Origin of the sequence: Cryobacterium sp. TmT2-59 (genome assembly GCF_004403545.1) — a bacterium.
In the GTDB taxonomy this organism is placed as follows: Bacteria; Actinomycetota; Actinomycetes; order Actinomycetales; family Microbacteriaceae; genus Cryobacterium; species Cryobacterium shii.
Map to the genome: position 1 here is coordinate 1 of NZ_SOGM01000058.1, position 165,428 is coordinate 165,428.

Consider the following 165,428-nt stretch of genomic DNA (forward strand, 5'->3'; position numbering starts at 1 on the left):
GGCCGTGGGCGTGCGCGGCGAGCAGCAGCCCCGCGCCCGCCGAGGCCGGGGACGGCTGCCGGCCGGGGGTGTGGGCGGCCACGCCGGCGAAGAGCGCCGCCGCCGCCTCTGTCCGGAACACGAGGCGCCGGGCCGCCGTGCCGAGCAGGAGCACCCGTGCGCCGAAGGCGGCCGCGGCCACGGGGTCGTCGGGCCAGCGGAGCAGCTGATTGCCGGTGAAGCCCACCACGCCGTCGAGGCGGTTCAGCAGGGGCTGGAACACCCGCGCCCAAGCACGCGAGTCCCGGCCCAGGGCGTCGGCCGTGCGGTCGAGGTTCAGCCAGGCGACCGCGGCCTGCCCGCCGTCCAGCGGATGCGCGTAGGAGATCTCGGGGACGATGAACGGCACCCGCCCGGTCAAGCCGAATTCCCGGAAGAACGGGGAGGCCAGGGCGGCGGGGTGCACGGCGGAGCCGACGTCGTGCCGGAATCCCGGCAGGGTCAGCTCCTGCGTGCGCAGGGCCCCGCCCGCCGCCCCGGACTGCTCGATCACCTGCACCGACAGGCCGGCCCGGGCCAGCACGACCGCGGCTGCGAGGCCGTTGGGTCCGGCACCGACCACGTTGACGTCAGGCACGGGTCCCTCCGGGAAGGGAGACGGGGGGCACGAGCATTCCGACCTCGGAGCGCACCCACCAGTCGCCGGTCGCGCGACGCTCGGCTGGGGTGGAGAACCGGTACAGGAAGACCCGGGCACGCACGTACCGGGGCGGGCCGGACGGGAAGGGGTTCGCGCGCAGCATCCGCAGTGTCGCCCGGTCCCCCTCGAGCAGCCGGGCCAGGAGCATCTCGAACCACCGGGTGTCGCGGGTTCCGAGCGCCAGGAACCACATCAGCCAGTCGAGCCGGAGGTGGTACGGCGCGAACTGGCGGGGCATCCGCGCCGGATCGCCCGGTTTGCCTCGGAACTCGTAGGCCAGCCACCCGGACTCGTCGCCGGGGTCGGCGGCGTCGCTGCCCTCCACGACCACCTCGAAGCGCTCCTTCGTGACCGTGCCGAAAGCGCCGTAGGCGTTCACCAGGTGGTAGCGGTTGAAACTCGCGTTCATCAGCTGGCGGCGGGCGAACAGGTTGCGCAGCGGCCACCAGCTCAGCACCAGCAGGAACCCGGTCGCGGCGAGCACCACGACGACGAACCAGAGCGGCGTCTCCCCCGCCGGCGCCGGCGGGGCCAGGCCGAGCACGAACCGGATGCTGGTGTCGTCGATCGCGGAGAAGGCGAGCACGATGGTGATCCAGTTGAGCCAGGCGAAGTTGCCGGTGAGCACGAGCCAGCCCTGGGTCAGGATCACGATCAGGCCGGCAACGGATGCGAGGGGCTGGGGCGCGAACAGGAAGAACGGCACGACGAGCTGGGCGAAGTGGTTGCCCAGGACCTCGCCGCGGTGGAACCACTTCGGCAGGTGGTGCACGAACCAGCTGACCGGGTTCGGCATCGGCTGGGTCTCGTGGTGGTAGTACAAAGCGGTCAGGTCGCGCCACTCCTGGCCGCCGCGGATCTTGATCAGGCCGGCGCCGAACTCCAGGCGGAACAGGAGCCAGCGGCAGAACAGGATCACGACCAGCGGAGGAGCCACGTCGTTGGAGCCGAGGAACGCCACCACGAAGCCGGCCTCCAGCAGCAGGCTCTCCCAGCCGAACGAGTAGAACGTCTGGCCCACGTTGACGATCGACAGGTAGGCGGCGAAGAGCAGGAGGAAGCACGCCATCGGCAGCCAGGGCGGTGCGAGTTGGGGCAGGCCGGCCACCAGGGCCGCCGCCAGACCGGCCCCCGACCACGCAAGCACGCGCAGCATCCGGTCGGAGTAGCGCCAGTGGAACAGGCTCGGGGACTGGCGGAATCGCACCTGCCGGGTGAACCGGGCCACCGGGAGCAGACCTCGGTCGCCCAGCAGCACGGGGAACTGGTTGATTGCCGAGACGAAGCCGATCAGATAGCACGCCGCAACGCCGCGCTGCAGTACCTGCCGCGCGACCTCATAGTCTCCCGCATCGAACCATTCCATGGTGCCCTCACGATAGGCCGCGGGAGACGGGCCTTCAATGGGGCGGGGACCCGGGACACGGAAACCGCCGCCCGGGGTGCGGGGCGGATCCGGGCCGGACCTTGACGAGGCGGACTAAACCGGTATAGCCTTCCTCTAAACCGGTTCAGTTGGATCGGCTGTCAATGAGGAGGCCACCCGTGAACCGCGAGAAAGTCACGATCGCCGTCGTCGCCAAGCAGGCCGGCGTCAGCAAGGGGCTCGTGTCCTTCGCCCTGAACGACCGCCCCGGCGTCGCCGCCGAGACCCGCGCCCGCATCCTGCAGGTTGCCACCGAACTCGGCTGGAAGCCCTCCCTCCGCGCCCGGTCGCTCTCCACCCAGCGCTCCTTCGCCCTGGGCTTCGTCATCGCCCGGAACCCCGATGTGCTCGCCTCCGACCCGTTCTTCACCTCCTTCATCGCGGGCGTCGAGAGCATCCTCACCGACCAGGGCCGCACCCTCGTGCTCAGCGTCGTGCCCGACGAGGCGAGGGAAGTGAAGACCTACCGCTCACTCGTCGCCGACGGCCGGGTCGACGGCGTCTTCCTCAGCGACCTGCGACACAACGACCCCCGCATTCCGCTCCTGTCCGAACTGGGCCTCCCGGCCGTCACGCTCGGCCGCCCAGACGGCGACAGCCCGTTTCCCGCCGTATCCGTGGACGACAGCCCGGGGATCACCGCCTCGGTGGCGCACCTGGTCACCCTCGGCCACCGCCGCATCGCGCACGTCGCGGGCAACTCGGCCCTGCTGCACGGCAGCAGGCGCCGGGAGGCTTTCGCCGCGGCGCTCCGGGACGCGGGACTGCCCGAGGGCCAGACCGTCGAAACGGACTTCTCCATGGCGGACGGCTCGGACGCCACCCGCCGGCTCCTCACCCAGGACCGGCCGCCGACCGCGATCGTCTTCGCCAACGACCCGATGGCCATCGCGGGCCTCGGAGTCGCCCACGAGCTCGGCATCCGGGTTCCCGAGGACCTGTCGATCACGGGCTACGATGACATCGATTTCTCCCGCTACGTGTACCCGCCGCTGACGACCGTCAGTGCCGCGCCCATGGTCTGGGGCCGGGCCGCGGCGACCACGCTGCTCGCCCTGATGGAGAACGGAACGGCCGACGACGTCGACCTCCCCGCCGCCCGGCTCGTGATCCGCGGCTCCACCGCACCACCACTCAATCCCTGGTAGCCCACATAGACCTCCCGCAGCAAGGCTGCTGCGGAGCAGAAATGGAGAACGAAATGCACAACAATCGAATGGCGAGGCGTCTGCTTACCGTCACGGCGGCTTCGGCCACCGCGATCCTGGCGCTCAGCGCCTGCGCGTCCGGTGGGGCATCCGGGGATGCCGCCACGAGTCGTGGACCGATCACCATCTGGTACTCGAACAACGAGTCCGAAATCGCCTGGGGCAAACAGATGGTGGAGGCCTGGAACACCAAGAACCCGGATGAAAAGGTGAAGGCACAGGAGATTCCGGCCGGCAAGAGCAGCGAGGAAGTCATCGGAGCCGCCATCACGGCCGGCAACGCCCCGTGCCTGGTCTTCAACACGGCGCCCGTCGCCGTGCCGCAATTCGAGAAGCAGGGTGGTCTCGTCAACCTGTCCAGCTTCAAGGACGGTACCGCGTACATCGAGAAGCGCACCGGCGACGCTGCCGCGCAGTACAAGAGCGCCGACGGCAAGTTCTACCAGATGCCGTGGAAATCCAACCCCGTCATGATCTTCTACAACAAGGACATGTTCGCCAAAGCCGGCCTCGACCCGGAGAACCCGAAGCTCGCCACCTACGACGAGTTCCTCGCCACCTCGCGCACCCTGGTCGAGAGCGGCGCAGCACCCAACGCCATCTACCCGGCGCCCACCAGCCAGTTCTTCCAGAGCTGGTTCGACTTCTACCCGCTGTACGCCGCCGAGACGGGTGGCACGCAGCTGATCGAAGACGGCAAGTCCACCTTCAACACCCCCGACGGCGCCAAGGTGGCGGAGTTCTGGAAGACCCTGTACGCCGAGGGTCTCGCCGGCAAGGAGCAGTACCAGGGCGACTCCTTCGCCGATGGCCAGGCGGCCATGTCCATCGTCGGCCCGTGGGCCGTGTCGGTGTACAAGGATGCCGTCAACTGGGGCGCGGTTCCCGTTCCCACCAGTGAGGGCACACCCGCTCAGGAGACCTTCACGTTCAGCGATGCGAAGAACGTGGGCATGTTCACGGCCTGCAAGAACCAGGCGACCGCCTGGGACGTGCTGAAATTCGCGACCAGCGAGGAACAGGACGGCCAGCTGCTCGACCTGACCGGCCAGATGCCGCTGCGCCAGGACCTGACCACGGTGTTCCCCGAGTACTTCGCGGCCAACCCGGCCTACGAGCAGTTCGGTGACCAGGCGTCCCGCACGGTCGAGGTGCCCAACGTCCCCAACTCCGTGGCCGCATGGCAGGCATTCCGTGACATGTACACCAAGACGGTCATCAGCGGCGAGGGTGAGATCCCCGCAGCCCTGGACGGCGCGGCAGCCAAGATCGACAAACTGATCGCCCAGCCGTAACCCGACAATGTCCACTTCGACAGCACAACGGCCCGCCGCCGGGAGGTCACAAACACCTCCCGGCGGGGGCGCCCGTCGGCGCCGCAGGCGCCCCTTACTGGGAAAGAACCCCTTCGGGCTCCTGCTCAGCACGCCCTACCTCATTTTCGTCCTGGCGGTCTTCGCGTACCCACTCGTGTTCGCCTTCTGGATGTCCTTCCACGACTACTTCTTCGCCGCTCCAGGCGCCCAGGTCGACCGGCCCTTCGTCGGCCTCGACAATTTCCGGGAAGTGCTCAGCGACCCGGCCATCATCCGTTCGTTCGGCAACGTGGGGATCTTCCTGCTGATCAACGTCCCACTGACGGTCGTCCTCTCCCTCGTGCTCGCCAACGCCCTGAACAAGGCCGTGCGATTCCGCACGTTCCTGCGGGTGTCGTACTACGTGCCGTATGTGACCGCGAGCGTCGCGGTCGTGGGCGTCTGGATCTTCCTGTTCAGCGGCAACGGCCTGGTCAACCAGATTCTCGGGCCGCTCGCACCCGACCCGCCCTGGCTGATCAACGAGACCTGGGCGATGCCCACCATCGCGATCTTCGTGACCTGGAAGGGCCTCGGATTCTTCATCCTGCTCTACCTGGCCGCCCTGCAGAACGTGTCGGAGGAACTCTACGAGGCCGCCGCGACCGATGGTGCCGGCAAGATCCGCAGCTTCTTCTCGGTCACCGTGCCGGGCGTGCGTCCCGCCACCGTGCTCGTGCTGCTGCTCTCCACCGTCACGGGGGCGAATCTCTTCACGGAGCCGTACCTCCTCACCGGCGGCGGCGGCCCCAACGGGGCATCCTCCTCACCCGTACTGATGATGTACCAGCGCGGAATCGAACAGGGGTCGCCCGACACGGCGGCCGCGATCGGAGTCATCCTCGTGATCGGAGTCCTCATCCTCGCGTTCATCCAGCGCAAGCTCGCGGGAGGTGACGAATCATGACCCGCAAGCAGAACATCCTGCGCGGCGTGGTCCTGGCCGTGGGGGCACTCGTGTTCCTGTTCCCATTCTACTACATGGTCATCGGCTCGCTGCAGGAGACGCCCGACCCGTCGGTCGCCGGCGCCTTCCCGAATCCGGCGAACCTCACCCTGGCCAACTACGGCGACATCAACAGCCGGATCAACCTGATGCAGGGGCTGCTCAACTCGGGCATCTTCACCGGCGGTGTGATCCTCTGCACCGTGGTGTTCGGGGTGCTCGTGGGCTACGCCCTCGCCCAGCTCCAGTGGCGCGGCCGCGGGGTCACCTTCGCGCTCGCCCTGCTGGTGCAGGTGGTCCCGTTCCAGCTCCTGATGATCCCGCTGTACGTGATGATCGCCAGGGACTACGGTCTCGCGGACAACTACGTGGGCATGATCCTGCCGTTCGCCATCAACTCCACGGCCGTGATCATCTTCAGACAGTACTTCTTGCAGATCCCGAAGGAACTCTTCGATGCCGCGCGGATCGACGGGGCCGGCGAGCTGCGCATTCTCCGCCGGATCGCGCTGCCTCTCGTTCGGCCCGCCCTGCTGACCGTCGTGCTCCTGACCTTCATCGGCCCGTGGAACGAATTCCTCTGGCCATTCCTGATCACCAAGGAGGCGTCCCTCCAGCCGCTCGCGGTTTCACTCGCCAACTACCTCAGCAACGTCGCGGCCACCGCGGCGAACCCGTTCGGGGCGGTCCTTGCCGGGGCCTGCGTCCTCGCCGGTCCTGCTGTGCTTCTGTTCATCCTCTTCCAACGGCACTTCGTGTCGAACAATATCGGCTCCGGCGTGAAAGGTTAGACATGCCCACCCCCACAGAATTCCCCTACCGACTGACCCGCATGGGCATCATCATGACGCCGGAAAAGGGCAACGCCCTCGAGGCCGAAGGAGTCCTGAACCCCGGGACCGGCCACACCGCGGATGGGACCCTGTACCTGCTCCCCCGCCTCGTCGCGACGGGCAACGTCTCCCGGGTCGGCCTGGCCCGGGTCATCATCACGGACGGCGTCCCCACGGGCGTCGAACGCGAGGGCATCGTCCTCGAGCCCGACCGGGGCTGGGAGCGCGGCGCGAACAACGCCGGCGTCGAAGACCCCCGGGTCACGTTCATCCCCCGCCTCGGTTTGCACGTCATGACCTACGTCGCCTACGGCCCCCTCGGCCCGCGCACGGCCGTCGCCGTGTCATCGGACCTGCGCGAATGGCGCCGGCTTGGCCCGGCTCTCTTCGCCTACGACGACGCGCTGGACATGGACCTGAACCTGTTCCACAACAAGGACACCGTGTTCTTCCCGGAGCCCGTCTCCGGCCCGAACGGCGTGGAAAGCTTCGCCGTACTGCACCGCCCGATGTGGGACCTCAGCGAGGTCAAGCCCGGCGAGGGCGTGCGGGTCCCGGCCGGCGTCACCGACACCAGGCAGAGCATCTGGATCAGCTACGTGCCCGTCGCCGACGTGCTCGCCGACCTGACGAGGCTCACCTTCTGGGGCGGCCACAAGTTCCTGGCCGGCCCGGAATTCCCGTTCGAAGCGCTCAAGATCGGCGGCGGACCGGCCCCCCTGCGCGTACCGGAGGGCTGGCTGCTGATGCACCACGGTGTCACCGGCACGATCGACGGAGCGTTCTCGCAGCAGCAGAAGGTCAACTACGCCGCCGGCGCGATGATCCTCGACGCCGACGACCCCACGATCATTCTGCAGCGCACCAGCGAGCCGCTTCTCAAGGCGGAGACGCCCGACGAGATCAGCGGCATCGTGCCGAACGTCGTCTTCCCGACCGCGATCGAGGAGATCGACGGGCAGCTGTTCGTGTTCTACGGCATGGCTGACTCGAAGATCGGCGTTGCACGCCTGGACCACGTCCCGGCGTAACGACAGGGACAGCCTCGCGAACGGCCTCAGTACGGCGACGGAAACGTCGCCGTACTGAGGCCGTTCGCGTCTCGTCCGTCTCATCCGTCGCCCCCGGCACGGCGTGGAACCAATTCGACGGAGATTTTGTCGCCGAAGTGCGATTCCGGTCCGTTTCGGCCCCGTTCGCGCCGGTCCGGGCAAAATCTCCGTCGAATTCGTTGGGGGAACGCGCGCTGGTGCAGGCGAGCGCACGCGCACTGGCGCAGGCTGCGAGGAGACGTGGGTCAGCTAGACGTGCGCTAGCCGGCCGTGGGTGCTAGCCGGCCGGTGTGGGCGGCGGGGTGAGGAGGCCGAGGGTGGCCTTCAGTCGGGCCTCGGCATCCGGGTCGGCCTGACCGGCCTGGCTCGCCGCGATGTTCGCCTCGGTGACGGCACGCAGTACCTCGTCGCGCTGGATCTTGACCCCGCGCGGGGCATCGACTCCGATGCGGATGCTGTCACCGCGCACATCAAGGACGGTGATGACGATGTCATCACCGATGAGGATCTTCTCCCCCTGTTTGCGTGTTAGAACCAGCACCTGTTCAGCCTAGCTTGACCGGTTGGCCCGGTCGGTGAGGCTCGGCCTCAAACCCGCCATCGTCGCCGAGGTCGCCTCGGAACCGTCGATCCACCCCACCGGCAGTCCCAACTCGTCGATCGTCTCCGGCGACGCTGTGGACCCGGCCTCGATCACGGCGACCGCGTCGAGGGAGAGGTGCGCGGACAGGCGCGATACCCAGGCGGCGGTGTCCTCGGCCTTGCGGCCGGCATCCACGACCACCCAGACCTGGTCTGCGCCCACCGCAGCCAGGATCGCGGCCTCGTCCGCAGCCGCCTCCCCGGCTTCGTCATCGGACTCCAGGCCGAAGGCCACGAAGACCGTCTCGCCCTGATCCACCGCGCGGGCTCGGGCCGCCAGGGCCGTGCGCCGGTCCGTGACCCGTCCGCTCCTCGCCGTAGACAGCACACCGGCGACCAGAGGGGATGATCCGGCGCCGCTCCGGGACGCCATCGCCCGCGCGACCGGGAACGCCGCGTCGGCCCGACCGATGATCAGCACGAGATCACCGTGCCCGGCCAACGGACGCGGCGGCGTGGCGGGGGCGGCTGCTGCCGGCACCCGTGTGGCCGGTACGGGTACGATCTGAGGCCCCGGGCCGCGCTCATCCGTCACCGGACCGGCCGTCGTGAAAGTGAGTTCGTCCATCAGGTGGGCGAAGTCGTCGGAGGCGGTCGACAGGCGCGGTTCCGCCACCGCCTGCAGGCGGGCTTCGGCCTCGTCCGCCTCGTCCAGCAGTGCCGCGAGCCCGAGTCGCGTCTGCCGATCCGGCTGCACATGGGCTGCACGTCGCCGGCGCGTGGGCACGGGCACCTCGACCGTCACCTCGAGATGACGGCGGGCGAAGAATCCATGGATGCCGCCCACGGTGACCCGCTCGGCCGCGACGATGCGGGCATCCGCTCCGTGCTCCAAGAACACGCGAGCCTTCAGCTCCGGCAGGCTGGCACCCTCAAGCTGAAATCGTTTCCGTTCCACGGACCACCCCCACGGTCTCGATGCCGACGTTCGCGCTCGTCACCTCGAGGTAGGACAGCACGGGCAGCCCGCCGGCCTGGGCCGACACCATGCGCCGGATCGCCGGTCGCAGGGCGGGAGCGCAGACCAGTACGGCGGTCAGGCCGCTCTCCTCGACCGCGGCCAGGGAGGACTTGAGCGAACCGAGGATGGCGTCGATCCGGTGCGGCTCCAGCATGATCTGGGAGCCCTGCTCGGAGGGGCGCATGCCTTCGAGCATGGACTGCTCGAGAGCGGGTTCGATCATGATCACGCGGAGCAGTCCCTCGTCGAGGTACTGGGCGGTGAGCGCCGGGCCGAGCGCCTGCCTGGCAGCCTCGATCAGCCCCTCCGGGTCGGCCGAGACCTTGGCCCGGAGGGAGAGCGCCTCGTAAATGCGGGGAAGGTCGTTGATCGGGATGAGCTCGACGAGCAGACCCTGCAGCACACGCTGCACCTCGGCGAGGGAGAGCATCCCGGGGATGAGGTCGTCGACGGCGGCGGGATTGACCTGCCGCACGCCGTCGGTGAGCACGCGCACGTCTTCCCGGGTGAGGAGCCGCGCCGCGTTGCCGGTGATGATCGAGGACAGGTGGGTGATCAGCACCGAGACCCGGTCGATGACCGTCGCGCCGACCATCTCGGCGCTGTGCCGCATCTCGCTCGGCACCCACTTGCCGGCCAGCCCGAAGACGGGCTCGACCGTTGCGGTGCCGGGCAGCCCGTCGAGGAAGTCGCCGAGGGCGAGGACCTTGCCGGCCGGGGCGAGTCCGCGCCCGGCCTCGACCCCCGCGATCCGGATCACATACGTCGACGAGGGCAGTTCAACACTGTCCCGGGTGCGCACGGGGGGTACGACCACGCCCAGGTCCATCGCGATTTTGCGGCGCAGCGCGCGCACCCGCGCGAGCAGGTCATCCTGCGCGCCGGAGACCAGGTCCACGAGGTCGGGGGCGAGCAGGATCTCGAGGGCGTGCACCCGCATCGTCTCGATCAGGTCTTCAGGGGTGTCCGACCGGGGTGCCTGGCTCTCCAGGCTCACAGCGGCCTCACGCCCCGCCTGCTCGCGGGCCTCGCCCGCCTTGATCCGCTGGGAGAACACGATCAGGCCCACCCCGATCACGACGAAGGGGATGATCGGCATGCCCGGGATGAGGGACATCAGCAGCGCGGCGGCGCCGGCGATCATCAGGGCGTTGCGGGATTGGGTGAGCTGCGCGGATGCGGTGGCGCCGATGTCGGATTCCACGTTGGAACGCGTCACGATCATGCCGGTGGAGACCGCCATCAGCAAGGCCGGGATCTGGGTGACGAGGCCGTCGCCGATGGTGAGGAGCGAGTAGGTGCTCATGGCATCGGTGATCGACAGGCCGCGCTGCACCATGCCGATCGCGATACCGCCGACCAGGTTGATGATGATGATGATGATCCCGGCGATCGCGTCGCCCTTCACGAACTTGGACGCGCCGTCCATGGCGCCGTAGAAGTCGGCTTCGGCGGACACCTCGGCTCGGCGTTCCCGGGCCTGGATGTCGGTGATCAGGCCGGCGTTCAGGTCCGCGTCGATCGCCATCTGCTTGCCCGGCATGGCGTCCAGGGTGAAGCGCGCCCCGACCTCCGCCACCCGCTCAGCTCCCTTGGTGACGACGACGAACTGGATCACGACCAGGATCAGGAAGATCACGGCACCGATGATGATCGAGCCGCCGACCGCGACCTGGCCGAAGGAGGCGATGACCTGCCCGGCGTAGCCGTCGCCCAGGACGAGCCGGGTCGAGGCCACGTTCAGGCCCAGGCGGAACAGGGTGGCCACCAGCAGCAGAGAGGGGAACACGGAGAAATCGAGGGGTTTCTTGACGAACATGGTCGTCAGCAGCACCACCAGCCCGAGCAGGATGTTGATGATGATCAGCACGTCCAGGAGCACGGCCGGCACCGGAACGACCAGCAGAAGGATGATGCCGACGACGCCGATCGGGACGGCGAGCTTGGCGAACGTGCTTTTCATCGGAGGCCTCCTGAAGCCGGGGCAAGGTCGTTCATGGTGTGCACGCCGGTCGAGGCGCCGGAGCCGCGCGCCTTCAGGGCGAGCACGAAGGCGAGCACCCGGGCGACCGCGTTGTAAAGCTCGATCGGGATCTCCTGGCCGAGGTCGCAGGCGCTGTGCAGGGCGCGGGCGAGCGGGATGTCCCGCACGATCGGCACCCCGTCGGTTTCCGCCTGCTCGCGGATGCGGGCGGCGATCACGCCGGCCCCCTTGGCGACCACGCGGGGCGCGGACTTGCCCGGCTCGTATCTGAGCGCGACGGCGAAGTGGGTGGGATTGACGAGCACGACGTCGGCGGTCGCGACCGAGGCGATCATCCGATTGCGGCTCATCGCCAGCTGGCGCGATCGACGCTGGGACTTGACCTGCGGGTCACCCTCGGAACTCTTGTTCTCGTCGGTGACCTCCTTCTTGGTCATCCGGGTGCGTTTGCGGTTGCGCTTCATGACGACGAAGACGTCGGCCGCGGCGAGCACGAGGCCGGCGATGACGGCCGACTGCACCAGCGAGACCGCCCCGCCCGTCGCCGCGTCGATCAGGGCTGTCACCGGCAGACCGCCGGCGGTCATCAGAACGGGGGTGAGCCCCTGGATCACCAGGGTGAGCACCACGCCGACGGCGATGGTCTTGAGCAGGGCTTTGACCCCCTGCCACACGGCCTGACCGCCGAACGTGCGCCCGAGGCCGGTGACCAGGTTGAACTGCTCATACTTGCCGGCCACCCTTTTGAAGTGCACCCCGCCCTGTGCGACGGCCCCGCCCAACACGACGACGAAGACGGTCGCCAGCATCGGCGTGAGGATGCCCGCCATCGAGCCGAGCGATTCCCCGAGCATCTGCACGGCGAGGTCCGGGTCCGGGCGGGCGATGAGCATCCGGATGTTCAGCATCTGACCGGTTCCCGCCTGCGCGGCCAGTCCGACGGTCACCGGGGTCATCACCGCCGCCGCACCGATCCCGAGCCATGCAGTCAGGTCCTGGGACTTGGAGAGTTGACCCTTGGACCGGACCTCGCGCATCCGTTTCTCGGTCGCCTGTTCGGTCTTCTCACCGGAGTCGGACATCTATTTCACCCCCAGCATCGTGCTCACGGCGTCGCCGGTGAGCGAGGAGACGATCCGCGGAAGCGCGACGAAACCGGCCGCGCCGAGGGTGAGGGTGATCAGGATCTTGAGCGGGAAGCCGAGGGCGAAGGCGTTCAGGGCCGGGGCGACCCGGGTGAGCAGGCCGAGGCCGGCGTCGGCGAGGAACAGGACGACGATGAGCGGGCCGGCGATCTGAACGGCCGCGAGGACCATCTGGCCCACGGCGGCGGTGACGGCCTGCATCGGCACGGCGAGGTCGAGCCCTCCCCCGAGCGGGAGCGCGTCGAAGGTGCGGCTGAGGCCGCCGATGATGAGCTGGTACCCGCCCGACGCGAACAGGAGTGCGAGGGCCGTCATCTGGTAGAGCCGGGTGAACATGGCGCCGTTGACCATGGCCTGCGGGTCGAAGCCCTGGGCCAGCTGGAAGCCCCCGAACATGTCGATCAGGTTGCCCGCGGACTGCAGCGCCGAGAAAATCACGAGCACGAGGAAACCCAGCACTCCGCCGACCAGGAGCTCCAGCAGGAGCGCGACGATGAAACCGGCGGTGTCAGGCGAGACGTACCCGGGGGTGACCCGCGGGGAGACGGCCAGGGCGAGGCCGAGCGCCAGCATTCCCTTCACGCGCAGCGGGAACGCGTTATAGGAGAACGGCGGCGCTACGACTATGAAGGCCACCATTCGCACGCCCGCGAGGGTGACCGCTTCGATCCAGGCGAAGTCGAGGGTGAGATCCACGTCAGCCGCCGCCGATGAGTGAGGGGATCTTCTCGAAGAGAGCGTTGGTGAAGGCGACGATCTCGGAGATCATCCAGTGCCCGGAGATGAGCAGGGCCAGGCAGACCGCGATCGCCTTGGGCACGAAGGACAGCGTCACCTCCTGGATCTGGGTGATCGACTGGAGAAGGGAAATGGCGAACCCGACGACGAGGGCGGTGATCAGGATCGGGGCGGACAGCTTGCCGGCGATGATGATGGCCTGCATCCCGATGTCCAGGACGGCGTTGGTGTCCACTCAGCCACCCCGGTAACTGGTGATCAGGGTCGTGATGATGAGCCCCCAGCCGTCGACGAGCACGAAGAGCAGGATCTTGAACGGCAGCGAGATCATCACCGGCGGCAGCATCATCATGCCCATCGACATCAGCGCCGCGGACACGACCAGGTCGATCACGAGGAACGGGATGAAGATGACGAAACCGATGATGAACGCGGCGCGCAGCTCGGAGATCATGAAGGCGGGGATCAGGGTGAGCAACGACACCGCGTCCCGGCTCACAGGGTTGGCCTGGTCGGCGGCCCGAGTCATCAGGGCCAGGTCTTCCTCGCGGGTGTGCGCGAGCATGAACGTGCGCAGCGGCCCGGACCCGAGCGTGACGGCGTCGTCGAAGGACATCGCGCCGTTCAGGTAGGGCTGCAAGGCGTGGTCGTTGATGTCGGTGAGGATGGGCGCCATGATGAACAGCGACAGGAAGAGCGCCAGTCCGGCGAGAACCTGGTTGGGCGGGATCGACGGCAGAGCGAGCGCGTTGCGGGTCATGGCGAGCACGACGAAGATCTTTGTGAAGCTCGTCATCATCAGCAGCAGGGCCGGCGCGACCGACAACAGCGTGATGCCGATCAGGGTGACGATCGCCGAGGAGGGGGCGCCGTCCGGGCCGTTGATCTGCACGTTGAGTCCGCCGCCGCTCGGCGGGGCGGGCGTGGCCGGAGCGGTCGGGGTGACGGGGTCGATCGGTGCGGCGTGGCCCGCGGTCGTGACCAGCATGACGATGGCCGCGACGATCACGAGAACGAGGGCCGCCATCACCAGGTACCGGGCGATGTCCCGGCGCCGGCCTGTGCTGGTCACGGTTACCCAGGTCACCGGTTCTGCCGCAGCGCGGCGGCGGTATGCTGCCAGGTCGCCGGGGACAGGATCGAGCCGGCCAGGCGGCCGGGTGCCGGCCGGTCGCGGCGGGGACGAAGGATGAAGGGCGGGGCCAGCTCGGCGTCGCCTCGCCCGGCATCGGCGAGTTCGCGGGCGAAGTCGGCCGGGGCATCCGTCTGCTCGCCCGTATGGAGCACGCTCACGGACTGTTCGGTCACGCCGAGCACGAACCTGCGCCCCTCGATGTCGACGACCACCACGGATGCCTTCTGGCCGAGGCCCTGGCGTCCGACCACGGTCACGAGGTTGGCGCTGCGGCCGCCGCGCGCGGATTTGGTCAGCCGTCGCTGCAGCACCCAGAGCAGCCCGAGCACAGCGGCCAGGGACAGGGCGACCCGAAGGGCAACGACGACGGTGTCCATTTAGGTGAGGCTCTCGGCCACGTCGAGGATCTGGGTGATGCGCACGGCGTAGTCCTGGTCGACGACGACGATCTCCCCATGGGCGATCAGGCGGCCGTTGAGGAGGATGTCGGCGGGTGCCCCGGCGGAACGGTCGAGCTCGATGACGGCGCCCGGCTCGAGGGCGAGCACGTCCCGCACCGACATCCGGGTGCGGCCGATCTCGACCGTGAGCGCCATTTCGACGCTGTTGATGCGGCCGAGCTTGCCGACGACGGACTGGGATGCACGGCCGTTCTGCCCGGCCGGCCCGTTGTCGCGCAGGCGCATCGCGAACCAGCCGGTGACGGCCCCGTCGCCGGTGAGCTCGTAGACGACCGTGTTGGCGTCGGAGACGAGCGCGGTCGCGTCTTCGACCCTCGTGTCGCCGAGCACGCCGACGCCGAGCACGGCTGCCGCGTTTTCGAGGGCGGGACGGAGCACATCCTGGCGGGAGACGAGCGAGGACTCCTGGCCGCCGGCCGCGTCGAGTGAGGCCGGATCGGCCAGGACCACCGCGAGGTCGGCCGATGTCGCCCCGACGAAGGAGGCGACGACCGCGGCACCGAGCCGGCCCGCGAGGGCGGCGCCGGAGCAGGGCTCGGCTCGCAGCCGGCTCGGGGTCGGCAGGACACCGAGGAGGGCGTCAACGGCCGCCATGTGCAGGGTGGTGGAGGTAGGGCTCATGTTCATTCCTCGGTATCGATGACGATGCAGGCCAGGCGGGAACCGTTGGAACCGAGGGCCGCGCGGGCCAGCGGCAGACCGTCGACGACGACGTCGAGGGGACGGTGAGTGGAGTGCGGCACGGCCAGAAGATCGCCGACCGCGAGGCCGAGGATGACGCTCGGCAGCACCCGGATCGGGGCCAGCTGCAGCGAAACGTCCACCGGCACCCAGGCCAGTTGGGCCTGCAGAAGCTGCTCCGGGTCCTCTGAGGCACCGGCGGGGTTCGACTCGACGAGCTGCGGCAGTAGTGCGTCGGCGGGGATGGCCAGCGTCGCAACGGCGCTGCCCTCCCCGATCCGCATCGAGAACGTGGCCACGATCATCAGGTCGGCGGTGGCGGCCGCCTGGGCGAACTGGGAGTTGTACTGGATGGTGCCCACGGAGATCTGGTGCACGAGCAGGGACCCGAGCGAGTAGCGCAGATCCTCGAGCGCATCGTCCACGAGCCGGCGCACGATGGCCTGCTCGATCTGGGTGAACGCCCGCTCCGGGAGGGGCGCATTGCTGGTGCCGCCGAGCATGTGGCTGACCCAGGACAGGGCCGCCGAGGTAGGGAATTGGATGACGACCTTGGCCATAATGCCCTCGACCGAGCACAGCACCATGGCGGTCGTCGATGGGAGCGATGCCGCGTAATCGTCGTAGGTGCGCATGATGACGCCGTCGCACTTGACCTGGGACATGACGCGAACCTTCGCGGTCAGCTGGGTGCCCCACTGGCGGGCGAACGTCTCGAAGGCAAGCTCGAGCACGCGGGAGTGCTCGCGTGCGAGGGTCGTCGGCCGACGGAAGTCGTACACCTCGACCGGGCGCGTCGCAGAAGCGGGCACGCCAATTTTCACCTGTTCCTGGACCGTCACGTCGGTGACTATCGACCGGCGACGGCAATCAGTTAGCAGTGACCGCCACGGATGTTTCGGCCCCGGTCGTTGTCGTTCCGTTTGCCGGAACCCCGGTTTCGGTGGCCGTGCCGTCCAGGACCGAGGGGATGAGTGCACGGATGTCGTCGGGCTGGTTCGAGAGCAGCACGACGTCCACCCGCCGATTCTGGGCCATCGCTGCCAGGTCCCCCCCGTCGGCGACAGGCCGTGCCGACCCGAAGCCGACCGCGGAGATCCGTTCCTGGGCGACGCCGCCCGACTCGACCAGACGTCTGAGCACCGCAGTTGCGCGGGCGGAGGACAGCTCCCAGTCGGTCGGGTAGTTGAGGGTGACGCCGTGCCGATCGGCGTGCCCCTCGATCTTCACCTCGCGGGTGTTCGAGGCCAGGACCGGTGCGATCGCGTCGAGCACCTGTTCGGCTTGCGGGCTGAAGTTGGCAAGGTTGGGGGCGAAGAACGCCTCCGAGCCGACCAGGCCGATCGTGAGTCCCCGTGAGTCGATCGTGAACTGCACCAGCTGGCCGAGGCCCTTGGCGTCGACGGCATCCTGCAGTGCCTTCTGCGCCGCCGTGAGATCCGCGACCTCCGCCACGGCGAGATCCAGCTTCGTGAACCCGGTCACCTCGCCCTGGTTCGCCTTGTCCTTGGTGACGACGACCCCCTTGGCGGTGTCCACCTTGCCCACGTCGACGACACCGAATCCGGTCGCGAGGGAGTTCTTCAGCTGGAGGAATTTCGCCTGGTCGACGGTGGACATCGCGAAAAGCACGATGAACATGCACATCAGCACGGTGACCATGTCCATGTAGGACGCCATCCAGCGCTCGTCGACGTGTTCGACGTGCTCTTCTTCGAGGCCGCGGCTGCGACCGCGACCGCTACCGCGGCCATGCCCGCTCATGCGGCCTTGGGCAGAGGTTTGTCAGCCTTGCCGGCTTTGTCGGGCTTCCCGGATTTCGCGGACCTGGCCGTCTTGGCGGGGGTCGCCGGGACCATGGCCCGCAACCGCTCTCCGAGCAGCCGTGGCTGGCTCCCGGCCTGCACGGCGAGGGCGCCCTCCAGCAGCAGGGTCATCCGTTCGACCTCGATGTCGCTCAATCGCTTGAGCCGGTTACCGATCGGCAGCCAGAGGAAGTTGGCCGAGAGCAGCCCCCACAGGGTCGCCACGAACGCGGCCGCGATCATCGGGCCCAGGGTCGAGGGAGTGTCGAGGTTCTCGAGCACGTGGGTGAGTGAGATGACGGTGCCGATGATGCCGACGGTCGGGGCGTATCCGCCGAGGCTGGTGAAGAACTTGGACGCATTGCGGCTGGCCTTGGTGGCGGTCGCGAGTTCGTCTTCGAGCAGGATGCGCAGTTCATCGCCGTCAGTGCCGTCGGCGATGTTCTGCAGGGCGCCGCGCAGAAAGGGGTCATTGACGTTGTCGGCCTCCTGCTCAAGGGCCAGAAGTCCGGCACTGCGGGCCTTTTCCGCCAGGCCGACGACCTGGTCGATGACCTGTTGCGGCGGGGTGGTCTTGCCGATGAAGGCGCCGGGGATGGCCTTGAACGCGGAAATCGCGTCCCTGATCGTGCCGCCGGCGATGCCGACCGCAATCGTCGCCCCGAAGACGAGCACCATCGGCGCGGGCAGGAGAATCGAGGAGAGATGGCCGCCCTCGATCGTGATCATGGCGAACAGGGAGCCGAAGGCGAGGGCGATCCCGACCAGGGTTGCCGGATCCATCAGATTCTCCGGGGCCGGGAGGGAACGGTGCTGCCCGGTTCGATGACGTGCGCGATGGCATGCGGCCCGCCGACGATTTCCAGGGTCCTGGCCCCACTGCTGTACTGGGAGTCCTCGGTGAGGTACGCGAGAGAGATCACGTGCGCCCGGAAGCGGGCGATCTTCTCGATCACGTCCTCGAGGCTCTCCGTGACGATGAACTTGGCGCCGTCGACCATCACGAGCGTGGTGTCGGGGCTGGCATGGATGCGTTCGATCAGGTCGGGATTGATCGCGAACTGACTGTCATTCAGCCGAGTCACTACGATCATGGGAACCGTCCCTGCCAGTTGACGACCCGTGTGACCGTCACGCTGCACTGTCGGCCGCCCCGACCGCAGGGTTAGCTGTTTCGGCCGGGACGACGTTCACGGGGCCCCAGGACCCCGTCCCGGCCGCCGCGGGCTCCGACGTCGGGCAGCTGGCGAGCGAATTCGACGGAGATTTTGCCGGAATCGGGCCCGCACACCCCGAAAAGGGTACTTTTCAGGCAGAATCTCCGTCGAATTGGTTAGACGCCTAGCGCTTCAGGTTCGTCAGTTCCTGGAGTACCTCGTCGGACGTGGTGATGATGCGCGCGTTGGCTTGGAAGCCGCGCTGCGCGACGATGAGGTTGGTGAACTCCTGGGAGAGGTCCACGTTGGACATCTCGAGCGCTCCCCCGGTCAGCGAGCCGAGTCCGCCGGTGCCGGGGGCGCCCAGGGCCGCATTGCCGGAGTTGAAGGTGGACCGGTACTCCGAGGAGCCGGCCTTCTCGAGCCCGCCGGGGTTGGAGAAGGTCGCGAGGGCGATCCGGCCGATGGCTTCCTGGCCGCCGTTGCTGAACAAACCGACCAGGGTGCCGTCCTTGCCCAGGGTGAAGGACTTCAGCGTGCCGGCGGCTTTGCCGTTCTGGTCGTTGACGGCAACGGTGGAGAGGCCGGCGAATCCCTCGACGGCGGACAGGTCCACCGTGATGGCGCCGCTGCCGAACGTGATGTTGGTGGTCGCGGAGGTCTGCTTGCCATCGGCGAAGGTCAGAGCGGCGGATGTCGATGCGGTCGCGCCATCGAGTCCCGTGACCGTCCAGGCGCCCGGGCCGGTGGACGTGAATGTCAGGTCGAGGGAGCGGGCCGTGCCGGATCCGTCATAGACCTTCACGTCTCGGCTGAACACGGTGCCGGCAGCGGCGTCGGACGGGAGGTTGCCGCCGACGGATGCAGTCGTGGTTGCCGTGGCTGCCGAGACGGTCTGCAGCGGCAACGTGATGTTCCCCGTCGTTCCACCCTGGTTGATGACGCCGCCGACGGCGTTCCAACCCTGCACGATGGCGCCTGCCGGGGTGACGAGCCGCCCCTGGGCGTCGAAGTCGAAGGCTCCGGCGCGGCTGTACAGGGTTTCGCCGCCAAGCTGGGTGACGAAGAATCCGTCGCCGGAGATCATGATGTCGGTGGCCTTGCCGGTGGCCTGGGACGAGCCCTGCGCGAAGTTGGTGGAGATGCCGGCGACCTTGACTCCGAGTCCGACCTGCGCCGGGTTGGTGCCGCCGACCTCGGCCTGCGGGCCGCCGGCGCCCTGGCTGAGCTGCGACAGGGTGTCCTGGAACTGGGTCGCGGATGCCTTGAACGCCGTTGTGTTGACGTTGGCGATGTTGTTGCCGGTGACGTCGAGCATGGTCTGGTGCGATCGGAGGCCGGAGATACCGGAGTACAGGGAACGAAGCATGGGTGCTGCCTTTCAGGAGGAAAACGTCAGGAGAAGAGCGGGAGTCGGACGAAAACGGTGGAGTCGGTGAGGTGGGAACGAGCCGGTCAGATGGCGGGCGCCGCGACGGGTCCGGCGGTGACGCCGGAGATCGCGTCGAGGGCGACGCTCGTGCCGTTGATCGTGACCTGGGGCACGGTGCCGGTGTAGGACACGGCCGACGCGGTGCCGGTGGCGCTGGTGCCGTCGGCCTTCGTGTAGGTGACGTCCTGGCCGACGAGGGCAGCCGCCGCGACCCGCATCTGCAGGGAGAAGTTCTCGTCCGCGGTGGTGGACAGGGCAGAGAGCTTCTCCATCATGGCGAGCTGCGTGGTCTGGGAGATCATCTGGTTGGTGTCCATCGGCGAGCTGGGGTCCTGGTTGCGCAGTTGCGTCACGAGGAGCGCCATGAACGCCTCGGAGTCCAGGGCCTGCTTCGGCGTGCGGGTGGGGGTCGTGGTGTACATGCCGGTGGTGGCGGTGGTGGCGGCGACTGCGTCGATGGTCACGGGATCTCGTTTCTTCTTCTCTAGGCCAGTACGTCGATGGTGTGGGAGTTGCTGAACCGAACCGCGTGGAACACGGCCGGTTCGGCCGGTTCGCGGGCCTGAGCCGGACGGACGGGCGTCGCAGCGAACTGGCGGGCGGCCCCGTCGCCGGATGCCTGGTCGCGGTTCGAGAGGTCGAGCTGGACATTCAGCCCGCCGCTCGCGAGGTCTCGGCGCAGGTCAGGCAGAATGGCGCGCAGCGCGTCGCGGGCGAGGTCGGTGGGAACGAAGAGTTCGACCCGGATGCCGTCGGCGCCCAGGTGGGCCCGCACGGTCACCGGGCCGAGGTTGTCGGGGCTGACCTGGATCGTCATCACGTGGTCGCCGGCCGCGGCGCCGGCGAGGGTGAACAGGGTGCGGGCGACCTGGGTCGTCAGTGGCACGACCGGCACGGATGCCGCGGGCACGTTGGACGGGACGGCCGACGCTGCCGCGGGCGTGCTCGGTGTCGTGGCGCTGCCCACGACGACGGGGAGTAGGGTCGCGGCGGAGTTCAGGTCCGGATCGAGGTTGCGGCGTGGCTCCGCCGCTGCGGGGGCGTCCGTCGCCGCGACCGCAGCGGCGACCGCAGCGAACGCGGACGCGTCGACCGCAGCAGATGTAGGCCCGGACGCGGGGGTGTTGGCTGTCGGGCCGGACGGTGCGGCGACCGAGGCAAGATCAGCCGCCGCGGGGGTGGAGGCGGGTGCGGGAGGAGCCGGTGCGGGAGGAGCCGGTGCGGGAGGAGCCGGTGCGGGAGGAGCGGGTGCGGGAGGAGCCGGTGCGGGAGGAGCGGCCGCGGCCGCCGGTGCGGCCGGGACCGGAAAGCCCGGTGCTGAGCCGCTGCCGTGAGCCGGGCCGGCGGCCGGCGTGGACTCCGCGGTCGGCGAATCGGCATCGGACGCCGCCGGAGGGAGTGGCGACGGCTCGGTCGGAGCGGTGCCGGTCGTTCCCCCCTCGGTCTCCCCCGCCGGCTGGACGGCCGACTGGACGGCCGTCGAAGGCGCGAGCGGCACAGGCACCGGCACAGGCACCGGCACAGGCACCGGCGCGGGCAGAGGTGTGGGCACCGGTACGGCCATGCCGATGGGTATGGCCGGCTGAGCAGCAGTCGGATCCGAGTCCGCTGACGTGGAGTCCGCGGCATCCGTTGCCTGATGGGGCGTGGAGGGCAATTGATCCCCGGACGTTGCCAGCGCGCTGGCCGGTGCGGACGCAGCGGCCAGGGTGCCCTCAAAAACGGATGCGAAGGCGCCCGCACCCTGCCCCACGCGCACATCCGGGACGCCACGAGGCGTGGTGGCCGGTGTGAGTGCTGACAGAAGACGCCCGACGGCGCCACTCATCAGGACCTGCCGTTCATCAGGGAGGCCAGGGCCGCGCCGACGAGGTCGGTGGTGCCGGCAGCCGAGGCTGGGGCCGCCGGCGCATCCGGGATGACCCGCCGGATGGTGTCGATGTCCGAGTCGTCCATGTAGGCCTCGACGAGGCAGACGGTGCGCCCCTCGTAAGGCGCGTGAATGACCTTGTGGTTTCCGGCGTAGATCAGGATGTGCTCACCGCCGCCGGTGACGATGAGGTCGCCCGGCTTGGCCTGGGCGAGGGAACCGACCTCGGTGCCGATCTTCATCTGCCCGGACACGAGGCGCGGGACGGTTATGCCCATGTCGGCATATACCGTCTGCACGAGTCCGGAGCAGTCCATCCCGCTCCCGTCCTCCCCACCGAAGACGTAGGGCACCCCGAGGTACTTCTCTGCGGCGGCGACGATGTCGGTGCCGGTGGCGCTTCCCGTTGCCGGTGTCGCTCTGGCGGAGCCCGTCGCGGACGTGCCGGTCGCGGAGGCGAGCGCGCTGGCGAACGTCGACGCGCCGGCCGAAGCGGCGGTCGCCGCCGCAGCCTTGGTGCCTTGCACGGTGTTGAACTGTTCGAGGGCGGCCTGGATCTGGCCGATCCGGCTGAGGGCGTCGACCATGCTCATGAGCGGCCCCCACGCCGGGCCCGGTGCCAGCCGCTGGACGCGATCTCGTCGAGGACCGTTTGCTCGGCGTGGAGTTCCTCGGCCCGGGCGATGACCGCATGCCGGTCGGAGAGCTTCTCGAGGCCGACGGATTCGGCGCGCCTGGCGTCGAAGACGTGCTGCGCCTCGCCGACCGCGAACTGGTAGTTGCGGCCGTGGGTCTCCATCTCAGCCAGCATGCTGCGGGCCGAGGCCCGTGCAGCGGCGATCGCGGACAGCGTTTCGGCCCCGCTGGCCAGGCTGGGGAGGCCGGCCAGGGCGGTCCGGGCCTGGTCCCGCCGGGCCAGGTTCGCCTGGGACAGGGCATTGGCCGCGGCGAGGTCGGCGGCGGCCTGGTCCTGTTGCAGGTGCCGCAGGCGCAACAATCCGGCCAGAGCGAAGGCGCGTGCCATCAGTGGACCCCCAGGATTCGGTTGATTGTGTCGAGCTGGGCCCAGGCTTCGGATGCCGGGGTCTGGTCGTCCATCCGCTGCTGCAGGAAGGCGTTGATCGCGCCCTCGTTGGCGACGGCAGCGTCGACGAGCGGATTCGTGCCCTGCCGGTAGGCACCCACGTCCAGCAGGTCCTGCGCGTTGCGCCGGGCGGCGAGCACCGTGCGCAGCGTGCCCGCGATCTGGTTCTGGTGCGGGTCGTTGACCCGGGAGGCGACCCGGGAGATCGAGGCGAGGGCGTCGATGGAGGGGAAGTGGCCGAGAACGGCGAGTTTGCGGTCGAGCACGACGTGGCCGTCCAGAATGGACCGTGCGGCATCCGCGATCGGTTCGTTGTGGTCGTCCCCGTCGACGAGGACGGTGTAGACGCCCGTGATTGAACCGGCTTCGTCGGTGCCGGCCCGTTCGAGCAGCCGCGCCAGCAGGGAGAAGGTCGACGGCGGGTACCCGCGGGTGGCCGGCGGTTCGCCGACGGAGAGGCCGATTTCGCGCTGGGCCATGGCCACGCGGGTGAGCGAGTCCATCATCAGCATCACGTCGGCACCCGTGTCGCGGAAGGATTCCGCGATGCGGGTGGCGACGAAGGCGGCGCGCAGCCGCATCATGGCCGGCTCGTCCGACGTGGAGACCACCACGATGGACCGTGCGAGGCCCTCCGGACCGAGGTCGTCCTCGAGGAACTCGCGCACTTCCCGGCCGCGCTCCCCCACCAGGGCGATCACGGAGACTTCGGCGTCGGTGCCACGGGCGATCATGGAGAGGAGCGAGGACTTGCCCACTCCCGACCCGGCGAACAGGCCCATCCGCTGGCCTTTGCCGACGGTCGTCAGCGTGTCGAGCACGCGCACACCGAGCTGCAGCGGGGTCGTGATGCGCGAGCGCTGCATCGCGGAGGGGCTGTCGTGGTCGATCGAGACGAAGGAATCAACGGCGAGCGGACCCTTGCCGTCGATCGGGCGGCCGAGCCCGTCGATGACGCGGCCGAAGAGCCCGGTGCCGGTGGGCACGAGGTGCGGCGTTCCGTCGGAACGGACCGGGGCCCCGATGCGGATCCCGGTCATCCGGCCCAGGGGCATGCACCGGATGCCGTCCCGAGTCGTGGCCACCACTTCGGCGTCCACCTCGCGGAGTTCGCCGATCGTGACGAGGTCGCCGATCGCCGAGTTCAAGCCGCGAACTTCGAGCCCGAGGCCGACGATCGAGGAGACGACGCCGACCCGTTGAGGGCGAGCCAGACGGATGGCGGTGGCCAGGCTCATGCTGTCTCACCCTGCAGCGCGGCCTTCGCCCGCTCGAGGGCGGTGCTGATGCGGGCGTCGAGGAAACCGTCCGCGAATTCGGTGATCGCGTCGCCGCGAACCAGGCTCGGGTCCGCCGTGAAACGGACGCCGGCCCGCTCCCGGGTGGCCCGGTCGATCACGTCGAGGTCCTCGGGGTTCATCCGCACCGTGTGGGGGGTGTCGTCGGCCGCGTGGTCGAGGGCCCGGCCGAGAGCGAACCGGGAGGAATTGCCGGCGTCGCTGAGCTCGTGCCCGAGAATCGCCTCGGCCAGTTCGAGTGCTGTCGCGACCAGGGTGGCTTCGGCCTCCCGCAACACGGGTACCGTGCGCTCGTCGAGCGCCGCGGCGGCGGCTCCGAGCAGGACGATGGCGCGGTCGATCTCGGCCTGCCCTCTCAACACGACGGCGGCGTGTTCGGCGTCGAGCCGGGCCATCCGGGCGTCGACCGCCTGGGCGGCGGCGCGCAGTCCCTCGGCGTAGCCGGCGGCGTGGCCGCGGGCGCGGGACTGTTCGTCGACCCGGTCACGGTTCACGTCGCGCAGATTCGGGAACGACACCGTCGAGAATCGCGCCTCAGACGACCGCGCCTCAGACGACATAGTCGTCCTCGTCCGCCCGTTTGACGGTGATGGTCCCCTGGGCCTCGAGGTCGCGGATCGCGCGCACGATCGTGGCGCGGGCCTCCTCGACCTGGGACACCCGCACGGGCGCCATGGCCTTGACCTCGTCGTCGAGGATCTCCCGGTTGCGCTCGGAGAGGTTGGTGCGGATGATCTCGACCACCCCGTCGGTAGAGCCCTTCATCGCAATGGCGAGGATCGCGGCATCGATCCCGCGCAGGACCTGCTGCACGTCGCGGTTCTCCAGTTTGATGATGTCGCCGAAGGTGAGCATCCGTGAGCGCACCTCTTCGGCGAGCACCGGGTCGCTGGCGTCGAGCGCCTCGAGCAGCGCCCGCTCGGTCGCCACGTCAGAACGGTTGATGATCTCGACGAGAGGCTCAATACCACCGACGACCTGCACCGCGTCGCGGGTCGTCGAGACGGTCCCGACCCGGGCCTTGAGGGTTTCCGTGACGACTCGGATCCCTTCGGGCGTAGCCGTGCCCATTCCGGCGATGCACTGCGCGACCTGGGTGCGGATCGGGCTGTCCAGCCCGCCGAGCACCGCAGAGGCGTGCTCGGGTCGCAGGTGCGCGAGCACCAGTGCGATCGTCTGCGGCAGTTCCCCGTCGAGCAGGGTGAGTACCTGGATCGGTTCGGCCGTGTCGAGAAATTCGAACGCCTTGCCGGCCATCGAGGACGCCACCTTGCTCATGACGCCGGCGGCCTTATCGGCGCCGAAGGAGGCCTCGAGCAGGCCGACCGCGTAGGCGTGACCGCCGCGTGAGTTGCGCGTGCCCTTCTGGGTCAGGTCGTGGAATTCCAGGACGGCCGTTTCGGTGACGTCGGGGTCGACCCGGCGCATCTGCACGATCTCGGCGGTGATATCCGCGGCTTCACTCTCGGTGAATTGCTTCATCACCTCCGTCGCGTGCTGGCGCTCCATGCTAATCAGCAGCACGGCGACCTTCTGGGTTCCGGTCAGCACCGTGGACGCGTCGATCATACGGGCTGCCGATCATCCATCAGGCTGCGCAGGTATTCGGCCGTCTTTCCCGGGTCGCGCTGGGCAAGGGCGTCGATCTCCACGCGCATGCGATCGGCGTCGGGAAGGCCGGCGAACGCGACCGTGGGAGTCGGGTCGATGTAGAGCGGAGTGGCTGCCGCCGGCATCGGAAACGGGACCACCGGGGCGGTCAGGACAGGCCGTGCCTCGATCATCTCGTCAAGCTCGATGGCTTCCCGGCTCTGGCGGCGTGAGCGGCGCGCATACAGCAAGAGGCCGAGCATGAACGTGAGCACGGTGCCCACGGTGATGATGGCGACCCGCAGGATGCCAGCAAACCGGTCGGCCGCGGCAGAGGCGTCCGCGGCGGCGAGGGCTGTCGCTGCGTCGGCGGCCCCGGCACCGTTGAAGCTGACAACCTGCACCGTGACCGCGTCCCCGCGTTTCGTGTCGATGCCGGCGGCGGAGGAGACCAGGGAGGTGACGTCGGAAATGTTGAGCTTGGCGGCGGCATCCTTATTGAGGGCCACGGACACGGTCTGCCGGTTCATGGACCCGGCCGGGATCGTCCGGGTCTCGGTGACCTTGTTCACGGCATTGTTCTTGGTGGTGTCGGAGGAGGTGAACGTGCCGTCCTTGCCGGCGCCGGCGGGCACCGCGATGTTGTCGGGGCCGAGGACGCCCGCGGCCGAACCGGCGGCGCCGCCCGTTCCGCTGTACGTCTCGGTTTTTACGGCTTCGTTGAGCGAGGGGGCGTTCGTGGGCGTGGTGAACGATTCCTCGACCCGCTGGGCGGACTGGGCGCTCATGTCGGCGGCGACAACGACGGTGGCGTTGCCGGGGCCGACGACACGGTCGAGCATCGCCTGTACGGCACCGCGGACGCGCTGTTCGTAATCGCTCGCCTGCTGGTCGGCGCCGCCGGTGGTGCCGGTGCCGACCGCGGAGAGCACGATGCCCTTCGCGTCGATCACGGCGACATCGGCGGGCTTCATTCCCTCAATCGATGCGCTGGTGAGATGGACGATGGCCTGAACCTGGTCGGAGCTGAGGTTCACGCCATTCTCGGTTGCCACGAAGACGGATGCCGTCGGGTCGCTTTTCTCCGAGACGAAGACGCTGTCCTTGGGGATGGCCAGCCGCACGGACGCGGTCTTGACGCCCTTCATGGCGCCGATCGTGTTGGCCAGTTCTCCTTCGATCGCCCTCTTGTACGTGACCGACTGCTGAAACTCGGAGGACGTGACGCCCATCTTGTCGAGGAGGGCGTAGCCGCCCGTGCTCGAGGTGGGCAGACCTGCCGCGGCGGCCTTGAGGCGTTCGTCGTAGACGCTCGCCTCCGGAACAAGGATCGTGGCCCCGCCGTCGCTCAGTTGGTAGTCGATGCTGTCGGTGCGCAATTGGTCGACGATCGAACTCGCGTCGGCGCCGCTCAGCCCCGAGAAAAGGGGTGTGTAGGCCGGCTTCGACGCCCACATCGTGAGCGCCGAGATGCCGAGCACGAGAACCGCGAGGCCGATGATGGCAACCGTGCGCTGGGCCACGCTGAAACTCTGGATGCCGCGGCCCAGGCCCTGAAGGGCGTTGCTGATCGGACGGGGCATCAGGCCTGCATCCTCATGATCTCGTTGAACGCGTCAATACCCTTGTTGCGCACGGCGGCCACAAGCTCGAGCGTGACCTGGGCGCGGGTGGCCGCGATGGTGGCGGAGTGGATGTCGTTCAGGTTGCCGGTGACCGCCTGCACCGCGAGGGTGTTAGAGGTGGACTGCAGGGCCTGGAGGTTGTCGACCGCCCCGGCGAGTGCGGTGCCGAAGCCGGAGCCGTCCGTCGCCTGCGTGTTCCCTGTGTTCTGAATGCCGGACAGGTAGCCGGTGCCGGCCACGGCCTGCACGGAGGGGATCGATCCGATGGTCATCAGCCGCGTCCGATCTGCAGTGCTGCTTCGTAGGTGGTCTTGGCGCGGTCGACGACGGCCGCGTTGGCCTGGTAGCCGCGCTGGGCCATGATCAGCTCGCCCATCTGCTCGCCGAGGTCGATGTCGGGGTGGCGCACGTAACCGGTCGCATCCGCGAGCGGGTTGCTGGGCTCGTAGGTGAGGATGCCGGTCTCGGAACCGAGAGCCGTGCTGGAGACGTAGGCGCCGGTCGTGCCCTGCCCCTCCTGGGCGACGATGTAGCGGGCCTGGAAGGCCTTGCCGCTGGTGGGGGTGACGGTGTTGATGTTGGCGATGTTGTCGGCGACCGCGTCGAGCCATTTGCGGTGCAGGGTGAGGCCGGTGCCGGCGATGCCGATAGCGTCGATGCTCATTACTGGCCGCCCCTCAGTTGGTGCGCATCGCGGAGCGGATGGCCGTGAACGGTCCGTTGACGGCCTGAGCCGCGAACTGGTAGCGCAGCACGGTCTCGGTGTTGGAGAGGGTCTCGGTGTCGAGGTTCACGTTGTTGCCGTCGAGCCGGGTGGGCTCGAGGGAGCTGGCCGTGGTGGCGGCGGTGTGGCCGTCGCCGGCCGCGACCGACTTCGCCAGGGCGCTCTCGAAGGCGACGCGCTTGGCGTGGTAGCCCGGGGTGTTGACGTTGGCGATGTTATTCGCGATGGTGCGCTGGCGGAGGGCCAGCCCGTCCAGTGCGCTGGTCAGCGCGGTGGCGGTCACGGATTCAAGCACGGTTACCCAATTCGTCGTCAGTGAAGACATGACGGCCGATCCGTGGCCTGTGGGTGAGCTATCCCTGCTCGTCCCTAGCTATCGGCCGCCGGTGAGACCTCGTAAGCAGGAATCTGAACTCGACTCGTAAGGGGGGGGGTCTCGCCGTCGCCTTCGCCAACGCGCGCGCTCGAATCGGCGTGACTATTTCGCTTTGGCCGTGGCCCGGTGTTGCTGGGCGGGGACCCAGACTCGTGCTGAGTCGTAGCAGACCGGTGCCATGACCTCGGGTTTGCCACGGACCATGCGGATGAGCCACCCGGAGGTCTCGATGCTGTGGTGGTGCAGCCAGCACAAGAGAACTCCGTTGTCGATATTCGTCGGGCCGTGCTGTAGCCACGGGATCACATGGTGTACCTCGGCCCAGGCCGCGCTGACCGGGCAGCCCGGGATGATGCAGCCGCCGTCACGGGCGGCGATCGCCCGGCGTTGGGCCCGGTTGAAGAATCGTTGCCTGACGCCCAGGTGGAGGACCTCGCCATGCTCACCGAACGCGATCTTGCGGTACCCGCCCGCGCAGATCAGCCGGTTCACGGTGCGCATCGAGATCGGGGCCTCGACCCCGTCGATCCAACCGACGCCGTGCCCGTCGGCGAGGTCGACGGCGTTCACGTGCACCATCACGGTCGGGGCCGCGCCGCCCATGGACGGGGTGCCCGGGTCGCGGGACGCTGCCTCGAAGATGCCGCGGAGGATGTCTGCGCGCTTCTCGCCGCCGTTGCGGTCGTCGCCGAGAGCGGCGGCCTCTGCCCCGGGGATGAACGCCCCCGAGTCCATCCGTGCCTGCTCCTCCTCCGTGGGGAACGCCGGAGCGGCGTGCGCGGACAGGTACGTGTCGAAAATACCGTTCATGATGCCGCGCAGCTCCGCTGTGACCGCGCCCCGCAAGGGGTAAAGGCCGTCCCGGAGGACGCCGAAACCGACGGTGCTGCGCGGTTCGGCGACGTCTTCGTTCGGGGCTGTGCCGTCGGGGTCCAGCCGCGCCTGCCACTGCACGGCCATGCCCCGGATCAGGTCTGCGGAGAACGCGAACCCCTCCCCGGGCAACCCCTGGGTCTCTTCGGTGATCGCGCCGGTCGCCGCTGCAACCAGAGCCCGTTCGGCGGTGAGGACGTCGTCGGGCGCGACGCTCGGGCTGACCTTGTCGAGGGTCGTGACGATGGCCTCCGCCGCGTCGACGCCGAGGTCGCCGCTGGTCAGCCCCGCGGCGACGGTCGGGTAGTAGGGCGGGAGCATGCTCGTGCCGGCCCGGCGCTGGCTGACGTTGCCGCCGAGCCGCACCCGCCGGTTCGCTTCCCGCGCCGACACCCGGGTCAAGCGGGTGATCAGGTCGACGTCGTTGCGCGCGCCCTGCTTCCAGGCGAGGGAGTCGTGGCCGAGGATGCTGCGGGAACGGTCCGCGACATCCGTCGCCGTGGACACCCGGGCCGCATCAACCCGGCGGCCGAGCTGCTCGACCGCGCCGAGCACAGTCAGGGCGTCGGCGTCGCTCAGCAACGGGAACATGATGTCGTCGAGGACGGCGACAATGGCCCGAGCGGCCAACTCGATTCGCTGCGCGGGCGAATCTGCCACCTCGGCCGAGGCAGCTGGTGACTGCGGTGCGGATGCTCCTGCCATGCCCCGAGTGTAGACCAAATCGAACGCCATGTCGAGACTTACTCACATATTTCTGAGCTTATTTAGGAGATAGATACGAATTAGGCCGATGTTACTGATGGGACTGATTCCACCGGAGTCACCACCCCCATAGCCATGACGTGACATCCGTCGTCCACCATGCTCGCGCATGGCACTGACATTCCCCCATCGGCGCCGAATCCGCCCCCGGACCTCGCCGAGCCGAGAGTTTCGCTCCTCTTTTCGACGTTTTGAGGAGCTTTACTCACGGCTCGGCGAGGGTCGCGAGGGTGGCTAGTCAGGGTGCGGGGCGACGGATGCCTAGCCGGCGACGTCGAGGTAGACGGACTGGTCGGTACGCTGGGCCGAGAGGATCGTGCGGACGGCGGCGAGGTGCATGCCGGCCGAACGGCGGGCATCCTCGATCTCGCGGATGAGTTCGAGCTGGCCGGCGATGAGACGCCTCGCGCGTTTCTCGAGGTCGGCCGGCAGCTGGCCGAGGTGTTCGGGGGCGCGCCACTGCACCCCGGTGGAGAGGCGCTCCCCCTCCACGGCGAGCACGGCGTCACGTGCCCCGGAGCCCAGGCTCGTTTCGAGCTGGTCGAGCACGTGCAGCCATTCCTCGCGGGCTCCCGCCGGCCTAGGCAATGCCGTACTCCCCGCCGAATTGTGCCGACGTGGTCTGCGCGGGAAGCTGGTCGGCGGCTTCATGCCAGGTCTGGCGCAGCGGATCGAGCAGGGCGATGCTCTCCCTTGTACGGTCGACATCCCGATGGATGTTGGCGCTCATCAGCGCGTTCGACACGTAGGTGTAGATCGCGAAGAGTCCTTCGCCGCCCTCCCACGCGTCCACCTTGAGCGACGACATCAGCTCGGAGACGATCGCCTGGGCGTGCTGCAGGTTGTCGGATGCGATCTGCCAGTTCTCGACCACCTGCGCGGCCTCAGCGCGGTTCAGGTCGAGCAGCAGGCGGTCGTACAGCATCGTCAGCAGGCGCACCGGGGTGGCCGAGAGGATCGCGTCGCGGTTGAATTGTGCGCGTCGGGCTGCCGCCCCGCCCATCATGCTCATAACAGCCATCATCATCCTGTGGTCGAGGTCGTGGTCGGGAGTTGCGCGGTCAGCCAGGTCGATTGCGCCTTCAGCTTGCTGAGCTGGGTCTCCAGCGCGGTGTAGGTGCTCTGCAGGGTCGCCCGGCGGGTGGCCAGGCTGATGTCCCAGGCATCGATCCGGTTGCCGAGGTCTTTGACCGTGGACTGCTGGCCGGTGATCTGGGACGTGATCTGCCCGGTGTACTTGTCGGATGCCGCGGTGGCCACGGCGGCGACCCGGGCGGCGATCTCCTGCACGGCAGCTTTGACGGTGGTCGGGTCCTTGGCCAGTACGGTGGCGAACTTGGCCGCGTCGAACTCCATCGTGCCGGACTTCGTAATGCTGATGCCGTACTCGGACGGGGAGTGCCCGTTGACCGGAGCCGACGCGGCCGTGAGGATCTTCTGGTTGACGTCCCGCACACTGCTCTTACCGGTGAAGACGCCGGGCGACATCACGGCGGCACCCGCGGCGTTGGTGCTGTTGACGACCACGGACTTCGTCGAGATCAGCGCGAAGATGCCGTTGACGGAACTGACCAGGCCCGAAGCCAGGGAGCCGATTTGGGCGTCGTCGCGGGCGACCTTGATCGTCACCGGGTCGACCGAGATGGCGGATACGGTCACCGCAACGCCGGGGAGCAGGTTGGAGAACGTGTTGGTCGCTGAGGTGATGGTCTGCGCGGCGCCGGTGCCGGCCCAGAGGGTGACGCTCGCATCCTTGGCTGTGCGAATGACCGCGGAACCGGGGGCGGCGAGAAGATCGTTGGCCGGGGCCACATCGGCTTTGGCTCCCTGGTGCACCTCGAAGGATTTTGCGGCACCGGTGGCCGTCCCGGTGAACTGCAGGCGGTACTGCGGGGCCCCGAGAGCATCAACACCGGATGCGACCCTGGTCGCTGTCACCCCGGTGTTGGCAGCGTTGATGGCGGTGACGACGTCGTCAAGCGAGGTCGACGCTGCGGTGATTTCGGTGCTCACCCCGCCCGACACGATTGTGAGCACGGGCGGCGTGGCAGGCCAGACGGTCAGGGCGGCGGAGACTTCGACCTGGCTGGAGGCGAGGGCGCCGACGACGACGTCGAGTTGGCCGGCGCTGGCTCCGGCCGAGACGGATGTCGTGATGGTCGGCGAGCTACTGGTCGAGGAGTAGAGGTCGAGGGCGGCGGGCTTCGCGGCGTTCGCGGCGAGGGTCCCGAGGGCCGCTACCTGGCTGTTGAGTCCCTGGAGCGCTGAGATGAAGGTCTGGGAGGTGGCGACCTTTGCCTTCAGCAGCGCCTGCGGTGCGGCTTCGACCTTCATCAGGGAGTTGATGAGAGAGGTAGTGTCGAGCCCACTGACGAGGCCGTCAATTGCGTTCGTCATCGCATCTCCGTTCCGGCTGTGATCGTGACGATTATTGAGCGAGTGAAACAGTGAATGGCTGGTGGCGGCCGAGGGATGAGGTCCAGTTCATCTCTCGGTCACCACCAGCCATAGTTCACCGTGCGGTTTCCCGAAAGGTTCTGCTACTCCGGGTTAGCGGAGAAGCGAGAGCACGCCCTGGTTGGACTGGTTCGCCTGCGCGAGCATGGCGGTACCGGCCTGGGTCAGGATGCTGGAACGGGTGTACTTGACCATTTCGGCGGCCATGTCGGTGTCGCGGATTCGCGAACCGGCAGCGGTCAGGTTCTCCGTCGAGACGGCGAGCGTCTTGACGACGGACTCGAACCGGTTCTGGACGGCGCCGAGGTTGGCGCGAGCGGTGGATACGTAGTTGAGCTGTGTGTCAATGGTCGCGATTGCGGCCTTGGCACCCGCGGCGGTCGAGAAGTCAAGTCCTGCTGCAGCCGGTGCGTTCGTCGCGCCGCCGTTGGCCAGACCTACAGCCGCCGAATCTGCTACAGCGGTGGACACTGTTCCACCATTCAGAGCGGTGACCACAAGTCCAGTTCCCGCGCCGTTTGTGTCTTTCGTGACGCTGACGCTGAAGTTGGCCGAGAACGCCGCATCCCGACCGAGGGCTGATGCGTAATCGTCGACACTCGCGAAGGATGTCTGAGCGGCACCTGTTGCGTCCGTCAGCGCCAGCGTGGTGACGGACGTCACAACTCCACCCGCAGTAGTGCTCTTGAACTTGGCTGCAGAACCGTCCAGAGCGCTGAAGCTCGAGATCGCGAAAGCCGAGCCCGACGATCCGGACGAAGTCGTGAGCGCGGACGCAACCTTTGAGACGTCGACCTTGGACAGGTCAACGACGATCTGGCTGCTGTTGCCTGCATTCGCTCCGATCTGAAAGCTCAAGGAGCCCTTTTTGCCATCCAGGAGCTGAGTACCGTTGAAGTTGGTCGAACCCGCGATCCTCGTCAGTTCCGAAGTAAGCGCAGTCACCTCGGTCTTGATCGCGGTGCGTGAGTCGGTGTTGTTCGAGTCGTTACCGGCCTGAACGGCGAGGTCACGAACGCGCTGCAGAATGGACTGCACCTCGCTCAAGGAACCTTCAGCGGTCTGGACAACCGAGATGCCGTCCTGGGCGTTGCGGCTGGCGACCGTGAGGCCACCGACCTGCGACTTGAGGCCCTCCGAGATGGTGAGGCCTGCCGCGTCATCCGAAGCACGGTTGATGCGGAGGCCGCTGGACAGCTTCTCCAGCGACTTGGACATGTCGTTCTGTGTTGCGGCGAGGTTGCGGTACGTGTTGTTTGCCGCGAGGTTGGTGTTGACCTGCATACCCATGATGAAATCCTCCGTGATTGGGTGGTGTTAGCCAGGCCATCCATGGCCTGACACCTTGAGCTATCGGCCCCGCTAAGTAGCGCGTTAGCCGTTGACCGAAAAAACTTCGCGCGGCGCTAAATCCGGAGAATCGCCGGTATCCGCCGCATAGGCCGTGCCCGACGCCGTCGCCAGGCCGAGCATCGCCTGGTCCGCGAGGCGGGCCAGGTAAGCGCTGCGACGGGCCGGCGCGATGCGGGACTCCGGCACGTACTCGACCTCGGCGTCGTCCGAGTAGTGCGTGCCCAGGCCGTCGCGGAGCAGACGGATGGCTTCGGCCCGCTGCTGCGAGACGGCGGAGTGCGTGATGCCGAGATCGGCCGCGATCTCCTTCACGGAGCGGTCGTCGAAGTAGACCTGCTGGATGATGTCGCGCATCTTGTCCGGCAGTACGTCGATGGCCGCGCGCAAATAGGAGAGGCGCTCGGCCGACAGTAGGGAATCCTCCGGCAGCTCGGTGCCCGACACCAGGAACTCGGCGGTGGCGTCGTCGAGCGTGGACACGGTGCGCTCGGAGTCGGACAGGCCGGCCAGGGCGGTCTCCCGGTCGACGCCGAGCGCCGCGGCCACCTCGTCGACGGATGCCGCGCGGCCGAGAGCCGCAGCCAGCGTCTCCTGAACGGCGCGGGTCTCCTTAATGCGGCGGCGCGCCATCCGGGTGGCCCAGTCGTTGGAGCGCATCTCGTCAGCGAAGGAGCCGATGATGCGGCGACGGGCGAAAGCTCCGAACGGCACCCCGAGGTCGGGATCGAAGGCGTCGGCGGAGGTGATCAGGGCGAGGGCTCCGGCCGAGGCCAGGTCGTCGCGCGAGAGGTGGCGGGCCTTGGCCCAGACCTCGGAGACGAGGTAGCCGACCAGGGGGAGATTGTCGATCACCAGCTTGTTGCGTTCTGCCCGATTCACAGTGAATCTCCCTGAGTGCTTGCTTCGGATGAGGAGCTAATCGACTGGCTGGGCCAGCTGATTCGCTTTTGCCGGGTGAGCACGAGGACTAGTGAAGGAATCAGGGTTTCGGGGCCCCCAGAAAAAACATTTCCTTTGTTTTAAAACGTAGGCGAGCGCTTTCCCGGCCAACCACCGGCAGCACCCCCCACAACGGGGGAAAATACCCCCACAACGGGGCAGATCACCCCTCAACGGGGTGGGGTCGCAGAGAACGGATGCTCACTGTGTCCTCTCTTTAGTGGACACCGCACCGGCTGACTGGCAGTCTGAATCGAAGGTCTCGGCTTACCGTGCGAGCGGCCCTGCCGATAGTGACCAATAGAGGCACTGGACATGCGACCCAGCGTGAGCCGAGCCTGAATCGACATCGAAAGGCAGTTGGAGGAGACGTGGGGGCCAATGAACTTTCAGCGTTGCTGTGGCGCGAGCGGGAACTTCTCGAGCTGCTCGTCTTCAAGCTCGACGAGGAGCAACTCCTCCTGACCAACGGCCGGACCCGCTGGCTGCAACAGGGCACCCGTGAGGTCGAGCAGGTGCTGGGACACGTGCGCGATGCCGGCCTGGCCCGATCGGTCGAGGTGGCCGCAGTCGCCCTCGAGTGGGGCACCGCCGAAGATGCCACTCTGCGCGAACTCGTCGTTCACGCACCCGCCGGCCCCTGGAGCGAGATCATGGCCGCGCACCTCAAGGCCATGGGCGACCTCACGACCCAGATCAAGGAACTGCGCGACGCGAACGAAGTGTTGCTGCGCGCCGCCGCCCGCTCGAGCCAGGAAACGCTCGCCGACGTGCGCACCGCGACCCGCACCTACGACGCCCGCGGCACGGCTGACGCCAGCGCCGCCGGCTCCCGACTGTTCGACCAGATTTTGTGAGGATGCCGCGATGAGCACGTTCGGAGGACTCAACACCGCGTACACCGGCCTGATCGCCGCCCGACAAGGGCTCGAGGTCGTGGGGCAGAACATCGCCAACGCCAACACAGAGGGCTACACCCGCCAGCGCATCTCGACCTCTGCCGTTGACGCGGCCACCCGGGTCGGCCTGATGAGCGCCGGCCTGCAGGCCGGCCAGGGCGTCAGCGTCGACGGCATCGCCCGCCTTGGCAGCGCCCAGCTGGATGCCCAGGTGCGGTCATCCGCCGCGGCTGCCGGTTACTCAGCGGTGCGCTCCAACGCTCTGAGCGCCGTCGAAGCTTCGATGCACGAACCGGGTGAGAACGGGCTGTCCGCCCAGTTGCAGGAGTTCTGGGCCGGCTGGCAGGACGTGTCGAACGCCGGCGGAAGCACCGCCCCCGCCGGCGTCCTACTCAGCCAGGCCGCAGCGCTCACCACGCAGATCGCACAGGGCTACCAGGCCGTAGCCACCGAGTGGTCGAGCGTGCGCGGCAGTGTCGACGGCATGGTCGCCGAGATCAACGGGGCGGCAAGCCAGGTGGCCGCGCTCAACGGCCAGATCCGTTCGGAGCTGGCCGGCGGCGGAAGCGCCAATGAGCTCCTCGACCGGCGCAGCCAGCTCACCACGACCCTCGCCGCCCTCACCGGGGGCACGGTCGTCGACCGCGGCGACGGCACCGTCGACGTGCTCGTCGGCGGCAACGGGCTCGTCACCGGGGACTCTGCCCAGAAACTCGTGACGGTCGGCGCCACGAGCATGGCGGGCACCGGAACCGTGCACGTCGAGTGGGCCGGGAAGCCCGCCGCCGGCGCCGTGGCCGTCGACGGTGGCGAACTCGCCGGCGCACTCTCCCTGCTTGCCCCGGCCGTGACCTCGGGTACCGGCGCGGGTACCGGCGGCGCCCTCGCCGAGGCTGGCGAGTCGTACAACACGTTCGCCCGGAACCTGACCGACAAGGTCAACACGATCTACAAGACAGGCACGAACTCGAGCCTGCCGACCCCCGGGGACTTCTTCAAGGTCACGGCCGGTGTCCCGGCAGCGACGGGCCTGAGCGTGATTCCGAAAACGGCGGCAGAGCTGGCGACGGGTGACCTCTCGAAGGGCAAGCTCGACGGCTCGGTCGCCGATCAGATCGCCCAACTCGGCGCCGGCAAGGCCGTCACGACGGCCGGAACCTCGATCCAGTCCCCCACGACCGACTGGTCGAACTTCGTCACCGGGTTCGCGGTCAAGACCAAAACCGAGCTGCAGCACGCCTCGCTGGCCGACCTCACCTCGACCGCCGCGGTCAGCGCGCAACTCTCGAACGCCTCCGTCGACCTCGACGAAGAGAACGTGAACCTGCTCATGTTCCAGCACGCCTACCAGGGCGCCGCCCGGGTGATGACGGCCGTGGACGAGATGCTCGACACCCTGATCAACCGCACCGGACTGGTGGGAAGGTAAGCCATGATCGCCCGCGTCACCACGTCGACCCAGATGCGCTCCGCGCAGAGCAACCTGCAGACCAACCTTGCCCGGATGGCCCAGCTCCAGGAGCGGGCATCCTCGCTCAAGGCCATCGAGCGGCCCTCCGACGACCCGGCCAGGGCAGCCGACGCCCTGGCCGTGCGGGCCGAGCAGCGCGCCGTCACCCAGTACAGCCGCAACGCCGACAACGGGAACGGCTGGCTGACCAGCGCAGACACCGCCCTCGGTGCGACCACCGACCTGCTGAACCGGGTGCGCGACCTTACCCTCCAGGGCGTCAACGACATCCTCTCGCCCACCGCGAAGGAAGCGATCGCGGCGGAACTGGACAGTCTCAAACAGGATCTGCTCGCGCAGGCCAACACGGCCTACCTCGGCCGCACCGTCTTCGCCGGCAGCTCGGATGCCGGCGTCGCGTTCAAGTCCGACTTCAGCTTCACGGGTGTTGCCGGGGCGACCGTCGAACGTCGCATCGGAGCCGACACGACCGTCGCGGTGAACGCAGACGGCGCCGCGATCTTCGGGGCGACGGCGGAGAACCCCGTCTCCGTGTTCGACCTGCTCACGAACATCAGCGCAGCACTGCGTGGCACGGCCACGACGCCACCGGCCAACGTGGGTCCGTTCCTCACCGCCGTGGATTCGCGAATGAAGACCGTGCTCTCCGCGCAGGCGGATGTCGGTGTGCGCCAGGCCCAGATTCAGAAGGCAGGAGACACCCTCGTGCAGCGCACCGGCGCCCTCGAAGCCCAACGTTCCTCGATCGAAGACGTCGACCTCGGTCAGGCCATCCTCGATCTCAAATTGCAGGAAGTCACCTACCAGTCGGCTCTCGCCGTCACCGCCAAGGTGCTCCAGCCGACCCTGATGGATTTCCTCCGATGAAAACTGCACTGAAAACAGCCGCCCCGCAGTCCGCAGACCCGACGGATGCGCCCACACTGAGCGCCAGGCTGACTTTCGTCTCCCCTCCGCCCGGCCTCGCACCGCTGACCGAGTTCGCGCTGACCGAGATCCCCGGGGCGGCCGGTCTGTTCACCCTGCAGGCGGCAGCGGATGCCCACACCCGCCTGTTCGTGCTCGACGCCTCCGTCTACCTGCCCGACTACTCCCCCGTGATCAGCGACGACAACGCGTCGGCGCTCGAACTCGCCGGACCCGACGACGCCTTGATTCTCGTGGTGACCAACCCGGGCGAGGGTGGCACGACCGTCAACCTGATGGCCCCGATCGTGGTTAACGCCCGCACCGGTTGCTGCGCCCAGATCATCCTGGAGGGCCAGAACTGGCCGCTCCGCGCGGAGCTCGGCGACCGCTCCGCCTAGCCGCTCCGCCGGGCCCCGCTCCGTCCGGCCCGGCCAGTCGGCTGCCTGGGACCCACCAGCCGACTCCATTTCTGTACGTATTCTCATAATTCTTCCGTGTCAACCATGGCGACCAATCCGCCCCCGGGGAATACGTTTGCGGGTACAGCACCGCCCGTCGATGGACATCTCCCCGACGAAGGTCGTCCAAGTTACGGAGCTGCTCATGCATGTGCTCGTCAGCATATTCGCCAGCCTGGACAGTCCGAGCATCTACCTCGGCTGGGGGGCCTTCCAAATCCAGCTCGGCAATCTGATCGTGATCCTCGTCATGATCCTTCTGTTCGTCCTGGCCCTGGCCCTGGTCCTGCCGTTCCCGAGCGGGAAGAAACGCCGACGAGCCTCCGCGAGGAGCCGACCCGCACGTCAGCGGAGAACACGGATCCGGACGAGGCCGAGTACCACACCTGGACCGGCAAGGCCCGCGGCTGGCTGCTGCGCCACCTGCCCGCCGACAAGCTGCTGCCGGAAGACCAGCCCAGCTACATCGCATCCTGGATCTACGTCTTCGGCATGGCCGCGCTCGTCTCCCTCGTCTACATCTTCGTCTCGGGGATCGTCCTGTCACTGAACGGACCGTCCTGGTACCACGTGTCGGACCTGGGCCGGTTTGTGAACAGCACCCACCTGTGGAACGTCGAGCTCTTCTTCATGACCATGGTCGTTCACCTCTGGGGCAAGTACTGGATGGCGGCCTGGCGTGGCGGGCGCGCGCTCACCTGGATCACGGGCGTGGTGTCATTCCTGATCTCGATCGTCGCCGCCTTCACGGGCTACCTGCTGCAGACCAACTTCGACTCGCAGTGGATCGCCTTCGAAGGCAAGGATGCGTTGAACGCCGCCGGTATCGGGGCCTGGTTCAACGTGGCCGACCTCGGTCAGATCTTGGGCTTCCACATCATGCTGCTGCCGCTTCTGGTCGGCGCGATCGTGGCTCTGCACGTGCTGCAGGTGCGCATGCACGGCGTCGTCCCGCCGATCGATGCGGCCGAGACGGATGCCCAGCTGACACCCGGTGCCACGACCGCGACCCCCGGGGAGGCCGGCCGATGAGCGCCGCGCCGGCACGCCCACCCCGTCGCGGCACGGACAGCGACGACCTCGCCCGCCGTCCGTGGCGTGGCGCGGTGCGCGAATACGACCTGTTCAAGGAACTGACCGTCGCCCTCGTCGTGGTGGGCCTGGTCACCCTCACCCTGTCGGCCGTGTTCGGGTCGCCGGACGAGAAGAGCATCACCATGAAATCCTGGGCGGCGGCGCCGGACGACTTCGTCACCACCGCGACCGCCGAGCTCGCCGGCACCAGCGAGACCGCCGGCTACGGACCACCGTACAATTCGACCCCCGACGCCACCCAGACCATCGGCCCACTTGACCTCCAGAGCCTGTCCGGCGTGCAGATCCCGATCGACACGGCCACAGATCTCGTGACCGGCCCGCTGTCGACGCTGAACGATCCCCCGGCCGGTTTGGCGATCTGGGACAGCGCGTCCGACACCCAACGCGGCGACTGGGCCACGGCCTACACGGATGCGCTGGCGAAAGCGCCCGACAACGACCCGGCCAGGGTGGCCGGGGGCTCCTACGGCCCCGTGCCGGAGCTGACCGGCGCCCTGCTCACCATGGCGCAGCAGGGCGCGCTGGACGGGGTGCTGCAGGCGAAGGACGCGTTCTACAACTTCGACTACACCCGCGGCACGCTCTTCCTCGGGGACGGCACCTACTTCCCCGATCTGGCTGCCGCGGCGCATCTGACCGGGGATCAGTGGGGAATGATGAACGAGACCGGAAACACCCCCGGCCAGTCCTGGCTGTGGCTGTTCTCCTTCTGGTACCAGGTGGAACCCTTCGCCTCCGCCGAGAATGCGGACCTCCTCATCGTGCTCCTGATGCTGGTCCTCAGCCTGCTGCTCATGCTGGTGTCCTTCATCCCGGTACTCCGCGACATCCCGCGGTGGATACCGGTGCATCGCCTGGTCTGGCGGGATTACTACGCCAGGCGGAGCGGGTGAGGCGCCGCCGACCCGTCCCCCGAACGGATGCTTTCTTAATCCACCTAAGATAAGCTCAGGTTCATGGACGCGCAGCCGAGTCGTCCGTCGTCGTGCCACCTTGGGAGCATGTTCATGTCCTCTGTCCAACCGCTCGCCTCCCACCTCGCGATCGATGCCGGCCAGACCGGCATCCGGGCCCGGCTGCGACGCGAGGACAGGCGCGGCGACCTCTATGACTTCGACGGCATCCGTACCGACTCTGCCCTGATCCCCCAGCTCGTCGCCGTGGTGGCCCAGGTCGCCCAGGCCTGCGGGGCGCCGATCCACACGGTGAGCGCCGGCATCTCCGGTTACACCAACTCCACCGACCAGGCCGTGCAGATGCAGGCCGCGACGGGCGCATTCGGGGTGCGGGAGGTGCAACTCGCCCACGATTCGGTGACCTCCTACCTCGGCGCCCTCGGCGACACCCTCGGGGCCGTGATCGCGGTCGGCACCGGCGTCGTCACCCTCGCCGTCGGCTCACACCGGGTGACCCGCATCGACGGCTGGGGCTACCTGCTCGGTGACGCGGGCAGCGGGTACTGGATCGGCCGCGCCGCCCTGGACGCGGTCATGCGCGACTACGACGGCCGCGGCGCCCGCACCGCCCTGACCGAACTCGTGCGCGGCGACTTCCCGAACCTCGAGACCGCCTACACCCAGCTGCAGGCCGACCCCGCCCGGGTGAGCCGCATCGCCGCCTACTCCCGCCACGTCACGGCCCTCGCCCCGACGGATGCCGTCGCCGCCGCAATCTGCGCCGCCGCCGCCGCCGAACTCGTGCTCTCCGTCTCGACCGGGCTGCGAATCGTGGGCGAAGGGCCCCTCGGGGCACCGGTCGTCTGCGGTCTCGGCGCCGTGTTGCAGGCGCCCGAGATCGCCGCCCCCTTCGAAGCGGGCCTGCGCGCGCTCTACCCGCACCTGGACCTGCGTGAGCCGGCCGGGAACGGCCTCGACGGTGCGGCACTCCTCGCCCGCCTGGGCACGGAGAGCGCGCTGCGCGACCGGGTGGCCTCCGCGCAGGGCTAGCCTTCCTCTATGAGTACTGCCATCCACTCGAACACCGCGCAGGCCTTCGAGACGTCCCTGGCCACCTGGCTGCCCGTCGACCCCGCCCAGGCGAGCCTCCGAGCCGAGTACCTGTCGTTCGTGCGCGCGGGAGGCGACGCCGCCCTGGACCGGGATGGCGGCGCCGAGCATGTCACTGCCAGTTGCTTCGTCTTCAACCCGCACCTCAGCCACCTGCTGCTCTGCTTCCACAAGAAGGGCCGGTTCTGGGTGCAACTGGGCGGCCATGTCGAGCCGGCCGACGCATCCGTGGCCGCCGCGGCCCTCCGCGAGGCCCGGGAGGAGGGCGGCATCACCGGCCTCCGCCCGGCGGGCCCGGCGGGCCCGCCGCCGGTCGACGTGCACCGGCACGCGCTGAGTTCACGATTCGGCCGCTGCATCACGCACTGGGACGTCGGCTATGTGGCCATTGCGCCCACGGATGCCACGCCCGTGGTCAGCCCGGAAAGCGAAGACGTGCGGTGGTGGCCGACGGATGCGCTGCCCGAGCAGGTCCCCGAGGGTTTCGCCGAGCGCGTGGCCGTGGTGCTTCGCGAGCTGGCGCACCAGCGAGACGGGCTGTAGGCCGCATCGGCTGGTAGCGGAACAGACCGGTGAGGGGCCCGGACGCTGCCGGGCCCTTCACCTCGTGCAGGGCGTCCTGCCTGCGGCGGTCTCTGCAAGCACTGAGCGATCCCGGCTAGAGCATCTGGAAGATGCAGATGAAATTGCCTTCGGTGTCCCTGAACCAGGCCGACTTCATCTCGTCCGTCGCGGCGACACCGTTGACGGTCTTCAGTCCCGGGACGTCGTAGTCCTCGAACACGACGCCGCGTTCGCGGAGCCGGCTCATTTCGGCATCGAGATCGTCGGTGGTCCAGCACATCTGGGTGTTCCGGGCGGTGCCGGCGTTGCTCGTCTCATAGATCTCGAACGTGCCTCCGGCCCCCGTGCGGTACACGAGGGTTCGGCTTTCCTCGTGGGCCTCGGCGGGGTCAAGTTCGAGAGCATCGTGATAGAACGCTTGAGCGCGTCTGAGATCGGCGGCCGGCAATACGGTGTGGAGTTCCTTCAGCATGTTCAACGCCTCCTTGGCGCATCTGGAGGTATTCGGCGGAAGCGCTCCTCAATCGAACTGGTCACGGATCCCGCGCCGGATCGGATGCCGACGGCGGCGTGCTTCCCTGGGTGAGAGTGCCGGCTGCAGTACAGCCGCTGGCGCGAATCGTGGCCGGTACTCTTCGTTCGCCGGGCTGTGATCCCGGCCAGGCGAGCGTTGGCTATCGCATTTCGACTACTCATAATACGCCGCCCGTCGGCGTCGATAAAGGGGTCCCGCACGAAATTGCGGGGCCGCCCACGTCAGCTGGTTGTTCACTCACCGCGCGGGCGGTGCGCCCGCCCCGACGCAGGTCCGGCGGCCCACCAATTCGACGGAGATTCTGCTCTAAAAACAGACATTCCGACCGTTGGAGCCTGATTTGGGCAGAATCTCCGTCGAATTCGTTCGGTCCACGCGCGTCAAGCCGCTGACGCACGGGTCCTACGGACCGAGCAGGGCCGCCTCGAACGCGACCCAGGCCAGCATGGCGCACTTGACCCTGGCCGGGTAGCGGGAGACTCCCCCGAAGGCGGCGGCGTCGCCGAGCACCTCTTCGTCGGGTTCGATGGTGCCGCGGGAACGCAGCATCTCCCGGAAGGTGTCGAGCAGGGCACGCGACTCCGCCACGGTGGTCCCGCGCACGCTGTCGCTGAGCACGGAGGCGGATGCCATCGAGATCGAGCATCCGTCGCCGCGCCAGACGAGCTCGTCGATCACCGCATCGCCATCCGCATCACCGTCGGCCCGATCCGGATCGGCGCGCACGCCCATGCGCACCGTCACCTCGTCGCCGCAGGTCGTGTTGACCTGGTGCGACTCGGTCAGGTGCAGCCCCCGGGCATCCGCTGCGGCCGCAGCCTCCGCCAGGGGAGGCAGCTCGTCCGGCGAGGCGCCGTGCCGGGACTTGGCGTGGTCGAGGATGATCTGCTGGTACAGCTGCTGCATGGCGCTGTTGGTCATGAGTGCACTCCGAAGAAAGGCGCAACCTCGCGCAGGGTCGCCAGGAACTGGTCCACCTCGTCGGTGGTGGTGTACAGGTAGGTGCTCGCGCGGGTCGACGCGGTCACGCCGAGACGGCGGTGCAGCGGCTGGGCGCAATGGTGCCCGATCCGCACGGCGATGCCCGCCTCGTCGAGGTACTGTCCCACGTCGTGGGCGTGCACGCCGGCCAGGTCGAAGCTGGCCAGCCCGATGCGCTCCACCCCGAGGGGAGGCCCCAGCAGGCGCACGCCGGGGATGTCGGTGAGCCCGGCGACGAGACGCTGGCCCAACTCGGCCTCCCTGGCCGCGATGCGCTCCATGCCCGTCTCGGTCAGGTAGTCCACGGCGGCGGCGAGGGCGATCGCCTGCGAGATGCGCTGGGTGCCGGCCTCGAACCGCTGCGGCGGTGCCAGGAACTCGGCGGTGTGCATGTCGACGGTGGTGATCATGGACCCGCCGGTGAGGAACGGCGGCATGTCGGCGAGCAGCTCGTACTTGCCGAAGAGCACGCCGATCCCGGTCGGGCCGAGCATTTTGTGGCCGGAGAAGACGGCGAAGTCCACGTCGAGCGCGGCCACGTCCACGGGCATGTGCGGCACCGATTGGCAGGCGTCGAGCAGCACGAGCGCGCCGACCGAGCGGGCCAGGGCGACGAGCTCGTCGACCGGGTTGACCGTGCCGACCACGTTCGAGGCGTGAGTGAACGCCAGCACCCGGGTGCGAGGCCCGACGACTCCGGCCGCGGCGGCCAGGTCCAGGGTGCCGTCGTCCAGAACCGGGATGAACCGCAGGGTCGCGCCGGTGCGAAGGGCAAGCTGCTGCCACGGGATGAGGTTGGCGTGGTGCTCCATCTCGGTGACGACGATCTCGTCGCCCGCCCCGAGCCGGAAGCGCCGGGCCGCCGGGCCGCCGAGGCCGAGCGACGCGTTCGAGAACGAGTAGGCCACGAGGTTCACGGCCTCGGTCGCGTTGGAGGTCCAGACGACCTCGTCGTCCCGGGCCCCGATGAAGGCGGCGACGGTCGTCCGGGCGGCCTCGAACGTCTCGGTCGCGCCGAACGCGAGAGTGTGCGCCCCGCGGTGCACGGCGGCGTTGCGCTGCTCGTAGAACTCCTGCTCGGCCTCCATCACGCTGACCGGGTTCTGCGAGGTGGCACCTGAGTCGAGGTAGTTGAGCGGATGCCCGTTCACCTGCTGGGCGAGGATCGGGAAATCGTTGCGAATGCGATCGACTTCCTCGTCCGTCAGCGGGCGAGCGTTCGCACGGGGGGACGGTGGAACGGAAGACGTCATCCTTCCAGCGTATTCCCTCCTCCCGGCAATGCCCACCGGCCCGACCGAGGAGCGAGGCAGCGGTCGTGGACGGGAGCGAGGCAGCGGTCGGTCGGGAGCGAGGCAGAGCGCGTAGACGGGGGTGAGGCTGCGGTCGGACGGGAGTGGGGCAGGATGGAGCACGTGAACGCAGCAGCGAGCAAGTCGACGGGCGAGGCGACGGGCGAGGCGACGGGCAATGCGATGACGCCGGCCCCGTTGCCGCCTCCTGCCCGGCAGCGGTCCGAGCATCCGTCGCAGGCCCCGCCGCAGCATCAGTCGCAGCCCCCGACTCAAGGCCCCACGAAGCCTCGGACCGCGCGCTTCGCGCAGGTGATCGTGGCGTCGACCCGGGCGGCGGGCGGCGTCTACCCCGACCGCACCGGCCCCGTGATCGACGCCTGGCTCGGCGAGCGCGGCTGGACGCTGCGGGAGCGCCGCGTGGTTCCCGACGGCGACGCGGTCGGCGCAGCCCTGGCCGCGGCCGTGGATTCCGGCTGCGACCTGGTCGTCACCACCGGCGGAACGGGCGTCAGCCCCCACGACCACACGCCCGAGCAGACGCTGCCCTTCCTCGACCGGCAACTCCCCGGCCTGATGGAAGAGCTGCGTCGCCGCGGCTCGTCCTCGACTCCCCTGGCCGTGCTCTCCCGCGGCTACGCCGGGATCTGCCGGGGCCGCACCCTGATCATCAACCTGCCGGGATCCCCCGGCGGCGTGAAAGACGGCCTGGGCCTGCTCGAGGACGTGCTCGACCACATCCTGGACCAGCTGCACGGTCTGGACCACTAGCCCCCGAACGAATTCGACGGAGATTTTGCCCGAATCGGCGCCAAAACGTTGAAAACGGGCGTTTTAGATCAAAATCTCCGTCGAATTGGTTCACAGCGGGGAAGCAGGTTCACGGCGGCACGGGGTGGAGGCCCCGGGTGCAGACCCCCGGCCCTGGCCGTGAGGATGCCGCGAGCGAGCGCGTCGACTCGCGGGCGGGGGCCTCCGCGCGGATAATTTCAGGTATCCAGCGCGTGAGCCCGGCACCCGGCGCCGGGGAAGCACCGCCCGACACACTGCCCTGCAGGGGGAACGATGGACCTGAACACCGTACTGACGATCACCCCGGCGCGCAGCCGCGAAGATCTGCGCGCCCTGAGCCCCCGCGTGGCTCCCCTGGCCGGCGGATCCGATCTGTTCGCCGACCCGCAGGTGCACCTCACCGGGCTCGTCGACCTGCAGACGCTGCGCTGGCCGGCGCTCACGGTGACCGGCTCCGTGGCCGACGCGGCGGCCGACGCCGTGGCCGACGGGGTGGCCGACGGGGTGGCCGACGCGGTGACCGACGCGGTGACCGGCACCGACCCGGGTGACCCCGGCGGCGTGAGCGGCCTCGAGATCGCGGCAACGTGCACCCTCGCGGAGCTGTCCCGGCTGCCGGCCGTGCCCGGCTGGGCGGCGCATCCGTTGTTGTTCCAGTGCTGCACCGCCCTCTACGGCTCCTTCAAGATCTGGAATGTCGCCACCGTCGGCGGCAACCTCTGCGCCTCCCTGCCCGCCGGCCCGATGACCACCCTCGCGGCCGCCCTCGAGGCCGAGGTGCTGATCTGGCGCGCCGACGGCAGCGACGAACGGATGCCGGCCGCCGCCTTCGTGACCGGCAACACCACCAACGTGCTCGGCACCGGCGACGTGCTGCGGTCCATTCACGTTCCGGCCTCCTCGCTGGCGTCCCGCACCGTGTACCGCAAGATCGCCCTCTCCCCGCTCGGCCGCTCCGGCGCCGTGCTCGTGGGTCGCCTCGACCCGGCCGGCGGTTTCGTGCTCACCGTCACCGCCGGCACGGTGCGCCCGGTGCAGCTGCGCTACCCGTCACTGCCCGCGGCGAGCGCGCTCGCCCGCGATATCGCCGCCATCGACTACTGGTTCACGGATGCCCACGGCGCCGCCGACTGGCGACGCGCGGTGAGCGGGGTGCTGGGCGAGGAGATCCGCGCGGAACTCGAAGGCGCCGCACTCGAAAACGGAGAGCACCCATGAGGTTCCAGATCAACGGTGAACCGGTCGACGCCACTCCGGCGCCCGGCCAGTGCCTGCGCTCCTTCATCCGCGACCAGGAGCACTTCGAGGTCAAGAAGGGCTGCGATACCGGGGACTGCGGCGCCTGCTCCGTGCTGGTCGACGGCACCCCCGTGCACTCCTGCATCTACCCCGCGTTCCGCGCCGAGGGCGCCGACGTCACCACGGTCGCCGGGCTCGGCCGGCCCGGCGACCTCGCCCCGCTCCAGCAGCGCTTCGTGGACGCCGCCGGCTTCCAGTGCGGGTTCTGCACCGCGGGCATGATCGTGACCGCCTCCACCCTGACCGAACCAGACCTGGACGACCTCCCTCGCCTGCTCAAGGGCAACCTCTGCCGCTGCACCGGCTACCGCGCCATCGAGGACGCGATCCGTGGCACGCACACCCCCGCCGACGGCTCCGGCCGCACCGGTCTGGGCCCGGTGGTCCAGACCGGCCGTCGCCCCGGCACCGTCGGCACCTCCCTGGGCGCCCCGGCCGGCGAGCGCGTGGTGAGCGGGCGGGAACCGTACACGCTGGACGTCACGGTGCCCGGGCTGCTGCACCTCAGTGTGCTGCCGAGCACGCAGGCGCATGCGCGCATCCGTTCGATCCGGACCGACGCGGCGGCCGCCCTGCCCGGGGTGCACGCCGTGCTCACCCACGCCGACTCCCCCGCAACGCTCTACTCCACCGCCCGGCACGAGGACCGCCTCGACGACCCGGACGACACCCTCGTGCTCGACCCGATCGTGCGGTTCCGCGGCCAGCGGGTCGCGGCCGTCGTGGCGGACACGGTCGCCATCGCCGAAGCCGCCTGCCGGCTGATCGAGGTCGACTACGAGCCGCTCCCGGCCGTCTTCGACCCGGCCGAGGCGCTCCGGCCCGGCGCTGCCCTGGTGCACGGCGACAAGGATGCCGCGGCCAGCCGCCTCGCCGACCCGCAGCATAACCTGGTGGCCGAGCTGCACGGCGAGTACGGCGACATCGCGGCCGGCCTGGCCGGCGCCGCCCACACCGTGAGCGGCAGCTGGCAGACCCAGCGGGTGGCGCACACGCACCTGGAGACGCACGCCACCATCGGCTGGCTCGAGCCCGGACCCGACGGCGAGAACGAGGGCACCGGCGAGCGCCTGATCCTGCGCACCAGCTCCCAGGTGCCGTTCCTGGTGCACCGCGAGATCTGCCGCCTGTTCGACCTCGAACCCTCCCGCCTGCGCGTGTTCACCGCCCGGGTCGGCGGCGGCTTCGGCGGCAAGCAGGAGATCCTGACCGAGGACATCGTCACCCTCGCCGTGCTGAAGACCCGGCGCCCGGTGCAGTACGAGTTCAGCCGCTCCGACGAGTTCACCCTGTCCCCGGCCCGGCACCCCATGCGCATCGACGTCACCCTCGGCGCCGACGACACCGGCCGCCTCACCGCTCTCAAGCTGGGCGTGCTCGCCGACACCGGCGCCTACGGCAATCACGGCCCCGGCGTGATGTACCACGGCAGCTCCGAATCGGTCAGCCTCTACCGGGTGCCCAACAAGCGGGTGGATGCGCAGAGCGTCTACACGAACAACCTCCCGTCCGGCGCCTTCCGCGGTTACGGCCTCGGCCAGGTCATCTTCGGCGTCGAGTCCGCCCTGGACGAGCTCGCCCGCACCGTGGGGCTGAACCCGTTCGACCTGCGTCGGCTGAACTCGGTCGGCCCGGCCGACCCCCTCGTGGTGACGCATGTGGAGGGCGAGGACCTGATCTTCGGCAGCTACGGCCTCGACCAATGCCTCGACCTGGCCCAGGCGGCGCTGGCCCGCGGCAACGGCCAGGCCGTCCCCGCCGGCGCGGAGTGGAAGGTCGGCGAGGGCATGGCCACCGCCATGATCGCGACCACCCCGCCGCGTGGTCACTACGCGCAGGCATCCGTCACGCTCGGCGACACGTTCGGCGACACGTTCGGCGACGTGACGGCCGCCAACCCGGGCCGCTACACCGTGCGGGTGGGCACGGCCGAGTTCGGCAACGGCACGACCACCGTGCACGCGCAGCTCGCAGCCACCGCCCTGGGCACGACGCCTGACCGGATCGAGATCCTGCAGTCGGACACGGATGCCATCGGTTACGACACCGGCGCGTTCGGGTCGGCCGGGATCGTCATCGCAGGCAAGGCCGTGCTGGCCGCGGCGAACGACCTGGCCGCCCGGCTGCGGTCGGCCGCCAGCGAGCGACGCCCGCCGATCGCCTCCGCCGAGTGGACCCTGGAACCCGACGGGCTGCGCAGCGGGACGGCGTTCGTGCCGCTGGCCGAGCTGGCCGAGCACGCCGGAGCATCCGTTCTGCGCGGTACCGGCGCGGAAGATGGCGCCCGCCGCTCGGTGGCGTTCAACGTGCACGCCTTCCGGGTGGCCGTGAGCACCCTGACCGGCGAGGTTCGCATCCTGCAGTCCATCCAGGCCGCGGATGCCGGGGTCGTGATGAACCCGGAGCAGTGCCGCGGCCAGATCGAGGGTGGGGTCGCGCAGGCGATCGGCACCGCACTCTACGAGGAGGTCGTCCTCGACGGCGCGGGCACCGTCACCACCAGCGTGCTGCGCAACTACCACATCCCCCTGCTGGCCGACCTGCCGCTGACCGAGGTGTACTTCGCGGACACGTCGGACGTCCTCGGCCCGTTCGGCGCCAAGTCGATGAGCGAGTCGCCGTACAACCCGGTGGCGCCGGCACTGGCGAATGCGGTGCGCGACGCGATCGGCATCCGTCCCACCGAGCTGCCCATGTCCCGCGACCGGATCTGGCGGCTGCTGCACCCCGAGCGGGCTGCAGGCTGAGCCGGAGCCGTTTCTCCCGGCCGTCGCCCAATACACTGGGGGCGTCCCGCCCGCGGTCACCCGCGGCACCGCCACCGGCCATACCCGCAGCACCAGCCAGAACGGACCCCTCCGTGACACCCTCCAGCCGGGTCTACCGCGGCCACATCTTCCACGTCGCCGGCTCCCCCACGGTCGCCACCGCCCGCGAGAACCTGGTGTCCCTGCCGGACGGCGCCCTGGTCACGACCAAGACGGGCCGGATCGCCTGGGTGGGCAGCTTCGCCGACCTGCCCGCGGCCTTCGCGGGCCTGCCGGTGACCGACAATCGCGGCGGCTTCATCCTGCCCGGCTTCGTGGACACGCACCTGCACTTTCCGCAGACCTACTCCACGGATGCCTACGGCGGCGGCCAACTGCTGGAGTGGCTCGACAACTGCGTCTTCCCGGCGGAGGCCCGGCTCGGCGACCCCGCGTTCGGTGAGCGCATCGCCCGGGACTTCACCCGGCGCCGCATCGCCGCGGGCACGACCAGCGCCCTCGTCTTCGGCTCGGCCTTCCCCCACGCCCAGGACGCCCTGTTCGCCGAGTCGCAGCGGGCCGGCCTGCGCCTGGTCAGCGGCCGCGGCATCCAGACCGTGGGCTCGGAGCCCTCCCGGGCCCTGCTCACGGGCGAGACCGAGGCGCTCGACCTGGTCTCGGCCGAGATCGACCGCTGGCACGCCGTGGACACCGGCGACCCGGCGACCGCACTGCTGCAGGTGGCCGTGGTGCCCCGGTTCAGCCTGTCGGTTACGCCGACGACCCTGGCCGGCCTCGGCGATCTCTACGACGGGGTGCGCGGCCGCGGCGTCTACTTCCACAGCCACCTGAACGAGAACAACCGGCCCGGCACCGGCGAGATCGACGCCGTGAAGTCGGTCTACCAGGTCGACACGTACCTGGACACGTACGACGGCCGGTTCCTGCCGGGGTCCGCCCGGGGCGGGTCGAGCCTGCTGGGGCGGCGCAGCATCCTCGCCCACGCCGTGCACTGCGAGGACGAAGAGCTCGCCCGGCTGGCCGAGACCGGCACCTCGGTGGCGCACTGCCCGACCTCGCAGCAGTTCCTCGGCTCGGGCACCATGCCGTGGCTGCGCACCACGTCGTTCGGCGTGAACGTGGCCATCGGTTCGGACATCGGCGCCGGCGACGAGTGGCTGGTGTCGCGGGTGCTCAACGACTGCTTCAAGGTGCACCTGTCCGAGCCCGGTGACGCGGGCCTGTCGATCGACCCCGCCGCTCTGCTCTTCACGGGCACACTGGCCGGTGCGCGCGCGCTGGACATGGAGACCCGGTTCGGCAACTTCGACGTGGGCAAGGACGCCGACTTCCTGCTGATCGAGCCGGACCGCTGGGAGCCGCTCGCCAGCGTGCTGGAACGCGGCATCCGTGCCGATAACGAGGCGATGGCCACCGAACAGACCCTGTTCGCGCTGCTGCTGGCTCTCCGCCAGCCGGCGATCACCGGCGTCTACGTGCGCGGCCGCCGGGTGCTCGCCCCGGAATAGGCCCCGCCCCGGGCACCCTCACCGTCCCCGTCCCGTCCCCGTCCCGTCCCCGTCCCGTCCCCGTCCCGTCCCGGCGGCGACCCAACGAATTCGACGGAGATTCTGCTTTAAAAAGACCCGTAGCATCCGTTTCGGCCCGAAATCGTCAAAATCTCCGTCGAATTCGTTAGGGGCTCGGGTACCTGAGGTGCGGAAGCCTGAGGCTCGGGTGTTCGAGGGGCCGGACGTGCCGACCGGGCTCCCCACCGGCCCGCGCCCTACGATGGCAGGCATGCCCCTCTCCTCCCCCACATCGATCGCCGGCCTCGTGCTGGCGGCCGGCGCCGGCTCGCGGTACGGCCTGCCGAAAGCCCTTGCGGGCGGCGGCGACGGCGTCCCCTGGCTGGTTCGCACGATCCGCACGCTCGCCGACGCCTGCTGCTCGCCCGTGATCGTCGTGCTCGGCGCCCGAGCCGACGACGCCAGGGCGCTCCTGGTCGAATTCGCCCTGACCGGGGCAACGGATGTCCCCGGCACCGCCACGAGGACCGGCGCCCCGACCCCGCCGGTCCTCGTGGTGCAGGCCGAAGACTGGGCGGAAGGACTCTCCGCGTCGCTCCGCGCGGGCCTCCGGGCCGCGACGTCGCTTGCGCCGGAGCCCGAAGCCGTGGCGATCGTGCCGGTCGACGTCCCGGGGCTCCGCTCGAGCACGGTGGCACGCCTCATCGCGCCGCTGCCCGGCACCAGGGCCGGCAAGACGGGATCGGAGGCATCCGTCGGTCCGGACACGCTCCGGCAGGCCGGTTTCCTCGGACGACCGGGGCATCCCGTGGTGATCGGGCGCGCGCATTGGCCCGAGCTGATCCGATCAAGTGGCGCCGACACCGGAGCCCGACCCTATCTGCAGGCCCACCACGCCCACCTGGTCGAGTGCTCCGACCTCGAGACCGGTCTCGACATTGACCGGAGAGACTGACCGGAAAGACCACCGGAGAGACTGACCGGAGAGAACACCGGCCGGACCGACCGCTCGTCAGCAGGCTGCTCGCCGCGCCGACCTCGCCCAGCCACGCGCCGCAGCTGCGCCGACCTGCGCCGACCTGCGCCGACCTGCGCCGACCTGCGCCGATGCGCCCGGCATCCGTGGAATCATGAGACCTAGATTCGGCCCCGGTCCCACCCCCGCAGCCAGCCCGCCGCCAGCCCGCAGTCGCGCTCTCCGATAGGACCCCCGTGCTTGAGAAACTCCGCCGCCACCCCGCGAATCTGCACCTGGGGCTGATGCTGGCCCTGACATTTTCCACGGGCGTGGCGGACGCGGTCGGATACCTCGGCCTGGACAAGGTCTTCACCGGCAACATGACCGGCAACGTCGTCATCCTCGGGATGGCCATCGCGGGCGCCCCGGGACTTCCCGTGGCCGGGCCCCTGCTGGCCCTGTTCACCTTCATGCTCGGCGCCGCCGTCGGCGGACGGGTGCTGCGCCCGGTCGCCATCGGCTGGACCACCCACGCCACCGTCCTGTTCGGCGCGCAGGGCCTGATCATGCTGGTCCTGGCAATGGTGCTCTTCGCCGGCGGCGGCGTGCCGCCGCACCCGTTCGGCCTCCTGATCACTGGTTCTCTGGCCGCCGTGATGGGGCTGCAGGCATCCGTCGCCCGGCATATCGGGGTCAAGGATGTCACGACCGTGGTGGTCACGTCCACGATCACCGGGTTCGCGGCGGACTCGCGGCTCGGCGGCGGCAAAGGCCAGCCGTGGTTTCGGCGCCTGGCCGCGATCGTGCTGATCCTGCTCGGGGCGGGCGTCGGGGCGCTGCTGCTGACGTTCAACATCGCCTGGGGCGTCGCCCTGTCGGCGCTGATCACCCTCACCGTGACCGCCATCGGCCACGCCGCCGGACGGCCGCACCACGCGCCGTGACCTCAGCCCCGGAATCCGGTCGCCGAATCCGGTCGCCGCACCGGTCGCCGCACCGGGTGGAATTGCGCCCCACTCCGTGTGAGGCTTAAGGGGTGCCGAAAACAGATGAACGCGTCGATCTGCGAGAAGCCGTCGTCCTCGACCGCCCCTGGATCACCATCGTCTGGGACGACCCAGTGAACCTGATGAGCTATGTCTCCTACGTGTTCCGCAGCTACTTCGGCGTCTCCGCCGAGGAAGCCGAACGTCTGATGCTGCAGGTACACAACAACGGCCGGGCCGTGGTCGCGACCGGCAACCGGGAAGCGATGGAACGCCACGTGGAAGCGATGCACGGCTACGGGCTCTGGGCCACCCTCGCCAAGGACGAGACCTGATGGAATTCCTGCCCGCAGGAGGGGAAACCGGTCGGGACCGCTCGAACGGCCGGGCCGGCAAGGACAGCCAGGCCGGCAAGGGCGGCCATGCCGGTCAGGACGGCCAGGCCGGTCAGGCCGGTCAGGCCGGTCAGGCCGGCCCCACCGGCGAGAGCGCCGGCAGCGTGACCGCGCAGTTCGAACCGGCCGAGGTCGGGCTGCTCCGCATGGCCGCACGCCAGCTGATCGAGCTGCTGGAGGCCGCGGAGTCCCACGCGCTCGGGACATCGGTCGACCCTGCCCTGCGACGGCTGCTGCCGGATGCCTACACCGACGACCCGGAGGCCGCCGCGGAATTCCGCCGGTTCACGGCCGGCGACCTGCTCGAACGCAAGGTGCGGAATGCTCGCGTCGTGATCGCCACACTCGGAGAGGAGTTGGCGGACGAGATCGCCGACGACGCGCCCGAGACGCTCAACGACGACGACTTCGACGAGCCGGCGACGACGATCACCCTCGACCGGGACGACGTGCAGTCCTGGCTCCGCACGCTGACCGATCTGCGCCTGACCCTGGCCGAACGCCTGGAGATCTCGCCCGACGGGGTCGTTCACCTCGCCGAGGACGAGGCGCCCTTCCTGCACGGCATCTACGAGTGGCTCGGCATGGTGCAGGAGTCCCTGGTCTACGCCATCGACGTCTAGCTCCCGTGTGACTCCCGTCTGACTCCCGTGCCGAACCAATTCGACGGAGATACTGCTCTAAAAACCCGGATCCGGACTGTTTCAGCCCGATTCCGGCAAAAACTCCGTCGAATTCGTTAGGGGCGCGGGCGGGAGCACAGCCCGGCCAGCCCGGCCAGCCCGGCCAGCGCGTTGGCGGCTCAGAGCGCGGGCACCGCCCGCAGCGCGGCATACGCGCGCCGCGGCCCGGCCCCGCACGCAAGGGACTCGCCGAGCCGGTCCAGCCGCAGCCGGGCGTCGCCGTGGAGGGCGAGCAGCGCCGCCGCCGCAACCCGGATCTCCTCGGCCGTCGCCGTGTTGGGCGCCAGGGCGAGCCCGAAACCGGCCCGCTCGATCGCCGCCCCCCCGGCGAACTGATCCGTTGAGAAGGGCAGCACCAGCAGCGGCACGGCCGAGGTCATGGCCTCGGTGACGCTGTTGTTGCCGCCGTGCGTCACCGCCAGGGCGGAGTGCCGCAGCACCGTCACCTGCGGGAGGAAGCCCCGCACCAGCCACGAGTCCGGCACGGGGCCGAGCTCGGCCGGGTCGGAGGCCCCGGTCGCGAGGGCGACCCGCACGTCGAGGGCGGCCAGCGCCTCGGCCACGCGGGCCAGCACGTCGGCCCGCACCGACAGGAAGCTGCCGAAGCTGACGTACACGATCGGCCGGTCGCTCTCCACCGCCAGCCACCGTTCCACCTCGTCGTCCACGGCCTCCGCGCGCACGGCGGAGCCGAGGAACGCGTGCGGAGGCAACAGGTCCGCCCGCTTCGGGTCGTGCAACTCGGCCGGATAGTTCAGCAGCAGGATGTCGCCGGCCTCCTGGAACGCATCCGTGCTCGGGATCATCGACGGGTCGAGGGCGAGGAGGGCGTCGTTCCACTGGCGGGTGAACGAGTCGCGCACGTCCTCGCAGGTGTGGTGCAGCGCGTCGAGCTCGGCGGGCTCGGGCGAGAAGGCGTCCGGCCACTCGGGCGGGTAGCCGTAGACCTCGTCGCCGACGGGCAGGGCAGACGGATGCCCGATCACGACGTCCGCATGCCGCACCCCCGCACTGAGCAGGGCCAGCCGGGCGCTGAACGCCAGGTGGTCGACGATCACGTGGTCCGGGCGCACCTCGGCGACGATCCGCTGCACCTCCCTCGCCACCTCCACCGGGTTCCAGAGCAGGTCGCTGCTGCGGGCCTCGGCCTGGAAGCGGAGGGTGTCGACCATGCCGCGGCGGGTGGCGTCGAAGAACCCGCGCAGGGCGTCGTCCTCGCCCTTGGGCTGTTCTTCGGCGCGGATCGTGCCGGGGTTGGAGCCGCGGCCCAGCTGCAAGTTCACCCGTTCGAAGCCGAAGGCCGTCACGATGTCGGCCGTGGCGGGGCCGCTGGCCACCACCACGCGTTCGCCCGCCTCCAACCAGGCTGTGCCGAGCGTGGCGAGCGGAAACAAGTGGGACGCGTAGTCCGGGCTGATGATGAGCAGCGTCATGAGGCGCTCAGCGCCCAGTCAGTCGGCTCGTCCGCGTCGGACGCATCGGAGACGTCCCGGTAGACGCGGGACAGGGTCGCGGCCATGGCCTGGATGGTGAACGAGCCGGCCACCATCGCCCCGGCGCGATCCGCGTACTCCGGCCCGAACGGCCCGGAGGCCAGCACCAGCGCCGCGGTGATCCCGGCGGAGAGGGCCGCCCGGTTGCCGGTGTCGACGAGGTACCCCGTCACTCCCTCCTCGACGTAGGTGGCCGGTCCGCCGGAGTTCGGGGCCACGACAGTGAGCCCGGACGCCATCGCCTCGAGCAGGGCGATGCCGAACTCCTCCTTCATGCTCGCGCAGACGTACACGCCGCCGGGCGCAGCCAGGCCCGGACGGCCGTAGCGCGCGGCGGCCAGCCAGCGGGCGACCGTGTCGTTGGTGCGGTGCCCGGCCAGCAGCAGCCCGTGCCCGGCCGCGTCCGCCAGCGGCACGACGGCGGCCATCGAGTCCAGCTGCCCCTGCTCGTCGAACGAGGGCGCGTTCAGGTCGCCGCCGAGCACGAGCAGGTTGCAGCTCGCTCGGAGGCCCGCGTCGGCAGCCCAGGCCTCCACCAGCGTCGCCATGCCCTTCACCCGGTGCAGCCGGCCGACGGTGACGGCGAGGGGCAGGCCCTGTCGGCTGGTCGGCAGGGTGGCCAGCAGGGCGTCGAGCTCGGCCACCGCCGGGGCGCCGTCCGATACGGATGCCGCGCCCGCCACATCCGCGGCCGCCACATCCGCGGCCGCCACAGCAGCGCCCGCAGCACCCGCAGCATCCGCCAGGGACCGCTCGATCACCGCGAGGTCGATGCCCTCCGCGATCACGGAGTGACGCTCGGGATGCTGCGAGATGTCGATGCCCACGAGGTCGCGCATGTCGCGCTGCAGGTCGGGCCGGGGGAAGAGCACGGTGTGCGCGGCATCCGCGGCCAGCCTCTGCACGAGCCGCGCCCGGAACCAGAAGTGCTCCGTCTCGTCGACCGTGCCAAAGTTGGCCCGGGTCAGCACCCCGGACGTGTCCAGGGAATGGATGACGCTGTGCGGGTCCGGCGCGACCGTGAACACGATCGGGATGTCGAGTTCCCGGGCGACGGTGGACGCCGCCAGGGTGCCGATGTCCGCCATCCGCAGGTGGATCGCGTCGACGGAACCCGCCGCACGCAGAATGCGACGGATGCCCCGCTGCGTCTCGATCCGCCGGGGCCAGGCGTCCACGGATGCCACCGGGTCACCCAGGAACGGAACGGTCGCGAACGCGTGGCCGGCGAGGGTCGAGCCGACCTCGGACAGGCAGGAGAGCCCGGCGGCGTGGTCACCCCGCGAGAGGGTGAGCACGCGTTCGACGGGCGACCCGGCCGGCCCGGCGACCAGGGCGTCGCCGAGGCGCACCAGCAGGGTCGCGATGCCGCCGTTATCACCGGACCCGACCTGGCTGAGCTCCCGGTCGATGTCGGCGTGCAGGAAGAGCTGTGCCACCGTGAGGCCCTGACTCCAGGGCGGGCGGGGATAGGTGGGCACGGTCAGGTCGACCAGGGCGAGCCTGGCGACATCCGCGAGCTCGTCGGACCCCTGGGACAGCTCGCTGACGATCCGGATGCTGGCCTCGTTCGGCCCGAGGTCGCCGAGGGCGGCGATCGCGGTCGCACGCACGGGCACCGATTCGGCGCGGTCCACGGCGACGCGGCGCAGCAGGCGCTCGGCGATGCGGCCGGCCGTGAGTCCCATCGTCTCGACCAGCCGGGCCCGGGCGGCGGGCTCGTGCACTCCGATCAGGGCGCCCTCCAGGGCGAGAGCCACATGCTCGGGAACCGACGAGCTCCACTGTTCCAGGGTGCGCTGCGCGATCATGCCGGAGAATCCGCCGGAAACGACCATGGTCAGGAGCCCGGCGAGCGCGTCGAAGCGGGGCAGGCGGGCACCGAACGCCCAGGCCGCGTGTTCCCGGATGAAGGGCGAGTCGTGCAGGAGCAGAGACACCAGGACTTCGTCGGCGGATTCGTCGAACACCTGGCCGAGCGAGTGGATGGCGGCGATGGCGGTGAGCTGGTCTCCGGCATCGAGGGCGGCCTGGGCGAGCAGGCGCACCGCGCGCACGCCGCCGTCCCGGCTCGCGGCGATGGTCAGGTTGTCCGCGCAGCGGATGCCGTCGAGGATCGACCTGCTCTGCCGCATCGTGTCCAACGTCGTATGAGTCCCCACGGTTGCCTCTCTGTTGGGCTGTCGAGTCTGTTGGGCTGTCGAGCTGTCGGCTGTCGAGCTCCCCTGGGCTGTCTTCCCAGGCCTGGCCGGGCACCTACGTGTCTAACCGGATGCAGACCAGCATCATTCCACGAACCCATCAAACGCCATATCCCTGACCAGTTGCTGCTGATCCGGCTGGGAATCACCCGGGACCCTTGCCGGCAGCGCGAGCCGGAGGGAGCAGGATGGAGGAATGACACGACGCGCTCCGATCGACGACATCAACGAAGACAACCTGGTCGTCAAGAAGCCGAAGAAGTCCGCGGCCGGCGTCGAGGCCGTCGCCGTCGCCCTCGAACGCGGCATCGCGCAGGCCGGCGTCGGCCGCACGGCCAAGGCGCTGCTCCGGCTGAACCAGCGCGACGGCACCGACTGCCCCGGCTGCGCCTGGCCGGAGTCGCAGGGCCACCGCAAGACGGCGGAGTTCTGCGAGAACGGCGCGAAGGCCGTCGCCGAGGAGAGCACCCTGCGTACCGTGACCCCGGCGTTCTGGGCCGAGCACTCGATCGAGGAACTCGCCACCAAGACCGAGTACTGGCTGGGCAACCAGGGCCGCATCACGCATCCGATGGTCATCCGTCCCGGCGACACGCACTACTCGCAGATCTCCTGGAACGCCGCGTTCGAACTCATCGGCGAGCAGATCCGCGCCACCGTGCCCGACCGCACCGTCTTCTACACCTCGGGCCGCACCGCGAACGAGTCGGCGTTCCTGTACCAGCTGTTCGCCCGCTCGATCGGCACGAACAACCTGCCCGACTGCTCCAACATGTGCCACGAATCCTCCGGAAGCGCACTGAACCCGACCATCGGCATCGGCAAGGGAACCGTGTCCCTCGAGGACCTCCACCAGGCCCAGCTGATCCTGGTCGTCGGCCAGAACCCCGGCACCAACCATCCACGGATGCTGTCGGCCCTGAAAGAGTGCAAGGACAACGGCGGCAAGATCGTCGCCGTCAACCCGCTGCCGGAGGCCGGGCTGTTCAACTTCAAGGACCCGCAGTCGGTGTCCGGACTGATCGGCGACGGCACCGCCCTCTCCGACGAGTACCTGCAGATCAAGGTCGGCGGCGACCTGGCCCTGTTCCAGGCCCTCGGCCACCTGCTGCTCGAAGAGGAAGAGCGCGTGCCCGGATCCGTCGTGGACGCTGAGTTCGTGGCGGCGAACACGCAGGGCCTCGAGGACTACCGCGCGGCCCGCAAGAGCATCGACTGGGCCGAGACCGAAAAGGCCACCGGCCTGAACGTGCTGCAGATCACCACCGTGGCGCGCATGATGGCGGACTCCAAGGCCACGATCATCTGCTGGGCGCTGGGCCTGACCCAGCAGCCGCACTCGGTGAACACGCTCAAGGAGATCATCAACCTGCTGCTGCTGCAGGGCAACTTCGGCAAGCCCGGCGCCGGCGCCTGCCCGGTGCGCGGCCACTCCAATGTGCAGGGCGACCGCACCATGGGCGTCTGGGAGAAGCCGAAGGAGGCGATGCTCGCCGCTTTGGACACGGAATTCGGCATCAACGCCCCGCGCGAGCACGGCCTCGACTCGGTGGACACGATTGCGGCGTTCGAGAACGACGACGTCGACGTGTTCGTCGCCATGGGCGGCAACTTCGTCCTCGCCGGCTCCGACACCGTGGCCCTGGAGACCGCGATGCAGCGGGTCGGGCTCACCGTGCACGTGTCGACCAAGCCGAACCGGTCGCACATCATGCACGGCCGGACCTCGCTGATCCTGCCGACGCTCGGGCGCACCGACACCGACGACAAGCATCCGGGCGGACGCCAGGTGCTCTCGGTCGAGGACTCGATGTCGGTCGTGCGCACCACGCAGGGGCGCCTCGACCCGGTCTCCGAACACCTGCTCGCCGAGCCGGTCATCGTCGCCCGGATGGCCAGCGCCACCCTCGGAGAGGACCACGTGATCGACTGGAAGGCCATGGCCGACGACTACGACGTCATCCGTGACCGCATCTCCCGGGTGATCCCCGGCTTCCAGGACTTCAACACGCGCCTCAAGACCAAGAACGGGTTCGTGCTGCCCAACCCGCCGCGGGACACCCGCAGCTTCGCCACGGACATCGGCCGGGCCCGGTTCACGGTCAGCCCGCTCGAGTACCTGACCCCGCCGCCCGGGCACCTGATCCTGCAGACGATGCGCAGCCACGACCAGTACAACACCACCTTCTACGGCCTGGACGATCGGTACCGCGGCATCTCCGGCGGCCGCCGCGTCATCCTGATCCACGAGGACGACGTGACCGAGCTGGGGTTCACGGACCGCGACATGGTCGACGTGATCAGCACCTTCCGGGGCGAGGAACGCCGCGCCAACGAGTTCCGCCTGGTGGTCTACCCCACTCCGCGGGGCTGCGCGGCGGCGTACTTCCCCGAGGCGAACGCCCTGGTGCACCGCGAGCTCGTCGCGCGCGAGTCGAACACCCCCGGCTACAAGGCCATGTCGGTGCGGTTCATCCCGCACGAAACCGTGCCCGCCTAGCCGAGCGCGCCCTTCACCGTCACAGCGCGGTGCTGCTGCTGAACCAATTCGACGGAGATTCTCGGCTAAAACCGCTGTTCTGGGGTTGCCAGGGCCGATTTGGCCAAAATCTCCGTCGAATTCGTTCGGGACGCGGGGCGGCAACACCTTACGGGTGGGGGCCCGGCCGAACACAGGGCGCCCCGACCGAGGCCAGGTTGGCCCGACCGAGGCTAGGTTGGCTGGACTGACCGCACACGGAGGTGCCCATGGAGCAACGCAGCTGGTCCGGCCACGTCTTCATCGCGACGAGCGTGGACGGTTTCATCGCCCGCAGCAACGGCGACATCAACTGGCTCACCGACACGCCCGGCGAGACGCCCGGCGACGACGAGTTCTTCGCCTCCGTCGACCATCTCCTGATGGGGAGGGCGACCTACGAGAAGGTACTCAGCTTCAACCGGTGGCCCTACGGCAGCACACCGGTGCTGGTGCTCAGCAGCACGCTGATGCCGGCCACCCAGGCAGCGACCGACGGCCAGAGCATCCGCGTCGTGCGCACGCTCGCGGAGGCGGTGTCCGTGCTCAACGAGGCGGGAGCCGCCCGTGTCTACCTCGACGGCGGCAAGGTCGTGCGGGCCTGTTTGGCCGCCGACCTCGTCGACGACCTGGTCATCACCCGGATCCCGGTGCTGCTGGGCGACGGCATCCCGCTTTTCGGCGCTCTTCCCGGGGCGCTCCCGGCGGACATCCGGCTGCAGACCCTCTCGGCTGGGCAGATCAGCGGGGGCATGATCCAGGAGCGCTATTCGGTCGTGCGCTGAGCTTCGAGCCGACTCAGCCCGCGATGACCGCCCGGCTGCGCGCGGCGCTTTCGCTGTCGATCCGCTCGGCCCCGGCGTAGATCACCATCGAGTCGCCACGCAGGAACCCGACCAGGGTCATCCCGACCTCGGCCGCGAACTCCGCGGCCAGCGACGATGGCGCGGAGACGGCGGCGAGCACCGGGATTCCGGCCATCATCGCCTTCTGCGCAAGCTCGAAACTGGCCCGGCTCGACACCATCAGCACCGTGCCGGAGAGCGGCAGCAGGTTCTCCTTGAGCGCCCAGCCGATGACCTTGTCGACCGCATTGTGACGGCCGACGTCCTCGCGCAGCACCAGCATCCGCCCGGTGGCGCCGTCGAAGAGGGCCGCCGCGTGGATGCCGCCGGTCTTCTCGAACACGGCCTGCGCTTCCCGCAGCGCGTCGGGGAAGGTGATGAGCAGTTCCGCGCTGACCCGCAGGGGGTCCTCCGCCACCGGGAACGACGATTTCGTGCGCACGGCGTCGATGCTGGCCTTGCCGCACAGCCCGCAGGAGCTGGTCGTGAGGAACGAGCGTTCCAGGCTCGGGTCCGGCGGCCGCACACCCGGTGCGAGCGACACATCGAGCACGTTGTAGGTGTTCTCGCCCTCGTCGTCGGTGGCGCCGGCGCAGTACCGCGCGGTGAAGAAGTGCTCGCCCCGAGTGATCACGCCCTCCGACACCAGGAACCCGGCGGCCAGGTCGTAGTCGTTGCCGGGGGTGCGCATCGTGACGGCGAGCGAACGGCCGTTCACGCGGATCTCCAACGGTTCTTCGGCCGCCAGCACGTCTTCCCTGGTGGTGGGGTTCTGGCCCACCGTCAGCCGCACGACCTTGCGCCGCACCGTGATTCTGCTCAAATCAGTCACCCGCCAATGTAGGACATTTCGATTCTTTTCTTGCCGGATGCCCGCAGGCCCCCGGTCTGCGAGCTGCGCAGCTCCGAGTAGCGGTCGGTGCGCTCACGCCAGATCTGCGCCATCACGGTGGACAGCTGCTCGTCGGTGCAGCCGCCGCGCATCAGGGCCCGCAGGTCGTGCCCTTCGGTCGCGAACAGACAGGTGAAGAGCTTACCGTCGGTGGAGACCCGCGCCCGCGAGCAGGAGTGGCAGAACGACTGGGTGACGCTGGAGATGACCCCGATCTCGCCACCGCCGTCGCGGTACCGCCAGCGCCGGCTGGTCTCGCCGCTGTAGTTGGGCGAGACCTCCTCCAGGGGCAGCTCGGCGTTGATGCGTGCCACGACCTCGGAGGAGGGCACCACCGCGCCCATCTCCCAGCCGTTGCTGGAGCCGACATCCATGAACTCGATGAAACGCAGGATGTAGGGCGTGTCCTTGAAATGGCGGGCCATGGCCACGATGTCCTGGTCGTTCTGGCCGCGTTTCAGCACCATGTTGATCTTGATCGGCCCGAGGCCCACCGAGTGGGCCACGTCGAGGCCGTGCAGCACCTTGGCGACCGGGAACTTCACGTCGTTCATGGCCTTGAAGGTGGCGTCGTCGAGCGAGTCCAGGGACACCGTCACCCGCCGCAGCCCGGCATCCTTCAGCGCCTGGGCCTTCAGCGCCAGCACGGAACCGTTGGTGGTCAGGGCGATGTCGACTTCGCGGCCGTCCGGGGTGCGCAGCGCGGCCAGCATCGCGACGAGTTCTTCGAGCCCCTTGCGCAGCAGCGGTTCGCCGCCGGTCAGGCGGATCTTCTCGACCCCGTGAGCGACGCTGATCCGGGCCAGCCGGGTGATCTCCTCGAAGGAGAGCAGCTCATCGCGGTCCATGAACGCGAAGTCCTTGCCGAAGACCTCTTTGGGCATGCAGTAGACGCAGCGGAAGTTGCACCGGTCGGTGACCGAGATGCGCAGGTCGTGCAGCGGGCGGGCGTACCGGTCGGTGACCAGACCGGTCGGCTGTTCCACGGCGACCGGGATGTCGGTGAGGGCACTGAAGTAGCGGGGAACGGGTGCGGTGATGTCGACTCCGGTCATGTCTCCACACTAACTGCCGCCCCGAGCGGCAAAAGGTCGCCGGGACGGTGAGAAATCCCCGGGACGCGAAACCCGGCCGGGGCGAACCGCCGGTCGGGTTTCCCGTTTGGTGGGGCGCGGTTACTTGATGTACTGGTTCGGGTTCAGCACGTACTTGACAGACTTGCCGGCGTCGAACTCGGCGTACCCGCGCGGGGCATCGTCCAGGCTGATCGCCTGGGCGTTCACGGCCTTGGCGATCTGCACCTTGTCATGCAGGATCGCCATCATCAGCCCCCGGTTGTACTTCATCACCGGGCACTGACCGGTGGTGAAGGAGAGGGACTTGGCCCAGCCCAGGCCCAGCCGGATGGACAGCGAGCCGACCTTCGCCGCCTCGTCCACCCCGCCCGGGTCACCGGTGACGTAGAGCCCCGGGATGCCCAGGCCGCCACCGGCGGCGGTGACCGTCATCAGCGAGTTGAGCACCGTGGCCGGGCGCTCCGTGCCCGCGTCCTTGCCGTGGCCACGGGCCTCGAACCCGACGGCATCCACACCGCAGTCGACCGTGGGTTCACCCAAAATCTGCTCGATCTGGTCCTGTGGTTCGCCCTTCCGCAGGTCGATGGTCTCACAGCCGAAGCTGCGGGCCTGGGCCAGCCGCTCTTCGTTGAGATCGGCGACGATCACGACGGCGGCCCCGAGCAGCTGAGCGGATGCCGCCGCAGCCAGGCCCACCGGTCCGGCGCCGGCGACGTAGACGGTCGACCCGACCCCGACTCCGGCGCTGTACGCGCCGTGGAATCCGGTCGGGAAGATGTCGGAGAGCATGGTGAGGTCCATGATCTTCTCCAGCGCCTGGTCCCGGTCCGGGAACTTCAGCAGGTTCCAGTCCGCATACGGCACCAGCACGTACTCGGCCTGGCCGCCGACCCAGCCGCCCATGTCGACGTAGCCGTAGGCGCTGCCCGGGCGGTCCGGGTTGACGTTGAGGCAGATCCCGGTCTTGCGCTCCTTACAGTTGCGACAACGGCCGCAGGAGATGTTGAACGGCACCGAGACGATGTCGCCGACCTTGATGAACTCGACGTCGGGCCCGCACTCGACCACCTCGCCGGTGATCTCGTGGCCGAGCACCAGGTCCATCGGTGCGGTCGTGCGCCCGCGGACCATGTGCTGGTCCGAGCCGCAGATGTTCGTCGTGACGGTCTTGAGGATGACCCCGTGCGGCACCTTCCGGCCGACGTTGGCCGGGTTCACGCCCGGCCCGTCCTTCAGCTCGAAGGTGGGGTAGTCGATGTCGATGACCTCGACGACGCCTGGGCTCTTGTAGGCAACTGCTCTGTTTCCAGTCATGAAGTACCTTCCTAGTTCCTGATTGCTTTCCTCGTGGCGCGGCCACTGCGGTCGCGCGAGAGTGCATGGGTGTCTCTAGTTGGATCCCTTTTCGTGGTGCGATCCCTAGGTGACTACAGATGGCCTGAGAATTCAAGGTGTTTGCCGGAGTTCGCCCGGATGGGTATTCACCGCACGCCCCCAGCGCCTACCGTGGTAGTCATGGCCATACCTCCCCTCGTCGAGCCGGTCGCCCGGCTCAGCGCCGCCGAATCCGTCCGCACCGCACGCCAGCGTCGCCTGCCCCAGCTGAACGAGCTCGGCCAGCGCCGGCTCGCCAACGCCCGGGTGCTGGTGCTCGGCGCCGGCGGTCTCGGTTCCCCCGCGCTGGTCTACCTGGCCGCGGCCGGGGTCGGCACCATCGGCATCGTCGACAGCGACGACGTCGAACCCAGCAACCTGCAGCGCCAGATCGTGCACGGCCAGGCGGATGTCGGCCGGCCCAAGGTGGTCAGCGCGGCCGAGTCGATCGCGGCCATCGCGCCGGAGACCGTGGTCGTGCAGCACGGCGAGCGGCTCGACGCCGGCAACGCCGCCACCATCCTCGGCGGCTACGACGTCATCATCGACGGCACCGACAACTTCCCGACCCGGTTCCTGGTCAACGACACCTGCGCGGCCCTGGGCCTGCCGCTGGTGTGGGCATCCGTGCTGCGCTTCGACGCGCAGCTGTCGGTGTTCTGGGCCACCCCGCCGGCAGGGAGCGGCCTCACCGGGGTTCACCTGCGCGACCTCTTCCCGACCCCGCCCGCCGAGGGCGAGGTGCCCAACTGCGCGGAGGCCGGCGTTCTCGGCGCGCTCTGCGGCCAGGTCGGTTCGCTGATGGCCACCGAGGCCATCAAGCTCATCGCCGGGATCGGCACCCCGCTGATCGGGCGCATCCTCGTCATCGACGCCCTGTCGGGGCGGTTCACCGAGGTTCCCCTGCTCGGCACCGGCATCGCCGCGGCCGACCCGAACCCGCCCGCGACAGCCGCCGCCGCGCCCAACGCCTGGCCGACGATCACCCCGGTCGAGCTCGTCGCCCGTCTGGGCGCCCGGGCGAAGAGCACCGACGCGTTCCTGGTCGTCGACGTGCGCGAACCGGACGAACACACCGAGAGCGCCATCCCGGATGCCGTACTGCTCCCCCTCGCCGAACTGCTCACCGCCGAGGGAATGGCCACCCTTCCCCGCGACGTGCCGCTGGTGCTGCACTGCCACACCGGCACGCGTGCGGCCCGCGCCGCGACCGCGCTCCAAGCGGCCGGCTTCACCGACCTCACCCTGCTCGACGGCGGAATCGTCGCCTGGGACGCCGCCGTCGCCGCCCGCACCGCCCCCGGCCTCGGCAGCAAGTGGTCCAGGGAGTGGTCGGCCACCTGGTCGCCGGAATGGTCCACCGAGGCCAGGAGCTGACCGTGGCCGAGGGAACGCACCGGCACGATCACGGCGGCAGGCACACCCACGAGCACGTCGCCGACGGCTGCTCCGTCCCCGCCTCGGCCCGCACCGTGGCCGAGCAGCTGGCCGCCGTGCTCGCCGCGGTCGCCCCGCTGCCGCCGGCGCTGGTGTCCCTGGACGAGGCCCTCGGGCTCGTGCTCGCCGAGGACATCCGGAGCGCCACGGACACCCCGCCGTTCGACAACTCGGCCATGGACGGCTATGCCGTGCGACGCGCGGACCTGCTCGGGGCCACGGAACAGACCCCGGTCTCCCTGCCGGTGGTCGCCGACCTCGCCGCCGGCACGGCGCAGAATCCGCGCCTGGAAACCGGCCAGGTCGCGCGCATCATGACCGGGGCGCCGATCCCTGACGGGGCGGATGCCGTGGTGCCGATCGAGGACACCGACCAGGGCACACAGACGGTCCAGGTTATGCGCCCGCCCGGCCCGGCCGCGCACATCCGTCGCGCCGGCGAGGACGCGCACGCGGGCGACACCGTGCTGACCCGCGGGTCCGAGCTCTGGCCCACCCGGATCGCCGCCGCCGCGAGTGCCGGCACGTCCGGCCTGCGGGCCCACCCCGCCCCGCGCGTGGCCGTGATCTCCACCGGCAGCGAACTCGTCACGCCGGGCGAACCGACCCGGCGCGGCCAGATCCCCGATTCCAATTCGTACCTGCTCGCCGCTGCCGTCGCCGAGGCCGGCGGGGTGCCGATCCGGCTGGGCGCGGTGCCCGACGACGAGAACACCCTCCGCAGCCTGCTCACCAGCCTCGCCGGCACCGTCGACGCGATCGTGCTGTCGGGCGGCGTGAGCGTGGGCGCGTACGACGTGGTGAAGGCCGTGCTGGCCCCGCTCGGCACGGTGCGGTTCGGCCCGGTGAAGATGCAGCCCGGCAAGCCGCAGGGCTTCGGCCGGTGGCCCGCCGACGCGGACGGAACCGACGGCCCGGTCATCTTCGCCCTCCCCGGCAACCCGGTGAGCGCCTTCGTCTCGTTCGAGGCGTTCGTGCGACCGGCCCTGCGCCGGATGGGCGGGCACAGCGAGCTGTTCCGGCCCACCGTGGACGCCGTCGCCGCCGAAAGCTGGGCTTCCCCGGCCGGCCGCGCCCAGTACATGCCCGTCATGCTCCGCCGGGACGGCACGCGCACACTCGCCCGCCGCGCCGCGGCCGGCGGGTCCGGCTCGCACCTCGTGGCCGGTCTCGGCCAGGCCCAGGGACTTGCCATCGTGCCGGAGGACGTCACCCGGATTGACGAGGGTGGGCCCGTCACTGTCATGCTGGTGACATGACCGCACGCGACACGCCCGCACACCCCTTCACCCACCTCGATTCCGCCGGCCAGGCCCGAATGGTCGACGTCACCGACAAGGTGCCCACCGTGCGCAGCGCGACCGCGGCCGGTTTCGTGGCCTGCGGCCCGAAGGTCGTCGCCGCCCTCCGCGACGGCAGCACCCCGAAAGGCGACGTGCTGGCCGTGGCCCGCATCGCCGGCATCCAGGGCGCCAAGAAATGCGCCGACCTGCTCCCCCTCGCGCACGTGATCGGGGTGCACGGCGCCGCCGTCGACCTCGTGGTCGAGGATGCGGGCGTGCGGATCATCGCCACGGTGCGCACGGCCGACCGCACCGGCGTCGAGATGGAAGCGCTGACCGCGGTGTCGGTGGCGGCGCTGGCCGTCGTCGACATGGTCAAGGGACTCGACAAGTCGGTCATGATCGAGAACGTGCGGCTGATCACCAAGACCGGCGGCAAGTCCGGCGACTGGCACCGCCCGGCGGGGTCGTCGGGCGACTAGCCATGAGCGTCGACCTGATCGTGCTCGCCGGCGGCCGCGGCAGCCGGCTCGACGGCGCGCTCAAGCCCGCAGTGGAGGTGGCCGGCCGGTCCCTGCTGTCCCGGGTGCTGGACGCCCGCGGGCTGGCGCGACGGGTCGTCGTGGTGGGGCCGGACTCGGCCCGCCCCGCCGCGGGCGAGGCCGTGCCCGCGGCGGCCTGGACCCTGGAGGACCCACCGTTCGGCGGGCCCGTCGCCGGGATCGTCGCCGGGCTGGCTGCGCTGGACCGGCCCGCGGCATCCGTTGTCGCGGCCGAGTGGGTGCTGGTGCTGGCCTGTGACCTGCCCTGGGCCGCGGATGCCGCGCGCCTGCTGGTGCCGGCGGCGACCGACCCGGGGCTGCCGGCATCCGTTCACGGCCTGCACCTCACCGACGAGGGCGGCCGGGCGCAGTGGCTCGCCGCGATCTACCGTCTGGCTCCCCTGCGGGCGGCCGCGGGCCGGCTCGGCGCCGACGCGCACGGTTCGAGCATGCGTGACCTGCTGGCCCCGCTCACCCTGCGCGGCATCCGGGACGCCGCCGGCGCGGGCAGCGACGTGGACACGTGGCAGGATGTGGAGAGGAGCTCCGCACTCCTGCTCACCGAGGCCGACCCCGTCGCGGAGCAATCCGATGAGGAGTGAAACCGAATGAGCACCTCCGCCCCGCTTCCCCCCGAGGCCCTCGACGACTGGCTGGCGGCCCTCGCCGCGCGGCTGGGCCTCGACCCGGCCGACGTCCCGGTGGGCACCCTGCTCGACGTGGCCCGCGACGTGGCCCACAATGTGGCCCGGCCCGCCGCGCCGCTGAGCACGTTCCTGGTCGGGCTGGCCGCCGCCCGCGCCGGGGGTACCGCCGCCGACATTGAACGCGCCTCCGCCCTGGCCACCGAGCTCGCCCTGGCATGGCCGGCCGACTACCCGGACACGACCCGCTGATGGCCACGGTGCGCTTCTTCGCGGCCGCCGCCGAGGCCGCCGCCACCGACGGCACCGCCCTCGACGCGGCCACGATCGGCGACCTGCGCGCCCGGCTCGTGGCCCGCTACGGGGCCGAGTTCGAACGCATCCTGAACCGGTGCTCGCTGCTGGTGAACGGCACCCGGGCCACGGATGACGCGGTGCCGCTCGCCGGCAGCGACGCCGTCGACGTGCTGCCGCCCTTCGCCGGCGGCTGACCCGGCCCGCCACCGTTCGGCTACCGCCGGGACGAGGTTCGAGCCGGACCGGATCGGAATCATTTTTCACGGTGTTCGCGCGTTGTCGCATCCCGGCCGGCCGGTCAAGGTGGTAGCTATGCGGGCCTTTGGCGCCCGGCAGCGCACCCGGACGAAGGAAGAACATGTCTGTCGCACCGCCCACGCAGTACGCCGCGAACCTCCAACCGGACCTGTCGAACTGGGACCCGGAACACGACGAGACCTGGGATCCGAAGCTCGCCTGGCGCACCCTCTGGATCACCACCTTCAGCCTGACGCTCAGTTTCGCCACCTGGTACCTCGTCAGCGCGATCGCGCCGCGCCTGAACGACATCGGCTACTCGCTGACTCCCGGCCAGCTGTACTGGCTGGTGGCCCTGCCCGGACTCGCCGGCGGCCTGCTGCGCCTGGTCTTCATGTTCCTGCCGCCGATGATGGGCACCCGGGCCCTCGTGGCCATGTCCTCGGCCCTGCTCGTACTGCCCATGATCGGCTGGACCCTCGCCGCCCGCGACACCTCCACCCCGTACTGGGTGCTGCTCGCGCTGTCCTTCTCGGCCGGAATCGGCGGCGGCACGTTCTCCGGCTTCATGGCATCCACCAGCTATTTCTTTCCCAAACGCCTCGCCGGCACCGCGCTCGGCCTGCAGGCCGGCCTCGGCAACTTCGGCATCGGCCTGATGCAGCTGCTGCTGCCCTGGGTCGTGGGCTTCGGCCTCCTCGGCACGGCGGCCCTCACCCCGCAGAGCAGCGCCGCGGGCGACCTGGTCTGGCTGCACAACGGCGGCCTGGTGCTCATCCCCTGGGCGCTGCTCGCCGTCGTGCTCTCGGTCGTGTACCTGCGGCGGGTGCCGGTCACGGCCAACTTCCGCCAGCAGATGGACATCTTCGGGGTCAAGCACACCTGGATCATGACGGCCATCTACCTGATGAGCTTCGGCGCCTACAGCGGCCTGGCCGCCCAGATGGGCCTGATCATCCTCAACGTCTACGGCGACTTCCCGGATGCCCCGAACCCGCTCGCGTTCGCGTTCATCGGTCCCGTCGTGGGCGCCCTGGTGCGCGCGGCCAGCGGGCCGTTCTGCGACCGGTGGGGCGGCGCGATCTTCACCTTCGTCGGCGGCCTCGGCATGGTGGCGGGAACCGCGTTCACGTCCTTCTTCCTCACCCCGACCAGCGTGGACGAGTTCTGGGGCTTCCTCGCCGGCATGATCGTGATCTTCTTCTTCGCGGGACTGGCCAACGCCGGCACGTTCAAGCAGATGCCGATGATCTTCCCTAAGCGACAGGCCGGCGGCGCCATCGCCTGGACCTCCGCGATCGCGGCCTTCGGCCCGTTCATCGTCGGCATCTCGCTCACGGCCATCAGCCCGACCGCGTTCTTCATCGGCTGCACCGTGTTCTGCGTCTTCTGCACCTGGCTCGTTTGGTTCTACTACGCCCGCAAGGGCGCTCCCTTCCCCAGCTGACCGCGCCGCGCCGCGCCCTAACGAATTCGACGGAGATTCTGCCCGAATCGGCCCCAGATACCCCGAAGACGCGCTTTTACAGCAAAATCTCCGTCGAATTGGTTCCGCGCCGGGGGCGGCGGCCGGGGGCGGCCGGCTGCCGCGGTTCCCTCGGCGGCACCATCGACGTATTCTGGGCAAAAAACGGAGGACGTCATGCGAGCACTCGTGGTCTACGAATCCCAATGGGGCAACACCGAGCAGGTCGCGCGTGCGATCGCCGCCGAACTCGGCACCGCCATGGAGGTGGAGGTCGTCGACACCGACAGCGCTCCAGCGTCGGCCGACGGCTACGACCTCCTGCTGGTCGGCGGCCCGACGCACGCCTTCTCGATGAGCCGGCCGAACACCCGGCAGGATGCCGTGAACCAGCATGAGGCGCCCCGGTTGCCGACTCGAGGCATCCGGGAATGGCTGGACGGCCTCGCCCCGGTGACGGGTGTCAAGGCCGCGACCTTCGACACCCGCGCGAACGCGCCGCGCCTGCCGGGCTCAGCGGCCCGGGCGGCGAAGCAGGAGTTGAAGAGCCTCGGCTTCGAGATCGTGGTCAAGCAGATGAGCTTCCACGTGCACGGCTACGCCGGCCCGCTCGTGGACGGCGAGCTCGAGCGGGCCGTCGAGTGGGCGCACGAAGTCTCCAGCGGCCTCACCTCCGCGGACACCCAGTAAGTCTCAGAGCACATGGGTGTCTGAGTACCTGGAAAGAAGCCTCCAGCGGCGAACGGATGACCCGGTCGCCGCTGGAGGCTGGGGAACGTCTGACGGCCGCGGAACGGCCAGTGCCGGCTCAGTCCTTGTTGCCGGCGGGCGCCGGTGTGCCCATGTCATCGGACCAGACGGCGGTCGCGCCGCTGTGGCCGATGCGGATGGCCTGCACAGTGGTGCCGGTGGAGGCGAGCAGGGCGGCCGCGGCCAGGACGATGGCGACCCACCTCGGGGCGCGGCGCGTGGAGCCCCGGCCGAAGATCTCCCGGTAGTTCCACCAGAGCAGCACGCCGGCGACCACGGCCAGACCGATCCCACGGCAGCAGGCCCTCGGCCAGGTCGGCGTGCGTCTCGATCAGGGCGCTCTCGGAGACCCGCTCCTCGAGTGCTTCGCCGGACTGGGTCGACAACGGCACGAGAACGACGGCGGCCAGGGCCAGCAGCAGCGGAAGGAATCTGGCCCACTTGCGGAAGCGGGGCCACAGGGCGGCAACGACGATGACAAGGGCTGCAGTGGGAACGACGACCTCGGTGGCGTGCACGATGAGGGGGTGAACGGGCAGACCGGCGATGGTGTCGAGCAGCGCTTCGAACATGGTTCTCCTTGTGGGCGTCACCGGGCAGGCACGTGTGTGAGCCCGTACTCTCGCAATGCTAAGCACGGGGAGCCGTACCTCGCCACGACGTGCAGCCTTCCCTCAGTAGCCCGCGCGGCGGGTCGCTGCACAACGGGTCGAAACGAAGGGACAGCATCTTGGCCAGACTCGTCTACACCGGGATCACGTCGCTCGACGGCTACGTGGTGGGCCCGACCTGGCCGCACGGATGATCCGGGCCGGCCTGGTGGACGAGTTCCGGCTGCTCGTCTCGCCGATCATGCTCGGCGGCGGCCACTCCCACTTCCCGAACGGAGTGCGCGTGCCGCTGCAGCTGCTCGCCGACCGCCGTTTCGGCAACGGCGTCGTCTTCGTCCGCTATCGCGCCGAACCGTGAGTCTCGCCCCTATTTTTTCGATTTACCGGGTCTTTTCTCACGGTTCGGCGAAGAACTAGACGCCTTCGATTGCCTGCAGGCGGCCGGAACCGACCGCCCCGGCGAACAGGGCGTAGTCCCGGTCGTTCTGGTCGGCGTAGCGCTCGGAGAAATCGGTGACCGATTTATCGAACTTGTCGCTCTTGCCGAGGTAGGCCGCGATCGCGATCGGGTCGCCCGAGCGGGCGTACGCCCGAGCGGGCGTACGCCCGAGCGGGCGTACGCCCGCTCGAGCGTCCAGCCGCAGGCGTGGGCGTACAGCGACAGGCCGGCCGGTTTCAGCGATTCGACCTCGGCAGACCCCTTCATGTCGCGCAGCTGCCGGCAGTACATGAAGCGGTTCTCCTGCACGCCCTTCGTCCAGCCCAGGTAGATGTCACTGGCGGCCTGCATCAGCCGTTGGCCCTGCACGACCCGCTCCCCCGGTTGCTTGTAACGACTCTTCGGCAGGTGGTCTTCCAGAACGGATGCCGTGGCCTCCTTGATCTGCAGGAAGAGCGGGTCCTGTTCATCTCGCCCCTGGAGCAGGGCGATGAAGGAGCGGGTGCCGACACTGCCGACACCCACCACCTTGCGGGCCACGTCGACCAGCTGGAACTGCTCGAGCAGATGACGGCGGTCGTCCGGAAGGGTGACCCGGTAGGCGCGCAACTGGTCGAGGATAGCGCGCCGGGTCTCCTCGGCTGACATCCCGAACGCGTCGAGGAGCCCTCGGGCGGGGATGACGATCGGCGGCTGACTCACGATCCGGTACTGCCCGTTGTCGAACTCGGCGAGTTTGGAGAGAGCCTGCAGGCTATCCCTGGTGCGGGCCTTCGCCGAGTTGCGCTGCATTGTCTTCTCGATGGTCCGGTTCAGTTTCCGCTGCTTGCCTGTCCCGGCGCCCACGGACTGTTGGAGGACCTTCGTCAGGTCCTCCTGTGACAACCGGGCGTACCAGATGTCCATGGTGCGCATCTGGGCGAACGAGGCCATGGCCTCTCGATACGCACGGACCGCCGCGAGGGTCACATCCCGGGCGCCGGACGCGCTGAAGCCGTTGTTTCGGGCTGCGATCGTGAAACTGGCGGTCATCCGCAGCACGTCGTACTCGAACGGACCGGGGAGCGTCTCATCGAAGTCGTTGAGGTCGAAGAGGAGCAGCCGCTCGGGTGACACGAACACGCCGAAATTGGAGAGGTGGGCGTCACCGCATTGCTGGGCGATCAGGCCCGCCCGGGGCGTGTCCGTGAGGTCGGTCGCCATGATCTTGGCCGCACCGCGGTAGAAGGTGAAGGGGGAAACCAGCATCCGGTCGTGCCGAACCGGCACCAGGTCCTGCTCCCTGGTGGTGTTCTGAGCCTCGAGCAGCGACGGCGGGTCCGGCCGGTCGGCGGCGGGAACCCAGCCCCGATGACTGGTGAGGGGCGTGCGCTCCCGCGCGCTCCTGCCGCGGGCTTTCCGCTCCTCAACGCTGAGGTGCTGCGCTTTGGGCGCGGTCATGATCGGAGACCTTTCGGCTGCACTGCAATCGGCGGGTGAGAACATCTCCACGATTGCCCGGCCGCGCGCCGGCGTCAATGTCTCCGGGCCGGGCGGCTAACGGCGACTGCCCTCCCGATGGCGGGTGCCGCGTGGCAGCTCGCTCTTCTCCCAGCCGCGGCGGGCCTTCACTGCACCCGCGCCGCGGTGGCCGTTCCGCGAACGGTAGACGATGTAGGGCCGCACGAAGTAGCCGAGCGGCGCCGAGAAGACGTGCACCAGGCGACTGAACGGCCACAGCAGGAACAGGGCCGTCGCCGAGAGCACGTGCAGCTGGAAGAAGAACGGCACGCCGCTCATCAGCGACGGGTCCGGCTGGAAACCGTAGAGGCTGCGGAGCCAGGGCGAGATCGACCCGCGGTAGTCGTAGCCGGCGCCGAGCACCTGGTAGAGCACCGTGGCCGTGGTGCCGAAGGCGATGGTGCCGGCGAGGAAGAGGTACATCACCTTGTCCATCGCGGTCGTGACCAGTTTGACCCGGGCGACCAGGCGCCGACGAACCAGCAGGATGACCAGGCCCGCGATGGTCAGCACCGCCGCGATGCTGCCCAGCCAGGTGGCCCCCAGGTGGTACAAATGCTCGGTGACGCCGAATAACTCGAGCCAGGGCTTGGGGATGAACAGGCCCACGAGGTGGCCGCCGAAGACCATCAGGATGCCGTAGTGGAACATCGGCGAGCCCCAGCGCAGCCACTTGTTCTCGTAGGTCTGGCTCGACCGGGACGTCCAGCCGAACTGGTCGAACCGGTAGCGCAGCAGGTGGCCGACGATGAAGACGACGGCCGCGGCGTAGGGGAACGCCACCCAGAGCAGAATGTCGAGCGGGGTCATACCCGTACGTCCTCACTGTTCGCGGCGGACGGCGAGAACGGTTTGAGATTGCCGAGAAAGGTCATGCCGACCGTCTCGGTGGGCGGTCCCTCGTTGACGAGGTCCAGGTAGCGCTGACGGGTTTCCTCGTCGATCTTCGGCAGCGACAGGGACACCACCTCCACGACGTGCGCGTAGGGGCTCGGCACCGCCTCGAGGGCCGTGCGGAGCACCTCGATGCCGTCGCGGTGGGCGGCGAGCAACTCCTGGGCGATCGGCGACTCGCTGAGGGCCGAGAATTCCAGCACCATCGGCAGGTAGTCGGGCAGTTCGTCCGCCGCCACCTCCCAGCCGGCCGCGCGGTAGGCCTCGACGAAGCGCACCAGCGCCATTCCGCGCCGGCGAGTGTCCCCCGCCGCGTAGTAGCTCAGGTACGGACAGCACTTGCGCTTGAGGTCGAACGTGGCCGTGAAGTGGATCTCCAGCTCCTGCTGGCTCATCGCATCCGCCGCCGTCAGGAACGCCTCGAAGGCGTGGCGGAGCGGATCCGGCAGCAGCGTCACCGACGCGGCCACGGCCGAAAAGCGCGCCCGGCGCTCCTCGCTGGGGTAGTCCAGCAGGATCGACGCCGCCATGTGCGCCATCCGGCCGTCCTCCGCGGACAACGGCAGGGCTGTCACCTTGCGGACCGGCAGCTTCGGCAGCCTCATGCGGGGCTCCCGGGGGCGCCGTCGGCGGTTCTGGGCGGGAACATGCCCTTCGGCACGCCTCCGCCGGTCCAGTTGAGCAGGTTGACCCGGCCCGGCGTGGTGGGCCGGGTGCGTTCCCCGCCCTTGCCGACCATCTCGTTGTAGTTGTCGACGGTCGCGTTCAAAGGCATGCCCGGGGTCTTCCCGTAGGGGCCCGCCGCCGTGGCCGCGGTGGGCCCGCCCATGCCGGGGCCGCCGTCGGTGTCGAGCGAGCAGGCGAGTTCCTCCAGCTCGCGCGCCGTCTCGACGTGCGCCTTCGGGATGACGTAGCGGTCCTCGTACTTGGCGATCGCCAGCAGGCGGTACATCGCCTCGATCTCGGTGCCGGTCATGCCGACCGCGGCCGGGATCGACTCGTCGCGGGGGCGCCCCAGGTTGATGTCGCGCATGTAGGACCGCATCGCGGCGAGCTTGCGCAGGGAGGACTCGACCGGAACGACGTCCCCGGCCGAGAACAGGCCGGCCAGGTACTCCACCGGGATGCGGAGCTTGTCGATGGCGGCGAACAGGGTGCGGGCATCCTCGCCGTCGTTGTTGGTGGTCGAGATGACGTCGACCACCGGGGACAGCGGCGGGATGTACCAGACCATGGGCATGGTGCGGTACTCCGGGTGCAGCGGCAGGGCCACCTTGTACTCGGAGATGAGCTTGTAGATGGGGCTGTTCTGGGCGGCGAGGATCCAGTCGTCCTCCATGCCCTCCGCCTTCGCCGCGGCGATCACCTCCGGGTCAAACGGGTCGAGGAAGCAGGCGCGCTGGGCATCCAGCAGGTCGTGCTCGTTCTCGACCGAGGCCTGCGCGAGGACCGCGTCGGCGTCGTAGAGCATCAGGCCCAGGTAGCGCAGCCGGCCGACGCAGGTCTCGGAGCAGATGGTGGGCTTGCCCTGCTCGATCAACGGGTAGCAGAGAGTGCACTTCTCCGCTTTGCCGGTCTTGTGGTTGAAGTAGACCTTCTTGTAGGGGCAGGCGGAGACGCACATGCGCCAGCCGCGGCATCCGTCTTCATCGACGAGCACGATGCCGTCTTCTTCGCGCTTGTACATCGCGCCCGAGGGGCAGGCGGCGACGCAGGCGGGGTTCAGACAGTGCTCGCAGATGCGCGGCAGGTAGAACATGAAGGTGTTCTCGAACTCCATCTTCACGTGCTCGCTCATGGTGGCGAGGATGGGGTCGTCGGCCGCGGTCTCCTGCGAGCCGCCGAGGTTGTCGTCCCAGTTGCCGGACCACTTGATGTCCATGTTCTGGCCGGTCAGCAGGGATTTGGGCCGGGCCACCGGGCTCTGGGTGCTCAGCGGGGCCTTGGTGAGCATGTCGTAGTCGTAGGTCCACGGCTCGTAGTAGTCGTCGATGACGGGCAGGTCCGGGTTGTTGAAGATGGTGGCCAGGCGCTTGATCCGGCCGCCGGAGCGCAGCTTCAGGCGTCCGCGCTTGTTGCGCGTCCAGCCGCCCTTCCACTTCTCCTGGTCCTCGTAGCGGCGCGGGTAGCCCACGCCGGGCTTGGTCTCCACGTTGTTGAACCAGACGTACTCGACGCCGGTGCGGTTGGTCCAGACCTGCTTGCAGGTGACCGAGCAGGTGTGGCAGCCGATGCACTTGTCGAGATTCATGATCATCGACATTTGAGCCATTACGCGCATTTAGTACTCAACCTCCTGGCTGCGTCGACGGATCACGGTGACCTCGTCGCGTTGGTTCCCGGTCGGGCCGAGGTAGTTGAAAGCGAAGGACAGCTGGGCGTAGCCGCCAATCAGGTGGCTGGGTTTGAGCAGGATGCGGGTGAGGGAGTTGTTGGTGCCACCGCGCATGCCGCTGGTCTCGGCGATCGGCACGTTGATGGTGCGGTCCTTCGCGTGGTACATGTACACGGTGCCCTCCGGCATCCGGTGCGACACGATGGCGCGGGCCACGACGACGCCGTTGCGGTTGTAGGACTCGATCCACTCGTTGTCGCGCACGCCGATCTTGTCGGCGTCGAGCGGAGACATCCAGATGGTCGGGCCGCCGCGGGACAGCGAGAGCATCATCAGGTTGTCCTGGTACTCGGAGTGGATCGACCACTTCGAGTGCGGCGTCAGGTAGCGCACCGCCACCTCGGCCCGGCCCTTCGAGCCGGTCGCCCCGGTCGCGGCGGTCGAGCCCACGATCGAGTCGTCGAACAGGCGGTGCATGTCCAGCGGCGGCCGGAAGATCGGCAGCTGCTCCCCCAGTTCGATCATCCAGTCATGGTCGAGGTAGAAGTGCTGCCGCCCGGTCAGGGTGTGCCACGGCTTGAGGTGCTCCACGTTGATCGTGAACGCGCTGTAGCGTCGGCCGCCGTGCTCGCTGCCGGACCATTCCGGGGAGGTGAGCACCGGGACCGGCGCGCCCTGGACATCCGGGTAGGAGAAGCGGCGGCCCTCGTTGTCGCTGGCCAGGTGCGCCAGCTTCATTCCGGTGCGCTCCTCCATCTGGCGGAAGCCCTGCGTGCCGAGGCGGCCGTTAGTGGTGCCGGAGAGGGCCAGCACCATTTCACAGGCCTGGATGGCGGTCTTCAGCTGCGGCCGTCCCGCGGTGGGGCCGCTCTGGACCAGGCCGTTCTTCTGGCCGAGGTAGGCGACCTCGACGTCCGGGTTGAACTTGACGCCCTTGGTGACCATCCCGAGCTTCTCGGTCAGCGGCCCGAGGGCCCCGAGCCGGGCCGCGAAGGCCGGGTAGTCGCGTTCGACCACGACCAGCTTGGGCATGGTCACGCCGGGCACCAGCACCTGGTCGTACTCGACGATGCCGTGGGGGGCGCTCATCGCATCCGGGGTGTCGTGCAGCAGCGGCACGGCGACGAGGTCCTTCCGAACTCCGAGGTGCTCGACCGACATTTCGGAGATCTTCTCCGCCAGGAGGTGGAAGATGTCGAAGTCGGTCTTGGCCTGCCAGGGCGGGGCGATCGCGGGGTTGAAGGAGTGGATGAACGGGTGCATGTCCGTCGTGGACAGGTCGTTCTTCTCATACCAGGTGGCCGGGGGCAGCACCACGTCGCTGAAGATGGTGGTGCTCGTCATGCGGAAGTCGCTGGTCACCATCAGGTCGAGCTTGCCCTCGGGCGCGGTCTCGTGCCATTTCATGGTCTTCGGCCGCTTCTCCGGCGGCGACTCGGGCGCCCGCACCGCGGACTTCGTGCCGAGCAGATGCTTGAGGAAGTACTCGTTGCCCTTGCCGGAGGAGCCGATCACGTTGGCCCGCCAGATGTCCAGGATGCGCGGGAAGTTCTCCGGCGCATCCGGGTCTTCGACCGCGTATTCGAGCGTGCCGTCGCCGAGGGACTCGACCACGTACTGGGCCGGGTCCACACCCGCGGCGACCGCGTCGTCGACCAGGTCGAGCGAATTGCGGTTGAAGGTGGGGTAGCCGGGCATCCAGCCGCGCTTGGTCGACTCGACCAGGCAGTCGGCCGTGGTGCGGTCCTTGAACGTGCCGGCCCCGAGCGGGCTGGACAGGGTGTCGGCGGACAGTCCGTCGTAGCGCCACTGGTCGGTGGCGAGGTAGAAGAAGCCGGTGCCGATCATCTGGCGGGGCGGCCGCACCCAGTCCAGGCCAAACGCGTACTGGCCGTAGCCGGTGAGCGGGCGTACCTTCTCCTGGCCAACGTAGTGCGCCCAGCCGCCGCCGTTCACGCCCTGGCAGCCGGTCATGGTGGTCAGGGCGAGGAAGGCCCGGTAGATGGTGTCGGAGTGGAACCAGTGGTTGGTGCCGGCGCCCATCAGGATCATCGAGCGCCCACCGGAGTCCTCGGCGTTCTGCGCGAACTCCCGCCCGATCCGCTCGGCGGCCTGCATCGGCACCGACGTGATGCCCTCCTGCCAGGCCGGGGTGCCCGGCGAGGACGCGTCGTCGTAGCCGGTGGGCCAGACGCCCGGCAGGCCGGGCCGGCCGACGCCGTACTGGGCGAGCAGCAGGTCGAACACGGTGGTGACCAGCTGGCCGGCCACCATCCGCACGGGCACGCCGCGACGGATGACGCCCGCGCCTCCCGCGTGCTGCTCGCCGACCTCGTCGGTCTCCGGTGCCACGTCGAACCGCGGCATGTCGATGGCCACGGATGCCTGGTCGTAGTCGGGTGCGTCCGCGATCGACAGCAGCGGGTCGACGCCCTCCAGGTCGAGGTTCCACTTGCCCACGTCGGTCTCGGAGAACCGGTGCCCGATCGAACCGTTGGGCACGACAACCTGGCCGTCCTGGCCCAGAAGCACCGGCTTGAACGCGGCGCTGGCGACGGTCGGTGCCAGGCCGGGCAGGGCATCCGCGGTCATGAACTTGCCGGGAACGTACGCGTCGCCGCGCTTGGTGAGACCGATCAGGTAGGCGGAGTCGCTGTAGCGCTTCATGTAGTCGACGAAGCGGGGCGTGCGGCGGTCGACCAGGAATTCCCTGAGCACGACGTGGCCCATGGCCAGCGCGAGGGCGCCGTCGGTGCCGGGGTGCACCGCCAGCCACTCGTCGGCGAACTTGGAGTTGTCGGCGTAGTCGGGCGAGACGGTGATGACCTTCTGGCCCTTGTAGCGGGCTTCGACCATGAAGTGCGCGTCGGGGGTGCGGGTGACCGGCACGTTGGAGCCCCACATGATCAGGTAGGACGAGTTCCACCAGTCGGCCGACTCCGGCACGTCGGTCTGGTCGCCGAACACCTGCGGGGAGGCGACGGGCAGGTCGGCGTACCAGTCGTAGAAGGAGAGCATGGTGCCGCCGAGCATGGAGATGAACCGGTTGCCCACCCCCTGCGAGACGATCGACATGGCGGGGATCGGCGAGAAGCCGGCGATGCGATCCGGGCCGTACTTCTTGATGGTGTGCACGTGGGCGGCGGCGACGATCTCGGATGCCTCGTCCCAGCTGGTGCGCACCAGGCCGCCCTGGCCGCGGGCGCTCTTATAGGCGCGGGCGGACTCGGGGTTGCCGGTGACGTCGGCCCAGGAGAGCACCGGGTCGCCGGTGCGGGCCTTCGCCTGGCGGTAGAGGTCGAGCAGCACGCCGCGCACGTAGGGGTATTTCACCCGGGTCGGCGAGTAGGTGTACCAGCTGAAGGCGGCGCCGCGGGGGCAGCCGCGGGGCTCGTATTCGGGCGAGTCGGGGCCGACGGAGGGGTAGTCGGTCTGCTGGGTCTCCCAGGTGATGATGCCGTCCTTGACGTACACCTTCCAGGAGCAGGAGCCGGTGCAGTTCACGCCGTGGGTGGACCGCACCTCCTTNTGGGTCCAGCGGTCGCGGTAGAACGAGTCGGCGTCGCGGCCGCCCTCGAGGAACACCGAGCGGAGGTCGGGCGAGGCCTTGCCGCGGCGCAGGAAGCGCCCGAGTTTCAGGATCGTGTCGTCGATCGGGCCGTCGATGCCGGGCTTCGCGGGTGTGGCGGCCGGCTTCGAAAAGGCGGAATTCTTGAGCGATTTCACACTGTACCCCTTGCACTGCCCGGGGTCACTGCGGTCAGCGACCACCCTCGCAGCCCAGTCTCACCGGCGGGAAAAGGCGCTACAAGTCAGAAACGCCGTGATAAATGATTGCGGGCCGGTGCTGCTCCTGGGGCTGTGCGTCTTCGGCGGGTTCAGTGTCGGACCGGTGTAGGTCGAGAATGCAGGTGTTCGGTTCGACCAGCGGGTGCAGCGCGTCGGCGCTTAGCGGGCCCTCGGTCATCTCCAGCAGTGTCTTCAGCAGCCCGAAGTGCACCCGACAGACCTCGGGGTGTGCCTTGACCATGTCCCTGTACGGGCACTCGTGCAGGTGAACGTGGTCACCGTCGGCGTCGTCGATCGCGAGCCGCGCGTCGAAGCCGGTGCCGTCGAGGTGGTCGTCGAGGGCGTCCAGTTGCCGTTGCAGCGGCGAGTGGATGACGGCCTCGACCCGCAGCATCCGTCGCACCTGATCGCCGTGGCGCTCGGCTACCTGGGCCTTGGCCGCCCGGATCGAACCCTCGGCGCGGTCCGGGCCGGCGGCGGCGCTGTACAGCATCCGCGGACGGCCCTTTGAGTCCTTGCTTTCCGGCTGGCAGGTGACGAAACCATCGCCGATCAGGCGCTGCAGGTGCTCGCGGGCCGTGTTGTGGTGCAGTCCGGTGGCTTCGGCCAGGTCGCCCACCGTCATGGTTCCGCGTTGCTGCAGAAAGTGCAGCAGTTTGATCCTGCTGAACGAAGCGAGCGTGCGGTAGCTCGACGTGCGTTTCGACGACGGCGTCATCGGCCCAGTCTCCTGTCCACCCGGCAAAACCGATACCCCTGGGCGCAAACTCGGTGCCCGCGGGTCGCCCCTGAACCAATTCGACGGAGATTTTGCCGATTTGGGCCCGAAACCGCCCGCTTTGCGCTTGTGGGACCAAAATCTCCGTCGAATTCGTTCACGGCGTGACCTGGAAGACGCCACGAGCGCCCTTTTCGGCGTCGGACATGACGTGGCTGACGAAGGGATAGCTGCCGGCCTCGGGGAAGGTCAGCTCGACGAAGCCACCCTGGGCGGCGGCCAGGTCGAGCACCTGCGAACCGCCGGTTCCGGTGCTGCCGCCGTCGCGCAGCAGGTAGTCCCCCTCCTTGAACACGGTGTCGAACTGGCCGCCGACGACGTGGAAGGAGCTGCCCACGTTCGGGCCGGCGTCGAGCACCCAGACGCGCACCCGCTCCCCGACTTTCGCGGTCAGCGGCCGGGCACCGTACTGGTTGGCGATGCCGTTGAAGACCACCAGATCGGGGAACTGGGCCGCCACCTTGTCGGCGTCGGCCTCGCCGCCCTGCGCGCCGAGGTAGAGCTCGGACTGCACCAGGACGTATTCCCGGTCGACCGGGGTCAGTCCGGCCGGGTCGATGACGACGGCACCGAACATGCCGTTCGCGATGTGCACCGACATGGGCATGGTGGAGCAGTGGTAGAGCCAGATTCCCGAGCTGGTGGCGGTGAACCGGTAGCTCAGGCTCTGCCCCGGTGCGATGCTGCGCATTGCCTTGTCGGGCGCCAGAGCGCCGGCGTGGAAGTCGATCGAGTGCTCGATCGAGCCGTCGTTGACGAACGTGATGTCGAAGACGTCGCCGACCCGGCCGTGCAGGGTCGGTCCGGGGGCCGTGCCGTTGAACGTCCAGAGTGATTGGGTGACGCCGGGCGACACCTCGGTGGTGACGTTCTTCACCCGCATGGTCAGTGTGTGCACGGTCGGCGTGGACCCGTTCGGCGTGGACCCGGTCTGCACGGATACCGGCGGCAGCACGGCGTCGCGTGCCGTGAAGTCGGCCGCGGGCTTCTTCATCAGGTCGAGGTCGTCCGCCGCCGACGATTCCCCGCCGGCGGAGGCGTGGCCCGCCGGCATGGCCGCGTCCCCGGCAGGGTCCGCGCCGACGGCCACGACGGTGAGGGTCATGCCGAGCAGCTTGTGCCCGGCGATCGAGCACCAGCCGTCGATATCCGTTCCGACGACGCCGATGGTGACATCCTTGCTCGTTCCCGGAGCGACGGAACCGGAGACCACGCCGGTGGCGAGCACGAGGTTGTGCACCATGTCGTCGGCGTTGGTCAGGGTGATCACCAGGGTGTCGCCGGCCGGAATCTCGATCCGGTCCGGGCTGAAACGGGTGTCTTTCATCCTGACGTCCACTCGGGTCGTGTGCCCGGTCGCGTGGCCGCTGGCCGAGACCCCGGCGGATGCCGCCCCGCTCGCCATCCCCGCGGCGGCCGGGTCATCAAGACCAGGAAGGATGCGAGGGTGCCGACGACGAGCAGGGAGAGGGTGACCCTGACCAGGCTGGGCACCGGCAGCAGGTAGAGCACCAGGCCGCCGTTGACGACGATCACCCGGAACAGCGCGCCACGGTCGAGCTCCCGGGCCGTGGGGCGGGATACCCGGGGGCCGCCGCCGAGCACCACCGGCAGCAGGTAGCTCAGCGCGCCGAGCAGGATCTGCGCGGCGAAACCGACCGCGAACACGGGGACGAGCTGCTCGAGCCGGTCCGCCGCGGCGACCCAGCTGGGAGCGAACGCCACGAGCAGTCCGAACCCGGCCACGCAGAGGAAGAACCAGGCCAGGGCGGCACCGATGCTCCAGCTTGCGAAGGTGGTCGGCGGGGACGTGCGGCCCAGGCGCACGGCCTCGACCAGGACCAGCCCGAGGCCGACCAGGTAGAGCAGGGCGCCGAGGGCGGTGACCAGACGTTGATCGGCCAGCGCGCCGAGGCCGAGCACCGCGAGCCCGGCGAGGAGCAGCGGCAGTGTGCCGCGGGCCGATGCCCGCGTGGTCTGCACCCGGGCGTGCAGCACGGTCGGCCAGAGCAGGGCGACCGTGCCGATGACGGTCAGGCCGACCCAGCCGAGCAGGTTGAGACCGATGTGGGCGACGAAGAGGCGCTCGAAGGGCTCCCCCTCGTCGGTGCGCGCCATCAGCACGCCCAGGGTCACCCCGATCGACAGGGCGACGCCGGCCGCCAGGTAGTAGCGCACGAGCGGCGCGAAGCGGGCCGGCAACGACCCGCGCGACTGGGCGAACAGGATGCCCGCATGCAGCAGGGCGTTGGCCCCGACCAGGCTGCCGCCGACCAGTACGAGCGGCCACCAGCCGCCGACCATGCCGGCCACGACGAGCGCCGCGCCCACGGTGTGGGTCAGGAGCCGGACGCCCATCGAGGCCCGGCCGCCCGGGGCGCTCCGCCGCAGCAGGGTGTCGGCGAAGTGCTGGCTCCAGGTGAGGATGGCGGTGCTGACCGCGCCCAGCAGCAACAGGTGCACCATCAGCCAGGGCGCGACCGGCAGGAAGCGGTGGAACAGCACCGCCACGACGGTGAGGACCAGCCAGGCCGGCACCAGCAGCCCGGTGAGAAGGTGCCACAATCGACGGCTCATCTGATCACTTTCGTTGTTGTCTTTCGGGCGGGCACGCCGAGCAGCACCGACACCACGGCCAGCACCACGAACAGCAGCACCGCCGCGATGTTGGCCACGCCGCCCCACTGCACCAGTTCAGGCAGGCCGCGCGCGTCGCCGAGCAGGATGCGCACCACCAGCGAGGCGTGCAGCAACAGTGCCGGCGCGTACAGCACCGGCCGGTACGGCAGCGGCCGGCGCAGCACCGCGGGCAGGATCGTGGGCGCGTGCGCCATGATCATCGACATCACGAAGCCCAGGAAGACGGCATGCAGCACGGCGTCGTAGGCCGGGCCGGAATAGGCCGGCCCGGCGAGAACCCAGACGGCGCCGACCACGAACAGCCAGGCGTAGCCGGCCAGGAGGCACACGGCAATGTAGCGCGGCAGGCCCACGCCGCGCACGAGCCGGGTCGCCACATCGTGCCGGAACAGCCAGGCCACGACCGCCAGCATCCCGAGCCCGAGGATCGGATAGCCGATCCCGGGCCAGACCAGCGCCACGAGAACGCCCCCGGTCAGGACGAGTGCGGAGGCCAGCAGCCAGGATTCGGCCCGCTCGTCGACGGAGGGCGAGATGCGAGCGAGTTCGAGGCGTTCGCCCGCGATTGTGAGCACCAGGAACAGCGTCATGGCCGGCACCAGGTGCGGGACCGGGGCACCCCCCAGCCAGAGCACGGTGGCGCTCACGCCCAGCAGCGCCCCGAGCGACTGCACCGCCGTGGCGGTCGATGCCTGACGCCGCCAGATCTCCCGGTAGATCGGCAGCAGCATGGCCGACCCGGCCAGGAAGGCGAGCTGCCCGATCACGACGGGCAGCGGCGACAGGAGGGCCAGCCCGCCGAGGCCCAGGAAGGCCGGGGACAGGAAGGCCCAGGCGCGCCGGATCGCGACGGCCCGCTCGAGCACGACCACGCTTCCCACGAAGCCGAAGACCATCAGGGGTCCGTGCACATCGGCCAGCCGCGCGGTGACGACCGGAGCCGGCAGGCCCAGCAGCAGCAGCGCCCCGTCAAGCCCCGCCAAAAGGGCGATGCCGCCCAGCAGGAGAAGGGCCATCCGCCAGCCGGCGCGGCGCGGGTGTCGATTCACGACGGGTATCGGGTGCTCGGTCTGACGTAGGGTACGCGGCGGTCAGGCGACGCGGGTGAAACGGATGCGCCAGGCCTCCGGACCGCGTTCCAGGTACGACACCGAGAACGCGCCGGGACGGGTATTCTCCAACTGAGCCAGCAGGGGCAGCGGGTCGTGCGGGGCGATCAGGTCGAGTGCGAAACCGATCTGGATCGCGTCCAGCGCACCGAAGATCGCCGCGTGGCGCACCGCATGCGGGATGGTGCGGCCGTCGAGCACGATGGCCTCGGCGGCGTCATCGTGGTTGCAGGTGCAGGTGTGCGCGGAGCTCAGGGCAATGGGTTCGGCAGTCATGGGAAGCATCCTCCTCGGTGGCACGACCACGCCGCGCTCTAATAAAGAGGATACACGTCCGTTTTAATAAATCGAACGCGGAATCAGGCCAGGCCGACCCAGCCGGTCGACCCGTCGGCCTCGTACTGCTTCTTCCAGATCGGCACCTCGGCCTTGACGCACTCGACCAGCCGCTCGCACGCCGTGAAGGCGTCGCCGCGATGGGCGCTCGCCGCGGCCGCGACCAGGGCCAGGTCGCCCACATCGAGGTGACCGATCCGGTGGCTGAGCGCCAGGTTCACCTGCGGGTATTCGGCGCGGAACCGGGCGACGATCTCGGACAGGATGCGGCCGGCATCCGGATGCGCGCTGTAATCGAGCCCGGTCACCTGCCCGGCCGCGTCGGGGTCGTGGTCGCGCACCTGGCCGATGAAAGTGACGACGGCCCCGCACGAGCCGGTCGAGACGACCCGCACGTGTTCAGCCACGTCGAGGGGGGCCTCGGTGACCCGGGCGAACCCGTTCTCGGCGGGGGTCGCGGCGGCGGGCGGAGTTGCGGGGGCGTCGTTCGTGCGTCCTGAATTCACAGGTCCAGAGTAGCCCGGGGCCGGGACCCGGTCGGCGGCCGCCGTGCCCTGGCATCCGTTCACGAAGCATCGAGGATGTTCGTGAGGCCGTCGGCTGCACGGCGAACCGACCGAGGAGCTCGCGCACGTGATCGCACAATCAGGCCCCCAGGATGCCGATCCGATCCCTTCAGGCCAGACCCGGGGGCTGCCCGTCGGCCGCGCCCCGCTGTCGAGCCTCGGCATCCCCTTCGGCCTGTCCGGCCTCGCCGGCACCTGGACGATGGCCGGGGACACCCTGGGCACTCCGGCCCTGATCGGCGACGTGCTCTGGTTCGTGGCGCTGGCCGCCTGGACCGGTGTGATCGGCAACTACCTGCTGCGGAGCCGGAACCGGGGCGGCGGCATCCGGGCCGACCTCGACCACCCGGTTCAGGGCGCGTTCGCGACCCTCGCGCCGTCAGTGGGATGCTGATCGGGACACATTTCGCGGCATCCACGCCTCTCGCCGGTCATATTCTCGTTGTGGCATGCATGGGGCTCGCGGTGGTTCTGGGCGCGCGCTTCGTGGCCGGGCTGGCCGCGGGGAACCGCAACATCGACGCGGTGCACGCCGGGTACCTGCTGCCCACCGTCGCCGTCTTCCTGATCCTCGGCCAGTCCGCCGCAGGCGCGGGCTGGACCGGGCTCTCCGTGGCCGGCATCGGCGTCGGGGTGCTCTTCTGGCTTCTCCTCGGCACGATCGTGCCGGCCCGGATGGTGTTCCGGCCGGCGTTGCCCGCGGCCCTGGTGCCGACGTTCGCGATCTTCTCCGCTCCCCCGGCGGTGGCCGGCAACGCGTGGTTCGCGTTCACCGGTGGCCGGCTCGACACGATTCAGTACCTGCTGCTGGGCACCTTCGTGCTGCTGATCGCGGTGCAGGCGGCCCTGATCGGCACCTACTGGCGGCTGCCGTTCACACTCGGTTTCTGGGCCTTCACGTTCACGGTCGCGTCCAGCGGCACCTACGCGCTGCACTGGCTGAAGCTGGCCGGGGGCCCCGCCCAACCGTTCTGGGGATACCTGTCGCTGACCCTGGTGACCGTGATCATCGGCAGCATCGCCGGGCGCTCGGTGAACCTGCTGGTGCGGTCCCGCAGCTCGGTCTCCGCTCTTGCCCGGGCATAACTCCTGCAAATCGTGATGCCGCTCGGGGACATCCGCGCAATGACTGGCCGGACTGGGCCCTGGGCGACCAGATTGCAGGAGTTATGCAGAGGGTGCGCGTTGCTCTGTGTGGCTAACTCAGGAGAAACGGATGCCGCGAGCCGCCTCCGCCAGGCACGCAGCGGGTGCAGCGGGTGGTCCCGCCGGATCTTCCTGAGTTACCCCCCGGGGTAGGGCGCGGCTCCCAGCCGGAGCCCCGGGCCGGAGGAGCCCCGGGGCATAACTTCTGCAGATTCCGCGAAACGGCCCGAAATCAGGGTGCGGTGCGGCCGACTGGGTTCTGCAGGAGTCATGTGCGACGCCCACCCCGACCACCGGGGAGTCGGGTCTAAGAGCATTCTCACCCGGGTCCGGGGCCCGGCCTCGTAGGATCAAGACACAGCCGATGGCACAGCCTCAGCACAACCGTCGCACAGCCGTGGAGGCACGATGACAACGCATGCCCGGACACCGCGGCGCTCACGGTTCCTGCTCTTCGGCGGCGTCGGACTGGCCGTTCTCGTCGCCGCCGCTGCCTCGGCGTCGATGGTCAGCGCCCTGGTCCTGCCCGACCTGCCGGGTACCCCGCTCGGGGTTCCGCCCGTCACGGTCGAGGTGAGCACGGTCGAGGTGAGCACGGTCGAGGTGAGCACGGTCGAGGTGAGCACGGTCGAGGTCGGCGCGGTCCCGGGCAATGCTGACCTGGGCACCGACCCCGCCGCGCCACCGGTTGCCGCCCCCGGAACGACGCCGGGCCCGAGCGACGTCCCCGAGTCGACCGACCTCGGCGCCGGCGCCGGCGCCGGCAGCGCCAGCGCCAGCGCCAGCGACACCGGCAGCGGCACTGACACCGACTCCGACACGGATGCCGCGGAGCCTGAACTCGTGCCTGCCCCCGCCCCGGTGGTCGTGTCCGAGGACGGCGACGATGACGGTTCCTCCCCCGAGGACTGACGACCCCCGAATCTAAGAGAGCTCTCACAGCCCTCTCGTGCCCGCCTCATCCCGGCACCCCACAGTGAAGGGGTGGAGACGCACCCCGCCACGCACCGAACGTCGGTTTACCGACGCAAACGAAAGGTCAGCGCATGCCGCAGATGACGAAGAAGAAGTCCATCATTCTGGCAACCCTCGGACTCGCCGGGCTCATGTCCATCGGCATCGTTGCCGCCCAGGCCGACCCGGGAGCCGGCAGCGACCCCGTACCGACCTCGAGCGTCTCGGACGACACCTCGGTCGTCGAGACCACTGATCTCCTCGACGACAACTCCATCGGCGAACTCGGCGCTGACGCGAGCGACGCCGTAATCGGCGACTCGGGCGACGATACGAACGAGGAAACGACCGAGGTCGGAGAGACCGAGAACGAGTCCGCGACGGATGACGACGGCGACGCCGCGGTCGGCACCGACGACGAGTCCGAAAACGAGTCCGATGACAGCGACACCACCGAAGACACGACCGACGACGCGACCGACGAAGCCGGTCACAGCGACGACTCCGACGACTCCGCACACGACAGTGCAGACGACAGTGCAGACCACGGTTCAGACGAGGGCGACGACTCGGGCCACAGCAGCGACACCGACGACTAGCCAGGCACCCCGGTTGGGCTATCGGCCCGCGCTTCTCTCAGCGCAGCCGGTAGCCCATTCCTCTGACCGTTTCGATCCTCCCGGCGCCGAACTTGGCCCGGAGGTACCCGACGTACACGTCCACGATGTTCGACCCGGGGTCGAAGTCGTAGCCCCACACCCGGCTGAGCAGCTGTTCCCGGCTGAGCACCTGGTCGTGATTGCGCAGGAATTCCTCGGCCAGAGCGAACTCCCTCGCCGACAGGTCGACCTGCCGATCGCCGACGGCCGCGCGTCGCGTGCGCAGATCGAGCCGGAGTCCCGTGACCTCCAGTGCCGCCTCGACCACCGGCACGGCACCGGTCGCCCGCACGGCATCCGTCATGCGCAGCCGCACCCGGGCGAGCAACTCGTCGAACCGGAACGGCTTGGCCATGTAGTCGTTCGCTCCACCACCCAGGCTCGCGAGTACGTCCTCCCCCGAGTCCCGGGCCGTGAGCACGATCACCGGCAGGGTGCACTCCTCGGCCCGCAGGCGCCGCAGCACCTCGTAGCCGTCGATTCCTGGCAGCCCGATATCCAGCAGCAGCAGGTCGAAGTCGCCGGTCAGGGCGAAATCGAGGGCGTCGGTGCCGCACCTGACCGTCACGGTGGCCAGGCCGGCCGCGGCGAGGCCCTTCTCGATGAAGGATGAGATCCGGAGTTCGTCTTCGGCGATCAGGATGCGGCTCACGGGCTGGTCTCCGTCGGTGCGTGGCCGGCTTCGGCCGGCGGGATGGGCAGGTCGATCGTGAAAGTGGCTCCGTGCCCGGGCCGGGAGGCCACGGTGGCGGTCCCGCCGTGGGCCTCGGCGATGGCCAGCACGATGGCGAGACCCAGTCCCGAGCCGGCCTCACCGCGCCCGGCGCTGCCGCGGCGGAAGCGCTCGAAGATCTGCTCCTGCGCCTCGGCCTCGATCCCCGGCCCGCCGCCCCGCACCCACAGACGGAGGCGGGACTCGCCCCCGGTGCCCCGGCCGACGGCGCTGCCGATCTCGATGGTGCCGTCGACGGCGCCGTGGCTGACGGCGTTGGCCGCCAGCTGCAGGAGCGCCTGGGTGAGCTTGCCGGCGTCGACCGACGCGACGACGTGCGCCGCCTCAGGGGTCGCCCAGCGATGGCCGGAGAGCGCGGAGGCCTTGGTGCGCACCTGCTCGGTGAGGGCGGCGATGTCGACGGGCGCGCGGGTCAGGCCGGCCGGCCGCTGCACCTCAGCCAGGACCGAGATGTCCCGCACCAGGACGTTCATCCGGTCGAGCTCGTCGATGGCCAGCACCCGGGTGCCGATCACGTCGGCCGTGTCTGCCGGGTCCATCAGCTCCAGGTGGCCGCGCACGATCGTGATCGGGGTCTTGAGTTCGTGGCCCACGTCCTCGAGCAAACGGCGCTGCGCGACCAGGGCCCCCTCCAGGCGGTCGAGCATGCCGTTGACGGTGCGGGTCAGGTCGGACACGTCGTCGTGGCCGTTCACGGGGATCCGTTCGCTCACGTCGGAGGCCGTGATCCTCGCCGCGGCCTCGCGCAGGGAACGGATCGGCCGGAGCAGCCTCCCCGACACCAGCCAGCCGACGAGGCCCAGCACGACGAAGGCGGCAAGACCCACGCGGACGTAAGTGCCCAGGGCATCCGTCACCGGCTCGAGTTCTGCATCGACGTCGAAGGCGGCCACGAAGATCCCCCGGGCGGCGTCCCCCGCCACGGTCACGGGGGCGGCCACGTAGCGCACGGTCTGGCCCGGCAGAACCAGCGTGCCACGAACGACCTGTCCGGACGAGGTCTCGGCCGTCACCCGGTCGACGAAGGCCCGGTCGTCCTCCAGCCGGAAGTCGACGTCTCCGCCCGGGGCGAGCGCCGCGGCGCCGTCGATGATCGCGAGGGTGGTTTCGTTCGTGCCGGGGCGCACCTGCTGCACGACGGCCGCCAGCACCGCGTCCAGGGAGGTGGAGCCGGACTCGGTGGCGATGAACCGGGCCTCGCCGACTTCGGCGGTCAGCGCGCTGTCGACGGAGTCGAGGGTGCGTTCGCGCTGCACGAGCGACGCGGCCGCACCCGAGGCGAACAGGCCGGCCGCCGCGACGAGCAGGATCGCAGCGAGGATGCGCACCCGCACGGACAGCATCGGCCGCCGCGGCCCGGGGCGGCGGCCGGCGCGGTGCGGTCGCCGGCCGGGGGCGCCGGGGGCACCCTCGGTCGTTCCGGCCCGCGCTGGCTTCCCGCTCACCCGACCAACGCTACTGGATACAGGGATCTCCCATCCGGCCTCCCCCTACGATGGTTCGGTGACTGAAACCTCCAGCCAGCTCCCTTTCCGCCAGCAATCCCAGTGGGTGAAGAGCGTCGGCCTGATGATCTTCTTCAGCCGCTGGCTCCAGGCCCCGCTCTACATCGGCCTGATCGTTGCTCAGATCATCTACGTGATCGTCTTCATGGTCGAACTCATCCACCTCGGTGAGGGCGTCATCCACGCATTCACACACCCGGGACCGGACGGGATCGTGATCGAAGAGGCAACGATCATGCTCGGCGTGCTGGGCCTGATCGACGTGGTCATGATCGCCAACCTCCTGATCATGGTCATCATCGGCGGCTACGAGACGTTCGTCTCGCGCATCGCCATCGACGGCCACCCCGACCAGCCCGAGTGGCTTTCCCACGTCAACGCGAACGTGCTCAAGGTCAAGCTCGCGATGGCCATCGTGGGCATCTCGTCCATCCACCTGCTGAAGACCTTCATTGAGGTCGGCGACCTCGCCGCCCGCGGTTCGACGTCCACCGACGGCCAGGAGAGCATCACCGGCGACGTCTACACCTGGGACGGCGTGCTCTGGCAGGTCGTCATCCACATGGTCTTCATCGTCTCGGCCATCGCCCTGGCCTGGATCGACCGGATGTCCCAGGGCACCCCGCACGGCCCTGCCCCGGTACCGGCCGGCGCAGCGCTCACCCCCGCCCCGCTGGTACCCGGTCCCGCGCCGCTCGCGCTCGACGCCGCCCCGCGGTCGGTGACGGATGCCCGCGTCCTCGCCTCCGGCGCGGCCGCCGGCCACCTCCTCCAGCTGGGGCAGCTCCGGGACGCCGGGGTCGTCACCGACGCCGAGTTCGAAACCAAGAAAATGGAGCTGCTCGCCAGATTCTAGGTCACCCTGCGGCGGCCCGGTGGGCCACGACGGCCTCGATCAGCTGCGGCACGACGGTGAAGACGTCCCCGACGACCCCGAAATCCGCTACCGCGAAGATCGGCGCGTCCGCGTCCTTGTTGACGGCGATGATCGTGCCCGCCCCCTGCATGCCGGCACGGTGCTGGATGGCCCCGGAGATGCCCAGGGCGATGTAGAGCTCCGGGGTCACGGTCGCGCCGGTCTGGCCGACCTGCAGGCCGGGCTCGCAGAGCCCGGCCTCCACGGCGGCCCGCGATGCCCCGACGGCGCCGCCGAAGAGGTCAGCCAGGTCGCCGGCCAGGCCGAAGCCCTCGTCCGAGCCCAGGCCGCGCCCGCCGGAGACCACGACACTCGCCTCGGTCAGGCCGGGCCGGATGCCGGAGGCCGGACGCGGATGCACGGCGACGATTTCCGCTCCGCGCCCGCGTTCCAGTTCGGCGTCGATCTCAAGCCGGATCGGGGCTGTCACTGTGCCACCCGGAACATCACGGTCGGGAACGCTGCCGGGAATGCCGTCGGCGACAATGCTGTGGGGACGGACCGTCACGACCGCCAGCCCCTTGGCCACGGCCTCCACGGTGTACGCGCCGCCGAGCACCGGCACGGTGGCCACGATCACACCGTCCCGCAGCCGGGCGTCGACCGCGTCGCTGATCAGACCGGCGGTCAGCCGCACGCACAGCCGTGCCGCGACCTCCCGCCCGTCGATGGTCCCGGCGATCAGCACCCCGGAGACCTCGGCGCCGGCGGCCCGGGCCAGGCGCACCGCCGCCTCGAGCGCCGCGACGGCGGGAGTGGTCAGCCGGGTGCCGGCGTACGTGCTCTCGGCGAGGTAGACATCCGTGACACCCCACCCTGCCAGCTGGCCGGCCAGCGCCGGGCCGGCTCCCGGCCCGGTCAGCAGCACGACGGCCGGTTCACCGAGCCGGGCCGCGGCGGCGAGCAGTTCGCGGGTCACCGTGTCCAGCGTGCCCGTGTTGTGCTCGGCGAGCACCAGAATTCGTCCCATCGGCGTGTCTTCCGTCCGTGTCAGATCAGTCAGATCAGGTTGGCCGCGGCCAGGAAGGCGGCGATGCGGCTGCCGCCGGTGCCGTCATCGCTGATGACGGTGCCGCCCGCGCGGGCCGGCCGGGCGGTCACCGTGCAGACGAGCGACCAGGAGTTCGCACCGCCGGCCTCGGCCTCGACCAGGCCGTGGTCGGCGAGGTCGGCGAGGGTGAGGGTCGTCAGCGGCTTGGACCTGGCGCTCATGATGCCCTTGAAATTGGGGAAGCGCGGCTGGGCGCTGCCCTCCGTCACCGAGATCACCGCGGGCAGAGCCGCGCACAGTTCCGTCGTGCCCTCCGGCGTGATGCGGAGGCCGGTGACGATTCCCGCGTCGACGGCCACCGAGCCGAGGAAGGTCAGCTGCGGCAGGCCCAACCGTTCGGCGAGCATGGCGGGCACCGCGGCGGTGCGCCCGTCGGTCGATTCATTGCCGGCGACGACCAGGTCGAACGTGGCGGCGCCAGGGGCGGCTGTGGCCCGCACGGCCGCGGCCAGCACGGCGGCGGCCAGCACGGCGGCGGTCTGCAGCGCATCCGAGCCGGCCAGGGCCTCGTCGCAGACGTGCACGGCCCGGTCGGCACCCATCGCGAGGGCTTTCCGCAGCGCCACGACGGCTTCCGGCGGTCCCATCGTGAGCACGGTCACCTCACCCCCGGCGGTTTCCCGCAGTCGCAGGGCAACCTCGAGGGCGCGCTCATCGATCTCATCCAGGGCCGGGGTGCCCCTCTCGCGGTCGATCCGGCCGTCCTCCCGCAGCGTCCGCTCCCCGTAGGTGTCCGGGACCTGCTTGACCAGCACGACGATATTCATGACGTTCTCCGCTCTTCCGGGCCGAAACTGAACATCGACCCGGGGTTGAAGGTGCCGCCGGGGTCGAGGGCGGCCTTGATCGCCCGGTGCACCTCGAGGCCCACCTCGCCGAGGGCATCCGCCAGGTACTCGGTCTTCATCCGGCCGATGCCGTGTTCGCCGGTGACCGGGCCGCCGAGGTCGAGGGCGGCCTGGAGGATGAGCCGGTACGCCTGCCCGGCCCGCTCGCTCGCGCCCTCGGCGTCGGGCCGGTAGACGATCATCGGGTGCACGGTGCCGTCCTGGGCATGGCCGTGCACGCCCACGAAGACGCCGGTCTCCGCGGCGATGTCCGCGGCGGAGAGGATCAGCGCCGCCAGCCGGTCCCGGGGCACGGTCACCTCGTGCAGGATCCAGGTCCCCAGGGGTTCCAGCGCCGCCTCGAGCCCGCGCCAGTAGCCCATGATCATCTCACCCTCCGCGGGGTCGTCGGTCTGGAACGAGAGGATGGCGCCGTTGGCGCAGGCCGCGTCTTCGAAGGCGGCGAGTTCGGCCCTGGTGCCGCTGTCGCTCTGGGCGAAGAGCACGGCGGCCGGGGTGCCGCCCTCGTCCAGGAGCCGGCTGCCCAGGTGCGTCTCGACGGCGGCGAAGCAGGACTGGTCCATGATTTCCAGCAGGGCCAGGGATTGGCCGGTGGCGATGAAGTCGGTGACTGCCCGGCCGGCCTCCTCGACGCTCGCGAACGCCGCCACGGCGGTGGTCAGCGCGGGGCGGCGGCGGGTCAGCCGCAGGGTGGCCTGCGTGATGAAGCCCAGGGTCCCCTCGGAGCCCACGAAGATCCGGTTGAGGTCGTAGCCGGTGACGCCCTTGAGGGTGTGGCGGCCGGTGGCGAGCACCCGCCCGGAGGCGAGCACGACCTCGAGGCCGAGCACGGCATCCGCCGTCACCCCGTATTTGGAGCCGTGTGGACCGCCGGACCCGTTGGCGAGATTGCCGCCGATGGTGCACCAGTCGCTGGAGGTGGGGTCGGGCGCGTAGAACATGCCCGCCGCCTCGGCCGCCCGGATCAGGTCGAGGGTGATCACGCCGGGCTGCACCACGGCGTACCCGGCCGCGGCGTCGATGGTCAGGATCGCGGTCATCCGCGAGGTCAGGATGGTGACGGCGCCGTCCTGCGCGTTCGCGGCACCGGTCATCCCGGAACCGGCGCCGCGCGGCACGACGGGCACCCCGTGGCGGGTGCAGGCGACGATCACCGCGGCCACCTCGCTGGTGCAGGCCGGCCGCACCACGGCCAGGGGACGCCCGGCTCCCACCAGCGGCTGCATGTCCCGGCGGTACTGCTCGGTCACGTCCGGGTCGGTCAGCACATGGGCGGCTCCGACGGCCTGCACCAGGAGGGCGAGGAGCTCTCGCCGCCCCGTGTCCTGCGCCGTGTTCCGGATCGAATCGGTGGTCATCGCCCCAACATACTAGGAAGCCCTAGTAAATGCTAGGACTTCCTAGTACCTTGGTGACGGCAGCACGATCCGTCGCAGGGAGAGCAGGTTTTTCATGGTTCGCGAATTGACGCATTTCATCGGTGGCCGGCATGTTCGCGGCACCTCGGGGCTCTTCTCCGACGTGTTCGACCCGAACACCGGGCAGGTGCAGGCGCGGGTTCCGCTCGCGAACCGGGCCGAGACCGAGGCCGCGATCGCCGTCGCGGAGGAGGCGCAGCTCGAGTGGAGTTCCTGGACTCCGCAGCGCCGGGCCCGGGTGCTGCTGCGCTTCCTCGAACTGATCGACAAGGAGATGGACTCGCTGGCGCGAGTGCTCTCCTCCGAACACGGCAAGACGGTGGCGGATGCCCTCGGCGACATCCAGCGCGGACTGGAGGTGATCGAGTTCGCGGCCGGCGGCCCGCACCTGCTCAAGGGCGAGTACAGCGTCGGCGCCGGAACCGGCATCGACGTGTACTCGATGCGCCAGCCCCTCGGCGTGGTCGCCGGCATCACCCCGTTCAACTTCCCGGCGATGATCCCGCTCTGGAAGGCGGGACCCGCCCTGGCCAGCGGCAACGCGTTCATCCTGAAGCCGTCGGAGCGCGACCCCTCCGTGCCGCTCCGGCTCGCCGAGCTGTTCCTGGCGGCGGGGCTGCCGGCGGGCGTCTTCAATGTCGTCAACGGCGGCAAGGAGAGCGTCGACACGCTCCTGGAAGACCCCCGAGTCAAGGCCCTGGGCTTCATCGGCTCGACCCCGATCGCCCAGCACATCTACACCCAGGCCGCGGCCAACGGCAAGCGCGCCCAGTGCTTCGGCGGCGCCAAGAACCACATGATCATCATGCCGGACGCCGATCTGGACCTGGTCGCAGACGCCCTGATCGGGGCGGGCTACGGCGCGGCCGGCGAACGCTGCATGGCCATCTCCGTGGCCGTGCCGGTCGGCCGGGACACCGCCGACGCCCTGGTGGCGAAGCTCACGGAGCGGATCGGGGCGCTGAAGGTCGGGCATAGCCTCGACGCTACGAGCGACTACGGCCCCCTCGTCAACGGCCCGGCGCTCGACCGGGTCGAGGAGTACGTGCGGATCGGGGTCGAGGAGGGCGCCGAACTGCTCGTGGACGGCCGCGGCTTCCGCCCGGACGGCTTCCCGAACGGCTTCTTCATGGGCCCGACCCTCTTCGACCGGGTGACCCCGAAGATGCGCATCTACCGGGAGGAGATCTTCGGGCCGGTGCTGATCGTGACCCGGGCGGACACGTACGAGGAGGCCCTGCGGCTGCCGAGCGAGCACGAGTACGGCAACGGCGTGTCCATCTACACCGCCGACGGCGACGTCGCCCGGAATTTCACCACCCGGGTGAACACCGGCATGGTGGGCGTGAACGTGCCCATCCCCGTGCCCATCGCGTACCACACGTTCGGCGGCTGGAAGAGGTCGGTGTTCGGCGACCTGAACCAGCACGGCCCGGATTCGTTCCGCTTCTACACGAAGACCAAGACCGTCACCTCCCGCTGGCCCGCGGGGGCCCTGCGCTCCGGCGCAGCGGGCCCCGGCACAGCAACCCCCGGGGACCCCGGGAGCCGGACCGCCGAGACGGGGGCCGGCGCCAGCTTCGTCATCCCCCAGATGGGTTGAACATGTTCGAGCTGACGGATGAACAGCATGCCATCGTGGACATGGTGCGGTCCTTCGCCGCGGAGTCGCTGGCGCCGCAGGCCGTGACCCGGGACGAGACCAAGCACTTCCCGCTCGACGTGTTCGCGGCGGCCGGCGCCCTGGGCATGGGCGGCATCTACGTGCGGGAGGATGTCGGCGGCTCCGGGCTCTCCCGCCGGGACGCCGTCCTGATCTTCGAGGAGCTCGCCCACGGCGACCCCTCGATCGCCGCCTATATGTCCATCCACAACATGGTCGCCTGGATGATCGACACCTTCGGCACCGACGACCAGCGCCGCCGGTGGGTGCCCGGCCTGGCGTCGATGGAGTCGCTGGGCAGCTACTGCCTGACCGAGCCGGACGCCGGATCCGACGCCGCCGCCCTGCGCACCCGCGCCGACCGGGACGGCGACGAGTACGTGCTGAACGGGGTGAAGCAATTCGTGTCGGGCGCGGGCGCATCCAGCGTCTACATCGTGATGGCGCGCACCGGCGACCCCGGCAGCGGCGGGATCTCGGCGATCGTGGTGCCGGCCGGCACCCCGGGGCTGTCTTTCGGCGCCAACGAGAAGAAGATGGGCTGGAACGCGCAGCCCACCCGGCAGGTCATCCTCGACAACGTGCGGGTGCCGGTGGGCAATCGGCTCGGCGCCGAGGGCGATGGCTTCGGAATCGCCATGAAGGGCCTCAACGGCGGCCGCATCAATATGGGCGCCTGCTCACTCGGCGGCGCCCAGTGGGCCCTGAACCAGGCCGTGCGCTATCTCACCGAGCGCTCGGCCTTCGGCGCGCCGCTGATCGAGCGGCAGGCCCTCCTGTTCGAGCTCGCGGACATGGACACCGAGCTGGAGACCGCCCGCACCCTGCTCTGGCGGGCCGCCGACGCCCTCGACCGGGGCGCGCCCGACCGGGTGCGGCTCTGCGCCATGGCCAAGCGCGTCGCCACGGATGCCGGTTTCTCGGTGGCGAACCGCGCCCTCCAGCTGCACGGCGGCTACGGTTATCTCGCCGACTACGGCATTGAAAAGGTTGTCCGCGACCTGCGCGTGCACCAGATCCTCGAAGGCAGCAATGAAATCATGCGTCTGATCATCGGCCGGGCCCTCACAGAACAGCCGGCCGCGCCGAAGCCCGCGCCACAGCAGGCGGGCCGGTCGTGAGCGGGCCGGTCCTGAGCGAGCCGGAGGTGAGTGAGCCGGAGATCCTGCTGCGCCGCTCCGGGCGGGTCGGGCAGATCATCCTGAACCGCCCGGCCGCGATGAACGCCCTCACGCACGCGATGATCACCCGGATCTCGGCCGTGCTCACCGGCTGGACCGACGACGACGAGGTTCAGACGGTGCTGCTGACCGGCAGCGGCGAGCGGGGTCTCTGCGCCGGGGGTGACATCGTGTCGATCTACCGCGGCGCCCAGGGCAGCGGCGCCGACGCCGCCCGGTTCTTCGCCGACGAGTACCGGATGAACGCGCAGATCCACCGCTATCCGAAGCCGTACCTGGCGGTGATGGACGGAATCGTGCTGGGCGGCGGGGTCGGCGTCTCCGGCCACGGCGGCATCCGTGTCGTCACCGAGCGCACCAGGCTCGGGATGCCGGAGACCGGCATCGGTTTCGTGCCCGACGTCGGCGGAACGTACCTGCTCTCCCGCGCGCCCGGTGAGCTCGGCACCCACCTGGCCCTGACCGCCGCCTTCGCCACCGGCGCCGATGCCATCATGCTGGGGCTGGCGGACCATTTCGTGCCGAGCGACCGGCTGCCGGAGCTGATCCGCTCGCTGTCCGGCCGGGGAGCCGCCGAGGCGGTTGCCGCGGTCGCCGACACTCCCCCGCCCGCGCCGCTGCTCGCCGAGCGGGACTGGATCGACGAGTGCTACGCCTTCGACGACGTCCGGCAGATCCTGGCCGCGCTGCAGCGCTCCCCCGTGGAAGCGGCGCAGGCGGCCGCCGCGCTCATCCGCACCAAGTCGCCGACCGCGCTCGCCGTCACCCTGGCGTCGCTGCGCCGGGCGCGCGCTCTCCCCAGCCTCGAGGCGGTGCTGGAGCAGGAATACCGGGTCTCCCTGCGCTTCCTCGAGGGCACCGAGATGCAGGAGGGCATCCGGGCCCAGGTGATCGACAAGGACCGCCGCCCCCGATGGTCGCCGGCCACGCTGGACGAGGTCAGCACGGATGCCGTCGCCGCCTGCTTCGCCCCCCTCACCGCCCACGAAGATCACCTGGCCGGGCTGCACCTGTCCGCCCGGGGCCGGCCGCACCCGCACGACACACCCCGCACCCGAACCAGCACCAGCACCCGCACCACCGACAGCACCAGGAGAAGCGCCTCATGAGCACACGCATCGCCTTCATCGGGCTCGGCCACATGGGCGGTCCCATGGCCGCCAACCTCGTCGGGGCCGGCTACACCGTCACCGGGTTCGACCTGGTGCCCGAGGCCCTCGCCCAGGCCAGGGCGAAGGGAATCCGGGTCGCCGACTCGGCCGCCGACGCGGCCCGGGGCGCCCGCATCGTGATCACCATGCTGCCCGACGGGCGGCACCTGCTCGGCGCCTACGAGGATGAGAACGAGGGTCAGGGCGACGGTGCCGGTTCGGCTGCGGGCGGCGGCCTGCTCGCCGCGTCGGACGCCGGCACGCTCTTCATCGACTGTTCCACGGTCGACGTCGCGGATGCCCGCGCGGCCCACGACCTCGTCGTCAGCGCCGGCCGACGGGGCCTCGACGCCCCGGTCTCCGGCGGAGTCGCCGGGGCCGAGGCGGGAACCCTGACCTTCATGGTGGGCGCCGAGGACGCGGACTTCGCCGCGGCGACATCCGTGCTGGAGGTGATGGGCGCCCGGATCGTTCACTGCGGCGGACCGGGCAGGGGGCAGGCGGCCAAGATCTGCAACAACCTGATCCTCGGCATCTCGATGATCGCCGTGAGCGAGGCCTTCGTGCTCGGCGAGAAGCTCGGGCTGACCCACCAGGCGCTCTTCAACGTGGCCTCCGCCGCGTCCGGCCAGTGCTGGGCCCTCACCACGAACTGCCCGGTTCCCGGGCCCGTACCGACCAGCCCCGCCAACCGCGACTACCAGCCGGGCTTCGCCGGCGCCCTGATGGCCAAGGACCTCGGCCTGGCCCTGAACGCCCTCGACGCCACCGGCGTGGCGGCCGAGCTCGGCCCGGTCGCGGCGGGCGTGTACCGCCGCTTCGCCGACGAGGGCGGCGCCGGCCTGGACTTCTCGGCGATCATCAACGACATCAGGGCGAAATCCGACCGGACGGCCGGCGCATGAGCGGCACCGACGGCATCCGCGAGACCGGGTACGAGCACATCATCCTGGAGCGCCGGGGCCGGGTGGGCCTGATCACCCTCAACCGGCCGAAGGCCCTCAACGCCCTGAACGACGCCCTGATGCACGAGGTCGTCGACGCGGCAACGGGGCTCGACCGGGACCCGGAGATCGGCGCGATCGTGCTCACCGGGTCCGAGCGCGCGTTCGCCGCCGGGGCCGACATCCGTGAAATGGCCCCGCAGACCTACCAGGACATGTACGCGGCCGACTGGTTCGCCGGCTGGAATGCGCTCACCCGCCTCCGCACCCCCCTGATCGCCGCCGTTGCCGGCCACGCGCTCGGCGGCGGCTGCGAGCTCGCGATGATGTGCGACTTCATCCTCGCCGCCGACACGGCCGTCTTCGGCCAGCCGGAAATCAGGCTCGGCGTCATCCCCGGCATCGGCGGTTCGCAACGCCTGACCCGGGCCATCGGCAAGGCCAAGGCGATGGAGATGGTGCTGACCGGGCGAACGATGGATGCCGCGGAGGCCGAGCGCTGCGGCCTCGTCGCCCGGGTCGTCCCCGCCACGCGGCTGCTCGACGAGGCCCTCGCCACGGCGGCGACGATCGCGGGCATGTCCGCCCCGGTGGCGATGCTGGCCAAGGAGGCGGTCAACGCCGCCTTCGAGACCACCCTCGCCGAGGGCGTGCACGTCGAGCGCCGGCTTTTCCACTCCACCTTCGCCCTGGCCGACCAGAAGGAGGGAATGGCGGCCTTCCTGGAGAAGCGCGCCCCCCGCTTCGAGAACCGCTGACCGCCCGCGCGCCCCTAACCTGTGTCGGCGGCGAACCAATTCGACGGAGATTCTGCCGTAAATGTGCTTTTCAGGCCGTTTCCGGCCCGTTTCGGCCAAAATCTCCGTCGAATTCGTTCAGCGTGGGGCGGCTGAACGGCGGCGCGACCGAACGGCGAAACGGCGCAGGGACAGAACGACTCAGGCGGGCCCGTCGTGCCTAGCGGGAGCCGGGGTCGGCGAAGTCGCCGGCATCGTGGCGGAACCCGCTGAGCACGCGGATCAGGCTGTGGATGTCGTCCTGGCTCAGGCCGGGGCGGGCGAACACCTCATCGTTCAGTCGGGCAGTCGCATCCCGCACGATCGTCTGTCCGGTCGCCGTGATCTCGACCAGGGTGGTGCGCCGGTCGGTCGGATGGGCGAGGCGGCGCACGTAGCCGGCCGCCTCGAGGCGGTCCACGGCATTCGTCACGCTGGTCGGATGCACCTGGAGCCGGACGCTCGCGTTCTTCATCGGCAGGGCCCCGCTGCGGGTGAAGCTGAGCAGGGTCAGCAGTTCGTAGCGGGCGAAGGTCACGCCGAACGGTTTCAGCACGGCCTCGATCCGCGCGAGCATGATCTGCTGCGCGCGCATGATCGAGGTCACCGCAGCCATGCCGTCGGCCGCTTCCGGCCAGCCGTGCTCGACCCACTGGCGGTGCGCCTCCGCGATCGGGTCCCCCGGCAGGGGTAAGGGTGTTGACACCGTTCTTCTCCTCTGCCGCCGGCTATTGCGCCCGGATGCCGTTGACGATGAGCGCGGCGAGTTCGTCGTACGCCTGCGCGTCGGACAGGCCCGTGCCCGCGGACATCCGTCGTTTCTGAATGCTCACCATCACCGAAGATACCGCCTCGGCGATGAAGGCGGCGGGAACCTCGCGGAACGCACCGCTCTTCACCCCCTCCGAGATGAGCTCGCGCACCCGGGCGGCGGCGATCTCGGTGTTGCGTTCGTAGATCTCGTTGGCCGGCGGGAACGCTGCGACGTCGTCGATGAACGCGACGGATGCCGGCCGCAGTTCGTCCCCGACCGCGCGCAGGTAGGCGGCGATCCGGTCGGTCGGGTCGTCGATCTCGGCGAGCTTGTGCTCCACCCGTTCCGCCGCCTCACGGAAGAAGTGGACGACGGCCGTGCGCACGAGTTGTTCACGGCTGCTGGCCAGGGAATAGATGGTGGACTTCGAGCAGCGCAGTCGGGATGCGGCGTCGTCGAGGGTGACGAAGGCGAACCCCTCCCGGAGGAAGAGCGCCACCAGTTGGCCGAAGAGCTCGTCCTGGCGTGCCGTCCACCGCCGTCGCGGGACCGTCGGGGGCAGGGAAGCCGACATGAAATGCCCTTTCTACTGTACGCTCGTACTCAAAATCGTACTCTCTTAACTTCGGAACGCACCAATGACGGGCGGCGGAATGACACACCTCGATTGCACGCCCTACCCCGATGCCGACCTGATCTTCGTCACGGACTTGCTGACCCCGGACGAGCAGGGCCGCCTCGCATCCGCTCGCGCGTTCTTCCAGGCCGAGGTGCGCCCCCTCGCGGTGGAGTACTGGAACCGGGCGGAGTTCCCCTTCGAGCTGCTGCCCCGCCTGGCGGCACAGAACCTCGGCGGGGTCGGCCCGGCGGCCACCGGACACCTGCTGACCGGACTGCTGCAGATGGAACTGACCCGGGCCGACACCTCCATCTCCACGTTCTACGGCGTGCACCACGAACTGTTCGCCACGGCCGTCGACACGCTCGGCTCCCCCGAACAGCGGGAACGCCTGCTGCCGGGACTCCTGTCACTGCAGAAGATCGGCGCCTTCGCCCTGACCGAGCCGGGCCACGGCTCCGACATCTCCCGGGAGATGGAGACGACCGCCACCCGCAGCGGGGACGAGTGGGTGCTGAACGGCCGGAAGCGCTGGATCGGCAACGGCGCCATGGCGGACTACGTGCTGGTCTGGGCCCGGGACACCGCCGACCGGGAGATCAAGGGCTTCATCGTGGAGAAGGAGCGTGCCGGCTTCAGCGCCACCACGATCGAGAACAAGATTGCCGTGCGGATCGTGCAGAACGCCGATATCACCCTCCGGGACGTGCGGATCCCGGCCGGGAACTGGCTGCCCGGCAGCCGGAGCTTCGAGGACACGAACGTGCTCCTGCGCAACTCGCGGGTCTGGGTAGCCTGGCAGGCGGTCGGCCAGCAGTTCGCCGCTTTCGACGTGGCCCGCGCCTACGCCCTGGAGCGTCGCCAGTTCGGCCAGCCGATCGCATCCTTCCAGCTGGTGCAGGAGCAGCTCTCCCGGATGATCGGCAACGCGACCCTGTCGCTGTCGCTGATGGTCCAGCTGGCGCGGCTGCAGGAGAGCGGGCGCCTCACGATGGACCAGGCGGCCCTCGCCAAGGCGACCTGCACCACCCGGATGCGCGAAACCGTGGCCCTGGGTCGGGGCCTGCTCGGCGGCAACGGCATCGACACCCGGTTCGAGATGGCGAAGATTTTCGCGGACGCGGAGGCGATCTACTCCTACGAGGGCAGCTACGAGATCAATTCGCTACTGGTCGGGCGGGCCGTGACCGGCGTATCCGCCTTCACCTAGACGCGCGGGACCCTAACCAATTCGACGGAGATTTTGCTCTAAAAACCCGATTCCGGACTGTTTTGGCCCGTTTCGGGCAAAATCTCCGTCGAATTCGTTCAGAGCGAGGCGCGGGTGAGGTGCGGGCTGCGCCTAGACCGCCGCCGGCAGGGCCGCACCGGTCGGCTGGGCCAGGCCGGTCGGCTCGGCCAGGCCGGTCGGCTCGGCCAGGCCGTCCGCGGCCGCGGGAAGCGGCGGGGTCGGCTCCAGCGGCGCGTTCCAGGCTTTGATCACGGCCCAGCCGACCGCGGCGATGGGCACGGAGATGATCGCTCCGACGATTCCGCCGAGGATCGTTCCCGCCGTGAGGGCGAGGAGGATCACCAGGCCGTGCAGCTGCAGCGATTTGCCGAGCACCACCGGCGAGAGGAAGTTGCCCTCAAGCTGGTTGACCGCGATCACGATGGCGACGACGATCACGGCGGTGGTCAGGTCGTTGGTGACCAGGGCCACCAGCGCCGCGAGGATGCCGGCGGCCGTCGCGCCCACGATCGGGATGAAGGCGCCGAGGAAGACGATGACTGCCAGCGGCAGCGCCAGCGGCACCTGCAGCACCCAGAGGCCGATCCCGATGAACAGCGCGTCCACGAACGCAACGATCGCCGTGCCGCGGACATAGCTGCCGAAGACGCCGACGCTACTCGCTCCGATGCGAACGGCCCGCTCGTGCCGTCTGCCGGAGAGCGGCTGGATCAGGAAGGTCCAGATCCGGGGGCCGTCCTTCAGGAAGTAGAACAGCACGACCAGCCCGAGCACCAGTCCGGCCACGATCTCGGCGGCCACGGATACCCCCGCGAGGGCGCCGGTGCCGAACTGGCTGCTCGTGGCGAAGGAAATGACCGACTCGCGCACGGAGTCGAACTGGGCGGGATCGATCGGCAGTGCCCCGCTGCTGAGCAGTTCCTGCAGGTGGTCCAGTCCCTCGCTCGCCGAGCTGAAGAGGCTGGCCCACTCCCCCCGGATGCCGAAGACGACGAGGGTGACGATGCCGCCGAAGACGCCCACGCCGCAGATCAGGGCGATCGTCGCGGCCACCGTGTCGTTCGCGCCCCGGGCCAGGAGCAGCCGAACGAACGGCCGCAGGGCCGACGCGATGATGAGGGCGAGCAGCATCGGGATGAAGACCAGCTTGAGCTGCGTCATGCCGAAGATGGCCACCACGGTCAGTGCGAGCACCAGCAGGGCCTGGCCCGAACGGATGGCGGACCGGCCGAGGTAGTCCGTCCAGGACGAAGTTGAGGGTTTCATCGACCTAGCTAACCAGACGACGGCGAGTTCGACGGTCAGTACGGGCACCCGTTGCCGAGTGTCGGCCCCGTGACGTACACTCCTGATATCGAACATCTGTTCTAAGTATCGCACTTGATCCAACGATCGAAGGAGAACACATGCCCCAGATCATCGACACCCCCGTCGACGTCGAGCTCTCGGCCGACGGCGACCCGCGCGCGTTCATCTGGAACCGCTTCGAGCACACGATCATCGGGCAGCCGCAGGCGGTCTTCACCCGCACCAGCTGGTGGGAAAACGCCCGAACCCCCGCGCGCATCGACACCGAGCTGTGGCGGGTGGACGCGTCCCGCGGGGACGAGGAACAGCACCGCTACGACCTGCGACGCGACGTCGACGGGTCGTGGGTACTCGCCCTCGACTGGGGGTGACGGATGAGTTTCCCCCACCTTCACGTCGCCAGCGCCTACTCGACCCACTACGGCGTCACCCTGCCCGAGGCGCTGGCCGAGCAGACGGCCGCCCAGCAGAGCGCGGCCCAGGCCGCGGCGCCGAGCAGCTCCTTCCTCGCCGTCACCGACCGGGACGGCCTCTACGGCGCGGTCAAGCACGTGCGCGCCTGCGCCCAGGCCGGAATCCGGCCGGGGCTCGGCGCCGACCTCGCCGTGCACGATGACGATCTCTACCCGCTCGGGCGGGTGGTGGTGCTCGCGCACGGCCACACGGATGGACGAGGCTACGCCGCACTCTGCCGCGCCGTCAGTTCCGCTCACGCCGGTTCCGTTCACGCCGGTTCCGCTCACGGCAGCGCCGCCTTCCCCAGCATCGCCCGCTCCCGGCTGGCCGAGCTGGCGGGGCTCGACTCCCTCACCGTGCTGATCGGGCCGGCCAGCGATGTGGGGCTGGCGATCGGCCTCCGCGACAATGACGGCGCCAGAACGCGACTGGCGGCCTGGCAGCGCGCCATGCCGCCCCAGTCCGTGGCCTGCGAGGTCGTCTGCCACCTGTCGGAACCGGGCACGCCGGGCAGTGTGACGCCCGCCACCCGCATGCTCGCCCTCGCCGAGTACGCCGCGCTGCCGGCCGTGCTCACGAACGCCGTGCGCTACGGCACCCCCGAGGAGGCCGTCACCGCCGACCTGGCCGACGCCGCCCGCACCCTGACCCCGCTGGCCCGGCTGGACCAGCCGCAGACCAACGGGCAGGCCTGGCTGAAACCCGAAAGCGGCATGCGGCAGGTGGCCCGCATGGTCGTCGACGCCGGGCTCCACGACGATGACGCCCTCGAGCGACTCTTCCGCGACACCTGGCGCCTGGCCGACCAGTGCAGCCTCGACCCGGATTCCGACATCGGTCTCGGCCGTCCGCGCATGCCGGAAGCGCGCATCATCGGCATCAGCGGCGACCCCTTCGCCGAACTCTGGAAGCGGGCCCGTGCCGGCGTCGACGACCGCTACGCCGGCACCGCTCTGGGAGAGGCGGCGCACGCCCGGCTCGCCCACGAGATGAAGACGGTGGAGCACCTCGGCTTCGCCGGCTACTTCCTCACGGTGGCGCGGGTGGCCGACATCGTGCGCGAGATGGGGGTACGCATCCAGGCGCGCGGGTCGGGCGTGGGCTCGGTGCTCAACTACGCGCTGCACACCTCCTCCGTCGAACCCATCGCCAACGGTCTGCTCTGGGAGCGGTTCCTCTCCCCCGAACGGCAGACCCTGCCCGACATCGACCTCGACGTGGAGTCCGCCCGCCGACACGACATCTACCGCACCCTGTTCGACACCTTCGGCAGCGACCGGGTCTCCCTGATGTCGATGACGAATGCCTACCGCGGCCGCGGCGCCGTGCGCGACGCCGGCCTGGCCCTCGGCATGGACCGAGACCAGGTGGCCGCAGTAGCCAAGCAGATCTGGCGGTTCAACGCCCGCGACCTGCGCCGGGCGCTGGAGGAGAAGCCCGAGCTGGGGCCGCTCGCGGCCGAGGTGCGCGGGTCGGCCCAGCTCGATCTGCTGGTCGACCTGACCGCCAAACTCGACCGGCTCCCCCGCCACATCTCCGTGCACCCCTGCGGAGTGATCCTCTCCGATCTGTCCCTGCTGGACCGCACCCCGGTGCAGACGTCCGGCATGGGCCTGCCCATGTCGCAGTTCGACAAGCACGACATGGACCCGATGGGCCTGATCAAGCTCGATATCCTCGGCGTTCGGATGCAGTCGGCGATGGCCCACGCGGTCGAGGAGCACCGCCGCCTCTCGGGCGAGAGCATCGACCTGGACCGCATCCCCCTCGACGACCCGGCCACGTTCGAGCTGATCCGCTCCACCCGCACCCTCGGCATCTTCCAGATCGAGTCCCCCGGCCAGATGGAACTGGTCGGCAAGCTGCAACCCGAGGTCTTCAACGACCTGACCGTCGAAATCTCACTGTTCCGGCCCGGGCCGATGCAGAACAACATGCCCCTGAAGTACCTCCAGGCCCGGCACGGGGAGGTGATGCCCGACTACATCCATCCGCGCTTCGAACCGATCCTGCGCGAAACGCGGGGCGTCGTCATCTTCCACGAGCAGGTGATGCGTCTCTTCGACGAGCTGACCGGGTGCGGCCTGGGCAAAGCGGATGTCTTCCGCCGCCACCTGGGCAAGCCGGACCAACTCCCCCGGATCGAGGCCTACCTGCGGGAGGCCGCGCTCGAACGCGGTTTCGACACCCCGACCATCGACCGCATCTGGCAGGTCCTCGCCGGCTTCGGCAGCTTCGGGTTCGCGAAGGCGCACGGGGCAGCGTTCGCCCTGCCCACGTACCAGTCCGCCTGGCTGAAGACGCATCATCCGGCGGTCTTCCTGGCCGGACTGTTGACGCACGCCCCCGGCATGTGGCCGAAAGACCTGATCGTGGCCGAGGCCCGACTGCTCGGCGTGCCGGTCCTCGGCCTGGACGTGCAGCGAAGCACCCTGATCTACCGGGTGGAAGACCTCGAGCACGAACGCCGCGGCATCCGCCTGCCCCTGCCGGAGCTCTCCGGCTCGACCGCCGCCGAGCGAGGCCGCATCGTGCGGCACCAGCCGTTCACTTCTCTGCAGGACTTCCGCGACCGCGTGCGCCCGCGCCGCAGCACGTTCGAGGCGCTCGCCCGGGTCGGGGCGCTCGACAGCTTCATCGGCTACGACCGCACCCGCCGGCATGAACTGCTCGCCCACATCCAGTCGCTGCGCGGCACGGCCGTGAGCATCGCCGACGACCAGCTCGCCTTCGAGGTCGAGCTGCCGGTGCTCGAATACGCGGGCGCCCGCTTCGACGCGGTGACGTCCCTCGAGCTACGCGGTCGCAGCCAGACCGACCTGGAGCTCCGAGACCTGGCCCTGGCCGTGTCCGGGCACCAGATGGCCCGCTTCTACCCCCTCTTCAGCGAGTTGGGCGTCACCCCGGCCTCCGAACTGATCAACCTCCCCGGCGGCACCGAGGTTCTGCTGGCCGGGGTGCGCCGGGCGACGAACACCCCGCCGATGCGGGGCGGGCGCCGGGTGGTGTTCGTCAGCCTCGACGACGGCACCGGACCGGTGTCGAACGTCGTGTTCTTCCACGACGCGCAGGAGCGGATCGGCGGCCCGGTCTTCCACGCCGGCCTGATGCTCGTGCGCGGCCGCACCCGTCGTTCGGGAACGAAGGGAGTCTCGGTCACCGGGGAGAACCTGTGGGATTTGACGGAGGTGGCCCGCACGGTGCGCACCCGCCACGCCGCCGAGGCGGCCGCACAGCGCGTCGATCGGGCGAGCGAACTGGCCGCCGAGCTGGCGGCCCTGTCCGCCACGAATGTGCACCACCTGTGGCCTCGCCTGAGGGCCTAGGACACTCCGGAAACCCGTGCCTACACTGGCGTATGACAGGGAACGGCTTATGACAGAGAACGGCTCATGACAGAGCACCAGCCCTACGAGGTGCTCCGCCGATTCCCGGACTTCGAGCTCCGCCGTTATCCCGAGTACGTGCTGGTCCAGATGGAGATCGAGGGCGATTTCGCGCGGGCCGGTAATCGCGGGTTCGGCCCGTTGTTCCAGTACATCAGCGGCAACAACCAGACCGCGACCCGCATCGCGATGACCGCGCCGGTGCTCCAGGAGGCGACGTCCCCGGTCAGCCACACGGTCAGCTTCGTTCTGCCCGACGGGATGGATCCGGCCGCCGTCCCCGTGCCCCGCGACGGCCGGGTCAGCACCAAACAGGTTCCCGCACACCGGGCCGCCGCGCTCCGTTTCAGCGGCGGCTGGAGCGAGGCCCGGTTTGGGAACAACGGCGGCGCCCTTCTCGCCGCCGTGCGCCGGGAGGGCCTGACTCCGGTCGGCCGCCCCTATTTCGCCCGCTTCGATCCGCCGTGGAAGCCGGGCTTTCTCAAGCACAATGAGGCGCTCGTCGCCGTCGCCGACACCGGCACAGGCACAGGAACAGGCACAGACACAGACACAGACACAGACTCGGAAGGCTAGCGGGCGGGCGGCGGCGGGGCCGGGGCCGGACCGGATTCGGGCATGTCCACCCCGCCGTACTTCGCGTTGGCGACCGACATGACGGCCGGCCACATCCGGTGCCGGGCGGTGGCCGCCGAGCCGCTGTCGAAGGTGATGCCGCGCTGGTTCGCGTCCCCGGTCACACTGACCACGGCCGCAACGGTCGCGACCCGGGAACTGGCGCCCGCCATCCAGGTGTCCTTGGCGCCGTCCGTGGTTCCCGTCTTGCCGATCATCGAGACCTTCGGCACGGTGGTGCCGTACGACGCGGTGGCGGTGCCGCCCGTCATCACCCGCTTCATGGCGAAGACCATGCCCGCGGCCACGGCCGGGGTCACGGATTCGGTGCACCGCGACGCCGGCACGGGCAATTCTTTGCCGTAGGAGTCGACGATCCGGTCGATCGCAATCGGCGAACACGTCGTGCCGCGGTTCGCGATGCCCGCGAAAGCGACGGCCATGGTCAACGGCGCCAGTTCGTTCGTGCCGATGACGGATGCCGCGGTCTGTTCCAGGGGGCCACCGTCGGCGCCGTGCACGTCGAAGGCTTCGGCCCGCTGCCGGATGTTGCACAGGTCGAGCTGCTTCGCCATCCCGATGAAGCCCGTGTTGATGGAGCCGAGCGTGGCTTCGAGTGCGCTGTAGTTGGCGCCGCTCTCCCCCTCGTCGTTCCTCGGGTTCCAGCCCTGGGAATCGTAGTTCTGTGGGCCGCGGCAGTGGTCGGCGAAGGTGCCCCAGTTCGACCTCGGCGCCGAAGCGACGCGGTTCTCCAGCCGGTGTCCGGTGGCCAGCCACTCCGCCAGCGTGAAGACCTTGTAGGTGGATCCGGGCTGGAAACCGCTCGACCCACCCTCGTTGTAGTCGGTGTTGTAGTTGATGCCGCTGTAGGTGGCGCTGGTCTCGGTCACGGCGGGATCCTGGCTGTACTGCTTGTTCTGAGTCATGGCCAGCACCCGCCCGGTGCCGACCTCCACACTGGTGATGACGGCGCCGAGGTCCCAGCCCGGGTAGGTCATCGGCACATTGGCCTTCAGAGTCGTCTCGGCCGCGTTCTGCAGGTCCAGGTCGAGGGTGGTGTAGATGTTGAAGCCGCCACGGCGGAAGTTGAGCAGGCGCGCGTCCTCATCCTCCCCGAACGTCGGGTCGTTCCTGAGCAGGTGCGTCACGTAGTCGCAGAAATAGGCGCTGCCGCCGGCGGTCTGGCAGCCGGTGCTCGGCTCAGTGATCACCGGCTCAATCGGAGCGGCGATCGCGGCCTGGTATTCGGCCGGCGTGATCTTCTTGTACTTCTGCATCTCCCGCAGGATGTAGTCGCGGCGTTCCTTGTTGGCGGCGTACCCGTTGGCCACGCCGTTCGTCGCGCTCGCCGGCAGGTCGAGCTGGAACTTGACCGGGTTGTTCACGATGGCCACGAGGCTGGCCGCCTGCGGCAGGGTCAGCGCGGCCGCGCTCGTGTTGTAGTAGTACTCCGCGGCCGCCTCGATCCCGTACACGGTGCCGCCGAACCCGATGATGTTGAGGTACTGGCGCAGGATGTCGTTCTTGGCGTACTTCTTCTCCACCCCGATGGCCAGGCGCATCTCCTTGATCTTACGGTCCGGACTGGTCTCGGTGACCGCGTCGTAACACCGCTGACGGATCCTCTGGTCGGTCATCACCTCGCACTTCTGCACCCGCACGTTCTTGACGAATTGCTGGGTGATCGACGACCCGCCCTGTGTCTCACCGCCGAGGAAGGTCTTGACGGCCGCCCGGGCGGTGCCCTGCGCGTCGACACCGCCGTGGTCGTAGAAGCGCGGGTCCTCGCTGGCGATGGTGGCGTCTTTGACGTACGGGCTGATGTTCTCCCAGGCGACCTCGATCCGGTTCTGCTCGTAGAAGGAGGCGAGCAGCACCGGTGAGCCGTCGCTGTGCGTGGCGTAGATGTTGCTCTTCTGGGACAGCCGGTCGATGGCGAGGTAATTCGGCAGATTCTCGAACACGTTGATGGTGTCGCTGGTGGCGATGCCGGTGAGGGCCACGACGGGCGTGACGGCGGCGCCGACGAGCAGACCCCCCGATACGCTGATGGCCACGAGGCCGAGGATGCCCCCGATGATTCCGCCTGCCGTCCGCCGCTCCGCGAAGCCGGACTTACCCATTCCACCACCCCAGTTCCACGCGTGCACGAATCTCCGATCATGGAACCGCGGGAGCCGGAGGGGCGCTAGGGGGTTGCAGGCGCCCTCCATCGGTGGCAGACGAAAGGCCCGGCAGCGAATGCTGCCAGGCCTTTCGAGACGGATGGACGCTGACTAGACCGTGGTGGTCTTCGACCGGGCCGGGACCAGGGTCAGGATGGACCAGCCGAACAGGCCGACCAGGACGCCGATGGCCGTTGCGAAGACGGAGACGCCGAACGCGAGGATGGAGGTGAAGAGCGAAGCGCGCAGGAGCGAGGCGGTCATGACCGTGGGGCGGGTCGGATCGTCCTGCTCGAGCTGGGCGTAGGTCTTGCCGCCGCTGGCCTTCATGGCGCGGTGGTTGATGATGTCGGCCTGCGCGAACGCGGAGAAGGGCCCGACGACGGGAGCGCCGGCCAGGAAGGATGCGTCTTCGGCGACTGTAATGTTCTCTTCGCCGAGTTGGCTGCTGACCGTGCCGTAACCGAGTCCGCCGACGACGAGGAGAAGGATGCCGCCGATGATGCCGAGCACGCCGACCAGCCGGACCATTCCCGCCTTCCCGGTGCTCAGGCCGAATGTTGCCGGGATCGTTGACGTTGTCATCGTTTTGCCTCTCGTCGTGGCACGAAAGCCGTGTCACTGTTCCGATCTCAGTTTAGAAATCCTGCAAGCGTTTTCATCGATACGCATGCACTTTGCCCCCTGACTGGGGACACAGAAAAGGCGCAGCATCTGTAAGATTCCGCGCCTTTTCTGTGTCGTTCAGGTTGGACGACCCCTTCGGGTCAGAAGACCGTCAGGCCCCGGGCCTCGAACTGGCCCCGCACTCGTTCCAGCAGGTCCTCATCCGGCGGATGGGCCCCGTGCAGCGGATACGGGATTTTCAGCCGGTCCCACTTGTCTTCCCCCATCTGGTGGAAGGGCAGGACCTCGACTCGCTCGACATTCGGCCAGCGCGACACGATCTCGGCGACGGCGTCGACATTGTCGACGGCATCCGTCAGCCCCGGCACGAGCACGAAACGAACCCAGACGGGAATATTGCGTTCTGCCAGCCGGTCACCGAAAGCGATCGTCGGTGCGAGCTCGCGCCCGGTCACCTCTTTATAGGTCTCCGGGATGCCCGACTTGACGTCGAGCAACACGAGGTCGAGGTTGTCCAACAGCTTGTCGGACGCGCTCTTGCCCAGGAACCCGGAGGTGTCCAAGGTGGTGTGCACGCCCAGCTTGTGGCACTCCTCGAACATCCGCGTCACGAACGCCGGCTGCATCAACGGTTCACCACCGGAGATGGTCAGACCGCCGCCGGTCGCGTCGAAGACGCCTTTGTAGCGCTCGACCCGCGTGACGAGGTCGTCGAGGGTAGTGAGCAACCCGTCCTTCATTTTCCAGGTGTCCGGGTTGTGGCAGTACTGGCAACGCAACAGGCACCCCGACAGGAAGAGTGTCATGCGCGTGCCAGGACCGTCAACGGCCGTGACCAGTTCCCACGAGTGGACACTGGCAACGGAACCGTTGTGGATCGCTTCCATCTCGAGGTGGTGGAGTTCAGCCAGTTCGGCCTGCTCACTCCTGACGGATGAACCGTCCACCAGGTCGATCGCCGGGCCGGCGCCGGGTAGGCCGAGGTTTACTGCTGCCATTGTCTCGTCCTACTCAGCGTCGCCGCGGGTGTGTGATCGGTGGAAATTAGTGCGAGTGGAACGTGCGGCTGATGACATCCATCTGCTGCTCGCGGGTCAGTCGAACGAAGTTCACCGCGTAGCCGGAGACGCGAATCGTCAGCTGCGGGTAGTTCTCCGGGTGTGCCATGGCGTCTTCAAGCGTGTCGCGGTTGAGCACATTCACGTTGATGTGGTAGCCGGTTGCCGACGTGAACGCGTCGATGAGGCCGACCAGGCTGGTGATCTGCTCTTCCTTGGTGTGGCCGAGACCACTGGGAATGACCGTGTTGGTCAGCGAGATGCCGTCCTGCGCTTCACTGTAGGGAAGCTTGGCGACGCTGAGCGCCGACGCGAGCATTCCGTGGGTGTCGCGGCCGTTCATCGGGTTGGCACCCGGAGCGAACGACTCGCCCGCACGGCGGCCGTCCGGCGTGTTGCCGGTGGCCTTGCCGTAGACCACGTTAGACGTGATCGTCAGGATCGACTGGGTGTGGATGGCGCCACGGTAGGTCGGGTGCTTGCGGATCATCTTCATGAACCGCTCCATCACGTCGACGGCGATGGTGTCGACACGGTCGTCGTCGTTACCGAACTGGGGGAATTCGCCCTCGATCGTGTAGTCGACAACCAGGCCGGTCTCGTCGCGCACCGGGCGGACCTTGGCGTACTTGATGGCCGACAGGGAGTCGGCGACCACGCTCAGGCCGGCGATGCCGCAGGCCAGCGTGCGAATGATCTCCTTGTCGTGCAGCGCCATTTCGAGACGCTCGTAGGCGTACTTGTCGTGCATGTAGTGAATGCAGTTCAAGGCCGTGACGTAGGTCTCGGCGAGCCATTCGAGCGTTTCCAGGTAGGCCGGGAAGACGGTGTCGTAGGACAGGATCTCTTCGTCGTTCGGCGTGGTGGCCGGGGCGATCTGCTTACCGGACACCTCGTCTTTTCCGCCGTTGATCGAGTACAGCAGCGCCTTGACGGCGTTGACGCGGGCACCGAAGAACTGCATCTGCTTGCCGACGCGCATCGGCGAGACACAGCAGGCGATCGCGGCGTCGTCACCCATCTCGGCGCGGATGATCTCGTCGGACTCGAACTGGATGGCCGAGGTGTCGATCGACACCTGGGCGCAGAAACGCTTGAAGCCGTCGGGCAGGGCGTCGCTCCAGAGAACGGTGAGGTTCGGCTCGGGTGCGGCGCCGATGTTGTACAGCGTCTGCAGGAACCGGAAGGTCGTCTTGGTGACGAGCGGGCGCCCGTCTTCACCGATGCCGGCGAGGGACTCGGTCACCCAGGTCGGGTCGCCGGCGAAGATCTCGTCATATTCCGGGGTGCGCAGGAAGCGCACGATCCGGAGCTTGATCACGAGGTCGTCGATGAGCTCCTGGGCCGTTTCCTCGGTCAGGGTGCCGGCGGCGAGGTCGCGCTCGATGTAGGCGTCGAGGAAGGCCGCGTTGCGACCGAACGACATGGCTGCACCGTTCTGCTCCTTGACGGCACCGAGGTAGGCGAAGTAGAGCCACTGCACAGCTTCGCGCGCGGTGGCGGCGGGCTTGGAGATGTCGGAGCCGTAGGTGGCCGCCATCTGCACGAGTTCCTTGAGGGCCCGGATCTGCTCCGAGTTCTCCTCGCGGGCGCGGATGACGTCTTCGGTCGAGGGCTCCATGTCGATCTCGGCGCGGTCGTTCTTCTTGCCGGCGATCAGGGCGTCGACACCGTAGAGGGCAACGCGGCGGTAGTCGCCGATGATCCGGCCACGGCCGTACGCGTCGGGCAGACCCGTGATCAGGTGGCTGCTGCGCGCACGGCGGACCGCGGGAGTGTAGGCGTCGAAGACGGCGGTGTTGTGCGTCTTGCGGTAGTCGGTGAAGATCTTCTCGAGTTCGGGAGACACGGGATAGCCGTAGGTCTCGAGCGAGGTGGCGACCATGCGCCAGCCGCCGAAGGGCATGATCGCGCGCTTGAGCGGCGCATCCGTCTGCAGGCCCACGATGACCTCGTTTGCCTGGTCGATGTATCCCGGGGCGTGAGCGGTAATGGAGGACGGCGTGGTCGCGTCTACGTCGTAGACGCCCTTACGGCGTTCCTCGGGGAACATCTCGGACAGCTTGGCCCAGATCCCCCTCGTACGGGCGGTTGCTCCGGCAAGGAAGCTCGCGTCGCCCGTGTAGGGCGTGTAATTGCGCTGAATGAAATCGCGCAGGTCGATCGAGTCCTGCCAGGGACCGGAGACGAAAGCCGGCAGGCCGGTCTCCGTCGTTCCCTTGTCGCTGCGAACACCGTCAGTAATCGTCATCTAGATTGCTCTCCTCGTGGGATCGAGACACGCCCTCCGCGGAAGTGTCTCTCCCGCGGTCGGGCGCAGAGAGCAGGATCACGAGGCTCCGGCTAATGCGACGATGCACCGTGACTTGCCCTCTGTCTCAACCCTACTCCCGTCGAGGTGCCCGGCAGCGTATTCCTCGCGTTCTGGCTCTTCCGCGCTTTTTCGCGTGCCACGCACGCGCGCGGTTAAAAGGATGGCCACTCCCGATCCGGGTCCCGATAAGTGCCCGAAACAACTCGAAACTGCGTAAAACTTTGCATCTATTGATGTATTTATGACTAGAATCGAGTTATGAGTTTCCTCCTGGAGTCCCGCGCGCCCGGCGCCGGTTCGGCGACGGCCGGCTCCTCCACCGCGGGTGCCTCCGCCGTGGGCCGCGTCTACGCGAAGGTGGCCGAGGGGATCATCTCGGGGGCACTGCCGGCGAGCTCCTTCATCACCGAAGGCGAGGTCGCCGAGGCGCTCTCCGTCAGCCGCACCCCCGTGCGAGAGGCCTTCCTCACCCTCCAGGCGCACGGTCTGCTCACGCTCTTCCCCAAGAAGGGCGCGGTCGTCACCGCGGTGGACGACGCAGAGACGGCCGAGCTGCTTCAGGTGCGCGTGATGCTCGAGACCGCCGCTGTCCCCCGCCTGGCCGAGCGGCCGCAGGACATCCCGGCCGTGGACGCCGAGCTGCAGGACCTGATCGGGGTGCAGCTGGATGCCGCCGCCGCCGGCGACCTGCTCACGTTCGCCCGCGCAGACCACCGATTCCACACCCGCATCGTCGACGAGACCCGCAACCGGGTCATCGACGACATGTACACGCGGCTGGGGCCGCGGCTCGAGCGCCTCATCCACCGGGCCGCCAGCCGGGATCCCCGCAACCTCGACCGACTCGTCGCCGAGCACAGGGTGCTGGCCGGGCACCTGCGCGCCGGTGACACCCCGTCCTACGAGATCGCCCTCCGCCAGCACGTGGAGGACGGTCATCACGCGCACCTCGCGCCCTGATCCTCCGCGCCGTCCATCCGCATCTTCCTCCGCATCCCCGCAGCACACGTTCCAGAAAGATTCATGACTTCCCGCCGTACCGTTCCACCTTGGCAACTCGCCGCACCCGCCCTCTTCGTCATGGCCTGGGGCGGGAACCATTTCACCCCCCTTCTGCACATGTACGAGTCGCTCGGCCACTACTCCGCCGTGATGGCCGATCTCTTCCTCGGTTTCTACGTGGTCGGCCTGATCCCCGGACTACTGCTGGCGGGGGCGCTGTCGGACCGGTACGGCCGCAAACCGCTGTCGGTTGCCGGCGTGCTGATCGGAATCGCGGCCAGCATCCTTCTCGGCCTCGGCTTCACGAGCGGCATCATGCTCTCGCTGGGACGGTTGCTGGCCGGCCTGAGCGTGGGCGTCGCCATGAGCGTGGGAACCGCCTGGCTCAAGGAGCTCTCCGGCCCGCCGTTCGACCGCCGAGCCGGCCGCACCGCCGGCGCCCGGCGGCCCGCCCTCACTCTCACGCTCGGCTTCGGGCTCGGCGCGGGGGTGGCCGGCGGTCTGGCCCAGTGGGGGCCGCTGCCGACGCTGACCCCGTACCTGGTGCACATCGTTCTAAGCCTGCTGGTTCTCCCCTGGCTCGCCCGGGCCCCCGAAACCGTTCCTCACCACCGGGCACACCGCCCGTTCTGGCAGGACCTCGCTGTTCCGCTCGCCGGTCACCGCCGGTTCCTGCGGCTGATCGCGCCCTCCGCGCCCTGGGTCTTCGGTGCCGCCGGAATCGCCTATGCGATCATGCCCAAGCTCGTGGAAGACCGGCTGGGCGACTTCAACCTGGCCTATGCGACGCTCCTCACCGTAGTCACCCTCGGCACCGGCGCCCTCGTGCAGCCGCAGGTGGCCCGCATCAACCGGGTCACCGGCGGGCAGGCACTCGTGGCCGGCATGTCGGTGATGCTGCTGGGCGTGCTGTTCTCGGTGATCACGGCCATCGTGCGCTCTCCCGTTCTCGCCCTTCTCACGGCCGTGGTGCTCGGCGCCGCCTACGGGATCAGCATCGTCGCCGGCCTGGTCGAAATCCAACGGATCTCGACCCCCGCCGACCTCGCCGGACTGACCGGGGTGTACTACAGCCTGACCTACATCGGATTCCTGCTGCCGGTCGTGTTCGCCTGGCTCAACTCGGTTGCCGATTACACCACTCTGATGTCCATCCTGATGGTCGTCTGCCTGCTCTGCCTCATCCTGGTGACGCACGAAAGCCGCCGCGGCTCCGCACCCCGGTGAACCGGCCACGCGGTGCGGCCCGTCCCCATTCGGTATCCTCCTGTCTATGCGCTATTCCCTCCGGCCCCTCCGTGCCGACGACTCCGACTCGCTGCTCGCGCTCAACAACACCGCCGTTCCGGCCGTCAACCCCCACGATGAGAGCAGTCTGGCCGCGCTCCTGGCGGCGAGCAGCCTGGCGATCGCGGTGGTGGAGGACAGCCGGCCGGACGAGATTCTCGGCTTCGCGGTGGTCTTCGCCGTGGCCGCCGACTATGCCAGCGAGAACTATCGCTGGTTCTCGGCCCAATCCGATGATTTCCTCTACGTCGACCGCATCGTGGTCTCGTCCGACGCCCGGAACCGGGGCCTCGGCCGGGTGCTGTACGCGGCCATCTTCGAGGCCGCCCGCGCCGCCGAAGTCTCCCGGGTGTTCTGCGAGGTCAACGTCGCGCCGCCCAACCCCCGGTCCCTGGCTTTCCACGCCCGCCTCGGCTTCGGCGAAATCGGCCGTCAGTCGACCAAGAACGACACGGTGGTCGTGTCCCTGCTCTCGGCGTCCGCGGAGGTCCGCCCGGAGCTCCCGGTCCCGGCCTGAGCCACCGGCGCGGTGATCGTACCGGTCCCGGCCGGGAGCTGTCACGGCGCACCCCCCGCAGGCGTACGCTGGCGCTATGACTGAAGATGGTCGCGGAATTGCACTTCCGGACTCCCTCGACCACTGGGCCGCGGCCCAGCGCTGGTTCGGCGGCACGGGCCGCATTCCGGCCCTCGTCGGAATCGGCAGGTGGACTCTCCCCACGGATGAGTCCGGCGTGCTGATCCGCACCGAACTGGTCGTGGATTCCACGGCCGTGCCCCCCACGCTCTACCAGGTGCCCCTGACCGAACGGGTGAACCCCCTGCCCGGCGGCGAGCACGCGCTGATCGGGATGCTCGGCGATGCCTACGTCTACGACGGCCCCGTCGACGCCGCGTATTCCCGGGCTCTGTTGCGCTTCATCCTGGAGGAGAAATCCTCCCCGGGTGCCCGGGGAGAACTCCTGTTCGAGGGCGAGTCTGCTCTTCGGCCGCCGACGATGGCGTCCAGCCGCGTTCTCAGCGGCGAACAGTCGAACACCTCGATCATCTACGACTGCATCGGCGACGACGGCCGGCCGGCGCGACCCATCATCTGCAAGGTCTTCCGCGCGGTGCACGACGGTGAGAATCCGGACATCTCGGTGCAGTCCGCCCTGGCCAGGGCCGGTTCCCGCTATGTGCCCGAACCGGTCGGCTGCGTCGTCGGCCACTGGCAGGACCCGGCCGCACCCGGCACGGTCCTGACGGGGCACCTCGCCTTCGCCCAGGAATTCCTGCCCGGGGTCGAGGATGCCTGGCGCTCGGCACTGCGGGAAGCCGCGGCCGGAACGGATTTCACCGTTCAGGCTCGAGAGCTGGGCGAGGCGACCGCCGCCGTGCACGCGGACCTGGCCAGTGTCATGCCCACCCGCGACGCCACCCCGGCGGTCATCGCGGCCGAACTCGACAGCATGCGCGAGCGGTTTCTCAGCGCCGCCACCGAAGTGCCGGCCCTGGCCGGATTCCGCACCGCGATCGAGGCCGTGCTCGAGCGGGCCCGACTCGTGCCGTGGCCGAGGCTGCAGCGCATCCACGGCGACTACCACCTCGGCCAGGTGCTCGAGGTGCCCGGTCGCGGCTGGGTTCTGGTCGACTTCGAAGGCGAACCCCTGCGCCCGCTGGCGGACCGCACTCAGCTGGATGTCCCGCTCAAGGACGTCGCCGGCATGCTGCGCTCATTCTCGTACGTGGCCGGCACGGCCCGGCAGTCCTACCCCGCGCACCGGGCCGAGGAGGCCGATGACTGGGCCTCCGCCTGCCGGCAGGCGTTCCTCGAGGGCTACGCCGTCCGGTCTGGGACGGACCTGCAGGAACAGAAGGCGCTCCTGGACGCTTTCGAACTGGACAAGGCCCTCTACGAGGCGGTCTACGAGACCCGTAACCGGCCGTCCTGGCTTCCCATCCCGCTGGCGGCGATCAGGGCGCTGGCTGCGGAGGTCACCGCGCGGAGCATCGAAGCCCGTTAGCGGGATGCCGGCCTTCCGCGCCACCGTTTCAGCCGCTACCGTTTCAGCTCGGGGAACTGGTCGTCCCGCCACTCGCCCGGCAGACGCACCCCCTGTTCAGCGGCGGCGTCCTCACGCATCCGGAGTTCGACCCGCCTGATCTTGCCGGAACTGGTCTTGGGCAGCTCGTAGAACTCGACCCGCCGCACCCGCATGTACGGCGGCAGGCCGGTGCGGGCATGGCGCAGCACCGAGAGGGCCGTCTCCCCGTCGGCGTCCCAGCCGGCCGCCAGGGCGACGTAAGCCTTCGCGATGTTGAGCCGGGTGTCGTCCGGAGCCGGTACGACGGCCGCTTCGGCCACCGCCGGGTGCTCGAGCAGCACGCTCTCGACCTCGAACGGGGAGACCTTGTAGTCGGAGGACTTGAAGATGTCGTCGGTGCGTCCGATGAAGGTGATGTAGCCGTCGGAGTCCCGGCTGGCGACATCCCCGGTGTGGAAATACCCGTCGCGCACGGCTTCGGCGGTGCGTTCGGGGTCGCCGTGATAGCCGGCCATCAGGTTCACCGCGGCGCGGGACAGGTCCAGGCAGATCTCGCCCTCCTCGGTGACCTCCCCGGTGATCGGGTCGAGCAGGGTGACGGCCACCCCGGGCAGGGGCAGCCCCATCGAGCCGGCCTTGAGGATCGACCCGGGTGCGTTCCCCACGATCGCCGTCGTCTCGGTCTGGCCGTAGCCGTCACGGATGGTGAGTCCCCACGCGCGCTGGATCTGGGTGATGACCTCCGGGTTCAGCGGCTCACCGGCGGCCAGGATCTCACGCAGGCCCAGGGGCTTGACGCCGAGGTCTGACTGGATCAGCATCCGCCAGACGGTCGGCGGGGCGCAGAACGTCGTGACCTTCGCGCGGTGCAGCTGGTCGGCGAGGGCGAACGGGTCGAACCGGCCGTAGTTGTAGACGAAGACGGTCGCCTCGGCGATCCACGGGGAGAAGAAGCTGCTCCAGGCATGCTTGCCCCAGCCGGGCGAACTGATCGCCAGGTGCACGTCGCCGGGGCGGAGCCCGATCCAGTACATCGTGGTCAGGTGGCCCACCGGGTAGGAGGTCTGGGTGTGCACGACCATCTTCGGCTTGCTGGTGGTGCCGGACGTGAAGTAGATCAGGGACGGGTCATCGGATGCCACGACGACCGCGCACTTCTCCGCCACGACCAGATCGGCGTCCGCGTAGTCGGCCCAGCCCTCCGCGGGTTCGCCGACGCAGATGCGGGAGTAGTCGCCCGCGACCGTGTCGAACTTGGCCGCGTCGTGAGCGTTCGCGATGACGTGGCCGACTCCCCCGCGCGCCACCCGGTCGGCCAGGTCGTGGGCGGACAGCACGGTGGAGGTCGGCAGGATGACCGCGCCCACCTTCATGATGGCCAGCATCAGTTCCCACAGTTCGACCTGGTTGCCCAGCATCAGCATCACGTGGTCGCCGTGGCCGACGCCGTGCCGGGTGAGCCAGGTCGCGACCTGGTCAGACCGGGCCAGCATCTCGGCGAAACTGACCTTCAGCTCACGGCCGTCCTCCTCGACGATCCACAGGGCGGTCTTGTCGTTCCCCGCGGCCATCACGTCGAACCAGTCGGTCGCCCAGTTGAAGTGAGCACCCACATCCGGCCACTCGAACTCGGCGGCGGCTTGCGCGTGGACGTCCCGAAGCTGAAGGAGTCGGTCGCGCGCGTCGCGGAAGCTGGTGGTGCTCTGGGGGTTGGTCACCCATCCATCTTCCTCGGTTCGAATACCCGGAACGGCATACGACACCCGTCAGCTGCGGCGGGGATCCCACCGGAAGAACCGTACGGCCAGCGCGCCGGCTCCGGCCGACCAGGCAGCCAGCACCGCGAGATTGCCCCACGCCACGACCGGTCCGGCCGGATCCCAGGCAGCCGTGAGCGCGTTCTGCAGGTTCCTCAGGGGGAAGACCGAGCCGACGGCACCCATCCATTCCGGCCCGGCGCCGACCAAAAAGATGTCGGAGAAGAAGGCCAGCACGAACAGGACCATCAGGCCCACCGCCCCGACGGCCAGGGAATTGGGCACCAGGGCCGCCAGCAGGAACCCGCAGGCCGCGATCGACGGGGTTCCCACGATGATCACCACGAGTTCCAGTGCGAGGCCGGCCGCGGGGATGCGGAGCCCGAAGAAGACAGCGCCGACGGACAGCACCAGCACGGCTACCAGGAGAGTCAGGCCCAGCACGGCTACCAGGAGAGTCAGGCCCAGCCCGGCCACGGTGCCGCCGGCCAGATAGTGGCGCGCCGGAAGCGGGGTGCCGCGCAGTCGTTTGAGCACGCCTCGGTCGCGGGCCCGCGCGAGGGCCTCAGGCATATTCATGAACACGGCCGTGCCGGTGCCCCAGGTGATCATGCTCGCCGCGTAGAAGATCGCGAACGGGATGCCGCCCATCGGCTGGACACTGCCCCCGAAGACCGTCAGGAACAGCCCGTAGAGCCCGACCGGCACGAGCACCAACAGCACCGAACCCGGGTCACGCCAGGTCGCGCGGTTCGCGGCGCGCGCCTGGTCGAACACCAGCCGCGCCGCCGAGGGACGCCCGACCGAGGTCGCCGCGGTAGTCGAGGTCGCTGAGGTCGCCGCGGTCGCCGCGTCCCCGGGGCGGCGGGCGGCACGCACCCGCGTGGCGCCCGGCCGATCCGCTCGCGGTTCCCAGCGAAAGGCCCGTGAAGCCACGACCGCACCGGCCAGTCCCCAGGCGAGCAGGATCCCGAGCGCCGGGAGGTCCCAGCCGGCACCGGTCGCATACGGGTCGAACTGGTCCGTGAGGGCGTCCGCGTAGGGTTTCAGCGGAAACACGGATGCGATCCGGGTCAGCCCGGCCGGGAGCTCGCCGCCCACAAAGAACAGGCCGGAGATGAACGCGAGCACGATGGCGCTGCCGATCGACAGGGCCTGGCCCAGTGCCGCGGTCGAGGACACCGCGGCAATGGCCAGGCCGAGTGCGGCGAAGGCGGCTATGCCCACCAACAGGGTCACCGTCAGGGCCGGCAGGACCTCGGCTCGGAGCTGCACGTCGTAACCCAGCACGGCGACGCCGAGCGTGAGCAGCAGGGATGCCGTCGAGTAGAGCACGGCCGCGGCGATCTGACCGGCCAGATAGGTCCAGGCCGGGAGCGGGGTGCCGCGCAGGCGTTTCAGGATGCCGGCGTCCCTGGCCTCCTACAGTGTCGTTCCGAGGGTGGGATAGGTGCCGAAGAAGGTTCCCATCGCGACGGCGACGGGGGTGGCGAACTGCATCACGCGCACGCCGGACCCCGGGCCGAGGTATTCGTTGCCTGCGACGATGCCGATCACGACGAGCCAGACCAGGGACATGGCAAACGTGAAGATCAGCACGGTCGGCGACCGCCACAATGCCACGACGGCATAGCCGAGCTGTCCCAGGACCAGGCGGACCGTGCCCGGGCGGCCGATGTCGATCCGGGTCGCGGCGGAGGTCATGGCCGGGGCTCCCCGGATGCCGCCTCCGCCGCGTCCGCCGCATCGGCACCCCCGATCAGCGACAGGTACGCGTCCTCGAGCGAGGGGCGGCGCACGCTCAGCGCCGGCAGTTCGCTGCCCAGCCCCAGCGCCCAGCCGGTCAGGGCGTGCACCACCGCGGCGGGGTGGTCCGTGGCCACCTCCCAGTCGGCCCCGTGGGGCAACGGCCGGGACTCGAGGGCCGGCAGGTCCCGCGGCTCGGCGCCCTCCGGCAACCGGAAGGAGACGACGGCGGCGTGCTGCTCGGCGGCGAGAGCGGCCGGCGTGCCGAGTGCCACGAGCCGCCCGCGCACGATCACGGCCACCCGGTCCGCCAGGTGCTCGGCCTCGTCAAGGTAGTGCGTGGTGAGCAGAACCGTCTTACCCATTTCCCGCAGTCCCTCGACCAGGTCCCAGGCCCGCAGACGTGCGGACGGGTCGAACCCGGTCGTGGGTTCGTCGAGGAAGAGGACCTCGGGGTCACCCACCAGGCCCAGCGCGAGGTCCAGGCGCCGGCGCTGCCCGCCGGACAGGGTCTTGACGCGCGCATTCCTCTTCTCGGCCAGCCCGACCTGCCCGATCACGGCGTCGGCATCGCGCCGACGCGGGTACAGTCCCCGGTAGAGGCGCACCAGCTCGCCGACCGTGAAGTCCTCGTCGAAGCCTGCCTCCTGAAGCACGATCCCGATGCGTTCCCGAAACGCCCGCCCGCCGGTTTCGGGATCGAACCCGAGCACATCCACCGTTCCGCCGTCGCGGGTGCGGTGCCCCTCGAGGATCTCCACGGCCGTGGTCTTCCCGGCGCCGTTCGGGCCGAGGAGGGCGAAAATCTCTCCCTGCTCGATGGAGAAAGACAGGTCGTCGACAACCGTCAGTCCGCCGTATTGTTTCCGAAGCCCGTTGACGTTGACCACACTCACGGCAATCACTCCCCTGCCTTCGGCATTTTCCCCGAGGATAAACCGGGCCCCGCGCCGTTGCTAGGCGCCTCTGCGCCCGATCGACCGTTCAGCCGGGCTTGCGAGCGCGACTGGGCTGCACCCGGGGCGGCTCGCCGGGCATCTTCGGGAAGTCCGGGGGAAACGGCATTTCGCCGAGCCCGTCGGCGAGGTCACGGTCCCACCAGCCGAGGAGGGTGTCGATCGTGCCGGGGCGCGCCTGCAGATCCGCCCACGGGTCCCCGGTGCGCCGGAGCCGCTCGGGCACCGTGACGATGGTGAAGTCGCCGGGGGCGACGTGTGCGAGCTCGGACCAGGCGAGCGGGCAGGAGACCGGCGCCTGCGGGAGCGGCCGCGGGCTGTAGGCCCCCGCCATCGTGCGGTCACGGTTGGCCTGGTTGAAGTCGACGAACACCCGTTTCCCCCGTTCCTCCTTCCACCAGGACGTCGTGACGGTGCGCGGCAGGCGGCGCTCGAGCTCGCGGGCCGCCGCGATCACGGCGTGGCGCACGTGCAGGAACTCGTGGGTGGGCTCGATCGGAGCGAAGATGTGCAGCCCGCGGCTGCCGGAGGTCTTCACGAAAGCGGTCAGGCCGGCCTCCGCCAGCACCATGCGGAGTTCCCGGGCGACCGGAACGGCGTCGAAGAAGTCGGTTCCCGGCTGCGGGTCGAGGTCGATCCGCAGCTGGTCGGGGTTGTCGGGGTTGCCCGCGCGGGAGGCCCAGGGGTGGAAGACGAGGGTGTTCATCTGGACCGCCCAGACGGCCGCCGCCGGCTCGTCGATCACGAGTTGCGGATGCGAGCGGCCGCTGGGATACACCACGGTCACCGACCGCACGAAATCCGGCGCCCCCTGCGGCGGGTTCTTGGAGAAGTACTGCTCCCCGTCGATGCCGCCGGGAAAGCGCTGAAGCGAGATCGGACGGTCCCCGTTGGCCAGGGTGAAGGCCTCACCCACGTCGACGAGATAGCGGGCGAGGTCGAGTTTGGTCAGGCCGAGGTCCGGCCAGAGGATTCTGTCCGGACTCGTGATGCGCACGTCACGGGTGCCGTGGGGTCCCGGCACGGGAAGGAGAACGGCGGGGCCGGCCATGACCACACTGTAGTCACGGCTGGCCGGCTCCGCCACGGCCGGCCGGCCACCGGGTCAGCCGCCGCAGGGTCAGGGAGTGATCGCCCTGACCAGGGCTGCGAACCGCGGGTTCGCGGGCAGGTCTTCGATCAGCACGAGGTCCAGATCCGGCCCGGCCAGCGGAATCCGCCAGTTCGGGTACTCGTCCGTCGTCCCCGGCTGGTTCTGCGTGCGCCTCTCCCCGACCGCATCCACCAGGGCCACGCCCAGGAGCAACGACGGCGTCAGCGCGGTGTACGCGTACAGCGCCTCCACCGTCTGCTGCACCGGAAGGGCCGGGCCGTCCTCGGTCGTCGGCAGCAGTCCCCGCTCGCGCACAGCGGCGAACATGGTTGCCTGCTCGGCGCGGTCGGCTTCCCGTTCCTCGGCCACCGGGCGACCCAGCAGGCCGAGCGATTCGCGCAGGGTGACGTGGTCGCCGGCCAGGTAGCCGGCCGTCGGCGGCAGGTCGTGGGTGTTCACACTGGTCAGGCACTGCTGGCGGTAGTGCTCCGGGGGCACGGGCACGCCGTTGTCCCGCTCGAACCACAGGATCGAGGTGCCGAAGATGCCGCGTTCGGCCAGGTAGTCCCGCACCCAGGGCTGGAAGACGCCCAGGTCCTCCCCGATCACGATCGCGTCGGCGCGCTGGGCTTCGAGGGCCAGGATGCCGATCAGCGCCTCGTGGTCGTAGTGCACGTAGGTGCCTTCGCCCGGGCCTCCGCCGGCCGGGATCCACCAGAGCCGGAACAGCCCGAGGATGTGGTCGATCCGCAGGCCGCCCGCGTGACGCAGGATGCTGCGGAGCATGTCCCGATAGGCGGCGTAGCCCGATTCGGCGAGCCGGCCCGGGTGCCACGGCGGCTGGGACCAGTTCTGGCCCTGCTGGTTGAACATGTCCGGCGGCGCGCCAACGGTCATGCCCTGGGCGAGCACGTCACGCAGGGTCCACGCATCGGACCCCGTGGTCTGCACGCCGACGGCCAGGTCGTGCATGATGCCGATGGACATCCCGGCATCCGTCGCGGCCCGCTGTGCGGTCTCCAACTGCTGGTCGCAGAGCCACTGCAACCAGCTGTGGAACTCGACCCGTCCGGCCAGCCCGTCCCGGTGCGCGGCGGCGAACGGGCCCTGCGGGCCGCGCGGCTCGATGCTCCACTCCGCGGCGTCGACGGGGAAGCGTTCGGACAGGGCGCACCAGAGGGCGAAGTCCGAGAGTCCCTGCCCCTGCTCGGCGCGGAACGTGTCGAACTGCTGCGCGCGGGCCGGGCTGCGGGGCACCTCGTGGATGGCTTCCAGGGCGGTCAGTTTGGCGGCGTAGGCGGAATCCCGGTCGAGCCGGTCCACGTTCAGGTTGGCCGGATGCTGCCGGGCGGCCAGGGCTTCCACGACCGAACGCGCCTCGGCGGGGAGGTAGGCGTATTCGGCCACGTCCTCCACCCGGATGTAGAGCGGGTGGAAGAATCGCCGGCTGGACGGCAGGTACGGGGAGGGCTCGACCGGCGGCGCGGGCTCGGAGGCGTGGAGGGGATTGACCAGAACGAAGCCGGCACCGTACTGGGAGCCGGAGATCGCGGCCAGGTCGCCCAGGTCGGCGAAGTCACCGATCCCCCAGGAGCGGGAGGAGCGCACCGAGTAGAGCTGTGCCATCAGGCCCCAGTCGCGGCGCCCGGCGGCGAGCCAGGGGGTCCGGAGCCGGGCCGGGGTGACGACGAGCACGGCCTCCCCGGTGCGGCCGTCGTCGTCGGCGTGCAGGGTGTGCCAGCCCAGGGGAAGTCCGGTCGGAATGGTGAAGGCGAGCCGGCTGACGGGCCGGCCGTCGACGTCGCGCGTCTCCCCCGCGTCGCCGTGCTGCGGCACCTCGAAGCGGGCGCCGTCCTCGGCGATGATCCAGACCGATGTGGCGGAGCCCTGGCGCGCGTGGACGGGCAGCTCGAATTCGCTGCCCTCGCGGATGACGACGCTCGGCGGCAGCAGCCGGCGCCACGGCGCCAGGCGCTGCTCGGCCAGGGACGACTCGATCTCGACGCCCGTTCCGGCTGCGACGCCCAGCGCGGTCAGCACGCCCCGGAGGGTGCGGCTCTCGATCGGACGTTCCACGCCGTCCCAGCCGCAAAATGAGGTGTCGACCCCGAGTAGCCGTGCCAACTCCACCAGCGCCGCCGGAGTGCCGTCGATCTGTTCGTGTTTCATGGTCCAACTCTACGGGCCGGCATCGCCCCGGATTACTGCCCCGAACGGCCCTGAGCCAGCGGGAACAGCGGGCGGCAGGTCGTGCACACTTCACCGTCTGCACCGGTGGTGGCGTCGTGCTCGCTCTGCAGCCTTTCGCGCAGGGCCCACACCAGCAGCACCACGGCCGCGACCGCCACCACGGGGCGCACGAATCCCTCGAGCAGCGGCACCGCCGTGAGCAGATCGGTCGAGAGCGACAGTGCGATCAGGCCGAGCACGGGCCAGCGCAGATCGCACATGGTGGCCTCCGCGCCGATTGGCGCGTCGACGTAGCCGGCGACGACCAGGCCGACCAGCCCCGAGCCGACCACGGTGAGCAGATACCCCCACCACGCACCGGGGAAGACAATCGCGCCATCGATCACCGAGAGGGTACCCGACACGATGGTCAGCCCGACGAGCGCGGCGGCGGCCACGCCGGCGGCAATCAGCCGGCGTGGCACCGACCAGGATCGGAGTTCTCCGAACAGGACCGTGATGCTTGTGATGCCGGTGATTCCGGTGACGCTCATACTGTGGCTGACTCCTTGTCGGGTGCTGCGGCGGTGAGCCGGCAGGAATTTTCGCGGGTGAGGCGCGCCCGGAGCGCCCAGCCGAGCAGCGCGATGGACGCGGCGGCGAGGTAGGGCTGGACCGGTTCGAAGAACTGCAGGGCGCCGGTGGTGCCGAGCGCGAGGAGAACGATCTTGTTGCACACCGGGCAGCCGACCGCGAAGAAGGTGATCAGCCATCCGGCCAGGCCGAGGCGCCCCTCCGCCTTTCCGGGCTCCGCACCGTCCGGATAGGCGACGTAGGTGGCGGTGACGAGGCCGGCCAGGATCGCGCTGAGCAGGAGCACTGGCCAGGACCACATTGTCGGGGGGACCTCGCGGGCGAAAAAGGGCGTGTCGATCAGGTCGGTCGGGATCGCGATCACGAGGACCGTCACGATCGCGCTCAACAGGGCCACGCCCCAACGCCGAGCGGGCCAGCGTCGCAGGGCGTTCCATCCGATTCGCATTTTTATACCCTACGGGGTATTTTCCCGAGTGCCAAGCCCCGTCGCATCCGTCGTCGTCGCCGCCGCAAGCCGGGCCGGAGGAATGATCAAACCCGGGATCGGCGACCTCTCGGCCACCCGATTCGTCACGCTGCCGAGGGGTGACTGCCGGCGCCGATGCGAGCCCAGGACGATCAGGTCGTAGTGCCCGGACGCCGCGCTGAGAGCGATCTGCTCGGCCGCCCCGCCGCTCGCCCGGGCGCTGTGCGGACGCAGGCCCATCGCCGAGAGGGTGCGCACGGCAGCGGCCTGGGCATCTCCGGTGATCCGGTCCAGCCGGGCGGCGGATGCGCCGAACGCCGTGTCGTAGTCAAGGGTCGTCAGCAGCGTGACGGAGCTAAGCCGCGCCCCAAACATGGTCGCGGCGGCCACGACGGCATGGGTGGCGGCGTCGGAGCCGTCGATGCCGGCCAGCATCCGAATCCGATCGGTGAGGAGCTGATCGGTGCGAGGCTGATCGGTGATTTCCACCGTCTTGAGAACCGGGATCTGCCGCTCCAGGTAGGCCCCCAGTCCGGCCAGGGCGATCGCGAACGGGCCTGCGGCGACGCCGAGTACGAGCCAGATTACGACGTCGTGGCCCCGCCGGATCATCACCAGCGCCACGGAGAGACCGACCAGGATCCAGCCGACCAGCACAATCATGATGACCTGCCACATGCCGTCAGCATGGGCGGCCTGCGCCCAACCCGCAAGTGCCGGGTCGCACGTGCCCGGCTGCAGGCGGAGATCAGTCCTCGGTGGCGAACCGTTCGACGAAGGCCTTCATCAGGGTGGCCGGCTCGGTGACGACGGATGCGTCGATCGCCGCGATGACCTCGTCCATCCCGTTGGGGTCAAAGTAGCCGAACTCGCGGTAGATGCGGATGCGGGTCAGGATGCCCGCATTGGTCAGTTCCGGATGGAACTGGGTGGCGTAGACGTTGCGTCCCACCCGGAAGGCCTGCACCGGGCAGTCCCGCCCGGTCGCGAGCAGCACGGCGCCGGCCGGCAGGACCGCGCACGCCTCCTTGTGGCCGACGAACGCCTCGAAGGTCGGGATCAGCCGGGCGAACAGTTGGTCGGTCGAACCCTCCTCGGTGAGGGATATCATGGTCGGCCCGGCCTCCTCCGCCCCCTCGCCGTTGAGCGTGCCCTCGAGGTGGCTCGTGAGCAGGCCGATGCCGTAGCAGGCGCCGAGGAACGGGAAGTCCTCGGCCAGGACCCGGTCGAGTAGCTCCCCGAGTTCGCCTTCGATCCGGCGCTGAAGCGCGCTCTTCGTCTCCGGCGGATCGCTCGCGTTGAACGGGCTGCCCCCGACGATGATGCCGGAGTAGTCCGACAGGACGATCGGCGGCATCGGGCCGGCTTCCAGGCGCACGCGCCGGAGCTGGTCAGGCGCCAGTCCCCCGGCCTCGAGAAAACCGGCGTACTCGTCGTCGGCAGCCTCATCTTCGGGACGCGTGGCCAGCAGCAGAAAGGGCTTCACAGCATCATCGTAGCGGTCACCGGCCCGGGCTCAGTGGCAGCCGGATCGTGATCGTGGCGCCCCGCCCCGGAGCGGACGTCGCCCCGATGGTGCCGCCGTGGCTGGTGACGATCTCGCGCACGAGGGCCAGCCCGATCCCGGAGCCCGCCACCTCTTCGGCGGCCCGCCCCCGCCAGAGCCGGTCGAAGATGAACGGCAGCTCATCCGCGGGGATTCCCGGGCCGCTGTCGGCGACCGTGAGCACCGCATGCCCACCGGATCCACTGGATCCACCGGCGCCTTCGACGGTGACCGCGAGGGTGACCTCGTCCCCCGGGCGGCAGTACCGGGCCGCGTTGGCCAGCAGGTTGCCGACCGCCTGGTGCACCCGGTCGGCGTCGGCTCGGACGGATACCGGCCCCGCCAGGTCGAGGATCACGCCCAGTCCCACCGCCCGCAACTGCGGCTCGCGCAGCGAAGCCTCCTCCCGCACCAACCGGGCGAGGTCGACCGGGGCCAGGTGCAGGGACAGGCCCGCCGTCTCGACCGCGGACAGCTCGGCGAGGTCGGCCACCACCCGGCCCAGCCGGAGGGACTGGTCATGCAGACCGGCCAGGCCCTCCGGGGTCGGCTGCACCAGACCGTCACGGAGTTCCTCCAGTCCGGCCTGCAGCGCTGCCAGCGGAGTGCGCAGCTCGTGGGCCACATCGGCCGTCAGATTGCGCCGGTCCCGGTCGGAGCGCACGACCGCGTCGGCCATCCCGTTGAACGCGACGGACAGCTCGCCCAGCTCCCCCGGCGCCGTCCCGGTCACGCGCGCCTGGCGGTCGCCGGCGGTGAACGACCGTGCGGCATCCGTCATTCCGCGGATCGGTCGCACGAGCCGGCGGGTGACCAGCCAGCTCGTACCGATGGCCATGACCAGTGCGACGCCGGCCGCCACGGCGATCCACGCCCAGGCCACGTCGAGCACCCGGGTGCCCGCGGAACCCCCGAAGGCCACCCGGATCGTGCCGACCCGGGTGCCGTCGACCACGATCGGCGCCGTGACGACGACCTGGCCCATGCCCGAACCTGACCCGGACCCGTTGCCCTGGCCGGGCCCGCCGGGGTTCCCGCCGGAGCCGTGTGTGGCGCTCTGCAGCGTCGCTCCGTCCTGATCGAGCACGGCCAGGCGGCCGGAGGCGGCCTCGCCGACGGCCAGTGCACGGCTCAGATCGGCCGTTTCCCAGCCGCCGGCCTGCTGATACGCGTCGGCGGCGGCGGCAGCGGCCGACTGCGCGACCTGTTGATGCTCGGCCGCCTGGGCGACCTGTTCGCCGCGGTCGACCCCGATCAGGGCGGCCGCGGTGAGAACGAGCACCGACGAGACGGCGACCAGGACGAAGGCGAGCAGAAGCCGGCGGCCGAGCGATCCCAGGCCTACACGCGGCCCGGATCCCACGGCGCTCACTGCGGATCCTGGGCGAACCCGAGGCGGTAGCCGACGCCGAGCACGGTCTCCACGACATCTGCCCCGTCGACCCCGAGTTTGCGCCGGAGGTTCTTGATATGCGAGTCGATCGTGCGCTCGTAGCCGGCGTACTCGTAGCCGCGAACCCTGTTCACCAGTTCATAGCGCGAGTAGACCCGGCCCGGGGCGGCAACCACGGCCGCGAGGAGACCCCACTCGGTGGGGGTCAGGTCGAGCAGGGTGTCATCCAACCAGGCCCGGTGTGAGCCCTCATCGATCCGCAGCCTCCGGTTGCCGTAGGTGACCGGGCCGGCCTCCGCGGTCACTCCGCTGTAGCGGTGAAGGACGGCCTGCACCCGCAACACCACCTCATGGGGGCTGAAGGGCTTCGTCACGTAATCGTCCGCGCCCAGCTCGAGCCCGCGGATGCGATCCTCGGTGGTGCTGCGTGCGGTCAGCACGATGACGGGCAGATTGCCCAGGGCATGCACCTCCCGGAGCACGTCGGTCCCGTCGATGTCCGGAAGACCGAGGTCCAGCACAACCAGGTCGGCCGTGGAGAGCAACCGCAGCGCCTCCGCCCCGGACGCGGTCGTGAGCACGGAGAATCCGGCCCGCTCCAGGTAGCGGCGCAGCACGTCTCGTATGTCGCGTTCGTCCTCAACGACCAGCACCGTGGGCATACCTCACCATAACTCCCGGCCGCCCCCGAGCGCCGGATGCCGGCCGGGATCTCCACACCGTCTCCACACGCCTGCCAGAGTCTCTGCACGCCCCTGCGGGAGATTGATCACAGCAACAACAAACTCAGTCAAAGGAGCACACCATGCGCAAGAGAATCATTGCCACCTATATCGCCACCGGCGCTGTGGCCACCGCCCTCATCGCCGCCGGGACCGTCCCCGCGATCGCCCAGAACAGTGATGCGCGAAACGGTGACGGGCAGGGGCCGGGAGCCGGATCGGGAACCAGCACCAGCCAGCCGCACGCCCACTCGGAGATGATGAAGAACGGCCAGGAGAACCACGTCGGAATGGGCGACGGCAACGGCGCCGGCACCGGCATGGGCGCCGGAAATGGCGCCGAGAAGGGCACCGGGAATCGCGGCGCCGGAATGGGCGCCGGCATCGCCGACGTGGCCAGCGGCACCATGACCGACGATGAGAAGACCGCGATCGCGGCCATGGCCGAGGAGGAGAAGCTGGCGCACGACCTGTACGTCGCCTTCGCCGATCTGTACGACACCCCTGAATTCAGCAGGGTCGCGAAGGCGGAGGTCAAGCACCTGGACGCCGTCCGTACGCTCCTCGAGCGCTACGCCGTGACCGACCCGACCGACGGGATCGAGGCCGGCACGTTCACCACCGACAGCACCCAGAAGCTCTACGACACCCTGCTCGCCGATGGTTCGGCCAGCCAGGATGCCGCGCTCGAGGCCGCACGCACGGTCGAGAAGACCGACATCGCCGATCTCACGGCCGCGCAGGACGGCGTCACCGCCCCGGACGTGCTCGCTGTCTACGAGCACCTGCTCGCGGGTTCCGAGCGCCACCTCGTCGCCTTCGGCGGCTAGGTATCGCACGCGAAAAGCCGCACAGGGTGCCCACTTCGGTGGGCACCCTGTGCGGCTTGGTCGTGGTGCGGTGTCGCTGCTACGGCGTGGTCACGACCGCGAGGCCGGTCGACGAGGCCGCGGCGGAGATGCCGCCGCCGTCCGTGACCGAGGTGTAGCCCAGCTCGGCCAGGCGGGCCGCGGCTGCGGAGGAGCGGTTACCGGACTGGCAGTAGACGAGGTAGTCACCGTCGGTCGGGAGGGGGGCCATCCGGCTGTCGAAGTCAGGAGACTGGACGTCGATGTTGACCGCGCCCTCGAGGTGTCCGGCGGAGAACTCCCCCGGGGTGCGCACGTCGATCACGACGGCGTCGGCGGCCAGGGCCACGGGCGGAGCCGCAGGAGCGGCGGCGGAACAAGCGGTCAGGCCGAACAGGGCGACGGACGCCAGGGCCAGGGCTGCGAAAAAGGTTTTCATGACTCCACCTTATACCCCCGGGGGTATAAGATTCGCCCGGGTTGTCAACCCGCGCCGCACGCAGAAGAGACTGGCCGCCAGTGGTGGCGGTCAGTCTCTCGCGCGCTTTGCTGGCGCGGGGCAGGACTAGTTACAGGTGCAACGCTGCTCGGCGGGAACGCCGGCCATGACACTGTCGACGTGCTCACCGCAGCCGGTCCAGGTGATTTTATTGCAACGGTTGCAACGGATGGGACTGCACATGGTCACTCCTTCATTGATCTAGCGGAAACCCCAGTATACCCCCAGGGGTATCGCCTTCCGCAACTGCCGCGTTCAGGGTCTCCTTGATCGCGCCGTCGACGGCCAGCACGTCGGCCAGACGATCCGCCGACGACGCCAGCTGCCGGTACGCGTCCTCCTCGGCACTTCGCCGGCCGTTCACGTCCTCGTTGGAGAGGTTGAACCTGAAACTGTCCCCGCTCAGCAGGAACTGCCTCATCGCGGGTGCGCTCGCCGCATCCAGTTGGGTCAAACCGGCCAGCTCCTGAGCGGTGACCACGGTCTCGTCCCCCAGCGTGGCAGCGAAACCCGCCTTGGTACTGGCTTCGGCGTAGCGTCCCAGGGCTTGACTGCGCTGCACACTGGAGTTGACGAACGGCACGGAGGCCACGCCCAGGACGAGGCCGATCACCAGCACGCCCAGCCCCACCCAGAAGGCCGGTCCCCGGGTGGGCGGAAGCGGCACGGTGACGTACTCGGCCGGCCCCGGGGCATCCGGGCTGCCGCTGTTCCAGGCACCGTTCGGCCAGGCACCGTCACTCATGGCACCGCACCGTGGAGCGCATCGACGGCCGCAGCCAGTTGCTCCTGCCGGTCGTGCAGGTCGGCGACCGATCCCCGGTACCGGTCGATCAGCGGCGGCAGCTCGCTCTGCACGATGTCGACCGCGCCGGAGGAGTTGTACTGGTCGATGCCGCGATTGAAGCCTTCCACCAGCTCGTTGCGCGCGGACATGTGTTCCTCGGCCGCACGCACAGCCGCCGCCATCGCGGCGGCGACGCCGTCGGTCCGGGCGCTCAGTTCGGCCGCCACCACGCCCGACCCGCTCAGGTCGCCGCGCAACTCCTGGAGCTCGGTCGAGAACACGGCCCTCGTGACGCTGTCGATGTGGTTGGCGGTGGCGAAGCCCGCGCCAGCGACGGCCAGGGCCAGGGCAGCCAGAACCCATACGGTCACGGTCGCCGCACGACCGCTGGAAGGCCGTGTGACCGTGCTGCCCTTCGTTCCGGCCATGACCACTCCACCTCCTCAGCGCGCCTCCCGTGACTGTAGGCCCGCCGATATCCGGGTGCTAGTGCTGCGCCGGCGAGATATTGACGAGCCAGCTCACCCCGAATTTGTCCGTGCACATGCCGAAGCTGTCACCCCAGGGAGCCGGATAGCGCGGCATGGTGACCGCGCGGAATCTTACGCTGGCTTCATGGAAGCCTCAAGGAAGACACAGACAACCGGGATGTCGACGCGACCGATTCTGACCCTCACCGTGAACCCGGCCCTCGACGTGAGCACCTCGACCGAGCGGGTGGTCAGCGAACACAAGCTGCGCTGCGGCGCTTCGCGCCTGGACCCGGGCGGCGGAGGGATGAACGTCGCCCGGGTGGTGCAACGGCTGGGCGGTCAGGCCCTGGCTGTGTACACCGCGGGCGGACCCACCGGGGAAGCGTATCGCCGCCTGATCGAGGCCGAGCACATTCCGACCCTGGTCGTGCCGATCTCCGGCAGCACCCGGGAAGACTTCACCGTCGATGAGACCACCACGGGCAAGCAGTTCCGTTTCGTGCTGGAGGGCCCCGAACTCGGCGAAGCCGAGTGGCGCGCCTGTCTGGCACTCGTCGAGGCGGCGATTCCGGTGAACGGTTTCGTGGTCGCCAGCGGCAGCCTGCCTCCCGGCGTGCCGGACGATTTCTACGCCCGGGTTGCCCGCCTGGCGCACCAGCGGGATGCCCGGTGCATCGTGGATGCGTCCGGGGACGCTCTCGCCGAAGCCCTCGCCGAAGGGGTGTACCTGGTCAAGCCGAGCCGGCGGGAGCTGGACGAGTATGCCGGTGCCACGCTCGAGAGCGAGGAGAGCCAGGTCGACGTGGCCTCCACCTTGGTCGGCCGAGGGGCCGCGGAACTCGTGGCCCTGACACTCGGCGGGGCAGGGGCCGTGCTGGCATCGGCCGCGGGCGTCATGCGGTTGCCGGTGCCCCGCGTGCAGGTGCAGAGCACGGTCGGCGCGGGCGACAGCTTCCTGGGCGCCTTCGTGCTGCGCATCGCGCAGGGCCACCCGGTCGAGGCAGCCTTCCGGGCCGGCGTCGCGGCCGGCAGCGCGACGGCGATGACGCCGGCCACGGAGCTATGCCGCCGAGCGGACGTGGAACGGCTGGAAGCCGAACTCGAAGGGCTCATGGCGTAGGACAGCACTGCGCAGGACAACACGGATGACGCAGGAAGTACAGTTGCGAGCATGAAGCTCACCGCCATCGACCCGCCCGGTCGCAGCTTTTCCCGTTGGCTCACAGACGAGGAGGTCGGTCAGGTCCTCGCCCACGACCGTGGCTGGCGGCTCGCTCCCGACGGAAGCGTGATGGCCGGCACGCTCCGTAAGACCCGTATCGCCCCCTCCCTCACCGCTCTGGGTGCAGCCGCGATCCGACATCGCTGGACCAGCCGGGCCGCCGCACCGGGCAGCGACGGCAGCGGTCCGACCCACATCATGTGGGGCGTGTTCAACGCCCGCACCGACGCGGATATCGCGGCCGCGGTCGGCGCGTGAGCGCCCGGCCCGCAGCCGCCGTGACGGCCCCGGCTTCCCTCCCCCGCACGACCGCCCGGCTCATCCTCGGCGCGTTCCTCCTGCTCGCCGGGATCAGCCACCTGACCTGGAACAGAACGGCGTTCCTGGCCCAGGTACCCCAGTGGGTTCCCACGGATGGGGACTTCGTCGTGGTCGCGTCCGGGATCGTCGAGATCGTTCTCGGCATCGCGCTGCTGACGCTGGCCAGGCGACGGACGCAGGTCGGTTGGATCGTGGCCGCGTTCTTCGTGGCGATCTTCCCCGGCAACATCTCCCAGTTCGTGACCGGCACGGATTCCTTCGGTCTGGATTCCGACCTCGGCCGCGGCATCCGGCTGGCGTTCCAGCCGCTGCTGGTGCTCTGGGCCCTGTGGTGCACCGGCGCCTGGCGCGCCTGGCGGGCGAGCCGACGGGGCTGAGGCCGTTGCCCCGAGGAATCTGACCCAAGGAATCCTCCGATAGGGTGGCCATATGGGGGCCAATCTGTTCAGCCGCGTCGTCGGTCTTGCCGTTGCCGTGATCGCCGGCGGCGCCGCGCTCCTGCTCTGGTTCGCGGTCGCTTCGACCGATCCGTCGGAAGGCCCGCCCCCGACCACCGATTCCCTCCGCGGGATCTGGGGCCTGTTCTACGACCTGGAGGCGCCGACCGGTCGCGTCCTGACCGCCGCCATTGCCCTGGCGCTCCTGTTCGCGGCGGGAATCGGCCTGCTGGAGCGGCTGACGGCGAGAAAGTCACATCGCTCAACGAATCGTCGGATCACTCCGCTCGCACCCAAACTCCTCATGGCGTCGACCCGGGGCAGTTCGCCGGCCCGGTGACCGTGACGGTACTCATCCCCGCGCACAATGAAGAAGCGTTGTTGCCGGCGACGCTCTCCGCACTTCTCGCTCAGTCGCACCAGCCCGATCGGGTGATCGTCGTTGCCGACAATTGCACCGATTCGCCGGTCGCCATCGCCCGGGCTCACGAGGTCGAGGTTTTCGAATCGGTGGGAAACACCGAGAAGAAGGCCGGCGCGCTGAACCAGATCCTGAAACAGCTGCTTCCCCTGCAACGCGACAACGACGTCATCATGGTGCTGGACGCCGACACCAGGTCGATGACGGATTTCTGGCCGCCGCGGTCGACCGCCTCACCGATGACCGAGCCCTCATGGCCATCGGGGGCCTCTTCTACGGGGAAGAGGGTTTCGGGCTGCTCGGCCAGCTCCAGCGCAACGAATACATTCGCTACTCACGCCAGATCCGGCATCGACGCGGCCACGTCTTCGTGCTCACCGGCACCGCGTCCCTGTTCCGCCCGGCCGCGCTGCGGGCGGTGGCGGAGAATCGGAGCGTCACGATCCCTGGAAAACTGGAGGACGTCTACGACACGGCCGCGCTCACGGAGGACAACGAGCTCACGATCGCACTCAGATCACTCGGCGCGCTGATCATTTCTCCCGCCCGGTGCACGGTTGTCACCGAACTGATGCCCGACTTGCGCACCCTGTGGGCGCAACGACTGCGGTGGCAGCGCGGGGCCCTGGAAAACCTCGGGGCCAACACCTTGACGCCGCCCACGTTCCGCTACTGGGCCCAACAGTTGGGCATCGGCTACAGCGTCATCGCGCTGTCCTCGTTCATGTTCCTCCTGCTGCTGACGGCGCTGTCCGTGGACGCGATGGTGGTGTTCCCCTTCTGGCTGGGGGTGGGCTCGCTCTTCATCGTTGAACGCGTCGTTTCCGTGTGGCGGGAAGGGTGGCGGGGGCGCCTCCTGGCCGCAACCCTGTTCCCGGAACTCCTCTTTGATATGTTCCTCGATGCCGTGTACGTCAAGGGCATCCTCGACATCACGTTCGGCCGTCAGGCACGCTGGGGAAACGGCGACGGTCTCACTGCGACGACACCGGGAAGAAGATCTCATGCACGCTGACCTCAGGGCTCCGACCGGGATTCTCCTGCCCGAGACCTTCCTGCAGACCGACTTCTTCGCCGTCCTGGCCACGTCTGTGGCGATCAATACCGTGATGTATGCGGTGCTGGCCGTCGCGAAGATCCTGCCCAGGATCTACCTCATCGATTGGCTGCCGACCCACAATCGCCGATCCGAGACGCGCAGCATCTACCCGGACGCGCACGAACGACGCTAGTAGTCGCTCTCGGCGGCGCCGGTCGCCACGCCGTGGTTCAGCGCCAGCACCGCGAGGTCGATCTGCACGAACATCTCGGTGCGTTCGGCGCGCTCCCGTTCGTAGTCGGGATCCCGCGAGTCGATGGCGAGCCGGATCAGGCGGGCAGAGAGGGCGGCGCTGATCTCGTCGCTGGCCACATGCTGGGCGCGTTCGACGATGCGGGCGACCTGCTCGTCGTCCTCGGCCACGTGCATCAGGGCGAGGGCGAGCTTCTTGTGCACGCGCCGCCGGAGGGCCAGCTGGCTGATGTCGTGTCGCTGGTCGGCGGTGATGTCGGCCGACCACCGGGCCTTGGTGAGTGTCTTCCGGAGATGGCCGACGCGCAGCCCGTATTCCTCGTTCTGATGAGCGACCAGGGTCAGCTCTTTGCGGGCGGCGGCCGCGTAGACCGCCGGGTCGTAGTCGAGGTTGTCGCGGAGCGCGCCGACGATGATGTCGTTCTTCACGGCCATGCCCACGGCGGAAAGCGCGATCAGCAGGCCTTCTTCGACGATTCGCTTGATGGGAGGCAGGGCGGCACTCACTTTCTGGTGCATGACTCCCCAAAATTCTAGTCGTGCGATACTGGCCGCGAAAACGCGGCAGCGCCCGAATGCAGATGGAGACGTGATGACCACCACCCCGCTCAGACACCCGATCGGCCAGGTATCCGTTCCCGGCCAGGTCTTCCTGATGGGCGACTCGAGCGGCGTCGGCAACCCCGGGGACGGGGAGTGGCCGGTGCACCCCGTCCGGGTCGACGGTTTCGAGCTGGACGCCACCTCCGTGACCGACTCGGCCTTCGCGGCCTTCGTCGCCGACACCGGCTTCCGCACCGAGTCGGAGGTGTTCGGCTACTCGGCCGTCTTCCACCTCGCCCTCGCGGCGGAGCTGGAGGATATCCTGGGCCGGGCGCGGCTGCCGACCGAGGCCGAATGGGAGTGCGCCTCCCGCGGCGGCCTCGAGGGGCGCCTGTACCCCTGGGGCGACGAGTAAGGCGACCGGTACCGGTGCAATACCTGGCAGGGCGAGTTCCCCGCGGTCAACACCCGAGCGGACGGCTGGCTGACCACCGCGCCGGTGCGGGAATTCGAGCCGAACCCGTACGACGTCTGGCAGAGCGTCGGAAACGTGTGGAAGTGGTGCTCCGACTGGTGGGACGCCAACTTCTACGCGCACTCCCCCGGCAAGAACCCGACCGGCCCAGCCGCCGGCCGCCAACGCATCATGCGCGGCGGCTCCTTCCTGTGCCACGACTCCTACTGCAACCGTTATCGCAACTCCGCCCGGGCCTCCAACACCCCCGACTCGGCCGCCGCGAACATCGGGTTTCGCACGGTGAGCCTGGCTTAGGCCACCGGCGAGGACAGCACCGGCGAAGACAGCGGGGTGACGTACGAATATCCCGTGCTGTTGTTCTTGGTCATCGACAGCACCAGCTCCATGTGCGGCTCGAGGGCGGTGACCTTGTCGAGCGGGGAACCGATGATGAGCTGGAAGCCCAGCCCCTTCCAGGCGGCCACGGCCCGGCCCGCGAACTCCGAGTCCGATTTGACGAACCCCTCGTCGAGGAAGACCGGAGCGAAACGCGGCCGGGTGCGGCTCTCGTCGCCCAGCTGGAACCGCAGCGCCGCCCCGACGACGAAGGCCACGAGCTCCTGGGATTCCCCGCCGCTCTTGCCGCCGAGGGACGAGTAGGTGCTGACTTCGGTGCCGTCGGGCGTGATCCGGACCGCGGTGATCTCCACGTGCTTGCGCACATCGAGCAGTAGGTCGCGCTGGGCGGCGGCCCTGGAACCCGCATCGGACCGGCGGATCAGGTGCATGAAGGCCTGCAGCCGCTTGAAGCGGCTCTCGGTCTGATCGTCGGTGAACTCTTCCGTCGCGCCGGAGGAGAGGACCTTGAGCTCCTTCCGGAACGCGGTCGCGTCATCTCGGTGCAGGCGGCGCAGGGCGATCTTCAGCCGGTCGCGCCCGGCGCCGAAGGGCAGCGTCGTGAGGATCTCGTTGATCGGACGGAGCCGGTCCTCGATCTCCTCGATGGAGGTGTTGAACGCCCCCGCCAGCGGAACGAGGTCCTGGCCGCTCCACAGGGACAGGCGCCGCTTCCACTCCTGGCGCCGCTCGTGCAGGCCCAGCGTGTAGACGGCGTCGAGGATGTCGCGGTAGCTCGTGTACGAGTCCAGCGAGACGCCGATGTTCGGGTCCGGCCAACGACTCTGGAAGGTCTCGAAGATGCCGACCAGGGTGGTGCGGGCGCTCGTGGCGCTGTCGCGATCCTGGCTGGACTGTTCGGTCAGCCGGTCGCGGAGACGCCGGACGCCGCCGTCGAATGCGGCGAGGTCGCTCCGGTCACCGACCATGGCGAACTGGGCGTCGAGGTGGGCGGCATGCTCCTCCGACAGGGACACGGACTGCTCACGTTCGATCCGGTCCAGCCGGTTGCTGACCGCGTCCTGCCGGTCCACGAGGCGCCCCTGTTCGGCCACGAGGCCCTGGCCGTCACGGTCGGCGGCGTGCTTATCCTTCTGGGCGCTCTCCAGCTCGACCGACAGCCTCTGCTCCTCGTCTTTGAGGGCACGCAGAACTTCGCTGTCGGCCAGGACGCGTTCACGTTCGGCCTCCTTGTCCTGGATGCGGGCCTCCGCGCCCGGCACGTCGATGGCCGGCCACACGCTGTCGATGATGTACTGGTGGGCGCCCTTCCTGCCGCGCAGGTCCGCGATGCGGTTGGCCACAACGGATGCCTCGCGCGCAAGGGAATCGGCGTTCGCGCTCAGCCGCAGCAGATCCTCGTCGATGTCGTGCAGGCGAGCCCGGCTGGAGAAGCCGATGATGGACTTCTGGTCGCTGTTCCAGCCGTGGGCGCCCCGCTTGCCGTTGCGGGTTTGCCCGCTCGGGGTGACCCGGGGGCCGTCGCCGAACAGGCCGGCCGGGGTCTCGACACACAGCGCGTCGAGGTTCTCGGACTGCACCCGGTCCTGCACCCAGCCGCTGAACGGCGAGTCCTTGAACACGAGCTTGCCGGAGACGTAACGGTCGTCGCCGGCGATGTCCTGGTGCGGCCGGAGCGCCACCCCTTCGAAGTGGATCCGCACCGGGATGCTCAGCGGGTCGATGGCCCGACTCAGGGAGGCCAGGCGAGTCTCGTCAACGAGCATGACGCGCACGACGGAGGACAGGGTCACCTCGGCGGCCTGGCGCCACTCGTCCTCGCCGGGGGCGATGTCGACGAGTTCGGCCACGAACGGCAGGTCTTCGACCGGGATCCCCGCGGCCTCCGCGATCATCAGGCGGGCGTTGTGCAGATGCTGGGGAACCAGGCTCGCCCGCCCGCTCAGGAATCCGTGTTCCTGCTTCAGGGTGCGGATCTGGCTTTCCACCGGGTAGGCCTCCCGCTGGAGCAGCACCCGTTTGGCCTCGAGGCTCGCCTCGGTCGTGGCGAACTGGGCGAGGAAGAGGTCGGCGATGCCCTGGGCTTCGACGAATTCGTCGTGCGAGGGAATGGCCACGTTCAGGAGCCGGATGCGCTCGTCGAACTTCGCCCGGTCGCCGGCCACGTCGTCGCGTTTGTCGGACAGCCGGGCGAGGTCGTTCTGCAGGCGCAGCAGCACGTCGCCGCCGTTGGCTCGCTGCTGGTCCTGGATCTTGGCGACCCGGCCCTTCAACTCGGTCTCGGCATCCCGTGCCCGGGTCGCCTGCTCCTGGTTGTCGCGGCGCTCCGCCCGGTTGGCGTCGGCGGCGGCTTCGAGCAGGACCTGCTCGGTCTGGAGCTGCCAGAGCACGAAGGGCGTGTCCCCGGAGCGGTGCACCCCGAAGACGTCGATCAGGTCGGCCTGGCCGTTCGCCGTCTCGTAGTCGCTGTGCAGGTCGGGCAGCCGCTCCAGCACCCTGGCCTTCTGCGCCTCCGTGACCATGGCCCCGTAGGACCGTTCCAGGTCTTCGAAGTGGTCGACGGCCTTGTCGGCTGCGGCGAAGGTGGCCGGTTCTTCCAGGACCATGGACTTGTAGAGCCCGTCGACCGTTTTGACCTGCTGCCCGGCCTGGATGCGCGCAAGCAGGCGGAGGGCCTTGCCGCCCTCGCCGTTGGCGCCGATGCCCAGCCGGGTGTAGAGGGTCTGGGCGAACGCCGCATAGGTGTCGAAGACATCCATCTCCGGGAACCGGGTCTTCAGCGCCCGCTTGTCGAACCGCGACTCGGTCACGCCGGCCAGGTCGCGCAGGTCGAGATAGCCGTCCGTGGTGGCCATCTTCATCGTGATATCGGCGAATCTGCTCGCTCCGCGGGGAACGAAATAGGCCCGCAGCACGGTGAAACGGCGGTGGTTGTCGTCGATGAACGTCATCGACACGGCCCCCCAGGTGGACTCGTTGGCGCCGCGAAGCACCTGGTCCTGCATCTCCCCCGTGCCCGCCTCCCGGTTGGAGTCGGTCTTGCCCTTCAGGTAGGTCATCAGGTTGCGCTGGTCGACGCTGCGGGCGCGCCCGGAGCCGGCGTCGTTCGAGGCGCCGTTGAAGGGGGTGTCGGAGGGCATCATCAGTGCCAGATACGCGTCGAGCAGGCTGCTCTTGCCGGTGCCGGACGCGCCGGAGACGAGCGTGGCGGTGGGGGCGAAGGTGATCTCGTGGTGGCCCTGGAATCCGCCCCAGTTGACCATCTGGAACGAGTCGGCGCGCCACTGGGTGGTGCCCTCGGTGAGGCCGTCGGCGTAGAACAGCGGGGAATCGGTCATGAGGTGGCCTCCACCCGGGCGTCGGTCAGGATCTCGGGCAGGGTCTCGGTCAGGTCGGTGGAGTCGGCCGACGGATCGAATTCGGCGTCCAGGGCGTTCTGCGCCACCAGCCATTCGAGCAATTCGTTCAGCCGCTCCACCGGCAGCAGCACCTCGATCACGGCCGAGATGCGGAACCGGTCAGGGTCGCTGGTCTTCAGCAGCACCCGAGCCTTCGCGAGGCTGTCCACCGCGGCCGCGGCCTTGCGGGCGTCGCCCGAGCGGTCGGTGGCGTGCTCGGGGCGGAAATGGGCGACATTCTCGACCAGGTTGTCCCGATCCACGATCACGATCTCGTGGCCGTTGGCGCGCTCGCTGCGGAACCGCTGGCGCAGCAGCACCAGCAGGATCGTTTCCTCCCGCGTGTACGACACGTCGTGCAGGAGGGTCGGGAAACGGTCGCCGCCCTCGGACACGGCCTGCCGTTTGAAGGCCACCTCGTAGTGCAGGTCCACGTGCAGGTCGAGGAAGACGTCGTTCAGACGCGACTTGAGCAGCTTCCGAGACGCCAGCAGCGTCTGCCATTCCGCCGGCTGCAGGGCCGCGGAGATGTAGCGGTGCTTCATCAGCAGCACCAGCGTGCGGCGCTGCTCGACGGTGAGCCCACCCTCGTCGCCCTCGAACTGCGAGAAGCTGCGCGCCTCCTCCTCCGGGGCAAGGTCAGTGTCGTCGGTCAGCTCAGTCGTCATTGTCAGATCCATAGTTCAGGGCGGACAGCGCCGCGGTTTCGTCCTCGTTCAAAATGATGCGCGGCACGTCGAAGCTGCGGCTGGAGCCGTCGGGCCGCACCGTCTCGAACCGTTCGAGGGTCACGGCGCGGCTGACCGCGTCGATCTGGGTGGCGATCTGCAGCATCCCCAGGATTTCGACCGGGCGACGCAGGTTCGGGTCCAGGTCGTTGAAAGCGTCGCCGACGGATGCCGCGTCCCCGGTGCTGAAGGCCGTCACGATGGCGTCGCGCAGCTCCCCCAGCAGCGGGCCGCCCTGCTTGCGCATGTCGTCCAGGCTCGGCGGCGGCGGGGCATCCTCGGAGACGTCGACCAGGGCCGGCGGCGGCAGGTGCGCGCCGGGGTCGTAGAACCGTTCCCTGAGGTGCTCGACGTCGAGCGTGCCCGGCATGAGTTCGGCGGTCACCGTGGACCGGGGCCCGGCGGACTGCATCCAGGTGGCGAGCTCCTTGTTGATCTCCCGCAGCAGGCGTTCCAGTTCGCGGTCCTTGACCACGTCGTGGTTGACGATGTGTTCCCGCAGGGTGGTCGTCAGCCCGTTGCGCTGGGTCAGGACGTCATCGATCCCCTTGCGGATCAGTCGCACGGTTCCCATGAAGCCGATCCGGTCGTTCTTCGTGAGCGAGAGGGCGAAGGGGTGCAGCAGGATCGTCTCGAGGTCGGTCTTCAGTTCCAGGAGCAGCTCATCGTTGCGCAGCAGGGTGAAGGCCCCCTCGAAGGCGCGACCCTCCGGGGTCGAGGACATCAGGGCATCCGTCTTGGACAGGTACTCGTCGAGCACCTCGCTGATCGGGCGCTCCTCGCCGCGGAAGTCGTTCACGATCTGCCGGTGCATGGCGGCGACCGACTCCTCAACCCGCTTGAAGTCGCTGGGCAGCTGGTTGATCAGGTCGATCAGGTTCGCGTACCCCTCGAACATCTGCTCGTTCGACACGGCCGCGATCTCCCCGCCGGCGGCGAGGCGGTCCCGTTCGCTCGTCCTCTCGGCGATCTCCTGGTCGAGCCGGCGGATGCGTTCGTCCCGGTCGGGGTTGGCCTGCGTGGCGCGGTGGCGCACGGTGTCGACGATCGTGGTCAGGCGGGACTCGCTGATCAGGGCTCGATCCCGCGACAGGCTGTCGACCAGGAGCAGCGCTTCGAGCGCGTGCGAGGTGAGGGAGTAGTGTTCTTCGTCGCCCTCGCCGGTCTCACGGTAGAGCCACTGGTCGTTCATCCACTGCACGCAGAGGGCACGGCCGTTTCGGCCGGGGACGTCGCTGCCGACCGAGCGCAGGTCGGCCAGGTAGGCGTCGACCTGGGTGTGCAGCAGGTCGGCCTGCACGCTGCGCCGGTCCCGGCTGAAGGAGGATTTGAAGACGGCAAGCACGAACGGCGCCCACTTGCGGTCCAGCAGGCGCAGGGTGGGTTTGTCGAATGCTTCGCGCACCCGCGCCAGTTCGCCCGCGATTTCGCTCATGGTGGAGGTTCCTTTCTCGGGCCTCCTCAACCGTAGTCGCACCGGCCCGCCGGTCGGCACGCCGGGCGCTGCTACGCGCCCGGCGTGAGACCGCGGAACCCGCGCAGGCGCAGGCTGTTGCTCACCACGAAGACCGACGACAGGGCCATGGCGCCGCCCGCGATCAGGGGATTCAGCAGCCCCAGCATGGCCAGCGGGATCGCGGCCACGTTGTAGGCGAACGCCCAGAACAGGTTGGCCTTGATCGTGGCGAGGGTGCGCCGGGACAGCCGGATGGCGTCGGCCGCCGCGATCAGGTCGCTCCTGACCAGGGTCAGGTCGCTGGCCTCGATGGCGACATCGGTTCCGGTTCCCATCGCGATGCCAAGGTCGGCGGTGGCCAGGGCCACCGCGTCGTTGACGCCGTCGCCCACCATCGCGACGACGCGTCCCTCACCCTGCAGGGCCCGGATGATCTCTGCTTTCTCGGCCGGGAGCACACCGGCGCGGACGTCCGTGATGCCGACCTCGGCGGCAACGGAGGCCGCGACGGTCTCGTTGTCGCCGGTGAGCAGCACGGGTCGGAGGCCGAGACGCCGGAACTCCGCGATCGCGGCGGCACTGGTGTTCTTGACTACGTCGGACACGGCCACGATCCCTCGCGCCTTGCCGTCCCAGGCCACGGCGACCGCGGTGCGGCCCTGGCCCTCGACGACGGCGAGCGCGGCGCGGAGCTCGGAGGGGAGGGTGATGGCCCACTGCTCGGTCAGCCAGCGCGGCCGCCCGACCAGCACGACCCGTCCCTCGATCAGCGCCTGCACGCCGAGCCCGTCGGTCGAGGCGAACGATTCGGGGGCCGGCAGCGCTCCGACCCGGTCGCGAGCACCGGACACGATGGCCTGGGCGATCGGATGCTCTGACCCGGTCTCCGCTGCTCCGGCGAGCGTGAGCAGTTCCTTCTCGTCGACGCCGGCCACGGGCACGGCCGCGACGAGCGTCATCCGGCCGGTCGTGACCGTGCCCGTCTTGTCCAGCACGATGGTGTCGACCCGGCGGGTCGATTCGAGGATCTGCGGCCCCTTGATCAGGATGCCCAGCTGGGCACCGCGCCCGGTGCCCACCAGCAGGGCGGTCGGGGTGGCCAGTCCGAGCGCGCACGGGCACGCGATGATCAGGGTCGCCACGGCCGCGGTGAACGCCACCACGGTGCCCGCGCCGAGCAGGAGCCACGCGACCAGGGTGGCCAGGGACAGCGCGATCACGATCGGCACGAAGATGGCCGAGACCCGGTCGGCGAGGCGCTGCACCTCGGCCTTGCCGGTCTGGGCCTGCTCGACCAAGCGGCCCAGCTGGGCGAGCTGGGTGTCCGCGCCGATGCGGGTGGCCCGCACGACCAGGCGGCCGCCCGAGTTCAGGGTGGCGCCGACGACGGCGTCGCCGGGGCCCACCTCGACCGGCACGGACTCGCCGGTGAGCATGCTGGCGTCGATCGCCGAGTTGCCGTCGACGACGGTGCCGTCCGTGGCGATCTTCTCGCCCGGACGCACCACGAACAGGTCGCCGACGACCAGGGACGAGGTCGGCACGGTGATCTCGTGGCCGTCCCGCAGGAGGGTCGTCTCCTTCGCCCCGAGTTCGAGCAGGGCCGTGAGTGCCGCGCCGGACTGTTTCTTTGCCCGAGCCTCGAAGTAGCGCCCGGCCAGGATGAACACGGTGACGGCGGAGGCGACCTCGAGGTAGATCTCGTCCGCTCCCCCACCCGGGCTCGCGGTGAAGCTGAAGGTCATGGTCATGCCGGGCATGCCGGCCATGCCGAAGAACAGGGCGTACAGGGACCAGCCGAGCGCGGCGAGCACGCCGATGCTGATCAGGGTGTCCATCGTCGCCGCGCCGTGGCGCAGGTTGGCCCACGCTGCGCGGTGGAACGGCCAGGCTCCCCAGACCGCGACCGGAGCCGCAAGGGTGAGGGCCAGCCACTGCCAGTTCGTGAACTGCAGCACCGGGATCATCGACATCAGCACGACCGGCGCGGCCAGGACACTGGACAGGATCAGCCGCCGGCGCAGGGCGGCCACCTCGAGGTCCTGCGCGGTGGGGGCTCCGGGAGCGTCGGGCTGCTCTGCCTGCGGCGGCCGCGGTCGGGCGGCGGTGTACCCGGTCTCCTCGATCACGGCGATGGCCTGGTCGACCGTGGTGCCTTCCGGTACGAAGAGGCTGGCCTTCTCGGTGGCGTAGTTGACCGACGCCTCGACGCCGGGCATGCGGTTCAGCTTCTTCTCGATCCGGGCCGCGCAGGACGCGCAGGTCATGCCCCCGACAAGGAGGTCGACCTGTTCACCGCGCGCCGGGCTCGAACCGGCTGGACGTGGACCAGCGGGGATCGGACCGGCAGGGATCGGACCGGCCGGTGTCGGACTCACGGGGACAGTGCTCACGGCGTCAGCTCAGACGGATTCTGAGACGAGCTCGTAGCCTGCCTCATCGATGGCGGCGGCGACGGCGACGGGATCGAGCGGACCTGTGCTGGCGACGGTGACCAGGGAGACGCCACCCGCCACGAGGTCCACGTCCACGCTCTCGGCGCCGCCGAGCTTCGACAGTTCTGCGGTCACGGCGGCGACGCAGTGCGAGCAGGTCATGCCCGAGACGTGGAGAGCGGTGGTCGTCGCGTCGTTCTGCTGGGTATTCTGCTGGGTTGTGAACATGGTTCAACTATACCCCCAGGGGGTACTGGCGGAATGAGAATCCGAGCGACCCTGGATCCGCTGCGTGGCTTTGTCCGTGTGAGACTGACAGCCAGGACTCGTGAAGGAGCAACACAGTGGACGACCCGCGCGCCAAAATGGAGGGCAACAACCTCCTCAATCTCGGAGCACCGCACCTCGACTGGTCGAAGACCCCCGGTCGCAGGCCCGGATTCTGGCTGTCTGCGGCCTGCGTCGTGCTCGCCGTCCTGCTCCCGTTCCCGGCCGCCATCGCCGCCGGGCTGGGTCTGTCGTTCGCGATGCAGGCATTCCAGGTGATTCCAGCGGGCGCCCGCGGGCGTGGGCTGGTGATCACGTCCCTGGCTCTGGCTTCGGCGACGATCCTGGTGGTCGTGGCCCGGACGATCGCAGCGATTCTCTTCTAGAACGCCTGCTCAGAAGGGCGGTGGGTCGACGTCCGCAGCGGGCTCCACAGGTTCGAACGGGACCGCCGGATCCGACCGGTAGTTCAAACCGCTCGGCGCCGTCCAGTCCAGCACTCCCCCGGCTTGCTGGGTCACCGTCCAGTTCGTCTGCGTCTTCAACCGATGATCCGGAGCACACAGGCACGCCAGATTGTCGTAACGGGTCTCCCCGGTGTGCTGCCACTCGTGACCGTGATCCACCTGGGCCCGCACCGCCGGCCGGGTGCAGCCCGGGAACCGGCAGGTCCCGTCCCGGATCTCGATCAGCCGCCGCAGGTCTTTCGGGACCCGGTACTGATCCCGGCCCACCGAGAGCATCACCCCCGTCTCCGGATGAACCAGGATCCGCGTGAAACTCGGCGCCCCCGCCGCCAGCAACCGGGCCGTCTCCGGATCGATCGGACCGTACCCCTCCAGCAGCCCCGGTTCCTCACTCTTGCCCAGCAGAGTCAGAACCGGCACGGTCACGTTCACCGTGGCCCGCACACCCCGGCCGAGGCCCGCCGGCGTCACCCCGTCGACCATCAGGTCCGCGAACACATCCGCCCGCAACTGCGCCAGGGTGCGCTCCTCGTCCAGCCCCTGCAGGCTCGCCGCCATGTCGCCCACCCGGGTGAATATGGCCTGAGCCACCGGCATCGGCTGATAACTGTGCAGCCAGCCCATGCCGTCCTGCGCGGGCTCGAGCACCAGAACCCGGTCGGCCTCGCACTTTCGCCGGCGCACCGTGATCGACTCCGGATGCGTCCGTTCCCGCACCCTTCGGGCCACCCGGTCGAACTGAGCCACCGTCACCCGCTCCGCGACCGGAAGCACCTCGGCCTCGAAACTCGCCCCGGCCTCCTCGGGCAGTGAATTGGCCTGCTCGATCAGCACCCGGGCATGCGCGTAACTGATCCGGCCGGCCGACAGAGCGTCCCGGGTCGCCATGAACGCCCCCGAGAGGGCCTCGCTCTTTGCGAGAAGATTCGACGCGGCCGCCTGCGACACATGGAGCGCGCAGGCCAACTCGGCGATCGCCGTGCGATGGGCGATCTCGAGCGCATCCCACCTTGACCCCAGCACACCCGCCGAGACCGCTGAATGCGGGCGGCCGACCTCGTCGTCAGCGTCGTCAGCGTCGTCAGCGTCGTCAGCGGTCACACCGTGCTCGACCGCCCGCGCGACCAGAGCGCGCCGGGTCCGCTCACGCTCCGCGTTCGCCTCGGTCTCGAAACACCAGGACCGCACGCGCTCCACCGCCTCGGCCCGCGCCGCGGACACGGATGCCAGCAGTCGATCGGCGGCCGCGGCCGCCCCGACCAACTCGGCCAGCATGCCGACCCGGCGGTCGAGGAACCGCAGTTCGCCCGCAGCCGGGCCGGCTGCCTGCAGACCGGTTGCGTACAAACCGGCATCGTCGAATTCCTCAACGTCGAAGAAGGCCTCGGCGTCGAACTCGAAGCCAGGACCGCCGGCGCTGTTCCGGAACGCCGGGCCGGTCAGGGTGTCGAACGCGGCCAGGGCGTCCAGCGTCGTGGTGCACTCATTTCTGAGGTTCTCCATGCGACCAGAATATCACGATCCAGAACACAGGTGTGAAATAATGTCAACTATTTACCGCTTAGTTTAGAACTGAACGACGATACTTTCACTCGGCGTCATCCCGGATCAGCGCGGCGAGCGCAGCCGGCCCACCGCCGGCAGGAAGCGTCCGATGTGGGCGCCGTACGCGGCGTAGTCCGGATGCTCGGCCACCAGCATCCGTTCCTCCCACCGGGCCTTGCCGGCCAGGAGCAGCAGGAGGGCAACCCAGGCCACCAGGTGCCAGACCGAGGCGCCGATCAGTGCAAGACCAAGCGCGCCCGCGATGAGTCCGGCATAGATCGGGCTCCGCATGAGCCCGTAGACGCCGGTGGTGACCAGGGGCGCGTGTTCACGCGGGACCGGGCTGGCCGTCAGCGCCGGACCGAGACCGACCACGCCCAGCACGGCCAGAACCGCGCCGGCCAGGCAGAGCGCGGCCGAGGCCACGGCGACGACAACGGTGACCGGCCACAGAGAACCGTGGGGCAGGAACGCCAGCGCCGCGAGCAGCACGAATTGTGCGGACACCAGGCCGACCGCGAGCGCGCGTTTCATGATTCGAGGCTCCGCCCGCGGGGTGCGTGCGGGCGCTATTGAGCGGGGCCGACCCGCGCTAGGTTCATGTCATCGACTGGCCGACGAACGGAAGAGAGTGCCGACGTGGACTCGCAACAGATGCCCCTGCTGATCGCGGTGCTCGCCGCCCTGGTCGACCTGGCGATCCGAATCGCCGCCATCATCGTCATACCGCGCAATCGGAAGCCGACCGCGGCGATGGCCTGGCTGCTGGCGCTCTTCCTGATCCCCTTCGGCATTCTGTTCTTCCTGCTCCTGGGCAGCTCCAAACTGCCGAAGAAAAGGATGGAGAAACAGGCCGAGATCAACAGGTCGATCGCCGACAGTGTCGCGGGCATGGACCTCACGGACGGCAGGACCGAGTGGCCGGACTGGTTCGCATCGGTGGTCACCCTCAACACCGGCCTCGGCGCCGTGCCACTCGTCGGCGGCAACACCGCGCACCTGATCGGCGACTACCGGGCCTCCATCGCCGCCATGACCGCCGAGATCGACGCCGCCACGACGTTCGTGCACGTGCAGTACTACATCGTGTCCCTGGACGACACGACGAAGGACTTCTTCGCCGCGATGGAGGCGGCCGTCAAGCGTGGGGTGACGGTTCGCCTCCTGGCGGACCACATCGCCTCGATCCGCACGGTCGGCCATGCGGCGACGTTCGCCGAGCTCGACCGAATCGGGGTGATGTGGAGCTTCATGCTGCCGGTGCAGCCGTTCAAGGGCAAATACCAGCGGCCCGACCTGCGCAACCACCGCAAGATCGTGGTCGTCGACGGGCGGGTGGGCTTCATGGGCTCTCAGAACCTGATCGATCGCAGCTATCTCTCCGCGAAGAACCTGAAACGCGGGCTCCAGTGGCAGGAGCTGGTGGTTCGGGTGACCGGGCCCGCCGTCAGCGGTATGAACGCCGTCTTCCTCTCCGACTGGTACAGCGAGACCGACGAGAAGCTGCTCGACGAACGGGTTCCCGCCGCCGCTGTTCCCCGTGACACGTCCCCGGAGGCCCTGGAGTGCCAGGTCGTCCCCAGCGGTCCGGGCTTCGAGGGCGAGAACAACCTGCGGCTCTTCCTCGCATCGCTCTACACCGCCCAGAAACGCATCATCATCACCAGTCCCTACTTCGTTCCCGACGAGGCCATGATGTACGCCATCACGTCGTCGTGCCAGCGCGGCCTGGAAGTGCAGCTCTTCGTGTCCGAGATCGGCGACCAGGGGCCCGTCTACCACGCCCAGCGTTCCTACTACGGCGCGCTCCTTCAGGCGGGCGTGCGCATCTGGCTGTATCCGGCGCCGTACATCCTGCACGCCAAGCACCTCTCCATCGATGAGGACGTGGCCGTGATCGGGTCGAGTAATATGGACATCCGTTCTTTCAGCCTCGACCTGGAGGTGTCGCTGCTGGTGCGCGGCGCTTCGTTCGTCGCCCAGATGCGGGAGGTCGAAGAGGGCTACCGGACGCTCAGCCGCGAACTCACCCTGGCGGACTGGAACCGGGAACCCGGGCGGGCCACGGCGCTGGACGGTCTCGCCCGGCTGACCTCGGCCCTGCAATGACCGGGTGAGGGGGGTTTCACCATGGCGGAGACAGGCGGGCTGACCTCGGAGGAAGCCGCACGACGGCTCGCCCAGGACGGCCCGAACCTGCTCCCCCGACTGGCCCGCCCCTCCCCCCTGCGCGAGCTCGCCCGCCAGTTCACGCACCTGCTCGCGCTCCTGCTCTGGGCGGCCGCCGGGCTCGCCCTCCTCGCCGGCACGCCCGTGCTGGCCGTCGCCATCGTGGTGGTGATCGTGTTCAACGCCGTCTTCGCGTTCGCCCAGGACTACCGGGCAGACCGGTCCACCGAGCGGCTGCGGGCACTGTTGCCCAGCAGCACCCGGGTGCGCCGGGACGGCCGCATGCGCACGATCGACCCCGTTGATCTTGTGCGCGATGATGTGGTGCTGCTCAGCTCCGGCGACCGGATCGCGGCCGACATGGAGCTGACGGAGGCCAACGAGCTCGGCGTGGACGAGTCCGTGGTGACGGGCGAGAGCGAGCCGGTGCGGCACGACCGAGGAGAGCTCCTCAGCGCGGGCACGTTCGTGGTGCAGGGCGAGGCGGAGGCACGGGTGACCGCCACCGGGGCGACGACGACCCTGGCCGCCATCTCCGCGCTGGCGCGTTCGGCGACCAGGCCGCCCAGCCCACTGACCCACGCGCTCAACCGGGTGGTGCGGACCGTGGCCGTGTTCGCGGTCACCACGGGCGTCGTCCTGGGCATCGCCGGCGTCGTGATCGGGCTCCGGCCGGTCGATGCCTTCCTCTTCGCGGTCGGGGTCGCCGTGGCGCTCGTCCCCGAGGGCCTCCTGCCCACCGTGACGCTGTCCCTGGCCCGCGGCGCCCAGACCATGGCGCACGAGCAGGCCCTGGTGCGCCGGCTCGACGCCGTGGAGACCCTGGGCGCGACCACGTTCATCTGCACCGACAAGACCGGCACCCTCACGCAGAACCGGATGTCGGTGGTCGAGATCTGGACCCCCGGGGGCCTGGTGCGGGTGCAGGGCGACGGCTACGAGCCGACGGCGACCATCACCGGGCCAGCCGAGGCCACGACCCTGCTGCCGGGCCTGGCGGCATCCGCCGTGCTCTGCGTGACCGGACGGGCCGTGTCGCACGCCGGCAAGTGGCAGGCCGAAGGCAACCCGCTGGACGCCGCGATCTTCGCCCTCGCGATGCGGTGCGGGTGGCAGGACGACCCGAGCCGGCCCGTGACCCGCCTGCCCTACACGGCGAAACGGATGATGAGCTCCGCCGTGCTGGCCGGCCGGGCCAGCACCATCGGCGCGCCGGAGCGGGTCTTCGAGCGGTGCTCCCGAGTGCCGGAGGAGGCACACCGCGCGCTGTCGCGGATGACGGCCACCGGCCAGCGCGTGCTGGCGGTGGCGGGACGCCCCTGGTCGGCCACCCCGACCGAGGAGGCCGTCGAAACGGACCTGGAGCTGCTCGGCCTGCTCGGCCTGGAAGACCCTCCCCGGCCCGATGTGCACGAGGCGCTGCAGGCCTGCCGGGACGCGGACATCCGCGTGATCATGGTCACCGGTGACCACCCGAACACGGCCGAGGCGGTGGCGCGGGAGGTCGGCCTGCTGCAACCGGGCGGCGCCGTCCTGGGCTCGGGGCTTCCCGAGGATGACGCCGAGCTCGGCGAACTGCTCGACCACCGGGCGGGAGCCGTCGTGGCCCGGGTTACGCCCGCGGACAAGCTCCGCATCACCCGGGTGCTCCGGGAGCGCGGGCACGTGGTGGCGATGACCGGCGACGGCGTCAACGACGCGCCTGCCCTGCGGGAGGCCGACGTCGGGGTCGCGATGGGCCGGAGCGGCAGCGACGTGGCCCGGGAGGCGGCCGACCTCGTGCTGCTCGACGACCATTTCGGCACCATCGTGACCGCCGTGCGGCTGGGACGGGCGACCTTCGCCAACGCGCGTCGCTTCCTCACCTACCACCTCACCGACAACGTCGCCGAGCTTGCGCCGTTCGCGGTCTGGGCGTTGACCGGCGGCCAGTTCCCCCTGGCGATCGGGGTGCTCCAGGTGCTCGCCCTGGACATCGGCAGCGACATGCTGCCCGCGCTGGCGCTCGGGGTGGAGCCGCCGAGCAAGCGCGTCATGCTCGGCCCGGTGCGCTCGCGGTCGCTGATCGACCGCCCGCTGGTCTGGCGGGCGTTCGGGGTGCTCGGCCCGGTCGAGGCGGCCGCCTCGCTCGGCGGGTTTGCCGCAGTGCTGGTGCTGGGCGGCTGGTCGTGGGGGCAGCAGGTCGCACCCGGGCTCCTGGCCGCCGCGTCGGGCACGGCGTTCGCAACGATCGTGGTCGCTCAGATGGCGAACGCCTTCGCCTGCCGCAGTGAGGCGATCCCGGCGTGGGGGCTCCCTTTCCTGGGCAACCGTTCCCTACTGGCCGCGGTCGCCGCCGAACTGCTCCTGCTGCTGGCCTTCCTCGGTATCCCGGCCGCGAGCGGGCTCCTGGGCGGCGGCTGGCCTCCCCCGGCCGCCTGGCTCTTCCCGCTGGCCGGCGCCGTCCTGGTCATCCTGGCCGACGCCGCCTTCAAAGCCGTGCTCCGACGCCGGCGCCGCGGCCGCGCCGCGTAACGGTAGCGCCGGCCGGTTCCACTAATCCCCGCCAATCCCCGCCAATCCCCGCCGAACCGTGACTTCGGACCCTGTTTTTCGTCCGTTCAGGGGCGCTATTCACGGTTCGGCGAGTCTGGCGGCTGGTCTGGCGGCTGGTCTGGACGGCGGGGCCGGGGAGCCGCGGCGCGTAACAGAGCGCGTAACAGAGCGGGACCGGCGCCGGGGCCTCGGTATTCTTGAGCGCATGAAGCTGACAGCACTCGCCACCCTGACCCTGGTGGGGGCGCTGGCATTGAGCGGATGCTCCACCAGCCTTCCCGAGACCGGCTCGACCCCGGCCGCCTCCGCGGCCACGGCCGCGCCCACGGACGGCTCCTGTGCCGGGGTGAGCGTGGTCGTCGACTTCGGCTCCCTCGACGCCGCCCGGATCACGGACTGCGTCGACACCGGCGCGGCCGGCACCGTTGCCGCGAGCGAGGTTATGAAGTCGGCCGGCGTGACGACCGAGGGAACCGTGGAGTGGGGCGACCAGGTCGTCTGCCGCGTCAACGACCGCCCCGCCGCCGCCGAGACCATCGAGATCGACGGAGAGGCCCCCTTCACCGAAGCCTGCCAGTCCATGCCGGCGGCCGCCGCCTACTGGGCGCTCTGGGTCAAGCCCACCGCAGACGCCTCCTGGGAGTACGCGTCGGAGGGTCTCGGCAGCCTCAAGCTGGAGCCGGGCCAGTCCGTCGGCCTCGTCTTCACGACCGGCACCGAGACACCCACGCCCGGCAGCTGATGTTGCGGCTCCGCATGGCCCCCCTGCGCTCCGCGGCGTTGCTCGCGGTCGCGTTCGTGGCCCTGCGGGTCGTCTACCGGGTCGTCTTCGGCGGGGCATCCGGCGGCGGCGCGGTGCTGCTCGACCTGCCGCGCATTCCGCTCGGCGGGCCGTTCGCGCACATCGCGCTGCTCGGCCCCGTCAGCACGGGGGGCCTCTGGAACGCGGCTCAGAGCGCGCTGCCCTTCTCCGCCGTCATCCTCGCGTTCGGTGTGCTGAACGCCGTCGTCGACGTGCGGCGCTTCTTCGCCCGAGGCGCCGCCCGGGGCCCGCTGCGCGCCCTGTCCCGGTCGCTCGTGATCGCGTGGGCCACGTTCCCGGCGCTGATCGCCTCGGTGCGGCGCGTTCACACCGCCAGTGCGCTCCGCGGCGAACGGTCGATCCCGGCACTGCTCGTGCCCGTCTTCGAACAAACCGTGGAGCGGGCGCTCTGCCTGGCCGCGTCGATGGAGTCCCGCGGGTTCGCCGCCGCCCGCACCGCCCCCGGCGTCTGCGAGCGGCCGGTGGTGATGACGGATGCCGCGCTCGGCTTCGCGGGCGGCGGCTGGCAGCTGGAGGGCCTCACCCTGAGCCTCGCTCCCGGCACGCTGACCGTGATCACCGGGTCGACCGGATCGGGCAAGACCAGCCTTCTGCACAGCATGAGCGGACTCTTCCAGCACTTCCACGACGGCGGGCAGCACGGAGTGATCGAGGTGGGCGGCCTGGACCGCGCGGCCACTCCCCCCCGCGAAACGGCCGGCTTCGTCGGGCTCGTCTCCCAGAACGTGCGGCTCTCCTTCGTGGCCGAGACCGTGCGGGACGAGATCGGATTCGCCCTGACCGTGCGGGGCGTCGCCGCCGTGATCGTGGAGCAGCGCGTGCACGAGGTGGCCGCGCAGCTGCAGATCGAGCACCTGCAGGGCCGCACCGTGGAGGCGCTGTCCGCCGGCGAGGCCAGCCTGGTGGCCATCGGCGCCGCCCTGATCTCCCAACCGATCCTGCTGCTCGTGGACGAGCCCCTCGCCGACCTGGACGCCCCGGCGCGAGGGCGGGTGGTGCGGGTACTCGACCGGCTGGCCCACGAGGCGCAGGTGTGCGTCGTGGTCGCCGAGCACAACACCCGCGAATGGGAGAGCGCAGCGGATGCCTGGCTCGAGATCCGCGGAACAGACGTGCGCACCCTCGGCCCCGGTGAGCGTCCGAGCGCGCTGATCGCGGCGGAACGGGCGGCGCGGACGACAGCGCGACCCGCGACCCCAGCCGGACCTGCGGGGCCGCTCGCCGGCATCCGTCATCTCACGGTTCTGCACGGGACCGAACTGGCGGTCGATGACGTCTCGTTCGAGCTCGCGGCCGGCGACCGGGTGGCCCTCGAGGGCCGGAACGGCGCGGGCAAGAGCAGCCTGCTCCGCGCGATCGCGCTGCCCTCGGCCCGCGGGAGCGTGCTGGTGGCCGGGCAGGACGTCTCCTTGCTGCGTGCGGGAGCCCGGCGCGCGTTCGTGGCCCTGGTGCCGGAGAACTTCGACGATCTGCTCTTCGCCGTGACCGTGGCCGAGGAGTGCAGCCGGGCGGACCGCCAGCTGAAGCCGGGCAACGGGCCCGGGACCGCTGCCCGTTTCGCGGACCTGCTCGGGCTCGGTGCCGGGATCGGGGCCGGTGCCAACGCCGGTGCGGCGCACCTGATGCAGCAGCATCCGCGGGATCTCTCGGCGGGCGAACGCCTCTGCCTGGTGATGGCGATCCAGCTGGCCGCCGGCCCCAGGGTGCTGCTGGTGGACGAGCCGACGCGCGGGCTGGATCCGCGTGCGCGGGAGCTCGTGGGTTCCGCGCTGGTCCGCGCCTCGAGTGACGCCTCGGCGGTGCTGTTCGCCACCCACGACCGCGACTTCGCCCGGTCCCTGGCCACGAAGACGCTCGTGATGGCCGCCGGCCGGCTCACCACCGAACCGGCGCTGGTGAGGCCCTGATGCGTGCGCGGTGGACGTCCTGGCTGCTCGCGGGCGGCAGCCTCCTGGCCGCGGCGGGTTTCGCCTGGCCGTTCTTCGCGTCGGCGCTGCCGGAGGACGCCAGGGCCGCGGCCCCGATCGTGGCGTTCGCGCTCGTTCCGGCTCTGATCGTGGCCCTCGCACTCACGCTCGACCGGGAGATGTACACGGCCAAGACCGTGGCCCTGCTCGGGGTGCTCTCGGCGGTCGGCGCCGCGGTGCGCATCGCGGGAACCGGGGTGGGCGGCGTCGAGGCGGTGTTCATCCTGCTGATCTTGGCCGGGCGCGCCTACGGAGCCCGGTTCGGGTTCCTGCTCGGCCTGCTCACCATCGCGGTGTCCTCGGCACTGTGGGGCGGGTTCGGCCCGTGGACCCCGTTCCAGATGTTCGCCTGCGGCTGGGTGGGGGCCGGGGCGGCGCTGCTGCCGCGCATCCGTACGCCACGGATCGGCACCCCGCGGAACGGCACCGCCCGGCTCGAGATAGCCATGCTCGTGGCCTACGGCATCGCCTCGTCGTACCTGTTCGGGCTGGTGATGAACCTCTGGTTCTGGCCCTTCGCCGTGGGCTCGGGCACCGACATCTCCTATGCGGCGGATGCCCCGCTCGGCGAGAACCTCGCCTCCTTCGCGCTCTACACGCTGGTGACCTCGACGCTCACCTGGGACACCGTTCGTGCCATCACCACCACGATCGGCATCGTGCTGGTGGGCCCGGCCGCACTGGCCGCCCTGCGCCGGGCGAAGCTGGGCAAGCCGGGCAGGCCCGGCAGGCTCGTCACACCGAGAAGTACTTCGCTTCCGGGTGGTGGAACACGAACGCATCCGTCGACTGCTCCGGGTGCAGCTGCAGCTCCTCCGACAGCACCACGCCCATCCGCTCGGGCCTGAGCAACTGGACCACCTTGCGGCGGTCCTCCATCTCGGGGCAGGCCGGGTAGCCCAGCGAGAAGCGGGCGCCGCGGTACTCGAGCTTGAACATACCGGCCAGCTCGGCCGGGTCTTCGGCGCCCAGGCCGAGTTCGCCCCGCACCCGGGAGTGCCAGTACTCGGCGAGGGCCTCGGTCAGCTGCATGGTCAGGCCGTTGAGTTCCATGTAGTCGCGGTATTTGTTCTCGGCGAACAGCTTCGCGGTGACCGTGTCGACGTTCGCGCCGGCCGTGACCAGCTGGAGGGCGACGACATCCGTCTGCCCGGAACCCTGCGGGCGCACGAAGTCGGCCAGGCACAGGTGCCGGTCGCGGCGCTGGCGGGGGAAGGCGAAGCGCAGTCGCTCGGAGCCCACCGGGCCGCCGGAGCCGCCGTCGGGCGCGAGCAGACCGGGCACGCCCAGCACGCCGGACGGGTCGTCGCCGTGGTGCAGCACGACCAGGTCGTTGCCCTCGCTGAAGGCGGGGAAGTAGCCGTAGGCGACGGAGGCGTCGAGGATCCCCTCGGCGAGGATGCGGTCGAGCCAGTAGCGCAGCCGGGGCCGGCCCTCGGTGTCGACCAGGTGCTGGTAGCTCGCGCCGTCTTCCCCGCGGCTGGGCTTCAGGCCCCACTGCCCCATGAACGTCGCCCGCTCGTCGAGGAACGCGGAGTACTCGGCCAGCGCGATCCCCTTGACGATGCGGGTGCCCCAGAACGGCGGCACGGGCACCGGGTTGTCGGCGGCCACGTCGGAGCGGGCCGGCATCGCGTCCGGCTCGGTCACGGTCAGCAGGCTGCGCTTGTGGATGCGTTTCTTCAGGGGCGGCAGGCCGACGGATGCCGGGTCGGCGCCGCGTGCGACGGCGACCAGCGGTTCCATCAGGGCCAGGCCCTCAAAGGCGTCCCGCGCGTAGCGCACGGTGCCCTCGAACAGTCCCGCGAGGTCTTCCTCGACGTAGGCCCGGGTGAGGGCCGCGCCGCCGAGGATCACGGGCCACTTGCCGGCCAGGCCGCGGGAATTGAGCTCGAGCAGGTTCTCCTTCATCACCACGGTGGACTTGACCAGCAGCCCGCTCATGCCGATCACGTCTGCATTGCGCTCCTCAGCGGCCTGGATGATCTCGTTGATGGTCTTCTTGATGCCGATGTTGATCACGTCGTAGCCGTTGTTGGTGAGGATGATGTCGACGAGGTTCTTGCCGATGTCGTGCACGTCGCCGCGCACCGTGGCCAAAACCATCGTGCCTTTGCCGGCTGCCTCGGTCTTCTCCATGTGGGGTTCCAGCAGCGCGACCGCGGTCTTCATCACCTCGGCGGACTGCAGCACGAACGGCAGCTGCATCTCGCCGCTGCCGAACCGGGCGCCCACCACCTGCATGCCCGCCAGCAGGTGCACGTTGACGATGTCGAGGGCGCTGAGGCCGCCGGCCCGCGCCAGGTCGAGGTCACCCTCCAGCCCCTTAGCTTCGCCGTCGATGATGCGGCGTTCGAGGCGTTCGCCCACCGGCAGGGCCGCGAGCTCGGCGGCGCGCTCGTCCTTCAGCGCGGCGGAGTCGACCCCGGCGAACAGGTCGAGCAGGGCGGCCAGCGGGTCGTAGGTGAGGTTGCCATCGGCGTCGTACTCGCGGCGGTCCCAGACGAGGTCGAGCGCCACCTTGCGCCGGTCGTCCGGCACGGAGGCCAGGGGCACGATCTTGGCGGAGTTGACGATCGCGGAGTCGAGTCCGGCCTCGGCGGCCTCGTGCAGGAACACCGAGTTGAGCACCGACCGGGCCGCGGGGTTCAGCCCGAAGGACACGTTCGAGACGCCAAGCGTGGTGTGGATGCCGGGATAGAGGGCCTTGATCCGGCGGATCGCCTCGATCGTCTCGATCCCGTCCCGGCGGGTCTCCTCCTGGCCGGTGGCGATCGGGAAGGTGAGGGCGTCGACGATGATGTCCTCGACCCGCATCCCCCACTCGGTGACGAGGGTCTCGACCAGCCGGGTGGCGATGCGCACCTTGTGCTCCGCGGTGCGGGCCTGTCCCTCCTCGTCGATGGTCAGTGCGATCACGGCCGCGCCGTGCTCCTTGACCAGCGGCATGATCCGGCCGAAGCGTGAGCCTATGCCCTCGCCGTCCTCAAAGTTGACGGAGTTGACGACCGGGCGGCCGCCGATCAACTCCATCCCGGCCTGCAGCACCGCGGGCTCGGTGGAGTCGACCACGAGCGGGAGGGTGGACGCGCTGGCAAGCCGGGACACGACCTGGCGGATGTCGGCGACGCCGTCTCGGCCGACGTAGTCGATGCATACGTCGAGCAGGTGGGCGCCGTCGCGCACCTGGGCCCGGGCGATGTCGACGCAGTCGTCCCAGCGCTCCTCGAGCATGGCGTCCCGGAACGCCCGCGACCCGTTGGCGTTGGTGCGTTCCCCGATCGCGAGGAAGGCGCTGTCCTGATCGAAGCTGACGTGCTGGTAGAGGCTGGCGACGCCGGGATCCTCCTCGACCTTGCGGGCGGGCACGGGGGTGCCGCGCAACCGGTCGACGACGGCCTTCATGTGCGCGGGGGTGGTGCCGCAGCATCCGCCGACCAGGCCCAGGCCGAACTCCTTCACGAACTGTTCGTGTGCGGTGGCCAGCTGCTCCGGGGTGAGCGGGTAGCTCGCACCGGTGGCGGTCAGCATCGGCAGGCCCGCGTTGGGCATACACATCACGGGCACGTGCGAGTACCGGGAGAGGTGACGGAGGTGCTCGCTCATCTCGGTCGGGCCGGTGGCGCAGTTGAGGCCGATGGCGTCGATGCCGAGCGGTTCGAGGGCGGTGAGGGCGGCGCCGATCTCGCTGCCCATCAGCATGGTTCCCGTCGTCTCGACCGTCACCTCCACGAAGATCGGCAGACGGATGCCCGTCTCACTGATCGCCTGCTTGCATCCGTTCACCGCGGATTTGGTCTGCAGCAGGTCCTGCGAGGTCTCGATCAGGAAGGCGTCGGCGCCGCCGCGGATGAGGCCGATCGCCTGCTCGGCGAAGGTCGCCTTGAGGTGGGAGTAGGTGGTGTGGCCGAGGCTGGGCAGTTTGGTGCCGGGGCCCATCGAACCGAGGACCCAGCGCATCCGTCCGTCGCGGGCCTCGTAGGCCTCGACGCTCCGACGGGCGATTTCCGCTCCCAGACGCGCGAGCTCCTCGATCCGGTCTTCGATTCCGTAGTCGGAGAGGTTCGACCAGTTCGCGCCGAAGGTGTTGCTCTCCACCGCGTCGACGCCGGTGTCGAGGTAGGCACCGTGGATGGCCTCGATCATGTCGGGGCGGCTGACGTTGAGGATCTCATTGCAGCCCTCGAGCTGCTGGTAGTCCTCGAGGGTGGGGTTGTGCTCCTGCAGCATCGTGCCCATGGCGCCGTCGGCGATGACGACGCGCTCCGTCAGGGCATCGATCAGCGCCTGCGCCCGGGCCGGCGTCACCGCATCCGTGGCCCCCGCGCCATCCGCGTCGGCCGGCGGCCGTCCGGCTTCGGGGCGTGTGACGGCGTCGTGTGCACGGGGTTCGGTCATCCGGCCAGTTTAGAGGCGGGGCAGGCTGCCGTTTCCCGTGTTACGCCGGGCTCCTTCGACCTCTGGGCCTCGTGGACACTCCCCCCGGCCGCACCGAAAGTCCACCTGTTTTGCAGCTTCCAAGGCGAGTACCGTGGCAGGCAGAGAGGAGATCCGGGCGCGCACGAGTACTGTCGGCGGCCCGCGATCGGCTCTCACGGCCCGACTGCGGAAGGGACTTTCGCGGCGGGGAACTCGATCCCCCGAGGAGAGCAATCCAGATGACCAGTACAGAAGAAGTCCGCCGCAACGACAACGGGCCCCAGCCCGTTCGACCGGATTTTGTTTCCGGCCCCTGGCAGGATTCGATCGACCTACGCGATTTCATCCAACGCAATTACACGCCGTATCTGGGCGATGCAAGCTTCCTCGCGGGAGCGACGGAGCGCACGAAGGGGATCTGGGCCAAGCTGTCCGAGATGTTCCCCGAGGAACGCCGCAAGGGTGTCTACGACGTCGACGCGACCACCCCGGCCTCCATCACCGCTCACGCACCGGGTTACATCGACCGGCCCAACGAGGTCATCGTGGGCCTGCAGACGGATGCCCCGCTCAAGCGCGCGATCATGCCCTTCGGCGGCTGGCGCATGGTCGCCACCTCGCTCGAGACCTACGGTTATCCCGTGTCTCCCGAGCTGGAGAAGATCTTCACCGACTACCGCAAGACGCACAACACCGCCGTCTTCGACGTCTACCCGCCGGCGGTGCGCCGTGCGCGTAACAGCCACCTGATCACGGGTCTGCCCGACGCGTACGGCCGTGGCCGGATCATCGGCGACTACCGCCGGGTTCCGTTGTACGGCGTCGACGCCCTGATCGCAAGCAAGAAGAACGACCGCGCCGAACTCGACATGGAGCCCTCGACCGAGGACATCATCCGCGCACGCGAGGAGAACTCCGAGCAGATCCGGGCCCTGAAGGAACTCGTCCAGATGGCCGCGAGCTACGGATTCGACATTTCGAAGCCGGCCGTGACGGCGAAGGAGGCCGTGCAATGGCTGTATTTCGCCTACCTCGGGGCGGTCAAGGAACAGAACGGCGCTGCCATGTCGTTCGGCCGCAACGCGGCGTTCCTCGACGCGTACCTGGAACGCGACCTGGCCGCCGGAGTGCTGACCGAAGAAAGCGCCCAGGAACTCATCGACGACCTCGTGATCAAGCTCCGGATCGTGCGCTTCCTGCGCACCCCGGAATACGACGAGATCTTCGCCGGCGACCCGACGTGGGTGACCGAATCCCTCGCCGGCATCGGTGAAGACGGCCGTCCCCTCGTCACCAAGACCACGTTCCGGTTCCTGCAGACGCTGTACAACATCGGCGCCGCACCGGAGCCGAACCTGACCGTGCTGTGGAGCAGGTCATTGCCCGAGGGCTTCAAGCGTTTCTGCGCCCAGGTCTCGATCGATACCTCGGCGATCCAGTTCGAGTCCGACGAGATCCTCCGGGCCGCGATGGGTGATGACGTCGCGATCGCCTGTTGTGTCTCGCCGATGCGCGTGGGCAAGCAGATGCAGTTCTTCGGTGCACGCGTCAACGCCGTCAAGGCGCTGCTGTACTCGATCAACGGCGGAAAAGACGAGGTGTCGGGCAAGCAGGTCGCTCCGGAGACCATGCCGAACGCCGAAGAGGTGCTCTCGTACGACACCGTCTTCCCGGCCTACCTGGAAACGCTCGAGTGGCTCGCCGAGACCTACATCAACGCGCTGAACTGCATCCACTACATGCACGACAAGTACGCCTACGAGCGTCTGGAGATGGCCTTGCACGACAAGGACGTCATCCGCACCATGGCCTGCGGCATCGCCGGCCTGAGCGTGGTCGCCGACTCCCTGTCGGCCATCAAGTACGCCACGGTCCGCCCGGTGCGCGACGAGACCGGCCTGGTCGTGGACTACGACGTCGAGGGCGAGTTCCCGCTCTTCGGCAACGATGACGATCGGGTCGACTCCATCGCGGTGGACATCGTCGAGCGGTTCATGAATATGATCCGCAGCCACCCGACCTACCGCGACGCGATCCCCACCCAGTCGATCCTGACGATCACGTCCAACGTGGTCTACGGCAAGACCACCGGCAACACGCCCGACGGCCGTCGGGCCGGCGAGCCGTTCGCGCCGGGGGCCAACCCGATGAATGCTCGCGACACGCATGGGCTCCTCGCGTCCGCGCTCAGCGTCGCCAAGCTGCCGTTCAGTGACGCGCAGGACGGCATCTCGCTGACCAGTACGGTCGTGCCGAGCGGGCTCGGCCACAACGAGGAGGAGCAGATCACGAGCTTGGTCGGCCTGATCGACGCGTACACGTCGGCGACCGGCTACCACATCAACGTGAACGTGCTCAACCGCGACACGCTTGAAGACGCCATGGCGCACCCGGAGAACTATCCGCAGCTGACGATTCGCGTCTCCGGCTACGCGGTGAACTTCGTGCGGCTCACCCGCGAGCAGCAGATGGACGTCATCAGCCGCACGTTCCACCAGCACTGACCCGACCGCCATCCAGGACGAACGTCAGGCCCGGGTGCGGAATCGGTTCCGCGCCCGGGGTCTGAACATCTTCTGAGTCTCCCCAACCGGTGTCAGTACCAGCCTGAGGATTCGGAATGGTTCCAGGCGGCGCACGGTGTGCCGTAGCGGCCCGCGATGTAGCTCAGGCCCCAGGTGATCTGCGTGGCTGGGTTGGTCTGCCAGCGGCGCCCGCCGTGGCCATCTTGCTGCCGGGCAGTGCCTGCGGGATGCCGGTGGCACCGCTCGAGGAGTTGTAGGCGTTCAGGTTCCAGCCTGATTCCCGTTGCCACAGGCTCACGAGGCAACCGAACTGGTCGGCGCCCCAGCCGTACTGCGCGGCCATCAGATCGCGGGTGATCGCCTGGGCTCCGCTGGGGTTGGCCGGCGCTGACGGTGCCGGGGCGGGTGCGGGAGCGGGAGCGGGAGCGTTCGCCGCAGCCTCGGCCTCGGCCTCGACCTCGGCCTGCGCGTCAGCGGCAGCCTGAGCCGCAGCGGCGGCCTGGGCTGCCGCTGCGGCCTGCGCGGCGGCGGCCTGCGCGGCGGCGGCCTGTT

Annotated in this window: 152 protein-coding genes and 6 pseudogenes; 66 read left to right on the top strand and 92 right to left on the bottom strand. The window is 69.4% G+C overall.

Going from position 1 to position 165,428, the window contains the following annotated elements:
- On the bottom strand, positions 1-616 hold a 616-nt coding region (locus E3T24_RS09290), incomplete at its 3' end, for an NAD(P)-binding protein (RefSeq protein WP_134434537.1).
- Positions 609-2,045: a lipase maturation factor family protein gene (locus E3T24_RS09295; protein WP_134367476.1), complete on the bottom strand. Its 1,437-nt coding sequence runs from the start codon at positions 2,043-2,045 to the stop codon at positions 609-611. The genes E3T24_RS09290 and E3T24_RS09295, both read right to left, overlap by 8 nt.
- A 179-nt stretch (positions 2,046-2,224) precedes the next feature.
- Here E3T24_RS09295 and E3T24_RS09300 point away from each other — a divergent pair, with 179 nt between their 5' ends.
- The 5 genes from E3T24_RS09300 to E3T24_RS09320 all read left to right on the top strand — a co-directional run bounded on the left by E3T24_RS09300 (position 2,225) and on the right by E3T24_RS09320 (position 7,478).
- On the top strand, positions 2,225-3,253 hold the full coding sequence (locus E3T24_RS09300; RefSeq protein ID WP_241978667.1) for a LacI family DNA-binding transcriptional regulator: 1,029 nt from the start codon (positions 2,225-2,227) through the stop codon (positions 3,251-3,253).
- A gap of 68 nt (positions 3,254-3,321) precedes the next feature.
- Positions 3,322-4,608 carry an extracellular solute-binding protein gene (locus E3T24_RS09305; RefSeq protein ID WP_134367524.1) on the top strand — a complete coding sequence of 429 codons (1,287 nt, stop codon included), beginning with the start codon at positions 3,322-3,324 and terminating at the stop codon, positions 4,606-4,608.
- A 7-nt stretch (positions 4,609-4,615) separates the two neighbouring features.
- A complete protein-coding gene (locus E3T24_RS09310; protein ID WP_134367479.1) occupies positions 4,616-5,575 on the top strand; it encodes a sugar ABC transporter permease in 960 nt (319 codons plus the stop codon).
- The gene (locus E3T24_RS09315) at positions 5,572-6,405 is read left to right on the top strand and encodes a carbohydrate ABC transporter permease (protein ID WP_134367481.1); all 834 of its coding nucleotides are present in this window, start codon (positions 5,572-5,574) and stop codon (positions 6,403-6,405) included. Before E3T24_RS09310 ends, E3T24_RS09315 begins: the two co-directional genes overlap by 4 nt.
- A 2-nt stretch (positions 6,406-6,407) precedes the next feature.
- A complete protein-coding gene (locus E3T24_RS09320; RefSeq protein WP_134367483.1) occupies positions 6,408-7,478 on the top strand; it encodes a glycosidase in 1,071 nt (356 codons plus the stop codon).
- Positions 7,479-7,776: 298 nt separating this feature from the next.
- Here the strand turns inward: E3T24_RS09320 and csrA are convergent, their stop codons facing one another.
- The 31 genes from csrA to E3T24_RS09480 all read right to left on the bottom strand — a co-directional run bounded on the left by csrA (position 7,777) and on the right by E3T24_RS09480 (position 34,534).
- Positions 7,777-8,040, bottom strand: coding sequence for a carbon storage regulator CsrA (gene csrA / locus E3T24_RS09325; protein ID WP_134402520.1), 264 nt, complete (start codon positions 8,038-8,040; stop codon positions 7,777-7,779).
- Between the two features lie 9 nt (positions 8,041-8,049).
- Positions 8,050-9,039 (bottom strand): hypothetical protein, encoded by a 990-nt coding sequence (locus E3T24_RS09330; protein WP_134406092.1) that lies wholly within the window; start codon positions 9,037-9,039, stop codon positions 8,050-8,052.
- On the bottom strand, positions 9,014-11,065 hold the full coding sequence (locus E3T24_RS09335) for a flagellar biosynthesis protein FlhA (protein WP_134402523.1): 2,052 nt from the start codon (positions 11,063-11,065) through the stop codon (positions 9,014-9,016). Before E3T24_RS09335 ends, E3T24_RS09330 begins: the two co-directional genes overlap by 26 nt.
- Positions 11,062-12,168 (bottom strand): EscU/YscU/HrcU family type III secretion system export apparatus switch protein, encoded by a 1,107-nt coding sequence (locus E3T24_RS09340; RefSeq protein ID WP_134402524.1) that lies wholly within the window; start codon positions 12,166-12,168, stop codon positions 11,062-11,064. The genes E3T24_RS09335 and E3T24_RS09340 overlap by 4 nt, the downstream gene beginning before the upstream one ends.
- Positions 12,169-12,927: a flagellar biosynthetic protein FliR gene (locus tag E3T24_RS09345; RefSeq protein ID WP_134402525.1), complete on the bottom strand. Its 759-nt coding sequence runs from the start codon at positions 12,925-12,927 to the stop codon at positions 12,169-12,171.
- 1 nt (position 12,928) lies between these two features.
- Positions 12,929-13,204 carry a flagellar biosynthesis protein FliQ gene (gene fliQ / locus E3T24_RS09350; RefSeq protein WP_134402526.1) on the bottom strand — a complete coding sequence of 92 codons (276 nt, stop codon included), beginning with the start codon at positions 13,202-13,204 and terminating at the stop codon, positions 12,929-12,931.
- Complete coding sequence (gene fliP / locus E3T24_RS09355) at positions 13,205-13,996, bottom strand: flagellar type III secretion system pore protein FliP (RefSeq protein ID WP_134402559.1); 792 nt, start codon at positions 13,994-13,996, stop codon at positions 13,205-13,207.
- A gap of 56 nt (positions 13,997-14,052) precedes the next feature.
- Positions 14,053-14,481 carry a flagellar biosynthetic protein FliO gene (fliO, locus tag E3T24_RS09360; protein WP_134402527.1) on the bottom strand — a complete coding sequence of 143 codons (429 nt, stop codon included), beginning with the start codon at positions 14,479-14,481 and terminating at the stop codon, positions 14,053-14,055.
- Complete coding sequence (fliN, locus tag E3T24_RS09365) at positions 14,482-15,186, bottom strand: flagellar motor switch protein FliN (RefSeq protein ID WP_134434538.1); 705 nt, start codon at positions 15,184-15,186, stop codon at positions 14,482-14,484. It lies immediately after the preceding gene.
- 2 nt (positions 15,187-15,188) lie between these two features.
- Positions 15,189-16,088 carry a flagellar motor switch protein FliM gene (locus tag E3T24_RS09370; protein ID WP_241975826.1) on the bottom strand — a complete coding sequence of 300 codons (900 nt, stop codon included), beginning with the start codon at positions 16,086-16,088 and terminating at the stop codon, positions 15,189-15,191.
- A 28-nt stretch (positions 16,089-16,116) separates the two neighbouring features.
- On the bottom strand, positions 16,117-17,010 hold the full coding sequence (locus E3T24_RS09375; protein WP_134402529.1) for a flagellar motor protein MotB: 894 nt from the start codon (positions 17,008-17,010) through the stop codon (positions 16,117-16,119).
- Positions 17,007-17,834 (bottom strand): MotA/TolQ/ExbB proton channel family protein, encoded by an 828-nt coding sequence (locus tag E3T24_RS09380; protein ID WP_134402530.1) that lies wholly within the window; start codon positions 17,832-17,834, stop codon positions 17,007-17,009. Before E3T24_RS09380 ends, E3T24_RS09375 begins: the two co-directional genes overlap by 4 nt.
- Positions 17,834-18,145, bottom strand: a complete 312-nt coding sequence (locus E3T24_RS09385; protein ID WP_134402531.1) for a flagellar FlbD family protein — start codon at positions 18,143-18,145, stop codon at positions 17,834-17,836. The genes E3T24_RS09380 and E3T24_RS09385 overlap by 1 nt, the downstream gene beginning before the upstream one ends.
- A gap of 247 nt (positions 18,146-18,392) precedes the next feature.
- On the bottom strand, positions 18,393-19,577 hold the full coding sequence (locus E3T24_RS09390) for a flagellar hook protein FlgE (protein WP_134402532.1): 1,185 nt from the start codon (positions 19,575-19,577) through the stop codon (positions 18,393-18,395).
- An 86-nt stretch (positions 19,578-19,663) separates the two neighbouring features.
- Positions 19,664-20,062, bottom strand: coding sequence for a flagellar hook capping FlgD N-terminal domain-containing protein (locus E3T24_RS09395; protein ID WP_134402561.1), 399 nt, complete (start codon positions 20,060-20,062; stop codon positions 19,664-19,666).
- Positions 20,063-20,124: 62 nt separating this feature from the next.
- Entirely contained in the window at positions 20,125-21,468 is a 1,344-nt protein-coding gene (locus E3T24_RS17590; protein WP_194087738.1) for a flagellar hook-length control protein FliK, read from the bottom strand.
- Complete coding sequence (locus E3T24_RS09410; RefSeq protein WP_134402536.1) at positions 21,468-22,103, bottom strand: C40 family peptidase; 636 nt, start codon at positions 22,101-22,103, stop codon at positions 21,468-21,470. Before E3T24_RS09410 ends, E3T24_RS17590 begins: the two co-directional genes overlap by 1 nt.
- Positions 22,100-22,534, bottom strand: a complete 435-nt coding sequence (locus E3T24_RS09415; RefSeq protein WP_134402537.1) for a hypothetical protein — start codon at positions 22,532-22,534, stop codon at positions 22,100-22,102. The genes E3T24_RS09410 and E3T24_RS09415 overlap by 4 nt, the downstream gene beginning before the upstream one ends.
- Positions 22,534-23,832, bottom strand: a complete 1,299-nt coding sequence (locus tag E3T24_RS09420; RefSeq protein ID WP_134402538.1) for a FliI/YscN family ATPase — start codon at positions 23,830-23,832, stop codon at positions 22,534-22,536. Before E3T24_RS09420 ends, E3T24_RS09415 begins: the two co-directional genes overlap by 1 nt.
- The gene (locus E3T24_RS09425; RefSeq protein WP_160141000.1) at positions 23,829-24,410 is read right to left on the bottom strand and encodes a FliH/SctL family protein; all 582 of its coding nucleotides are present in this window, start codon (positions 24,408-24,410) and stop codon (positions 23,829-23,831) included. Before E3T24_RS09425 ends, E3T24_RS09420 begins: the two co-directional genes overlap by 4 nt.
- 31 nt (positions 24,411-24,441) lie before the next feature.
- Positions 24,442-25,461 (bottom strand): flagellar motor switch protein FliG, encoded by a 1,020-nt coding sequence (gene fliG / locus E3T24_RS09430; protein ID WP_134434540.1) that lies wholly within the window; start codon positions 25,459-25,461, stop codon positions 24,442-24,444.
- Entirely contained in the window at positions 25,458-27,065 is a 1,608-nt protein-coding gene (gene fliF / locus E3T24_RS09435) for a flagellar basal-body MS-ring/collar protein FliF (RefSeq protein ID WP_134434541.1), read from the bottom strand. The genes fliG and fliF overlap by 4 nt, the downstream gene beginning before the upstream one ends.
- A complete protein-coding gene (fliE, locus tag E3T24_RS09440) occupies positions 27,065-27,379 on the bottom strand; it encodes a flagellar hook-basal body complex protein FliE (protein WP_134402542.1) in 315 nt (104 codons plus the stop codon). Before fliE ends, fliF begins: the two co-directional genes overlap by 1 nt.
- The gene (locus E3T24_RS09445) at positions 27,379-27,771 is read right to left on the bottom strand and encodes a flagellar basal body rod C-terminal domain-containing protein (RefSeq protein WP_134434542.1); all 393 of its coding nucleotides are present in this window, start codon (positions 27,769-27,771) and stop codon (positions 27,379-27,381) included. The genes fliE and E3T24_RS09445 overlap by 1 nt, the downstream gene beginning before the upstream one ends.
- A 13-nt stretch (positions 27,772-27,784) precedes the next feature.
- Complete coding sequence (locus E3T24_RS09450; protein WP_134402562.1) at positions 27,785-28,126, bottom strand: flagellar basal body protein; 342 nt, start codon at positions 28,124-28,126, stop codon at positions 27,785-27,787.
- Between the two features lie 183 nt (positions 28,127-28,309).
- Entirely contained in the window at positions 28,310-29,785 is a 1,476-nt protein-coding gene (locus tag E3T24_RS09455; RefSeq protein WP_166789195.1) for an HNH endonuclease signature motif containing protein, read from the bottom strand.
- Between the two features lie 321 nt (positions 29,786-30,106).
- Positions 30,107-30,433 carry a hypothetical protein gene (locus E3T24_RS09460; protein WP_134402545.1) on the bottom strand — a complete coding sequence of 109 codons (327 nt, stop codon included), beginning with the start codon at positions 30,431-30,433 and terminating at the stop codon, positions 30,107-30,109.
- Positions 30,426-30,857, bottom strand: coding sequence for a flagellar export chaperone FliS (fliS, locus tag E3T24_RS09465; protein ID WP_338144964.1), 432 nt, complete (start codon positions 30,855-30,857; stop codon positions 30,426-30,428). The genes E3T24_RS09460 and fliS overlap by 8 nt, the downstream gene beginning before the upstream one ends.
- An 11-nt stretch (positions 30,858-30,868) precedes the next feature.
- A complete protein-coding gene (gene fliD / locus E3T24_RS09470; protein WP_134402547.1) occupies positions 30,869-32,242 on the bottom strand; it encodes a flagellar filament capping protein FliD in 1,374 nt (457 codons plus the stop codon).
- A gap of 153 nt (positions 32,243-32,395) precedes the next feature.
- Positions 32,396-33,592, bottom strand: a complete 1,197-nt coding sequence (locus E3T24_RS09475) for a flagellin (RefSeq protein ID WP_134406118.1) — start codon at positions 33,590-33,592, stop codon at positions 32,396-32,398.
- Positions 33,593-33,676: 84 nt separating this feature from the next.
- Positions 33,677-34,534, bottom strand: coding sequence for a sigma-70 family RNA polymerase sigma factor (locus tag E3T24_RS09480; RefSeq protein ID WP_134402549.1), 858 nt, complete (start codon positions 34,532-34,534; stop codon positions 33,677-33,679).
- 431 nt (positions 34,535-34,965) lie between these two features.
- Between E3T24_RS09480 and E3T24_RS09485 the strand changes: the two genes are divergently transcribed.
- From E3T24_RS09485 to E3T24_RS09520, 8 genes are all read left to right on the top strand, one after another.
- Positions 34,966-35,451 carry a flagellar protein FlgN gene (locus tag E3T24_RS09485; RefSeq protein ID WP_134402550.1) on the top strand — a complete coding sequence of 162 codons (486 nt, stop codon included), beginning with the start codon at positions 34,966-34,968 and terminating at the stop codon, positions 35,449-35,451.
- A gap of 10 nt (positions 35,452-35,461) precedes the next feature.
- Positions 35,462-36,922, top strand: a complete 1,461-nt coding sequence (gene flgK / locus E3T24_RS09490; RefSeq protein WP_134434543.1) for a flagellar hook-associated protein FlgK — start codon at positions 35,462-35,464, stop codon at positions 36,920-36,922.
- A gap of 3 nt (positions 36,923-36,925) precedes the next feature.
- On the top strand, positions 36,926-37,831 hold the full coding sequence (gene flgL / locus E3T24_RS09495) for a flagellar hook-associated protein FlgL (protein ID WP_134402552.1): 906 nt from the start codon (positions 36,926-36,928) through the stop codon (positions 37,829-37,831).
- Positions 37,828-38,271, top strand: coding sequence for a flagellar assembly protein FliW (locus tag E3T24_RS09500; RefSeq protein ID WP_241975827.1), 444 nt, complete (start codon positions 37,828-37,830; stop codon positions 38,269-38,271). The genes flgL and E3T24_RS09500 overlap by 4 nt, the downstream gene beginning before the upstream one ends.
- Positions 38,272-38,823: 552 nt before the next feature.
- A complete protein-coding gene (locus E3T24_RS17650) occupies positions 38,824-39,363 on the top strand; it encodes a cytochrome b N-terminal domain-containing protein (protein WP_198416914.1) in 540 nt (179 codons plus the stop codon).
- A complete protein-coding gene (locus tag E3T24_RS09510) occupies positions 39,360-40,322 on the top strand; it encodes a hypothetical protein (protein WP_241975828.1) in 963 nt (320 codons plus the stop codon). The genes E3T24_RS17650 and E3T24_RS09510 overlap by 4 nt, the downstream gene beginning before the upstream one ends.
- Positions 40,323-40,436: 114 nt before the next feature.
- Positions 40,437-41,375: a BadF/BadG/BcrA/BcrD ATPase family protein gene (locus E3T24_RS09515; protein WP_134402554.1), complete on the top strand. Its 939-nt coding sequence runs from the start codon at positions 40,437-40,439 to the stop codon at positions 41,373-41,375.
- Positions 41,376-41,384: 9 nt separating this feature from the next.
- The gene (locus E3T24_RS09520) at positions 41,385-41,978 is read left to right on the top strand and encodes an NUDIX domain-containing protein (protein ID WP_134434544.1); all 594 of its coding nucleotides are present in this window, start codon (positions 41,385-41,387) and stop codon (positions 41,976-41,978) included.
- Positions 41,979-42,093: 115 nt separating this feature from the next.
- Here E3T24_RS09520 and E3T24_RS09525 read toward each other — a convergent pair whose 3' ends face one another.
- The 3 genes from E3T24_RS09525 to E3T24_RS09535 all read right to left on the bottom strand — a co-directional run bounded on the left by E3T24_RS09525 (position 42,094) and on the right by E3T24_RS09535 (position 44,768).
- Positions 42,094-42,471: a VOC family protein gene (locus E3T24_RS09525; protein ID WP_134367491.1), complete on the bottom strand. Its 378-nt coding sequence runs from the start codon at positions 42,469-42,471 to the stop codon at positions 42,094-42,096.
- A gap of 465 nt (positions 42,472-42,936) precedes the next feature.
- On the bottom strand, positions 42,937-43,455 hold the full coding sequence (gene sufU, locus E3T24_RS09530) for a Fe-S cluster assembly sulfur transfer protein SufU (protein WP_134402556.1): 519 nt from the start codon (positions 43,453-43,455) through the stop codon (positions 42,937-42,939).
- Positions 43,452-44,768 carry a cysteine desulfurase gene (locus E3T24_RS09535; RefSeq protein WP_134367495.1) on the bottom strand — a complete coding sequence of 439 codons (1,317 nt, stop codon included), beginning with the start codon at positions 44,766-44,768 and terminating at the stop codon, positions 43,452-43,454. The genes sufU and E3T24_RS09535 overlap by 4 nt, the downstream gene beginning before the upstream one ends.
- A 162-nt stretch (positions 44,769-44,930) precedes the next feature.
- Here E3T24_RS09535 and E3T24_RS09540 point away from each other — a divergent pair, with 162 nt between their 5' ends.
- From E3T24_RS09540 to E3T24_RS09575, 8 genes are all read left to right on the top strand, one after another.
- A complete protein-coding gene (locus tag E3T24_RS09540) occupies positions 44,931-45,578 on the top strand; it encodes a MogA/MoaB family molybdenum cofactor biosynthesis protein (protein WP_347232655.1) in 648 nt (215 codons plus the stop codon).
- A gap of 294 nt (positions 45,579-45,872) precedes the next feature.
- Positions 45,873-46,817, top strand: coding sequence for an FAD binding domain-containing protein (locus E3T24_RS09545; protein WP_134434545.1), 945 nt, complete (start codon positions 45,873-45,875; stop codon positions 46,815-46,817).
- A complete protein-coding gene (locus E3T24_RS09550) occupies positions 46,814-49,645 on the top strand; it encodes a molybdopterin cofactor-binding domain-containing protein (RefSeq protein ID WP_134367497.1) in 2,832 nt (943 codons plus the stop codon). Before E3T24_RS09545 ends, E3T24_RS09550 begins: the two co-directional genes overlap by 4 nt.
- A 113-nt stretch (positions 49,646-49,758) precedes the next feature.
- Complete coding sequence (locus E3T24_RS09555) at positions 49,759-51,174, top strand: amidohydrolase family protein (protein ID WP_134367499.1); 1,416 nt, start codon at positions 49,759-49,761, stop codon at positions 51,172-51,174.
- Between the two features lie 271 nt (positions 51,175-51,445).
- Positions 51,446-52,129 carry a nucleotidyltransferase family protein gene (locus E3T24_RS09560; RefSeq protein WP_134406001.1) on the top strand — a complete coding sequence of 228 codons (684 nt, stop codon included), beginning with the start codon at positions 51,446-51,448 and terminating at the stop codon, positions 52,127-52,129.
- 257 nt (positions 52,130-52,386) lie between these two features.
- Entirely contained in the window at positions 52,387-53,076 is a 690-nt protein-coding gene (locus E3T24_RS09565) for a YoaK family protein (RefSeq protein WP_241978668.1), read from the top strand.
- A gap of 92 nt (positions 53,077-53,168) precedes the next feature.
- A complete protein-coding gene (gene clpS, locus E3T24_RS09570; protein ID WP_241975831.1) occupies positions 53,169-53,453 on the top strand; it encodes an ATP-dependent Clp protease adapter ClpS in 285 nt (94 codons plus the stop codon).
- The gene (locus E3T24_RS09575; RefSeq protein ID WP_134434546.1) at positions 53,453-54,136 is read left to right on the top strand and encodes a DUF2017 domain-containing protein; all 684 of its coding nucleotides are present in this window, start codon (positions 53,453-53,455) and stop codon (positions 54,134-54,136) included. Before clpS ends, E3T24_RS09575 begins: the two co-directional genes overlap by 1 nt.
- Before the next feature lie 179 nt (positions 54,137-54,315).
- On the opposite strand, the gene E3T24_RS09580 is transcribed toward E3T24_RS09575, so the two are convergent.
- Positions 54,316-55,629 carry a glycosyltransferase gene (locus E3T24_RS09580; RefSeq protein ID WP_134404324.1) on the bottom strand — a complete coding sequence of 438 codons (1,314 nt, stop codon included), beginning with the start codon at positions 55,627-55,629 and terminating at the stop codon, positions 54,316-54,318.
- Positions 55,626-57,824 (bottom strand): glycosyltransferase, encoded by a 2,199-nt coding sequence (locus E3T24_RS09585; RefSeq protein WP_241978669.1) that lies wholly within the window; start codon positions 57,822-57,824, stop codon positions 55,626-55,628. Before E3T24_RS09585 ends, E3T24_RS09580 begins: the two co-directional genes overlap by 4 nt.
- A gap of 262 nt (positions 57,825-58,086) precedes the next feature.
- On the opposite strand from E3T24_RS09585, the gene E3T24_RS09590 reads away from it, so the two are divergent.
- Positions 58,087-60,390, top strand: coding sequence for an FdhF/YdeP family oxidoreductase (locus E3T24_RS09590; RefSeq protein WP_134434548.1), 2,304 nt, complete (start codon positions 58,087-58,089; stop codon positions 60,388-60,390).
- A gap of 248 nt (positions 60,391-60,638) precedes the next feature.
- Positions 60,639-61,193, top strand: coding sequence for a dihydrofolate reductase family protein (locus E3T24_RS09595; RefSeq protein WP_134434549.1), 555 nt, complete (start codon positions 60,639-60,641; stop codon positions 61,191-61,193).
- A gap of 13 nt (positions 61,194-61,206) precedes the next feature.
- Here the strand turns inward: E3T24_RS09595 and fdhD are convergent, their stop codons facing one another.
- From fdhD to fdhA, 3 genes are all read right to left on the bottom strand, one after another.
- Positions 61,207-62,076, bottom strand: a complete 870-nt coding sequence (gene fdhD / locus E3T24_RS09600; RefSeq protein ID WP_134367109.1) for a formate dehydrogenase accessory sulfurtransferase FdhD — start codon at positions 62,074-62,076, stop codon at positions 61,207-61,209.
- A gap of 5 nt (positions 62,077-62,081) precedes the next feature.
- Positions 62,082-63,200: a GTP 3',8-cyclase MoaA gene (moaA, locus tag E3T24_RS09605; protein ID WP_134367111.1), complete on the bottom strand. Its 1,119-nt coding sequence runs from the start codon at positions 63,198-63,200 to the stop codon at positions 62,082-62,084.
- Positions 63,201-63,320: 120 nt separating this feature from the next.
- Positions 63,321-64,535, bottom strand: coding sequence for a formaldehyde dehydrogenase, glutathione-independent (fdhA, locus tag E3T24_RS09610; RefSeq protein ID WP_134367113.1), 1,215 nt, complete (start codon positions 64,533-64,535; stop codon positions 63,321-63,323).
- 201 nt (positions 64,536-64,736) lie between these two features.
- Between fdhA and E3T24_RS09615 the strand changes: the two genes are divergently transcribed.
- The 8 genes from E3T24_RS09615 (at position 64,737) to E3T24_RS09650 (ending at position 71,190) form a co-directional block, all read left to right on the top strand.
- Entirely contained in the window at positions 64,737-65,972 is a 1,236-nt protein-coding gene (locus tag E3T24_RS09615) for a ThiF family adenylyltransferase (RefSeq protein ID WP_134402495.1), read from the top strand.
- Between the two features lie 2 nt (positions 65,973-65,974).
- Positions 65,975-67,291: a gephyrin-like molybdotransferase Glp gene (gene glp / locus E3T24_RS09620; RefSeq protein WP_241978670.1), complete on the top strand. Its 1,317-nt coding sequence runs from the start codon at positions 65,975-65,977 to the stop codon at positions 67,289-67,291.
- Positions 67,288-67,797, top strand: coding sequence for a cyclic pyranopterin monophosphate synthase MoaC (gene moaC, locus E3T24_RS09625; protein WP_134367117.1), 510 nt, complete (start codon positions 67,288-67,290; stop codon positions 67,795-67,797). The genes glp and moaC overlap by 4 nt, the downstream gene beginning before the upstream one ends.
- 2 nt (positions 67,798-67,799) lie before the next feature.
- Positions 67,800-68,459 (top strand): NTP transferase domain-containing protein, encoded by a 660-nt coding sequence (locus tag E3T24_RS09630; RefSeq protein ID WP_134404332.1) that lies wholly within the window; start codon positions 67,800-67,802, stop codon positions 68,457-68,459.
- A gap of 6 nt (positions 68,460-68,465) precedes the next feature.
- A complete protein-coding gene (locus E3T24_RS09635) occupies positions 68,466-68,753 on the top strand; it encodes a DUF6457 domain-containing protein (protein ID WP_134366237.1) in 288 nt (95 codons plus the stop codon).
- Positions 68,753-68,992 (top strand): MoaD/ThiS family protein, encoded by a 240-nt coding sequence (locus tag E3T24_RS09640; RefSeq protein WP_134366238.1) that lies wholly within the window; start codon positions 68,753-68,755, stop codon positions 68,990-68,992. Before E3T24_RS09635 ends, E3T24_RS09640 begins: the two co-directional genes overlap by 1 nt.
- Before the next feature lie 164 nt (positions 68,993-69,156).
- Positions 69,157-70,482 (top strand): MFS transporter, encoded by a 1,326-nt coding sequence (locus E3T24_RS09645; RefSeq protein WP_134366239.1) that lies wholly within the window; start codon positions 69,157-69,159, stop codon positions 70,480-70,482.
- Positions 70,483-70,677: 195 nt separating this feature from the next.
- A complete protein-coding gene (locus E3T24_RS09650; protein WP_134402492.1) occupies positions 70,678-71,190 on the top strand; it encodes a flavodoxin domain-containing protein in 513 nt (170 codons plus the stop codon).
- Between the two features lie 118 nt (positions 71,191-71,308).
- On the opposite strand, the gene E3T24_RS09655 is transcribed toward E3T24_RS09650, so the two are convergent.
- Positions 71,309-71,527 carry a hypothetical protein gene (locus tag E3T24_RS09655; RefSeq protein WP_134434550.1) on the bottom strand — a complete coding sequence of 73 codons (219 nt, stop codon included), beginning with the start codon at positions 71,525-71,527 and terminating at the stop codon, positions 71,309-71,311.
- 506 nt (positions 71,528-72,033) lie between these two features.
- Between E3T24_RS09655 and E3T24_RS09660 the strand changes: the two are divergent.
- Positions 72,034-72,219 (top strand): annotated as a pseudogene (locus E3T24_RS09660) (dihydrofolate reductase family protein); the annotation flags it as partial.
- A 55-nt stretch (positions 72,220-72,274) separates the two neighbouring features.
- Here the strand turns inward: E3T24_RS09660 and E3T24_RS18270 are convergent.
- From E3T24_RS18270 to E3T24_RS09710, 12 genes and pseudogenes are all read right to left on the bottom strand, one after another.
- Positions 72,275-72,622: a DUF2252 family protein gene (locus E3T24_RS18270; RefSeq protein ID WP_347232656.1), complete on the bottom strand. Its 348-nt coding sequence runs from the start codon at positions 72,620-72,622 to the stop codon at positions 72,275-72,277.
- Positions 72,517-73,785, bottom strand: a pseudogene (locus E3T24_RS09665) (DUF2252 domain-containing protein); the annotation flags it as partial. The pseudogene E3T24_RS09665 and the gene E3T24_RS18270, both read right to left, overlap by 106 nt.
- A 51-nt stretch (positions 73,786-73,836) precedes the next feature.
- Entirely contained in the window at positions 73,837-74,610 is a 774-nt protein-coding gene (gene narI, locus E3T24_RS09670) for a respiratory nitrate reductase subunit gamma (RefSeq protein ID WP_134434551.1), read from the bottom strand.
- Positions 74,607-75,299, bottom strand: a complete 693-nt coding sequence (gene narJ / locus E3T24_RS09675; RefSeq protein ID WP_134366243.1) for a nitrate reductase molybdenum cofactor assembly chaperone — start codon at positions 75,297-75,299, stop codon at positions 74,607-74,609. The genes narI and narJ overlap by 4 nt, the downstream gene beginning before the upstream one ends.
- Positions 75,296-76,975 carry a nitrate reductase subunit beta gene (gene narH / locus E3T24_RS09680; RefSeq protein ID WP_134402491.1) on the bottom strand — a complete coding sequence of 560 codons (1,680 nt, stop codon included), beginning with the start codon at positions 76,973-76,975 and terminating at the stop codon, positions 75,296-75,298. The genes narJ and narH overlap by 4 nt, the downstream gene beginning before the upstream one ends.
- Positions 76,976-80,683: a nitrate reductase subunit alpha gene (locus E3T24_RS09685; RefSeq protein WP_241978680.1), complete on the bottom strand. Its 3,708-nt coding sequence runs from the start codon at positions 80,681-80,683 to the stop codon at positions 76,976-76,978.
- 151 nt (positions 80,684-80,834) lie between these two features.
- The gene (locus E3T24_RS09690) at positions 80,835-81,536 is read right to left on the bottom strand and encodes a helix-turn-helix domain-containing protein (protein WP_134402490.1); all 702 of its coding nucleotides are present in this window, start codon (positions 81,534-81,536) and stop codon (positions 80,835-80,837) included.
- A 157-nt stretch (positions 81,537-81,693) separates the two neighbouring features.
- Positions 81,694-82,923 carry a multicopper oxidase domain-containing protein gene (locus E3T24_RS18005; protein WP_241978671.1) on the bottom strand — a complete coding sequence of 410 codons (1,230 nt, stop codon included), beginning with the start codon at positions 82,921-82,923 and terminating at the stop codon, positions 81,694-81,696.
- The gene (locus E3T24_RS18010) at positions 82,920-84,173 is read right to left on the bottom strand and encodes a hypothetical protein (RefSeq protein ID WP_241978672.1); all 1,254 of its coding nucleotides are present in this window, start codon (positions 84,171-84,173) and stop codon (positions 82,920-82,922) included. The genes E3T24_RS18005 and E3T24_RS18010 overlap by 4 nt, the downstream gene beginning before the upstream one ends.
- Positions 84,170-85,285, bottom strand: a complete 1,116-nt coding sequence (locus E3T24_RS09700; protein ID WP_241978673.1) for a hypothetical protein — start codon at positions 85,283-85,285, stop codon at positions 84,170-84,172. Before E3T24_RS09700 ends, E3T24_RS18010 begins: the two co-directional genes overlap by 4 nt.
- A gap of 42 nt (positions 85,286-85,327) precedes the next feature.
- Positions 85,328-85,621: a DUF2249 domain-containing protein gene (locus E3T24_RS09705; protein WP_241978674.1), complete on the bottom strand. Its 294-nt coding sequence runs from the start codon at positions 85,619-85,621 to the stop codon at positions 85,328-85,330.
- Between the two features lie 83 nt (positions 85,622-85,704).
- On the bottom strand, positions 85,705-86,187 hold the full coding sequence (locus tag E3T24_RS09710; protein ID WP_241975815.1) for a molybdenum cofactor biosynthesis protein MoaE: 483 nt from the start codon (positions 86,185-86,187) through the stop codon (positions 85,705-85,707).
- Positions 86,188-86,314: 127 nt separating this feature from the next.
- Between E3T24_RS09710 and E3T24_RS17345 the strand changes: the two genes are divergently transcribed.
- From E3T24_RS17345 to E3T24_RS09725, 4 genes are all read left to right on the top strand, one after another.
- Positions 86,315-86,641, top strand: coding sequence for a hypothetical protein (locus E3T24_RS17345; protein ID WP_166787097.1), 327 nt, complete (start codon positions 86,315-86,317; stop codon positions 86,639-86,641).
- A gap of 59 nt (positions 86,642-86,700) precedes the next feature.
- Positions 86,701-87,333 (top strand): transporter, encoded by a 633-nt coding sequence (locus E3T24_RS17350; protein ID WP_160141003.1) that lies wholly within the window; start codon positions 86,701-86,703, stop codon positions 87,331-87,333.
- 468 nt (positions 87,334-87,801) lie between these two features.
- The gene (locus E3T24_RS17355) at positions 87,802-88,305 is read left to right on the top strand and encodes a hypothetical protein (RefSeq protein ID WP_166789196.1); all 504 of its coding nucleotides are present in this window, start codon (positions 87,802-87,804) and stop codon (positions 88,303-88,305) included.
- A gap of 134 nt (positions 88,306-88,439) precedes the next feature.
- Positions 88,440-88,946 (top strand): hypothetical protein, encoded by a 507-nt coding sequence (locus tag E3T24_RS09725; protein WP_134402483.1) that lies wholly within the window; start codon positions 88,440-88,442, stop codon positions 88,944-88,946.
- A 37-nt stretch (positions 88,947-88,983) separates the two neighbouring features.
- Here E3T24_RS09725 and E3T24_RS09730 read toward each other — a convergent pair whose 3' ends face one another.
- Positions 88,984-89,658, bottom strand: a complete 675-nt coding sequence (locus tag E3T24_RS09730; RefSeq protein WP_134366253.1) for a response regulator transcription factor — start codon at positions 89,656-89,658, stop codon at positions 88,984-88,986.
- Positions 89,655-91,184, bottom strand: coding sequence for a HAMP domain-containing sensor histidine kinase (locus E3T24_RS09735; RefSeq protein WP_241978675.1), 1,530 nt, complete (start codon positions 91,182-91,184; stop codon positions 89,655-89,657). Before E3T24_RS09735 ends, E3T24_RS09730 begins: the two co-directional genes overlap by 4 nt.
- Positions 91,185-91,242: 58 nt before the next feature.
- On the opposite strand from E3T24_RS09735, the gene E3T24_RS09740 reads away from it, so the two are divergent.
- Positions 91,243-92,100, top strand: a complete 858-nt coding sequence (locus tag E3T24_RS09740; RefSeq protein WP_241976082.1) for a TIGR00645 family protein — start codon at positions 91,243-91,245, stop codon at positions 92,098-92,100.
- Between the two features lies 1 nt (position 92,101).
- On the opposite strand, the gene E3T24_RS09745 is transcribed toward E3T24_RS09740, so the two are convergent.
- Genes E3T24_RS09745 through E3T24_RS09755 form a run of 3 tightly spaced genes read right to left on the bottom strand, consistent with a single transcriptional unit; the run spans position 92,102 to position 95,417 of the window.
- On the bottom strand, positions 92,102-93,130 hold the full coding sequence (locus E3T24_RS09745) for an electron transfer flavoprotein subunit alpha/FixB family protein (protein ID WP_134366256.1): 1,029 nt from the start codon (positions 93,128-93,130) through the stop codon (positions 92,102-92,104).
- Between the two features lie 29 nt (positions 93,131-93,159).
- A complete protein-coding gene (locus tag E3T24_RS09750) occupies positions 93,160-93,978 on the bottom strand; it encodes an electron transfer flavoprotein subunit beta/FixA family protein (protein WP_134434554.1) in 819 nt (272 codons plus the stop codon).
- Positions 93,975-95,417, bottom strand: a complete 1,443-nt coding sequence (locus E3T24_RS09755; RefSeq protein WP_134434555.1) for an FAD-linked oxidase C-terminal domain-containing protein — start codon at positions 95,415-95,417, stop codon at positions 93,975-93,977. Before E3T24_RS09755 ends, E3T24_RS09750 begins: the two co-directional genes overlap by 4 nt.
- Before the next feature lie 94 nt (positions 95,418-95,511).
- Between E3T24_RS09755 and E3T24_RS09760 the strand changes: the two genes are divergently transcribed.
- From E3T24_RS09760 to E3T24_RS09780, 5 genes are read left to right on the top strand one after another with little or no spacing between them, the layout of a single operon-like run.
- Positions 95,512-97,080 carry a CoA-acylating methylmalonate-semialdehyde dehydrogenase gene (locus E3T24_RS09760; RefSeq protein ID WP_134434556.1) on the top strand — a complete coding sequence of 523 codons (1,569 nt, stop codon included), beginning with the start codon at positions 95,512-95,514 and terminating at the stop codon, positions 97,078-97,080.
- Positions 97,081-97,082: 2 nt separating this feature from the next.
- Positions 97,083-98,261 (top strand): acyl-CoA dehydrogenase family protein, encoded by a 1,179-nt coding sequence (locus tag E3T24_RS09765; protein WP_134366260.1) that lies wholly within the window; start codon positions 97,083-97,085, stop codon positions 98,259-98,261.
- Complete coding sequence (locus E3T24_RS09770; RefSeq protein ID WP_198416007.1) at positions 98,258-99,430, top strand: enoyl-CoA hydratase/isomerase family protein; 1,173 nt, start codon at positions 98,258-98,260, stop codon at positions 99,428-99,430. The genes E3T24_RS09765 and E3T24_RS09770 overlap by 4 nt, the downstream gene beginning before the upstream one ends.
- Complete coding sequence (gene mmsB, locus E3T24_RS09775; protein ID WP_134434557.1) at positions 99,427-100,377, top strand: 3-hydroxyisobutyrate dehydrogenase; 951 nt, start codon at positions 99,427-99,429, stop codon at positions 100,375-100,377. The genes E3T24_RS09770 and mmsB overlap by 4 nt, the downstream gene beginning before the upstream one ends.
- Positions 100,374-101,174 carry an enoyl-CoA hydratase gene (locus tag E3T24_RS09780; RefSeq protein ID WP_134366262.1) on the top strand — a complete coding sequence of 267 codons (801 nt, stop codon included), beginning with the start codon at positions 100,374-100,376 and terminating at the stop codon, positions 101,172-101,174. The genes mmsB and E3T24_RS09780 overlap by 4 nt, the downstream gene beginning before the upstream one ends.
- Positions 101,175-101,373: 199 nt before the next feature.
- Here E3T24_RS09780 and E3T24_RS09785 read toward each other — a convergent pair whose 3' ends face one another.
- Both E3T24_RS09785 and E3T24_RS09790 read right to left on the bottom strand, forming a co-directional pair.
- Complete coding sequence (locus tag E3T24_RS09785; RefSeq protein WP_241976081.1) at positions 101,374-101,898, bottom strand: MarR family transcriptional regulator; 525 nt, start codon at positions 101,896-101,898, stop codon at positions 101,374-101,376.
- Between the two features lie 22 nt (positions 101,899-101,920).
- Positions 101,921-102,520 (bottom strand): TetR/AcrR family transcriptional regulator, encoded by a 600-nt coding sequence (locus tag E3T24_RS09790; RefSeq protein ID WP_134366263.1) that lies wholly within the window; start codon positions 102,518-102,520, stop codon positions 101,921-101,923.
- Positions 102,521-102,599: 79 nt separating this feature from the next.
- Between E3T24_RS09790 and E3T24_RS09795 the strand changes: the two genes are divergently transcribed.
- Positions 102,600-103,775 (top strand): acyl-CoA dehydrogenase family protein, encoded by a 1,176-nt coding sequence (locus tag E3T24_RS09795; protein WP_134434558.1) that lies wholly within the window; start codon positions 102,600-102,602, stop codon positions 103,773-103,775.
- A 132-nt stretch (positions 103,776-103,907) separates the two neighbouring features.
- Here E3T24_RS09795 and E3T24_RS09800 read toward each other — a convergent pair whose 3' ends face one another.
- Positions 103,908-105,062, bottom strand: coding sequence for an AI-2E family transporter (locus tag E3T24_RS09800; protein ID WP_134366265.1), 1,155 nt, complete (start codon positions 105,060-105,062; stop codon positions 103,908-103,910).
- Positions 105,063-105,202: 140 nt separating this feature from the next.
- Between E3T24_RS09800 and E3T24_RS09805 the strand changes: the two genes are divergently transcribed.
- The 3 genes from E3T24_RS09805 to E3T24_RS09815 all read left to right on the top strand — a co-directional run bounded on the left by E3T24_RS09805 (position 105,203) and on the right by E3T24_RS09815 (position 109,522).
- Complete coding sequence (locus E3T24_RS09805) at positions 105,203-105,475, top strand: hypothetical protein (RefSeq protein WP_134366266.1); 273 nt, start codon at positions 105,203-105,205, stop codon at positions 105,473-105,475.
- A gap of 3 nt (positions 105,476-105,478) precedes the next feature.
- Positions 105,479-108,886: a DNA polymerase III subunit alpha gene (gene dnaE / locus E3T24_RS09810; protein ID WP_134366267.1), complete on the top strand. Its 3,408-nt coding sequence runs from the start codon at positions 105,479-105,481 to the stop codon at positions 108,884-108,886.
- Between the two features lie 66 nt (positions 108,887-108,952).
- On the top strand, positions 108,953-109,522 hold the full coding sequence (locus tag E3T24_RS09815) for a heme-binding protein (RefSeq protein WP_134434559.1): 570 nt from the start codon (positions 108,953-108,955) through the stop codon (positions 109,520-109,522).
- Here the strand turns inward: E3T24_RS09815 and E3T24_RS09820 are convergent.
- The 4 genes from E3T24_RS09820 to pflB (E3T24_RS09835) form a co-directional block, all read right to left on the bottom strand.
- Complete coding sequence (locus E3T24_RS09820; RefSeq protein ID WP_160141004.1) at positions 109,519-111,684, bottom strand: transglycosylase domain-containing protein; 2,166 nt, start codon at positions 111,682-111,684, stop codon at positions 109,519-109,521. The two genes, E3T24_RS09815 and E3T24_RS09820, sit on opposite strands and share 4 nt — an antisense overlap.
- A gap of 153 nt (positions 111,685-111,837) precedes the next feature.
- Positions 111,838-112,311, bottom strand: coding sequence for an aromatic ring-opening dioxygenase LigA (locus tag E3T24_RS09825; protein WP_134403063.1), 474 nt, complete (start codon positions 112,309-112,311; stop codon positions 111,838-111,840).
- Between the two features lie 182 nt (positions 112,312-112,493).
- On the bottom strand, positions 112,494-113,351 hold the full coding sequence (gene pflA / locus E3T24_RS09830; RefSeq protein WP_134434560.1) for a pyruvate formate-lyase-activating protein: 858 nt from the start codon (positions 113,349-113,351) through the stop codon (positions 112,494-112,496).
- Between the two features lie 46 nt (positions 113,352-113,397).
- Entirely contained in the window at positions 113,398-115,662 is a 2,265-nt protein-coding gene (gene pflB, locus E3T24_RS09835) for a formate C-acetyltransferase (RefSeq protein WP_134434561.1), read from the bottom strand.
- A gap of 321 nt (positions 115,663-115,983) precedes the next feature.
- On the opposite strand from pflB (E3T24_RS09835), the gene E3T24_RS09840 reads away from it, so the two are divergent.
- From E3T24_RS09840 to E3T24_RS09855, 4 genes are all read left to right on the top strand, one after another.
- A complete protein-coding gene (locus E3T24_RS09840; protein ID WP_134366273.1) occupies positions 115,984-116,685 on the top strand; it encodes a GntR family transcriptional regulator in 702 nt (233 codons plus the stop codon).
- A gap of 63 nt (positions 116,686-116,748) precedes the next feature.
- Positions 116,749-117,954, top strand: coding sequence for an MFS transporter (locus E3T24_RS09845; protein WP_134434562.1), 1,206 nt, complete (start codon positions 116,749-116,751; stop codon positions 117,952-117,954).
- A 46-nt stretch (positions 117,955-118,000) separates the two neighbouring features.
- Positions 118,001-118,531: a GNAT family N-acetyltransferase gene (locus E3T24_RS09850; RefSeq protein ID WP_134366275.1), complete on the top strand. Its 531-nt coding sequence runs from the start codon at positions 118,001-118,003 to the stop codon at positions 118,529-118,531.
- Positions 118,532-118,607: 76 nt separating this feature from the next.
- A complete protein-coding gene (locus E3T24_RS09855; protein ID WP_134434563.1) occupies positions 118,608-120,020 on the top strand; it encodes a phosphotransferase in 1,413 nt (470 codons plus the stop codon).
- A 35-nt stretch (positions 120,021-120,055) separates the two neighbouring features.
- Here the strand turns inward: E3T24_RS09855 and E3T24_RS09860 are convergent, their stop codons facing one another.
- From E3T24_RS09860 to E3T24_RS09915, 12 genes are all read right to left on the bottom strand, one after another.
- A complete protein-coding gene (locus E3T24_RS09860) occupies positions 120,056-121,759 on the bottom strand; it encodes an AMP-binding protein (RefSeq protein WP_134366277.1) in 1,704 nt (567 codons plus the stop codon).
- 48 nt (positions 121,760-121,807) lie between these two features.
- Complete coding sequence (locus E3T24_RS09865) at positions 121,808-123,202, bottom strand: ABC transporter permease (protein ID WP_255578700.1); 1,395 nt, start codon at positions 123,200-123,202, stop codon at positions 121,808-121,810.
- Between the two features lie 18 nt (positions 123,203-123,220).
- Entirely contained in the window at positions 123,221-123,502 is a 282-nt protein-coding gene (locus tag E3T24_RS09870; protein WP_134366279.1) for a hypothetical protein, read from the bottom strand.
- On the bottom strand, positions 123,499-124,449 hold the full coding sequence (locus E3T24_RS09875) for an ABC transporter ATP-binding protein (protein ID WP_198417462.1): 951 nt from the start codon (positions 124,447-124,449) through the stop codon (positions 123,499-123,501). Before E3T24_RS09875 ends, E3T24_RS09870 begins: the two co-directional genes overlap by 4 nt.
- Before the next feature lie 79 nt (positions 124,450-124,528).
- Positions 124,529-125,551: a non-homologous end-joining DNA ligase gene (gene ligD, locus E3T24_RS09880; RefSeq protein ID WP_134366280.1), complete on the bottom strand. Its 1,023-nt coding sequence runs from the start codon at positions 125,549-125,551 to the stop codon at positions 124,529-124,531.
- A gap of 69 nt (positions 125,552-125,620) precedes the next feature.
- On the bottom strand, positions 125,621-127,762 hold the full coding sequence (gene malQ / locus E3T24_RS09885; protein ID WP_134366281.1) for a 4-alpha-glucanotransferase: 2,142 nt from the start codon (positions 127,760-127,762) through the stop codon (positions 125,621-125,623).
- Positions 127,763-127,794: 32 nt separating this feature from the next.
- On the bottom strand, positions 127,795-128,316 hold the full coding sequence (locus E3T24_RS09890; RefSeq protein WP_134434564.1) for a hypothetical protein: 522 nt from the start codon (positions 128,314-128,316) through the stop codon (positions 127,795-127,797).
- Positions 128,313-128,804, bottom strand: a complete 492-nt coding sequence (locus tag E3T24_RS09895) for a hypothetical protein (protein ID WP_134366283.1) — start codon at positions 128,802-128,804, stop codon at positions 128,313-128,315. Before E3T24_RS09895 ends, E3T24_RS09890 begins: the two co-directional genes overlap by 4 nt.
- 9 nt (positions 128,805-128,813) lie before the next feature.
- Positions 128,814-129,503, bottom strand: coding sequence for a universal stress protein (locus E3T24_RS09900; protein WP_134434565.1), 690 nt, complete (start codon positions 129,501-129,503; stop codon positions 128,814-128,816).
- 70 nt (positions 129,504-129,573) lie between these two features.
- A complete protein-coding gene (locus E3T24_RS09905) occupies positions 129,574-130,311 on the bottom strand; it encodes a glutamine amidotransferase (protein WP_134366285.1) in 738 nt (245 codons plus the stop codon).
- 16 nt (positions 130,312-130,327) lie between these two features.
- On the bottom strand, positions 130,328-131,743 hold the full coding sequence (locus tag E3T24_RS09910; RefSeq protein WP_134366286.1) for a HAMP domain-containing sensor histidine kinase: 1,416 nt from the start codon (positions 131,741-131,743) through the stop codon (positions 130,328-130,330).
- A complete protein-coding gene (locus tag E3T24_RS09915; protein WP_134366287.1) occupies positions 131,740-132,426 on the bottom strand; it encodes a response regulator transcription factor in 687 nt (228 codons plus the stop codon). Before E3T24_RS09915 ends, E3T24_RS09910 begins: the two co-directional genes overlap by 4 nt.
- 143 nt (positions 132,427-132,569) lie before the next feature.
- Between E3T24_RS09915 and E3T24_RS09920 the strand changes: the two genes are divergently transcribed.
- Positions 132,570-133,316 carry a DUF2202 domain-containing protein gene (locus E3T24_RS09920; protein WP_134434566.1) on the top strand — a complete coding sequence of 249 codons (747 nt, stop codon included), beginning with the start codon at positions 132,570-132,572 and terminating at the stop codon, positions 133,314-133,316.
- 79 nt (positions 133,317-133,395) lie between these two features.
- Here E3T24_RS09920 and E3T24_RS09925 read toward each other — a convergent pair whose 3' ends face one another.
- The 4 genes and pseudogenes from E3T24_RS09925 to E3T24_RS18015 form a co-directional block, all read right to left on the bottom strand.
- Positions 133,396-133,773 (bottom strand): rhodanese-like domain-containing protein, encoded by a 378-nt coding sequence (locus E3T24_RS09925; RefSeq protein WP_134366289.1) that lies wholly within the window; start codon positions 133,771-133,773, stop codon positions 133,396-133,398.
- 253 nt (positions 133,774-134,026) lie between these two features.
- Positions 134,027-134,578 (bottom strand): hypothetical protein, encoded by a 552-nt coding sequence (locus tag E3T24_RS09930; protein WP_134366290.1) that lies wholly within the window; start codon positions 134,576-134,578, stop codon positions 134,027-134,029.
- A complete protein-coding gene (locus E3T24_RS09935; protein ID WP_134434567.1) occupies positions 134,575-135,048 on the bottom strand; it encodes a hypothetical protein in 474 nt (157 codons plus the stop codon). The genes E3T24_RS09930 and E3T24_RS09935 overlap by 4 nt, the downstream gene beginning before the upstream one ends.
- 58 nt (positions 135,049-135,106) lie before the next feature.
- Positions 135,107-135,211, bottom strand: a pseudogene (locus tag E3T24_RS18015) (VOC family protein); the annotation flags it as partial.
- 57 nt (positions 135,212-135,268) lie between these two features.
- Between E3T24_RS18015 and E3T24_RS09945 the strand changes: the two are divergent.
- From E3T24_RS09945 to E3T24_RS09965, 7 genes and pseudogenes are all read left to right on the top strand, one after another.
- Entirely contained in the window at positions 135,269-136,213 is a 945-nt protein-coding gene (locus E3T24_RS09945; RefSeq protein WP_241978676.1) for a 1-phosphofructokinase family hexose kinase, read from the top strand.
- Positions 136,214-136,264: 51 nt separating this feature from the next.
- Positions 136,265-136,573 (top strand): hypothetical protein, encoded by a 309-nt coding sequence (locus tag E3T24_RS09950; RefSeq protein WP_134434569.1) that lies wholly within the window; start codon positions 136,265-136,267, stop codon positions 136,571-136,573.
- On the top strand, positions 136,570-137,013 hold the full coding sequence (locus E3T24_RS09955) for a DoxX family membrane protein (RefSeq protein ID WP_174776546.1): 444 nt from the start codon (positions 136,570-136,572) through the stop codon (positions 137,011-137,013). The genes E3T24_RS09950 and E3T24_RS09955 overlap by 4 nt, the downstream gene beginning before the upstream one ends.
- 52 nt (positions 137,014-137,065) lie before the next feature.
- The gene (locus E3T24_RS18020) at positions 137,066-137,413 is read left to right on the top strand and encodes a hypothetical protein (RefSeq protein ID WP_241978677.1); all 348 of its coding nucleotides are present in this window, start codon (positions 137,066-137,068) and stop codon (positions 137,411-137,413) included.
- 2 nt (positions 137,414-137,415) lie between these two features.
- Positions 137,416-137,652: pseudogene (locus E3T24_RS18025) on the top strand (glycosyltransferase); the annotation flags it as partial.
- A 95-nt stretch (positions 137,653-137,747) separates the two neighbouring features.
- Entirely contained in the window at positions 137,748-138,509 is a 762-nt protein-coding gene (locus E3T24_RS18030) for a glycosyltransferase family 2 protein (RefSeq protein ID WP_241978678.1), read from the top strand.
- On the top strand, positions 138,499-138,726 hold the full coding sequence (locus E3T24_RS09965) for a hypothetical protein (RefSeq protein WP_134434570.1): 228 nt from the start codon (positions 138,499-138,501) through the stop codon (positions 138,724-138,726). Before E3T24_RS18030 ends, E3T24_RS09965 begins: the two co-directional genes overlap by 11 nt.
- Here E3T24_RS09965 and E3T24_RS09970 read toward each other — a convergent pair.
- Positions 138,723-139,304 (bottom strand): hypothetical protein, encoded by a 582-nt coding sequence (locus tag E3T24_RS09970; RefSeq protein ID WP_134366295.1) that lies wholly within the window; start codon positions 139,302-139,304, stop codon positions 138,723-138,725. The two genes, E3T24_RS09965 and E3T24_RS09970, sit on opposite strands and share 4 nt — an antisense overlap.
- A 73-nt stretch (positions 139,305-139,377) precedes the next feature.
- On the opposite strand from E3T24_RS09970, the pseudogene E3T24_RS09975 reads away from it, so the two are divergent.
- Positions 139,378-140,100: pseudogene (locus E3T24_RS09975) on the top strand (SUMF1/EgtB/PvdO family nonheme iron enzyme).
- Here E3T24_RS09975 and E3T24_RS09980 read toward each other — a convergent pair.
- From E3T24_RS09980 to E3T24_RS10000, 5 genes are all read right to left on the bottom strand, one after another.
- A complete protein-coding gene (locus E3T24_RS09980; RefSeq protein ID WP_166789197.1) occupies positions 140,097-143,480 on the bottom strand; it encodes an SbcC/MukB-like Walker B domain-containing protein in 3,384 nt (1,127 codons plus the stop codon). The pseudogene E3T24_RS09975 and the gene E3T24_RS09980 overlap by 4 nt on opposite strands.
- On the bottom strand, positions 143,477-144,208 hold the full coding sequence (locus E3T24_RS09985) for a DUF4194 domain-containing protein (protein ID WP_166789198.1): 732 nt from the start codon (positions 144,206-144,208) through the stop codon (positions 143,477-143,479). Before E3T24_RS09985 ends, E3T24_RS09980 begins: the two co-directional genes overlap by 4 nt.
- A complete protein-coding gene (locus E3T24_RS09990) occupies positions 144,198-145,703 on the bottom strand; it encodes a DUF3375 domain-containing protein (protein ID WP_134366298.1) in 1,506 nt (501 codons plus the stop codon). Before E3T24_RS09990 ends, E3T24_RS09985 begins: the two co-directional genes overlap by 11 nt.
- A 71-nt stretch (positions 145,704-145,774) precedes the next feature.
- Positions 145,775-147,991, bottom strand: coding sequence for a heavy metal translocating P-type ATPase (locus tag E3T24_RS09995; RefSeq protein ID WP_134366299.1), 2,217 nt, complete (start codon positions 147,989-147,991; stop codon positions 145,775-145,777).
- 135 nt (positions 147,992-148,126) lie between these two features.
- The gene (locus tag E3T24_RS10000) at positions 148,127-148,387 is read right to left on the bottom strand and encodes a heavy-metal-associated domain-containing protein (RefSeq protein WP_134434573.1); all 261 of its coding nucleotides are present in this window, start codon (positions 148,385-148,387) and stop codon (positions 148,127-148,129) included.
- Positions 148,388-148,503: 116 nt separating this feature from the next.
- Between E3T24_RS10000 and E3T24_RS10005 the strand changes: the two genes are divergently transcribed.
- Positions 148,504-148,812 carry a hypothetical protein gene (locus tag E3T24_RS10005; protein WP_134434574.1) on the top strand — a complete coding sequence of 103 codons (309 nt, stop codon included), beginning with the start codon at positions 148,504-148,506 and terminating at the stop codon, positions 148,810-148,812.
- A 9-nt stretch (positions 148,813-148,821) separates the two neighbouring features.
- Here E3T24_RS10005 and E3T24_RS10010 read toward each other — a convergent pair whose 3' ends face one another.
- Positions 148,822-150,396, bottom strand: coding sequence for an HNH endonuclease signature motif containing protein (locus E3T24_RS10010; RefSeq protein WP_134434575.1), 1,575 nt, complete (start codon positions 150,394-150,396; stop codon positions 148,822-148,824).
- Between the two features lie 105 nt (positions 150,397-150,501).
- Entirely contained in the window at positions 150,502-150,972 is a 471-nt protein-coding gene (locus E3T24_RS10015; RefSeq protein ID WP_134410242.1) for a methyltransferase, read from the bottom strand.
- Between the two features lie 120 nt (positions 150,973-151,092).
- On the opposite strand from E3T24_RS10015, the gene cls reads away from it, so the two are divergent.
- The 5 genes from cls to E3T24_RS10040 all read left to right on the top strand — a co-directional run bounded on the left by cls (position 151,093) and on the right by E3T24_RS10040 (position 158,780).
- Complete coding sequence (cls, locus tag E3T24_RS10020; RefSeq protein WP_166789199.1) at positions 151,093-152,547, top strand: cardiolipin synthase; 1,455 nt, start codon at positions 151,093-151,095, stop codon at positions 152,545-152,547.
- A 21-nt stretch (positions 152,548-152,568) separates the two neighbouring features.
- Positions 152,569-155,121, top strand: coding sequence for a cation-transporting P-type ATPase (locus E3T24_RS10025; RefSeq protein ID WP_134434577.1), 2,553 nt, complete (start codon positions 152,569-152,571; stop codon positions 155,119-155,121).
- A 226-nt stretch (positions 155,122-155,347) separates the two neighbouring features.
- On the top strand, positions 155,348-155,884 hold the full coding sequence (locus E3T24_RS10030; protein WP_134366305.1) for a hypothetical protein: 537 nt from the start codon (positions 155,348-155,350) through the stop codon (positions 155,882-155,884).
- A 14-nt stretch (positions 155,885-155,898) separates the two neighbouring features.
- Positions 155,899-157,872, top strand: a complete 1,974-nt coding sequence (locus tag E3T24_RS10035) for an ATP-binding cassette domain-containing protein (protein ID WP_166789078.1) — start codon at positions 155,899-155,901, stop codon at positions 157,870-157,872.
- Positions 157,872-158,780 (top strand): ECF transporter S component, encoded by a 909-nt coding sequence (locus E3T24_RS10040; RefSeq protein WP_134366307.1) that lies wholly within the window; start codon positions 157,872-157,874, stop codon positions 158,778-158,780. Before E3T24_RS10035 ends, E3T24_RS10040 begins: the two co-directional genes overlap by 1 nt.
- Here E3T24_RS10040 and metH read toward each other — a convergent pair.
- Positions 158,668-162,330: a methionine synthase gene (gene metH, locus E3T24_RS10045; RefSeq protein WP_134434578.1), complete on the bottom strand. Its 3,663-nt coding sequence runs from the start codon at positions 162,328-162,330 to the stop codon at positions 158,668-158,670. The genes E3T24_RS10040 and metH overlap by 113 nt on opposite strands.
- Positions 162,331-162,590: 260 nt before the next feature.
- Here metH and pflB (E3T24_RS10050) point away from each other — a divergent pair, with 260 nt between their 5' ends.
- Positions 162,591-164,855 carry a formate C-acetyltransferase gene (gene pflB, locus E3T24_RS10050; protein WP_134403056.1) on the top strand — a complete coding sequence of 755 codons (2,265 nt, stop codon included), beginning with the start codon at positions 162,591-162,593 and terminating at the stop codon, positions 164,853-164,855.
- Positions 164,856-164,947: 92 nt separating this feature from the next.
- Here pflB (E3T24_RS10050) and E3T24_RS17655 read toward each other — a convergent pair.
- A pseudogene (locus tag E3T24_RS17655) lies at positions 164,948-165,428 on the bottom strand (lytic transglycosylase domain-containing protein); the annotation flags it as partial.

Excerpts from the sequence above, each read along its gene's own strand:
- E3T24_RS17350 (WP_160141003.1), top strand. The coding sequence starts at position 86,701 with ATGGGGCTCGCGGTGGTTCTGGGCGCGCGCTTCGTGGCCGGGCTGGCC.
- E3T24_RS09525 (WP_134367491.1), bottom strand. The coding sequence starts at position 42,471 with ATGCTGAAGGAACTCCACACCGTATTGCCGGCCGCCGATCTCAGACGC.
- E3T24_RS09815 (WP_134434559.1), top strand. The coding sequence starts at position 108,953 with ATGACAGAGCACCAGCCCTACGAGGTGCTCCGCCGATTCCCGGACTTC.
- E3T24_RS09705 (WP_241978674.1), bottom strand. The coding sequence starts at position 85,621 with ATGACTGCCGAACCCATTGCCCTGAGCTCCGCGCACACCTGCACCTGC.
- E3T24_RS18005 (WP_241978671.1), bottom strand. The coding sequence starts at position 82,923 with ATGAAAGACACCCGTTTCAGCCCGGACCGGATCGAGATTCCGGCCGGC.
- narH (WP_134402491.1), bottom strand. The coding sequence starts at position 76,975 with ATGCGCGTAATGGCTCAAATGTCGATGATCATGAATCTCGACAAGTGC.
- moaA (WP_134367111.1), bottom strand. The coding sequence starts at position 63,200 with ATGACCGGAGTCGACATCACCGCACCCGTTCCCCGCTACTTCAGTGCC.
- E3T24_RS09615 (WP_134402495.1), top strand. The coding sequence starts at position 64,737 with ATGGCCATACCTCCCCTCGTCGAGCCGGTCGCCCGGCTCAGCGCCGCC.
- flgK (WP_134434543.1), top strand. The coding sequence starts at position 35,462 with ATGAGCACGTTCGGAGGACTCAACACCGCGTACACCGGCCTGATCGCC.
- E3T24_RS09765 (WP_134366260.1), top strand. The coding sequence starts at position 97,083 with ATGTTCGAGCTGACGGATGAACAGCATGCCATCGTGGACATGGTGCGG.
- E3T24_RS09500 (WP_241975827.1), top strand. The coding sequence starts at position 37,828 with ATGAAAACTGCACTGAAAACAGCCGCCCCGCAGTCCGCAGACCCGACG.
- pflA (WP_134434560.1), bottom strand. The coding sequence starts at position 113,351 with ATGGCAGCAGTAAACCTCGGCCTACCCGGCGCCGGCCCGGCGATCGAC.
- moaC (WP_134367117.1), top strand. The coding sequence starts at position 67,288 with ATGACCGCACGCGACACGCCCGCACACCCCTTCACCCACCTCGATTCC.
- E3T24_RS09295 (WP_134367476.1), bottom strand. The coding sequence starts at position 2,045 with ATGGAATGGTTCGATGCGGGAGACTATGAGGTCGCGCGGCAGGTACTG.
- E3T24_RS09950 (WP_134434569.1), top strand. The coding sequence starts at position 136,265 with ATGAAGCTCACCGCCATCGACCCGCCCGGTCGCAGCTTTTCCCGTTGG.
- E3T24_RS09745 (WP_134366256.1), bottom strand. The coding sequence starts at position 93,130 with ATGGGACGAATTCTGGTGCTCGCCGAGCACAACACGGGCACGCTGGAC.
- E3T24_RS09725 (WP_134402483.1), top strand. The coding sequence starts at position 88,440 with ATGCCGCAGATGACGAAGAAGAAGTCCATCATTCTGGCAACCCTCGGA.
- E3T24_RS18020 (WP_241978677.1), top strand. The coding sequence starts at position 137,066 with ATGGGGGCCAATCTGTTCAGCCGCGTCGTCGGTCTTGCCGTTGCCGTG.
- E3T24_RS09690 (WP_134402490.1), bottom strand. The coding sequence starts at position 81,536 with ATGACGCCGTCGTCGAAACGCACGTCGAGCTACCGCACGCTCGCTTCG.
- E3T24_RS09520 (WP_134434544.1), top strand. The coding sequence starts at position 41,385 with ATGAGTACTGCCATCCACTCGAACACCGCGCAGGCCTTCGAGACGTCC.
- E3T24_RS09475 (WP_134406118.1), bottom strand. The coding sequence starts at position 33,592 with ATGGGTATGCAGGTCAACACCAACCTCGCGGCAAACAACACGTACCGC.
- E3T24_RS09845 (WP_134434562.1), top strand. The coding sequence starts at position 116,749 with ATGACTTCCCGCCGTACCGTTCCACCTTGGCAACTCGCCGCACCCGCC.
- E3T24_RS09825 (WP_134403063.1), bottom strand. The coding sequence starts at position 112,311 with ATGACAACGTCAACGATCCCGGCAACATTCGGCCTGAGCACCGGGAAG.
- E3T24_RS09395 (WP_134402561.1), bottom strand. The coding sequence starts at position 20,062 with ATGTACACCACGACCCCCACCCGCACGCCGAAGCAGGCCCTGGACTCC.
- E3T24_RS09805 (WP_134366266.1), top strand. The coding sequence starts at position 105,203 with ATGCCCCAGATCATCGACACCCCCGTCGACGTCGAGCTCTCGGCCGAC.
- E3T24_RS09575 (WP_134434546.1), top strand. The coding sequence starts at position 53,453 with ATGGAATTCCTGCCCGCAGGAGGGGAAACCGGTCGGGACCGCTCGAAC.
- E3T24_RS09760 (WP_134434556.1), top strand. The coding sequence starts at position 95,512 with ATGGTTCGCGAATTGACGCATTTCATCGGTGGCCGGCATGTTCGCGGC.
- E3T24_RS09925 (WP_134366289.1), bottom strand. The coding sequence starts at position 133,773 with ATGAAAACCTTTTTCGCAGCCCTGGCCCTGGCGTCCGTCGCCCTGTTC.
- E3T24_RS10035 (WP_166789078.1), top strand. The coding sequence starts at position 155,899 with ATGGCCCCCCTGCGCTCCGCGGCGTTGCTCGCGGTCGCGTTCGTGGCC.
- sufU (WP_134402556.1), bottom strand. The coding sequence starts at position 43,455 with ATGACCAACAGCGCCATGCAGCAGCTGTACCAGCAGATCATCCTCGAC.
- narJ (WP_134366243.1), bottom strand. The coding sequence starts at position 75,299 with ATGAGGCTGCCGAAGCTGCCGGTCCGCAAGGTGACAGCCCTGCCGTTG.
- E3T24_RS09585 (WP_241978669.1), bottom strand. The coding sequence starts at position 57,824 with ATGCGGCAGAGCAGGTCGATCCTCGACGGCATCCGCTGCGCGGACAAC.
- E3T24_RS09915 (WP_134366287.1), bottom strand. The coding sequence starts at position 132,426 with ATGCCCACGGTGCTGGTCGTTGAGGACGAACGCGACATACGAGACGTG.
- E3T24_RS09800 (WP_134366265.1), bottom strand. The coding sequence starts at position 105,062 with ATGAAACCCTCAACTTCGTCCTGGACGGACTACCTCGGCCGGTCCGCC.
- E3T24_RS09935 (WP_134434567.1), bottom strand. The coding sequence starts at position 135,048 with ATGGCCGGAACGAAGGGCAGCACGGTCACACGGCCTTCCAGCGGTCGT.
- E3T24_RS09985 (WP_166789198.1), bottom strand. The coding sequence starts at position 144,208 with ATGACGACTGAGCTGACCGACGACACTGACCTTGCCCCGGAGGAGGAG.
- fdhA (WP_134367113.1), bottom strand. The coding sequence starts at position 64,535 with ATGACTGGAAACAGAGCAGTTGCCTACAAGAGCCCAGGCGTCGTCGAG.
- E3T24_RS09310 (WP_134367479.1), top strand. The coding sequence starts at position 4,616 with ATGTCCACTTCGACAGCACAACGGCCCGCCGCCGGGAGGTCACAAACA.
- E3T24_RS17650 (WP_198416914.1), top strand. The coding sequence starts at position 38,824 with ATGGCCGCGCTCGTCTCCCTCGTCTACATCTTCGTCTCGGGGATCGTC.
- E3T24_RS09755 (WP_134434555.1), bottom strand. The coding sequence starts at position 95,417 with ATGACCACCGATTCGATCCGGAACACGGCGCAGGACACGGGGCGGCGA.
- pflB (WP_134403056.1), top strand. The coding sequence starts at position 162,591 with ATGACCAGTACAGAAGAAGTCCGCCGCAACGACAACGGGCCCCAGCCC.
- E3T24_RS09645 (WP_134366239.1), top strand. The coding sequence starts at position 69,157 with ATGTCTGTCGCACCGCCCACGCAGTACGCCGCGAACCTCCAACCGGAC.
- malQ (WP_134366281.1), bottom strand. The coding sequence starts at position 127,762 with ATGAAACACGAACAGATCGACGGCACTCCGGCGGCGCTGGTGGAGTTG.
- E3T24_RS09995 (WP_134366299.1), bottom strand. The coding sequence starts at position 147,991 with ATGACCTGCGCGTCCTGCGCGGCCCGGATCGAGAAGAAGCTGAACCGC.
- E3T24_RS18010 (WP_241978672.1), bottom strand. The coding sequence starts at position 84,173 with ATGAGCCGTCGATTGTGGCACCTTCTCACCGGGCTGCTGGTGCCGGCC.
- E3T24_RS10015 (WP_134410242.1), bottom strand. The coding sequence starts at position 150,972 with ATGAAACGCGCGCTCGCGGTCGGCCTGGTGTCCGCACAATTCGTGCTG.
- E3T24_RS09900 (WP_134434565.1), bottom strand. The coding sequence starts at position 129,503 with ATGTGGCAGGTCATCATGATTGTGCTGGTCGGCTGGATCCTGGTCGGT.
- E3T24_RS09320 (WP_134367483.1), top strand. The coding sequence starts at position 6,408 with ATGCCCACCCCCACAGAATTCCCCTACCGACTGACCCGCATGGGCATC.
- E3T24_RS09630 (WP_134404332.1), top strand. The coding sequence starts at position 67,800 with ATGAGCGTCGACCTGATCGTGCTCGCCGGCGGCCGCGGCAGCCGGCTC.
- fliD (WP_134402547.1), bottom strand. The coding sequence starts at position 32,242 with ATGACGAACGCAATTGACGGCCTCGTCAGTGGGCTCGACACTACCTCT.
- E3T24_RS09535 (WP_134367495.1), bottom strand. The coding sequence starts at position 44,768 with ATGACGTCTTCCGTTCCACCGTCCCCCCGTGCGAACGCTCGCCCGCTG.
- dnaE (WP_134366267.1), top strand. The coding sequence starts at position 105,479 with ATGAGTTTCCCCCACCTTCACGTCGCCAGCGCCTACTCGACCCACTAC.
- E3T24_RS09375 (WP_134402529.1), bottom strand. The coding sequence starts at position 17,010 with ATGAGCGGGCATGGCCGCGGTAGCGGTCGCGGTCGCAGCCGCGGCCTC.
- E3T24_RS09635 (WP_134366237.1), top strand. The coding sequence starts at position 68,466 with ATGAGCACCTCCGCCCCGCTTCCCCCCGAGGCCCTCGACGACTGGCTG.
- E3T24_RS09990 (WP_134366298.1), bottom strand. The coding sequence starts at position 145,703 with ATGAGCGAAATCGCGGGCGAACTGGCGCGGGTGCGCGAAGCATTCGAC.
- ligD (WP_134366280.1), bottom strand. The coding sequence starts at position 125,551 with ATGGCCGGCCCCGCCGTTCTCCTTCCCGTGCCGGGACCCCACGGCACC.
- E3T24_RS09550 (WP_134367497.1), top strand. The coding sequence starts at position 46,814 with ATGAGGTTCCAGATCAACGGTGAACCGGTCGACGCCACTCCGGCGCCC.
- fliG (WP_134434540.1), bottom strand. The coding sequence starts at position 25,461 with ATGATCGACGCGTCCACGGTGCTGACCGGAACCCAGAAGGTCGCCGTG.
- flgL (WP_134402552.1), top strand. The coding sequence starts at position 36,926 with ATGATCGCCCGCGTCACCACGTCGACCCAGATGCGCTCCGCGCAGAGC.
- E3T24_RS10000 (WP_134434573.1), bottom strand. The coding sequence starts at position 148,387 with ATGTTCACAACCCAGCAGAATACCCAGCAGAACGACGCGACGACCACC.
- E3T24_RS17355 (WP_166789196.1), top strand. The coding sequence starts at position 87,802 with ATGACAACGCATGCCCGGACACCGCGGCGCTCACGGTTCCTGCTCTTC.
- E3T24_RS09455 (WP_166789195.1), bottom strand. The coding sequence starts at position 29,785 with ATGGCAGGAGCATCCGCACCGCAGTCACCAGCTGCCTCGGCCGAGGTG.
- fliN (WP_134434538.1), bottom strand. The coding sequence starts at position 15,186 with ATGAGCCCTACCTCCACCACCCTGCACATGGCGGCCGTTGACGCCCTC.
- E3T24_RS09445 (WP_134434542.1), bottom strand. The coding sequence starts at position 27,771 with ATGAGCATCGACGCTATCGGCATCGCCGGCACCGGCCTCACCCTGCAC.
- E3T24_RS09795 (WP_134434558.1), top strand. The coding sequence starts at position 102,600 with ATGACACACCTCGATTGCACGCCCTACCCCGATGCCGACCTGATCTTC.
- fliP (WP_134402559.1), bottom strand. The coding sequence starts at position 13,996 with ATGGCGGCCCTCGTTCTCGTGATCGTCGCGGCCATCGTCATGCTGGTC.
- E3T24_RS09970 (WP_134366295.1), bottom strand. The coding sequence starts at position 139,304 with ATGCACCAGAAAGTGAGTGCCGCCCTGCCTCCCATCAAGCGAATCGTC.
- E3T24_RS09840 (WP_134366273.1), top strand. The coding sequence starts at position 115,984 with ATGAGTTTCCTCCTGGAGTCCCGCGCGCCCGGCGCCGGTTCGGCGACG.
- mmsB (WP_134434557.1), top strand. The coding sequence starts at position 99,427 with ATGAGCACACGCATCGCCTTCATCGGGCTCGGCCACATGGGCGGTCCC.
- E3T24_RS09890 (WP_134434564.1), bottom strand. The coding sequence starts at position 128,316 with ATGAGCGTCACCGGAATCACCGGCATCACAAGCATCACGGTCCTGTTC.
- E3T24_RS10030 (WP_134366305.1), top strand. The coding sequence starts at position 155,348 with ATGAAGCTGACAGCACTCGCCACCCTGACCCTGGTGGGGGCGCTGGCA.
- E3T24_RS09385 (WP_134402531.1), bottom strand. The coding sequence starts at position 18,145 with ATGATCGTAGTGACTCGGCTGAATGACAGTCAGTTCGCGATCAATCCC.
- E3T24_RS17590 (WP_194087738.1), bottom strand. The coding sequence starts at position 21,468 with ATGAGTGGCGCCGTCGGGCGTCTTCTGTCAGCACTCACACCGGCCACC.
- E3T24_RS09590 (WP_134434548.1), top strand. The coding sequence starts at position 58,087 with ATGACACGACGCGCTCCGATCGACGACATCAACGAAGACAACCTGGTC.
- E3T24_RS09515 (WP_134402554.1), top strand. The coding sequence starts at position 40,437 with ATGTCCTCTGTCCAACCGCTCGCCTCCCACCTCGCGATCGATGCCGGC.
- metH (WP_134434578.1), bottom strand. The coding sequence starts at position 162,330 with ATGACCGAACCCCGTGCACACGACGCCGTCACACGCCCCGAAGCCGGA.
- E3T24_RS09380 (WP_134402530.1), bottom strand. The coding sequence starts at position 17,834 with ATGGATCCGGCAACCCTGGTCGGGATCGCCCTCGCCTTCGGCTCCCTG.
- E3T24_RS09850 (WP_134366275.1), top strand. The coding sequence starts at position 118,001 with ATGCGCTATTCCCTCCGGCCCCTCCGTGCCGACGACTCCGACTCGCTG.
- E3T24_RS10025 (WP_134434577.1), top strand. The coding sequence starts at position 152,569 with ATGGCGGAGACAGGCGGGCTGACCTCGGAGGAAGCCGCACGACGGCTC.
- E3T24_RS09895 (WP_134366283.1), bottom strand. The coding sequence starts at position 128,804 with ATGCGAATCGGATGGAACGCCCTGCGACGCTGGCCCGCTCGGCGTTGG.
- E3T24_RS09560 (WP_134406001.1), top strand. The coding sequence starts at position 51,446 with ATGCCCCTCTCCTCCCCCACATCGATCGCCGGCCTCGTGCTGGCGGCC.
- E3T24_RS09930 (WP_134366290.1), bottom strand. The coding sequence starts at position 134,578 with ATGAGTGACGGTGCCTGGCCGAACGGTGCCTGGAACAGCGGCAGCCCG.
- E3T24_RS09980 (WP_166789197.1), bottom strand. The coding sequence starts at position 143,480 with ATGACCGATTCCCCGCTGTTCTACGCCGACGGCCTCACCGAGGGCACC.
- E3T24_RS09965 (WP_134434570.1), top strand. The coding sequence starts at position 138,499 with ATGCACGCTGACCTCAGGGCTCCGACCGGGATTCTCCTGCCCGAGACC.
- E3T24_RS09390 (WP_134402532.1), bottom strand. The coding sequence starts at position 19,577 with ATGCTTCGTTCCCTGTACTCCGGTATCTCCGGCCTCCGATCGCACCAG.
- E3T24_RS09545 (WP_134434545.1), top strand. The coding sequence starts at position 45,873 with ATGGACCTGAACACCGTACTGACGATCACCCCGGCGCGCAGCCGCGAA.
- fliF (WP_134434541.1), bottom strand. The coding sequence starts at position 27,065 with ATGCCCCGTCCGATCAGCAACGCCCTTCAGGGCCTGGGCCGCGGCATC.
- fliO (WP_134402527.1), bottom strand. The coding sequence starts at position 14,481 with ATGGACACCGTCGTCGTTGCCCTTCGGGTCGCCCTGTCCCTGGCCGCT.
- E3T24_RS09855 (WP_134434563.1), top strand. The coding sequence starts at position 118,608 with ATGACTGAAGATGGTCGCGGAATTGCACTTCCGGACTCCCTCGACCAC.
- E3T24_RS09650 (WP_134402492.1), top strand. The coding sequence starts at position 70,678 with ATGCGAGCACTCGTGGTCTACGAATCCCAATGGGGCAACACCGAGCAG.
- fliE (WP_134402542.1), bottom strand. The coding sequence starts at position 27,379 with ATGACCATCGGATCGATCCCCTCCGTGCAGGCCGTGGCCGGCACCGGC.
- cls (WP_166789199.1), top strand. The coding sequence starts at position 151,093 with ATGCCCCTGCTGATCGCGGTGCTCGCCGCCCTGGTCGACCTGGCGATC.
- E3T24_RS09420 (WP_134402538.1), bottom strand. The coding sequence starts at position 23,832 with ATGAGCCTGGCCACCGCCATCCGTCTGGCTCGCCCTCAACGGGTCGGC.
- E3T24_RS09410 (WP_134402536.1), bottom strand. The coding sequence starts at position 22,103 with ATGAGCATGGTCGACGCCCTCAGCCGGATCGGCCAGATCCAGGCCGCC.
- E3T24_RS09595 (WP_134434549.1), top strand. The coding sequence starts at position 60,639 with ATGGAGCAACGCAGCTGGTCCGGCCACGTCTTCATCGCGACGAGCGTG.
- E3T24_RS09510 (WP_241975828.1), top strand. The coding sequence starts at position 39,360 with ATGAGCGCCGCGCCGGCACGCCCACCCCGTCGCGGCACGGACAGCGAC.
- E3T24_RS09335 (WP_134402523.1), bottom strand. The coding sequence starts at position 11,065 with ATGAAAAGCACGTTCGCCAAGCTCGCCGTCCCGATCGGCGTCGTCGGC.
- E3T24_RS09340 (WP_134402524.1), bottom strand. The coding sequence starts at position 12,168 with ATGTCCGACTCCGGTGAGAAGACCGAACAGGCGACCGAGAAACGGATG.
- E3T24_RS09640 (WP_134366238.1), top strand. The coding sequence starts at position 68,753 with ATGGCCACGGTGCGCTTCTTCGCGGCCGCCGCCGAGGCCGCCGCCACC.
- E3T24_RS09820 (WP_160141004.1), bottom strand. The coding sequence starts at position 111,684 with ATGGGTAAGTCCGGCTTCGCGGAGCGGCGGACGGCAGGCGGAATCATC.
- E3T24_RS09315 (WP_134367481.1), top strand. The coding sequence starts at position 5,572 with ATGACCCGCAAGCAGAACATCCTGCGCGGCGTGGTCCTGGCCGTGGGG.
- E3T24_RS09580 (WP_134404324.1), bottom strand. The coding sequence starts at position 55,629 with ATGACGCTGCTCATCATCAGCCCGGACTACGCGTCCCACTTGTTTCCG.
- E3T24_RS09790 (WP_134366263.1), bottom strand. The coding sequence starts at position 102,520 with ATGTCGGCTTCCCTGCCCCCGACGGTCCCGCGACGGCGGTGGACGGCA.
- E3T24_RS09750 (WP_134434554.1), bottom strand. The coding sequence starts at position 93,978 with ATGAATATCGTCGTGCTGGTCAAGCAGGTCCCGGACACCTACGGGGAG.
- E3T24_RS09870 (WP_134366279.1), bottom strand. The coding sequence starts at position 123,502 with ATGACCTCCGCCGCGACCCGGATCGACATCGGCCGCCCGGGCACGGTC.
- E3T24_RS18030 (WP_241978678.1), top strand. The coding sequence starts at position 137,748 with ATGGCCATCGGGGGCCTCTTCTACGGGGAAGAGGGTTTCGGGCTGCTC.
- E3T24_RS09945 (WP_241978676.1), top strand. The coding sequence starts at position 135,269 with ATGTCGACGCGACCGATTCTGACCCTCACCGTGAACCCGGCCCTCGAC.
- narI (WP_134434551.1), bottom strand. The coding sequence starts at position 74,610 with ATGACCCCGCTCGACATTCTGCTCTGGGTGGCGTTCCCCTACGCCGCG.
- E3T24_RS10040 (WP_134366307.1), top strand. The coding sequence starts at position 157,872 with ATGCGTGCGCGGTGGACGTCCTGGCTGCTCGCGGGCGGCAGCCTCCTG.
- E3T24_RS10010 (WP_134434575.1), bottom strand. The coding sequence starts at position 150,396 with ATGGAGAACCTCAGAAATGAGTGCACCACGACGCTGGACGCCCTGGCC.
- E3T24_RS09780 (WP_134366262.1), top strand. The coding sequence starts at position 100,374 with ATGAGCGGCACCGACGGCATCCGCGAGACCGGGTACGAGCACATCATC.
- E3T24_RS09415 (WP_134402537.1), bottom strand. The coding sequence starts at position 22,534 with ATGGCACGCGCCTTCGCTCTGGCCGGATTGTTGCGCCTGCGGCACCTG.
- fliS (WP_338144964.1), bottom strand. The coding sequence starts at position 30,857 with ATGAGCATGATGGGCGGGGCGGCAGCCCGACGCGCACAATTCAACCGC.
- pflB (WP_134434561.1), bottom strand. The coding sequence starts at position 115,662 with ATGACGATTACTGACGGTGTTCGCAGCGACAAGGGAACGACGGAGACC.
- E3T24_RS09305 (WP_134367524.1), top strand. The coding sequence starts at position 3,322 with ATGGCGAGGCGTCTGCTTACCGTCACGGCGGCTTCGGCCACCGCGATC.
- E3T24_RS09920 (WP_134434566.1), top strand. The coding sequence starts at position 132,570 with ATGCGCAAGAGAATCATTGCCACCTATATCGCCACCGGCGCTGTGGCC.